A 230,686-nucleotide genomic window follows, 5' to 3' on the forward strand; every position below is an offset into this window, starting at 1 on the left:
TGCCGAGCTCGCTCTCCATCCTCAATCATGCGAGCGGCCATGACCGGGCGCTCAGAGCCCGCATGGTCGGCCTTTGGACGGCGGCAGGTGGCGTGTCCATTGCGGCGGGGCCGATCGTCGGCGGGTTGTTGCTTGGCTGGTTCGGCTGGCGGACCATCTTCCTCGTCAACCTGCCGATCTGCGCCTTTGCGATGATCCTGACGATGAAGGTCACACCGAAGGCGGAAGTGCCGGAGAGGCAGCGAAGCCTCGACCCTGTCGGGCAGATCCTTGCCATTCTCGCGCTTACCGGCCTCGTCGGCGCCGTCATCGAGGCGCGACCGCTTGGGCTCACCCATCCGCTGGTCCTCGGCGGCTTCGCGATGGCCGTTCTGTCAGGTATCGGTTTCATCATGGTCGAGCATCGCTCGAAGGCGCCGATGCTGCCCCTGGAATTCTTCAGCCGGCCGAATTTCACGCCTGCCACTCTCTTCGGCATCGTCGCGAACATGACCTATTACGGCGTCATCTTCGTGCTCAGCCTCTATCTGCAGCAGGTCAAGGGATGGTCGCCGGCGATCAGCGGGCTCGCCTTCCTGCCGCTGACCGGAGGCTTCATCATCAGCAACATGATCAGCGGCGCCGTCGTGGCGCGGTGGGGTTCGCGTCCGCCCATGGTGATCGGTGGCCTGATCGGCGCCATCGGCTTTGCGCTGCTGGCGACGCTCAACGAGCACAGTAACTATCTGGCCATGCTGGCACCGTTCATCCTCATTCCGGGCGGCATGGGGCTGGGCGTACCCGCCATGACGACCGCCATCCTCGGCAGCGTCGAGCGGCAGTCGTCGGGTGTGGCGTCGGCCGTGCTCAACACCGCGCGTCAGGCAGCCGGCGCCATCGGCGTCGCCCTGTTTGGCGCGCTTGCCGGCGGCGACCAGATCGTCTCCGGTCTCAGGCTTTCCGCCATGATCTCGGTCGTGTTGGTTCTCTTCGGCGCGGTGCTTGCGGCCGTGGGCATGCATGCACACAAGGCGGAGGGTGCGCAGAAGGCGTGAGGCCGGTAAGCCGCGGGGCGTATTACGTCCCGCGGCTGGCGCTCCGCCCGAAATCCCCTTTGTAGTATTCCGTTAGTACCCTCCCGTGTCAGGGCTGCGCTACAGTCGCTGCATTGGTTTCAAGGGAGGAACACGATGTCGAAGATTTTGATGATCACCGGTGACTTCACCGAGGACTATGAAACGATGGTGCCGTTTCAAACGCTGCAGGCTTGCGGCCATACGGTTCACGCCGTCTGCCCGGGCAAGAAGTCCGGAGATACGGTCGCAACCGCCATCCACGATTTCGAGGGCGACCAGACCTATTCCGAGAAGCGTGGCCATAATTTCGCGCTGAACGCCACGTTCGAGAGCGTCCGCGCAGAGGACTATGACGCGCTCGTCATTCCGGGCGGTCGTGCGCCGGAATATCTGCGGCTGAATCCTGATGTCATCAAGGCGGTGCGGCACTTCTTCGATGCCCGCAAGCCTGTCGCCGCCATCTGCCATGGTGCACAGTTGCTGGCGGCCGCGAAGGTGCTCGAGGGGCGCACTTGCTCGGCCTATCCGGCCTGCCAGCCGGAAGTGGAACTGGCCGGCGGCAAGTATGCGGAGATCGCCATCAACGATGCGGTCACGGACGGCAATCTGGTGACCGCACCCGCCTGGCCCGCGCATCCGGCATGGCTGAAGCAGTTCATGGCTGTGCTTGCACGCTAGCTCTTGCTATAACAGCGGTGCCGCCGGGGAGGGCGGCACCGGAGGAATAATATGTGCGAATTGTTCATCAAGGCGGATGCACGGCTTTGGGAAAGCGCGACGCGATCACTGCGCATCGACGGGATGGTGACCAGCGTACGCCTTGAAAATTTCTTCTGGGCGAAGCTGGAGGAGATTGCGCAGCGCGATGGCATGAACGTCGTCCAACTCATCACCAAACTGCATCACGAATCGATCGACGCCGGCCACGACCTCGGCAATTTCACCTCGTTCCTGAGGGTTTGCTGCGCCCGCTATCTCGACCTGCAGCTTTCCGGCGACGTTCCATCGGACCTGTCGCGGCCGATCGCCGGGCTCAACGCACGGGACATTCTCGGGCGCGAGCGGGAGAAGTATCACTGAGCGTCCAGACCTATCTTCGTTGCCTCGAGGGAGACGGTGGCAAGCCGATCCAATAATCGAATTAACGCAATATGTTTAGTGCCGGCCGTCGGGTGCGGTCGATAAAAATGATCAACGCACATCGAGATGTGCTTGATCATTTTTGAGTTCTGTCGCCATAACATCGAGCGACAGAATAGTGAGGACATACGGCTTGCAGCGCAAATTCGTCAAACAGGACATCGTTTCGATTCTGCAGCGTCATCATCCCGATTGGCCGATTATTTCGACCGACGACCCGTTGGCGGTCGTTATCGGGAATATGAAAATCTCCTTGAACAACATATTGTTAATTGTTCGTAACGCGCCCGATGACGAGGCAGAAAAAGCCATCGTTGATTTCTTCGAAAATATTATGTCGGGCAAGCAAGGCGGTGGCTCGACCGAGGACCTGTCGTATGCGACGGCAAAAACGCGACTCTTGCCTCAGATTATTCCCGGAGAATTTCGTGAATCCGCACCTAACCTGCTGTTTCGTCCTTTCTTTTCTGGCCTCGGCGTTGCCTGTGCGCTGGATGAAGACGGAGGTTATGAGTTGCTGCAAAACCAGGTCTTAGCCGCTTGGGATGTGAGACAGGAAACTGTAGAGGCCCAGGCAATCGCTAATCTGGAAGCCCATTGCAAGCTAGATGCGTTCGAGCCGAGAAGTGGAGAAGAAGGCGCCTTCGTGGTGGTCGCGGCGGAAGATTCCTATAGCGCTGCCAGGCTTCTTCTTCCTCAATTCATGGAGACATTGCGCGCTTCCCTGGGGGCGGAGCGCATTTTCGTTGGTATTCCGAACCGCGACTTTCTGGTAGCATGGACGCCAGATTTCTCAGGACGCCAAGCTTTCGCTGCGAAAATCAGGCGAGATGCAGAAAATGAGGCTTATCCTCTGACGGACGAACTTTTTGTTTTCTCCGAAAGGGGTGTAAGCCTCATGTCAGCCGATCAGATCAGCGATCACGGCCGCTGAGGGACAACGTGGCTTGTCGTGTAGCTTTTGAGCCCACTCCACTGCGCAAAAAAAGCGCTTATTTCTCCACATAGCTAGCCGCTACAAAGATCTCTGCCAGCGCCTCGATGCCTGCCCGATCTTCCGCGTCGAATCTGGATGGAATTGGTGCGTCCAGGTCGATAACGCCAAGCACGCGGCCGCCGTGATGCAGCGGCACGACCAGTTCGGAGCGCGATGCGGCGTCGCAGGCGATGTGGCCGGGAAAGGCGTGGACGTCTTCGACCAGGATCGAATGGCCGCGCTCGACCGCCGTTCCGCAGACGCCGCGACCGACGGCGATGCGCACGCAGGCGGGCTTGCCCTGGAAGGGGCCGAGGACAAGTTCGTTTTCCGAGCGCAGGAAGTAGAAGCCGGCCCAGTTGAGGTCAGGCATCATCTGAAACATCAGGGCAGAGGTGTTGGCCGCATTGGCGGTCACGTCGGTCTCGCCTTCGAGCAGCGCCTTCAATTGGCCCGCAAGCTCGCGGTAGAATTCTTTCTTGTTGCCCTGGTCTATTTGCTTGGTCTCGAACATCTGTCTGCCGTTCTCATGTCTGGAATATCCGGCGATCTCTAGCACCGGGTTGCGTGTAACGAAACCACCTTCGGCTGCGTATTACTTGCTGACAGGGGTGAAGGTGGTGTGCTGCTTCTGGAAGATCAAGCGAACAATGCCTATATCTCTGCCGATCCGCCAATCCGGCATTCGCCCAGACCTTTCAATCCGACCGATCGTTGCCGTTCACTTCAGCGCGTCGATCATGGTTGCCAAGGTTTCCGATTGCTGGGATGGTCGCCAAAAGGAGAACAGGAATGCCGACTTACAGCAAGACTGCTGATGCCATTGCCAAGCTTACTCCGGAGCAATACCGCGTGACGCAGGAGAGCGGCACGGAGCGCCCGGGCACCGGCCCGTTGCTCAACAACAAGGCTGCGGGCATCTATGTCGACATCGTTTCAGGCGAGCCTCTTTTCGCCTCTGCCGACAAGTATGATTCCCATTGCGGCTGGCCGAGTTTCACCAAGCCGATCGAGCCTGCCAATGTTGCCGAGCTGACCGACCGGACGCATGGCATGGTGCGCGTCGAAGTACGCTCCAAGCATGGTGACAGCCACCTCGGCCACGTCTTCCCCGACGGTCCCGCCGATCGCGGTGGCCTGCGATATTGCATCAATTCGGCCTCGCTTCGCTTCGTCCCTAAGGACAAGATGGAAGCGGAAGGCTATGGAGACTACATCAACCAGGTGGAGGATATCTGATATGACAACGGAACGTGCAGTACTCGCCGGCGGTTGCTTTTGGGGCATGCAGGACCTCATCCGCCGTTTCCCCGGCGTCGTTTTGACCCGCGTCGGCTATTCCGGGGGCGAGGTCGCCAATGCGACCTATCGCAACCACGGTAACCATGCCGAAGCGATCGAGATCATCTTTGATCCGGCCAAGACCAGCTATCGCGATCTCCTGGAATTCTTCTTCCAGATCCATGATCCGTCCACGCTGAACCGCCAGGGCAACGACCGCGGCGCCAGCTATCGCTCTGCCATCTTCTATACCAATGAAGAGCAGAAGCGCGTCGCTGAAGACACGATCGCCGATGTCAACGCCTCCGGTCTCTGGCCGGGCAAGGTGGTGACGGAAGTGACGCCGGTCAGCGATTTCTGGGAAGCCGAGCCGGAGCACCAGGATTACCTGGAGCGCATCCCGAACGGCTATACCTGCCACTTCGCCCGTCCGGGCTGGAAGCTGCCGAAGCGTTCGAGCGCAGCCTGATGCATTCAATGCCGGCTGCGGGGCTTTGACGATGTCCGGCCTCGACAGCTTCAAGGGCATATGGGAGGTGAGGCGGACGGTCTTCGACCGCCTCACGCGCTCCCGAGTGTCCTTTTCCGGCCGCGCCGAGATCGGCGCGGACGGCTTTCGAGAAGAGGGAGATAAGCGCTACGGCGCCATGGTGCTGCAAAGCAGCCGCTCCTATCTCCTGCGCATCGAAGACGGCCGCGTGGTCGTCGATTTCCCCGATCACCGCGAATTCATCCGCATCGGCGAGGCCGCCTCGCAGGCGCTGTTCCACCAGTGCGGGCCTGATGCCTATTCCGGCCGCCTGTTCTTTCGCGGGCCGGATGCCTGGGCCGAGACTTGGGAGGTGCGGGGGCCGAGGAAGAATTATCGCAGCGTTGCGGTTTATCGGCGGGTGTAAGGCGTGGGCATCGTTTGAAGGGTGCAAGCTCTGCTTTTGTAGGGCCGCGGGCGGGATTGAATTGTGTTTACTGTGTCTGCAGCAGGTTTGCGCCGTGAGCAGCCATTCCGGTTGATCCAGGTATGTGCGCAGTGCCGCCGTTTGACTGTCTAGTTTGTCGAAAACTGTTTCAGTACAGCGTTCCAGAGGTTGAACAGTTCGGTTTTCGGGAAGGGCGTGTCCGGCTGGATGGCTGTCTGCACAAGCACCAAGTGGGTCATTGGATCAACAATGACGTATTGGCTGTGCGATCCAGCCATAAAAAACATGCGATCGGGGCCAGGAAACAGCCACGTCAAATACCCGTATCCCCACGGATGAGTAGCATCTTCGAAGGCTCGGAAGGAATGCTGTTCAACAGGTTGTGTAGCATCGAGCAGCCATTGGCGCGGAATGATCTGCCGACCATTCCAAAAGCCGTCATGGGCGAGGAGCAGACCGAAGCGAGCATAATCTCTCAGAGTTGCGCTAAACGAAGCGGCAGCTGATTCTTGACCAGAATTATCAATTAGCCATGTCGCTGAAGACTCTGCCCCCATCGGCTGCCAAATCCGTGTTTGCAAGTACTCGGACATCGTCATATGGGTGGCACGGGTAAGAACCAAACCTAAAACCTCGGGGTCAAGGGCCTTGTAGTACCAAACGGTATCAGGGGCAGCGATTCGCTTATTAAATTGCGACACAGCTTCGACCGTGCTGATTTTCACTTTGCCAAACCGCAATCGACCGAGCTTGGCGTTGTCATCAGTTCCGCTGTAGTCTTCTGTAAAAGCGATGCCCGACGCCATGTGAAGCAAGGCTCGGATCGGAGTGCCGCCAATCTCGGTACCCTTCAATTCAGGGACGTAGGTCTCAGCCGTGTCATCGACCGAGTGGATCGCACCTTCGGAAATCGCAATTCCAATAAGCATGGCGGTAATCGTTTTAACCATCGACTGCGAGAGAAGTCGGTCGTGGTCGGTGCGACCGTACTGGTAATGCTCGTAGAGAATAGTCTGGTCATGCGCTATCAGCAGTCCCGTCGCCGGGTTGCGTGCAAGATAGTCAGGCAAGGTCGCCATGGATGGCACGAAGGTACTGTTGTCAACGGGGTAGGAAACGGTGATTTCATTCGGAGCCCGCAACAGCGGCGAAGGCTTCTCTGCAGCGGCGATTATGCTTGTTTTAACACCAGGCAACTGATCGAAATGACTGTAGTCGCCGACCATGTTTTCTGGTTTCCCTAGAGGCCAGTGCACCGGATAGCCAAGCTGCTTGCCGTAAGTCTCGGCGTTGGGTCCCGTGTCTGAGAAGACAGGATCAGCCTTCGGTGCCTCTTGGGCATCACACACCGAAACCCCGAAAACGAGCGGCAATATAGCCGTCAGTGCAGTACTTCTCCACCCAAACATAGCCTTCCTCCAAGGTTAGTATGGAGGGACATTTACGGCAGTTTGGCTTCCGCTTTTGTGACGACTGCTGTTGGGAGGATTTCGCGAACGAAGTTCGTCTGCTTCGGGCCGAAAGCCGCCACGGTGATGTCTATCCCCAACATGCCCACAACTTCTTTGGCAACAACTTACCCCACCTCCGGCGCCGGATGGCTCAGCGCAAAAGCCTCCGCCTCCTTCTGCAGCCATTCACAGAACAAAACCGATTTCCTGTTTCGCCGCGCCCGCCGCAGGGCCACATATTCGTGGCCGCTTTCGAGGAAGCCCATGGGCGCGATCAGGCGGCCGAAGCGGATGTCGTCTGTCACATAGGGCCAGGGGGCGACGCAGACGCCGAGGCCGGCGCTGGCTGCTTCCAGCATGAAATAGAAATGTTCGTATTCGACGCGACCGCCGCCTTCGACTGATATGCCTGATCGCGCCAGCCAGTCGCCCCAGGCGCGCAGGCGGGTGCGGGTGTGCAGCACGGGCACGCCGGCGAAATGCGTCGCGACTGTCTCGGCAAGCGATGGGGCAAGCACCGGGCCGGTCTGTTCGGGGAAGAGTGCGATTACCTCGGCGCCTTCGGGCCAGGGTGCGGTGCCGACGCGGATGGCGACATCGAAGCCGTCGCGGGCAAAATCCACCGGCTTTGGCGATGCCGTGAGGCGGACCTCGATGTTGGGATATTCCGCCTGAAACCGATAGAGCCTGGGGATCAGCCAGCGCATGGTGAAGGTGCCGGGGCAGGAGACGTCCAGGGGGCCGTCCTCAGTGTCCGCCACCGAGCGCACCGACATATCCATCTGGTCAAAGGCGGCGTTGAGGCCGGACAGAAGGACAGAGCCGGCCTCGGTCAGGCGCTGCCTGTTCTTAGGCCCTTCGAAGAGCGGAACGCCGAGCACATCTTCCAGATGCTGGATCTGGCGGCTGACGGCGCTGTGCGTGACGCTCAGCTCTTCCGCGGCGAGCGTCATGCGTCCATGACGGCCGGCAGCCTCGAAGGCGCGCAGGGCATTGAGCGAGGGTAGGCGGCGAGCCATCTCCATTCTCTCATGTGAGTTTTCCGAACAATATTTGTTCGATCATATCGGTTTTCTTCCTTTATGCCATGGTGTTTCTTGATCTCGAAAATCAGACGATGTCCCTGAGGGAACAATGATCGGCGAGAGCCTCTCGTTTTCGCCCGGCGGAGCTATGGTCTGTATCCAGCCTTTCTGCCGCGAACCGCGGCCTATTCGACAACGGAGATCCAGATGTCCAGCAGACACAATGACGGCAGTGCAGGTGATGCCAATTACGGCGTGATCGGCGTCGACTACACGAAATATCGCCAGCCCGATCCGCATATCGCGGAATTCATCCGCGCAGCACTCGGGGATGCGAAGAGGGTGTTGAATGTCGGCGCCGGAGCTGGTTCCTACGAGCCGGTCGACCGGGATTTGACGGCGGTGGAACCTTCGGCTTCGATGCGGGCGCAGCGTCCGTCGCACCTGCCGCTGGCGATCGACGCGACGGCGGAAAAGCTTCTCTTCGAGGATGATGCCTTCGATGGCAGTATGGCGACCTTCACCGTGCATCAATGGTCCGACCTGAAAGCGGGCATCGGCGAGATGCGCCGCGTCACGCGCGGCCCGGTGCTGATCCTCAGCTGCGACCCGGACGAACTGGAGCGTAGCTGGTTGCACGATTATGCGCCTGAAATGATCAAGGTCGAGGCGCGGCGCTATCCCGCCATGAAGACGATCGCGGAAATGCTGGGCGGCACGGTTGAGATCAAGGCGGTTCCGATCCCGCTCGATTGCATCGATGGATTCGGGGAGGGGTATTACGGCCGGCCGGAGCGGCTGCTCGATCCCGGTGCGCGGCTTGCCAACTCGGCATGGAGTTTCGTCGACAAGTCGGTCGGCGATCGCTTCGTCGAAGAGCTGGGGCGCGACCTGAAGGACGGAACTTGGGATGCGCGCTACGGCCATTTGCGCAGCCAGCCTTTCTTCGAGGGATCGTTGCGCCTCATCATCGGCAGGCCGTAAGGAGCCGGTCATGAAGGACGAGCTTCGCGCCCTCAAATCGCTTGCAGGTTCCTTTCCGTCCTTCAATGCGGACGCGACGCCGGATAATCCGAAAGACCTGTTTTCCGCATGGCTTCGAGAGGCAATCGAAGCCGGCATCCGCGAGCCGCACGCGATGACCCTGTCGACCGTCGACGAGACGGGCTCGCCGGATGCCCGCGTGCTGATCCTGAAGAATCTCGACGAGCGCGGCTTTCACTTCGCCACGTCCAATGCCGCGCCGAAGGGCCAGCAGATCGCGATCAATCCCTATGTGGCGCTCACCTTCTATTGGTCGCTGCTCGGCCGGCAGGTTCGCATCCGCGGCGTGGCGATAGAGACGGAATCGCATGAGCGCGATGTCGATTTTCTGGCGCGACCGGCGGGATCACGCGCCGCAGCGCTTCTGAACCGGCAGAGTGACGTGCTCTCATCGGATGCCGATCTCGATGCCGGGCTTGCGGAGCAGCGCCTTCGTCTGGCGGATCAGCCCGATCTCATCGCGCCGAACTGGGCGGTCTTCGTTGTCATGCCGCATGAGGTGGAGTTCTGGCAGGGCAACGAGGAGGGCCGTCACCAGCGGCTGCGCTATCGGCGCGACCGGGGAGGTTGGATACAGGAGCGGCTCTGGCCGTGAGAGCCGATATCAGCCAAAGCCGATTGCGCCATCTACCTGACGACGAGAACCGGGATCGTCGAATTCGCCAGAACCTCTGATGTCTGGCTGCCCAGCAGCAGCCGGCTGACGCCGCGGCGTCCGTGCGAGGATATGACGATCAGCCCGCAATTCCGTGTCAGCGCCGCCTCGAGAATGGCTGAGGCAGGGGAGACGTCGATTTCGGTGACGAAATCGATCGCAACGTCCGCCTTCGCCGCTTTCTCGCGGACAAGCGCTTCCAGTTCCTTCAATTCCGTCTGAATGCCCTGATTATAACTATCCAGCGCCTGGCCCTGCACGACACCCTGAAGCGCAAAGCCGGTGAGCGGGACAATGACCGTCAGAATCGTTGCCGGAATATTGAGAGCCTTGGCAAGAGCGAGACCGTGATCAACGCCCTTGGCTGCGAGTTCGGACCCGTCCGTCGGGAGCAATATGCGGTTGTACATGGGAATTCCATCTCCACTGATTGAACTATGGACTTCATCTATCATCCGTAGCGCCGCGTCCTGACCTCCGTCAATCGGCCATGCCTCCAGCGCCTAAATCGCCGCAGGCCAAAATGATGCGTTGGAGGCCGGACCCATACTCTACGCGCCTTCGACGGCATCAGTCGATGGTTTTTCAAAGGGTTGAGAGCGTGGCATGAGCAGATTAAACGTAACATCCCGGACGTCATTCCATTGAAGGTCCAACGGTTCAGCGAGGTCGCTGCGCAACAAAGACGCCTTGCTATGGCCCGGGATCGGCGTATGGTCTTCCTATCGGTGCTGCATGCATATCCACCGGCTTGCGATGGCCTGGGATTATTACATGTCTTGCTACAACCGGCCGCCTTCAAATCTTTGGAACAACGCACCGCGGTGTGAATTAGCCTTGGAAACCCAAGGAGCGAGCGATGATATTTGATCCAGATGACGGCATTGTCGTTTCCTCTGAACGACTTGAAGCCTGCGAAGCATCGCTTGAAGGCGAATTCGGCGACATGATTGACCATGCCCTGAGCCGCGGATGGTCCCTCGACGAGGCGCTGGTCGCAATCGCCGAGCTGGTCTCCAAGGAGTTCGCGTCGCCCAAACGGTCCGTCACGACGCACTGACAGCGCTCTGTCAGTGCGGTCGATATCACCAGCCAATCAGACGATCCGGCCTCGCGCGGCGACTGGCCATACGCCGGAAATCTCACCCTTTTCGAGTACGGTCACGGCATCGACCATGTTGGTCACGACGCAGGCGTGGTTCGGCACGATGCGGAGCTTGTCGCCGACCTTCAGATTGATCGGGCCTTCTGTCACGAGGCGGCCGTGTTCCTCCGAAAGCTGGTCGATGGCGATGTCATCGCGGCCAAGCACATGGCCATAGCCGGAAAGTCCGAGAAGGTCGGAGGTCAGCGTTTTCGAGCCGGCATCGATGATGGCGCGGTTGGCCGCCGGCACCGAAACGACGGTCGCCAGCACTGTCAGCGCGCAATCGTCCCAGCTGCAGACTCCGCGGGCAACCAGCGAACGGTCGTTATAGACATAGGTGCCGGGCCGGTATTCCGTCGTGACTGGGGCATCGGCTGCATGCATCATCGACGGCGTTCCGCCCGAGGTAATAACGGGGACGGCGATGCCCGCCGCTTCGATAAGCGCCTTGGCGCGGGACATGAAGGTCTCGACGGCGGCCGCGCCATTGACCGGCGGATAGGTCATCAAGCCGCCGAAGACGAGGCCGGGTGCCTTGGCGATCCGCTGCGCAAGCGCGGTTGCGGCTTCCGGGGTCGCCACGCCGCAGCGGTCGGCGCCGGTGTTGCATTCCACCAGGACTGAAAGCGGCGCGGGCTGCGAAGCAAAGGTGCTGGAAAGGCCGTCGATGACCACTTCGTTGTCGGCAACGACGCTGAGCGTCACCTTCCGGGCGAGTGCTGCCAGATGCTCCAGCTTTTCCGCGCCGAGGATGTTGTAGGTGATCAGCACGTCGCGGATCTGAGGGCTGCCCTCAATCATCGCCTCGGCTTCGGACACCTTCTGGCAGGTGATGCCTACCGCGCCTGCTTTCAGCTGCATTTCCGCGATGGCCGGCAATTTGTGCGTCTTGATGTGCGGGCGGACCTTGAGCCCGTGAGCGTCGGCATAGGCCTGGAAACGATCGATGTTGCGGTGGACGATATCGAGATCGACCAGGACGGCCGGTGTGTTCAGGGTTTCAAGCGTCTTTGCGGCCATGATCGTGAGAACTCCCAAAAATTTTGATGCAATTTCAGGCAGAAGAAAATGCTGCACGCTCCTGTGCAGAATCCTGCCCGGCCATCCCTTGACAATTTATGCATCTTGGCTCTGAATACGTCAATCCAGTAAAACAGACACGTGTCCAAAATACTGGACATCTGAAAATGACCGTTCATTAGGGGAACATCATGATCAATTCGCTCCGCGCCAGCGCGCTTTCGCTGGCAACCGCACTCCTTCTTTCCGCCATGCCCGCATTCGCCCAGCAGGCGACCAGCAAGCTCGACGAGGTTCTGGCCCGCGGCCATCTCGTCCTCGGCACCGGCAGCACCAATGCGCCTTGGCACTTCAAGAGCGCCGACGACAAGCTTCAGGGCTTCGACATCGACATGGGCCGTATCATCGCCAAGGCGCTGTTCGGCGATCCCGACAAGATCGAGTATGTCGTCCAGTCGTCGGATGCGCGTATCCCGAACATCACCACCAACAAGGTCGACATCACCTGCCAGTTCATGACTGTCACCGGCGAGCGCGCCCAGCAAATCGCCTTCACCATTCCCTACTACCGGGAAGGCGTCGGCCTCATGCTGAAGGCTGACAGCAAATATGCCGATTATGCCGCGCTAAAGGCTGCCGGTTCGTCCGTGACCATCGCCGTCTTGCAGAACGTCTATGCCGAAGACATGGTGCATGCGGCCCTGCCGGGCGCGACCGTCGACCAATATGAATCGGTCGACCTGATCTACCAGGCGCTCGAATCCGGCCGTGCCGATGCGGTTGCAACCGACCAGTCGTCGCTGGCCTGGTACATGACGCAGAACCCGGGCCGCTACAAGGATGCCGGCTACGGCTGGAATCCCCAAACCTATGCTTGCGGCGTGAAGCGTGGCGATCAGGATTGGCTGAACTTCGTCAACACCGCCCTGCACGAGGCGATGACGGGCGTCGAGTTCGACTTCTATGCCAAGTCCTACAAGACCTGGTTCGGCAAAGATCTCACTCCGCCGCCGATCGGCTTCCCGGTCGAGTACAAGTAAGCCAAACATAAGCCGTCGGGGACGAGGGGAGTGCCCTTCGTCCCTTTCCTACGCCTCTACGGCAGGATGCCGCCATGGGTTATACGCTCAATTTCGCCGCCGTCTGGCGCAGCTTCGACCAGCTTCTCGAAGGTTTGCTGCTCAGCCTCGGCCTGGCTTTCATTTCCATTCTGATCGGCGCTGCCATCGGCCTGCTCGTCGCCTTCGCGCTGGCCGCCAAAAGCGGCTGGATCAGGCGGCCCGCCGCCGGCTACGTAACGATCATCCGCAACCTGCCGATCCTCGTGCTGGTGCTTTTCGCCTATTTCGCCCTGCCGCAACTGGGCTTTCGCATCACGAAGATCCAAAGCTTCGTGGCCGTCCTTTCGATCTATTCCGGCGCTTATCTGGCCGAGGTCTTTCGTGCCGGGCTCGTCTCGATCCCGAAGGGGTTGACGGAGGCGGGCCTTGCCATCGGGCTGACGCCTTTGCAGATCCGGGTATCGATCATCGTGCCTTTGATGCTGCGCAATGTCCTGCCGTCGCTCTCCTCCACCGTGATCTCGCTGTTCAAGGATACGTCGCTGGCGGCGGCCATCGCCGTGCCCGAACTGACCTTCGAGGCGCGCAAGATCAACGTCGAGACCTTCCGGGTCATCGAGACATGGATCGTTGCCTCAGGTCTCTACATCGCCACCTGTTCCGTGCTGGCCGCGCTGATGCGCGTGGTCGAGCGTCGGCTTGCCGTTCCGAGGTGACGCCATGATGGATTTTTCCGCTTTCCTCGCTCAGCTCTGGATTGCCCGCTTCGTCATCCTCAAGGGGCTTGGCGTCACGGTTTCGATTTCGCTTCTGTCGATCATCGTCGGCTCGCTGCTCGGCGTGCTCGTCGGTCTGGCGCTGGTTTACGGCAACGGGTTCGTGCGCTTCGTGGTGCGGTGCTATACGGACTTCATTCGCGGCACTCCGGTGCTCGTGCTGGTTCTTGCCAGCTATTATGTGCTGTCCGCCGTCGGCATCGACCTCGGTACCTTCCAGGCCGGTGTGCTGGCACTGGCGATCTTCTGCTCTTCCCATGTGGGCGAGATTGTCCGCGGTGGACTGCAGGCTATCCCCAAGGGCCAGACGGAGGCTGCCAAGGCGATCGGCCTGACCTTTCGACAGACCTTTGCCTACGTGCTCTGGCCGCAGGCGCTGCGCCAGTTCCTGCCCACCTGGGTGAATACGGCAGCCGAGATGGTCAAGGCGTCGACGCTTCTGTCCGTCATCGGCGTCGCCGAGCTCCTGCTGCGCACGCAGGAAATCATCTCGCGCAATTTCATGAGCCTGCAGTTCTATTTCTTCGTTGGGCTTCTCTATTTCGTCATCAACTACGGCATCGAGCGGTTCGGCAAATATGTCGAACGCAAGACCGCCGTACCGTCGTAAGGCTGCGGTCATGAGCAAGGTACTTCTCGAAATACAGGGTCTGCGCAAGCAGTATGGCGCCGTCGAGGTGCTGAAGGGCGTCGACTGCACGATGCACCAGGGCGAGGTGATCTCGATCATCGGCTCTTCCGGTTCCGGCAAGACGACGATGCTTCGCTGCATCAATATGCTGGAGGATTTCCAGGGAGGACATATCCGCCTCGACGGCGAGGAAATCGGCTACGACCAGAGCGGCTCGTCGCGCAAGCGCAAGAGCGAGAAGGAGATTGCCCGCCAGCGCGCGCTGACCGGCATGGCCTTCCAGCAATTCAACCTCTTTCCGCATTTGACGGCGGCGAAGAACGTGATGCTCGGTCTCGTCAAGGTGAAGAAGATGCCGCATGACGAGGCGCGGGCGCTCGCCGAAAAATGGCTTGACCGCGTCGGGCTCAAGTCTCGCGCCGATCACTATCCCGGACAGCTTTCGGGCGGCCAGCAGCAGCGTGTTGCCATCGCCCGCGCCATCGCCATGGCGCCGCGCCTGATGCTGTTCGATGAGGTGACGTCGGCGCTCGATCCGGAACTGGTGGGCGAGGTGCTGCAGGTCATCAAGGGGCTCGCTGCCGACGGCATGAGCATGCTGCTCGTCACTCACGAGATGCGCTTTGCCTATGAAGTGTCCTCGCGGGTCATCTTCATGAACCAGGGCGTCATCTGCGAGGAAGGCAATCCGAAGGAGATGTTCGTGAAGCCGAAGACGGAACGGCTCGCCGAATTCTTGAAGACGTCCAGTTTCAACTAAAACAAAAGAGAGAACATCCTATGACCATCAAGCGTTATGGTGCTGGCGAAACGGGTGCTGGCGGACAGCCCCTGCCTTTTGCGCGTGCTGTCGAAGCCAATGGATGGCTGCATGTTTCCGGTCAGGTGCCGATGGAGAAGGGCGAGATCGTCCGCGGCGGCATCGTTGCCGAAAGCCGCAAGGCCATTGAAAACCTGATCGCCATCCTGCATGAGGCCGGCTACAGCATCGAAGATGTGGTCCGTGTCGGCGTCTGGCTGGACGATCCGCGTGATTTCTGGAGTTTCAACGGCGTCTATGCCGAATATTTCGGCGCCAACCCGCCGGCCCGCGCCTGCGTACAGTCGTGCATGATGGTGGACTGCAAGGTAGAGGTCGATTGCATCGCCTATCGGGCGGACAGGGCTTGAATTGACAGGCGCGGCTTGCAAAGGTCGCGCTCTCATTTTTGACGAGGATAGATCGAATGGCTGACGGCGCAGAAGACATCGTATCAAGGCGCACCCGCGGCCTCGATCGAGCCTTCGAGATCCTGGAGTTTCTTCGCACGAAGCGCCAGCCGATGCGCCCGAACGAGATTGCCGTCGAGATCGGTGCGCCGCGCTCTTCGGTCTATGAACTGATCAATCTCCTTCTGCGCCATGGCATGCTGGATTATCAGGGCGGAGATGGCCGCGTGTTCCTCGGCCGCAAGCTCTATTTCTTCGGCACGGCCTATGCCGACCAGTTCGACCTGATGCGTGAGTCCGAAGCCATGCTGGCCCGACTGGCGGAAGAAACCCGCGAGACGGCGCAGATGTGTCTGCTGGAGGGCAACAAATATACCGTTGCCATGATGCGCGAGGGTATTCGCGCATTCCGCATCTCTTCCAACGTTGGAGAGCTGGTTCCGATCCCCTGGACTGCTTCCGGTCGCCTGCTTGTTTCGCATCTCACCGATGAAGAGATTTTAGATCTCATACCGACTGACGATTTCCTGTTGCCGAGCGGTAAAAGGCTCGATCCCGAGAAGTTCATCGCGGAGGTCCGGCAGGCGACATCGGACGGCTATTTTACCTTCAATAGCGAAGTCGAGACCTTTACCCACTGTTTTGCAGTGCCGGTGCATCAGGCCGACGGTCAATGCGTCGCGACGCTCTGTCTCGTAGCACCAAAGGAAGACGGCTTGCGCAATCGACAAGCCTACCTGAAGAGCCTGCTTGCCGCAGCGCATGAGCTATCCGAACAGCTCGGTTACGCCACCGGCCGCAAGCGCGCCGAGAAATAGTTCCTCAGAAATAGATAAACCGGCGTCCGAATGGCAAGATCGGGCGCCGGTTTGCTCTCAGGCAGCCTCAAGGCTGCACTTGTCTTCGATTTCGCTTAGACCGGCGAATGCAGGAATACCGGCATCACGCCGCCGGCTGCCTTCTTGGAAAGATAGAGCCGGCTGGTATCGAGGGCCTCGCGAATGGTGACATCCATATCGAGATAGCGGTAAGTGCCGAGCCGTCCAACGAAGGTAACTGCGGTTTCCCGTTCAGCGCGCGAAACGTATTGCGCAAGCTGTTCCTTCTCTTCGACCAGACGGATCGGGTAATAGGGGATGTCGTCGGGGCCGCAGACGCGGGAGAATTCACGATAGCAAACGGTACCAGCATGCTCCTCCCAGGGAGAGAAATGCTTGTGTTCCGTCACGCGCGTATGGGGGACAGAGACATCCCCATAGTTCATGACCGCGCAGCCCTGGTAGTCACCCTGGTAGGTGAAGCGCTCGAAATCGAGCGTGCGATAGCCGAGCCGGCCCAGTTCATAGTTGAAATAGCCGTCAAGCGGACCGGAATAAAAGACGTGGGCGAAGTTCTCGCTCTGGGAACGATGAAAGTGCGTCTCGAGGTTCACCGTGATGTTGGGATGATCGAAGATGCGCTCGATCATCGCGGTGTAGCCGTTCTCGGGCATTCCCTGGTATTTGTGGAAGAAGTAGTTGTCGTCGTAGTTGAAACGCACCGGAAGCCGCTTCAGGATGGAAGCCGGCAGGTCAGTGGGCGAGCAGCCCCACTGTTTCTGGGTATATCCCTTGAAAAAGGCCTCATAGAGGTCTCCACCGACAAAGCGTAGCGCTTGCTCTTCGAAGGTTTTCGGATCCTCGATGGTCTTATCGGCCTGTTCGTCGATGAAGGCGCGTGCCTCGTCCGGGCGGAAGGTCTTGCCGAAGAACTGGTTGATCGTGTGCAGGTTGACGGGAAGGGAATAAACCTGACCCTTGCTCGTCGTCTTGACGCGGTTCTTATAGGGCATGAATGTCTGGAAGGCGTTCACATATTCCCAGACCTCGGTGTCGTCGGTGTGGAAGATGTGGGGTCCGTAGACATGGACCATGACCCCGGTCTCTTTGTCCCGCTCCGTATGGCAGTTGCCGGCGATATGGTTGCGGGAATCAAAGACCTCGATCTGATAGCCGGCCTGTGCGAGTTCACGCCCGATGACCGCACCCGAAAGTCCAGCCCCCACCACTGCAATTTTCCCGTTCGCGCCCATTCCAAACCAGTCCCGTTTTGCGTTTCGTCGTACAGAGTTGCTTGCAGCGGCGGTCGGCCGCTGCCGGCGAGAAAGACTTACCGGCAGCACGTCGATCGACGTGCTGCCCATTGCCGCGGGCGGCGGCCCGCTCAATGGCCTCTACGACGCAAGCCTGCTGCGCATGAGTTCGCCATAGGCATCGATCAGGCGATCCAGTTCCAGACCTTGTTCCTGCGTCCCGAAACTCAGGTGACTGACGATAAAATCCGAATAGATCGCTGAGGGACGGTCGAGGAAGGTCGGCAGGTCAACCGTCAGGGCATACTCGTCGTCGCACTTCGGCAGGGCCAGATGCATCAGGTCCTTGCCGAGCCAAGATATGAAGTTGATCGAGTGGCGCTCTTTCCATTCGACAACGCTGGTCGCCAAGGGCAGGTGCTTGCTCTCCGTCTGGAGGAAGTAGTCATGCAGCGCGGTGGCCCGTTCCGGACTTTGCCACAGGCTGCCCCCGAAACCGCCGGGGGGCCGCTCGAACTCCCCGAGATAGTAGGGAAGCGACCCCGCCGCCTGCTGAAAATAGGCGCAGACGCCATTGTTCACGACATTGGCCGAGACGACGAAATAATTAGGGTTGGCTCTTCTGAATTCAATGAATTCGCTGAGCTTCTCAAGATTCATGTAAACGATGTCGTCGTCGCACTTCAAAAAGAGCGCGTCGGAGAAATTCTGTAATCTTTTCGAATAATAATCGTAGGCCTGCCAGTAAGGCGTGCTCTCCTGGTTGCCGACGTAACGGCGAATGGGGGAGTGCACGTCGCAAAGTTCGAGATCGGCTCCCCAGCCGCCACTGATCATCACCGATGCGCCGGACTGCAGGTTCAGGTCAGCCCACTTGCCGATCGTCACATCATTCACATGAAGTGCCAAGACGCCGTCTGCCTCGATATTGAGGACAATCTGGTTCGCCATGCCCGGCGAAAGAGCGCCGGGTGTCGACCGAGCCCATAGATTTGGTACATTTGCGCGATCGAAGTTCTTCAATCCCGTGCGGGGGACATGCCGCAGCACGGACTGTTTGTTGCCCCATCCGCCGACGACAAGTTCGAAGAAAGTATCGCTGTTGTCGTTAGGAACGACAGCAATATGAAGGTCGCGGATGATCTTGGCGCTCGTGCGGAATGAGGAACGCGGCGTCACCGTGCCCTTGAACTGGTAAGGTACCGCGGATCCCATATAACGAGCCGGGCCGAATTCGCGCGTTACCCATTCGTGATCTTCGGGCGAGCGCGTGAAATCCCAGATGTGCCATTCATCTATGATCCCATCATCCATCGCCTTGCGGATGTACTGGGTCAGGATTTCCATTCTTTTCTGACGCCCGGCAAACGTCACCAGTATGACTGGGGTCATCGTATCCTCATAGCATTGCAACGAATGATGTTCATGGCGCTTATGCCGTCTGGCCGTTCCACAAGCGGGAATCGCGTGCCAGCGGGGCGAAATCGTTCCATTGAGCCAATTTTTCGCTATAGCGCTTGCGGTAGGCAGCGTTGTCCTCGAACTCCATATTCGCCAAAACAAGCTCTGCCCCAATCTCATAGTAGAGATCGAGATTGGTGAGATCCGGCACCGGCGTTTCGCCGCGCTCGGCCTCGCCCTGCATCTGCCAGAACAATTCCTCCAGCCGGTGCGCCAGAGCGTTCATATCGCGTAGGACGCTGGTCTCACGCTGGCGCAGCAAAGACTCCTTGACGGCAGCAAGGCTCTTACGGTCACGGTGAAGTGCAATGGCGCGCTGCACATATTCTTCCGGTGTTGCGCAAATCATTTCCGGAATGCCGGCTGCCGCAACGATGCTGGCGCAGAAGCGGGCTGCGAAAGTCTTTCCGGGGACGGTCAGGACCGGCAATCCCATCGTGATTGCATCCGCTGCGGTGGAGTGCGCGCCATAGGGGAAAGTGTCCAGGAAGAGATCGGCCAAGCCTATGCGCGCCAGGTGATCCGGATTGAGCGCCTTGGGCGCGAAGATGATCCGTTCGGGCGCAATGCCACTTTGTGCGGCCATGTCGCGCAGACGTTGATTGACGTCGTCGCTCGCAGCAAGCAGCCACAGTACGCTGCCCGGCGTTGCCGCAAGAATGGTCATCCAGCGCGCAAAGCAGCCGGCGGTGATTTTCTGCGTGCCATTGAAGCTCGCATAAACGAAAGCGTTTTCCGGCAGACCAGCCTGCGCCCTGCTCGGGCGCGGGGCGATCTGTCGCTTGCGATCGACGGGCTGGGTGCAGGGAATACGCAGCACCTTTTCGGTGAAATAGATTTCGTTTTCGGGCGGTACAGCGCGCTCGTCAGTAATCATGTACTGATGGAACGGGCTGGCCATCGTGCCGGGGTAACCGCAGAAATTGACGATGACCGGTGCCGGACGATAAGCGAAAATCTTCGCCCGCGCATGCTTGGTATAGCCATTGACATCGATGAGGATGTCGATTTCATCGGCGGAAATCTGCCTTGCCGCCTCTAGGTCGCTGAGCGAAGCGATATCGCGCCAGCAATCGACAGCGTTCTTGAACCGCGTCTGCGTTGGGTCGTTGGTGCGTGGTTCGCCACAATAGTAAGCGAAGATCTCAACACGGCTCTTGTCGTGCAATTCCATAACTTCGCTCAGCGCAAAACCCACCGCGTGCTCACGCAGGTCCGAGGAGACATAGCCTACGCGCAAACGCTTTCCGGTCCCCGATTTCTGCCGCACGGGCTTCCGCTCGACGCCACCGATGTCGTCGGGTCGCCCCACAAGGCTCTTGCCGTAACGATGGGCCTTGGCGAGCTGGAAGAGGGGGTCGTCGGCATAGCAGCTAAGCGACATTGAAGACATGGCGTCGACAATCTGCCGGAGCGAGACATGCGTTGAAGGAGTGAAAATCGGCCACTTGCATTGGTGCTGGCGCGCCGAGAGCCAATGCTGGCCCGCTTCGAGTTTCGCGGGCTGCAGCTCAAAAGCCTGCAAAAGGATTCTTTCGGCAGCTTCCTGCCGACCCGCAGATTCCAGGACGCGGCCCATGTGATGCATGGCCATCACGCGATGGTTCAGCCGATCGGGGGTGATGTCACGGGTTTCTTCGGTATAGGCTTGCCATTGCAATACGGCTTGATCGAGCAGGCCGCAATCTTCCAGAGCGCGACCGAGATTGATGTAAGCAGGGCCGAATGTCGGCGCCACTTTCACTCCAGAGCGCAGCGCATTGATCGCACCGGCGACATCGCCAATTGCGCGCAGGCCGACCGCATAGTTGAAGTAGGCGAGATGCAATAGGGGATTGGTGTCGTTGAAGGCGATCCAAGTCTTGTAGAGATCGACGACTTGAGTCTGCAGTCCAGGCCCGTTCAGACTTTCCGCAACATGAATCAAATCGGCCAGAGATAGCTGCTGGGTTCTCGCACGCTCCAATACATCGGCAAGGACCGAAGCCTGGTTCGAAGCGACTGAGTTGTTTACGTTCATGGATTTCCCCCGACAAAATGGCCGAAATACGCCAAAAGCGTTGGCTTCTTATTGCCGGTTTTGCTTGCGCGGGGCTGGTCGTCCTGAATCCTAGATTGCATAGGCAGAGCTTTGAAAGAAAAGCGGGCGGTGCTTTCGCACCGCCCGCTTCGCATTCAGATGAAGGAGTTTCAGCGCCGCCGAGGCGACGCTGTCGATCATTAGGAGACCGTGGTGTCGTTGTAGGCAGCGATGACAGCGGCGACCTGGTCGTTGGTCATGTTCGGCTGCTGAGTGCCGAAGCCATCGAGCTGAGCATCGGTCAGGGCCATAATGTCCGCCGAGCTCAGACCCTTCATGCCTGTAGCAGAGATCGAGGCGATCTCGGCGCTGGTGAAGGTCGCGATGTCGTCGGTGGAGAGCGCAGCGATCTGGACTGAGGACAGCTGGGCAATCTGCGTCGAAGTCAGAGCAGTAGCCTCGACGGTGGTGAATGCCGCCATCTGAGTGGAGGTCAGAGCCTTCAGGTGGTTCGCATCCAGACCGGCAACCTGCGTGCTGCTCAGTGCAGCGATGGCGTCGGTACCTACGGCAGCCAGAGACTTCACGTTGAGCTGAGCGAGGTCGTTGGTGTCCAGCGTTGTGACCTGATCGGTCGTCAGGCCGGCGGCGCCGGTTGCGCTCAGGCTAGCAAGCTGAGTGGACGACCAAGCAGCGAACTGCGTGCTGCTCATTTCGCCGACCTGGGTGCTGCCGAGTGCAGCGATCTGCGTGCCTTGCAGCTGGCCAACCTGGGTGGAGCTGAGCTGAGAGGCGTCGAGACCAACGATCTGCTTTGCGCTCAGCGACTGTACCTGGGTCGAGACCCAGTTGCTGATCTGGACAGTCGTCAGGGCCGCTACCTGGCTGGTGGTCAGTGCAGCGATCTGCGTCGACAACAGGGAAGAACCACCGACAGAGTTAAGTGCTGCGATGTCGTCGGTCGACAGGGCTGCCAGAGCCTTCGCGTTCAGTGCCTGCATGTTGGCGCTGTTGTTGAGGAGGCTGATCGAGTCGGTCGTAAGGCCGCTGGCGTTGAGCGAGGTCAGGCCAGCAATCTGGGTGGAGGACAGAGCCAGCAATACGGCGCCGGTGCTGAGAGTGTTTACCTGGCTGGAGGTCAGCTTTCCGACCTGAGTCGACGACAGGCGCGAGACAGTCTGAGTGTCGATATTGCCGGCGTTCAGGGCCGAAATCTGCGTCGAGGTGAGAGCCTGGATGTGTGCCGTGTCGAAGTTGTCGAGGTTGCCCTGCGTGAACTGAGAAACGACCGAAGCCGAGAGACCGGTGACCTGCGTGGTGGTGAGCGAAGAAGCGCCGCTTGCGAGAGCGCTGATCTGGTCGAGCGACAGGCCGCCAACGGCGCTTGCCGTCATGACCTGCAGGCTCGTCGATGCCATCGCATGTACATCGTCGGTGCTCATTGCAGCGACCTGGGTCGAAGAAAGCACGGCAGCCTGGGTCGTGGACAGCGCGTTGACCTGAGCGGTGCTCAGGTTCTGAATGGAGGTTGTGGTGAGAGCCTTAACTTGAGTAGCGGAAAGACCTTGAAGGAAAGAAACTGACGACATGGATGTACCCCTAGGTTAATGATAACAAATGTCATTCCCTGCTGCTAACCGCCCGTACGCCCAAAGCCTCTTTTCGACGGCATTGGCGCTTCTAAGACTGTTACAGTGACATCGCCTTCGCATGCCGCAACGGGCATCAAAGGCTGGATTCACTTCCAGCAGAAGATAGTTGGGTGAAACATGGCTCGCGTGAGCCAGCGCATCGGAATGGCATCATGCATCCAGAGCAACAATCGTCTCTGATTCCTACGCTTTGAAAACGAATCTTCCGCGCCACTGTCGCATTCGGCCGGCTTACCTTGGAAATACCGGCACCATGCTTTGCGAAGAACTCCCGCGTTCGTATAAATCATTATGCGGCAGAGTTTAATTTTGGATTAACGCTCTGCGCGATTTGTTGTTGTCTTTGAATCGGCTCCTTTGTGAAACCCAGCAAACGCAGGCTATCTAGCCCACGAGACGCGCTGCCCAAATGATTAATGTGCCGTGACTGAACAAGTCTCCGGACGAGGGGAATTTAATAAAAGGCAAGCGACGGCAAAACGCTACAACCGCTGCCGCCCATCAACTAGGACCCTCAGACTGCCGCATAGGCGGCGAGGACGGCAGCGACCTGCGCCGTATTCATCGCCTGTTCCTGTGACGTGCTGAAGGCATCAAGCTGCGCAGTGCTGAGCCCGGCAAGATCTTCGGCCGACAGTCCGGATATGGATTTCGTGCTGATTGCCGCGATATCCTCGGTGGAGAATGCCTGGATGTCCTCCATCAGCATTGCCGCGATCTGCCTGGCCGAGAGTGCCGTAATCTGTGTCGAACTCAGATTGCCGACCTGATCTGACGACAGCGCCGCGATCTGGTTCGGCGTCAAGGCGCCGATTTGGTTGGTCGTCAGCGCATTGATCTGGTTGGAAGAGAGTGCAGCGATGGCGTCGGTGGATAGACCCGGCAACGATCGTGTGCCGATTGCCGCAATCTCGGCGCTGGTGAAGACCGCCATGTCTTCCGACGGAAGAGAGAAGAGGGCTGCCGAGGTCAGTGCCGCAATCTGGCCGGTCGTCAAGGCGGCCGCCTGGTTGGTTGACAGGGCCGCGACCTGGCTGCCTTTCAATCCGGCGATCACATTGGTCGACAGGGCGGCTGTCTGATCGGTAGAAAGCGACGTCATATCCAGGCCAGCGGCTTGTCGCGGTGTCAGGGCATTGATCTGCGTGGTGCTCATGGCACCGACCTGCGTCGACGAAAGCGCTGCGACCTGAGCGGCCACCATTGAGGCGATCTGGCCTGTTGTCAGCGCCTGGATCTGATTGGAGGAGAGTGCTCCAACGGCATCTGTAGACAAGCCGGGAAGCGCTTTCGTGCTGATCGCGGTAATCTCGTCGGTCGTGAAGGTTGCGATGTCTTCCGCCGGAAGGGCAGTGATCGCCACTGCCGTCAATGCCGCGATCTGGCGGGTCGTCAAGGCGGCGGCCTGGTCGGTTGACCAAGCGGCGACCTGGCTGGCTTTCAATCCGGCAATCACATTGGTCGACAGGGCAGCGGTTTGATCTGTCGAGAGCGTCGACAGATCCAGGCCGGAGGCCTGCTGCAATGTCAAGGCGTCGATTTGCTGGCTGCTCAACGCTCCGGGCGCCATTGCTGCGAGCTGAGTGGCGGTGAGGACACTGACCTGGGCTGTTGTCAGCGCCTGGATCTGAGTGGTGGATAGTGCGGCAACGGCATCAGTGGACAAGCCCGGCAGCGCCCGCGTGCTGATCGCCGTTATCGTATCGGTCGTAAGGGCCGTAACGTCTTCCTGCGGGAAGGCGCGAAGCTCGATTGCCGTCAGAGCAGCGATCTGGCTGGTCGTCAATGCGGCGGCTTGGGCAGTCGACAGCGTGGCGATCTGATCGGTTTTCAGCGCGACGATCAAGCTCGTCGACAGTGCGGCTGTCTGGCCTGTGGACAGTGCCGTCAAGTCCAGGCCAGCGGCCTGCCGCAACGCCAGGGCATTGATTTGCGTAGTGCTCATGGCGCCGAGCTGCGTGGACGACAGCGCAGCAACCTGAGTGGCTGCGAGGGCGCCGATCTGGCCGGTCGTCAGCGCATGGATCTGGTCTGTCGTGAGTGCGGCAACTGCATCAGTGGACAAGCCCGACAGCGACCGCGTGCTGATTGCCGCGATCTCGCCGGTCGCAAAGGTTGCGATGTCCGCCGCAGGCAAGGCGCTGAGGGCTATTGCGGTCAGTACTGCAATTTGGCTGCTCGTCAAGGCGCCCGCCTGAGCGGCCGACAATGCAGCGATCTGGTCGGTTTTGAGGCCCGCGATCACGCTCGTCGACAATGCGGCGGTCTGGTCGGTGGAGAGCGCTGTCACAGCCACGCCCGCGGCCTGTCGCAATGTCAATGCGGCGACCTGCGTAGTGCTCAAGGCGCCGACCTGCGTTTGCGACATCGCCGCGACCTGAGCCGGCGTTAGGACGCTGAGCTGTTTGGTCGTAAGGGCATGGACTTGGTCGGTGGTTAGTGCGGCAAAGGCATCGGTAGATAGGCTCGGCAGCGCTTCTGTATTGATTGCCGCAATCGCACCGGTTGAGAAGGTCGCAAGATCTTCCGCCGACAGGGCGCGAAGCGCGATTTGCGACAGCGCGGCGACCTGGCTGCTGCTCAGCACGGTTGCTTGATTGGCAGAGAGGGCGGCGACCTGGTCAGTCTTCAGTCCTGTAATCAGATTCGTCGAGAGAGCGGCGACCTGATTGGTGGACAGCGCCGTCATATCCAGACCGGAGGCTTGCCGCGATGTCAGCGCGCTAATCTGAGCGGTGCTCAGGGCACCGACTTGCGCTTGCGTCAGCGCGGCGACCTGAGCCGCTGATAGAACTCCAAGCTGGCTGCTCGTCAGCGCCTGGATCTGAGCTGTGGAGAGGACAGCAACAGAATCGGTCGAAAGGCTTGGCAACGATCGTGTGCTGATCGCCGCAATCTCCGCGGTCGTGAAAATCGCAACGTCTTCCGGCGGCAAGGCGCGAAGATCGACCGCCGTCAGCGCGGCGATCTGACTATTCGTTAAGGCAGCCGCCTGGTCGGTTGACAATGTCGAGATCTGACTGCTCGTCAGGGCGACGAGCAGGTTCGTCGAAAGGGCAGCGGTCTGGCTTGTCGACAGCGACGTCACATCCAGGCCGGCGGCCTGTCGCGATGTCAGGACGCCGATCTGCGTGGTGCTCAAGGCACCGACCTGCGTGGGCGACAGTGCAGCAACCTGAGCGGCCGTCAGGACTCCTAGCTCGCCGGTTGTCAGCGCACGAACCTGGTCGGTAGACAGTGCGGCGACCGAGTCGGTGGACAGCGACCCTATGGATTTCGTGCTGATGACTGCGATCTCGTCGGTCGTAAAGGTCGCGATGTTTTCCGGCGACATGAAGCGAAGCTCGGTCGCGGTCAGCGCCGCCACCTGGCTGCTCGTCAAGGCAGCCGCCTGGCCGGTTGACAACGCCGAAATCTGGTTGCTCCTCAGCGAGGCGATCACGCTCGGCGAAAGTGCTGCGACCTGGCTGGTGGACAATGTCGTCATATCCAGGCCGGCGGCCTGTCGCGAGGTCAGGGCGCCAATCTGCGTGGTGGTCAGCGCGGCGACCTGCGTGGCCGACAATGCAGCAACCTGAACGGTCGACAGGACCCCAAGCTGACCGCTCGTCAACGCATGGAGTTGATCCGAAGAGAGTGCGGCAATGGCATCGGTGGTCAGACCGGGCAAGGATTTCGTGCTGATCGCCGCAATCTCGTCGGTCGTGAAGGTTGCGATGTCTGCCGGCGTCAGAGCGCGAATTTCATTCCCACTGAAGGCAGCGATCTGCGTGCTGTTGAAAGCGGCGACTTGGGTGGCATCAAGAGCGCCGATCTGGTCGGCATAGAGTACCGCGGCCTGTCCCGTGGACAAGCTCTGGATTTGCTGTGCGGAGAGAACCGCCATCTGGTCGACCGACAAGCCGACGATGGCGCCTGGCGCAACGGCCGAGATTTGCTGCGCACTCAGCGCCTGGACATTTTGCTGGCTGATGGCGGCGACCTGGCGCGCATTCAGCACCTTGATCTGATCAGCGCTCAGTGCCTGCACGTCTTCGGTGGTCCAGGCCGCAATGGTCGCTGTGGAAAGAGTCCGGATCTGACTGACGGGCATCGAAGAAATGGGTGACGTCATGGTCGTACTTTCCAAATCAGAAGGTCACTTTCCCGACATTAACCGCCAACAGAACCGGCAAGCCTCTTTTGGGCTCAAATACCCGGCTCTTGCTTGGCGGTTTGCCCGTTCCTCGAATGCCGTCTCGGCAACGATCACGCGGACACACGTCAAGAAAGATTGAGAAAACATGGCTCGTACGAGCCAGTGCGTTGGAAGGACATCATGCAACCAGAGCCTTGTGCGACCCTGACCCTCCACGCCGCTAAACGTGAAATATCTTCTTTGGCAACACGATCACGCCGTCTGCGAATCGTGTCTTCAATAGGAATTTAACAACCGGGTAATTTTCTATCCAGCACAATTTAATTTCGAGTTAACATCCCGCTCAGATTGTTTTTGCGCCGCATAGCAATTTCTATGCTTCAACCTCGAAAGGGCCGGGTGGCGGATGCCGGTGGGCCGCGTTTGTTTCGCGGCATCGCCGGAACTCATTCCGCTATTCCGTTCTTCCCGCGGACCCACTTCCAGATTCTCAGTGCGCAGATCAACAGGATGATGAAGGTCGCGAGCATGACCAGCGCTATTCCCGTCTGCACGAGTTCGAACCGAACGCTGTCGCGGCTCACGAAATGGGCGGCGATATCGCCTGCGATCGCCAGTGGAAGCTGCACGAAGATAGGAAAGGACATCAGGCTTCTCCTTCGGTTGCGGTCAAAGCAGTAGCAGCCGCTTCACGATCGTGCTCAGCTGCGCGTATGGAAGAAAGAATGCACCGACGGCCAGCAGCGGCAGCAGCGCTGGTAGTAACAGAGGCACCGCGTTCTTCGGTTTCAAAAGCAGCGCCGATGTTTTCAGGGCCGCCTGGTATAATGGTTTGACGTCATGAAGGTCTTCTGCATCGTCCTCGGCCACGTCGGGAAAGACGTTGACGCCGAGCGCCCGTCGTTCCGCGGATCGCTCGAAATCTGTCGCTCCCGTCAACGACCTCATGATGGTATCCCGCTTCAGCCGGGCGATCTTCATGCCGAGAGGAGCCAGCGGCAGTGCGTAGAACAGGAAGATGACGACCAGCCATCCTGCACAGACGAGCGTGAAGATGGTGGGCGTCACGGCCTCGCGCTGCATCACGTGGCCGAGCCCTCCAGCAATGACGGAACCGGCTCCGAGGCTGAAGAGAGCATAACCTTTGAGGTAGCCGCTGATAAAGCCCAGGCCGCCATGTCCATCCGGATGCGTGACCACGAGTCTCAGATGGCCGGACGCGATGGTAGACAGGAAGCCGGTCCACACGAGGTGCTTCCAGACGATCCGAACCAGCAGGAACCAGTAGAGCGTATTGCTGATGACGAGGCACCAGACGCCTGCAGAGGTCAGGCCGTCCTCCGAGACCGCCCAAACGGGGCCGGAGCCACCGAGGAAACGGTCGGCGTTCACGCAGGAGGCCGCGATGGCGACGATGAGGCAGACGAGTTCCGCTTGCCACATGCGTGAACGGGTTCGTGCCGTGGCGATGGCGGCGCCGGCGGCAGGGATCGATTGCGAGGAGACGAGCGGTATCCCGAACAGGATGCGAAGACAGGCGTCCAACGCAAACTCGATCGGCTTTTCCGATAGAGTCAGCAGGACTGGTGCGATCAGGAATTTCGCCCAGGCTCCTAGATCGCCAAGATAAAGGCCTGCCGCGTAGCCTCCGCCGTTTGCAAGCACCAGGAGCAGCGGCACTGTCCAGCACAGCATGGCGAAGACGAAAGCGCGCCAGCCGCGTTTGCGTAGACCGAGCCGGCGCATCAGGCCGTGAAAGGGCCCTGCAGCCATGACCCGAATCCTCGGATCCGGTATGGCTGACGCCGTTCTCATGTCGGGCAACCATCGAGGATGACTAGAATTGCGGCCGAGCGGATCGTCGCGTCGGTCTCCCGAGCGCAAAGCAGCGGTGCCGATCCCAATGCCTCGAATACCCCCATTCATCGTCTCCTGGTCCCGCTGATGATTCAGACCACGGAATGGCAGGCCGGGGGAGTACTTTACTGTAAATTCCGAGTAACACCGCGGATTTTGTGGAGGCTCATACCCGTCAATTTACCGTAACGTACTTATCCAGATCACCGTCAGGAGTAGTATGGATAGATCGTGTCGGAGTGGGGCTGAGATTGCCTGATGGGCAGGGGAAACACGAGCGACAGGCCGCCGGATGGAGCGGCCCAGCGAGGCCTCTGGAGGCTTATGCTGAAGCTGCCTTCGATCCGCGGCGAGCTCCAGATGTTTGCCGCCCGCAACCGTGCGCTCGACGATCTATGCGAAGCCTACGAGGACGCTAGCGTAACGCTCGAGCGGATACGCAAGAAGCCAGGCGACACAGACTATACCCTGGTTCGGGAATACGAGACCATCTGCACAGAGATCGAGACAGAGGTCATCAAATATTGCGTCCAGCATCGCCAGAAATAGCATCGGATTTGAGGCGTCATGGTCCTTGAGATCGTCCGCCATGGGCGCGCCGCGACTCCTACCGGCATCTTCAACGGGTGCGAAGGTTGCCCCAGAACCGATCACCTATTGGTTTTGTTAGCTGTTTGTGTTGCAACTTGTTGCATTTTGGGCGATAAATTCAGTAGTTCTACTTTAGCCTGAGCGTATGCGTATGGGGGCGGCCATGAGCGCTGAAGTACACGACGAATCTTCTTGCGAAGTATCCCGGGACGAAGCCAAATCTGAACTTGAACGACTGCTGGCCGATAGCAGATTCCATGCGACGGAGCGCCAGCGGGCAATCCTCACCCATCTTGCGGAACGGCATTTTCTCGGATGTGCCGATAGTGTGAAAGCCTATACGATCGCCGTCGACGTGCTGGGCAGGTCTGCCGGCTTCGACGCGTCGCTCGATCCGATCGTGCGTATTGAAGTCAGCCGTCTGCGCACGGCCGTCGGCCAGTATTACGAGGCATTCGGCTCTCCCAATGGCGTATCCATCGAACTTCCCAAAGGGCGCTATGTGACGGATTTTGTCCGGGCCTCCGTTGGAATCAGCAGGGAACCGGCCACCGAGCTGGCAATCCCAAATTCGCCCGAAGAGGACGTGCCGAGCCAACAGGGCGCGTTGCCAGGGGCGTTGCCGTTTTCGGGCATAGACTGGCGCCCGCATGCGGCCATCGCAGCCGTGTTGGTTGCGACCATTGTCGCAGGCGTCTCGATCTATGGGACGCGTCCGGTCTATTCGACGCGACCCGTGGTCTCGATCGATATTTCTGCCGCCGACAGTCGGTTGAAGGATGAAGCCGACCAGACGCGCGATGTTCTGCTGACGGCACTGACGCAGTTCCGCACTTTATCGCTGGCGACGGGGCCTGAGCGGATCACTCATGGCGCGAGAAGAGCCGCCTCGACCGCCAATCGCTACGAGATCAGCATGAAATACTATGGCGATGGCGGGGACCGCAGTATCTGGTGGCAGATCATCGACGTTTCATCCGGCGACATCCTAAAGTCGGGGGTCGAGCGAGCGGATACCGAAGGAAAGACACTGAGCGCAGTTCGCGACGAATTGGTCACCGCTCTGGCCCGGCATTTCGCCGCAAACGGTGGCGTCATCAACAACATCGAAATGCATGACAGCGCTGACGGCGCGCTTGGCAACGCTTGCGTCCTGCGGGCAGAATTCTCCCTCGACGTAGGAGGCACCGGCAGTGTCGCTCGATCCGAGGGCTGCCTGGAGCGGACACTCGCGGATAATCCCAACGATGCAGATGCGGCCGCGACGCTGTCGCGCATGCTGGGCACACCGAAAGTCGGCGATTTGGATCCTGCCGACAGAGTGCGCGCCATGGATCTCGCAAACCGGGCTGTGGCAATCGCGCCGATGTCCGACCGAGCGCAGATCGCGCTGATGATGGCCAGATTCTACAACGGCCGGACGGAAGCGGCCATCCAGGCGGGCAACCGTGCGCTCGCCCTCAACCCCAACAACCCGGACGTACCTGCCAAGCTCGGCATGGTCCTTTACCTCTCGGGTTTTAAGGATGCAGGTGTTGCAATGGCCCAGGATGCGGGCCGTTATGTCGAGTCGGTTCCGCGGGATGCGGCGGTCGTCCTTGCCCTGGAGGCATATCAGAAGAAGAACTGGTCGCAGGCGTCGCTTCTTTCCGAACAGGTCAACTGCAGCAATCTGCTGGTCCAGGCGCTGAGGGCGGCATCCCTCGGCCAGCTCGGATCGGACCAAGCGAAGGAGAGGCTGGCAGATTTCCGCAGCCGGAATCCGCAATTCGAGGTCACGTTCGCAAAGGACATGGCGGCGCAAAGGCTTCCGCAGGAGATATATGCCTCGCTTGAAGATGGCATGAAGAAAGCCGGGGCCTCGTTTGCGCCCAGCGCAGTCGCCAGTGCCTTCTAGAGTTCCGCTGCGCAATAGAAAGCGGGAGAGGCCGCACTTGACGTGGCATCTCCCGCTCTCTTCCGGTTTCGTTACTGGATGATCTGCACCACCTTATGGCTGTGCGGCTCGACGATGACGCGCTGCTGGCCCATGACGACGTAGCCATAGTGCGGGTTCTCCGGAACGGGCGTAACGACGACGTCGGCGGGAAGCTCACGACCGACAGCGACAGGCTGCTGGATGACGACGGGCTGCTCAGGAGCAGGGGCCTGCTGGACATAAGTTACGACTTCACGCGGCGGCGGATCGATGGCTGCGCCAGTGATACCGCCTACGACGCCGCCGACGGCTGCACCGACCGGACCACCTACGATGGCTCCGGTCGCTGCACCACCGACGATACCTGTCACAGTGCCATCGGCGTAAGCGGAGGCACCGAACGAACACGCGAGAGCTGCGGCTGCAATCAGAACTTTCTTCATTTGCTCCACTCCTCTTTTTGTTGAGCGACTGGGGAATGAAGAAGGCGCGGTCGTTGTTCCGCGACCGGGACTTTGGTCTGATTCACGTTCGGGCATGCTTGGTAAGGTTACGTGAGGCGCCGACGCGAAAGTCGGCGCCGTTTTCAGCTTATTTTTTGCTTGTGAACACGCCGAGATTGACGAGCTGGACGCGCCTGTTGTTGGAGGCGTCGGTGCTAACGCCCTCGATCGGGAAGGCCTCGCCGACGCCGACGGCGTAAAGTCGCTGCGGGTCGACCGCGAATGTGGTCGCCAATGCTTCCTTAATCGCGATGGCGCGTTGCTGACTGAGATCGAGGTTGTGCTTTTCGTCCCCAGTCGAACTCGCATGGCCGATCACCAGGAACTTGTAGGCCCAAAGGTTCGGATGGTGCAGCGCATCTGCGATCATACCGAGCGTCCGATAGGATTTCGGCTGGATGGCGACCGAGTCATTCTCGAAATTGATCTCAACGACCATTTGAGGAAGTTTGGCAATCTTGCTCCAGTTGGGCAGAGCCGACATGTCCTTGCCCGCGCCGCTGATGGCCTCCTGGCGCAACAATTCGATGTCGACGGACGGGGCGGCGGCCTTGAGCTTGCCAAGGCCTGAAATGATCCGTTCCTGCGACACCTGTTGAGCGAAGGAGAGGCCCGCCGGCAGGATGCCGAGTGCAACGAGAACTGCGAATGTCTTGAAGAAACGCTGTCGCATCGGCTTATCTCCAGCCCGCATCTATGATCGCCTGGTTGCACTTGTCGCTCACCCGTTTTTGCGCTTTGTTCAGACAGGCAAGCTTGTAGCCGTCGCCCTTCACGCCTTTGCAGCGCATGGCGATATCACCTGCGCAGACGTCGCTATAGGCGCCCTGGGCCCGCTCGCGCTGGGTGATCGATTGAACGACACCAGCGACCGAGGCTTTGCAGGTTGGCGAGACCTTTGCCGCGTTCTGTTCGAGGCAGTCGGCGATCCGTCCTCCACCGAGATTCAATCCCTTGCAGAATTTGCCGATGTCGGCGCCGCAGTCGTCGGCAAGTTTGGTGATCGCATCCGCGTAGCTCATGGTCTCGGCCTGAACGAGCGTAGCCTGCGCCATACAGGCAAGGGCAACAGCCGCGAAAAAGTTGCTTCTCCTTGACATTCCCGGTCCCCCTGATCCCGTCTCATCGGCGCGCCACAGTCGGGCGTGCAGCGACGGCAAACCGTGCTCGAAAGCCAGAACGCAAGGAAGTATGTTACGGTAATATCGCCTTGGACATGCCTACGTTGTGCCGCAACGATCTTGCACGTTGCGAAGCCGTGAGCCTTCCCTGTTGGCGTAGTGTTGGCAGGTTGCAGAGAAGGCCTAAACGATCATCGCTAAGTGTGAAATCTGCCTGTAAACTACCGTAAGATACGCGCTCCTTTTCCCTCTTCGCTTCTAAAGTGGATATTACTAAAGACGCAATTTCGCTTGCTGGGGAGCAATGTCGTTGCTGCGGCAAGTCAGAATGAAAACATTGGTTCAATGAAAAGCTGGAGGAGTTTTCGTTCCATGGCCCAATCGTTGCTTCGGATGATTTGCGCTAGACCGACCAAAATGATGATGGTGATGTTATTTGCTACCTGCGCATCGCAACAATTTTCGACAGCCTCGGGTTCGACTGCTCAGGCGGCTGACGCGTTTAGCAGCTTTCCGTTTGTGGTCGGTTGCGAATACAAGGGCACGTTCCATGCCTACTATTTGTCGAGAGTAACTCCGGAGGGTGTGGCAACGTACGTCGCTTCGGAGAAGATTGCCGGCACGATCACTCTTGACGGGCATGCCAAGGCCGTTGGCGGCTCAACCGGTGGAAGTTGCGTGGGCAAAACACTTGCAGAATTGAGAGCGTCCGGCCAAGCCCACGACTTGAAATAAGGGCGTCGATGCTGGGGGCTGCTGTCGTTACAGCACTGGCCGAACCTGGTCCTCTGTCTATGAGGGCCTGGGATCTTTGCTTCTGCGCTGAAACAGACCGACCAGCGGGACGAGTGCTGCAACCGGCAGAGATACAGCGATCAACGCCGTCAGTTTGGCGGAGATGCCGGGAACGACGAGGCGACGGCCGGACTTGAAACCGCGCCACGCTCTCTCGGCGACATAGTCCGCATCCAGCTTGGGCAGGATTTTGAAAAGAGCAGCCCGGTCTGCGCCGGACTTTTCAAGGAACTCCGTCGACACCGGCCCGGGTGCCACACATGTCACGGTCACTCCGAAGCGACGGACTTCCTCATGAAGTGCAGCGGAAAAGGAGCGAACGAAACTCTTGCTGGCATAGTAGAAGGCCATATAGGGGCCGGGAACGAAGCCCGCGACGGACCCGAGATTGAGTACCCCGCCGCTCCCGCGAGCCACCATGCCTGGCAGGAAGCGAAGAGTCATGTCGGCCAGGGCGCGTATGTTGAGATCGATGATTCCTAGCTGATCTTCGGCGGGGAGGGATGCTGCCGGGCCACGCAGCCCATATCCGGCATTGTTGACAAGGACGCTGCAGATCAGATCGTTGGCGGCCAGAAAAGCCTCCAGGCGCGCTGACGCATCAGGGGCAACGAGATCCAGTTCCATTGTGAAGGCTTTTCCGCCGGCCTTCTCAACGTCGGCGGCTGTTGCCGCCAGACCCTCGGCAGAGCGTGCGACGAGCACAACGACGTTGCCTTCTCGCGCGGCAACCTTGGCAATTGCCCGCCCGATGCCGCGGGAAGCGCCGATGACGACGACAGCTGGGCGAAGCTCGCCGTTCAGGGTCATTTCGAAATTCCTATGCTCACCGTGCTGGCGGCAGCTTCGTTTTGGGCGAGGCTTCTTACTTCGTCAACGACCTGGCTGTTCAGGATTTTCTCAAATCGTTCCAAAGCTCTTGCGACATTTGCTCCATCCATGACCCTGTGGTCGTAATGGATACGAACTGTAACCGATCCATCCTCGCCGATAGGGCCATAGTTGAAGATGGTGGTCAACGGGGTGAGGGGGTTGAGCGATTCCGCGCCCAGGCCGGAATAGACCGATAGCTGGAACGTGCCGAAATAACGCCCGCGCTTTCGCCCGATATTGAGCCCGAGCCACATGAGCAGCCATCTCAACAAGCCTGGAGCGCGAGCAAGCTTCAGCGAGCGTCGAAATTCCTTGATTTCCGATATCGGAAGCGACCTTGCGTCCTGGATCAGTTTTTCCAGTTCGGGAATGGGGCGTTTCTCAGGGCCTTTGATGGTGCTCAAGAGAACGACTCGCTCGCCCTCATGCTCACGCTCGTGGGCAATCGAGGCCACGCTTGCCGGGTATTCATAGAGCTGAGGCCGTGGGAATTTGATGTACGCACGCCGCAGATCGGGGATCTCCTGCGAGAGGAGAGCGTATCCCTTCAGGAAAAGCACTGTCCAGGAAGGGCGGACGCAGGATGCACTCCTGGCGTCAACCAAGGGGCGGATATTCATTTGCCGCTGAACGGTGACGCGCGGTATCCCGATCGAGAATCTCATCAGATCCCCGACAAGCCGCCTTGCTGGCGAAAGCCTGATTGTTCTCCCCCTCATCTTTCTACCCCTCAGTAAAGATAAGGAATGATGCGTTTGGTCTTATCCATATAGGCGCGGTATTGCGGACCGAAGACTTCGAGCATCATACGTTCTTCTTTATCCACTCGCAGGAAGAATAGCACTGCGAAGCCAACAACCCCAGCCAGACCTGCCACCCAGTTCGACAATAGAAAAGCCTGTGCAAGCCCCATCAGAAGGAATGACGTGTACATGGGGTGGCGGACGAAGGCGTAAGGCCCCGCGCATATCAGTTCATGTTTCTGGCGGATTTCCAGCGTGATGGACCAGTTTCGTCCCAGCTGCTTGTGGGTTCTGCGAAAGACCCACATTGCCGCGCAAATGAGTATTGCTCCGATCGCAACGGCCCAAGGATAGGATGAATAGTCGGCTGCTTTAGGGATTCCCGTCGCGACGTAAAACCCCGGCACGACTGCGAGACCGGCGAGAGCTGCCGCAAGCCCGACGGCTTCAGAAACCGTCCGGCGTTTGCTGACTACAGGCACTCGCTTGGCGCGACGCTCAAATGGGTATCGAATAATGTACCACGCAACAATTCCGAGGACCCAGATGGCCTCGCCCACGACAGCCACTGACACGTTCAAGTCCAATACCGAAGCCTCTCCACGATCCGGGTTGCGCGATCTCAAGAAGCCGCGCGAGATTCCCAAATCTACTCAACCTGTATTTATGTATTCATCTCACGAAGGTTTGTAATGAATTGTTGCGGCCTTAGCCAGATGGCAGGTGTCTTATAGCCCATGTGCGCCGCGATTTGGCCGACCCAGTTGTTGCAATTGTCGACTGTAGCCTGCCAGAAATGGGAGGTCGCTTGCTGCTTGCGGATAAAGGCGACAACGTCGTTATATTCTGAGTCCGAGAGCATTACCCGCCAGCTTGCTGACCTGTATTGCTCTTCAAGGTCGCCGTCAGTTGCTCCAGTCGTGGCCGGGACCGGTATGATATGCCCGATGACATAGGGCGCCGCATCCGGCGAGGCTGGGGCAAGGCCGGCAACCTCGGGATTGATCATATTTCCCTTCGCGTCCAAGGTTCCAAAAACGACGTAGGTGTGGCCATAGGTCAACGCATAGCGTGAGCGGAATTCGATGAAATGCCGATTTGCTTTGTTGTCGGCTGTCGCCGCCGGCGCGCCGGGGCCATTGGACGTATAACGCGGCAACGGCGCCTTATCTTCTGTCTGGCATGATGTTGCCGCAACCGCCAAAACGGCGACCAACCACCAACGGCTTCTTCCAAGCGCCATGACCACGCTCCATATGTAAGCTCTGACAAAAGCGAGCTTGATGCCAGCAGATATGCCATTCTGTGCCCTGAATTTAAGGTGGGATCAGTCCTGGCCGTTTGAAGGTATTGGAAAGGGAAGGGCCGACGTGGCCCTTCCGAAAAATCACAGGAATTCTTATTTATAGACCGCTGCTGCCGGCGGCGGGGCCTTCCCCTTGCCCTTGCCAATCGCTCCGCAGGAACTCAGATTGGCTACCGCTACCATTGCAACGATCACGAATAAAATTCTGCTCATCAAGAAGTCCTCTCCTGATCATGGGATAGCTTGTCGAAGGCTACACCCAAAAGTTTAGCGACATTCGGCATGTTGCATAATCTGGAAATGACACAACATGCAGCGAATCTACATTAGCAGATACTTTTTGCTAAGGCCAACCCCTCAATTTCAAATGGTAAACACCGTTATATGACCACCACGCGTGTGCCCACGTGAGCGCGAGAATAAAGGTCGATAATGTTAGCGTTCGTCAGACGAACGCACCCATTGGACACCGCATGGCCGATGGACCATGGAGCGTTCGTCCCGTGCAGCCGGAACAAGGTGTCCTGTCCGCCCTGATAGAGATAAAGAGCCGCCGCACCGAGGGGGTTGAGTGGTCCACCCGGGACGCCATCGGCATATTGGGCCAGGCGGGGTTTGCGCTGGATCATGTCGTCGGTGGGCTTCCATGACGGCCATTCCGCCTTGCGGCCGATGGTGGCTTCGCCCTTGAAGCTCAGTCCTTCCTCTCCGACGGCAACCCCGTAGCGCGTGGCCCGGCCTTCTGCTTCGACAAAATAAAGGTAACGACTCGCCGTATCAACGACGATGGTGCCGGGCGGTTCGCTCCCCGTATATGCAACCTCCTGCCGCCGATAGCGTGGATCGACATCTGGATCCCGTCCAAATGTATAATACCCCAGTGGTGGTCCATCCTCCTGCGTAACACATCCTGCGAGCATCAAAGCGAGGCCACCCAAAAGGAGCGACCGGCGTGTTGCATCGTGTCCGTCCATTTTCACCTGCCCAAGTAGTTCAGTCAGTTCCGATGATTTGCAATCAACAGCATGAAGTTTTTAGACCAAGGCGTTCACCTCCGGAGACAGCAAGCTTGAAAACTGGGGATCATCTCTAGTTGCACTTTCATGATCCATGAAACTCCTTGCATCGATCATCTCACTCTGCTCGAATATTAGCAGATGGGAAAGGGGGGTCGATGAAACTTTGCCTGGAAGGGAAAATCGCAATCATAACGGGCGCAGGTTCCGGCATTGGCGCGGCAATTTCGCGAGAACTGGCCAATGAAGGTGCCGAAGTTGTGGTTGCCGATATCAATGCCGAAGCAGCGCAGCAGACCGCAGTGGCGATTCGGTCCGATGGCGGGCGTGCTCGTGAGTTCATCGTCGATGTAAGCGATGCTGAAAGTGTGAAGAGGCTCGTCGACTTCACCGTCGAGACATGTGGTGGCCTCGATCTAGCCGTCAACAACGCCGGAATTGATGGGGTACGCGCAGCGGTCGCCGACTATCCGCTCGAATGCTGGCACAATTTGATGAACGTCAATCTGAACAGCGTTTTCTATTGCATGAAATACGAGATCGCCGCGATGATGAAACTGAGCGGGGGCGCGGTCGTCAATATATCCTCCACGCTCGGTTCCGTTGCATTGCCGACCGCGGCGGCTTACACGGCAGCCAAGCACGGCGTCGTCGGACTGACGAAAGCAGCGGCGATTGAGTATGCGCGATTCGGCGTTCGCATAAATGCCGTCGGACCAGGCTGGATCGAAACACCGCTTCTCTCCGAGCACCTTGAGGCAGCGAGCACGCGACGAATGGCAGCGCTTCAGCCGATGGGCAGGCGTGGAAAACCGGAAGAGGTCGCAGCGCTCGTTTGCTTCCTGCTGTCTGAACAAGCAAGTTTCATTACTGGAGCTCACTATCTGGTCGATGGGGCCTATACTGCTCACTAGGCAGATTGATCTTGCTCAACAAGACGATCTGCCATCAGGACAAACGATGCGATCACGTATATATTATTGAAATTGCGAGATAATATTTGATTTTATATCTGTGATGGCCACCGGCAACTATGCGGCACCAGCTTAACAACAGCTTAATCGGATAAGAGCGATACCGAGGGTGTTCGCATGCGTATTTTGCACGATCTCGCTAGCCTCTGGGTCGCCAATATTTAAAAAAGGATATGAAAACTAATATGAGGAAGATTCTTTTCTCGCTTCCTGTTCATGAACGGCCGGATATTCTGCGGGGCCAGATAGAGAACATCAATTATTTCTGCCCTGGATCGGTCATTTGCATTCACGTATCCGCCGATGCCGCCGTCAGCAAAGATGAGTTCAGGCGTCATTGCGACTTTGAAAATGTGCATATCAGCCCATATTCCTATCAAACCGTCTGGTCGGGCGGCATCATGCACACGCATATCGCCAACTTTCTCTATGCGCTTGAAGCCGGTCTCGATTTTGACGCGGTTATGCTGATCTCGTCCAACGAGTTGCTGGTGAAGCACGGGCTTGCGGACTATGTCTCGCAATACGAATTGGGATCCCAGACCGAGGTCTACGATCCTTCCAACGACTGGGGCGTGTTCAATTCGAATTTTCTGAACCTGCCGGGAATGCAAGGTTTTCTGGCGGCCCTCGGACTTCCGCTGTTTTTTGGCGGCCAGGCGGAGGGGCAATTTGCGAGCAGGCAGATATTCATGCAGATCGCCAAGTTATTCGTCGAACATTTTCCGATGGGACCGATCGGCTTTCCTATAGAAGAAGTGATCCTTCCGACGATGGCTGCGTGTTTCGGCCTCATGGGCACTGACGTAACTTTGCCGATAACGCTCTGCAACTATTGCAATAATCTGGAAATGAACCCTCATGTTGTCGAACAGGTGAGGCGTGGCACCGGGTTGCTTGTCGCACGCCGGATGCCGCGGGCGCTGCGCTCGCCGCATATCGGCGCCTCGGCGCTCAAGGGCGTCTTCAGCGTCAAGCGCGTTCCCCGCGAGGACTGCGATCTGCGCCGATATATTTTCAGCCTCATGACCTGATGCGATTCGGCAGATCGTCAGCCTTCTCGTCTATCCCAGTCTCATGATTTCCGGACGAAATCGGCTGAATACCTCATTGTCTGCGGGGGAAAGGGCTATCCGCAGACCTTTCCAAGTATCGTTGCATGCCGGTTGAAGCGTCGGAGCCTCTCAGGGGCAAATCCGCAGGCCGGCGGCGGCAATGCGGTCATGTCGATGTTGCGTTGCATCTAACACAGCAGCTTAAACGTGCAAATCGGCATCTGCGACAGCTACGCACAAGCGCCATGACCAATAGTTTGGTCGAATAAATTGGGGTAGTTCGATGGGTATCCAGACAATGTTAGGCCGTGACCTTGGAGATCGCAGCGGCTCCGCGGTCGAGGCGATCCTTTTCGACCTCGACGGTACGCTGGTCGATACCATGCCGTTGCACTATCAGGCTTACAGAGATGTGCTGGCGGAGATAGGCATTTCTCTGGATTTCCAGGCGTTCATGGCTGCGTCGGGTGGTGCGGCCAGGGAAACGATTCCGCGCCTGCTGAATGGCGCCGCCTGCGAGGTTCCGGTCGAGGAGATCCATCGGCGAAAGGTGGCAAGGGCTACGCAACTCTTTCGCGATGTTCCGCCCACGCGGCTGCCTTGCTCGCTGTTGCTGCCGGTGTTGAGCAAGGTATTCCCGGTCGCGCTCGTCTCCTCTGGCTCCAGCAAAAGCGTGCATACGACATTGGATTCCATGGGATGGGCTGACTTGTTTCACGCGATCGTCTGCGGCGACGACGTTGTCCGGGGCAAGCCGGATCCCGAAGGTTATCTGAAGGGGGCGGGCTTGTTGGGGGTGGCTCCGGAGCGCTGCCTTGTCTTCGAAGATATGGATGACGGCGTTGCGGCCGCGACGGCTGCGGGCATGCAGGTCTTTGATGTAAGGCGGACTCTTCCCGCGTGGAGAACTGCCTTGGAGGTTGGGGCGCGATGACAAGTCTGAAGCTCAAGATCTATCAAAGCCTCGAGGCTGCGCCAAACATTCATCCCGAACGATCGGAAATCGAGCTTTCAGGCTTTTCCGGTGCAAGGGTGCTGTTGATACGTGAAGGCGCTTCGCCTGCTTTCATTCGTAAGATTTCTGCGACACCGGCTGGGAATGCGCGACTGCAGGCGCAGGCGATCAAGCAGAAGCTGACGGCTGGCCTGTTGGATGGCTGCGCGACGACGCCCCACATTCTTGACGAAGGCTATGAAGGCGACCTCTATTATTTCGACATGGAATACATCCACGGACTAGACGGCATAAGCTTTCTGCGAACCGCCAGCTTTCCTGCGATCGCGCGGTTTACGGAAAAGCTCTGCAGGAGTCTTGAGCGTTTTGCCAGCCTGCAGGACCCTGCCTTGCAGGTCTCGCCGCGAGAAAGCGCATTGGCGAAATGCAGGGAGATACTCGCTGCCACGCCTGCCGTCGATATCCGGTCACATCGCTCCATCACGCGGCTGATGGAAGTCATCGAGGCTTCCGAGATGCCGGAAGCTCTTGCCGTCACGGCGTGCCACGGAGACATGACGCTCGAGAATATCGTCGTCACGGAAGCGGGCGAGATCGTCTTCATAGACCTCCTGGATACATTCTTCAATCATTGGATGGCCGATATTGCCAAGCTGGATCAGGACCTGAAGGCGGGGTGGTACATGCGCAAGTCGCAGCCATTGCCGCTCGGCGTCGTTTCCTACGTTCGCAAATCGCTGACCGCACTTGCTGAAACGCTCTCGGCGGGTTCGCCGCATTTCATTGCGCTGGTCGTCTGCATCCATCTCGCGCGTATCCTGCCCTATGCAAAGGTCTCCGACGACCGGCAATTCGTTCTCGATCGCCTGGATTTCCTGCTCGAGCAGGTCATGCCCGGCGACCTGTTTGAAAAAGGTTTGCACACATGAAAGTTATCGTTCCCTGCGGTGGACGCTCATCCCGTTTTCCGGGCGTTCCGCCCAAGTGGATGCTTCCATCCGGCAATGGGCGCCCGATGATCGTTGAGGCCGTCCGGAATCTGGAATTCGAGCTTGATGATCTGATCGTCACCATCCTAAAGGAGCATGACGAAAAATATGACGCGCGCGCCGGCATCCGCGCTGCTTTCGGCAAGGCGATCGAGGTTGTCGTCCTCGACGAGCCGACGGCCAGCCAGCCGGAAACGGTGACCCGGACGCTGAAGCTTACGGGGCTTTCCGAGCCCTTTTTCGTCAAGGACAGCGACAATAGTTTTGCTCTGACCGATATCGAGCGTCCGCATAATTATGTCAGCAGCGAATCGCTCAACAGCTTCGACTCCATCAATCCGCGGAACAAAAGCTACATCAAGACGGACGAGACCGGCGTGATCGTCGCGATCCGCGAGAAGGAAGTGATCTCCGATCTCTTCTCCGTCGGCGGCTATTTCTTCCGCAAGCCGGCGCACTACGTCAGCACGTTCGAAACGCTTCTGGAAGAAAAGGCGAGCTGGCAGCGCGAGCTATATACCTCGGACATCATCGCCAGCATGATCCTGGAAGGCGAACCCTTTTCGTCCCGCCGGGTCACCGAGTACGAGGATTGGGGTACGCTGAAGGAATGGCGCCGCAATCTCCAGCAGAAGGGCACCTATTTCGTCCTGCTTGACGGCTTCGTCCTGCAGCGCGGCAATGCCCATTTCTCCCCGAGATTCGGCGACGTCGCCGCCAATGACGAAGCGGTATCGGTCGTCCGCGAGCTGATTTCCGAGGGACACAAGGTTATCTTCATCTCCATCCGCCCGGCGAATACCCGCAAGGAGACTGAGGAACAGCTCCGTGCGCTCGATCTGCCCTTCGACGATATCCTGTTCGATATGCCGATAGGCCGCTACAGCGTCGTAAGCGCACCGCATGCGACAGTGCCCTTTACGACGGCACACGGATTGGAACTGGCACCAAGCGATCCTCACCTGGTCGCGAAGCTGCGATTTGAGAACTAACAAATTGACGCGGACAGGGCACCCGGCCCAGCAGCCGGGTGTTCATGTAAACGCAGCATTCATTTGCCGGCGAACTACGATTTATCGAGACTGTGGTAAAAAGGGAAATGGCGCACCCGACAGGATTCGAACCTGTGACCTTTGGAATCGGAATCCAACACTCTATCCAGCTGAGCTACGGGTGCATGCCTGAAGCGATGTGACTCGCTTGTCCGATGGGTGGTTCTTAACCTAGGAACCGTTTGGCTTCAATGCGGAAAATGCTGCAGAAGCATATAAGGGAGCATCGAAGTCGTTAAAAGCGAAAGGCCGCGAACCGGATGGTTTGCGGCCTCGTTGTCTTTATGACCAAGAGATCAAGCAACCTTCATGGCGCCAGGGCCGGGGATGGCTTTTGGCGGCACCTTGCCGAGGATGATCATGCCGAGGACTTCGTCCTTGGTGACGTCCTCGGTGCGGGCGTGGCCGACGACCTGGCCGTTCTTCATGACGGAGACGCGGTCGGCGAGATCGAAGACGTCGTGGATGTCGTGGCTGATGAGGAAGATGCCGATGCCTTCCTTCTTCAGCTGCTTGATCAGCTCGCCGACCTGCGCCGTTTCCTGGGGGCCGAGGGCCGCGGTCGGCTCGTCCATGATCAGGATGCGGGCGTTGAAGAGGATGGCGCGGGCGATCGCAACCGACTGGCGCTGGCCGCCCGAGAGCGCTTTCACCGGCTCCTTGAAGCGCTTGAAGTTCGGGTTGAGGCGCCCCATCACTTCGCGGGTCGAGGCTTCCATGGCGACGTCGTCGAGCGTGCCCCACTTTGTCTGCAGCTCGCGGCCGAGGTAGAGGTTGGCGGCGGCGTCGACATTGTCGGCGACGGCGAGCGTCTGGTAGATCGTCTCGATGCCGAATTTCTTGGCGTCGCGCGGCGTCTTGATATCGACCGGTTCGCCGTTGATCAGGATGTCGCCCGAGTCGCGCTTGTAGGCGCCGGAGAGAATCTTGATCAGCGTCGACTTGCCGGCGCCGTTATGGCCGAGCAGTGCGACGACTTCGCCTGGATAGAGGTCGATAGAGGCGTTGTCGACTGCGTGGATGCCGCCGAAGGAAATGGAAATGTTCCTCATTTCCACGAGCGGAGTGGTTTGATCCGTCATAGTTCGGAATCCCTTTACTTGGCGCGCGAGCGATAGACGATGTCGAGCCAGACGGCGATGACAAGGACGACACCGACGACGACGTTCTGGATTGGCGTATCGACATTGGCAAGCCCCATGCCCGATTGCAGCGACTGCATCACCAGGGCGCCGATCATGGCGCCGGCGACCGTGCCGCTGCCGCCGGCAAGCGACGTGCCGCCAATGACGGCTGCGGCGATGGTGAAGAGCTCGTAGGTGGTGCCTTGCGAATTGACCGCAGAGTTCAGGCGGGCGGTGGAGATGGCAGCCGCGACCGCAGCCAGGAAGCCCATCAGCGCGAAGATCTTCACGATGACCCACCGCGTCTTGATACCGGCGAGTTCAGCCGCTTCCGGGTTGCCGCCGATCGCGAAGACATAGCGGCCGAAGCGCAGGCGCGTGGCGATGAAAGTCATCACGATGCCGATGAAGAGGGCGATAAGAACCGGAACGGCGATGCCGTAGGGGATGTCCAGCCCGGCCTCGGGCCACTGGATATTGTGATCGGTTGCGTACCGCTTTGCGATGCCGATCGGCCAGTAGTAGCTGTTGAAAAGATAGACAGTACCGAGCACCAGGGCCGAACCGAGGGCGCCCAGGAAATATTCCGCCCAGAGCGGACGCCGCGGAAAGTGGAAACGCTTTCGCTGTTGGCGGGAACCGATGATGCCGGCGATGATCAGCAGGCAGGCAATTATGCCGATCACCCAGCTCCAGGTCGCCCCGATCGAACCGGTTGCGCCGCCGCCGCCCATGACGACGAATGTGGAATCCATCGGCGCAACTGTCTGGCCTGATGTCACATACCAGGCCAAGCCGCGCCAGACGAGAAGCCCGCCGAGCGTGACGATGAAGGAAGGGACATTCATGAAGGCGGTGATGGCACCCTGGAAGGCACCTATGGCCGTACCGATCGCGAGGCCGCAGATCAAGGTAATGATCCAGGTCCAGGAACTGTCGAAGCCGAGATATTGCGGCAGCCATTTGGCCTGGATGACGCCCATGATCATCGCGACGAAGCCGAGCACCGAGCCGACCGAAAGGTCGATATTGCGTGTGACGATGACCAGCACCATGCCTGTCGCCAGCACCGAGATTTCGCAGGTCTGAACCGAGAGGTTCCAAAGGTTTCTGGGCGTCAGGAATTCCCGGCCGTCGAATATTCGCAGGTAAAGATCGAAGCCGATCCAGATGATCAGCAGCGCTCCGATCATGCCGAGCAGGCGGGTATCGATTTCGGTTGCGCGCAGGAAGCGGACGATTGCGCCGCTTTCCGCATTGCGGGGACCGCTCGATGTTGTGGACTGTGTCATGTCGGCCATCGCTTTGCCGTTCTCCACTGTTGGGCGCTGGCCCGCGACATCTTTCACCGTCGCTGGCAATAGTCTCGCGCTGATCTCATTATACGCCATCGCCGACCGGCAGTAATGCTTGGCGGTCGCGCCGACGCGCCCGTTGCGTGCGGCGGGCGGCTGCGGTGGCGCAGGGGTCGTGCAGTGAGGGGGTCCTCGTTCGGAGGCTTTGTCCTACTGCATTCGACGCCGCAACGGAGGGCCGCTACGGCGTCGGCAGTTCTAGCTGGTTAGGCGGCGATTAGTTGCAAGCTGCAACCGAGCCGGCCTTGACGCCCTGGCAAGCTTCAGCCTTGGAGATCCAGCCCGCGTCGATGACGAGGTTCAGGTTGTCCTTGGTGATACCGATCGGGGTCAGGAAGACCGACTTCATCGGAACGTGCTTCGCGCCGCCGGTGAAGGTCTGTACGCCGCTGATCTGGTCCATCGTCTTGCCGCCCGCGAGATCGAGGGCGATTTCAGCAGCGCGCTTGCCGAGTTCGCGGCTGTCCTTCCAGACAGACACGGTCTGTGTGCCGAGCGCGATACGGTTCAGAGCAGCCTTGTCGGCGTCCTGGCCCGAAACCGGCACGGAGCCGGCGAGACCCTGGGCGTCGAGAGCAGCAACAGCACCGCCGGCGGTGCCGTCGTTGGAAGCAACGACTGCGTCAACCTTGTTGTTGTTGGCGGTCAGGAACTGTTCCATGTTGCGCTGTGCGTTCTGCGGCAGCCAGCCGTCGGTATAGGCTTCGCCGACGTTCTTGATCTTGCCGGCGTCGATTGCGGGCTTCAGCACTTCCATCTGGCCTGAGAACAGGAAGTCGGCGTTCGGGTCGGAGGAGGAGCCCTTGATGAAGACGTAGTTGCCTTCCGGCTTTGCCTTCAGGACTTCGCGAGCCTGCATGCGGCCCACTTCCTTGTTGTCGAAGGTGATGTAGAAGGCAGCCGGATTTTCGATCAGGCGGTCGTAGCCGACAACCGGGATGCCTTCGTCGGCGGCCTTTTCGATGGCCGGGCCGATGGCGTCGCTATCCTGAGCAAGGATGATCAGAGCGTTTGCGCCCTGCGAGATCAGGGATTCAACGTCCGTGAGCTGCTTGGAAGCGGAAGACTGGGCGTCTGCGGAAATGTACTTGGCGCCAACGGCAGCGAGTGCCTTCTTGATGGCGGCTTCGTCGGTCTTCCAGCGTTCTTCCTGGAAGTTCGACCAGGACACGCCGACCACCAGATCCTTGGCGAAAGCCGCCGTCTGCATGGTCAAAACGAGGGCCGCGCCAGCGGCCAGCTTGATAAATGATCTCAATTTACCCTCCCGAGTGAATGCGACCGCACGTACCCTAAAGCTCCCGCCGGCCGCCGCGATAACGCTGACGAGAAAGCTATGGATTTTTTTCTCGACAGTCGAGAAATTTAGTGTCAGAGATTTTTGAAGCTGTCAACACTGCATTCTTAGGTTTAAACGGCCCCATCAGAAGGGCATTCGGGAATTGCAGATGAGGGGGAAGGAATGGAGGGGGGACGGCTTGAATCAGAGCAAGTCGAGTACGGAATTGGTGCGCCAGCGAAACAGCGTGCTGGTGCTGCGGGCATTGCGGCGCCACGGTTCGCTCGCCCATACCGAGATCTCTGATTTTACGAAGCTTTCCTCCGCAACCGTGTCGGCGATCACCGCCGATCTCGAACGCGCGCAGATTATCGCGAAAACGGAACAGCAGGCGGCAACCGGCCGCGGGCGTCCTCGCGTTCTGTTTTCGCAGCGCCGCGATTGCGGCTACATCGTCATCGTCATCATCTCCTCGGATGCGGTCCAATATTCGCTGGTGGACTATGCTGGAACGCTGCTCGACCGATTTACCGAGGACCGCGTGCAGGAGGGGCAACCTGTCTCGCAATTCGTCAGGGCCCTGCAGGAGGGGCTGGAGCGAATCGTAGAGCGGTCGAAGATCGCCCGCGATCAGGTCCTGCTCATTTCGATCAGCAGCAAGGGGTTGGTCGACAGCCTCGCGCCGGTGCTGCGCTGGTCGCCGATTTTCGGGCGCAATCAGATCGATTTTGCCGAGGCGCTGAGGGGGCGCTGGCAGGCCAAGGTCATTCTGGGCAATGAAACGCTGCTGGTCGCCGCGGCACTGGGACTGCGCGATGAATATGATAAGGGCGAGCGGTTTCGCGCGCTGGCTGCGCTTTCGCTCGGCCACAGCATCGGGCTTGGGATCGTTTCGCGACTGCCGGGTGGCGAGCACGAGGTTTCGGCGCCGAATTTCGGGCATATGCTGCATATACCCGATGGCGCCCTCTGCCGCTGCGGATCGCATGGCTGCGTGGAGGCCTATGCCGGTTTTTATGCAATCCTCAGAGCCGCCTTCGACGTCCCGCGGGATACCATCCCGGCAAAGTTCGTCCCAATCTCGGAGCTCGACAAGATCGCCGCTAGCGCGCGGCAGGGCAATCGCCGTAACGGATTTGCCTTCCGTCAGGCTGGTCTCGTGCTGGGCAACGGGATTTCGCGCGTCCTTAGCCTCAATGACCTGATGCCGATTGCGATCACCGGGCCGGGCGCGCGCTACTACGACCTGCTGCGCGAGGGCCTCGAGGAGGGACTCGCGCAGTCGCATATCGTGCGGATGGAGGGAATGCCTGAATTGCGGGTGGTCGCGGACGAGCCGGCGCTCGTCTTCGAGGGGCATCTGAACCGCGCGCTGGCGCTCATCGACAGCGATATCGTCATGTCGGGAGCAACGACGAACATGGAATTGAACGAACAGCTTGGCTAGTGCCCTGAAAGGATGCTGCCAAAGGGAGGGCGAGAATGAGGAAGCTGGTACTGATGTGCCTCTGTCTGGCAGCGGCGGGCGGCCCCGCGCTGGCAGGGGAGCCGTGAAAGGAAAATACGCCGGCGCTGGGGTAGGCGGGGCCGACGTCTGGGGTCATCTGACGGCTGACCAGCTGAACCATCTGACCGATATCGGCCAGCAGCTGTTTATGGCACGGTTCACGGTCGAGGACGGGGCAGGGCGGCCCGGCGCGACGCAGGCGATCGTGCCCACCAAGCGCAAGCATCCGGTCCTCAACGAATTCAGCCGAACGGCCGGCATCGATGCCAATGCCTGTTCCTCCTGCCATAACCTGCCATTTCCCGGGGGTGCCGGCGACTTCACCACCAATGTCTTCGTGTCCGAAGGCTTCGAGAGTGCCGATTTCGACACGACCGACCCGCAGTTCTCCGACGAGCGGGGCACCAACAGCCTGTTCGGCGACGGCCTGCTGGAGCTTCTGGCGCGCGAGATGACGACCGATCTGCAGAAGGAGCGCGGCGATGCGATTGCGCTCGCCGCCCAGACGGGCGAGCCGCAGCGTGTCGCGCTTGAGACCAAGGGCGTGAAATACGGCTGGATCACCGCCCAGCCGGACGGGCTCGTCGACATGCGCGAGCTTGACGGCATCGACATGGATCTGGTGATCCGTCCCTTCAGCCAGAAGGGTGTCATGACCTCGCTACGCCAGTTTACCGTCAACGCGCTGAACCAGCATCACGGCATGGAGCCGGTGGAGCGCTTTGGCGGACGCTGGACGGGCACAACCGATTTCGACGAGGACGGCCATCCCGATGAAGTCAGCGACGGCGACGTTTCGGCGCTGGTCGCCTGGCAGGCGACGCTGCCGGCGCCGGTGCAGAAAGTGCCGGACGATCCAAAATGGCGGCAGATGGCGAAAAGCTTTTCACCGGTATTGGCTGCACCTCCTGCCACATGGAAAGCCTGCCGCTCGACAGCCTCTCCTTCTCCGATCCGGGACCGGAGGACATGGCGGGGACGCTGAACGTCACCCAGGTGAAGGAGCCGGCGGTCTACGATCTCTCGCAGCGCGACCGGACGAAGAAGCTGAAGCGCAACGACAAGGGCCAGGTGCTGGTACCGCTGTTCGGCGACCTCAAACGCCATACGATGACGGACAACGACATCGACCAGCTCGGCAACGAGCTGATCGCCCAGCGCTTCGTCGATCGCAACATCTTCATGACGGCTGAACTCTGGGGCGTGGCCTCGACGCCGCCATATGGCCACCGCAACGACATCACCACGATGGACGGCGTTATTCGCGCCCATGGCGGCGACGGCCGCAAGGCGTGCGATGCCTATGTCAACGCTTCGGACGAGGACCGTTCGAAGATCATCGCCTTCCTCAAGACGCTGGAGATCGAACAATGAAGAAGATCGTCTCCCTCATCGCCAGCGTCGGCATGGTCGCTTACGCACTCGCGCCCTTCGCCGCTTTCGCTGAAGACAAGCCGGCGCAGCCGGAAGCGCCTTTCCTGATGGATGTGCCGCACTTCCAGGAGGAGGCCGTCGCCGCCGGCATCGACCATCAATATACCGGCGGCTGGGAATATTTCGTCGGTGGCGGTGTCGCGAGCTTCGATTGCAACGGCGATCGCAAGCCGGACCTCATGCTGGCCGGCGGCACCAGTCCGATCGGACTCTATGTCAACCAGAGCCAGACCGGTGGGGCGCTGAAGTTCCAGCAGATTCCAGTCAATCTCTCGGACAAGGACCAGCGCTCGGTTCTCGGCATCTATCCGATAGATATCGACAATGACGGCTACACCGATCTGGTGCTGCTGCGCCTTGGCGAAAACATCATCCTGAAGGGCGGCCCTAACTGTACCTTCGAGAAGGCGAACAAGACATTCGCCTTCGACGGCGGCAAGGACTGGACAACGGCCTTTGCGGCCACTTGGGAGGCGGGCAACAAATATCCGACGCTCGCCTTCGGCAATTATGTCGATCGCTATGCGCCGGGCACGCCTTTCGGGACCTGCAGCGACGACGTCTTCGACCGGCCCGTCGGCAACGACAAGCCCGACTATTCCAATCCGCTGCCGCTGAAGCCGAGCTATTGTACGCTCTCCATGCTGTTCACCGACTGGAATCACTCCGGCCAGGATTCGCTGCGCGTCGCCAACGACCGGCAATATTATCGCGGCGGCCAGGAGCAGCTCTGGCAGATCGCGCCCGGCCGGCCGCCACGGCAATATACGGCAGCCGAGGGTTGGGCGGCGCTGCATATCTGGGGAATGGGCCTCGCCGAGGCCGATCCGAAGGCCAACGGCATGCCGGAATATTTCATCACCTCGATGGGCGACAACAAACTGCAGGTACTTGACGAGGATGCCGACGAGAACAATCCCACCTATCGCGACACCGCCTATGAGGTGGGGGCCGCGGCCTACCGGCCCTATACGGGCAAGGATCATCGTCCGTCGACGGCCTGGCATGCGCAGTTCGCCGACGTCAACAACGACATGAAGACGGATCTGTTCATCACCAAGGGCAATGTCGAGGCCATGCCGGAATTCGCCGCCAGCGACCCGGACGACCTGCTGATGGGCGGCTTCGACAACAAGTTCCACGAGATGGGCGAGGAGGCCGGCATCGCGCTGCCCGGCAAGGGCCGCGGCGCCGTCGTCGAGGATTTCAACAATGACGGCATGCTCGACATCCTCGTCGCCAACCGCATGCAGAAGGCCTTCCTCTACCGCAATCTCGGCGCCAAGACCGACTGGGGCTATCGCCCGCTCGGCAACTGGACGGAGATCGAGCTCGACAACGGCCCGATCAACCACATGGGCATCGGCGCCACCATCAATCTGCGCGCCGGCACCGTCACCCAGGTGCAGCGCGTCCAGGTCGGCGGCGGCCACGCCTCCGGCCATGTCGGCTTCACCCATTTCGGCCTCGGCACGAACGAACGCGCCGTCATTCGCGTGCAATGGCCCGATGGGGAATGGAGCCAGCCCTACCGCATCTTCGCCAACCAGCATGTGGTGATCAAGCGCGGCACGACGGCGGCGCAGTATTGGTTCCCGCCACCTGCGGCGGAGAAGCAGGCGGTGGCGGTTCCGGCTGCTGTTGAGGGCGCGCCGGCTGTGGGGAAATAGGGGATCGGAGCGGCAGCTTTACGAGTTGGTGCTCCTGCATTTTCGCTTTGCGATGACGCGGGAGTCTTCTCGCCATGTGGACGCATGGCGGCTGGATCCCTGTGACGGGCACGGGGATGAGGGAGGGTGGGGTGGCGGTATCGCGAAGAAACGCGCCGTAGGACCCAAAAAAACGGCCGAAGTTTCCTCCGGCCGTTCCCATAGAATCCTACGATCGGATTTCACCCAATCTTCACCAATTTGCCTTCCTTCACCGACTGCACCGCCGCATCGGCCAGCCGCAGGGCTGCGAGACCGTCGGCGCCCGAGGGCGTGATCTTGCCGCCCTTTTCGATCGCGGCGATGAAGCTGGCGATCTCGTTGGCATAGGCTTCGGTGTAGCGGGTCATGAAGAAATCGTGCAGCGGCGGGCGGGTATAGCCGTCGCCGTTGGCGATCTCGATGGAGACGGGGCGCTGGTTTTCGGCCGCAACCATGCCCTTGGAACCGTGGATCTCGATGCGCTGGTCGTAGCCGTAGGTGGCGCGGCGCGAGTTGGAGATCATTGCTTGCTTGCCTGATGCCGTCTGCAGCAGCACGGAGATGCTGTCATAGTCGCCGGCTTCGCCGATCGCCTTGTCGACGAGGACGGCGGCGGTCGCGGACACGGCAACCGGCTCTTCGCCAAGAAGGAAGCGGGCCATATCGAAATCATGGATGGTCATGTCGCGGAAGATGCCACCGGAGCGCTTGATATAGTCGACTGGGGGAGCACCGGGATCGCGGGAGGTGATCGTCACCATCTCGACCGCGCCGATACGGCCATCGTCAATCGCCTTGCGCACGGCCATGAAATGCGGATCGAAGCGGCGGTTGAAGCCGACCATCAGCTTGGCCTTGGTCTCGTCGACGACCTTGATGCAGGCCTGGACGCGGGCGACGTCGAGATCGATCGGCTTCTCGCAGAAGATCGCCTTGCCTGCGCGGGCGAAGCGCTCGATCAGGTCGGCGTGGGTATCGGTCGGCGTGCAGATGACAACGGCATCGATGTCCTTTGCTGCCTCGATCGCCTCGATGGTGCGCACTTCGCAACCATAGGCGGAGGCGATGGCCTCAGCTGCTGCCGGAAACGCATCGGCGACAGCGACGAGCTTCGCATTTGCGTCGCTGCTCACGGCTTTCGCATGCACCTTGCCGATGCGGCCGGCGCCGAGCAGACCAAATCTTACAGTCATGTCATCCTCCCAATTTCGGAATAAACGAACCGAATAATAAATATTCTGGAATTTTCATTCCATTTTCAGCCGGCGGCGTCAAGCCGCCCGACTTTCACATTCTTGAAATTCAGCTTAAAGACATCGCACCCGGAGATTAAGAGTACCATGCGCACATGCAGTTGATCGACCCGAACCATCCCTTTTACAAGCCCCTCTGGCGCCGCGTCCTGATTGTCGCGATCTGCCTTGGCTGGGCGGTCATCGAGGCATCGACCAGAGAGCCGTTCTGGGCGATCCTCGTCGGTGCCGTCGGTATTTACGCAGCCTGGATGCTGCTGTTGAATTTCGATCCGAAACCACCGGAGTCGGCCAGCGAGCCTGCGGTCGCCGACGATGAGGATGACGACGGCGAAAACGCAGGCAACAGCGAAAAGCGTGACGGCTAGCCGAAATCGATCCGCATCAATATTTCGTCGTAATAGGTATCCGCAACCTTCAGCGCCTCGGTATCGACAGCCCATTGGCTGAAACCCATCGACTGATAGAGGCGGATGGCGGCAAGGTTGGAGGAAACGACGCTCAGCCGCAGCGAGCGGCACATGGTCTTTCCCTCCGCCATCGCGTCGGCAAGCAGGCTTTTCGCAAGGCCGGTTCCTCTTGCCTGCTGGCGCACATACATGCCCCAGATCGATGCGGTATGGCGGATCTTTGCGGGGTTCGAGCGCGCAAGGCCGATCACGCCGGCGAGCCTCTCGTCAGAGTCGAAGCCGCCGAAGATGACGCCTCGCCCGATTCGCCCGGCAATCTCTTCCGGAGACAGGCGCTCCTCCTCTTCCAGCGATGCGCCGAACGCTTCCGGATGCAGCCGCAGTCCTTCCAGTCGGATGTCACGGAAAGCGACGTGATCTTCGGGCTGCAGGCGACGAATATGAAATTGCGGCATGACGAGAGTTCCGGTGACGGCGATAGTCGGTGATAAGGGCAGTCGGCACGATAGTACGAAAATTAGCCTGGGCCAGAGGTTGATGATGCAGAGTCAGCTACCGCCGCAGCCTTGCGGCTTTCGCCAGGCGTCGCATTGCTTCATCGATCAAGAGATTGGCAATCTTCATGCGGATCGTCGCATTGTCCCGAAAGGGCAGGGCAACGCCGTCAGGGTGGTTTGTCTTGGCGAAGGCGCGGCGCTTGTCGCTCAGGCTGTGCATCGTGTCCCCGGAGGAAATCGATAGTTCCGCCGCAATCTGCTCGGGCCGCACTCGCGTCAGATGTTGCGGCATGACCGGTGGTTCCGGCACGACCGGTTCCGGTTTTACGGTCACAGTCTTGGTGTTTGCCGCAGAGTCTCCGCCTGTCGCTGCTTCTTCTTTAAAGCTTGCGAAGGGCCCGTCGGATCCCAGGTTGTCGACATAGGCCTGATCCGGCCGGGCAGACGGCACGGACACGCCTTCAAGAACGGTCGAGGCGAAACCTGTATTGAGGCCGTGAATGCGATGCGCACTTGGCTCGGCGCTTTTGGGAGTCTCTTCCTCTTCCGCGTCGAGGCGATCGAGAACCGATTGGAATACGGATTGTCCGAACAGCATGCTTTTCTCCAGGGTGCACAAGCATGCATCGCGAAGATGGTCCCGGGCTGGTCAGGTCATTATCAAGGTGCGGCTGTCCTCAAGAATCATGTCGTGCAGCAGGCGAGCGCTTGGCGGCATCGCCCGTTCGCGGGCAGTGATCAAGCTGAAGGGCTTCACGTCGATATCGAAGTCGATCGGCAGGATGCAGGCCTCACCCGCCTGAGAACTTTGGCCACAGATGAACTGCGCCATATCAAGCGCGATGGGAGCGATGGCGTCCGTCTTGCAGACGACCGCAAGCGTCAGGAGCAGGGACGAGGTGTTGACCGTATTCTCAGGCAGCGGCACGCCAGCTGTGATGAATATGTCCTCGAGCTTCCGCCGCAGCAGCGTGCCCGGCGGCTGGAAGACCCAGTCATGGCCGGACAGGTCCTGCAGGCTTGCAACACCCTTCTTCAGGAGGGGATGGCCGTTGCGGACGATCAGGCAGGCCTTTTCGATGCCGATTTCATGGGCCGCGAACAGCCGCGGATTGAGCTCATCTGGAATGCGGCCGATGATGAAGTCATGGCGGGCGGCGAGCAATTCGCGGGCAAGCACATTGCTCGTCTCGACCTGTATGTTGATCTCGATGCCCGGATAGGCCTGCGTCACGCGCTGGATCGCGGGGACGACGAGGCTCATCGCCGGGGCGGTGACGGCGCCGATATAGACCGACCCGCCCTTGCCGGTTCTAAGCTCACCGATCTCACGGGAAGCCTCGCGCAGCTCCAGCAGGATCTTGCGTGCCCGTTTGGCAAGAGCAGACCCAAAAGAGGTCAAGACGACGCCTCTTGCGACCCTCTCGTAGAGGGGAATTTTCACAATCGATTCCATTTCCGATAACATCCGCGAAGCGGCGGGCTGGGAGATGTTCAGAGCCTCCGCAGCGGCCGAAATCTGCCCATGATCTTCGATAGTGACGATCATACGCAGGTGATTCAGCTTCAAACCGGCTCGCAAAAGCGAGTCGTCGCGAAAATTATCTGTGTGAATTTCTGTACCATCACGGGAATAATCGTAAAGAATTTTCTCCATAGTTGTAAAAATCAGCCTCCTGATGGCAAAAAGTACTATTTTTTAACGTTATACCAAAGATGATATATGAGACGCCATCTATTCTATTTGACAGTTATACGAATCCATACGAGTTTGCCCCTCGTGCGCTGGGTCAGCCGCTCAACATGCGTGAGATCGTGGAGGAGACGTACTTCGTTTCTCACAATTAGAAGTAACATCCATTCTACGGAACCTGCCACAGTTTCGTGGCGGGCATTGCCCGCCGATTTATTTAACAGAGGGAGAGAGAGATGAAATCCATTATCTCGTTGATGGCGGCCGCCGCTCTTGGCGTCGCTTCTTTCGTGGCTCCGGCCTTGGCCGCAGACAAGGGGACCGTTGGTATCGCCATGCCGACGAAGTCTTCGGCTCGCTGGATCGATGACGGCAACAACATCGTCAAGCAGCTTCAGGCAGCTGGTTACAGCACCGACCTGCAGTATGGCGACGACGACATTCCGAACCAGCTGTCGCAGATCGAAAACATGGTCACCAAGGGTGCCAAGGTTCTCGTTATTGCTGCTATCGACGGCACGACGCTTTCGGACGTTCTCCAGAAGGCTCATGACGCTGGCATCAAGGTTATCGCTTACGACCGCCTGATCCGCGACTCCGGCAACGTCGACTACTACGCCACGTTCGACAACTTCCAGGTTGGCGTTCTCCAGGCTGGTACGATCGTCGACGGCCTCGGCCTCAAGGACGGCAAGGGCCCGTTCAACATCGAACTCTTCGGCGGTTCGCCGGACGACAACAACGCCTTCTTCTTCTATGACGGCGCTATGTCGGTTCTGCAGCCCTACATCGACAGCGGCAAGCTGGTCGTAAAGTCGGGCCAGATGGGCATGGACAAGGTCGGTACGCTGCGTTGGGACCCGGCAACGGCCCAGGCTCGCATGGACAACCTTCTCTCCGCTTACTACACGGACGCTCATGTTGACGCCGTTCTGTCGCCTTACGACGGCCTGTCGATCGGCATCATCTCCTCGCTCAAGGGCGTTGGCTATGGCTCCGGCAACCTGAAGCTCCCGATCGTTTCCGGTCAGGACTCGGAAATCCCGTCGATCAAGTCGATCATTGCCGGCGAACAGTATTCCTCGATCTTCAAGGATACCCGCGATCTCGCGAAGGTAACCGTTGGCATGGTCAACGCGCTGATGACGGGCGGCACGCCTGAAGTCAACGACACCAAGACCTACGACAACGGTGTCAAGGTTGTTCCGTCCTACCTGCTGAAGCCGGTCGTTGTAACCAAGGACAACTATTCCAAGGTTCTTATCGACAGCGGCTACTACAAGGCCGACCAGCTGAAGTAATTTAAATCGCGTCGCCGGGACCCGCCATTGGCGGGTTCCGGTTATTATTTTATGATCGCCGGGTCTCGTTTCGGTCGTCGGCGTTGGGTTTTCGACTATGGAAAATATAATCCTGGAAATGCGGAATATCACCAAGACGTTCCCGGGCGTGAAGGCGCTCTCGAACGTGAACCTCAAGGTTCAGAAGGGTGAAATTCATGCGTTGGTGGGCGAGAACGGCGCCGGTAAATCGACGCTGATGAAAGTCCTCTCCGGCGTTTATCCGGCAGGAAGCTACGAAGGCGACATCGTCTATGAAGGTGACGTCCGCAACTTCAAGGTCCTGAAGGACAGTGAAGAAATCGGCATCGTCATCATTCATCAGGAGCTGGCGCTCGTTCCGCAGCTTTCGATCGCTGAAAATATCTTTCTCGGCAACGAGGTCGCCTCCAACGGGATCATCCGCTGGGACGAGGCTTTTGCCAAGGCGAAGGAGCTCCTGACCAAGGTCGGGCTCAAGGAATCCCCGGAAACGCTCGTGACCGACATTGGCGTCGGCAAGCAGCAGCTGGTGGAAATCGCCAAGGCCTTCTCCAAGAGCGTCAAGCTGCTGATCCTCGATGAGCCGACCGCCTCGCTCAACGAGAAGGATTCCGACGCGTTGCTCAACCTCCTGATGGAGTTCCGCAACCAGGGCCTGACCTCGATCATCATCACCCACAAGCTGAACGAAGTGCGCAAGGTTGCCGACCATATCACGGTGCTGCGCGACGGCATGACGGTCGACACGCTCGACTGTCACACCCAGGAAATCAGCGAAGACATCATCATCAAGAACATGGTGGGCCGCGAACTGGCCGATCGTTATCCGCCGCGCTCCGTGCCGATCGGCGAGACGATCCTCGAGGTCAAGAACTGGAACGCCTTCCACCAGCAGCACCGCGATCGCCAGGTCCTGCACGACATCAACATCAACGTCCGCAAGGGCGAAGTCGTCGGCATTGCCGGCCTGATGGGCGCCGGGCGTACCGAGTTCGCCATGAGCGTCTTCGGTCGGTCCTACGGCCACAAGATCAGCGGCGAAGTCCTGATGGACGGCAAGGCGGTCGATGTCAGTACGGTGCGCAGGGCGATCGACGCCGGTCTCGCCTATGTGACGGAAGACCGCAAGGTGCTCGGCCTCGTGCTCAACGATAACATCGTCCATAACACGACCCTCGCCAATCTGCAGGGCGTCTCGCGGGCGACCGTGATCGACAGTTTCGAGGAAGCGCGCGTCGCGACCGACTATCGCTCCAAGCTGCGCATCCGCAGCTCGGGCATCTTCCAGGAGGCGGTGAACCTCTCGGGTGGCAACCAGCAGAAGGTGGTTCTGTCCAAGTGGCTGTTCTCCAATCCGGATCTGCTGATCCTCGACGAACCCACGCGCGGCATTGATGTCGGCGCGAAATACGAAATCTATTCCATCATCAACCAGCTTGCCGCCGACGGAAAGGGCGTTCTGATGATCTCATCGGAAATGCCCGAACTGCTGGGCACATGCGATCGTATTTACGTCATGAATGAAGGGCGTATCGTTGCAGAGCTGCCGAAAGAGCAGGCGAGCCAGGAAACCATCATGCGCGCTATCATGCGCTCAGGGGAGAAGAAGTAATGACGCCGATCAACCAACCCGTCACCGAGGAAGGCAACGTCGTTTCCGTTTTTGACTTTATTCGCGGCAATATTCGCGAATACGGCATGTTGATCGCTCTCGTTGCGATCATGGTCTTTTTCCAGATCTATACGGGCGGCATTCTCTTCAAGCCGGTCAATCTGACCAACCTCGTGCTGCAGAACTCGTTCATCGTCATCATGGCACTCGGCATGCTGCTCGTCATCGTGGCAGGTCATATCGACCTTTCGGTCGGATCGATCGTCGCCTTCGTCGGCGGGGTGTCGGCCATCATGACGGTCAGCTGGCATATGAACTATGTCGTGGCCGGCATTCTGTGTCTCATCATCGGCGGCATAATCGGCGCGGCCCAGGGCTACTGGATCGCCTATCACCGCATTCCGTCGTTCATCGTGACGCTTGCCGGCATGCTGGTCTTCCGCGGTCTGACGCTCTTCGTCCTCGGTGGCAAGAACATCGGTCCGTTCCCGCCGGACTTCCAGGTACTCAGCACCGGCTTCATCCCCGACTTCCTGTCCTTCCTTGGCCCTTGGTCGTTCAGCGGTCCGTGGCTCCAGATCAACTCATTCCTGTTCGACTTCGATAAGATGACGGCGGCGCCGATCGACGTCCAGCTCGTGACCGCGACGTGGACGATCAACAACATTGCCGCGCTCGTCCTCGGCATCATCGGTGCAGCTGCATTGGTCTACAGCGCTGCTCGCCGCCGTGCGACGAAGATGGCGCATGGCTCGGATGTCGAGCCTGCGAGCTTCTTCGTTGTGCAGAACGCCATCATGGCGTTCGTCATCGTCTTCCTGGCGTTCCAGCTCTCGACCTACAAGGGGCTGCCGAACGTTCTGGTCGTCATGCTCGTTCTCATCGGCTTCTATGCCTTCATCACCCGCCGTACGACGATCGGCCGCCGCATCTATGCGATGGGCGGCAACGCCAAGGCGACGAAGCTGTCGGGTATCAACATCGAGCGCCTCAGCTTCTACACCTTCGTCAACATGGGCGTCCTTGCCGGTCTCGCCGGCATGATCGTCGCGGCCCGCCTCAACTCGGCCACCCCGAAGGCCGGCGTCGGCAACGAGCTTGACGTCATCGCGGCCTGCTTCATCGGCGGCGCCTCGGCTTCGGGCGGCGTCGGCAAGATCACCGGAGCGGTCATCGGCGCGTTCATCATGGGCGTCATGAACAACGGCATGTCGATCGTCGGCCTTGGCATCGACTTCCAGCAGATGGTCAAGGGCCTCGTGCTCTTGGCCGCCGTGTTCTTCGACGTCTACAACAAGAACAAGGGTTGATCGCATCTAGCGATCACCCACCGGATTTTGCATTCAGGCGCATGACCAATCCGGCCCCATCGGGGCCGGAGTTGCGGAGCTTAGCCCCCGTATGGCGCCTTACATAAAGGAAGAAAGCCATGCTCATTTCCCAGATCAAGGGCTCGAACGGCGAGATCATCGTTGCGGTACGCGACGAAGCCGGCAAGGCCGCCAAGGCCGTCAATAAAGCCGCCAGTGTCTACGCGCTCGCAATGGAAGCCGCCGATAGCGGCAAGTCGCTGGTATCGGTCATCGAGGCGCATGGTCTCGGCGAGGCGATCGATCTCGACAAGGCCTATGCCGCCGGACGTTTTCTGCCGCCGATCACGCATCCGGATGCCGCGCACCTGCATTTGACCGGTACGGGCCTGACGCATCTCGGCTCTGCTGCGACCCGCGACTCCATGCACAAGAAGACGACGGAAGCGGCCGAAGAGACGCTGACGGACTCCATGAAGATGTTCAAGATGGGCATCGAGGGCGGCAAGCCGGCCGTTGGCCAAAAGGGCGTTCAGCCCGAGTGGTTCTACAAGGGCAACGGCTATGGCGCAGCCGCACCGGGTGCAGCGCTCGTCTCGCCCTCTTTCGCGCTTGATGGCGGCGAAGAGCCCGAGATGGCCGGCATCTATGTCATCGCCAAGGACGGCACGCCGTTCCGCATCGGCTTTGCGCTGTCGAACGAGTTCTCCGATCACGTGACCGAACGGATCAACTATCTCTATCTCGCCCATTCCAAGCTGCGTCCGGCAAGCTTCGGCCCGGAAATCCGTATCGGCGTGGCGCCGGAAGACATCCGCGGCACGTCGCGGATCAAGCGCGGCGACAAGGTGATCTTCGAAAAGCCCTTCCTGTCGGGCGAGGCGAACATGTCGCACACGTTCGCCAACCTCGAATACCACCACTTCAAATACGGTCTCTTCCGCGTTCCCGGCGACGTCCATGTTCACATGTTTGGCACGGCAACGCTCTCCTTCGCTGAAGGCATCAAGCCGGAAGCGGGCGACGTGTTCGAGATCGAAGTGGCCGAATTCGGCCTGCCGTTGCGCAATCCGCTGGCTGTTGCTGCGGAAGAAGACGTGGCGGTCCGCCAGCTCTGATGCCAGAAGTCCGGCCGCGAGGAGGTGGCCGGATGTTTCTTTGAATGAACAAGAGGAGGCCTTGAAGCCTATGACCATTCATCAGAACCTGATTGCCGGCGAGTGGACCGGTTCGAACGGCGCGGAGAACATCAACCCGTCGAATACGAATGAAGTGGTCGGGCTTTATGCGAGCGCCGATGCCAAGGATGTGGCCAACGCGATCGCGGCTGCCAAGGCTGCTTTCCCGGCCTGGTCGCGCTCGGGCATCTGGGAACGCCATGTCATCCTGAAGAAGGCGGGCGACGAGATCATGGCGCGCAAGGACGAGCTTGGCGCGCTGCTTGCCCGCGAAGAGGGCAAGACCCTGCCGGAAGCGATCGGCGAGACGATCCGCGCCGCGCAGATCTTCGAATTCTTTGCCGGCGAGGCGCTGCGCCTTGCGGGCGAAGTGCTTCCCTCCGTGCGTCCCAATATCGGCGTCGAGATCACCCGCGAGCCGATCGGCGTCATCGGCATCATCACCCCCTGGAACTTCCCGATCGCCATCCCGACCTGGAAGATCGCGCCGGCGCTCTGCTACGGCAACACCGTCGTCTTCAAGCCGGCCGATCTCGTGCCCGGCTGTTCCTGGGCGATCGTCGATATCCTGCATCGCGCCGGCCTGCCGAAGGGCGTGCTGAACCTCGTCATGGGCAAGGGCTCGGTCGTCGGCCAGGCAATGCTCGACAGCCCGGAGCTGGCGGGCATCACCTTTACCGGCTCTGTCGGCACGGGCAAGCGCGTTGCGGTTTCGTCCGTCGAGCATAACCGCAAGTACCAGCTCGAAATGGGCGGCAAGAACCCGATGGTCATTCTCGACGATGCCGACCTTACCGTCGCCGTCGAGGCTGCCGCCAATTCGGCCTTCTTCTCGACCGGCCAGCGCTGCACGGCATCGTCGCGCCTGATCGTGACCGAAGGAATCCACGACCGCTTCGTCGCTGCCATGACCGAGAAGCTGAAGACGCTCAATGTCGACGACGCGATGAAGCCGGGCACGCATATCGGCCCCGTGGTCGACGAGAAGCAGCTGAAGACCGACACCGACTATATCGAGATCGGCAAGCAGGAAGGCGCAAAGCTTGCCTTCGGCGGCGAGTTGATCAAGCGCGACACGCCCGGCTTCTACCTGCAGCCGACGCTCTTTACCGAAGCGACCAACCAGATGCGCATTTCCCGTGAAGAGATTTTCGGGCCGGTCGCATCGGTCATTCGCGTTAGGGATTACGAAGAGGCGCTGGCCGTCGCCAACGACACGCCGTTTGGCCTCTCGTCGGGCATTGCGACGACAAGCCTGAAGCACGCGACGCATTTCAAGCGCAATGCCGAGGCCGGCATGGTGATGGTCAACCTGCCGACAGCGGGCGTCGACTTCCACGTGCCCTTCGGCGGCCGCAAGGGATCGTCCTTCGGCTCGCGCGAGCAGGGCAAGTACGCCGCAGAATTCTTCACAACGGTCAAGACAGCATACACGCTGGCATAAGACATCAGGGCTCGGATCGAAAACGAGGCGATCCGGGCGACTTCCAAGGAAAGAGCCAAATGTTCAAGAAAGCAGAATGGCCGCGCAAGCTGCGGTCGCAGGAATGGTATGGCGGCACGAGCCGCGACGTGATCTATCACCGCGGCTGGCTGAAGAACCAGGGGCATCCGCACGATCTGTTCGACGGACGCCCCGTGATCGGCATCCTGAACACCTGGTCGGACATGACCCCGTGCAACGGCCATCTGCGCGAACTCGCCGAGAAGGTGAAGGCGGGCGTATGGGAGGCCGGCGGCTTCCCGCTCGAGGTGCCCGTGTTCTCGGCGTCGGAAAACACCTTCCGTCCGACGGCCATGATGTACCGCAACCTTGCTGCTCTCGCTGTCGAAGAAGCGATCCGCGGCCAGCCGATGGATGGCTGCGTACTGATGGTCGGCTGCGACAAGACCACGCCGTCGCTGATCATGGGTGCCGCATCCTGCGACCTGCCGTCGATCGTGGTCACGGGTGGTCCGATGCTGAACGGCTATTTCCGCGGCGAGCGCGTCGGCTCCGGCACGCATCTTTGGAAGTTCTCCGAAATGGTGAAGGCTGGCGAGATGACGCAGGCCGAATTCCTCGAGGCCGAAGCCTCGATGAGCCGTTCGTCGGGCACCTGCAACACCATGGGCACCGCCTCGACGATGGCGTCGATGGCTGAAGCGCTCGGCATGGCGCTGTCCGGCAATGCCGCGATCCCCGGCGTCGATTCCCGCCGCAAGGTCATGGCGCAGCTGACTGGTCGCCGTATCGTGCAGATGGTCAAGGACGATCTGAAGCCATCTGACATCATGACGAAGCAGGCTTTCGAGAATGCGATCCGCACCAATGCGGCGATAGGCGGATCGACCAATGCCGTCATCCACCTGCTCGCCATGGCAGGCCGCGTCGGCATTGACCTGACGCTGGACGATTGGGACCGCTGTGGCCGAGACGTTCCGACGATCGTCAACCTGATGCCGTCGGGTAAATATCTGATGGAAGAGTTCTTCTATGCCGGCGGTCTGCCCGTCGTGCTGAAGCGCCTCGGCGAAGCCGGCCTGCTGCACAAGGATGCGCTAACGGTTTCGGGCGAGACGGTCTGGGACGAAGTCAAGGACGTCGTCAACTGGAACGAAGACGTCATTCTGCCGGCTGAGAAGGCGCTGACGCAATCGGGTGGCATCGTCGTGGTTCGCGGCAATCTCGCGCCGAAGGGCGCCGTCCTGAAGCCGTCCGCTGCTTCGCCGCATCTGATGGTGCATAAGGGCAGGGCGGTCGTGTTCGAGGACATCGACGACTACAAGGCCAAGATCAACGACGACAATCTCGATATCGACGAGACCTGTGTCATGGTCATGAAGAACTGTGGTCCGAAGGGCTATCCTGGTATGGCCGAAGTCGGCAATATGGGTCTGCCGCCGAAGGTGCTCAAGAAGGGCATCACCGACATGGTGCGCATCTCCGACGCCCGCATGTCCGGCACCGCTTATGGCACCGTCGTGCTACACACCTCGCCGGAAGCCGCTGTCGGCGGCCCGCTCGCTGTCGTCAGGAACGGCGACATGATCGAGCTCGACGTGCCGAACCGTCGCCTGCATCTCGACATTTCCGACGAAGAATTGGCGAAGCGCCTTGCCGAATGGCAGCCGAACCATGACCTGCCGAAGTCGGGTTACGCCTGGCTGCACCAGCAGCATGTCGAAGGGGCCGATACCGGCGCCGACCTCGACTTCCTCAAGGGATGCCGCGGAAACGCGGTTGGCAAGGACAGCCACTAACCGGCCCGTCCGAGAACATGAATCAGTGAAAAGGCGGAACTCTCGTTCCGCCTTTTTGTTTTAGATCGATGGGCTCGTTCGGGGGGGCTTGCAGGCGTTCGCCCTTAGGCGATGGAAGCGACCTGCTGACTTGATTCTTCGTTGCTGAAGAGTGCCTTGATCGCCGGCCACTTGCGGCGGAAGGCGGCCACGCAGGCGGGGTCGAAATGCGAGCCGCTGCAGGCGATGATTTCGTTATAGGCTTCCTCCAGCGACCAGGCCCGCTTGTAGGGCCGGTCGGAACAGAGGGCGTCGAACACGTCGGCAACGGCAACGATGCGCGCCTCGATGGGGATTTCGTCGCGCGCGAGGCCGAGGGGATAGCCGTTGCCATCCCATTTTTCGTGATGGCCGGCGATGATGGCGGTCGCGACCCGCGCCACTTCCGCCGAGCTGCCGCGCAGGATATCGATGCCGATGGGCACATGCCGGCGCATCTGCTCTATTTCATCAGGATCGAGTTTTCCGGGCTTCTGCAGCAGTGCGTCGGAAATACCGATCTTGCCGATGTCGTGGAGCGGTGCGGAAAGGTAGATGTTGCGACGCTGGATGCGATCGAGCCCCACGCCTTCGGCGATCAAGAGGGCGATGTTGGCAACGCGCTCGACGTGATCGCCGGTATTGCCGTCCCTAAGCGCCATTGCCCGCGCGAGGCACCAGACGATCTCCTGTTCGCGCATGTCAGCCTGTTCGGTCGCATGCCGAAAAGCCTTATCGAGCGATTTCGCCCGATCCGCAAGCTCCAGCTGTGCCTGACGCAGCGCAATCAGGTTGGTGATCCGTGCTTTCAGTTCCAAGCGATCAAACGGCTTGTTGAGAAAATCGGTTGCCCCTGCCTCAAGCGCCTCCAGCTTGATTTCGCGCTCCGTCTGGGAGGTGATCATCACGATCGGCACGCCTTCGTAGCAGTCCTGTTGGCGCAGCTTGCGAATGAAAGCGATGCCGTCCATCTCGGGCATCATGTAATCGACCAGCACGATATCGAAGTTGATTTCCCGGCTACGCGTCAGCGCCTCAAGCGGATTGGTGAATGTCTCGATCGGCCGGTCTGAAAACTCCCTGACCGCAGCCTTGAGCGCAGCGAGACTTGATTTGCTATCATCGACAATAAGAAGAGACATAGGCACCCTGCCAAAATTCATAAAATAATCGTTCGGCTATCGAGAAAGCAGAAGATCAAACGCCCCGGTCGAGATCATCTTTGGTCGGATGCAAGCATATCAAGCGAAAGCTGCGTCATGCTGTTTTCGGCAATGGCGGCTTCGCTTGAGGCAGAAACCGCATTCTAGGGAAGGTGCAGCAGTAAAATTAAGATAACATTAGATTTGATGGCGAAATTTGAGATTTACGCAAGTATTGCGTGTCTTCGCGTGCATTTGCGTCAGCTCTGGCTTTGGCTTTGCGTCTGACTTTGGTTCTCAACCTTGACCGCGACCGACAGGGTTTCTCCCGGCGTCCCGATCCGCATTCCCGATACAGGTGCGGCATCGCGATAGCAGAGCCCGGTGGCAATACGGACATAGCCTGCATCGGGACAGACATTATTGGCGGGATCGAAGCCCACCCAACCGAGGCCCGGAATATGGACTTCGGCCCAGGCGTGGGTTGCAGTCTGCGCAACGGCATTTTCCATCAGGAGATAACCGGAGATGTATCGGGCCGGCAGGCCGATATGACGGGCGGCGGCGATGAAAATATGGGCATGGTCCTGACAGACACCGCTCTTGGCCTCCAGTGCCTCCTCAGCGGTCGTGTCAGTATCGCTGGAACCCGACCTGTATTCGACTTGTCGATGGATCTCGCCCATGAGCGTGTGCATCTTGGCCAGTTCGCTGTCGCCGGAAATGGACCGGGCAAGTTCCTTGACCAGCTTGCCCGCCTTCGTGCGTGGAGTATCCCGCAGGAAGAGCCACAGTGGACAGAAGCCTGTATGTGGCCCGGTTACGCCATTGAGATCTTCCGTCTCGACCTCGCCTGAGGAAACAATGCGAGTCGCGACCTGTTCGCCGTCGAAGGAAACGAGATCGACCTGATTGCCAAACTGATCCTGGTAGTTGACCTCCGTGCGGGCGCCTTCGACCTTAAGCGACCAGTTCAAGACCCTTTGCCCGGGGCCGGTCAGCGGCGTCAGCCGCAGCCGCTGCAACGAGAATTGCGTCGGCTCTTCGTAGCGGTATTCGGTGACGTGACTAATCTTCAGTCTCATATTCTGACCCGCTTAAAGCAATTCCAGCAAAAGTGAGAAGCGGTTTTGCGTCCGGAATTGCGTGACATCAAATGGCTGGAGCGTTCCGCCCGAAGGGCGGATTGCTCTAGCTGTAGAACCGGTAGCCTTCGGAGATTTCGACGCTGAGCTGATTGTTGCGCGAGACGAAATCCTCCAGGAACTCATGCAGGCCGCGATCCATGATATCGCGGATAGCGCCCTTACGCAGCGTCTCGCGAATTGCGTCGGCCGTGTCATGGGCCGCGAACCGTTCACCCTCGTAGTTGCTGGCGAGATAGCCGAGGTTGCTGACGATCTTCTCGTAGCAATAGGCAAGCGAGCGCGGCATCTGGCCGTTGAGGATCAGGAAATCGGCGATATTTGCGGGCTTGTATTCGGCATCATAGGCCCAACTGTAGGAGCGATGGGCGGAGACGGATCGCAGGATCGATTCCCATTGGACATTGTCCAGCGACGATCCGACGGCCGAGACCGAAGGCAGCAGCACGTAGTATTTCACGTCGAGGATGCGGGCCGTGTTGTCGGCGCGCTCGATGAACGTACCGATGCGGGCGAAGTTATAGAGCTCGTTACGCAGCATCGAACCATGGAAGGCGCCGCGGATGAGACCGGCGCGGCGCTTGATCGCGTCGATTATCTCCGGCATCTCAGCAGTCTTCAGCCGTTTTTCAAGCAGCGCCTTCAGGTCGATCCAGCATTCGTTGGTCGCTTCCCAGGTCTCGCGCGTCAGGGCCGTGCGCACCATGCGCGCATTGTTGCGGCCATAGTCGATGCAGGACATCACGCTCGATGGGTTGGAGCGGTCGCGCAGCAGGTAATCGATGGCGTCAGTGCCCGTCAGCTTGCCATGGCCTTCATCGAAGGCCTCGCGCACGCCGGCGCTTTGCAGCACGCCATCCCAGTCATCCTCGGCGGCATCGCTTCGCGTCAGCGCCATGCGCAGGCCGGCATCGACGAGGCGGGCAATGTTTTCGGCACGCTCGATGTAACGGAACATCCAGTAGAGGCCGTTTGCGGTTCTTCCCAGCATCGCGCGTCAGTCCTCCAGTACCCAGGTGTCCTTGGTGCCGCCGCCCTGGCTGGAATTGACAACCAGGGAGCCCTCCTTCAGCGCGACGCGCGTCAGCCCGCCGGGAATGATCTGCACCTTGTCGGAAACGAGCACATAGGGACGAAGATCGACATGCCGCGGGGCAATGCCCTTGTTGACCATGATCGGCACGGTCGAAAGCGACAGCGTCGGCTGGGCGATGTAGTTGTTCGGCTTCTCCTTCAGTTTTTCGGCGAAATCGGCGCGCTCCTTCTTGGAGGCCGTCGGGCCGACCAGCATGCCGTAGCCGCCGGAACCGTGGACTTCCTTGACGACGAGGTCAGCCAGGTTTTCGAGCACGTACGTCAGGCTCTGCGGTTCCGAGCAGCGCCAGGTCGGCACGTTTTCGAGGAGCGGTTTGCGGCCGGTATAGAATTCGACGATCTCGGGCATGTAGGAATAGATCGCCTTGTCGTCGGAAATGCCGGTGCCGGGGGCATTGGCGATGGTGATATTGCCGGCGCGATAGACGTCCATGATGCCCGGGATGCCGAGCGCGGAATCGGGGCGGAAGGTGAGGGGATCGAGGAAATCGTCATCGACGCGGCGATAGAGAACGTCGATCGCCTCGTAGCCGCGGGTCGTGCGCATCTTCACCTTGCCGTCGATGACGCGCAGATCCGAGCCCTCGACCAGCTCCACGCCCATCATGTCGGCGAGGAAGGAATGTTCGTAATAGGCGGAATTGTAGATGCCGGGGGTGAGCACTGCGACACGCGGCTTTCCGGTACAGCCTGGAGGCGCCAGCGATGCGAGGCTCTGGCGCAGCAGATAGGGATAGTCCTCGACGCGCTGCACCTTGTTCTCATGGAACAGTTCCGGGAACATCTGCATCATGGTTTCCCGGTTTTCCAGCATATAGCTGACACCGGATGGCGTGCGGGCGTTGTCCTCCAGCACGTAGAACTGGTCCTCGCCTGTTCGCACGATGTCGGTGCCGACGATATGGGTATAGACGCCGCCCGGCGGGCGGAAGCCGATCATCTCGGGCAGGAAGGTGACATTGTTCTCGATCAGCTCACGCGGCACGCGGCCGGCGCGAATGATTTCCTGCTTGTGATAGATGTCGTCGAGAAAAGCGTTGAGCGCGATCACGCGCTGCTCGATCCCTTGCGCGAGCTTGCGCCATTCGCGGCCGGAAATGATGCGGGGGATAAGATCGAACGGAATGAGTTTTTCGGAGCTGTCGGCGTGTCCGTAGACCGCGAAGGTGATGCCCGTCTTGCGGAAGATGTTTTCCGCATCACGGGACTTGGAAATCAGATGCGCTCGATCCTGCTTGGCATACCACTCGAAGTATTTCCGGTAAGGGTCCCGCGGATTTTCACCCGCCGTGATCATTTCATCGAATGCCAAAGGTGTGTTCCCCGTTTTTAAGCATTTGAATACAACGCCTGTTGCAATGCAAGAAGCATGCACAGTTCGACATAGGATTTTGCGAGCGTTGGAGAGGAGCGAAAAGCGGCGATTTTCTGAGCAGGGCTGCTGAGCGCAAACGTCAACGAGCTGCCGCGCGTAAGGAAGCCGCTCAAACTTTGCGCATATGGCCAATTTTGCTGCAATTAAACCAAATAGCGAGGCAATTTATTGCTTCAATCTAAACTTGCTTTGAGGCGTGAAAACACTCTTGCCGAATGACCATTCGCAATCAGTTGCGAGGCCATTGTTTGATCCGATTTTCCGGAAATACGTTTAAAGTTATAGTATAATTGTAACTATTATTAACCATGGAATTAAGCTTGGCTTACATATTTTAAGGTTCTGGTGTATTTTCTAAACAGTTTATTACTACTCGCCGATCAGCCGGTAAAACCTACAGTTCAATTGAAGAAAAACGTAAAACGATTGCGTTCATTGATGGATTTAGAGATGAAAGCGTTGGATATAAACGGTTCTGCCGATCGAAACTGTCTCGTCATTACCGATCTAAGCCAGATGGCAGAGCTGGAAGGCGAGTGGAACGCGCTTTGGCTGAAAGCCAAAGGCTCATTTTATCAAAGCTATTCAGTCGCGTATCACAGCTGGGTTGAAATTTCCGAGCCGGCCGGTCGTTCGCTCTTTTGCGTCGTCGTTCGCGAAAAAGGCAAGCTCGTTCTTGTCTTTCCCTTGGTGAGATATCGCAATGGTCCGTGCTCGATGGTTCGCCCTCTCGGGCCGGATGCTGCGCAAACCACGGACGTTCTGGTTGATCCTGAATCAGAGTACCAAGAGAATCTCAGGCTGGCATGGCAGGCAATCGAACGACTGTCCAAAGTCGATATCGTCCGCATGCCCTTCGTGAAGGTCGGATCACATCTTGATCAATTGATCAATTCCAAGCGAAACTTCGCCAGCGAGCTCGATATCGCACCCTTTGCGGATCTGCAGGACCTGAAGAGCTGGGACGAATATGCCAAGATAATTGGCGCAAACTCCCGCCAGCAACTCAATCGGAAGCGGAAACGGCTTTCCGAAATGGGTGCCTTTGAGTTTATCGAAGTCGATCCGGTTGCTGATCCGACCTACGCCGTCGAGCTCATGGAGTGGATGTTTGCCCAGAAGAAAATATGGTCTGAGAGGGTCGGTAAACACGGTCCCTGGATAACGTCCCAAGACTATCGAAACTTTATGTACAAGTGGATCACGGATCCCAACAATATTCAGATGATGCGCATCTATGCGATCGTCATCGATAAAGTGCCGATTGCGATGAAGCTGGCATCTTACTGCCTATCGCATATGGATCTGATCATTGCCGCGTTCCATTCCGATCCGAAATACGCGAAATATTCGCCAGGATTCGTGCTCGATGAATTTTGGATGAAGATCGTATTCGAGAAGGGCCTGAACGTCGATTTTGGCGCGGGCAATGAGGCGTACAAGTTGTTCTGGTCGAGAAATGTCAAAAACGACCTGGCGAGCTATCACATTCCGCAAACTTTGATCGGAAACACGGCCACAGGATTGTGGCGCCTGAAGCGCGAGACAATGGCGCATCTGGCCGAGCGCAGGAAGCGGCCGGTTGAGCTGTCGAATGCAGCCTGATCGATAGGCTCGGTTGGAATCCAAGTCTTCACGATGGGCAGGCTCGGCCGTTAAGCAACGGATGCACGTTTTCGAGCGATGTTGGCCTCGCGATGGAGACCAGCATCGCTCGTCCTTGTGTCAGTTGCCAGTGGGCATCGGGATATTGAAGCCCTCTTTGCCGAGTTCATCTCGCAACCATTGGAATTGCTGATATCTCGAAATTTCAATCGGACCGGTGTAAGTCTCGCTTTGAAGTTTGCGTGGAGGATATTTTACATAGGTCTCCATCAATTGCTTGATGGCATCGCTGATCGTCACCATGGTCCACGTGCGCTCGGTGTAATTGTTCATGAAGATGTCGTAGCGCTCCTGAGGGTCCTGCCAGAGGTCGAAAACCTGCGGGACCGTGGCGACATACTTTTCCGCGCCTTTCCATCCGAGATTGCTGTCGACCGCCAGGCCGCCGGTAGACTGCCCATCATCACCACGTAAGTTGAACACGGCCTTGTAATTACCGACGCGGGCGGCGCCGGGAGATAGTTCATTCTCGGTGAAATAGAACCATGACGTCCGCTCCGACTTGCCGGTTCCCAGAAGGATTGGCGACATGTCGAAGCTATCGAAGATGATCGGCTGGCCCTCGCGGTCCTTGTCGGGGAGGGCAATGCCTGCAACCGAAGCAAATGTCGCCATCAGATCGAGACCGCCGACGATGTCATGATTTTTGGAGTTGGGTTTGATCTTGCCAGGCCAAACCGCGATGGCGGGAACGCGATTGCCGCCTTCGCGAACCGTTCCCTTCGTGCCACGGAATGGCGTATAGCCGGCGTCGGGATAGACGTCCTGCCAGGCGCCGTTGTCGGTCGTGTAGAACACCAGCGTGTTTCTATCCAGGCCGGTTTCATGGAGCTTGTCCATGATGCGCCCAATCCTGGTATCCAGTTCAACGATGCTGTCGGCATATTTCGACTTCGACATCGACTTATGCTCGAACTCCGGTGCCGGCATGTTCGGCTGATGCACCTTCATGAAGTTCACGTCGATGAAGAACGGCTTGTCGGATTTGGCTGCTTCATCGAGAAATCCAAGGGCGGCCTTCTCGACGTAGCTGTCGAAGAACGGAATACCGACGACTCCCTCGGCGCCGTTTATCGTGGGGGTATCGACATACTGGCCATTGATCTTGAACTCTTCCACGGCCTTTTCGCCGGCCTTGCCGGACAACGCGCCCTTGGTTACCCGCTGGAACATGGCCCGCAGTTTCGGGTCCATATCAGGGAACCAGGTCGGGTCGGCGTAGGTGTAGGCATTGAGGTGGTAGAGACCGCAATACTTCATTTCGTCGAAGCCCTGGGCATTCGGCAGCGCGTAATCCGCCTCGCCAAGATGCCATTTCCCCGTGAAATAGGTATTATAGCCGCCCAGTTTCAGAACAGAGGCAAGCGTCCATTCCGCAGCCGGAAGGCCGCCACCTTGACCCTGGAATGCCACTGTCGTCATGCCGCTCCGGTTCGGAATGCGTCCGGTTATCATGGCAGCGCGACCGGGCGTGCAACTGGGCTGGGCGTAGAAATCGAAGAAGGTCATTCCCTGGTCGGCCATCTTGTCGATATTCGGTGTCGGCATTCCCCGTCCTTCGCCGCCGCCATAGGGGCCGAGGTCGCCATAGCCGGTGTCATCCGAAACAATCAGAAGGATGTTTGGTTTTGGCTGGGCTTGCTGCGCACTCGCCGGGAGCGCCAGGGGCGCGAGGAAGGTCAGCGCAGCAACGCACGACCCCAGGAGTTTCTTTTGTAAACCCGTAGACGCGTACCCTAACGAATTTGATTGATCGGCTTTCTCCAACATTGTCAGCTTCCTCCCTGCGATGGATCATCGCGCGAAAAATTGATCTCAGAAGACATGCGTCTGCATCGATTGACAGCTAACTCGCAAAGCTACGCCTGATTATTCGAAGCGAATTCCGACCCGCCAATACGGCGAAAGGGGAACAAGGGATCGGCAGCGCAAGGCCAGTTGTGGCCGCACTGAAAAGCTGCGCTTTCTCGTGGGAGTACACAAGTACGTTACGGTAACAACCGTCGTAAACGGATTGCACGGCCAGTGGTACAGGGGCGGTTCGGGCGCGAAGCGGCCAACGGCCGCATTCGCCCCGATACCGTTTAGCCTGGAGCGGCCTGTCGGCCGGCAAAGCCTCCCGAGCGGCCGGTGATCAGGCCGCCGAACTGCCGTGGGTCAATGCGGCGATCTTCTTGACGTGAGATACGGCTGCCGTGCCGCCTGCCGTCTTGGTGAAGAGCGAGAGCTTTTCATCGTCGTCATCGGCAACTGGTGTCAGGGCCTTGTCCATATAGGTCTTGGAGGCCGGGTCCTTGGCGATGAAATAGGCCGATATGGCGAGCTTGCCGATCACGCCGGCGAGCTTCACATGCTTGACGACGGTTTCAGCGACAAAGCTCGGCCAGAAGAGGAGGGGGCTTACTGGCCTGAGGCCGGGGCGGCGCTCCGAGGGGTGCTTGAGGCGCAGCAGGCCGCTCTGCAGCGGGTGGACGTTTTCAAGCGGCACCGTCGTTGCGAAGGAGACAAGCACCTTGACGAGGCTGCTGAGCGAAATCCCGGTGGCTACCGCGCGACGCAGCAGCGTCTTCATGTGTTCCTTCGAATAGTAAAGCTGCCAGGCCTCCTGATAGATGCCTTCCCACTCCTGCTTGGTCATCTTCGGATGAGCGGTGCAGACGTGCTCGACGTCGTAGATGTTGAGATCGGGGTCCATCTCGATGCCCTTCTTCCAGAGCACCTGATGGTCCTCGGAGCCGGGCAGAGGCGTCAGCACGAAGAACTCGATGACGTCGAGCGGCAGTTCTTCCTGGATGATCTTGATATCGCGGCGGATCGATTCCGGCGTGTCCGCCGGGAAGCCGAGGATGTAGCCGGCGAGCGTCATGATGCCTTGCGCCTTCCAGGCGAGCAGCATCTTGCGATATTCGGTGATCTTGTTCTGGTTCTTCTTGGCGGCGGTCAGATTGTCAGGATTGACGTTTTCCAGGCCGATGAAGACGCGGGTGACGCCGGCGCGCTTGGACTTCTCGATGAAGTTCGGGATCTTGTGGCACAGCGTATCGACCTGGATCATGAGGCCGAGCGGAATGCCATCCCTTTCCTTCAGTTCGATGAGGCGATCGAAGATCGCCTCCCAATCCTTGTTGCGGGCGAAATTGTCGTCGGTGATGAAGAACTTATGGATCCCCTGTGCCCAGTTCATCCGGACCAGCCGCTCGACATCGTCCGCCGAGCGGAAGCGCGACTTGCGGCCCTGGACGTTGATGATGGTGCAGAAGGAGCACTGGTAGGGGCAGCCGCGGCCGGCATCGAAGCTGGTGCTGAGGCCGAGCGTGTGCTGGATGTTATCCTTCGGCAGGAAGGGGACGGGCGTGCCGCCGATGCCCGGAAGGTCGTTCATGAAATTGTAGAGCGGCTTCAATTCACCGGCGACGGTGTCGCGCAGCACCATGTCCAACCGGCCCTCGGCTTCGCCGGCGAACATGGAAATGCCCATCTCGCGGCAGGCGTCGAGTTCGATCGCCGTTCCGTCGAGCATCGACAGGCAGCCCGAGATGTGGAAACCGCCCATGGATACGGGAAGGCCCGCCTTGCGGAACGGGCGCGCAATATCGAGCGCGCGCGGATACTGGTTCGACTGCACGCCAATCAGGAAGATCATGCCGAAATTGTCGTGCTTGCGGAACTGCTCAAGGATCGCCTTGGTATTCACGCGAGTATTGGTCTCGTCGACAACCGTGATATCGATCGCGACATCGGGGCCAAGAACCTGCCGCTCCGCGCAATCCTTCGCTATCCCGTAGATCGCAGCCAGGGAATTCGAGGGGATCATCGCCCTCCACCAGCGGATGACATACCCATCGTCGTCATAGTGGGACGGCTTGATCAGAACCAGCTGGAAACGTCTATGAGCAGTCTCTGGAGCATTTGACAAGGTATATCTTTCGCTTGAGGCGAGGGCTTTGGAAGCGCCGACGTGTCGGCCACAAGTAAGCGTCCGTCTTCTTGGGTTCAATACGACCGGCGTGTGTCAGATGGAAGAATGGGGGCCGGGCATATGTTGGAGTGATCGTTCAAACAAACCGCGGTCAGCGGGTAGAGCCAAATCCGGGCCGAAATCGGACGGGCGAGAGCCTTTCAGCTCTACATGAGAAATCCTCGGCTTGCAGGTCAGAGATTATCGGCAAGCGTTAACACTTACAAGGCCGCCGACCTCGGCGCTCCTGCGACCGCCGCGCACCAGCCGTGGTAATCAACAGCTATTCAAAAAGCAAAGGGCCGGATTTTCGTCCGGCCCGTCTTTTCAAGATCAGGCGCGTTCGCGGCGCTGGCCGCCACCGCCGTTGCGGGGGCCGCGGCGCTTCATGCCGCCATTGCCGTCTTGACGTTCGCCGCCGCCATGGTTCTGGCCCTGGCTGCGCTCTTCGCCATGACGACCGGACGGACGGCCATGCGAATGACGCTGGCCGCGATGGGCGCCGTCATGGTTGGCGCCACCGTTTGCGTTGGCCGGACCATTGCGATGCGGCTTGGCGGCCGGGCGGAAATCCGACGTCGAAGCGAGATCGTTGTCTGGACCCTGCGGAGCGGCCTCGCCACGGCGCTGGCCGCGGAAGTCCTCGTTGCGACGGGGTTCGCGCTGCGGACGGGCATCGCGGGCAGGGCGCTCGCGGCGCTCTTCGCCATGAGCCCGGGCTTCGCCATGACCACGACCTTCGCCATGCGGACGGCCTTCGGCACGCTCGCCTTCGCGGCGCGGACGACGCTCCTGGCGCTGACTGGGCCGCTGTTCGCCGCCACGGTTTTCGCTACGGCCTTCGCCGCCGCGGTTGCGGTTGTTGGCGCGGCGCGGGCCGGCGCTCATGTTTGCCGGCGGCTCGCCACTGGCAACGGTGATCTCGATATTCATCAGCCGTTCGATGTCACGCAGCAGGCGTGCTTCGTCGGGCGCGCAGAAGGCGATGGCGATGCCTTCGCGGCCGGCGCGGGCGGTGCGGCCGATGCGATGGACGTAGGCGTCGGGAACTTCCGGCAGGTCGTAGTTGTAGACATGGCTGACAGCCGGGATGTCGATGCCGCGGGCAGCGACGTCGGTGGCGATCAGCGTCTTGATCTCGCCGTCACGGAAAGCCTTGAGGGCGCGTTCGCGCTGGCCCTGGCTCTTGTTGCCGTGGATGGAGGCAACCGAATAGCCGACCGTTTCGAGATGCTTCATCAGCTTCTCGGCGCCATGCTTGGTGCGCAGGAAGACGATGGCGCGGCCGTCAGGATTTGCTGTCAGCGACTTCTTGAGAAGGTCGGTCTTGTCGTTCTTGCCGCCGGTGAAGTGGACATACTGCTCGATCTTGTCGGCAGCCTTGCCGGGTGGCGTAACTTCCACCTTGACCGGATCGGTCAGGAAGTCGGCGGCCAGGTCTGCGATCGACTTCGGCATGGTCGCCGAAAACAGCATCGTCTGGCGGCGGGCCGGAACCAGCTTGGCGATCTTGCGCAGGTCATGGACGAAGCCGAGGTCGAGCATCTGGTCGGCTTCGTCGAGGACGAGATAACGAACGTTGCCGAGCGAGATGGCGCGACGGTTGATGAGGTCGAGCAGACGGCCGGGCGTCGCGACGAGGATGTCGGTGCCCTTTTCAAGCTGCAGCTGCTGCTTGTTGATCGACACGCCGCCGACGACGACGTTGATGCGCAGCGGCGACTTGCGGATGAAGTTCTTCAGGTTGGTGGCGATCTGGTTCACCAGCTCGCGGGTCGGCGCCAGGATCAGCGTCCGGGTCGTGCGGTTGTCAGGACGGCGCTCGTCCTTCATCAGCTTTTCGATCAGCGGCAGGCCGAACGCAGCGGTCTTGCCGGTGCCCGTTTGAGCGAGGCCGATCAGATCGCGGCCTTCGAGGAGGAGAGGGATGGCCTGTTCCTGGATCGGCGTCGGGGTTTCGATGCCGAGCTGGAAGAGGGTCGCCACAACCGGCTTGGAAACGCCAAGCGATTCAAAATTGGTCAATTCAATACCTTTCGGGGCGCCAAGACGAATAGCCGGGTCGCACCACGCGGTCCGGTTTCATTCTGGCGTCAAGAACCCCGCGTGAAGTGGGAACTTGTAAGTTGGAAAAAGCTTCCAGCGCGTCCGACTGCCAAAGGGCGGCAGTCTCATTTCAAAAGCGCTTTTGTCCTTCTCTTGCGATTTTCTTGTCTCGCAGGGCTCGCTCACGCGGCGGCCGGAAGGTGAAAGCTGGTCTGCATTTGGTCTTATTCGCCGGCAAAGTCAAGTGTGCAACTGCGAAAAGGCTGGATATGGGTATTGCAGCGACAGAGAGACTGCCGGATTGAGGATGGTAGTCACCACCCGCTGCCTCAATCGGTAGCGGGCACGGAGTGATGCTCGTGTGCGATGCGCCAGTGACCGCCGACCTTGCGCAGGCCTACAGTTAGCCGAAACAGAAAACCGTCCTTGTCGACGGGATTGCTGGACGAGTCCGGTCCGCACCACATGACGGCAACCGCGAAGGCAACGTCCGAGCCCGCGGTAATGGCGAGTTCCCGGAAGTCAAAAGGTGTATTGGGCTTGTGGTAGCGGAAAAACAGCTCCCAAGTCTGCGCGTAGGCTTCCATGCCTCTGCTTTGAAGCGGCGGTGGCACGTCGAACATCACCATGTCCTGCTCATGCTGCGTCCTGCTCATGCTGCGCCAGAATGGCAGAGATATCGTGTCGGCGAACGGCATCCGCCCAGCCCTCGAGAAGGGCCTCGATTTTGGCTTCTTCGCTCTCGGCCTGTTCGGGCATGGTCTGGACTCCTGCTTGCGATTTCCGGGCGGACTAAGACATCTCGGCTCGGGAAGCGAACACCGGCTATCGCTAAGCGGCCGCGACGACCTTGCCGATCTCGACGGCCAGCTGTTCCTGCGTATAGGGCTTGGCAAGCCTTGAGACGTCGAGGTCCACGCCGGGTGGCAGTTCGGCATAGCCCGATGCGATGAGGACAGGCAGATGGGGCGCAATTTCGCGTGCCGCCTTGGCAAGCTCGCCACCGGTCATGCCGGGCATCGAATAGTCCGTGATCATCAGGTCGAAGTCCATTTCGCTGCCGAGGTACTCGAGCGCTTCCTGTCCGGAATGTGCCTCGACCACCTCATGTCCGAGATCGACCAGCATGTCCGCGGAGCTCATCGCGATCAACAGATCATCGTCGACCAACAGTATCCGCTTTGGTCCTGATGTTTCCCGCCTGCTGCTCGGCGCCGTCTCTCGCTGTTCCGCTTCGGTGACGGCTGTTGTCGAAACGGGGATCCAGAGTTCTGCCGTCGTTCCTTTGCCGACCGTGCTCTCCAACTTCAGGTCACCATTCAGCTGCAGGGCAAGTCCATGGATCATCGAGAGCCCGAGCCCGGTCCCCTTGCCAAGCTCCTTGGTTGAGAAGAATGGCTCGATCGCCTTTTGAAGCGTCTCCTTGCTCATCCCATGCCCCTGGTCGGCAACGGAAAGGACGACATAGTGGCCCGCGGCGAGTTCCTCCGTTGTCGAATGCTGCTCCGCCTCTTTCAGCTCAATCCTGATGGCCCCCCCATCAGGCATCGCGTCACGGGCATTGACGGCCAGATTGAGAAGCGCCAGCTCGACCTGATTGGCGTCTGCCGAAACCGGAGGGAGATGGTCCGGAACCGCCATTTCGATGAGTATGGTGGAGCCGACCGACCGTTTCAGAAAATCTTCCATTCCGCGCACCAGCGCACAAAGATCGACCGGCGCGACATGCAAATCCTGCCGACGGGCAAATGCGAGCAGCCTTTGCGTCAGGGAGGCGCCGCGCCTCGCTCCTTGCAACGCACCTTCAATCAATCGCGTCGCCTTGTTGTCGTCTCCCACATATTTCCGAAGTAGCTCGAGATTGCTCAGAACGGCCATCAAGAGGTTATTGAAGTCATGAGCCACTCCCCCCGTGAGCTGACCAATCGCTTCCATTTTCTGTGCTTGGCGAAGCTGCTCTTCCGCACGTTCGCGCTGGGAGATTTCCGCCATTACGACGGCGTGAGCTTGCTTCAATTCGCGGGTGCGCTCAGCGACTCTTTCCTCCAGTATCTCGTTTAGCTGTCGCTGCTGCTCTTCTGCTTCGACACGCGCAGTAATGTCTGCAGAAACACCTACCAGCTTGATCGCTTTGCCCAAGCGATCCCTATAGAGCTGAGCATGGATTTCGGCCCAATGCACGGATCCATCGCTCCAAATTGTTCTGTATGCGATGGAATAGTCAGTGCCGGTTTCAAGAGTGGCCCTTACCGCTTCTTGCATTCGCTCCAGATCATCTGGATGAATGCTATCCAGAAGGTCGTGGTAGGTGAGATGATCGTCAGGTCCCCGACCGAAGACCTGTTTGCAGACGTTCGAAGTGGTCAGAACGTTGGTTGCAAGATCGAGTTCCCATGCGCCGAGCCGCCCGGCTTCGATCGCTGTCTGAAGGCGCCGTTCTCCCTCATCCAAAGCTTCGATACGGAGCCGTGCCTCGTACTGCCGACGCCGCCCACGCAACGCCGAACGGGCAACGCTGACAAACGTGGTCGCATGAAACGGCCTTTCGATAAAGCTGACATTGCCCAGCACTTCTGAAAGCCGGGCGGCGGCGGGGTTTCGCTCGGGGCCTCCGCCGCGATTTGTCAAAGTAATGAACGGCAGGTCGGACCAGCTTGGCTGTGCTTCGATCCATATCGAGATTGCGCGCAAATCCGCCGAACGCACCGCCTCTTCCGTGATTATGGCAAATGCGATGTCGTCGTTCAGTGCGGCGACAAATCCGGCGAGATCGGGCACTATTTTCGATCCCATGCCTGCCTCCTGAAGCAACGACGATGCAATCTGCGCGTCGCGCCCCAAGGGAGCTAGGATCAAGCCAATCGCGTCTCTGTTAGAAATGATCGCCATCCTCGTCTGACGGGGAAAGCATTGCCTGCGTTTCTCCTATGAATGTCGGTACTCCGCGCAGCACGCCTTGAAAGCCCGAAAGGGGGTCGCCCAAGCTGAGCCCAACATCGGTTATCCGGAATTCGCGTATGGTTTCCTCGTGCCTGCCGGTACGCTTCTTGATTACGGACACGGCCCTGCGGACTTTGCCCAGAGCTTCGAAATAGCGGAGCAATATCACTGTGTCTGCGAGATAAGTCACGTCGACCGGCGATTTCATATCTCCGACAAGGCCGTGCTGGGCCACTGTCAGGAACGTGTTCACCCCCTGCCGATTAAGATATTGCAGCAGTTCATGCATGTGAAGGATTAGAGCATTTTCCTCCGGCATGGACGCCTGGTAGCCGTTGATACTGTCGATCACGACTGTCTTTGCGTCAAAGCTCGCGACCCGATCCCTGACACGCTGAGCGAATTCTCCGGGGGAGAGCTCCGCTGCGTCCAATTGCTCAATGTGGATCAGGCCATCGTCGTGCATCCTTTGCAAGTCGAGACCCATGGATTTGGTCCGCGAAAATAGTAGTCCCAATTCCTCATCGAAGATAAAAACGGCGGCCTTCTCGCCTCGTTTGATCGTGGCATCGACAAACTGCAGTGCAAAGAGGCTTTTGCCCGTCCCCGCCGGACCAATCAAAAGCGTGCTTGAACCGCGTTCGATCCCGCCACCGAGAAGGTCATCGAACTCCTTGATGCCGCTTTGCAGCGTCGTTCGTTCAAAGCCACTTCGATGTTCTATGGCACGCAGACGCGGGAATACGGCTACTCCGCCCGTCTTGATGATGAAATCGTGATAGCCGCCGCGAAAGGGCTGACCGCGGTATTTGATGACGCGCAGTCGCCGCCGCTCCGAACCATAGTCCGGAGCCAGCTGCTCAAGATGAATAACGCCGTGAACGACACTGTGGACCGTCTTATCGAGGGTGTCGGAGGTCATGTCATCGAGAAGCAGGACGGTTGCATCCGACCGCGAAAAGAAGTGCTTGAGCGCCAGAATCTGGCGCCGATATCGCAGCGAGCTTTGAGCAAGCAACCTGATCTCCGAAAGACTGTCGATCACAACCCTATGTGGTTTCAGCCGCTCGAACGCTTCGAAGATAAGCTTTGTCGTCTCGCCCAGCTCAAGGTCCGACGAATAGAGCAGACTTTGCTGTTGATCGGCGTCAAGCAGGCTTTCGGGAGGAACGAGTTCGAAAATCTCGATCGTGTCGCCAAATTCCATTCCGTGTGAGTGCGCGCTATCACGCAACTCATCTTCGCTTTCCGAAAGACTGATATAAAGGCAGCGCTCGCCCAGCGCGGCACCTTCAAGGAGGAATTGCAAGGCGATCGTGGTTTTGCCAGTTCCCGGTGAACCTTCGAGAAGGAATACGTGACGACGTGTCAAGCCGCCAGATAGTACATCGTCGAGACCCCCAACGCCTGTTCGTGCCTTAATATTCAACGCTTCAACCACTTTTTTCTCCTAGGTAATTCTAGGAGATAGGTCGGGGTTCCTGAAAGCAAACACCACCTTCCGGCCAAAATCGAAATATCGCTCCATTGCCAGCGGCATGATGCGAGCCAAGAGGCTGGGCACAAAAAAAGCGCCGCCGAAAACGGCGGCGCTCTCGAATAAGCTCAGAGCCGATCAGCGGCAAACGCGGATGTGGTGGCGGTGGCCCCAACGATCGCGTTCCCAGGTCCACCAGCAGTGGCCGCGGTAATAGACCGGGTAGGCATAGGCGGGCGGATAAGCATAATATGCGGGGTAGGCCGGATAGGCGGGCGCAACGGCTTGCGCGGCGAGCGCGCCACCGATGATGCCGCCTGCAAGGCCGCCGACGACGGCTGCCCCGTAAGGACGGGCATTGGCGGTTTCGGCAGAGGTAAGCGCGACACCGCCAAGTGTCAGCGCTATCAGACCTGCCGCCGTTACAGAACGAAGCACGGACATGAAATTCCCTTTCCTCAAATAGGCTTATGTTAAGCCGCTAACAAATTCCGTGCGAAACGCGGCAATGTCGTGGCGAGGTTGGGGGCAGGCGATTAAATTTTGTTCATGTTTCCGGCGAAAGCTGCTGATTTTACTCTAGAAATCGGTCGGCACACCGCCCTCCGCCTTACGCTTGGCGACGAAGGCGTCGAGCTCTTCCTCAACGGCGGGATCGATAGGCGGACGCTCGTAGGCGGCCAGCGTTTCCTTGAAGACCCGGTTGGCATGGTCGTAAGTCGTCGGCCGTCCCGCTTCGGTCCAGGTCTCGAAGTTGCGCCAGTCCGAGAGGATGGGCGAATAGAAGGCTGTCTCGTAGCGGTCGAGCGTGTGCTGCGTGCCGAAATAATGGCCGCCGGGACCGACGTCGCGCACGGCGTCAAGTGCCAACGCCTCCGGGCTGACGTCGAGCGGCTTCAGGAATTCCGCGACCATCTGCAGAAGATCGACATCAAGGATGAATTTCTCGAAGGACGCAGTCAAGCCGCCTTCGGTCCAGCCTGCCGAATGCAGCACGAAATTGCCGCCGCCCTGCGTCAGCGCCCAGAGCGACAGAGTCGATTCATAGGCCGACTGCGCGTCGATCGTGTTCGAGGCATTGGTGTTCGATGTGCGGTAGGGGAAGCCGTAGCGGCGGGCGAGCTGGCCGCCGGCGACGACGGCCTTCATGTATTCCGGCGTACCGAAGGCGGGCGCGCCCGTCTTCATGTCGACGTTGGAGGTGAAGCCGCCATACATGACCGGCGCGCCCTTGCGCACCATCTGGGTAAAGGCGATGCCGCAGAGCGCTTCGGCATTCTGCTGCACTAGCGCGCCGGCGATGGTTACAGGCGCCATGGCGCCCGCCAGCGTGAACGGCGTCATGATGACCACCTGATTGCGCGAGGACATTTCGATAATGCCCTGCAGCATCGGTCCATCAAGGCGCAGCGGTGAGGAGGAATTGATGACGGTAAAGAGGGAGGGTTCGGCCTCCATCTGCTCCATCGTGATGCCACGGCCGATGCGGGCGATCTCGATAGCGTCGAGATTGCGCTGCTTTCCAAGCGAATAACAATGGAAGGCCTTGTCCGTCAGCTTGACGATATCCGAGAGGCAGTCGAGGTGGCGCACCGAGGCGTGGATGTCGATCGGCTCGACCGGATAGCCGCCCGTCAGGTGGACGACATCATAGGATTGGGCAAGCTTGATCAGCTTGCGGAAATCTTCCTGGTTGCCGGCCCGGCGTCCGCCTTCGCGGTCCGAGACGAAGGGCGCGGATGCGACCTGGGCGAAGACGAGGTTCTTGCCGCCGATCTGGACATTGCGCTGCGGATTGCGCGCATGCAGCGTGAAGGTTGACGGGACCGTCGATATCAGCTCTGTGATCATGGCGCGATCGAAGCGCACGCGCTCGGTGCCCGGCGTCACGTCGGCGCCGGCTGCCTTCATCCGCTCGCGTGCCTCCGGCAGGATGACGTCCATGCCAATTTCTTCGAGAACGGTCAGCGACGCGTTGTGGATATCTTCCAGCGCATCCGCCGAGAGGATTTCCGTGCGGGCCAGATTGTTGACGAGATTGAGGTATTTTGAGCCGCTCGACTTGCGGCTGCGTTCGGCGCCGCGCCCACCGGTGCGCCGCCGCCGCTCTGCCGGGATGGTGGCGGTTTCAGTCTCGTGCAAGCCTGTCTTTGTAATGTCGCTCATTGTTCCCGGTCCGCTTGGGGTTCGAACGTGATTTTTGGCAGAGTTCGGCGATCGATGCTCTTGCCGTTTGCGACGAAGGCGTGACCGTTCTGGGATAGTCTGTTGTCTGGACGCGACGTTGCCTGTTGTCGGAATTATGGTTAACGACTTGTTAGCGTTGGGGGGATTAGTTTGGATAGCCGGCACGGTTTTACGACGCAGAAGAAAGAGCCTTTGTTGACTGAGCGGGGAGAATTGCTGGAGATCGCCTGTCGCCGGATCGCCGATCTGGAACAGCCGGCCTATGTCAAAAACAGCGATCTTCGCTATGTCGCCGTCAACAAGGCCTATGCGCGCTTTTTCCAGAGGGATGTTTCCGACTTCATCGGTCAGCGCAGTCGTGATCTTTTTGATTCGGCCGATGAGCATGATCGGGAAGACAAGGAGCGGCGCGCGCTTGTCTTCGGCAGCGAAGAGGTGGCGATCCGTTTCGACCCCGCTGCTCGAAATGCCTTCCGAATGCAGATCGAAAGTTTCCGTCCGACCGAAGAGCGGGCCTATGTCTTCGGGATGCTTATGGATGCTCCGCCGGAACGGACCGAGACGCCGGCGATGGCCGCGAAAAGATTGGCCGAGGACGCGGTCAGCGATCTTCAGCGCGTCCAGGAGCTCCTTGAAAATGCGCCTCATCCTGTCGGCATTTTTGCAGATGACGGGCGCGCGATCATTGCCAACGCCGCTTTTCGCCAACAGGTCGAAGATGCATCCGCTGGGAAGGAATCATCCCAGGCGTCGACAGCCGATGCCATCAGCCCTTCGAACACCGAGCAGGATTTTCACTCGCTTCTTGCCGGAAACGCATTCGATCTGATGGATGTAGGCTTCTGCATCTATAACGAACAGAACGTGCTGATCCACGCCAACGGTCCGTGGCGCGAGTTTTACGATCCGATCATTGGCACCGAACCCACCGGCCTTACCATACGCCAGATTTGCGAGAAGATTTTCGATTCCTACGTGGAGCATTATCCGGAGCAGATCGCTGCCGCCAGAATGGACCGTGAGAGCTGGGTCGGACGTCGCGTTACCGAATATACTCAGCCATATCAGGATGTCGTAGAGCGGCGGCTTAACGGCCGCTGGATGCGCAGCATCAACCGACGTCTATCGAACGGCCTCCTCATCGGCCTGCGGATCGATGTCACCGAATTCAAGCAGCAGGAAATCCTGCTGCGCAAGCATATCGACGAGACCGAGCTCTATCTGACAATTCTGGAAGACCTGCCGGTGGCGGCTTTCGTGCGCGATTCCGATCACAAGCTGTTCTATGCGAACGAGGCCTATGCCAGCATGACCGGTTTCTCGCGCGACGAAGTGCTCGGGAAAACCGAGCGCCAGATGTTCGATACCGGTGCGGAAGACTTTTTTGCCGAGAACGAACAGGTCCTGGAAGAGGGGCGCATGTTCGAATTCGAGGGCGAGGTCGTCGATTCGCGGCTCGTCACGCATCCGATCATCACCCGCGTCAACCGCGTTACGACCTCGGACAAGCGGAGCTACGCCGTCGGTTCGATGATCGATATCTCCGCGTTGAAGCTCAGGGAGAAGCAGCTCATCCAGGAGCAGGCGCGGACCGAAGCGCTTCACCAGGATCTGGAACACATCCTGATGGCCATGCCTGCCGGCGTGATGATCATGGATGCGGATTTCAAGGTCGAGTATGCGAACGACGCGCTCTACGACATCTGGGATTTTCCGAAAGACGAGCCATTGCTCGGCAAGCCGTTGCGCGACCTCGTTGCCAAGCACAAGGAACTCGGCCGATACGGCAATGACGGTCGCAGCCTCGATGAAATATACCAGGACCGCCTGCAGGCGTTCCGGTCCGCGGGCGCCCACAGCAGATCCGAGCTGACCTTCGAGGACGGCAAGACCGTCATTTTGGATTTTCGGCGCATCTCCGGCGATCGGCTGCTGCTCTCCTATGCGGATATTTCCTTCGTTCGCGAGCAGGAGCGCGAGATAACCAAGGCTCGCAACGCGCTCGAAATGCTCGGGGAGCTGATGAAGGACACGACCCATGCCATGTCGCAGGGGCTTCTCATTGCGCAGGACGGTAATATCCTTCTCAGCAACGATACCTTGCCGGACATGCTGCGCGTCCCACCTGAGCTTTTTTCTGCCGGCCAGAGCTGGCGCGCCGCCTTCGAATATTGTGCGGCACGCGGCGATTTTGGCGACGATCCGGAGCAGCAGCGTTTGCTTTGGGCCGAAGACCTGAAGGCCCACCGCCCGTTTTCAACGGTCTTTCGCGTGGCCGGCGAAAACTGGATACAGCTCGATGCATCCTTCAGCGAAGGCGATCGATGGGTCATCGTCCTCTCCGACGTGACGGACCTAAAAGAGCGCGAGGCGGAATTGCAGCGGCTTCTGGCCCGCAGCGAGACCGCCGATCGCGCCAAGTCGGAATTCCTCGCCAATATGAGCCACGAGATCCGCACGCCGATGAACGGTGTGCTCGGCATGGCCGAGTTACTTGCCAAGACTAATCTGGATGCGCGGCAGAAGACATTCATCGATGTCATCGTGAAGTCGGGCAACGCGCTGCTCACGATCATCAACGACATACTCGATTTCTCCAAGATCGATGCCGGGCAGATGGGCCTTCGCAAGGTTGCCTTCGATCCTATCGAGGCCGTGGAAGATGTTGCGACGCTGCTGTCGTCGCCGGCGGCGGAAAAAAACATCGAGCTTCTGGTGCACGCGTCTCCATCCATGCCGCCCGCGCTGCTTGGAGATGCCGGCCGGTTTCGGCAGATCGTCACCAATCTCGTCGGCAACGCCATCAAGTTTACCGAGCGCGGGCATGTTCTTGTCGATATCGGCTACAACGTGGTCGAGAACGGCGAAGTCATGCTGACTTTGCGTGTCGAGGATACCGGCATCGGCATTCCCGAAGACAAGGTCGATTCCATTTTCGAGAAATTCTCTCAGGTCGATTCATCCTCGACGCGCCGTCATGAAGGTACTGGTCTCGGACTGGCGATTACGGCGGGTCTGGTCGATCTCTTCGGCGGGTATATCGAGGTCGAGAGCGAATGGGGCAGGGGTTCCGCCTTCACCGTGCATCTGCCGCTACCTGTTGCGGGGACCCGAAACGAGGTCAAGCAGGTACCGGTCAATGTCAAGGGTGCGCGTATTCTCGTCATAGACGACAACGAGATCAATCGTCGCATTCTGAGCGAACAGCTCGAGATGTGGGGCTTCGACAGCTTCGCCGCCGAGGACGGCGATACAGGACTGGCAATTCTCAATGCTGCCGCCGAGATGGAGCTTCCGGTCGATGCCGTCATCCTCGATTATCATATGCCTGTTATGAACGGGGCCGAGGTCGCGAAGGTTATCCGCAGCGACCACAGACACGACGGTGTGTCACTGATCTTTTTGACTTCGATGGACGTGGCGGCCAGCGAGAAGGAATTCGCAGCGGCAAGCGGTCAGGCCCACCTCATGAAGCCCGTTCGTGGTAATGTGCTGCGCAATACGATCGTCGAGGTAGTCCGTGCGGGGCGTCAGCCGCGTGTGCGCGAAGCCGTGCAGGATGCAGTCGTGGCGATCGGCGCTGTCGAACAATCGCTGCCGTTGCGGCCGGTCAATGCCATCGATGTGCTGGTCGCCGAGGACAATGAGGTCAACCAGATCGTATTCACCCAGATCCTGCAGGCGACCGACCTGCGCTTTCTGGTCGTCGCGAACGGCGAGGAAGCGGTCGATGCCTGGAAACAGCTGCAGCCGGCACTGATCATGATGGACGTTTCGATGCCTGTCATGAATGGCCATCAGGCCACGCGCGCCATCCGCCGCCTGGAGGCAGAGGCCGGCCGTGACTGGCACACGCCGATCATCGGCGTGACTGCGCATGCGCTCGACGCCGATCGCGACATGTGCCTGGAGGCTGGAATGGACGACTACATGTCGAAGCCGATCAGCCCCGAACTGCTCGAAGGCAAGGTACGGCGCTGGCTTGGCGATCGCCTGGGCAAGGTCAGCGAAACCGGGGTGTGATCCGGCCTTTTACGCCGCAAAGCATTTCCCGCTTGCCGGCGAAGCCCTTGCGTCGTTCCACGGTAAAGCCGGCGGCCTGAAGACTGCGGCGGACGAAGCCGGCTGCTGCGTAGGTCGCAAAGGTGCCGCCAGGCGCCGACCTGTCGTGCACAAGCTGCAGTAATTCGGGCGACCACATGTCGCTGTTGCGCGACGGCGCAAACCCGTCGAGATACCAGGCATCGAAGCCCGGCGCGGCGTTGCGCACACCCTCCAGCGCAGGGCCGCAGACGACGCTCAGACGAGTCTGCTCATCGAGACGCAGCTCAACCGTATCCTTGGGGTCCTTTGGCCACATCGCAACGAGAGCCTTGCGCTCCGAATCGATTTCCGGCCAGCGCGACAGGGCGCGATCGATTTCCTCGGCCTGCATCGGGTAAAGCTCGAAGGACATGAAATGCAGCTCTGCGCCGGCGCTGCGGTTCAGCTTCCATTGCCGCCATGTCTCGCAGAAATTCAGCGCGGTGCCGAAGCCGAGTTCGCCGATAAGGAAGGTGGCCTGTTCTTGCCAGCGGGCGGGCAGGCCGTTGCCGTCGAGGAAGACGTGGCCGCACTCGAGCCGGCCGTCGGTCTGGCAATAAAAGTGATCGCCAAAGGCCGTCGAATAGGGCATATCGCCGTCTCGCCATTCGAGGGCAGCGGAATTGCCCTCCTGCTTCGGCATCTGATCGGAAACTGGATCTGTCATGGGGAAAGCCGATAATCCTGCACGGCCCGCCGGTCAATCGTCTGCCGATCTCCTGATCGTCGGTGGCGGTATCATGGGGCTCTGGGCTGCGGTTCATGCCGAGCAGCTGGGCGTCGGCACGCTTCTGGTCGATGCGGGATATCTCGGGCAGGGCGCGAGCGGTGGCGTGCTTGGCGCACTGATGCCCCATATGCCGGATCGCTGGTCGGACAAGAAACAGTTTCAGCTGGAGGCGCTGGTCGCTCTGGAGACCGAGATCGCTCGGATCGAGGCGGAAACAGGGCTTTCCGCCGGCTATCGCCGTTCCGGTCGGCTCATTCCGCTGCCGAAGCCGCATCTGCGCACGATCGCTTTGCGTCATGAGCAGGATGCCGTGAACAACTGGCGCCATGACGGTCGCGAATTCCGGTGGCACGTGCTTGACGCACCGCCGGTCGATGATTGGATCGATCCCACCGCCGGAGCCAGCGGCTTCGTCCAAGACACGCTGGCTGCCCGCGTCGCGCCGAGATCGCTCGTGGCCGCTCTGGCCGCATTTCTGCGTGGGGCTCGGCATGTTCGCATCATCGAGGGACTGGCGATCGACGGCCTCGATCCCGACCGCGGGATCGCATCGACACGCCAGGGCGAAATCCGGTTTGACCGCTGTATTCTCTCCGCCGGCCATCGGTCCTTTCCGATGTTGGATGGGATGACAACGGCGCTGCAATCACCGCTCGGCCAGCCGGTGAAGGGGCAGGCTGCCTTGCTCAAGGCGGATGTCGACCCCGGCATGCCTGTCATCTTTCGCGACGGGCTCTATGTCGTCGCGCATGAGGGCGGCCACGTCGCGGTCGGCAGCACCAGCGAGGATCGTTTCGACGATCCCTTGTCGACCGACGAACGGTTGGACGACCTTTTGACTTCTGCCCGCAGCCTTGTCCCTTCGCTCGGCGGCGCCGAAGTGGTTGAGCGCTGGGCCGGGCTTCGGCCGAAGGCGATCGATCGCGATCCTATGGTCGGCGCCCACCCGGAGCATCCGTCGTTGATCGCGCTTACCGGCGGCTTCAAGGTCAGCTTCGGACTTGCGCATCAATTAGCGGCAGCGGCTGTTTATGAGGCATTTCGCATTCTACCTCTGATATATCTGCCTGAAACATTTACCTTGAAGAACCACATTGCTGTTGCTTCACGCAAAACGTGAATGTGAGACCGTCTCAGGTCGTTAATCTGTCATGCAAATCACCTATTTCCTTCGCCATCTGCTTCTAGCGGATTCGCCGATTGCAACCTGAACGAAAGAGGAGATCGCATGCGCCACGCCATTTGCTTCACGCCGTCTGTCAGCGATCCGCTAACGCTGGTTGCCGCCAATTGGCTGGGCCGCAACATATATTCCGGCGCCATGATCGATCCTCCGGCTATCCGGGGCCTCGGTATCCAGGAGATCGCCTACCATACCGCCGTGCCGCGCCGTTATGGTTTTCACGGCGAGCTGAAGGCGCCTTTCCGCCTTGCCAACGAGGCCGACGAACCGGCTCTTCTGCGCGATCTCATGCGCTTCTCCGGCACCCTCGCTCCCTTCGAGATCCCACGACTGGAAGTTGCTAGGCTCGGGAACGCTTTCGGGCTCGTGCCGTCCTTTCCCTGTGCGTCGCTCAACTACCTGGCGGCGGCGCTGGTGCAGGAATTTGACCGCTACCGTGCGCCGCTGACCGAGGCCGAGATCGACCGCTGCGATCCGGATGGTCTCTCGGCAACGCAGTTCGCCAACCTGCACCGCTGGGGTTGCGCGCATGTCATGGACGAATTTCGCTTCCATATGATGCTGACGGGACCTGTCTGTCAGGCCGACATGCCTCGCATCGAGCAGGCGCTACGGGCCTTCTTCGAGCCGGTTCTTACCGCGCCGGTCCCCGTTTCCAATATCGCCTTGATGATGGAGGAAGGAGCAGGCGGTCCGTTCCGCGTGCATTCTCTTCACCCGATGGGCAGGGTGAGTGCCCGTAAGAGCGCTTGAGGCAATAATCTAAAAGCTTGCGTTTCAAGGGAAAAACGCGGTTTCTTTCTTTCCGTCTCGACAATCCCGTCATCCATGCTTACCGTCTGTTCCATTCGAAAGGGTGGTTCGATGGTGTCCGATACATATCCTCGCAATCTGGTCGGCTATGGCCGCAACACGCCCGATCCGAAATGGCCGGGCGATGCCCGTGTCGCCGTGCAGTTCGTCATCAATTACGAGGAGGGCGGCGAGAGCTCTATCCTCGACGGCGATCCGGCCTCCGAAAACCTTCTGTCCGAGATCGTCGGTGCTGCCGCCTGGCCGAACCAGCGCAACCTCAACATGGAATCGATCTACGAATATGGTTCCCGCAGCGGGTTCTGGCGCCTCTGGCGGATGTTCACCGAACTCAAGGTGCAGGCGACCGTCTATGGCGTGACGCTTGCCATGGCGCGCAATCCGGAAGCGGTGGCAGCCATGAAGGAAGCTGGCTGGGAAATCGCCAGCCACGGTTATCGCTGGCTGGAATACAAGGATTTTCCCGAGGATCTGGAGCGCAAGCACATTCTCGAGGCGGTGCGGCTGCATACCGAGCTCACCGGCGAGCGGCCCTACGGAATGTACCAGGGCAAGCCTTCCGACAACACGCTGCGGCTGGTGCAGGAAGAGGGCGGCTTCCTCTATTCCTCCGACTCCTACGCCGACGATCTGCCTTACTGGGTCAATGGGGTGGACGGAAATCCGTTCCTGATCATCCCCTATACGCTCGAAACGAACGACATGCGGTTTGCGACGCCGCAGGGGTTCAACTCCGGCGACCAGTTCTTCACCTATCTCAAGGACGCCTTCGATACGCTTTACGAAGAAGGCAAGGCCGGCAGCCCGAAGATGATGTCGGTCGGGCTCCACTGCCGTCTCGTCGGCCGCCCTGGGCGCGCCGCGGCATTGAGGCGTTTCATCGAATATGTGCTCAAGCACGACAAGGTCTGGGTCCCGCGGCGCATCGAGATTGCGCAACATTGGCACCAGCACTATAAGCCCGATTCAACTGCGGCAGGAGCGATCTGATGGTGACCCGCGAGGATTTCGTGGCGCGCTTCGGCGGCGTCTTCGAGCACTCTCCTTTCATCGCGGAGCGGGCGCATGATGCAGGTCGCATCGTCGAGCCGCTGCTGTGCGTCGAGGTGCATGTGGCGATGGTCGCGGCATTCCGCGCTGCGGAGGCGAACGAGCGGCTTGGTGTACTGAAGGCGCATCCGGATCTCGCTGGCAAGCTCGCGATTGCGGGCGAACTGACGGAAGACAGCAGGCGCGAGCAGGCCGGCGCTGGCCTAGACCGCCTGAGCGCCGAAGAGCATGCGCGCTTCACCGCGCTCAACACCGCTTACACCGAGAAATTCGGCTTTCCCTTCATCATTGCCGTGAAGGGGCTGAACAAGGACGATATCCTCGCGGCCTTTGAAACGCGCGTCGGCAACGATCGCGATGAGGAATTTTCGACCGCTGCCGCGCAGGTGGAAAAGATCGCCCTGCTGCGCCTGCAATCCATGCTTCCGGAGACCTGAATGACAGAGACTGCCAAGATCGAACTGCCGTCCTTTGCGGTAGGCGCCGTCAACCTCGCATCCGCCTTCCTGGGCGCCAAGGGGCTCTATGCGACCGACGAATTCTTCGCGCCGCTCGAGCGGATGCTGCAGGATGCACCGGCGGTTTTCGATCCCGATCTCTACGACGACAACGGCAAGTACATGGATGGCTGGGAAAGCCGGCGCAAGCGCGTTGCCGGCCACGACTGGTCGATCATCAAGCTTGCCATGCCGGGCCGCATCTTCGGCTTCGATGTCGATACGCATTTCTTCACCGGCAACTATCCGCCGCATTGCTCGATCGAGGCGGCTTTCGTCGAAAGCGGCGATCCGAGCGATGCGATCGAGTGGACTGAGCTTCTCGCTAAATCGCCGCTCGGGCCGAGCGCACAGCATTTCTTCGAAAATGTCGACAGGCAAAAGGTCTGGACGCATCTGCGCCTGCATATCTATCCCGACGGTGGCGTCGCGCGCCTGCGTGTCTACGGTTCGGCCTATTTCGACTGGTCGAAGGTTGGTGCTGCCGAAGAGGTCGATCTCGCCTATATCTTCAACGGCGCCAAGTCGCTCGCCTGGTCGGACGCGCATTACGGCCACCCCGACAAGATCCTGGGCCCCGGCCGCGGTCGCAACATGGGCGACGGTTGGGAAACCAAGCGCCGCCGCGGCCCCGGCCACGACTGGGCGATCATCCGCCTCGGTCATACAGGTACGATCAAGCGCGTCGTGGTCGATACGCACTTTTACAAGGGCAATTTCCCAGATACATGCGAACTGATGGGTGCCTATCTACCCGATCTCGGCGATACGCTGACCGAGGCTGAGATTACCGCTTCCGAGCAGTGGAAGCCGATCCTGTCGCGCAGCAAGCTCCAGGCGGACCATATCCACGAATACGGCGCCGAAGCCGTCGCTGATATCGGACCGGTCACGCATGTGCGCTACGCCATGCATCCCGATGGCGGCACGATGCGGCTGAGGCTCTACGGCAACAAGGGCTGAGAACCGGGCGTGAGCTTTTTTCTTTCACGGCACTTGGCTATAGTCGCGGCATCGGGAAGGATGCCGCGATGAGACCGTCGGAAGCATTGGAGAAGAATAGGCAGGCGATCCGGGAGATTGTCGCGCGTCGGCAACTTTCCAATCCGCGTGTCTATGGATCGGTATTGAGAGGCGAAGATCGCGTCGACAGCGATCTCGACATCCTTGTCGATCCCTCGGCCACGACGACCCTGTTCACGCTTGGCGGCGTTCAGTGGGAACTGGAAGATGCGCTCGGCATCCGGGTCGATGTGAAAGTTCCGGGCGATTTCCCCGCGAAGGTTAGGGACCGTATCCTGTCGGAAGCTCTGGCCATATGACCGAAGACCGGCTTTTCACCTATCTTGATCGAATGGAAACCGCGGCATCGCGGGCGATTGGCTATGTGGTCGATATGGAGAAGGCCACGTTTTATCGCGATCAGCGGACGCAGGATGCGGTGATTGCAAATGTCGCTGCCATTGGGGAGTGCGTGACCAAGATTATGGATACCTATCCCGAATTCGTGGTCGATCATCCGCAAATACCGTGGCGGGATATCCGCACCATGCGCAATCGCGTTGCGCATCAATATTTCGAAGTCGATGTCGATACCGTCTGGCTGACGGTCAAGATCAAGATGCCGGAGTTGCTGCAGGAACTCGATTCCCTCCGCAACTGGCGCGCCCAAGGCGAATGACATTCATGTCCCAGCATCTCGAAATCCATCCGCTCACCAAAGCCGCCTTCGCCCTCTTCGGCGATGTCATCGAGGCCGATCCGGCGACGATGCGCTATATCAATGGCGGCACGACCGAGCGCTTTCATGCGCTGGCGGCGCCGGAGGCTGCGGGCGAGGGTGCGCGCGTCATCATCAATCTCTTCCGTGGCCAGCCGCGGGCCTTTCCCTATGAGGTTGGAATGATGGAGCGGCATCCTTTCGGCAGCCAGAGCTTTTCACCGATCTCGGGGCGGCCGTTTCTGGTCGTCGTATCCGCAGACGAGGCCGGCCGGCCGGGCAGGCCGCAGGTGTTTCTTGCGCGCGGCGACCAGGGCGTGAACTATCGCCGCAATGTCTGGCATCACCCGTTGATTGCGCTGGGCGAGCCTAGCGATTTTCTTGTTGTCGACCGCGAAGGTCCCGGCAACAATCTGGAAGAATTCTTCTTCGAAACGCCTTTTACCATCGGAGCGCCGACCCCATGACCGGACTGACCACCCATGTGCTCGATACCGCGCTCGGCAAACCTGCGCAGGGGCTGAGGATCGATCTTTTCAAGATCGATGGCGAGGCGCGCAAGCATCTGAAGGCTGTGGAGACCAACGCGGATGGTCGCGTCGATGGCGGGCCTATCCTTATTGGCGAAGACTTTCAGGTCGGCTCCTATGAGCTTCTGTTCCACGCGGGCGATTATCTGCGCGCCACAGGCGCGACGCTGACGGAGCCTGCATTTCTCGATCTCGTTCCCATCCGCTTCGGCATTGCCGACACGACGGGGCACTATCACGTCCCGTTGCTGATCTCGCCCTATGGCTATTCGACCTATCGCGGAAGCTAAGGCAATTCCAGCAAAAGTGTAACACGGTTTTGCGCCGGGAATTGCGTCAAATCAAAGAGATAAAGCTTTTCCGCGCTTCGAGGAAAAGCGGAAATGTTCTAGACGGCCTGCGACCATCAGGCCGCAAGCCGAAATACGCATTTACTGCCGTCCGGCGATGATGGACGAGTTGACGTCCTTGATATCCCGCTTGCCGCAGAGGGCCATGGTGATATCCATTTCCTTGCGGATGATGCCGAGCGCGAGGCTGACGCCTTCCTTGCCCATGGCGCCGAGGCCGTAGAGGAAAGGCCGGCCAATGAAGGTGCCCTTGGCGCCGAGCGCCACGGCCTTCAGGACGTCCTGGCCGGAGCGGATGCCCCCATCCAGATGCACCTCAATCTTGTGCCCGACCGCATCGACGATCGAGGGCAGCATGCTGATCGTCGAGGGTGCGCCGTCCAGCTGACGGCCGCCATGGTTGGAGACGATGATCGCATCGGCGCCGCTGTCGGCTGCGGCCTTCGCGTCCTCGACGTCGAGGATGCCCTTGATGATCAGTGGTCCGCCCCATTGTTCCTTGATCCAGGAAACGTCGGCCCAGGACAATTGCGGGTCGAACTGCTCGTTCGTCCAGACGGAGAGCGAAGAGAGGTCCGACACATTCTTGGCGTGGCCGACGATGTTGCGGAAGGTATGGCGCTTGGTCTGCAGCATGCGCATGCACCAGACCGGCCGGGTCGCCATCTGCCAGATATGGTTAGGAGTGAATTTCGGCGGGGCGGAGAGGCCGTTTCGCACATCCTTGTGGCGCTGCCCGAGAATCTGCAGGTCGGCGGTCAGGACCAGCGCCGAGCATTTGGCCGCCTTGGCGCGGTTGATCAGATTGAGGACAAAGTCCTTGTCCTTCATCACATAAAGCTGGAACCAGAAGGGCTTTGACGTGACCGAGGCAACATCCTCGATCGAGCAGATGCTCATCGTCGAGAGCGTGAAGGGAATGCCGAATTCCTCAGCGGCGCGCGCTGCCAGCATCTCGCCGTCGGCATGCTGCATGCCGGTCAATCCCGTCGGCGCAAGCGCGACCGGCATGGATACCTTTTGCCCGACCATCGTCGTTTCCAGCGTACGGTTCGTCATGTCGACGAGAACGCGCTGGCGCAGCTTGATCTTTGCGAAGTCCGCTTCGTTGGCCCGATAGGTCGATTCCGTCCACGCGCCGGAATCGGCATAGTCAAAGAACATCTTCGGCACACGACGCTGAGCGAGTGTCTTGAGATCGGCGATGGTAAGCGGAGTGGCCATTGCGGATTGCCTTCACATGTGAATAGTTTACTCGCCCATAACACGATTTTCGCAGCAATGTTATGGAAATTTAATGCTCGCCGGGATTGTCCAGTGGCTAGGTATGCGGACCGTCGAGGACTTGTCCAGAGGGGACATCGACCGCCGGTTCCTTGCTTGCGGCCCATTTGAGCAAGGCGTCTAGGGCCGGGCAGAGCGCTTGTCCCCAATCGGTCAGACCATATTCTACCTTCGGCGGTACCTGATGATGGACGATCCTTCTGACGACGCCATCGGCTTCCATCTGCCGAAGCTGCTGGATCAGCATTTTCTGGGATATGGCCGGGATAGCCTTTTCCAGTTCCGAGAAGCGTAAAAGCTTGCCACCGAACAGGTGGAAGAGAATGACCAGCTTCCAGCGACCCTCGAGGATGCGCAAGACATTCTCCACGCCGCTTGCCGCGGCCGATGGTGTCGAGAAGTCGTTGGGCTTACTTTCGGGTAAGTACCCTACTTTTTCGTGCGTTCTTGCCATTTCTCTTGCTTAACACCATTTTCAGGTCAGCGCAACGCCAAGGCGAAGCGTGAACGGCGGCGCCCCGTTTCCTGACATTCAACAGAGGAACCGAGAGATGACACTATCACTGCCTGAAAAGCTGGCAGCCTATTTCGCTGCCGTGAACAGACGGGATATCGACGGTATGCTGTCGTGCTTTGCCGAGGATGCTTTGGTCCGGGACGAGGGTGAGGATATGCGCGGACGTGCCGAGATCCGCGCTTGGATCGAGAGGACCACCGAGAAATATGGCATCACCGCCGAGATCGAGGGCATGGAGGCTCATGGCGATGCCATAAAGATCGCAGCCCGCGTTTCAGGCACGTTTTCCGGCAGTCCCATTACTCTGAACTATAATTTTACCCTCGGCGCCCGTGAGATCGTTGGTCTGGAGATCGGCCTATGAGACATGCATCGGCATTTTCCATCGATCGCCAAGAGTTTTCGGGCAGGCGCGTACTTGTGACTGGCGGCACAAAGGGTGCGGGTGCCGCCATCGTCCGACGGCTTTCTGCTGGCGGTGCGACCGTCGCCGCGACGGCACGCTCGCCATCGGAAGGGCAGAGGGATGGCTTGTTCATCCGGGCTGATCTTTCGACCCCGGAAGGCGTCGCTTACGTCGTCGAGCGCCTTCGTCAGGAATTCGGCGGTCTGGATATTCTGATCCACAATCTCGGCGGCTCCAGCACGCCGGGTGGAGGCTTTGCGGCTATCACCGACGCGCTATGGCAGCAGGAATTGAATCTCAATCTGATGGCTGCGGTGCGGCTCGACCGGGCGCTGCTGCCCGAGATGATCGAGCGCCGGTCGGGCGTGGTCATCCACATTTCCTCAATCCAGCGCAGGCTTCCCCTCCATGAATCGACGATCGCCTACGCTGCGGCAAAGGCGGCGCTTACGACCTATAGCAAGGTCCTCTCCAAGGAACTCGGTCCGAAAGGCGTCCGCGTGACTTCGGTCGCTCCCGGCTGGATCATGACCGAGGCGGCGGAAGCCATGGTCCAGCGAATTGCGGAGCATGGCGGTATCGATGAAGCTGCGGCGCACCAGAGCATCATGGATGCGCTCGGCGGTATCCCGATCGGCCGCCCGGCCTATCCGGAAGAGGTGGCGGAACTCGTCGCTTTCCTAGCCTCGGATCGTGCGGCATCCATCCACGGGGCGGAATACACGATCGATGGCGGGACGGTTCCGGTGGTTTGATCCCGCCTTAAAGGCGATGAAGAGCGTTCTTCATCGCCTTGCCGGCGACGTAGGTCTCGGCGATTGCCCTATCGTCACCCATCGTCTGCAGCAGGAAGAGTTCTTCGTGCAGGGTCGTCACCACTTCCATCTTCAGCGCCATGGCCGGCGTTGCCGATGCGTCGAGGATGGTGAGGTCCGCGTCGGTGCCGGGTTCAAGCGTGCCGATGCGGTCCGAGAGCGACAGCGCTTCGGCGTTGCCGAGGGTCATGTGGTAGTAGCTATCCAGCGGGTTGAGGCGCTCGCCGAGCAATTGCTGGATTTTGTATGCCTCGTCCATCGTCCTCAGCATCGAATAGCTGGAGCCGCCGCCGATATCCGTCGCAACGCCGATGCGAACCGGCTTTTCGCGGCGGGAGAGCGCCTTCAGCGGGAAGAGACCGGAGCCGAGGAAGAGGTTCGAGGTCGGGCAGTGGACGGCGATCGAGCCGGCTTCGCTCATGGCATCCGCCTCGCGCTCCGAGAGATGGATGCAGTGGCCGAAGAGGGTCTTTTTGCCGAGCAGGCCGTAGCGGGCATAGATATCCGTATAGTCGATGGCTTCAGGGTAGAGCTCGCAGGTATATTTGATCTCGTCGTGGTTTTCCGAGAGATGCGTCTGGATGTGCAGGTCGGGGAATTCGCGGGCGAGCGCTGCGGTCGCCTCCATCTGCTCGGGCGTCGAGGTGATGGCGAAGCGGGGGGTGATGGCGACATGGTTGCGGCCCTTGCCGTGCCAGTCCGATATGACCTGTCGGGTCTCGTCATAGCCCATATCAGGCGTGTCGAGCAGGCCCTGCGGGGCGTTGCGATCCATCATCACCTTGCCGCCGACCATGCACATGTTCCGGCGCATCGCTTCGGCGAAGTAAGCGTCGGCCGATGTCTTGTGGACGGAGCAGTAGGCGACGGCTGTTGTTGTGCCGTGACGGATCAGCTCGTCGTAGAAATGCGTGGCAATGCGCTCGGCGTGGGCGCTTTCGACGAAGCGGCATTCCTCGGGGAAGGTGTAGGTGTTCAGCCATTCCAGCAGGTTGGCCGCGTAGGAGGCGATGACTTGCATCTGCGGGAAATGCAGGTGCGTGTCGATGAAGCCCGGCATGATCAGGTGCGGGCGATGGTCGGCTTCGACTGCATCGGCCGGTGCCTTGGCCTTGATCTCGGCATAGGACCCCCGAGCGGCGATGATGCCGTCCTTGATCAGAAGACCGCCGTCTTCTTCATAGATATAGCTGCCGGTATCGGTCAGGCTCTGCGGCGCGCGCAGGAAGGAGAGCAGGCGGCCGCGGAGGAGTGTCGTCGTCATTCTTGTTTGCCCTGATTGATGGCGCTTTCATACCAGGCGACCAGCAGCTTGCGTTCGTCCGGCGTCACATCGGTGACGTTGCCGGGCGGCATGGCTTGGCTGCGGCCTGCCTGGATGTAGATCTCGCGGGCATGCATAGCCATATCCGCGTCGTTTTCCAACATTACACCTTTTGGCGGCCGGGCGATGCCTTCATAAGCCGGCTCTGCCGCATGGCACATGGAACAGCGCGTCGAGATGATCTGCCTGGCGGCAGGAAAATGAGCGTCGGCGGCAAACTGCTGGAAGGCCGGGGCAACGGCGTTCGCATCCTTCTCTCCGGTCAGCACCTTCGGAACCGTCGATAGCCACATGATGAGAATGAACAGGATGACGGTCACCAGCCAGGTCCAGGTGGGCTTGCCCATGCGCGCATGCGTCGTGTTGAACCAGTGGCGGATGGTGACGCCCATCAGGAAGACGAGGGCGGCGATGACCCAGTTGAACTCAGTGCCGAAGGCCAGGGGATAATGGTTCGACAGCATGAAGAAGATGACTGGCAACGTCAGATAGTTGTTGTGCAGTGAACGCTGTTTGGCGATCTGGCCATATTTCGGGTCCGGCGTGCGGCCGGCGATCAGATCAGCGACGACGATCTTCTGATTGGGGATGATGATCATGAAGACGTTGGCCGACATGATCGTCGCCGTGAAGGCGCCAAGATGCAGGAAGGCGGCGCGACCGGTGAAGAGGTGCGTGTAGCCCCAGGCCATGAAGACAAGCACGACATAGAGCACCGCCATCAGGCCCCAGGTATTCTTGCCGATCGGCGACTTGCAGAGCCCGTCATAGACAAGCCAGCCGACCGCCAGCGAGACAAGCGAGATCAGGATGGCGACGGGGGCGCTGACATCGAGCACATGCCGGTCGATGAGGAAGAGATCCGCGCCGCCGTAGTAGACGATGCAGAGCATCAGGAAGCCGGAGAGCCAGGTAAAATAGCTCTCATATTTGAACCAGGTGAGATGCTCGGGCATCTGCGCCGGGGCGACCAGATATTTCTGGATATGGTAGAAGCCGCCGCCATGCACCTGCCATTCCTCGCCATAGGCGCCGGGGGGAAGATGCGGGCGCTTCACCAGCCCGAGATCGAGCGCGATGAAATAAAAGGACGAGCCGATCCAGGCAATGGCGGTGACGACGTGAAACCAGCGGGCAGCAAAGGCCAGCCATTCCCACGCGATGGCATATTCATACATTCAGTTCCCCTTTTTTCCTTCGACTCGACACCTTGCAAAATGTTGGGCGACTAGGGAAGGGGAGAGTTTTATTGCCGGCCTCTTTGGTCGGCTGAGCCTTGCCGCAGGAATTACACGATCCTGTGTATTGTGGAGTGCTCATATATCGGCAATCCTGATGCATTCGGCGGATTTTGTAGGTCTTGCCGCCGGGATTTGGCAGACATAGATGATTCAAGATGGCCGTGTGACGATCGTTGCAAGGTCGGGCCGCCGGGCGAGACGCCTTCGCGGCAGCACATTGCCAGCGGAGAATTGCCCATGCGCTTTACTCTAACGCTTGTTATGTTTTTCTTTGCATTTTGCATCCATGCCTACGGCCACGATGCTCCCAGCGGTTGGGCTTACGATCCCTATTGTTGCAACGGTGACGGCGAGAGCGGCGACTGCCAGATGATACCCTCTCGCACCGTGAAGGTCGTCCAAGGCGGCTTTCAGATCACCCTCGAACCCGGCGATCATCGGCTCGTGACGCGCAATCATACCTTTCTGATCCCGCAGCGGAAAACCATGCACTCGCCGGATGGTGCCTATCACCTGTGCCTCTTCCCGGACGAGAATACGCTACGCTGCTTTTATGCGCCTGATATGGACTATTGATCGGCGTTGGTCGCTCTCAACTTTGCTCGACGTTGAATTTCTCCAGCAGCCAGTTCCGGAAAGACTTGATTTTCGGAACGTTTCTCCTGTTTTCCGGATAAACCAGCCAATAGTCGCGGCCATCATTGCAGGTAAGCGGGAAGGGTTGGTAGAGCCTGCCCGACGCGACATCCTCCTGAAAATGTCCGGGATTGAGTATCGCCACGCCTTGGCCCGCCATGGCGATACTGGCGTCGAGGATTTGTGTGCCAAACTCGTTCTTCGGAAATTTATCGAGCCCCGGATTCTCGACGCCGGCGGCCGCAAACCATTGTGCCCACCAATGATCGCCGGCGCTGATGATCGTCAGCTTCAACAGGTCGGCCGGCTCGTTGATCCCGCCGATCTCGGCGGCGAGTTTCGGGCTGAGCATCGGGGCGAAATCAAGTTCCATGAATCGATGCGCCATCAATCCCGGCCAATTGCCTCGTCCCCAGCGAATGGCGACATCGGCCGTCTCGCGCTGGAAATCGATGACGGTTGAGGAGGTTACCAACCTGACAGCCATGTTCGGGTGCTTCAACTGAAACGAGCCGATATAGCGCGACAGCCATTGCTGGGCAAAGGTCGCGGTCGAGTGGATCGTCAGCGTTTCTTCGGTCGTCTTGCGCAGCGAGGCCATGGCCTCTGCCAGCATGTCGAAGGCTTCGGCCACTTTCGGCGCTAGTCGCTCGCCCGTCTCCGTCAGCGAAATCTGCCGGGGGCGGCGCAGGAAGAGCGGTTCGCCGACATTCTCCTCCAGAAGCTTGATCTGGTAGCTCACCGCCGTCTGCGTCATGCCGAGCTCTTCGCCGGCTTTGGTGAAGCTGCCCAGGCGCGCCACAGCCTCGAAGACGCGCAGCGCATTGAGCGGAAACTGCTTCGATAGCTTCATGGATAAGCTCTCTTTATGCATGCAGACAGTTGTTCGATTGGATTTACAGCACTTTCGGCCGCAGACTGCAATTCCATACATCAAACATCCGAGGTGATGTCATGAGTTGCCAAATTGTCGAACAAACATCCGTCGAGAAAATTCCTGCCTGGATGCGCCTGATCGAATTGTTGAGCCTGCCGCTATCGCGCGGTGATGGGACGCCCGGCAAGGTCGATCTCGATGACATGCCGGATCGCGTGAAGCGCGACATGGGGTTTCTGGATGGACGTGAGCCGCGCTACGAGGATGATCTGAGGCGGTAAAGGGTAAGCGCGGTCATGATTTCAGCCGCGGTCATGGCGGCAATCACTTCCGGCCGCTTGTCCCTGACCGTGGCGCCGCCGATCGGCAGCGTCAGCCTGTCCACCCATGCCTTGTCGCCGCCGGCGTCGCGCACCAGCCAATGGGAGAAAGTCGCGCGCTTGGTAGCCGAGCCGATCATGCCGACATAGGCGAGATCGTCGCGGGCAAGCGCCTCGCGGGCGATCAGGAAATCGAGTGCGTGATCATGCGTCAGGATGACGAGCGCCGAACCGGGACGCATGTCGGCGACCTGTGCTTCGGGCATGGCGACGAGCCGAGTGGCTATGTCTGCGGGAAGCTCGTCGAGCTCTTGGCTGCGGGTCTCGATGACGGTTGTCAGCAGGGGCAGGGGCCTGAGCGCTACCGCAAGCGCCTTACCCACATGGCCGGCCCCGAAAATGTGAACCTCCGGCCAATCATGCGTCTCGTCCTCGATCCGTCGCTTCAGGTCGTCGATGACTTCAGCCGTCGCCGGCCGGCAGCGCAGTTGCGTACGCCCACCGCAGCACTGGCCGATCTCGGGACCGAGCGGAATGGCCATGAATTCCACACCCGCGCCCCGCAGCATGTCGCGGGCATTGGCAATCGCCAGGAACTCGAACTGCCCACCACCGATCGTACCCCAGAGATGCTCGGCCGAGACGAGCATGAAGGTTCCGGTTTCGCGGGGGGTGGAGCCCTGCGTGCCCACGATTTCGATCAGGATGGAGGCGGAGTTGGCGGAGAGGAAGGTCTGGAGCTCGGTCATGGCGTTGCGACCGGAGGGTTCGTGGGTGTGATGCGACCCCCCTGAATCATCACATCGCCTTCAACCGCTCGACCGCCATCAGCACGCGCTCCGGCGTTGCCGGCGCATCAAGCCGCGGGCAAACCTTGTAATCCCTGACGCTGGCGACGGCCATCGAGAGGGCTTCCAGGACCGAAATCGCCAGCATGAAGGGCGGTTCGCCGACGGCCTTGGAGCGGCCGATGGTGGGTTCGGTGTTTTCAGCCCATTCGGCGAGGCGGACGTTGAAGGTCTTTGGTCGGTCCGATGCAAGCGGGATCTTGTAGGTGGAGGGGGCATGCGTCCGCAGGCGGCCCTTGTCGTCCCACCACAGCTCTTCGGTCGTCAGCCAGCCCATGCCCTGGACGAAAGCGCCCTCGACCTGGCCGATATCGATCGCCGGGTTCAGCGAGCGGCCGACATCGTGGAGAATGTCCGTGCGGTCGATCAGGTATTCACCGGTCAGCGTATCGATCGAGACTTCCGTGCAGGATGCGCCGTAGGAGAAATAATAGAAGGGCGTGCCGCGTCCTGCCTTGCGGTCCCAATGGATTTTCGGCGTCTTGTAGAAGCCGGCCGCCGAAAGCTGCACGCGGCCGAAATAGGCCTGTTTGATGAAATCGGGGAAGGGGATCTCGACGTCGCGGACGCGAATCCGGTTCGGCAGGAAGACGACCTCCTCTGCCCCGACGCCCCATTTCTCGACGGCGAAGGCGACCAGCCGTTCCTTGATCTGCCGGGCAGCGTCATAGGCGGCCATGCCGTTGAGATCGGAACCGGAGGAGGCTGCTGTCGCTGATGTGTTCGGCACCTTGGCGGTTGTCGTCGCCGTGATCTTCACGCGTTCGATGTCGACCTGGAAGGCATCGGCCAGCACTTGCGCCACCTTGATGTAGAGGCCCTGGCCCATCTCGGTGCCGCCATGGTTCAGGTGGATCGAGCCGTCCTGATAGATATGGACGAGCGCGCCAGCCTGATTGAAGGCGGTCATGGTGAAGGAAATGCCGAATTTGACCGGCGTCAGCGCAATGCCCTTGCGGATATAGCGGCTGGAGCGGTTGAATTCGATGATGGCGTTGCGGCGGGCCTGGTAGTCGCAGCTTTCCTCGAGCTCGTCGACGATGCGGCGGATGATGTTGTCCTCCACCTCCTGGTGATAGGGCGTCGTCGTGCGACCGGAGCCTGGTTGGCCGTAGAAATTCAGCTTGCGGATTTCGAGCGGGTCCTTGCCGAGGGCATAGGCGATTTCCTCTATCATGCGCTCGCCACCGAGCATGCCTTGCGGTCCGCCGAAGCCGCGGAAGGCGGTATTGGAAACCGTGTGGGTCTTCAGTGGCTTGGATACGATATGCACATGCGGATAGAAATAGCTGGAATCCGCATGGAAGAGCGCGCGGTCAGTGACCGGGCCTGAGAGATCGGAGCAGAAGCCGCAGCGCGCCGCATAGGTGGCGTCGACGGCGTGAATGCGGCCGTCCCCGTCGAAGCCGACCTCGTAGTCGACCATGAAATCATGGCGCTTGCCCGTCGCGACCATGTCCTCGTCGCGGTCGGGGCGGAACTTGATCGCGCGCTTCAGCTTCTTGGCAGCGAGGGCGGCAAGGGCGGCGAACTGGTTGCCCTGCGTTTCCTTTCCGCCGAAGCCGCCGCCCATGCGGCGCACGTTGACGGTCACGGCATGGGAGGGAATGTTCAGGACGTGGCCGACGATATGCTGGATTTCGCTCGGATGCTGGGTGGATGACCAGACGGTGACCTCGTCGTCCTCGCCGGGGATTGCCATGGCGATATGGCCTTCCAGATAGAAGTGCTCCTGGCCGCCGATGCGCATGCGGCCGGTCAGCCGGCGCGGCGCGTTCGCCATCTCCGCCTTTGCCTCGCCGCGCTTCAGCGTCATCGGTTCGTAGACCACGGCGCCGCCATTCTCCAATGCGCCGTCGATGTCGCTCCAATGCGGCAGGTCGGCATATTCGATCTTGGCGAGCGTGGCTGCGCGGCGGGCGGCGTCGCGCGTCTCGGCGATGACAGCAAAGATCGGCTGGCCGTGGAACTCGACCCTGGTTTCCGCAAGCAGCGGCTCGTCATGCATGCCGTTAGAGGAAACGTCGTTGAGGCCGGGCACGTCCTTGCCTGCGAAGACCCAGACGACGCCCGGATAGGCCTTCACTGCCGAAAGGTCGATGGAAAGGATATCGGCATGTGCGCGGTCTGAGAGGCCCAGCGCGCCATGCAGGAGGTTCTTGGGTTCGGGAATATCGTCGATATAATCGGCAGTTCCGGTCACATGCTTATGCGCTGAATCATGTCGCGTCGAGCCGTGCATGGATCCGCTGATGACGGCCTTTGGGTTTTCGAAGGCGGACTTGTCCATCAGATGGCTCCTCCGGTCTTTGTGGTCAAAACCCCTCCCCAACCCTTCTCCATGAGGGGGAGGGGTTTGATTGCCCCGAGGAATTTCTGTCGGTGGGGCGAGGCAGTGCCATGCGTGATCTCCTCCCTTGTGGTGGAGATGGCCGGCAGGCTAGAGGGGGTATGGGCTTGCACAAACATCACGCCACCTCCTCGAACCGCTTCAGCTCCTGCGGTGCGCCCGATGTTTCCAGATAGAAGCGGATGAGCAGGTTCTTTGCCGTCAGCTGCCGGTATTCGGCCGTGGCGCGCCAGTCGGTGAGGGGCTGGAAATCCGTGTCGAAAGCGGCGCGAGCGGCGTTGATGGTTGCTTCGATCCAGGGTTTGCCCAGCAATTCGGCCTCGACCGTGCGGGCTCGCTTCGGTATGCCGGCCATGCCGCCATAGGCGATCGTGATATCGGTGACGTTGCCTGTTTCGTCGAGTGTCAGGCGGAAGGCGCCGAGCACGGCGGTGATGTCCTCGTCGCGGCGCTTGGTGATCTTGTAGACGGCAAACTGGCTTTCAGCGGGCGGATAGGGGACGAAGATGCTTTCGATGAATTCGGTCTTTGCCCGATCCTGCTTGCCATAGGTGATGAAATAGTCTTCCAGCGCGACCATGCGCGTGCCGCTAGCGGAGCGCAGCTTGACGGTTGCGCCGAGCGCGATCAACGGTGGCGGGCTGTCGCCGATCGGGGAACCATTCGCGATATTGCCGCCGATCGTGCCCATGTTGCGTACCTGCTCGCCGCCAATGCGGTTGATGAGATTGCCGAGCGTCGGGATCTTTGCGGCCATGGTCGCGAAGGCCTGGCTGTAGGTGACGCCCGATCCGATGGTGAAGCCCTTGTCGCCTTGTATGATCATCTGCAGGTCGAGGAGATGATTGATGAAGACCACGGGATTAAGCCGGCGCATCTGCTTCGTCACCCAGAGACCGACATCGGTGGAGCCGGCGACAATGGTCGCGTCGGGCTCGTCGGCAAGGATGCGGGAAAGATCGGTCATGGAGCCGGGGATGATAAGTCTGTCCTCGCCCGAGGAGACGGTGATGGTTTCCTTCGGACGCATGGCCCAGAGACGGGCTATGATATCGGAGCGATTTTTTTCCAGGGGATCAAAGAGGGCGCTCGGGCGCGTCCGGCTTATCTGCTCGGCGGCCCTGACGATCGGCTCGTAGCCGGTGCAGCGACAGAGATTGCCCTGCAGCGCCTTTTCGATCTCGGCCCGGTCAGGCTTCTCGGTTGCGAGCCAGAGGCCATAGAGCGACATGACGAAGCCGGGCGTACAGAATCCGCATTGCGAGCCGTGACAGTCGACCATCGCTTGCTGGACAGGATGCAGCGTGCCATCCTTGGCGGCCAGGTGTTCGACCGTGACCACATGGGTGCCATGGAGCGAGCCGACGAAACGGATGCAGGCATTGACCGATTCATAGCGCAGGCCGCCGTCGATCAGCCGCCCGACCAGAACGGTGCAGGCGCCGCAATCGCCCTCCGCGCATCCCTCCTTCGTGCCTGTCAGATGCCGCTTGAGACGCAGGAAATCCAGGAGCGTCTCCGTCGGGCGCAGGCTGGATAGCGAAATCTCCTCGCTGTTGAGGATGAAGCGGATGCTGTCGTTCATATTGTTCCCGGCTTATTGTCTTTATTGTCGAGCCGGCTTTTTTTACGCCGGTCTCAACCTTGTATGGTTATGCCGCAGTCCATCCCCCGTCAATCGAGAGATGTGTGCCGGTGATCTGTCTCGCGTCATCGCTGGCGAGATAGAGCGACATTGCCCCGATCTCCTCGGCCTTGACGAATTCGCGCGTCGGCTGCGCCTTGAGGATCACCTCGGTCTTCACCTGCTCCTCGGTCATGCCGCGGGCCCTCGCGGTATCGGGGATCTGCTTTTCCACCAGCGGCGTCAGCACGTAGCCGGGGCAGATCGCATTCACGGTCACGCCGAATTCCGCAAGCTCGAGGGCGGCAGTCTTCGTCAATCCCAGTATGCCATGTTTTGCCGCGACATAGGCGGATTTGAAGGGCGAGGCGACAAGGCCGTGCGCCGAGGCGATATTGATGATCCGCCCGTACTTCTTCGCCTTCATGAAGGGGATTGCAGCGCGCATCGTATGGAAGGAGCTGGACAGGTTGATGGCGATGATCTGGTCCCACTTGTCGATCGGGAAATCCTCGATCTTTTCGACATGCTGGACGCCGGCATTGTTGACCAGAACGTCGATGCCGCCAAAGGTTTTTGCGGCCGTTGTGATGAGGTCTGCGATTTCGGCGGGCTTGGTCATGTCGGCCGGGTGATAGAGGACCCTGCCGCCACCGGACGACTGCAGCCGATCCTTGATCGCCTCGATCTCTTCCGGCTTGCCGAAGCCGTTGATCACGACGTTCTCGCCCTTTGCCGCAAAGGCCGTCGCAATGGCGAGCCCGATGCCGCTGGTGGATCCTGTCACGACGACTGTTCTGGGCATGAAAATCTCCGCTTACTGTGCTGCACTGCAATCAGTGGCAGCCTAGTCCCGAATCAAGGGACATGTCCATCAGCTCGCGTTGAAGCCATCGTGATAGTGGACCTGCCCTGAGGGAAGGGGTTCGGCGAACGCCAGTCGCATGAAATACTCGGCCGGTGCATCGGCGAAGATCAGGCTGTCGTCGTTGCGGAAACCGAAGCGCTGGTAGTAGCCGGGATCGCCCAGAACCACGCATCCCATGGCACCCATGTTTTGCAGCCGGGAAAGGCCGTCGCGGACGAGCCTTTCACCAATGCCCTGCCTTTGCTGGTCGGGCCGCACCGAAACCGGGCCGAGCCCGTACCAGCCTTTGTCTTCGCCATCGATCGTGACCGGTGAAAAGGCAACATGCCCGAGAACTTCGTCTTCCTCCGTTGCAACGAGCGAGATCGTCAGGGCGCCAGCTTGACGAAGAGCATCAATGATTTGGGGTTCCGTCTGGCTGCTGTGGGCGGCCGAGGCGAAGGCCGATTTGGTGATCCCGCGGATCGCTTCGACGTCGTTCGGCTTCTCTGGGCGGATATCCATGGCTACGTTCCTTGTCTTTCGACGAATATGGGACACGAGTGTCGTGCAGACCATAGGCGGTGTGGCGCTTGCCGCCCATCGCGCTTCACTCGATAATATTTTCGATTTCTTTTCTTTTCACATTCGTTTTGGTGCCTTATTCATTCCATCCGAAGAGCCTATGGGAGGATAACAATGGCGGGATATGTTCTGGCGATCGACCAGGGAACGACCTCGACGCGGGCGATCGTCTTCGACGGCAAGATGAAGATCGCCGGAGCGGGGCAGATGGAGTTCCCGCAGATCTATCCGCAATCGGGCTGGGTGGAGCACGATCCCGAGGATATCTGGCAATCGGTTCTGACGACAGTCAAGAAGGCGATCAAGGCTGCCGGTATCGAGGCAAAGGATATCTCGGCACTTGGCATCACCAATCAGCGCGAGACCGTCGTCGTCTGGGATCGCGCGACGGGCAAGTCGATCGGCAACGCCATCGTCTGGCAGGATCGCCGCACCGCCAGCTATTGCGAGAAGCTGAAGCGGCAGGATCTCGAGAAGCTCTTCACCCGCCGCACCGGCCTGCTGCTCGATCCCTATTTCTCCGGCACCAAGCTTTCCTGGCTGCTCGCCAACGTCAAGGGTTCCCGCGCCCGCGCCGCCAAGGGCGAGCTTTGCTTCGGCACGATCGATACTTTCCTGATCTGGCGGCTGACTGGCGGCAAGAGCTTCGTGACTGACGCAACCAATGCCTCACGGACGCTGATGTACAATATCGGCACCAATGCCTGGGACGAGGATCTGCTCGACATCCTGCGCGTTCCCTCCGCCATGCTGCCTGAGGTGAAGGACTGCGCCGCCGATTTCGGCGTGACCGATCCGGAACTCTTCGGCGCCGCCATTCCTATCCTCGGCGTTGCCGGCGATCAGCAGGCGGCAACCATCGGCCAGGCCTGCTTCGAGCAGGGCATGCTGAAATCGACCTACGGTACCGGCTGCTTTGCGCTGCTCAATACCGGGCCGGACATGGTGCGCTCGAAGAACCGCCTGCTAACGACGATCGCCTACCGGCTGAACGGCGAGACGACTTATGCGCTTGAGGGCTCGATCTTCATCGCTGGTGCTGCCGTACAATGGCTGCGCGACGGGCTGGGAATGATCAAGCAGGCCAGTGATTCCGGGGCCTTGGCGGAAAAGGCTGATCCGACGCAAGATGTTTATCTGGTGCCCGCCTTTACCGGTCTCGGCGCGCCGCACTGGGATGCGAATGCCCGTGGAGCTCTCTATGGCATGACCCGCAACACGGGTCCGGCGGAGTTTGCCCGCGCCGCCCTGGAAGCCGTCTGCTACCAGACCCGCGACCTGCTCGATGCCATGCATAGGGACTGGAAGAATGGCAGCAATACCGTGCTGCGCGTCGATGGCGGCATGGTTGCTTCCGATTGGACGATGCAGCGGCTCGCCGATCTGCTCGACGCGCCGGTCGACCGGCCGACCATCCTGGAGACGACGGCGCTCGGGGCAGCGTGGCTCGCCGGCAGTAGGGCGGGCGTTTGGCCCGACCGCGAAGCCTTTGCCAAAGCCTGGGCGCGGGATCGCCGTTTTAAACCTGAGATGAATGAGAAAACGCGGGTAGCCAAACTGAAAGGCTGGAAGAATGCGGTCAAGCGGACGCTAAGCGACGTCTGAGCGGTGCGGACCACGCCCTGATTGTGGGGAGGGCTAAATATTCATCGAGTGGATACCGTCCGCCAAGGCGGCGGGTGTGACAAAAATGTGAACAACCAATAGTTTCGTCCGGTGAAGGGTGGACTTTTCTCGCCTCTAAATTAGTTTCATTCGTTATTCGGTGAAGCTAGATTTTCAGGGCGGCATGACTCTCAACTTCGCGGACATCAAGAAGCAGGTTTATCGCAACATCAAATATCGGATCATTCGACCCGATCCCCCTGTTGCGCCGCAACCCTTTTCCGGTCCCGTCGTCGTTGTCGGTTCGGCGCCGATATCCCACAAGCCCGATGGATTTGACGAAAGCTTCCGGGTCATCACCATCAATGGCTCGCAGACGGTGGTGAAAAAATGGGGAGTCGAGGTCCCCGATATCACCCTGATGCAGTTCAATCAGATCGAGGGCACGAACACCAATGCGGTCGAGGTCCGGCGCGTTCTGAATGGACAGCGCACGAAGATGCTCTACGTTCTCCTGTGGCGCGAAGGCCTTCCGCGCCTCGAGGCCGGCCTGAAAGCCTTCGACTATTGCTACGATCGCCTCCAGATGGTCGATCGATACCAGCGAATGGCTTTGCTCGATAAAATATGCGGCCTGAAGAATTGCGAGATGGAGGCCGAATCCAAATGCTCCAACGGCGTCAACGCCGTGCTTTTTGCGCTTTGCAACGGTGCCCCATCGGTGATCATCACAGGCATTAACCCGGATTCGGGCGGCCATGCCTACAATCAGGAAAACCTCGCGCGGATGCATGTCCAGATGGACAGGCAGATCCTGACAAGGCTGATGCAGAAGGGCTATCCGGTCTACACGGCCGATCCTGCCGTGTCGAAGGCGATCGGTCTGCCTCTCTGGACGGGCCAGGAATTCGCTGGCGCCAGACTTCCCATTTCCGCGAAGGCATAGATCGCGGCAGTCTCCAAATCGCGCCGTTGACAGCAGGGCTGCCGGGTGGCTATTCAGGCTGAACGGCAATGGATTCTGCCGGGCCATGACGGTCGAACCGCTTCCCGAGAAGCTGATGACTCCTACTCAACCCGCCGGCTAATGGCGAAGGAGTAGAGTCGTGCCTGAATTTACATTCCGTCTTTCCCTCAAATTTCGCGTTTCCGCGCTGCCTGCCTGTGTTCTGGCCGGAGGGGTCAACTGATATGTCCGCATCCGAATTTCTCGCCCCCCGCATCCTGCAATTGCGCAGCATCATAAAATGGATCGTGATCGTCCTGCCCATGGCAGCTGTGGTCGGCTCGCTTTGTGCGCTGTTTCTCTGGAGCCTCGATCGCGCAACGGAAGCCCGTTTCGCCCACCCTTGGCTGATCTACGGACTGCCGGTTGCCGGCTTCCTGATGGTTCTTGCCTATCAGCGGTTCGGACGCTCGGCAGAGGGCGGCAACAACCTCATCGTGGAACAGATCCACGAGCCCGGCGGCGGGGTGCCGCTAAGGATGGCGCCGTTCATTCTTGTCTCGACGGTGCTTACCCATCTGGTCGGCGGTTCCGCGGGACGCGAAGGGACAGCGGTGCAGCTCGGCGGCAGCATAGCCAGCGCCTTTGCCAAGGTGTTTCGGCTGAAATCGACGGACGTGCGCATCCTGCTGATGGCCGGTATCGCTGCCGGCTTCGGTGCCGTATTCGGCACCCCGATTGCCGGAGCGGTCTTTGCGCTCGAAGTGCTCACCATCGGCCGCATGCAATACGAAGCGCTGCTGCCCTGTCTGATGGCAGCGATTGCCGCCGACTGGGCCTGCCATGCCTGGGGCATCGAGCATATCCAGTATCATATCGGCTATCTCTCGGGCGCGGCGGATGCCGGTGGATTCCATCTGGAGGCACTGTTGCTCCTCAAGGTCGGCATTGCCGGCATGCTCTTCGGGCTGATGGCGAGGGCCTTTGCCGAGCTGTCGCACTCCGTGTCCGCCTTTTTCAAAACGATCTGCACCTATGCGCCGCTGCGGCCGGTCGTCGGCGGCCTTGTCCTCATCGCTCTCGTCTATCTGCTGGGAACGCGCGAATATCTCGGGCTCGGCGTATGGTCGCCCAATCCCGCCGATGCGACGATCGCAGGCCTCTTCGATCCTGCCCGCGTCGACTACTGGAGCTGGCTCTGGAAGACGGTCTTTACCGTCATCACCCTGAGCGCCGGTTTCAAGGGCGGGGAGGTGACGCCGCTGTTCTTCATCGGAGCGGCCCTTGGCAATGCGCTTGCCGCGATCTTCGGCGCTCCGCCTGATCTCTTTGCCGGGCTCGGCTTCGTCGCGGTCTTTGCGGGTGCCACGAACACGCCGCTTGCCTGCATGATCATGGGCATCGAACTCTTTGGCGCGACGCATGCGGTCTACCTCGCCGTTGCCTGCTTCCTTGCCTATCTCTTCAGCGGCCACTCCAGTATCTACCTGTCGCAGCGTATTGGCATCCCGAAGACGGCGGCCAACGATATCGCGCCGGGTCTTGCTATCAGGCATGTCCGCGATCTCAACATGCAGGCTCTAGCGGAAGTCATGGGCAGGATACGCGCTGGCGGCGGCCGAAAGGCGAAGTGAGGAGGCGACCGGCGCTTTCGCAAACGTGCTAAATTTCTGATGCGCTCTGTCGGCTGGGGCGTTACTCCTTCGTCTTATCGGAGAAGGAGAACACGATGCTTTATGCCATCCTTTGCTATAACGACGAAAATGCCGTCTTTTCCTGGAGCAAGGAAGAGGAAGACGCCACGATGGCGCGGCTGATCGCGGTTCAGAAGCCGCTGGCGGAAGCCGGCAAGCTTGGCCCCGTCGCGCGGCTGATGCCGACGACATCGGCGACGACGCTGCGCAAGGGCAAGGACGAGCCCCTGGTCCTCGACGGACCTTTTGCAGAGACGAAGGAACAGCTGCTCGGCTTCTATGTCGTCGATTTCGAGACGCTCGATGCGGCGCTCGATTTCTGCAAAGAGCTTGCGGCCGCCAATCCCGGCGTCGGTGCCTACGAGATCAGGCCGCTTTACGTCTTTCGGCCCGGAGAGGTCTCTACATGACCGATATTGGCTGGATCGAGCTTTCCCTTACCTCGGCGCGTCCGCAGGTGCTCGGCGCATTGCTCAGATATTTTCGTGATCTCGATACCGCAGAAGAGGCCTTTCAGGAGGCCTGCCTCAGGGCGTTGAAAACATGGCCCGACAAGGGGCCGCCGCGCGACCCGGTCGCCTGGCTGATCTTTGTTGGCCGGAACAGCGGCATCGATACCGTGCGGCGCCGCTCGAAGACGCAACCGCTGCCGGAAGAGGAGGTTTTCTCCGACACCGGCGATGCGGAAGCCGATATGGCCGATCGGCTGGATGGGGCGAATTATCGCGACGACATTCTTCGGCTGCTGTTCATCTGCTGCCATCCCGACTTGCCGGCAACACAGCAGATTGCGCTCGCGTTGCGCATCGTCTCCGGTCTCACTGTCGCGCAGATCGCCCGCGCATTCCTGGTCGGCGAGAGCGCCATGGAACAGCGCATAACCCGCGCGAAGGCGCGCGTTGCAGCCGCCGGCGTCGAATTTGAAACGCCGGGTGCAGTGGAGCGCGCCGAACGGCTGTCGCGGGTCAGCGCCATGATCTACCTCGTTTTCAACGAGGGCTATTCGTCGGAGGCCTCAGGTCGCGACGGCTCTGCCTTTTCGGACGAGGCAATCCGGCTTGGGCGGCTGCTACTGCGGATCTTTCCCGCAGAGCCCGAGACGATGGGATTGCTCGCCCTGATGCTGCTGCAGCACTCACGCAAGGTCGCCCGCTTCGATGCCGCAGGCCAGATCGTGCTATTGGAAGACCAGGACCGTTCGGTCTGGAACCGCGACATGATCAACGAGGCGCTGGCATTGCTCGACAAGGCGATCCGCCACCGCCAGCCCGGCCCCTATCAGATGCAGGCGGCGATTGCGGCCTTGCACGCCCGCGCCCAGCGCGCCGAGGAAACCGATTGGCAGGAGATAGAGCTTATCTATAGGGCGCTTGAGCAGATACAGCCGTCGCCTGTGGTCACTCTCAACCGCGCGGTTGCCCTATCCAAACTCAAGGGGGCGGACGAGGCCCTGGCGCTGGTCGAGACGCTTGGCAGCAGGCTCGGCAACTATTTCTATTTCCACGGGTTGCGGGGCGGGCTCCTGATGCAGATTGGCCGCAACGGTGAGGCTTGCGAAGCCTTTGGCCGGGCGATCGCGCTCGCCAATTCCCCTGCCGAGGCTGCCCATATCCGGCTTCAGCTCGACCGGCTGCAGGCCGATGCGATTTCGCCCTCCGCCCCGACGCCTTCGTCGCACTAGCGGTCGTTCTTTGATCTGAAGGCTTCGAAGATCAATGCGCGCAGCCATCGATGCGCAGGGTCCGCATCCATGCGGGGATGCCATGTCTGTGCGATGACGAAGCCAGGGGTTGCTACCGGCAGCTCGAAAGTTTCGGTCTCGCCCGCCACGCCGACCTGATATGAGCGCGGTATCAGGCCGACAAGGTCGGTTGCGGCTGCGACGGCGATCACGGCCGGGTAGCTCGCCACCACGAGATTGACCTTTCTCGACAGGCCCAGCGCGGCAAGGGAGTCGTCGACCGGCCCGGAAAAATGCCCGCGTCTGGAAGACACGACGTGTCGGCAGGCCGCATAGCGCTCTGGCGTTATCCGGCCGGTGAGCAGCGGGTGGCCCGTTCTCGCGACCCCGACAAAACCATCCTCGAACAGCGTCTGGCCGCGCAGTTCCGCGCCGTCGCCGGCGACGACGCCGATGTCGAGGTCGATCGAGGCGTCCCGCAGCGGCTGAATTGCCTTGTTCGGCTTGGGTGCGAAGCGGAGCCGGATGCCCGGCGCGGCCTCCGAGACCGCGGTACTTAGGCGGGCGGCGTAGAGCAGGACGAAGGCCTCGTTCGCCCGGATGGTGAAATCACGCTTGATTTCGCTGATATCGATGTCCCTGGGCGGGCTTAGGACCGCCTGAACCGCTGAGGTCAGTGAGCGCACCTCCTCGGCAATAGCCTCAGCATGCGGCGTCGCCACCATGGCGCGTCCCGCGGAAACGAGAATGGGGTCCCCCAGCGCCTTCCTTAGCCGCGACAATGTCCGGCTCATGGCGGATGTGCTGAGACCGAGCTTTCTCGCCGCAGCCGATACGCTCCGCTCGCGAAGCAAGGCGTCCAGGGCTACCAGCAGGTTCAGGTCGAGATCGTGCATGGGCGCAGGTTACCGAGGAGAGGCGCTGAACGCAACGGTCTGTTTCCTGCGTTGCGTCTGGTGCAATTGATAGGTCGCCGATATCGATGGGGCAGACAAACGAATGGAGTGTCCGCCGATGTCCGTAGCTTCATCCCTGAATCCTGCCCATGATGGGCTGCCTTCGCCGCGCCTGTATCTGGCGGTCGGTGTGCTGCTTGTGTCGCTCGTCCTCGTCGTGTTGGACAGCGCCATCGCCAATGTCGCGCTGCCGTCGATCGCCGCCTCGCTCGGTGCCGATGCCAGCGACACCGTATGGGTCGTGTCGAGCTATCAGCTTGCCGTGCTTGTCGCGCTTCTGCCCTGTGGAGCGCTGGGGGAGATTCATGGCCCGCGGCGTGTTTTCCTGATCGGCGTCGCCCTCTTCACGGCGGCTTCGGCGGGCTGCGCCTTTGCTCCAAATCTGCCCGTGCTTGTGGCTGCCCGGTTTGTTCAGGGACTGGGCGGCGGCGCGATGATGGCGCTCGGGGCGATGAACCTGCGCTTTGCTGTGCCGCAACGGCTGCTCGGCACCATCATCGGCGTGAATGCCATGACGATTGCGATCTCGTCGGCTGCAGGCCCGGGCGTGGCCGGAGCGATCCTTTCCGTTGCCAGCTGGCCCTGGTTGTTTGCCGTCAACATACCGATCGGGATCGTCGTCCTTTTGTGCGGCGGGCTTCTGGGTTATCGCGAGGGCGTGAAGCGGCAGCTGAACATCACGGCATTGCTTGCCAATACGCTGATGTTCATCTTGTTCTTCTCCGGAGCAGACCGGATTGCCAGCGCGCCGATCAGCGGCTCCATCCTGGTTGGCGCTGCCATCCTGTGCCTCGTCGCGCTGCTATATGTCGAACGCAAGAGCGCTGCGCCGCTGATCCCGAGGGACCTTTTGGCCGAGCCTGCCTTCCGCGTCGCGGTCATCGCGTCGATCTCGTGCTTTACCGGCCAGATGCTGAGCTATGTCGCGCTGCCGTTCTATCTTCAGCACACCCTGCATATGAGCCCGGTTCTGGCGGGGCTCTACATGATGCCGTGGCCAGCTGCGACGATCATCATTGCCCCGATTTCCGGGCGGCTGGCCGACCGCATCAAGACGGCTTGGCTTTGCGCCTCCGGCGGCGGGTTGCTGGCTATCGGTCTCCTGATCGCGGGCTTGTTCCCGCCCGAACCGAGAGGAATCGCATTTGTGATCGGTACCGTTATCGCCGGTATTGGTTTCGGTCTTTTCCAGACGCCGAATAACCGAATTCTGCTTCTCTCAGCACCGAAGGCGCGCAGCGGTGCCGCGGGAGCCATGCAGGGCACTGCTCGTCTTCTCGGGCAAACTCTCGGCGCGATTTCGATGTCAATCATTTTCGAAACCACGCCGCTGACAAGTGCGCCCGGCATAGCGCTTGTTCTGGCCGGTATCTGTGCGGCGGTTTCCAGCTGTGTCAGTCTCAGCCGTGCGCGCTACGAGAGGGTGGATGCGGTATCGTGACAGGCACAAGCTCGGACGATCCAACCTAATTCAATAAAATAATACCGCGCTCTTGTCGGGGCGGCGAAAGATGTAACGTCCTTGGGCTAGGACACACTCAGGAATTGTTTCAGCAAAGAGGGAAGGAACGGACCATGACTACAGAAGCCAAATATGTACTTGAAGTGATCCGCGAGTTCGACGCGCCGCGCGAGAAGATATTTCGCGCGTGGACCGAACCGGAACTGCTGAAGCAGTGGTTCACGCCTCGGCCCTGGACGGTCAGCCTTGCCGAGCTCGACCTTCGTCCCGGCGGCGCGAGCCTCGTCGTCATGCGCGGACCAAATGGCGAAGAGTTTCCCAACCGCGGCGTCTATCTCGAAATCATTCCGAACGAAAAGATCGTCGTAACCGACGCTTATGTCAGCGCCTGGGTCCCGTCCGAAAAGCCGTTCATGACTGCGATCGTCCTGCTCGAGGATATCGGCGGCGGGCGCACGCGATATACATGGCAGGCGCTTCACTGGACCGCCGAGGACATGGAGACGCACGAGAAGATGGGCTTCCACGAAGGGTGGGGAAAGGCGGCCGACCAGCTTGCCGAGCTTGTTTCCAGGATCTGAAATCCTGAATCGATAATGGGGGTTAGGGCCACGTCCTATGTTGCCGATTCAACATCGATATCGAGACCGCAGCGTATCGCCGGGCTGACGCTTACAGGGCTGGTCGTGGCGTTTCTCACCTTCGACGGCATCATCAAGCTGATCCCGATTTCTGCTGTCACCGAGACCATGACGGCATTGGGCTATTCCGGCGATCCGATGCTTGCCCGTGGTCTCGGGGTGCTGACACTTGTCTGCGCGCTGCTCTACGCAATCCCGCGGACGTCGATCGTCGGGGCTATCCTCTTGACCGGCCTGATGGGCGGGGCGATGGCCACGCATTTGCGGGTCGGCAGCCCGATCTTCTCGCATCTGCTCTTTGGACTCTATCTGGGCCTGATGGTCTGGGGCGGTCTTTACCTGCGCTGTGAAGCGCTTCGCAGGCTGATTCCGTTCAAGACCGCAAGTGATTGATTTTAGGTTAGAATTCGGCAAAGGCTGGCAAGCGAAAAACGGCAAACGCGAGGCTATCATATTCAGATCTGATAGCCCGCGATGCCCTGAGCGGGGAACTGCCGACGCTGCTTGCCAAGTATTGAGCTGCCGCGCCGCCTATCAATATTATCGAATGATCCGTTCCAGAATTTATATTTGCCACAGAGATGGGGCAACCTTATCTCAGCGAAAAGCTCAACGAGATAGGCACCATGGAACTCGGTCTTTATACATTTGCTGATGTTGATCCCAATCCCGCTGGTGGCAAGGGGCCGGAGGCGGCGCGGCGGCTCAAGAACCTGATCGAGGAAATCGAACTTGCGGACCAGGTGGGACTCGATGTCTTCGGGCTCGGCGAGCACCATCGGCCGGACTATGCCGCCTCGGCTCCGGCAGTCGCTCTTGCGGCGGCAGCCGTCAAGACGAAAAACATCCGGCTGACGAGCGCCGTCACCGTGCTGAGTTCGGACGATCCGGTGCGCGTGTTCCAGCAATTCTCCACGCTCGATCTTCTGTCGAACGGTCGCGCAGAGATCATGGCGGGCCGTGGCTCGTTCATCGAATCCTTCCCGCTGTTCGGCTACAATCTCGAAGACTACGACCAACTGTTCGAGGAGAAGCTCGACCTGCTCCTGGCGATCCGCGATGGTGAGATGGTCAATTGGGAAGGGCAGCTTCGCGCGCCGATCCATGATCGCGGCGTCTATCCGCGCCCTCTGCAGGAACCGTTGCCGGTATGGATCGCCGTTGGCGGCACGCCGCAATCGGTGGCGCGGGCTGGCGCACTCGGCCTTCCCGTGGCGCTTGCCATCATCGGAGGTGAACCGCGCCGGTTTGCGCCGCTCTTCGATCTCTACCGCGAGGCCGCCCGCCGCGCCCATCAGGATCCGGCGAAGCTCAAGACATCCATCAACGTCCACGGTTTCATCGCCGATACGACCGATGCGGCCGCCGACCAGTTCTACGGTCCGCAGGCGGAGGTCATGAATCGGATTGGCCGCGAGCGCGGCTGGGGACCGACCAGCCGGGCGCATTTCGACATGGCGCGCAGCCCGACCGGCAATCTCTTCCTTGGCGATCCCGAAACGGTGGCGGAAAAGATCATCACGCATCACAGGCTGTTCAGGAACGATCGCTTCCTGCTGCAGATGGCGATCGGGCAGATGCCGCATGAGCAGGTCATGCGCGGCATCGAGCTCTACGGCACGAAAGTCGCGCCGCTGGTTAGAAAGGCATTGACTGCCGAAGGTGGAGAGGCGAAAGCCTCGGCCTGATTTCTCTCGACCGCAAGGTCGCTGGCAAGCCGGAAGCCTAGATGATCATTTCGAACGAGGACGAACTCACCAAGCTGAAGGAGATTGGCCGCATCTGCGCCAACGCGCTGCAGGCGATGGCGGCAGCGCTGGAGCCCGGCATCACCACGCTGGAACTCGATGCGATCGGCCGCAAGCTGCTGGAGGATTCCGGCGCGCGGTCGGCCCCCGAGACGGTCTACCAGTTTCCGGGCGCGACCTGTATCAGCGTCAACGAAGAAGTGGCGCACGGCATTCCCGGTCCGCGCAAGATCCAAGCGGGCGATCTCGTCAATCTCGACGTGTCGGCGGAAAAGGACGGGTTCTTTTCCGATACTGGCGCGTCCTTCGCGGTACCGCCGGTCAAGCCGAAGATCGAGCGGCTTTGCCGCGACGGCAAGCGGGCGCTTTGGGTCGGCCTCAACCAGGTGCGCAGCAATGCGCCCTTTTCCAAGGTCGGACACGCGATCGGCGCGTTTGCCGCAAAGAACCGCTACACGCTGGTTGCCAATCTCGCCAGCCACGGCATCGGCCGCTCGTTGCACGAGGAGCCGGCGGAAGTTTCCACCTGGGCCGATCCTGATGAAACGCGCATCATGGAAGACGGGCTGGTCTTCACCGTCGAGCCGTTCCTGTCGCTTGGGGCCACCTGGGCCGAAGGCGGGGATGATGCCTGGACGCTCTATGGCGATCCGCGCGCGCCGACCGTGCAGTTCGAACACACGGTCGTCGCCACGCGGAACGGTCCCATCATCCTGACGCTTGCCGACGATCGCGGCTGACTGCCGCTTCGTCGGCTATTCGCCGGTCATTCTTCGTCCGGCTCGGACCTGGCACGCAGGATATCGGCGGCCGCCTGTTCGAGAATGGCAGCGATGCGCTTGCCTTCCTCTTTCGACCACGGATATCTCGACCGCAGCGCCGAGCGCAGAAGCTGGCGCGCAACACGGATGTCGCCCGCATCGCGATCGAAGCGATCGCGGTCTTCGCCAGCATCATCGTCTTCGCGCCCGAAGACGCGACGGACATGCTCCATTTTCTCGCCGATGCGTTCGAGCTTCGAAAGCGTCAGCTCGATGGTCACGCGGTTCTCTTCCACACGCTTCCGGCCAGCCTCGGTGATGCTGTAGAGCTTCTTGGTGCCACTGACCTCGACCTCGGTAAGGCCGGTTTCTTCCAGGTAGGTCAAAGCCGGATAGATCACGCCCGGGCTCGGGACGTAGAAACCGCCGGAGCGCTCTTCCAAGGTCTTGATCAGCTCGTAGCCATGCCGCGGCTGTTCGGACAGAAGTGCGAGAATGATCAGCTGCAAGTCCGCCGCGTCGAATTTACGGCCGGTCCGGAACCCGCCGCCGAACATGCCGCCCTTGAAGCCTCTCATGAACTCTTTCTCCTCAGCAAAGCGTGAATCATGACCACCGCCGTGCCGGAACATATACGCCTCGGCCATGTGAAAGCCACCGCCGAACCTGCCTCCATGAAATCCTCTCATCGTGTTTGTCTCCTTTGAGATGAATGACGAGCACTATCGTTCGTCATGTCGTAAGACATATATCGTAAGATAATTGATTTCAAGTATCGTACGATAATTCATCGTAGCGATGATCGCTGTACGATTGCTCAATGGGAGGAGGGAAGGTGGCGCGGCCGCACTCACACATTGCTGCAGCGCATTAAGCGATTACAAATACGTTAGAAACGGGTGAAGGGCGTTGCCGCTTCATTCGAACTGCCTTAGTTTCGCGCCACAACAGTATCATCTGATACTTCCGATGTTCCATCTCAGGAAAGCGCCTAGTAGTGTTCCATTCGTTTTTCCCGCAGCCCAGGCCGTTCTTTACCTCGCTCGTCGTCTGGACGCTGGTTGCCATCTTAGGCTGGTATTTCTTTGCGGCAGGTTTCGGTGCGGCCCATGGTTTCGCGCCAGTTGCGGAAGAGCAGCAGCCCTATGATCTGTCGTTTTTCCTGCTTCGCGAGAATATCTGGTTCTACGGCTACTTCGTTTTGATGACCGTCATTTTTTGCGGCTTCTGGCATTTCAAGGCGATACACCATCCGTGGAAGCTCTGGTCTATCTGGGGCTCGGCTCTGATCATCTTCGTGACCTATTTCGGCGTGCAGATTTCGGTTGTGATAAACAACTGGCGCCGACCCTTCGGTGATCTTCTGCAGAACGCGTTGTCTAAGAAACCAGGGATCGTAGAGGGAAATTTCTATGATCTGATGATCACCTTTGCGCAGATCGCCTTCCTCAGCATGTTCGTGTCGATCATAACCGACTTCTTCACCAGCCACTATATTTTCCGCTGGCGAACGGCCATGAACAACTTTTACATGGCGAAGTGGGAAAAGCTGCGGCACATCGAAGGTGCCTCACAGCGTGTTCAGGAAGATACGATGCGCTTTTCGAGCACGCTCGAAGGCCTGGGTATCAGCCTCATCAATTCAGTCATGACGCTGGTTGTTTTTCTACCGATCCTTCTGGCTCTGTCGAGCTACGTCACCGACCTACCGTTCATCGGGAAAGTGCCGAATTCATTGTTTTGGCTGGCGCTCTTCTGGTCAATATTCGGCACGTTCTTGCTGGCTTTCGCCGGCATTAAATTGCCCGGCTTGAATTTCCGCAATCAGCGCGTCGAAGCGGCCTACCGCAAGGAGCTGGTCTACGGTGAGGACCACGCTGACCGGGCCCAGCCTATTACCGTTGTTGCCCTTTTCGACAACGTTCGCCGTAACTATTTCCGAATATACTTCCATTATATGTATTTTAACTTGGCCCGATATGCCTATCTTCAAGCCGATAATCTCTTTGTATTTTTCTTCATGGTGCCGACAATCGTGGCCGGCGCCATTACTTACGGCATATTCCAGCAGATTTCGACCGCCTTCGGCCAGGTGAGCAACTCGTTCCAGTATCTCGTCAATTCCTGGACGACCATCATCGAGCTGTTGTCGATCCACAAGCGCCTGAAGGCCTTCGAGGCGGCAATTGATGATGAACCCTTGCCGAACATTGACCAGCACTATCTTGAACGTCAGGCCCAGAACGCCGAGGTCGATGGGTAACGACAAGAAGGCGCCGGAAACGGCGCCTTTTCGTGGTTGGCAAGAATTCATGCGCGTGCCCGGTCGCGGCGACTTGCTTCCAGATAGAGGGAGGCAGATGGCTGGGAGCGCGCTGTTCACCATCCTCAATCTTTATCGACTGCACACAATCTAACTCCCTCTTGATCCTCGCCTCATTTGCCAGGCGCAACCGATACCCTCCCCAAAGCGTTGTCACATCGAACAAAACGAGGATGTCGATGTGAGCAGGCATAAGCGGCCTATGCCGCGGACGGATGCAAAGGGCGAAACCGAGGGACGGGTGGCCGAGGCACCGATCCCGCGGCCGATTGCGGAACATGGCGCTATCGGCAATCTCGCGACCATGGGGCTGGTGGCGCGCGATGGAACGCTCGATTTCCTTTGCTGGCCGCAGTTCGACAGTCCGAGCGTCTTTGCCGCCTTGCTCGATCCCGACAGGGGCGGGGCGTTCGAGATCAGGCCCGTCATCGACGGCGCGCGGGTCATCCAGATGTATATCCCGGAAAGCAATGTGCTTCTGACCCGCTGGCTGGGCGAGGAGGCGAGCGCTGAAATCATCGACCTTATGCCGAGACCCGGCGGCGATGGAAAGTGCGTCGGCAAGGTGATCCGCAGGGTGCAAGCGACGCGGGGAACCGTGCCTGTCAAGCTGCATTGCTGGCCGCGGTTCAATTACGCTCGCTCTACCCCTTCGGTAAAGGTCGGCGAGGGCAAGGCGATCTTCGACAGCGGAGAGGGCCTTAGGCTCCGCTTGGCCGGCACCGTCCCGTTCGAAGCCGGCAAGGGCAGCGTCAAGGCGAGTTTCAAACTCAAGGCAGGAGAGACGGCGGACTTCGTCCTCGAAGAAGAGGGGGATGACATTCCCGACTTGAAGCCCGAAGACGTTACCGAGTTGATAGAGGCGACGACCCTATATTGGCAGAGATGGGCGGCCCGGTCGAATTATCACGGCCGCTGGCGCGACGCGGTCACCCGCTCGGCGCTGACGCTGAAGCTCTTGACCTCAAGTCAGCACGGTTCGATCGCGGCTGCGGCGACCTTCGGCCTGCCGGAATCGGCCGGCGGGTCGCGAAACTGGGACTATCGCGCCACCTGGATCCGCGATGCTTCTTTCACCGTCTATGCTCTGATGCGGCTCGGCTATCAGGATGAGGCCTCTGCCTTCACGCGCTGGGCCAATGCGCGCGCCAAGGATTCGCCCGATGGTCATCTGCAGATCATGTACGAGATCGATGGCAGCCAGGAATATCAGGAGGCGACGCTCGATCATCTCGCCGGCTATGGCGGCGCAAGGCCGATCCGCGTCGGCAACAATGCGGCGGGGCAGCTACAGCTCGATATTTACGGCGAACTGCTCGATTCCATCTACATCAGCAACAAGTATGGCGAGGCGATCTCCCATGCGGGCTGGCTTGCCGTCCGCAAGGTGGTCGATCGGGTCTGCGACACGTGGCAGGAACCCGACGCAGGGATATGGGAAATCCGCAGCGAGCCGCGCGAGCATCTGCATTCCCGGCTGATGTGCTGGGTGGCGGTGGACCGCGCGATCCGGCTCGCCTCGAAACGCTCGCTTGCCGCGCCCTTCGAGAAGTGGATCGAGGTGCGCAATGCGATCAACGAGGATATCTGGCAGAGCTTCTGGAACGAGGAGAAAGGCCATTTCGTGCAGAGCAAGGGCGGCACCGAGGTTGATGGCGCAATCCTGATGATGCCGCTGGTGCGGTTCATCAGTGCTACGGATTCGGCATGGCTGAAAACGCTCGATGCCATCGGGCGGCAGCTCGCCGACGACAGTCTTGTCATGCGCTATCGCTCCGAAGACGGGCTGACGGGGAAGGAAGGCTCATTCGCAGCCTGTTCCTTCTGGTATGTCGAATGCCTTGCCAGGGCAGGTCGGCTGCAGGAGGCGCGGATCAATTTCGAGAAGCTGCTGCTCTACGGCAACCATCTGCAGCTCTATCCGGAGGAGTTCGACGAGCGGGGCCATTTCCTCGGCAATTTCCCGCAGGCGTTTACGCATCTCGCGCTGATCAGCGCCGCCTTCTATCTCGATCGGGCGCTGGATGGGCGATACGCGGAATGGCGGGCCTAGGTCCGTGTAACGGATCAGTTCTGTAACCCGGCCGCCTGCTGCGGCTTGCCCCTTGCCGCGATGACAGGCAGCGCCTCGGAATAGCTGACGCAGGCGACGTCAGGCTTGTGGCAGACGTCGCTGACGAAGCGGTCGAGCGCGTTCCAATAGGCGCCGGCGTTCATCTCTACGAAGTGGAAGCCGAATTGTAGGGGGATGCGCTCGCCCTCATATTGTTGCCTGAAGGCGTCCTCGTAGGCGGTGAAGGCGCGGTCCTCATAGGTCTTGGATTGCGCCTTGTCCTCGACGCCCTTGGAATCGTGGACATAAAAATTGTAGTCCATGCCGATAACGGGATGGTGGTCGGGGCCATAGGGAATGAGCGGCAGGCCGAAGCGGTAGAGATCGCCGACCTTTTGCGGCATCAGCGGTCCCTTGGTGACGAGGCTGGCGTCATATTGGAAGCCCATGGCCTTTTCCGCGGGCACAAGACCATCGCTGGTCGAGAGATAGGGCGCACGGAAACCTTTGACGTCGTGGGTGGCAAAATCTTCCCAGCCCTGCGGCTCCTTGTCTGCTTCGCCGACTTTTTTCCACGCATCCCGCAACGCCACGCGGGCGCTCATGAATTCGTGCTCCCAGTCTGCCTCGGTCCACTTCTTGCCGTCGAAATGGCCACAGGCATGGCTGGAAATATCGCTGCCCTCCAGATGCGCCGCCCAGATATTGGCGATGCGCTCACGTACGTCATCCTCGCTCTTGGCGAAGCCGACATTGGATTTGCCGGGCTTCTGGCCCGGTGCCTGATAGGCCTTGGCCTGATCGTGGTTCATCAGGAAGGTGCAGGAGAGAAAATAGGTGAAATGCGCGCCGTTCCGCGTGGCGATCTCGCGGCTCCTCGTCCAGAGCTTGACGTCATGGGCGCCATCGAAGGAGATCAGCACGATCTGCTTCGGCTTTTCGTCCGCGTGGACTGCGACCGGCAAGAGAACAGAAAGGGCGACTGAAACAGCTGAAATGAATCGAAACATGAGCACCGCGACAATTTGCTTTGTGGTTTCCCTGTCGCAGGAATGCGGCAAAGCTTTGAAGCCGGTGGAATTTTCTCGCGCAAGTCGATAATTGATAGGCATATCGGGGCAAAGGGATTTTAAGCCATGGCAGTGCTCGTCGTCGGCATTATTCTATTTCTTGGCGTACATCTCATCCGGGTCGTCGCGCCCGGCTTTCGGCAGTCTATGGTGGAGCGCATGGGCGTTTCCGCGTGGCGCGGCGTCTATTCGGTTGCCAGCATCCTGACGCTGATCCTGCTGATCTATGGCTTCGGCATCGCGCGCACCCAGACGACGGTGCTCTATACGCCGCCTCAGGGCATGGTGCACCTGACGTTGCTGCTGATGCTGCTGGCGCTGATCTGTCTGACCGCCTCGCTGCTGCCGGCGGGGTATATCGCGACCAAGACAAAGCATCCGATGGTGCTGTCGGTGAAGATCTGGGCGCTCGCGCATCTGCTGGTGAATGGCGACAGCGCCTCCGTCCTGCTCTTTGCCGCCTTCCTCGCTTGGGGCGTCGTGCTGCGCATATCGCTCAAGCGCCGGGAGCGGGCGGGCGAACTGACGCTCCGGCCCTTCGTATCGGCGCGTTACGATCTGCTGGCCGTCATCATTGGCGCCGTTGCCTGGGCACTGATCCTCTTTAAGCTTCACGAGTGGATTATCGGGGTTTCGCCGCTCGCAATGCTATGATTTCTGCCTCTCCCCCTTACATAAACCGCAAAATGGAGTAGAAGGCCCCTTCATGCGTGGCATCCAGGCGGATGCCTTGGTTTTGCAGGCCGGAGACGAGAATGGCATTCAACGACGACAGCTTTATCCGCGAGGTGAACGAAGAACTGCGTTCGGACCGGTTGCGGTTCGTCTGGCGCCGTTTCAGCCGCGTCATTATCGCTGTCGCTGTCCTGATCGTTCTCGGTACTGCAGCCTATAGCGCTTATCGCTACTGGGCGAGCAATCAGGCTAGCGACACGGGCGACAAGTTCATCGCAGCGCTGGCGCTCGCCGACCAGAACAAGCCCGATGAAGCGCTGGCGGCGCTGACGGCCATCGAGAAGAACGGCCACGGCGATTATCCGCTGCTTGCGCAGATGCGCGCGGCAACGCTGCTGGCGCAGAAGGGCGATAAGGCCGGTGCGATTGCCGCTTTTAGCGTGATCGGCAAGGATTCGAGCGCCCCGGCCGTGATCCAGGATGCAGCCCGCATCCGTGCCGGCTTCCTGCTGGTCGAGACCGGCACCTATGAGCAGGTTTCTGCGGAGGTCGAGGAAATGGCTGTGCCCAGCAACAGTTTCCGTGGCTCCGCCCGCGAGGTTCTCGGTCTTGCCGCCTACAAGGCCGGTAATTTCGCCAAGGCTCGGGAATGGTTCCAGGCGATCGCCGACGATGCCCAGAGCCCGCGCAATATTGCCAATCGTGCGCAGATGATGCTTGATATCATCACCGCGTCAGGCAAGGCGCCCGTCGCCAAGGGCTAGAGCATTTAGACGCAATTCCGGACGCAAAACCGCGTTACACTTCTGCTGGAATTGCTAGAGGGGAAACATCATTCCATGAGTTTTACGGTCGCCATCGTCGGTCGCCCGAATGTCGGCAAGTCCACGCTGTTCAACCGTCTGGTTGGCAAGAAGCTGGCGCTTGTCGATGATACGCCGGGCGTAACACGCGACCGCAGGCCGGGCGATGCGCGGCTGATGGGTCTCAACTTCACCATCGTCGACACCGCCGGCCTCGAAGAGGCTGACGAGGAAAGCCTGCAGGGTCGCATGCGCCTGCAGACGGAGGCCGCAATCGAAGAGGCTGACGTCTCGCTTTTCGTTGTCGACGCAAAGACTGGCCTGACGCCGGTTGACCAGGCGCTGGCCGAGATGCTTCGCCGCAGCGGCAAGCCGGTCGTGCTTGTCGCCAACAAGTCCGAGGCGCGCGGGTCCGACAGCGGTTTCTACGACGCCTATTCGCTCGGGCTGGGCGAGCCTGTGCCGATCTCGGCCGAGCATGGCCAGGGCATGATCGACCTTCGCGACGCGATCGTCGACGTGATCGGCAAGGAGCGGGCCTATCCGAAGAAAGAAGATGTCGCCGTCACCGATGTCGACATTCCGCAACTGGCCGAAGGCGAAGAAGAAGACGAAGAACCGGCCTATGACGACACGAGGCCGCTCCGGGTGGCGATCGTCGGCCGTCCGAACGCCGGCAAGTCGACGCTGATCAACCGCTACCTCGGCGAAGAGCGCCTGCTGACCGGCCCCGAGGCGGGCATCACTCGCGATTCCATTTCCGTCGATTGGTCCTGGCGCGGACGCACGGTCAAGATGTTCGACACGGCAGGCATGCGCCGCAAGGCACGCGTGATCGAAAAGCTGGAGAAGCTTTCCGTCGCCGATACGCTGCGCGCCATTCGCTTTGCCGAGATCGTTGTCATCGTCTTCGACGCGACGATCCCGTTCGAGAAGCAGGATCTGCAGATCGTCGATCTCGTCATCCGCGAAGGCCGCGCGGCCGTGCTTGCCTTCAACAAGTGGGACATGATCGACGACCGGCAGGCCGTGCTTGCCGACCTGCGTGAAAAGACCGACCGGCTGCTGCCGCAGGCGCGCGGCATTCGCGCCGTGCCGATATCAGGCCAGACGGGCGACGGGCTCGACCGGCTGATGCAGTCGATCGTCGATACCGACAAGGTCTGGAACAAGCGTGTCTCGACCGCCAAGCTCAATCGCTGGCTCGAAACGCAGCAGGTCCAGCATCCGCCACCGGCGGTTTCCGGCCGCCGCATCAAGCTGAAATACATGACGCAGGTCAAGGCCCGCCCGCCGGCCTTCATGATCAACTGCACGCGTTCCGACGCGTTGCCGGAATCCTACGTGCGCTATCTGATCAACGGTTTGCGCCAGGATTTTGCCATGCCGGGCGTGCCGATCCGCATCCATTTCCGCTCGTCAGAAAATCCCTTCGAAAACAAGAAGAAGCGCTGATTTTTTCTCGTTTGGAAGGTGCTGTGTGACGTCTGAGGTCTAGCCTCTCGACGTCATCCTCGGCCTTGTGCCGAGGATCTAAACACGTCAACACAATCAGGCGATTGCAGATTCTCGGGACAAGCCCGAGAATGACGAAAAGAGCTGTCAGCAGCCGGGCATGGCACCCAAAAAACATCAGGCCTGCTTTGCAGCCCTGCCGATCATGCGGCCGCGATGGTTGGCCACCCGGACGTTTTCGATGAACTGCGCGGTTGCCGCTGTCCAGGAATAGTTGAGCGCCAGCGCGCGGGCCGCTTCACGGGAGCAGGAGAGGGCGGCAAGGCATGCCTGCCGCAGGTCCTCGTGGACAGCGCCTGCCGTCTCGTGGCCGCCCAGGATGTCGCCGGGTCCAGTCACCGGATAGGCGGCGACAGGGACGCCGCTCGCGAGTGCCTCGATGATGGTGTTACCGAACGTATCGGTCTTCGACGGGAAGACGAAGACGTCGGCCTGCGCATAGGCTTCGGCGAGTTCCGTGCCAAACTTGGCGCCGGTGAAGAGCACTTCGGGATATTGCTTCTGCAGTTCAGCCCGGGCCGGTCCATCGCCGACCACGACCTTCGAGCCCGGCAGATCGAGTTCCAGGAAGGCAGGCAGGTTCTTTTCCAGCGCGACGCGGCCCACGGTCATGAAGATCGGGCGGGGCAGGCCGAAGGGATTGTCCTGCTGTTCCTGCGGATGGAAGAGCGTGGAATCGATGCCGCGGCTCCAGGGCATGAGATTGTTGATGCCCTTGGCCTTCAATTCGCTGGCAAGGCTTGGCGTTGCGACCATGCAGCCCGAACCGGCATTGTGAAACCACTTCACGAAGGCATAGAGCCAGCTTTCCGGGATCGGCAGGCGGGCGGCGACATATTCGGGAAAGCGGGTGTGATAGCTTGTCGAAAACGGCATGCCGTTCTTCAGGCACCAGCGGCGGGCGGTCAGGCCCAGGGGTCCTTCGGTGGCAATGTGCACGTAGGATGGCGTAATCCTTGCGATCTCTGCAGCGACGCGGCGGTAGCTCGCTATCGATAGACGAATCTCCGGATAGGTCGGGCAGGGGATGCTGGGGAAACCTTCCGGCGTGATCATGGACACGTCGATGCCGAGCTTGGAAAGTTCACGGTTGGTATTCTCGATCGAACGTACGACACCGTTGACCTGAGGGTGCCAGGCATCCGTGACGATCAGCAGACGTTCGGGTACTGCCATGGCAGCGGCCGCCTCAGCCCAGGTCTTGTGGTCGATATCCGACAAACGTTGCAACATGTCCAAAACAATCCGTTCGCGCCGCACCCTCATGGTGTCGGCACAACTCTTTGCCGTATCAGCGAAGATGATTCCCGCGCCGGCCTTATTTTGCGGGGCATCCATGATGGAAATATTACAGTGTTACGTCATCCCCTTCGAACCCTCATACGGACATTGGAGTCACCGCAACCGCGCAGTCTCTAAGGTTGTATTATTTAAAAATGCTCTTTTTAGTAAATATTTCTGTTGAACTGCGCCGAGACTTTGCTAACAATCCCCTCAGGGTTGAGGGGGATTGAAATGTATCCATTTGCGAGATTTCTCGCTGTGCTCTCCTTGGCGGGCGCGGCAGGGTGTACTGCGACCATAGATGCCCAAAATATCAAGAGCTTCGGCGATGCGGCGAAGGCTGTGGCCACCGCCACACAGGATGCGCGCACCATCGACAACAAGCTTGTCGCCGATATTGCGACGGAAGATCAGGCGACGCAATTCATGCGCGGTGGCGGGCCGTATGAGTTTCCTCTTGAGGTCAAGCCGACGAAGGCGACAGGCAAAGTCTGGGATGTCAGGATCGCCTACGCCAAGGCGCTTGCGGACTACGGCGACGCCCTCGCTGCCGCGGCAAGTGGCGTGCAGGGTGACAGCTTGGACACCGCCGTCGACAATCTGCAGAAGGCCGCAACGACGGCGCTCCCCCATCTGTCCGAGGCAAAGAACTTCCAGACCGTGTCCGATGCCAGCGAGAAGGTCGTCAAGACGGTCGTGACGCAGGCGGCGCTCGACCGCATTCACAAGGCCATCGTCAGGGCGCATCCGTCGGTCGTCAAAGGGCGGGAGATATTGGGCTCCGATCTCGCAAAAGTGGCCGGCCAGGTCCAAAGGCACTACGATGAGTGGTTGACCGAGAAGAAGACGGCGCTTGATACGATTCAGGCCGGGAGCAGTGCGGACGAGAAATACCAGGCCTATCGCAACTCCCTGGAGGAGCAGGCAAGCATGGAGAATTCAATCGGGTTGCTTGTGGCGACCGGCGGCGCGCAGCAAGCGAACTACATCACGGTTCTCGACAAGATGGTTGCTGCCCATGCGGCGCTCGCCAAATCCACCTCCGACTCCCTGTCGCTCCAATCCTTCATCGATGCAACGAAACAGCTCCAGGCATTCTCGGATGCCTTGCCCAAGGGAGGTCAATCATGACGACGAACAAGGCCGCATATGATTGCATTCGCTCGGCCATTGCTGCCGCCCAGCTTGGCTTTCACGATGCCAAGGCGGCAAAGGATGGCGCCGTCTTCCTCGATATCTATCACAAGCTGGACGACGAACTGGATGAGATGGTGGCGCAGAGCCTCAACGCCTCGAGCGCAGCCTATGGGGCGCTGACTTCGGGTATGAAAAGCGCAAAGAAGGAAGTCAGCGATGTTCTCGACGACATTCAGGATATCGTCAAGGCGACCGACACGGCTTTGAAGATCGCGACCCTCTTTGCCAAGCTCCTGGCAATCCTCTGACTAGAGCGCTTCCGCTTTTCTTCGAATCGCGAAAGCGCTCTATCTCTTTGATTTGACGCAATTCCGGACGCAAAATCGTGTGACACTTTTGCTGGAATTGCTCTAATCCTTGTGCGCGACGAGCTTTTCCAGATGCAGCTTCTCCGGAGCGACCAAGGCACCGTGCTCCCCGATGACTTTTCCCGCGATGACGGCAGCGAAGCGGGCGGCCGCGACGGCATCGTGGGCCTTCAGATATTCGGCGAGGAACGCGCCGTTGAAGCTGTCGCCGGCGCTGGTCGTGTCGACAATCTTCGCTACTTTCACGGCCGGAACCAGGGTCTCGCCGTCAGCCGTGCCGATCGTCGCTCCCTCGGCGCCATTCTTGACGACGACCATGCGGGCGCCGAGCGCGCGGTAACGGTGGATGGTGGCCGAGATGGAGTCGTCGCCGAAATGGGACGCCTCGTCATCGAAGCTAGGCATGACGATCGTCGAGGTGCGGGCGCCCTCGCTGATCGTCGTGTGCATGGCATCGAAGCTCGACCAGAGCCGGGGACGCAGATTCGGATCGAAGACAACGAGCTTGCCGATCGCCTTGGCGCGGCGCAATTCCGAAAACAGCGTTTCGGCATCCTCATGAGACAGGATGGCGAGCGTGATGCCGGAGAAATAGATAACGTCCGAGGCTTCGATCGCCTCGCGCAGCCAGTCGCCGTCCGCCGCCAGCTGGCGTGCGGCAGAGCTGTCGCGCCAATAGCTGAACGAGCGCTCGCCGTCCTTCAGGTTGATCATGTAGAGGCCGGGCGTCTTGCCGCGGATACGGCGGATATAGCTCGTGCCGATGCCTGCTTTCGCGATGAATGCTGCCATCTCATCGGACATGGCGTCGTCGCCAAGGGCGGTGAAATAATCGACCGTCCAATCGTCGGTCAGGCATGCGCGGGCATACCAGGCGGTGTTGAAGGTATCTCCGGCAAAACCCTTTCGCAGATGCCCGTCCTTGGCCTGCGACAGCTCCACCATGCACTCACCAATCGACAGAAAACGCCCGCTCAATGCCACGACTCCCAATGCCTTGTCGGTATTGCTGATACGCGTTCGGGGCGGTGGAGGCAAGGATGGGGGAGGGTTTTGAGAAAGACCCTTTCTGGCCAACCGGCCATCTCCCCTACAAGGGGGGAGAAGAATTAGCGGTGCCGTTTTGCCTCAATTGAAGTTTGAGCGGTGCGGCAAGACCCCTCCCCTTGTGGGGGGTGGGGAGGGTTCTTGAGATCGCGTCAGATTGTCCATTGCGGACAAGGGCGGTACTGCTGTTAAGGCCTGTCCATATGATAGCAAGCAGCCGTCTGCCCAGGCCTGACCTGCTCCGTCGGCGGCATTTCCTTGCGACAGACGTCGGTCGCCTTCCAGCAGCGGGGCGAGAAGACGCAGCCCGGCGGCGGGTTGAGCGGCGAGGGTGGGTCGCCCTGCAGCAGGATGCGCTTGCGCTGGCGGGCGAGCTTCGGGTCCGGCACGGGCGCTGCCGAAAACAGCGCCTGCGTATAGGGATGCGCCGGATGTTCGAAGACGGTCGCGCAATCGCCAGCCTCGACCACCTTGCCGAGATAGAGCACCAGCACGTCGTCCGAGATCAGGCGGACGACGGAGAGGTCGTGGCTGATGAAGATCAGCGTCAGGCCGAATTCCTTGCGCAGCTTGCGAAGCAGCGTGATCACCTGGCCCTGGATCGAGACGTCGAGGGCCGAGACCGGCTCGTCGCAGACGATCAGCTTCGGGCGTGTGACGACGGCGCGGGCGATGCCGATGCGCTGGGCCTGGCCGCCGGAGAACTCGTGTGGGTAGCGGTTGATCATTTCGGGCACGAGGCCGACCGCGTTCATGATCTCACGGACGCGGGCCTGTCGTTCGGCCTTCGTCAGCTTCGGCTCGAAGACACTCAAGGGCTCGGCGATGATGTCGCCGACGGTCATGCGCGGATCGAGCGAGGCGATCGGGTCCTGGAAGATGATCTGCATGTCGCGGCGCGCGGCGCGCATCTCTTCGTCGGACAGGTTCAGCAGATTGCTGCCCTGCCACATGATGCGGCCCTTCTGCGCCTTGATCAGCCGCAGGATCGAGCGGCCGAGCGTGGACTTGCCGCAGCCGGACTCGCCGACGATGCCGAGCGTGCGGCCTTCCTTCAGCTCGAAGGAGACGTCGTTGACGGCGGTCAGCAGGAGTGGCGGCTTGAAGAAGGATTTCGATGGCAACTCGAATTGCGTCGTCAGGTGCTCGACCTTCAGCAGCGTGCGTGCGCTCTTGGCTTCAGGCGTTATGTCAGTCATGGGCCAAGATCTCCTCGCGGCGAGGGAAGGGATGGAAGCAGGCTGCGCAATGGCGCTCGCCTACAACATCCAGCGTGGGCGGCCGGTCGATGCAGTCGTCCTGCACCATCGAACAGCGCGGCGAGAAGTTGCAGCCCTTCGGCAGGTGCTGCAGGTTGGGCGGCCGGCCGGGGATGACGGCGAGGTCGTCGACATCCTGGTCTGCGCGCGGGATCGAGGCGTGCAGCGCTGCGGTATAGGGATGGGCCGGGTTCTCGAACAATTCGTCGACCGGCGCTTCCTCGACAATGCGGCCGGCATACATGACTGCAACGCGGTCAGCGAGGCCGGCAACGACGCCGAGATCGTGAGTGATCATGACGAGCGCCGTATTCATCTCCGCCGTCAACTCGTTGAAAAGATCCAGAATCTGGGCCTGGATGGTGACGTCGAGAGCGGTCGTCGGTTCGTCGGCGATCAGCAGCTTCGGCTTGGTGAGGAGCGCCATGGCGATGACGATACGCTGGCGCATGCCGCCCGAAAGCTCGTGCGGATAGAGCGTGTAGCGCCGCGTCGGGTCCGGGATGCCCACCCTCTTCAGCATATCGAGGGCCGCAGCGGAGGCGGCGCGCGCCGTCATGCCGCGGTGAACCTCAAGCTGTTCAGTCAGTTGCCGCGAAATCCTGAGAGACGGATTCAAGGCGGTCATCGGGTCCTGGAAGACCATGGCCATGTCCTTGCCGCGGACCTGGTCGAGCTGCCGGGGCTTCAGCGCCAGCAGGTCCTTGCCTTCAAGCAGCGCCTGACCCGACGTCTTGCCGTTCTTGGCAAGCAGGCCCATCAAGCCAAGGAAGGTCTGGCTCTTGCCGGAACCTGACTCGCCGACGATGGCAATCCGCTCGCCGCGGCCGACCTTCAAGTTCATCTTCGATACTGCGGCAACATCGCCCTCCGGGGTGCGGAAGGTGATCGAATAGTCCTTCAGTTCGAGAAGCGTTTCGTTGTTCTTGTTGGTCGTCATGTCAGCGATCCTTCGGATCGAAAGCGTCCCGCAGGCCGTCGCCGATGAAGAGCAGGCTCATCAACAGGGCTACAAGGAAGCCGGCGGGGAAGAAGAGCATCCAGGGCGTGGTCTCCATGCCAGCGGCGCCGTCGGCGATCAGCGTGCCGAGCGAGGTGAGCGGTTCCTGTACACCGAAGCCGAGATAGGAGAGGAAGCTTTCTGTCGCGATGATTTCGGGCACGGTCAGCGCCGCATAGATCACGACCGGCCCTACAAGATTGGGGACGATGTGCTTGAGGATGATCTTGAACGACCGCTGGCCGGAGGCACGCGCCGCCTCGATGAATTCGCGGTGTTTCAGCGACAGCGTCTGGCCGCGCACGATGCGGGCCATGGTCAGCCACTCGAGCGCGCCGATCGCGGCAAAGAGCAGGTAGACGTTGCGGCCGAAGATCACCATCAGCAGGATGACGAAGAGGATGTAGGGCAGGGCGTACATGATATCGACGAAGCGCATCATGATCGCGTCCAGTCGCCCGCCGAAATAGCCGGACACCGCGCCGTAGAGCACGCCAATGAAGACGGATACGAAGGTGGCGACGATCGCGACCGTCAGCGAGACGCGCGTGCCATAGAGCGTGCGTGCGAGCAGGTCTCGGCCATTGGCGTCGGTTCCGAAATAGTGGCCGGCGGCGAAATCCGGTGGGCTGCGGAACGCATTCCAATCCGGGTCTTCGTAGTTGAAGGGAATGAGGCTCGGTCCGAAGATCGCGAGGATGACGAGGAGCGCCAGCACGACGAGGGCTAGCGCTGCCGCCTTGTTGCGAAGCAGGCGGCGGATGGCATCCTTGGTCAGCGACCGGCCTTCCACGGCGAGGCCTTCGGCGGCAAGCAGTTCTGCCGCCAGCAATTCCCGTTTGGCAGGATTGAGGATCATCGCATTCTCACTTTCGGGTCGAGCCACGCATAGGTGATGTCGACCAACAAGTTCAGGAGCACGATCAGGCCCATGTAGAAAATGACCGTGCCGAGCACCATGCCGTAGTCGCGGTTGAGTGCTGCGGCGATGAAGTACCGGCCGACGCCGGGCAGGCCGAAGATGGTTTCGACGATCAGCGAGCCGGTCAGCAGATAGCTCGCCGCCGGGCCGAGATAGGAGACCACCGGCATCATGGCGGGCTTCAGCGCATGGCGCATGACGGTCAGCCGCGGGCCGATGCCCTTCGCCTTGGCGGTGCGGATGAAGTTCTGGTTCATCACCTCGATCATCGAGCCGCGCATCAGCCGCGAGATGCGGGCCGCATGCGGCAAGGCGAGGACGACGACCGGCAGGATGAGGTATTTGATCGAGCCGTCACCCCAGCCACCGACGGGTAGCCAGGCAAGCTGGATGCCGAAGACAAGCTGCAGGATCGGCGCGATCAGGAAGCTCGGCAACACCAGACCGATCAGGAGCACTCCACCCAGCCAGTAATCCGGACCTCGGTTCTGGTAGAGTGCGCCAAGACAGCCGACGAATACGCCGAGCATGAGCGACAGCACGAAGGCCGAGCCGCCGATCGTCAGCGTATAGGGAAAGCCTCCCATGATCTGCTGCGTGACGGTGAAGTCCTGGTTGGCGAAGGAGGGGCCGAGGTCGCCCTTCAGCACGTCTGTGACGTAGATGACGTACTGCTGCAGCAGTGGCTTATCCAGATTGTAGTGGGCGGCCAGATTTTTCAGCACGGCCGGCGGCAACGGCCTTTCGCCGTCGAAGGGACCGCCTGGCGCGAGGCGCAGGATGAAGAAACACACTGTCACGGCAATCCACAGAACGGGGATTGTCGACAGCAGGCGACGGAGAGCGTAACGGATCATGGGCGGGGACAGACCCCTTCGGCATTGCAGCCGAAAGGGGTCCTTTTTCCTGTTTTACTGCTTGACGGACAGCCAGCGGGTGCGGTGGATGTCCTGTACGTTGTCCTCGTAGCCCTCGATCTTCGGAGAGACGATGCTCTGAGAAACGTAGTAGTAGATCGGGATGGCAGCGCTGTCGTCGAGGGCGAGCTGTTCAGCCTGCTTGTAGATGGCGGCGCGCTTGGTGAGGTCGGTTTCGGCGTTGCCCTGATTGATCAGCTTGTCATAGTCAGCGTTGGACCAGCGGCCGTAGTTCATGTCGACGCCGGTCGAAAGCAGGTTCAGGAAGTTGATCGGGTCGTTATAGTCGGCGAGCCAGCCGGCACGGCCGATTTCCACCTGGCCGCGCTGCATTTCATCGTAATGCACCTTGGTTTCGGTGTTGTAGAGCTCGACGTCGACGCCGAGCGGCTTCCACATGGCAGCGATTGCGACTGCAATCTTCTTGTGGTTGTCGTTGGTGTTGTAGCGCAGCTGCGCATGCAGCGGATGGTCGGGACCGAAGCCTGCGTCGGCGAGCAGCTTCTTGGCGTCAGCGACCTTCTGGCTATAGGGCTCATCCTTCCAGCTGACATAGGCCGGCTCGCCATAATGCGCGGTGCCCGGCGGGACCCAGGAATACATCGGCAGTTCGCCGGTGCCGAGGATCTTCGGGCCGATGACTTCGCGGTTGACGGCCATGGAAAGGGCCTGGCGGACGCGCTTGTCGTTGAAGGGCGGCTTGGTGGCGTTCAGCACGTAGTAATAGGTGCCGAGGAACGGAACCACATGCGCCTGTCCGGGCAGGTTCTTCTTGATCCATTCATACTGGTCGGCGGGGAAGGAGGTCAGAATATCGAACTCGCCAGCGCGGTAGCGCTTCAGCGCGGCAGACTGGTCTTCCAGAGTGTAGAAGGTGGCGCCGTCGATCTTGACGTCCTTGGCATCCCAGTACTGGTCGTTCTTGACCGTCGTTACGTGCGAGCCCGGAACCCATTCGGTCGGCTTGTAGGGACCGTTGGTTACGATGTTGCCGATCTTGACCCAGTCATCGCCCTTGGCTTCGACCACATGCTTCGGCAGCGGATAGGCCGTGTAGTGCATGAGGGCGTTGAGGAAGTAGGGGGTCGGGTTGTCGAGCGTGATTTCAAGCGTCTTGGGGTCAAGCGCCTTGACGCCGAGCTGGCTGAAATCCTTGATTTCGCCCTTGTTGATCTTCTCGGCGTTGTGGATGGTGAACTGCAGATAGGCGTAGTTGGCGGCGGTCTTCGGATCCATCAGGCGCTGGAAGGCGAAGACGAAGTCGTCCGCCGTGACCGGCTGACCGTCAGACCACTTGATGCCGTCACGCAGCTTGAAGGTGTACACCTTGCCGTCGTCGGAAACCTTCCAGCTTTCGGCCTGGCCCGGGATCGGATTGTCCTTCGGATCTTCGGTGACGAGACCTTCGAAGATGTCGCCGTCGATGCGGTTCTCCCAGTCACCGGAAATTTTCTGTGGGTCGAGCGAGGTAGGGTCGCCGCCATTGTGGATATTGATGGTCGCGGCATGCGCGGAGAAGGCGAGCAGCGTGCCGGCAAGCGCCGAAGCAAGGAATTTTTTGTTGATGTATGTCATAGGATCGGACCCTACCTTTCTGGTTTTTGCCTTGTTTCAAGGTCTATCGTTGTTCCCGCAGGTGACCTTAACGTGCAGGTCAACGTCGCAACTTATCCATTAGGGTGTCGCTTTCAACCCCTAAATGCGGGGGTGGCGCAATGATCGCTTTCTACCTATAAGCCGCGCCCCCGTTCTGCTTCACGGTCTTTTGCGGAATAAGGCAAAGCTTGCCTGTCTTTCGAATTGTATTTTACGGCCTGCCCGCTAACTTGTGCGTCGATCAAGCGAGCGAGCGGAGGCGGATTGTCCCATGGAATCAACAGGCAAAGCGGCGGCGAAGGACTGGTGGCGCGGTGCGGTGATCTATCAGGTCTATCCGCGATCCTTCCAGGATACTGACGCCAACGGGCTTGGCGACATCAAGGGGATCACAAGACGGCTGCCGCATATCGCCTCGCTGGGGGTCGATGCGATCTGGCTTGCGCCCTTTTTCACGTCTCCCATGGCCGATATGGGCTACGACGTTTCAGATTATTGTGATGTCGATCCTATCTTCGGGACGCTGGCCGATTTCGACGAGATGCTTGTTGCGGCGCATGAACTCGGTCTCAAAGTCATCATCGACCAGGTGATTTCGCACAGTTCCGATCGTCATCCTTGGTTTGTCGAGAGCCGGTCAAGCCGGACCAATCCGAAGGCGGACTGGTATGTCTGGGCCGATCCGAAGCCGGATGGAACGGCGCCCAACAACTGGCTGTCGATCTTCGGCGGCCCTGGCTGGGAATGGGATGGCGTGCGCCGGCAATATTACCAGCACAACTTCCTGACATCGCAGCCCGATCTCAACTTCCATAGTCGCGATGTGCAGGACGCCGTGCTTTCCGCCGTGCGATTCTGGCTCGACCGCGGCGTCGACGGTTTCCGGCTCGATACGGTGAACTATTACTTCTGCGACAAGCAGCTCCGAAGCAATCCGCCGCACGAAGCCAATGAAAGCGATGCCGGCCTCGACGCGCCCGATACCAATCCCTACGGCATGCAGAACCATCTCTACGACAAGACGCAGCCGGAAAATCTGGGCTTTCTGAAGCGTCTGCGCGCGCTGCTCGACACATATGAGAATCGCACGACGGTGGGGGAGGTCGGCGACGGTGCCCGCTCGCTGCAGACGCTGGCCGCCTATACCAGCGATGGCGACAAGCTGCATATGTGCTACACCTTCGACCTGCTCGGGCCGGAATTCACGCCGGCGCATTTCCGCAGCTGCGTCAGCGCCTTCCAGGAAAACGTGCGCGACGGCTGGGTTTGCTGGGCTTTCTCCAACCATGACGTCAACCGCCATGTCAGCCGCTTTGCCAAGACCGAAGAAGAGCGCCCGCGCATCGCCAAGCTGGCGATCTCGCTGCTGTCGACGCTGCGCGGCTCGATCTGCCTCTATCAGGGCGAAGAGCTGGGCCTGCCGGAAGCCGATCTCGCCTTCGAAGACCTGCGCGATCCCTATGGCATCCGCTTCTGGCCGGCCTTCAAGGGCCGTGACGGATGCCGCACGCCGATGCCATGGGAAGCGGGTAGGGTGCATGCCGGCTTCACCACGGCGGAAAAATCCTGGCTGCCGGTTCCCTATCAGCACGCAGCACTTTCGGTCGACAAGCAGGAGGCGGACAATGATTCCGTGCTCCAGCACTACCGCCACACGCTCGCTTTGAGGAAGGCGCATCCGGCGCTGATCGATGGCGACCTGACCTTCGTCAACACCAAGGAAGACGTCCTCGCCTTCACCCGCGAGAAGCACGGCGAGACCCTGCTCTTCATCTTCAACCTTGCCCGCAAGCCGGTGCAGGTGGCGCTGCCGAAGGGAATGAAGGTGAAGGAGGTCCTGCCGATGCCGGGCTTCGTGCCTGGCGCTGCGGTGGAGACGGTAAAGTTGGATGGGCTGGATGCGTTTTGTGGGCGGCTTTGACGAGGAAAGCCTTTTAACATCCTATGGGATGTATTAAATTGGACATGAAGCGCGTTGTTTTAGACACAAACGTGTTGACGGCCGGCTTCAGGAGCCGGAGGGGTGCGTCCTTTGCACTCTTAAACTTAATAGCCGAGGGACAGCTTACGCCGCTTGTTACGACTGCCCTCTTTCTAGAATATGAGGCGGTTCTCAAGCGACCGGAGCAGATTGCGGCTCATGGGTTTTCACCGGAACGCGTCGATCGATTGCTTTCGGCCTTTGCCACTCTCTGTGAGCCGGTTGACGTCAAGTTCCGATGGCGACCGCAATTGGCGGACCCGCAAGACGAGCTTGTGTTGGAAGCCGCGGTGAATAGCCGTGCAGATGCTTTAGTGACATACAATATCAAGGACTTCGCGCCCGCGGCGAAGATTTTTGATCTTCTTATTCTGAGACCTGCGGCTCTATTGGACAAACCGGAATGAGCAAAGCGACCTACCCCCTGAAGCTGCCTTTGTCGGTCAAGGAGGCAGCCGCGCGTCTTGCGAAGCAGGACGGCGTCTCGCTGAACCAGTGGATTGCATCCGCCGTGGCGCAAAAGATTGGCGCTGTAGAAACGGCGGAGATCTTTCTCAAGCGTCGGGCAGCTACTTCGCAGGAGAGCTTCGCTGATCTGCTTGGTGAGGTTTCTGACAGCGATCCGGTTGAAGGCGATGAGTTGCCCGAACATTTGCAACATGGCCGCTGGCGATAGAACGTACCTATGAGGGCTTGGCCAAACGTTTATTGAGGTAGGGTTTCAGCCAAGGTTGCTTAACCACACTTCCATCCCCTTCGCCGCTGCTCGTCCGGTCGCCATGCAGGCTGTCAGCAGATAGCCGCCCGTCGGTGCTTCCCAGTCCAGCATCTCGCCGGCCACGAAGGCGCCTGGTAGAGCCTTCAGCATGTAGCGCTCGTCGATGCCGTTCCAGCGGATGCCGCCGGCTGATGAGATTGCCTCGTCGATCGGGCGGGGACGGAGGAGGGGGATTGGCAAGGCCTTGATCAGGGTGGCGAGCCGGTCGGGGTTGCTCCTGTCGGCCTCGTCGGTCAATTCGCGCAGCAGAGATGCCTTGACGCCATCGATGCCGGCGCCTTTTCGCAGGCGGTTGGTGAAGCTTGCCTTGCCGTCCTGTTTGGCGAGATCATGGGAAAGGCGTTCTGCCGTGCGGCCGGGCGCAAGATCGACGACGAGTGCCGCCTTGCCGTCCTTTTCGAGCCGATCGCGCAGACTGGCGGCATGGGCGTAGACCAGGCTGCCTTCGATGCCGTGCTCGGTGATGACGAATTCGCCAGGCAGCGTGCCGGCACCCGAAGTGGCGGTCACTGATTTCAGCGGTTCGCCGGCAAAGCGCGTCCGGAAAGCCTCGGTCCATTCGATATCGAATCCGCAATTGGCAGGGCGGAAGTCGCTGATCTCGACGCCTTTCTCCTTGAGCCACGGCACCCAGGTGGCATCGGATCCCAGCCGCGGCCAGCTTGCGCCGCCGAGCGCCAATAGGATTGCATCGGCTTGAACGAGTTTTTCGCCCTTGGGCGTCTCGAAGAGGTAACCGCCTTCGGCAAAGCCGCACCAGCGATGGCGGATCTGAATGTGAACGCCCTGCGTTTCCAGCCGCCGCAGCCAGGCGCGCAGCAGCGGCGAGGCCTTCATCGCCTTCGGGAAGACGCGACCTGACGTGCCGACGAAGGTCGCCGTGCCCAGCCCTTCGGCCCAGCTTGTGAGGTCGTCGGGCGTGAAGGCGTCGAGCGCTTCGCGCAAGCGCGCGGATGCGTTGCCGAAGCGCGTCGCAAAGAGGCTGTAGTCTTCAGCATGGGTGATGTTCAGGCCGGATTTGCCCGCGAGCAGGAATTTGCGGGCGACGGTCGGCATCGCCTCATAGACGGTCACGGCATGCCCGGATTGCGACAGCGTTTCCGCCGCCATGAGGCCGGCGGGACCACCGCCGACAATCGCGATGCGCTTCATGGGATTTCGGGCGCCCGTCACCCGAGCAGCCTGAAAGCATCGACATCCACCATGCCCATATCTGATATTTTCAGATGCGGAATGACCGGCAGCGGCAGGAAGGCGAGCTGCAGGAAAGGTTCTTCCAGCGTTGAGCCCAGTGCGAATGCCGCCTGGCGGAGATGATGCAGCGTGTCGCGCACGCTCTCATAGGGCTCCAGGCTCATCAGACCAGCGACGGGGAGCGCGATCTCGCCGGTCACCTTGCCGTCCTCGACCACGACGAAGCCGCCCTTGATCTCGCTGAGGCGATTGGCGGCCTGAGCCATATCATCCTCGCTGACGCCGACGATGCAGATATTGTGGCTGTCATGGCCGACCGTGGAGGCGATTGCTCCCTTTTTCAAGCCGAAGCCCTGGACAAAGCCATTCGCGTGGTTGCCGTTCTTGCCGTGACGCTCGATGACGGCGACCTTGATGATATCGCGGCCAAGATCGACGGTTGTCTGGTTCCCCTGTGCAGGCAAGCGGAAACGGCGATGTTCGGTGATGATCTTGCCGGGCATGACGCCAATGACCGAGGTCTCGCCTTCGGCGACTGGCACGCCGAAATCGGCCGCGTTGATCGTGCGGGCCTTGACGCTGTCGAGGCCGACAGGTTCGACGGGCTTGCGGGTGGAAAACAGCGCGTCGGTCACGCGGCGACCGCCGGAGAATACGATCTCGGCCTTGCAGTTTTCCAGGTTGTCGAGGACCACGAGATCGGCGCGCCAACCGGGCGCGACGAGGCCGCGGTCGCTGAGGCCGAAGGCGCGGGCGGCGGAAATCGAGGCCGCGCGGTAGATCGCCAGCGGCTCGACGCCCGACGCGATCGCGGTGCGGATCATATGGTCGAGATGGCCGTGTTCGGCGATGTCGAGCGGGTTCCGGTCGTCGGTACAAAGTGCTAGATAGGGAGACAGTCGCTCGGTGATGATGGGCATCAGGGCGGCGAGGTCCTTGGAGACCGAACCTTCGCGCACCAGGATGTGCATGCCCTTGCGGATCTTTTCCAGCGCCTCTTCGGCCGTGGTGCATTCATGTTCCGTGCGGATGCCGGCGGCAAGATAGCCGTTGAGGTCCCTGCCGCGCAGCAGCGGCGCGTGGCCGTCGATATGATCGCCATAGAAGGCGTCGAGCTTGGCGAGGCAGGTCGGATCCTTGTGGATCACGCCGGGAAAGTTCATGAATTCGGCAAGGCCGATGACTTTCTCATGGTCGCGATAGGGCAGCAGCGTCTCGATCGGCAGATCGGCGCCTGACGTCTCCAAGTGAGTTGCCGGCACACAGGAGGACAGCTGGACGCGGATGTCCATGATCGTCTCGCGGGCGCTGTCGAGGAAGAACTCGATGCCTTCGGTGCCAAGCACGTTGGCGATCTCGTGCGGATCGCAGATGGCCGTCGTCACACCATAGGGCAGGACGCAGCGGTCGAATTCATGGGGCGTAACGAGAGAGGATTCGATATGCAGATGCGTGTCGATGAAACCCGGCACCACGATCTTGCCGGAAATGTCGATTTCTTCGCGGCCCTCATAATCGGCACAAGTGCCGACGATCCGGTCGCCGCAAATGGCGATGTCGGAGGCCACCAGCTCGCCGGTGACCAGATCGAAGAAGCGGCCACCCTTGAGCACGATATCCGCCGGCATGCGGCCGGTGCCCTGGTCGATCAGGCGTTCAAGATGGGCGGTCATGTCGCTTCTTCCTGTCCATGCGATTCTTGCATTTTATTCGTTAAGCGGTTCCGGCTGTAGAGGGAACGATTCAGGCAGACGAAATCGAGGAAACGGGAATAATCAATGCCCCCGACGCCGCCATTTCAGCTGCTCAAGGTTTGAAGGCCAGTTCTGCGGCAATAACCACGGGGCAGCGGAGTGGGGTCGCCGCAACGCCCATGGCGGTCCGCGCATGACTTGCTATACCTGGGCCGAAAAGATCCGAAAGCAGGCGCGAGCAGCTATTTATAACGTTGGTCGTGCGATCGAAGCCGGGAGCAGTGAGCACGAAACCATCGATGCGCAACCAGGCTGTGATGCGATCCAGATCCCCGATCGCGCGCTTGACGCTTGCAAGAACGGAAAGGGTGGCCAAGCGTGCAGCGTCGGTAGCCTGCTCTGGCGTTACGTCGGCTCCAACCAACCCAAAAGGACCGACGATACTGCCATCCGGTGCCTGTGGACCGTGCCCCGAAACGTAGACCCTGTTGTCGAAGACACGTGCCCAGGCGAAATCGATCACCACATTTGCGGGGACTTTTGCTGAATCCGGCAGATAGAGGCCCATTGATCGGATACGCTCTTCGATCACAGCCATTGGGCTCTCCATTGATTGTAAAGGGTGTGTAGAAAAGGCGAAACCTTGATCGTCTCGCCTTTGCCTTCGTCAGATATTCTTCTGCAGAATTTCCCTAAGCTTGCCGAAGAGTTCATCGATGTGATGCTTTTCGATGATCAGCGGCGGAGAGAGGGCGATGATGTCGCCGGTCGTGCGGATCAGCAGGCCGCTTTCATAGGCCTTCAGGAAGGCGGTGAAGGCGCGTTTGGTCGGTTCGCCGGCGATCGGGTCGAGCTCGATGGCGCCGATCAGGCCGGTGTTCCTGATGTCGATGACGTTGGGGCAGTCCTTTAGCGAATGCAGGCCGTCAGCCCAGTAATCGGCGAGCTCTGCGGCGCGGGTCAGCAGGCCTTCTTCCTTATAGGTGTCGAGCGTTGCGATCGCTGCGGCCGAGGCGATCGGATTGCCCGAATAGGTATAGCCGTGCATGAACTCGATCATGTGCTCGGGGCCGTTCATGAAGGCATCGTGGATTTCGGAGGTTACGAAAACCGCGCCCATCGGGATGACGCCGTTGGTCAGGCCCTTGGCTGTCGTGATCATGTCGGGAACGACATCGTAATACTGGGCCGCGAAAGGCGCGCCGAGGCGACCGAAGCCGGTGATGACTTCGTCGAAGATCAAAAGAATGCCGTGCTTGGTGCAGATCTCGCGCAACTTCTGCAGATAGCCCTTCGGCGGGATCAGGACGCCCGTGGAGCCTGCAACCGGCTCGACGATGACGGCGGCGATGGTCGAGGCGTCATGCAGGGTGACGATGCGCTCCAGTTCGGTTGCGATATCGCCGCCGTGCTCGGGCTCGCCCTTCGTGAAGCGGTTCTTGTCGGGCTGGTGGGTATGCGGCATGTGGTCGACGCCCGTGAGAAGGGTGCCGAACATCTTGCGGTTCGAGACGATGCCGCCCACGGAAATGCCGCCGAAGTTGACGCCGTGATAGCCGCGCTCGCGGCCGATCAGGCGGAAGCGCGAGCCGTTGCCCTTCACGCGATGATAGGCGAGCGCGACCTTCAGCGCAGTCTCGACCGATTCGGAGCCGGAATTGGTGTAGAGGACGTGGTTCATGCCTTCAGGCGCGATATCGACCAGACGGTTGGCAAGCTCGAAGGCCTTGGGATGGCCAAGCTGGAAGGCGGGAGCATAGTCGAGTTCGCCAGCCTGTTCGCGGATCGCCTCGGTGATCTTTGGGCGGCAGTGGCCGGCATTCACACACCACAGGCCCGCCGTTCCGTCCAGCACCTTGCGCCCGTCATGGGTGGTGTAGTGCATATCCTTCGCGCTGACGAACAGGCGCGGCTCCTTCTTGAACTGACGGTTTGCCGTAAACGGCATCCAAAAAGCCCGCAGATCATTGGGGGTGGTATTCAAACGGTTGGACATGATGTTCTCCCTGGTCATTCGGTGACCATTCCCGGCCGCGGCTCAACGCGTGATTATTTATCGCCCGGTCAAATTATCAGGCGGCCGGGGGCGGTCAAGACGATGCTACGAATTATGAACCGGCCAGAAGGAACCAGCAGTGCTGACGGGCCGGTCGAGATGGGAGATCCGGCACAAGGCAATAAAGGCCGGCAGTTTTCACTGCCGGCCAAGGTCGTTATGCATGTCGTGATAAAATCGGCTCGGCCACGATTGCCGGGAAGCATTCCCAGCGATCGAAAACGTGCCTACGCTAACGTGATGTCAGCGCTATCATCAGGCGGCCGATTTGCTCTTTTCAGGCTCGCAATAAATGTCCTCGAGAGTCGACAGAACCTTCATTACGGATTCCGACGAACTGGAGTAGTAAATCGTTTGAGCATCCCGGCGGGTCTTTACCAGTTTCTGAGCACGAAGCTTCGAAAGGTGCTGGGAAAGGGCCGATTGGCTAAGGCCGACCTGATTGGCAAGAACACCAACCGGGACTTCACCCTTAACCAGACTGCAAAGAATCATGAGGCGCTTCGGATTCGCCATGGCAGATAATAAGGCTGCCGCCACATTGGAGTGGTCGGCCAAATTGCTAGTTTTCATCTTCTCAAACTTCCTAATGCGGGGGCGTACATCAGAAACGGGGAGGTTCGTTCACCGGGGAATTTACCCGATGCTAAAAAATAGCAACACAGCCTGAAGATTGTATATACCTAAATTTAAGGTATCGAGTATTCTATTTTAGATATGTATGAATTTGGCCCATTATAGACCTCCAATTGGCTGTCAAACTCATATCGGAGCATGTTTTCGCCCCAAAAAAGGTCCAAACCGGCTGCATCCAGGCCACATATTCGCCCATTTCGATGCGACTTCTGGTTCAACCTTTCCGTGATTCCTCGGACTATCAGCGGATGCTGTTCTAGTAATTCTCGCACTATGATCTCGCGGTCACCCGCGATTGCCTCGCTTGCCGCAGAGCGAATTAGGAGGTCTTCCCCGGGCAGGAAATAGGCCTTTCCAAAGCCTCCATTGAGGCTCGCTGCGAGAGGCACGAGGCGGAAAAAGCAGAAATCCCGGAAGTCGATATAGAGCGCCGACTTGGGGTGGCGAGCCAAAAATCGTCCACGAAGGCGTGCATGAAGCGCGCTGTCATGGTTAACTTTTTCTGCCTGGCATTGCACACTCAATCGCGGATGCGCCAGCGGGTCTCCCTTGCCGGGTTCACCGGCGAGAAGCGAGGCGTGCGGATCGGCCAGGAGCGCTTTCGTATGCGCCGAAAGCGCCGATACGAGAATCACGGGTACGCCGTCGATATCGGTCCCCACCAGGGTGCGGCTGACGGAAGGAAAGCCGCTGTCGGGCTCGATGACGGCAAGAGGGGCATGCTGCGTCGAACGTAAAAGGATGCGCGCGAGCCTGCGCGCCTCCTCGTCCGTCTCCCGCAATACCGACGGTCTCTCGTTCATTATAGTCTCCAGTGCCTCGCCCGGGCGGCGAGGCGGATGGATCAGGCCTTTTCCCTGCGCCGATGGCTGGTCAGGCCGGCGACGATATCCTGTGCGGAAATCGTCCCGATAATGGCGCCGTTGTCAACCACGCCGATACTGCCCGGCTGGCGGGCGAGGGCGTCGAGAATATCGATCAGCGGCGTAGTGATTTTCGCAGTTGCCGTGACCGTGCTGCCGGCGGCCGCATGACCGAGGCCCGGCTGCATCACGTCCTTTGCGGTCAGCATGCTGATCGGGTTCATGTGCTGGACAAAGTCGGCGACATACTGGTCGGCGGGATTCTTGACGATCTCCTGGGGCGTCCCGCATTGGATGATCCGGCCGCCCTCCATGATGGCGATACGGTTGCCGATGCGAAAGGCTTCATCGAGATCGTGGCTCACGAAGAGGATGGTCCTCTTCAGGCGGCGCTGGAACTCCAGCAGCTCGTCCTGCAGTCGCGTGCGGATCAACGGGTCGAGCGCCGAGAAAGGCTCGTCCATGAGCAGAATCGGCGCTCCGGTCGCAAAGGCGCGGGCAAGACCGACGCGCTGCTGCATGCCGCCCGAGAGCTCGTTGACCTTGCGGTCGGCCCATTGCGTCAGATTGACGAGTTCCAACTGCTCGGAGACGCGCTTCTTGCGCTCCATCTCCCGTACACCGGCGAGCTCGAGCCCGAAGCCGACGTTCTCTGCCACCGTTCGCCACGGCAGCAAGGCAAACTGCTGAAACACCATGGAAACGGTGTGCATGCGCAGGTCCCGTAACGCCTTTGCGTTGCGGCTGTAGGGGTTGACCGGGCCGTTGGCCGATTGAACGGTGACATTGCCGCGGACCACCGGCGCGAGGCCGTTGACAGCGCGCAGTAGCGTGGACTTGCCGGAACCGGAAAGCCCCATCAGGACGAGTATCTCGCCTTCCTCTATTTCCAGCGAGGCATTGGCGACGCCAAGGACAAGCCCCGTCTGTGCGCCGATCTCATCGCGGCTTTTGCCGGCATCCGCAAGGGCCAGAGCGCGGTCTGGCTTGTTGCCGAAGATGATGCAGACATCGTCGAATTTGACCGCCGCCGTCATGCGGTTTCCCCTTCGTCAAAGAACTTGAAGATTCGGTCGAGGATGATGGCAAGAATCACGATGCACATGCCCGAATCGAAACCCATCGGAACGTTCATCTGACCGAGTGCTCGCTGCACCAGCGTCCCAAGGCCCTCGGCGCCGACCATCGAAGCAATGACCACCATCGACAGCGAGAGCATGATCGTCTGGGTGACGCCTGCCATGATCTGGGGAAGGGCGTAGGGCAGCTCCACCTTGGTCAGGACCTGCAGTGGTGCTGCGCCGAAAGCCTGTGCCGCCTCGATCAGCGCCGGCGGCGTCGAAATGATGCCGAGGCGCGTCAGCCGGATCGGTGCGGGGATCGCGAAGATCACGGTTGCGACCAGGCCGGAGACGGCGCCAAGGCCGAAGAGGATCAGTGCCGGGATGAGGTAGACGAAAGTCGGGATCGTCTGCATGAGATCCAGTATCGGACGTATGAAGGCGTAGAACCATGCCCGCCGCGCGGCCAGGATGCCAAGCGGCACGCCGATGACCATCGACACGGCCGTTGCCGCCAGCACCAGCGACAGGGTTTCCATCGCCTCTGTCCAATATTGCTGATTGTAGATCAGAAGCAGCCCGAGTGCCGTGAAGATCACCACGCCGATATGGCGGCGCACCAACCAGGCGATGAGACAGAATACGGCGATCATGAAGAAGGGATAGTAGGGCTCGAGGCCCGTGCCCTCCAGGAAGGAGCCGAGCAGGACGTAGAGCAGGCCGTCGATCGATTCGCCGAGAATGGTGGAGATCGCGTCAAAGAGGCCGGCAAGATTGTTCGTCAGCCAGTCGACGACGACCTGCGCCCCCTTGCCGATCTTGATCTTGTAGTTGTCGTCAAGCAGCCATGTTTGGAGCCAGTCCATAGCGTCCCCTCGCTGGAATTTACAGCATAACATCATGCCCAGCGCCGGCCGCACATTCGCATGTGCTGCGATGGCTTCCGGGCATATGTTCCGCCAAAAGGAAGGGCGGCAGGGCCGCCCCTCGTACCGTCGAGCTTAGAGGCCGAGCGCCTTCTTCACGGCAGCTTCTGCATCGCCGCCATCCTGGGTCGTCACGCCTGCGAGCCAGGGCTTGATGGTTTCTGGATGCGCCTTGAGCCACTTCTTGCCGGCGTCCTTGCCCTGCATGCCATCATCCATGATCGATCCCATGATCTCGTTTTCCATGGGAAGGGTGAAGGCAAGGTTCTGCAGGAACTTGCCGACATTCGAGCATTCGCTGGCATAGCCGGCGCGGGTGTTGGTGTAGACGGTCGCGCCGCCGAAGTTCGGGCCGAAGACATCGTCGCCGCCGGTCAGATAAGTCATCTTGTACTTTGTATTCATCGGATGCGGGGCCCATCCGAGGAAGACGATCGGCTTCTTGGCCTTGTCGAGCTTGGTGACCTGGGACAGCATGCCCTGTTCGGAAGACTCGACGACCTTGAAGTCCTTATCATTGAGGCCGAACTTGTGCGCACTGATCATGTCCAGCACGAGCTTGTTGCCGTCGTTGCCCGGCTCGATACCGTAGATCTTGCCGTCCAGTTCCTTTTCGTGCTTGGCGATGTCGGCAAAGTCCTTGATGCCGAGCTTGGCGCCGAACTCGTTGGTTGCCAGCGTGTACTTGGCGCCCTCGAGATTGGCACGGACGGTGTCGATCGTCTTGGCGTCAGAATACTGCTTGATCATGGGCGCCTGCGACGGCATCCAGTTCCCGAGGAACACGTCAAGCTGCTTGTTTGCAAGCGATTGGAAGACGATCGGAACATCGAGATCCTTGATGTCGGTCTTGTAGCCGAGAGCATCGAGGATAGTGGTGGCGGTTCCCGTCGTGGCCTGGATATCGGTCCAGCTCACTTCGGCGAAATGGATGTTGGCACAGCTTGCCGGTTCGGCAGCCGAGGCAGCGGAAGCTCCCAGCGTCAGCGCAGAAACGGCTGAAGCAAGGGCGAATGTCATTAAAGTCGTTTTTATCATTGTGTGACTCCCAGTCTAACGTTCCCAAGCAATCACCAATAACCGACATTTTCAAGCGGCCTGCGCGCATTTGCGGCGGTTTGGAGGTTCCGATTGCGACGCCTTCATTTTTATTGGCTTTTTCGCGTTGAGCGGCGACACCATAGAGCCTGCAAATGCATTTCCTGTGGTTTTCTCGCAAGACCGCTTTTCTTCTGCGGCCGCTGCTTTCATGAAGCGGAAATCAAGGAGAATCCCATGGCCAAACTGTATTTTCACTACTCGACGATGAACGCCGGGAAATCGACGATGCTGTTGCAGGCCTCCTATAACTATCAGGAGCGCGGCATGCGCACCGTGATCCTGATCGCCGCCTTCGACGAGCGCGCTGGCAGGGGCATCGTGTCGTCGCGCATCGGCCTTGAATCCGAAGCCATTCCTTTCGAGTCGCATGACGATCTCTTCGTGTTGATCGAAAGACTGCATTCGGAGGCACCGCTTGCATGTGTCTTCGTCGACGAAGCGCATTTCATGTCAACCGAGCATGTCTGGCAATTGGCCCACGTCGTCGACCGGCTCGGCCTGCCGGTCATGGTCTATGGCTTGCGCACGGACTTCCGCGGCAAGCTGTTTCCGGCATCGCAGGAACTGCTGGCGATCGCCGACGAGCTGCGCGAGGTGCGGACGATCTGCCATTGCGGCCGCAAGGCTACGATGGTGGTTAGGCTGGACAGCGAAGGAAATGTCCTTCACCAGGGCGCCCAGATCGAGGTCGGCGGTAACGAGAAGTATGTGTCGCTGTGCCGCCGGCACTGGGAAGAAGCTATGGGAGAAGAGTGAGGGCGCGCGACCCGTGTCATCGCGTCACCATCAAACCGTGGATGGCATGATTTACCGTGGGAAGATGATGCCAGCGATTCGGATAGCGATCCGGGGGAGAATGATGAGATTACACTGTCTGTTGATCGCTTCGGTGCTCCTCCTGTCCGCCAACGCTTCCCTTGCCGATGGTGACGCCAAGGCCGGCGCGCAGGTTTTCAAGAAATGCCAGGCCTGCCACACCGCGACCGAACCCGTGAACAAGGTGGGGCCATCGCTGATGGGCGTGGTTGGCCGTCCCGTCGCGTCGGTTGCGACTTACAGCTATTCCCCGGCCATGAAAGCCTTCAGCGAAGGCGGCAACGTGTGGGATGAGGCGCTGCTGCGCCAATATCTTCCCAGCCCGCAATTTCTCGTCAAGGGAACGCGGATGACCTTCCCGGGTCTTAGGAGCAACAAGGACCTCGACGATATAATCGCCTATCTGAAAAATCCTGCTGCTGCCGCGCAATAGGTCCCGATATTGGTTTCGAGAGCCGTTTTCTTTGTGCGTCCGGCAGGTTAGTTTCGAGCGCATCTGCATTCACGGAAAGTCCAAATGGCCAAGGCGTCGTCCTTTGCAAGTGATATCGACAAGGCTCGTATTGTCTTCGAGGATGCCTTCAAGGGCGTTGAGGCTTCGGGCGCGGCCCTGAAGGATCATTCCAGGGGCGATGCGAAGCTCGACGCCATCAATCTGCCGGTCGAAGAGGCGACGGTACGAGAGACAATTGCCCTGCTGGAACGATGGAAAGGGCAGGCGGCAGCGCTCGTCAAAGCCCTGGACATCGCGACCGCGACCGAGCAGCTTCAATTCGAGCGGCTGTTCGATGAGAATGCAGGCCGGGAGAAATCCGGGTTTCTTGCCCGCAGGATACATCGCGGTCGCGCAAATCCTCAATCGATCTCGTCGGATATCCGCCACCTGCTGTCGGTATCGACGTCTCTGGATGCCCTGCTGAATTCCGCCCGTCCTGCCATCCTCGAACACAATCGCAGCTCCGAAGATCATCTGCTGAGGATCATCGACCGACGTCAGCGGATCGATTTCGAAATCGAGGAATCGCAACGGCGGATCGACGTACTGATACCGAAGATCGCAGACCGAAAGAGCCGGATAGGATCCGCGCGCAATGCGACGACCCTCGCGAATTTCGAGGAAGATCTCCGTACACTTGTGGCGGAAGACGAAATGCATCGGGAGAGGGAACGCAGCCGTCTGCCGGAGCGCGAGACGCTTCAGCGCCTGATTGCGATCTACGAGGAATTCGTCGAAGCGTTGAACGCGCAGGTGGCTGCACTCAATGTGATGGTCAGCAAGCTCAGGCTCGATATCGAACAGCGCATCGCCCTGTTGAAGGCAGTGGAAGCCCAGGAGGCCGAAGGTATCCGGCACGAGGCTGTGCCTGATGTAGAGGTGCTGATCGCCGCTTTTGAAGCCAATGTGCTTGCCGGGTACAACCTTGCGGAACGCAAGGCGAAGGTCGATGCGGCTTTCGCGAGACGGTTGGAGCCGGAGCCGAAGCAGGCTGATTTGCCCTCTGAAGAGAGAGAGCCGGAAGAAGCGACACCGCCCGAGGCTTGACGTTGCCCGCCAAAAAATCTGGGGGACGCCGGTTGCCCTGTCGGCGGCAAACACATATCTCACCCATGCCAGCTGTAGCGAGCCTACAGTCCGACCCGCGAGGAGATTTGCATGCTTGATCCGATCGTTGCGTTCCTCGGACGGATTTTCCGCTCCATCGGACGCGGATTTGGAATTCTCACCGCTTGGGCTGTCTGGCCTTTTCTCGCAGCACACGGGTGGTATCGCCAGCGCAACTGGATCATCCAGGTCCCGATAGCCGCATTCGTTGCCCTCATGGTTGTGCTCTACGTCTATTTCATATGGCAGACGCAGGCGTGGACCGGCTTCGACACGCATTACATCGACAGCTACAAGCTCAGCGACCGCAAGTTGGGCGCAGGGCAGGCAGTGCAGGCTGCCGACAACAATGCGAACGGCGCCGCGCCAAAGACCTGCCAGACTTCGGCGGTCGTTGATGTAACGGCCGACCTCATCGACTTCAACGTCAACAAGAATGCCTGGATATCGTCGATGCTGCTCTACAAGCTGGGCTTCTTCGGCATCGATTGGGACGACACCCCGTTTCTCGACAACAAGGCCTCGTTCCAGCGTGGCGTCAACCAGGCTATCCGGCGCACGTCAGTGGAACTGGTCGACTCGCTCGGTCGCGTTCGCGGCACGTCGGGTATCAATGCCGATCTGCAAAGGGCTCGCGGCAATCTGCAGTTCGATGAAGGCAGCTGGTATTTCGGCGTTGCGCCATTCGGTCCGAAGACGCCGACGCCAAGCTATTATCGAGCCGCGATGAACAGTTTGCGCAAGTTCAACACGGACCTCGGCAATTGCAATGCCACTTTCGACAGTCGTGCGGACAATCTGATCGAATTCATCGATCGTATCACCAGCGACCTCGGCAACACTTCCGATATCCTGGCTGAGCGTTCGGAGAACCACAATTACGGCTGGTTCGACATGCGCGCCGACGATCGCTTCTGGTTCGCCTATGGACAGCTCTACGGCTATTACGGGATATTGAGCGCCGCGGGCGCGGATTTCTCGCAGGTCATTGCCGAGCGAAACGTGGGTGCGCTCTGGGGCGATACGATGAAGCAGTTTCAGGCTGCCCTGAAGATCCAGCCGTTCATGATCTCCAATGGGCGGGAGGATGGCTGGATCATGCCGAGCCATCTGGCAACGATGGGCTTCTATATTCTCAGAGTGCGCTCGAACCTCGTGGAGACGAGGGCAGTTCTCGGAACGCGGTGATGTTTCGACGGGGCTGCCTTATCAGGGTAGCCCGTCCTTCTCCGTGAAGCCGATGATGTTAAGCTGCTCGGCGAATTCATAGGTGATGCCGATGAGGTCGCCGCTTGTCCCCGGAATGTTGCGGAATTCAGCGACGGTGCGGACCATCTTATATCCGCCCATGCCGTTCTTGACGCGATAGGCGTGATGAAAACCCGTCTTGTGCAGGCTCGCCAGCTCGTAGGTTTCCATCATGTTCTGCTTGTCCTCTTCGTGGACACGCCCCATCGTCTCGACCAGGTTCATGGGACCAGTCGAAAACGGCAAGTCGAAAATGCGATACACGTCTTCGGAAGCGAAGAAATGTCCCGCATCCAGGTCGAGGCGCCAGAAACCGAAGTTTCTGTACGCGGATACCATCTGAACGATTTCCGCATCGCTGATCCCTACATGGGACCGATCCTGAATGGTGGGCTTCGGCTCGAATCGAACAGGCACAAGACTTCCCACTGCGATTATTTCGCTGAAGCTGCGTTGCGAATTGTCAGCTTATGAGCTTCAGCCTGATGGCTTTAGCTACCAACTGCGTGCGATTCACGCAATCCAGTTTTTTAATGGCATTGGTCATGTACGCGTTAATCGTGTGGTCCGAGAGGGAGAGGATCTGGCCGATTTCGATCGATGTCTTGCCCTGCGCGGTCCAACGAACCACCTCCAACTCGCGGGCCGAAAGCGAATGTGGCGGAGAGACATTGCCGCGCTTGATGGAATTGTAGCTGTCCGATGCTTGCAACATGATCATTGCAAGCTCGTTCATCTCGCTCTGGCTGAGGCTGGTGCGGTTTCCCGAGAACCAGAAGATCAACCGTTGGCCGTCGGTGGAGTTCACTGGAACGGTTATGCCCATCGATTGTTTGTAATTGACCAGCAAAAGCTGGAAATCGCGGGAAAACTCCATCTCCGGAATCGGCGCCTTTTCCCCCATATGCCAGGATTGCGGCAAAACTGAATGGCGTGCACGAGTGATCATCGTGCAGCTTCGAAGCATTTGTCCCTGGTCAAGATCGCGCACGAAGGATCGCGGCATCGAGGCTTCGATGATCAGCGGCCCGAGCATAGCATCTTCGGGCGCCGGCGCGTTCATCAGCAGGAAATAATTGAAGCCGAAAGCAACCGTCGTCCGCTCCAGAGCCTGGAGAAGCGCGCTTTGCGTCCGGGCTGTCGCCAACTCGGCGGAAAGCAATATTTGTCTCTCGGCGGTAATCATATAGGACATTAGTGGGTAAGTGCCTATCGAGTGTTACCGCTATCAAATAGCGGAATTAAAGGGGAATGCTAGCCTTAAAATTAGCGGCTGGAGCACACGTTATGATATCTTCATATGATCAATGGGTTGCCCGTACCTTGCATTTCTAAACAGGAAGAAGCGAGGTCCCTTTTACTTCCTCCATGACGGCATAGGTATGCGTTTCCCGTACTCCCGGCAGGGGCAATATGACCTCGGAGAGGAATTGCCGGTAAGCCTCCATTCCGGCGACACGCGCCTTGACGAGATAGTCGAAGCCGCCGGCGACCATGTGGCACTCGATGACATCATCGCTGCGCTTCACCGCGGCTGAAAAGGAATCGAAGACATCAGGCGTCGTCCGGTCGAGCTTGACCTGTACGAAGACGAGGAGAGATCGACCGAGCTTTTCAGGCGAGAGGATCGCCATGTAGCCGATAATGTAGCCGTCGCGTGTCAGCCGCTTCACTCTTTCGGCTGTTGCCGTCGGCGACAGGTGAACGCGGTCAGCGAGCTCAGTGTTCGAGAGGCGTCCTTCCTTTTGCAACGCGCGCAGGATCTTTCTGTCGAGACGGTCAAGTTCTTTCAATTTTCACTGCCTTGTCGGTAATGTGCAGATAATTCTGCTGCAATGATGCGCTATTTTGGTGAAAAGCACCAGAAGCCTATAGCTATGTTGCTGAAATCACGGAGAATCCTTCATGCCGAGTCAGACTTCGCCAGCAATGCCACTTTTCAATGCCCCTTTCGCCGGAGACGACGACCGGCTTCTCAATCGCTTCGCCGACGAGCTTTCCTTTTCCGAGAGCCAGGATGCCGCCATCGACAAGCGCGCTTCCGGCATGATCGAGGCAATCCGCGCCAATTCCGGTTCGATCGGCGGGGTCGAGGATTTCCTGCGCGAATACGGACTTTCAACGCGCGAAGGGCTCGCCCTCATGGTTCTCGCCGAGGCGCTGCTGCGCGTGCCTGACGCGCTGACGCAGGACAAGCTGATCGAGGACAAGCTGAAGGAAGGCGGATGGAGCGAGCATGAGGGCAAGGCCGAGAGCTGGTTTGTTTCGGCCTCGGCATGGGCTCTTGGCATCTCGGCCCGCATTCTGCGTCCCGGCGACACGCCCGAAGGCGTCGTGCGTGGCCTCGTAAAGCGGCTCGGCCTGCCGACCGTGCGCAATGCGACCAAGCAGGCGATGCGCTTCCTCGGCTATCATTTCGTTCTCGGCGAAACCATCAAGGATGCGCTGTCGCGCGCCGGCAAGAGCGAGGAGAAGGGCTATCGCCATTCCTTCGACATGCTGGGCGAGGGTGCCCGCACGGCTGAAGACGCCAAGCGCTATTTCCAGTCCTATGCCATGGCGATCGAGGCGATCGGCACCTGGCTTGCGAAGAACGGCAAGGGCAAGCAGTTGCCGGATCGCATGGGCATATCAGTCAAGCTTTCGGCGCTGCATCCGCGCTATCTCGCCACCCATCGCGACCGGGTGATGGAGGAACTCGTACCCGATCTCCTGAAGCTCGCGCAGATGGCCAAGGCCCATCAGCTCAACTTCACCGTCGATGCCGAAGAGGCCGATCGCCTGGAACTGTCGCTCGACGTCATCGCCGCGGTCTTTGCCGATCCGTCGCTCGACGGCTGGGATGGTTTCGGCCTTGCGATACAGGCCTATCAGAAGCGCGCTGTCGGCGTTATCGACTATATCGACGAACTCTGCGCTAGATATGATCGCCGGATGATGGTGCGCCTCGTCAAGGGCGCCTATTGGGATACGGAAATCAAGCGAGCGCAGGAACGCGGTCTCGACGATTATCCGGTCTGGACCCGCAAGCAGGCGACGGACCTTTCCTATCTCGCCTGCGCGCAACATCTGCTTGACAAGCGGGCGCGCATCTTCCCGCAATTTGCGACGCACAATGCGCTGACGGTATCCACCATTTTGGAACTGGCCGGCAACGATCGCTCCGGCTTCGAATTCCAGCGCCTGCATGGCATGGGCGAGGCGCTCTATAACCACCTTCTGTCCGGCAATGACCGGATTGCCTGCCGCATCTATGCGCCTGTTGGCGGCTATCGCGACCTGCTTGCCTATCTCGTTCGTCGCCTGCTGGAAAACGGCGCGAACTCCTCATTCGTGGCGATGGCCGGCGACAAGAACGTGCCGATCAAGGCTTTGCTGGAACGGCCGGCCACCAAGCTGCAGCTCGATGTCGGCGCAAGCACCCGCAATGGCAAGATCCCCATGCCATTGGATCTCTACGGCAAGCGCAAGAATAGCGCTGGCCTGGAATTCGGGCATCGTCGGACGCTCGCAAAGCTGCAGGCCAATGTCGGCAAGGGCGCGGGCAACATCAAGGCCGAGCCGCTGATCCCCGGGGTCGTTCTCAAGGGATCGGAAGTCCCGGTCGTTTCGCCGTCGGATCACGCAAAGACCGTCGGCACTGTCCACAATGCGACGGCGGCCGATGTTGACAAGGCCTTCGCTGTTGGCGCCAAGGGCTTCAAGGCCTGGTCGCGCAAGCCTGTCGAAGACCGCGCTGCTGCGCTCGAGCGCATGGCGGATCTTCTGGAAAGCAATCGCGACCGGCTGCTAGCCCTCTTGGCGGCGGAAGGCGGCAAGACGCTGGATGACGGCATTGCCGAAATCCGCGAGGCGGTCGATTTCTGCCGCTACTATGCCGGAGAGGCGCGCCGCCATTTCGGTTCGCCACAGAAGATGCCGGGACCGACCGGCGAGGACAATCGCTACCTTTGGCGCGGTCGCGGGGTCTTTGCCTGCATCTCGCCTTGGAATTTCCCGCTTGCCATCTTCCTGGGACAGGTTTCTGCAGCGCTGGTGTCCGGCAATGCCGTCATCGCCAAGCCCGCGCCCCAGACACCGCTGATCGCTTATGAGGCGGTTAAGCTCTTCCACCAGGCCGGTGTGCCCGAAGACGTGCTGCTGCTCGTGCCCGGAGGCCCCGATGTGGGCGCCGCGATCACCGCGCATCCCGCCCTGGCTGGCGTTGCCTTTACCGGCTCGACGAAGACCGCCTGGGCGATCAACCGGGCGCTGGCTGCCAAGGATGGCCCGATCGTGCCGCTGATTGCCGAGACCGGCGGCCTCAATGCGATGATCGTCGATGCGACGGCGCTGTCGGAGCAGGTGGCAGATGACGTCATTCTCTCCGCCTTCCGTTCCGCCGGCCAGCGCTGCTCGGCGCTGCGGTTGCTGTTCCTGCAGGAAGACGTTGCCGAACAGATGACGACCATGATCGAAGGGGCGGCGCGCGAGTTGAAGCTCGGCGATCCGAGCCTTGCCAACACCGATGTCGGCCCGATCATCGACGACAAGCAGAAGGCGATGCTGGAAACGCATATTGCCGACATGCAGAAGACGCAGAAGGTGCGCTTTGCGGGCAAGGCGCCCTCCGGAGGCAGCTTCTTTGCCCCGCACATCGTCGAGCTGGACAAGGCCGGCGCACTGACGAAGGAAGTCTTCGGGCCGGTGCTGCACATCGTCAAGTGGAAGGCGAGGGACCTGCCGAAGGTGCTCGCCGAGATCGATGCTTCGGGTTACGGCCTGACGCTCGGCGTCCACAGCCGCATCGAGGCAACGGTGCGTACCGTCGCCGATGCCCTCGACACCGGCAACGTCTACGTCAACCGCAATATGATCGGCGCGGTCGTCGGCACGCAGCCATTCGGCGGCTCCGGCTTGTCGGGCACCGGCTTCAAGGCGGGCGGCCCAGCCTATTTGCTGCGGTTTGCGCTGGAGCAGGTCGTCTCGGTCAACACCGCAGCGGCGGGCGGAAATGCCAGCCTTATTGCGATGGGAGAAGGCTGAGCCGCGAAAACGTCCGGGTCGAGCGCTTGTGACTTGCAGAAGCCTAGCGTCATTGCTATCGATCGCTGAAATGCGGCTGCAACCGGTGTTTCAGGTTTGATGATCCCAGTCCTTTTTCGTCGGCTTTTGTCCTGGTGCCGTGATGGGGCGATGTGCGTTGCCGCAGCGTCGTTGCTTGCAGTTGCGCCTCTCGGTTCGGTCAATGCGGAGGACTCTCCGCTCGACCGGCCCATGGAGTTCGTGCTCGTTCATGGCGATGCGGCCTATTGCGATCGTGACGGGACATGTGCGGACTGGATCGCGGCCGAAGGGCAGATCAAGGCCGATACGCCCAAGAAGCTGCAGAAAATCCTGAAGACGGTCGGCAAGAAAAAGCTGCCGATCATCGTCCGCTCTCCCGGTGGCGACGTCGCCGCCGCGATGGAGATGGGCTTGGTGATCCGCAAAAAAGGCCTGTCCGTCGCCGTTGGCGGCAGCAGGTTGTCCGGATGCGGCTTTACCGATCCGTTCTGCACGTCAGGACGGGGCAAGGATGGTTCGGCAACGGGTGAGGTCTATTCTTCGGGTGCTGTATGCTTTTCAGCCTGTCCGTTGCTGCTCGCAGGTGGTGTTCGGCGCATCGCCAGCCCCTTCGCGCTGATCGGCGTGCATCAGATCACCACCACCTACCGCGAGGAGCGCGTCCGCTATCGCACCGAATACCAGATGGTCAATGGCCGGAAGAAGATCCTTTCGCAGAAGGAAATCGGCCGCAAGATCGTCGGCCAGCACGATACGACCAAGCTCGGCAAGAAGCAGAAGGCGGCGCTGATCGCCTATCTCGACAAGATGGGCATCGACGACGCGATCTTCGACATGATGATGAGCGCCACGCCTTCTTCCATCCGGTTGATCAAACAGGATGAGGCCATCCAGATCAAGATGACGACGGAGCAGGAATCGGCTGACGACCTCGTTCTCGTCAATGGTTGCGCCGACGGCAAGACGATTGCGAGCTGCATCGCTGCCCTGCATCCTGCGCCACCGACACCGCCGCCGGCCCCGGTTTCCACGCCGCCCGTGCTGCCGGCAACGGACCCGGCGCCTCAGACGCCGGCGCAGCCTTCTCCATCACAGCCCGTCCAATTGCCGACAACAGGAAGCGACGAAGTCATTCTTTGACTTCGGTTGCGGGCTTGGCTGAGTAATCCTTGCCCTTCGCCTTTGCCATGATCTGCTCTAGGAAGCCCAGCAGCAGCGCAGACACCACGAATGCGAGGTGGATGAAGGTGAGCCACATCAGCTTGCTGTTGTCATATTGCGTGACATTGAGGAAGACCTGCAGCAGGTGGATCGAGGAGATGGCGACGATCGAGGAGGCGACCTTGATCTTCAGACTGCCGCTGTCGAGCTTGCCGATGAAGGAAACCTTTTCATCCGGCTCGTCGAAGCGGCTGACGAAGTTTTCGTAGCCCGAGATCATCACCATCACGATCAGGCTTGCCACCAGCGCCGCGTCGATGAGGCCGAGCATGGCCAGGATCATGTCCGCCTCCTCGTAATCGAAGACATGGATGGCGACCTTGAGGAACTTGTAGCCGAAGGACAGGGCATAGAGCGCAAGAGCGGCTGCGAGGCCGATATAGAAGACGACGAGAATCCAGCGGCTCGACAGGATGATTCGCTCGACCAGCAGTTCCAGGGATTTCATCTCGTTGCGGCTCCGTCGTTTTGGTTTTGGTGCTTTGGCTTTCGAGCAAGAATTAAGGTATCCGCGTGTCGATCTGCAAGCCCAGCTCTATTTTGGCTGCTTTAGATACAGCCTGAAGGCGACGTTTACGCGTCTCATAGCGGCAAATCTGTTCACGGCCGCCTCTTTTTCGGTTATTGCCAAGCCAAGGCGACATGCGCCGATCAGTCTATGGGGAAGTGTCATGGCAGTGGTGAAATCCGATATTGAAATTGCGCGCGCGGCAGTCAAAAAGCCGATCTACGAGATCGGCGACCGGCTCGGCATTCCGGCGGATCAGCTGGCTCCCTATGGCCATGACAAGGCAAAGATCAGCGCCAATTTCATTGCATCCCAGGAAGGCAAGAAAGACGGAAGACTGATCCTTGTTACCGCGATCAACCCGACCCCCGCAGGCGAGGGCAAGACCACCACGACGGTCGGCCTCGGCGACGGGCTGAACCGCATCGGCAAAAACGCTGTCATCTGCGTGCGCGAGCCTTCGCTCGGCCCCTGCTTCGGCACCAAGGGTGGCGCTGCCGGCGGCGGCTATGCACAGGTCGTGCCGATGGAAGACATCAACCTGCATTTCACCGGCGACTTCCACGCCATCACCTCGGCGCACAATCTGCTCGCCGCGATGGTCGACAACCACATCTATTGGGGCAATGCGCTCAACATCGACAGTCGCCGCGTGACCTGGCGGCGAGTGATGGACATGAACGATCGGGCGCTACGCGAAATCGTCTCCTCGCTCGGCGGCGTTGCCAACGGCTTTCCGCGCGAGAGCGGCTTCGACATCACGGTCGCTTCCGAAGTCATGGCGATCCTCTGCCTTGCTTCCGACCTGAAGGATCTGGAGCGGCGGCTGGGCGAGATTATCGTCGGCTATCGCCGTGACCGGTCACCGGTCTATGCCCGCGACCTGAAGGCTGACGGAGCCATGGCTGTGCTTTTGAAGGATGCCATGCAGCCGAACCTCGTGCAGACGCTGGAGAACAACCCGGCGCTCGTCCATGGCGGACCCTTTGCCAATATCGCCCACGGCTGCAATTCCGTCATCGCCACGCGCACGGCGCTGAAACTCGTCGACTATGTCGTGACCGAAGCAGGTTTCGGCGCGGATCTCGGCGCTGAGAAATTCTTCGACATCAAGTGCCGCAAGGCCGGCCTGAAGCCGGATGCAGCCGTCATCGTCGCGACCGTGCGGGCGCTGAAGATGAATGGCGGGGTCGCCAAGGAAGATCTGGGAACGGAGAATGTCGCGGCGCTGGTGAAGGGTTGCTCCAATCTCGGCCGGCATCTTGCGAATGTCCGCAAGTTCGGCGTTCCCGTCGTCGTCGCCATCAACCACTTCACTTCGGATACCGATGCGGAGGTCGCCGCCGTGCAGAATTATGTCTCGCGGCTCGGCGCCGAAGCGATCCTCTGCCGCCACTGGGCAGAAGGCTCTGCCGGTATCGAGGACCTTGCCTATAAGGTAGTGGAGCTTGCCGAATCCGGCCAGGCGAAATTCCAGCCGCTCTATCCCGACGATCTCTCGCTGTTCGAAAAGATCGAAATCGTCGCCTCGAAGATCTATCACGCGGGCGAAGTGACGGCCGACAAGGCGGTGCGCGATCAGCTGATCGCCTGGGAGGAGCGGGGCTACGGCCACTTGCCTGTCTGCATCGCCAAGACCCAATATTCCTTCTCGACGGATCCCAATCTGCGCGGCGCGCCGGAGGGGCATGTCGTTCACGTTCGCGAAGTCAGGCTCTCGGCCGGTGCCGGCTTCGTCGTCGCTATCACCGGCGAAATCCGCACCATGCCGGGCCTACCGAGCGTGCCTTCCGCCGAGCGGATTTTCCTGAATGATCAGGGGTATGTGGAAGGGTTGTTTTAGACGGCCGGACACTTGATGTTCTGATTCGAGCATCTGCCGATCTGATTCAGGTTGGAATCATAAGCCTCGGAAATCACGTTGCTTTCCATCAATGGCAATACCTAAATCCGCCGTGTCTTTCGATGACGTCGAGGTGGAAATGGTGCTCGTGGTTGGCGTCACTTTCGGGGTCGAGGACCGTGGTGAAGTAGAGGCAGCCGGCGGCGCTGACGGCGCGCTGGAAGGCGCCTGTCAGCGTTGAATCTTCCTTGCGCGGTTGGACTGCGACAACCGTGCCGTCCTGGAAGGTGAAGCTTGCGACATCGACCGCGTTGCCGCGGGCGTGTTCGGAGATCTTGCCCGTCGTCGCGTTGTTGCGTAGGCGGCAGATATAGGTCGAGGCCTGGTTGATGGTGACGATCGGACCGGCATCTTTCAACGCCACTTCGCCGGATGGTATGACGCTCTGTTTCATCCAGTGGGCAAGCGCCAGCGCAGTCTGGCAGCGTATCGTGCCTTCCGGTTTCAGCTTGATGCCGGGCAGTGCCTCCGTCAGCGAGATCGGCTTGTCAATGCCGCAACCATTGCCGTCGTCGATCCGCGGGACGTCCTTGAACACAGCGCCCATCGCCTGAAGCTCTTTTTCGCATTCTTGATGCTCGTCCTCGGGCTCCGATGCAATCGTAAGGGGCGGCTTTGGCGGCCCCTGCATTTCGCCCGTCTTCTCTTCTGCCGGCGCGGTTTCATCTGGCGCTTGCTCTGCATCGGCGGGGGCGGCAGGCTTTTCTCCCGCAGGTTTTTCAGCCGGCTTTTCCTGCGGTACCGGCGTTTCTGAAGGCGTGGGCTGAGTGTCTTCCGTATCCGGTTTTGTCTCGGGCAGGGGGCCGGTCTCCGGCAAGGAAGTGCCTGTCAAAATGCCGAGGCAGGCAAAGGCAAGCATCGTCTTCAACCGCATCTCGTTCCTCACCCATTGGTGGTATCGCTCGGGGAAAGAACGCGCTGGCAGCGGTTTTCGTTGCAATTTCGCAACGAGGGCATGTTCGCCTTTAAATATGATGATTTTAATCATGTTTATGAGCGGTCGATATATTGACAATCATACTCATGTTTTTTATGCGGCAGAACGAAGGCGGAAATTGCTCCGTCTCTCTCTAAGAACGAACCCAGCCAGCCCCTTGGAAAGCCCTGCGCAGACCGACCAGCCAGCCCGGTGATATCACTCGAAAGGAATGGTTATGGTGGTCCGGCGATCGCGCTCGGTTCTCTTGGCGTGCACGGCGTTTCTGGCGCTCGGCACGGTATCTTTTGCGCAGCAGGCAGGCAGCACGACGAAGACCGATGCCGGGGACAACAAGGACGCGACGACGCTGCAAAAGATCGTCGTGAAGGGCGCGAGGCCGAAGAAGGATCCTGTCGCGGATACGCCGCTCGCGTCGCAGACGACGGCCGACGAGATCAACAACAAGCAGATCAATCGCATCGAGGATCTCGGCCGTAGCACCGAGCTCGGCGTCGGCTTTGACCGTACGAGCGGCAGCGTCAATATCCGCGGTTTGGAAGACGACCGCGTGCTCACGACGATCGACGGAATTCCGATCCCCTATATGCTCGATGGCGCTCGCGGCGCCGATGGCGGTATCAACAGCTTCAACTTCAACACGCTGTCGACGGTGGATGTCGTGCGCGGCGCCGATTCCAGCCGTGCCGGTGGCGGTGCCCTTGGCGGCGCACTGGTGTTGCGCACGCTGGAGCCGGAAGATTTGATCGATCCGGGCAAGACCTGGGGCGGCGTCTTCAAGCTGGATTACAACGGCGACGACCGCAGCTTCGGCGGCTCGGCCGCTATTGCCAAGCGGATCGACAACACCGCTGTGCTCTTCCAGGGCGGCTATACCAAGGGACATGAGCTGGAAAGCAACGGCGATGTCGGCGGATACGGCGCGACGCGCACCGAGGCGAACCCGGCCGATTACAACAGCCGCAACTATCTCTTCAAGCTGCGCCAATATACCGACGGCGCCGGTACTTTCGGCCTGACGGCCGAGCATTACGACAAGGACCAGACGACGGATCTGAAGAGTGCCCAGAGCCTGACGGGCAACTACCGCCCCGGCCAGGACAGCGGCTCCGAAGACATCAAGCGAGACCGTGTGTCGCTTGACTATAACTTCGAGTCGACCGACGACGACTCCCTGTTCGACACGGCGAATGCGGTCTTCTACTGGCAGCGCTTGCTGCGCGAGGATGGTCAGGATGCTTACCGCTACACCTCGGTCATCGGTGACTACTGGCGCCGCAACACCATGGAAGACCGCACCTTCGGCTTCAACGGCAATGCCTCGAAGTCCTTCGACACAGGAACCCTGCATCACAAGGTGACCTTCGGCCTCGACGCTTCCTTCACCAAGACGACGCAATATTCGGCTGGTGATGACAGCTGCGGGCCGGGACCATTCTCACCCTTCAGTACCTGCAGCTTCCTGCACACCAACCAGTCCGATATGCCTGACGTGGACGGCAAGAAGATCGGCGGCTTCATCGACGACAAGATCGCGCTTGGCGATAGCCGCTTCTCACTGACGCCCGGCTTGCGCTTCGACTGGTATGACTACACGCCGAAGAACACACAGGCCTACCAGGACAGCTCCAACTATAACGGGCTCGAGCCCGGCCAGTCCGACAACCGCTTCTCGCCGAAGCTTCGCGCCTCGTTCGAGCCGCAGAACGACATGGAATTCTATGCGCAGTGGGCCATGGCCTTCCGTGCGCCGAACGTCACCGAACTCTACGAGAACTACGGCGTTCCGGGCGGCTATCTGAGTATCGGCAATCCCGATCTCAAGCCCGAGACGAGCAATGGCATCGAAGTCGGCGCCAATCTCGGCGACCAGGATTTCGGCGGCCATCTCGGCGTCTTCTATAACCGCTACAAGAACTTCATCGACACCTACAGCGTCCCCGATACGACGGGCACCTATCCGCTCGGCATCACCGAATACTTCAACCGCGCCAATGTCCGCATCTATGGTTTCGAGGCGAATGCCCACAAGACCTTCAATAACGGCATCCATATCAACGGCGCTTTTGCCTATGCTAACGGCCGGGACATGGACACGGGCGAATACGTGAACTCGGTCGCGCCGGCCAAGGGCTCGATCGGCGTCGGCTATGCGACCGACACATGGGGTACCGATGTGACCTTCATCGCGGCGGCGAGAGATTTCGACAAGAGCGGCAATACCTATCGCGTTCCCGGATACGGCATCGTCGATCTGACCGGCTGGTGGCAGCCAGAGAAGCTGAAAGGCCTGCGCGTCAATGCCGGCGTCTACAACGTCTTCGATCAGACCTACTACGACGCACTCAACACGCAGGGCACGCTCTCGCAGGCGCGGGAGTTCTATTCCGAGCCCGGCCGGACCTTCAAGATCTCGCTCGTCCAGCGCTTCTGATCACAGGTTTGCAGCCTGACCAACCTGGGCGGTGCTGCGGCATCGCCCTTTTTTGTCTGCGCCATCCGATGCCTGGAGTTGTGCGCTGCGCGCAGTGATGGTATTGAAAGCGCACAGTTTCTTGAAAAGAAAGGAGGGCCGCAAAATGATCACATATTTCTGGCGCAATCGCCAGTTCGGCCCGAGACATGCCCTGCGGATGCGTTTGCAGGGCTGATCAGAGGCTGTAGCTCACTCATATCCTTTCTGGTCTGCCCTTGATGGCAAGGCGGCGCCGAACACTTCGCGTTCGTGTGTCTGCTCCCTGACAATTACCGAGAAAAACGGCCGATGCCACAATGATGCATCGGCCCGGCATCAACCTCAGCGATCCCTGGACGGGCGCGAGCTGACGTCTCCTCGGATAGACCAGAGAACGATCATGGCTTTGATTAGTTTGCGCAATTTCGGCGTCACACTCGGTGCGCCACTCTTTTCCAATCTTAATTTCGCGCTGAATGCGGGAGACCGCGTCGGCATCGTCGCTGCCAATGGCAGGGGCAAATCCACGCTGTTCAATTGCATCGCCGGGCGGCTCGAGCCGACCACCGGCGACATGACGAGGTCGCGCGGCCTGACTATCGGCTATGTCGAGCAAAATATGCCCGAGCGGCTGATGACCACGTCCTTTAATGAGGCGGTCAGACAGGCGCTGCCGGCGGAACAGGCGGATAGCGAGGGCTGGCGGGTGGATGTCGTGCTGGATCAGCTCGACGTGCCCCAGGCTTTTCGCGACAGGACGATCGCCGAGTTGAGCGGCGGCTGGCAGCGGCTGGCGCTGCTTGCCCGCGTTGCGGTCACGGAACCGGACGCGCTCCTGCTGGATGAACCGACCAACCATCTGGATCTTGCCAAGATCGCGCTCCTGGAGGACTGGCTGAATGCCCTGCCGCGCGAGACGGCCGTGCTGCTCTCCAGCCACGATCGGGCATTTCTGGATGCGGTGACCAATCGGACGCTTTTCCTGCGCGCGGAGCAATCGCAGGTTTTCCAGCTGCCCTATAACAGGGCGAGGGAGGCCCTTGATGAGGCGGATGCCTCCGAGGAGCGGCGTTTCCAGAAGGATATGAAGATTGCGCAGCAGCTCCGGCGGCAGGCAGCCAAGCTCAACAATCTCGGCATCAACTCCGGCAGTGACCTGCTAACGGTCAAGACGAAGCAGCTGAAGCAGCGGGCGGAACGACTGGAGGATGCCGCGCGCCCAGGGTACCAGGAGCGTTCCTCGGGCGCGATCCGCCTCGCGAGCCGGGAGACACAGGCAAAGATCCTCGTGACGCTCGATAATGCGGATGTGACGACGCCTGATGGAACACTGCTTTTCAGGACGGGCAAGCAATGGATTCGGCAGGGCGACCGCGTCGTGCTGCTCGGGCAGAACGGAGCGGGCAAGTCGCGGATGGTGGAGATGATCCGCAGGGCGATCGAAGGGCAAGGGTCAGGGCCGGAAGGGATCAAGGCGACGCCGTCGCTTGTGCTCGGCTACAGCGATCAGGCCCTGGCAGGGCTGGGCGATGGCGATACGCCGCTTGGCGTCGTCACGCGGCTCTTCGAGCTTGGCGAGCCGCGGGCGCGCAGCCTTCTGGCCGGTGCGGGCATTGATGTCGAGATGCAGGGCCGGGCAGTCGGTCGCCTTTCCGGTGGCCAGAAATCCAGGCTTGCGATGCTGGTGCTGAGGCTTCGCAACCCGAATTTCTACCTGCTCGACGAGCCGACCAATCACCTCGATATCGAGGGGCAGGAGGCGCTGGAAAGCGAGCTGATGGCGCAGGAGGCCAGTTGCCTGCTGGTTTCGCACGACAGAAGCTTCGTTCGCGCCGTCGGCAACCGCTTCTGGCGGATCGAGCGAAAGCGGCTCGTCGAGGTCGATGATCCTGAGGATTTCTTCGCCGCGGCAAGGCAAGAGGCCTGAGTTTTCAGGGGTTTCGGGCAGCTTGCTGCTGGCCGAAACTTTCCTCGGAATTGCCGCTTGCGCATCGGCGCGTCTCACGCTAACAATTTGGCCCATGAACACGTCCTTGAACATTGCATCGTGGTGGTGGGCTCGCTGAGGCGGCCTCGACCAATCGTGTCCAAAGACGACGACGAGTGAGCCGCCCGAAACTTCGAGGCGGCTTTTTTGTTTTAAACCGCCTGTCGCCTGGGCCCCGAGGAATGGAGTGAGGAAGAATGGTTACGATCCTGCGGGATGATGGTGCGGAGATTTACGAAACCAAGGGTGGCATATCCGTCACCCGGCAGCGCAGGGCCATTCCCTATGCTGACGCCGTTTCGTCCTATATCGACAAGCTCGACGAGCGCCGCGGCGCTGTCTTCTCGTCGAATTACGAATATCCGGGCCGCTATACCCGCTGGGACACTGCTATCGTCGATCCGCCGCTCGGCATTTCCTGCAATGGCCGCAATGTCTGGATCGAAGCCTATAACGAACGCGGCGAAGTGCTGCTCGGCTTTATCACGGAGCGGCTGAAGACCGTCTCCGAGCTGGAACTCGGCATCCTGACCGCTCGCCGACTGGACCTGACGGTCAAGCTGCCGGATCGCGTCTTCACTGAGGAAGAGCGCTCGAAGATGCCGACCGTCTTCACCGTTCTTCGCGCTGTCACCGATCTCTTCTATTCGCAGGCTGATGCCGCCATCGGGCTCTATGGTGCCTTCGGCTACGATCTCGCCTTCCAGTTCGACGCGATCAACCTGAAGCTGGAGCGGCCCTCCGACCAGCGCGACATGGTGCTCTACCTGCCGGACGAGATCCTGGTCGTCGACAACTATTCGGCCAAGGCCTGGATCGACCGCTACGATTTCGAGAAGGGTGGAATCTCGACCGAGGGCAAGGCCGGCGATATCGCGCCGGAGCCCTTCGTGCGCACCGACGCGATTCCACCGAAAAGCGATCACAAGCCCGGCGAATATGCGCGGTTGGTCACCAAGGCCAAGGAGAGCTTCCGCAAGGGCGATCTCTTTGAAGTCGTGCCCGGCCAGAAGTTCATGGAGCGTTGCGAGAGCAAGCCGTCCGATATTTCCAAGCGGCTGAAGGCGATCAATCCGTCGCCCTATTCCTTCTTCATCAATCTCGGAAACCAGGAATATCTCGTCGGCGCCTCGCCTGAGATGTTCGTGCGCGTCTCCGGCCGCCGCATCGAGACCTGCCCGATATCGGGCACGATCAAGCGCGGCGAAGACCCGATCGCCGACTCGGAACAGATCCTGAAGCTCCTGAATTCCAAGAAGGACGAGTCAGAACTGACCATGTGCTCCGACGTCGACCGCAACGACAAGAGCCGCGTCTGCGAGCCGGGCTCCGTCAAGGTCATCGGTCGCCGCCAGATCGAGATGTATTCGCGCCTCATCCACACCGTCGATCACATCGAAGGACGGCTCCGCGACGACATGGACGCCTTCGACGGTTTCCTTTCGCATGCATGGGCTGTGACTGTTACAGGCGCGCCAAAACTCTGGGCGATGCGCTTCATCGAGGCGCATGAAAAGAGCCCGCGCGCATGGTATGGTGGCGCGATCGGCATGGTCGGCTTCAATGGTGACATGAACACCGGGCTTACGCTGCGCACCGTGCGCATCAAGGATGGTATTGCCGAAGTGCGGGCAGGAGCGACGCTGTTGAACGATTCCATTCCCGAGGAAGAAGAAGCCGAAACCGAACTGAAGGCCTCCGCCATGCTTTCCGCCATCCGTGATGCCAAGGCCGGCAATTCGAGCAAGGCGAGCCGCGACGTCGCCGCCGTCGGCAAGGGCGTCAATATCCTGCTGATCGACCACGAGGATAGCTTCGTGCATACGCTGGCGAACTATTTCCGCCAGACGGGCGCGACCGTCTCGACAGTGCGCACGCCCGTTCCCGAGGAAGTGTTCGACCGGCTTAACCCGGATCTCGTCGTTCTGTCGCCTGGCCCTGGCAATCCCAAGGATTTCGACTGCAAGGCGACGATCAAGAAGGCGCGGGCGCGCAACCTGCCGATCTTCGGCGTCTGCCTCGGTCTGCAGGCGCTGGCGGAAGCCTATGGCGGCGAGCTACGCCATCTGGCGCTGCCGATGCACGGCAAGCCGTCGCGCATCCGCGTGCTGGAACCCGGCCTTGTCTTCTCCGGCCTTGGCAAGGAAGTGACCGTCGGCCGCTACCATTCCATCTTCGCCGATCCCTCGACCCTGCCGCGTGATTTCATCATCACCGCGGAAAGCGAGGACGGCACGATCATGGGTATAGAGCACGCCAAGGAGCCGATCGCTGCGGTCCAGTTCCACCCGGAATCGATCATGACGCTCGGCGGCGATGCCGGCATGCGGATGATCGAGAATGTGGTGGCACATCTGGCAAGAAGGGCGAAGACCAAGGCAGCATGAGCGGGTGTAGATGGTCAGATGACTGTTAAAGACGGGGTATCACAGTAAATGGAAGTGGGAACTCTGTCTTACCGCTGCGCGTGTTGCGGCAAGGAATATTCCGGTGCGCCTTCCTTCGGCTATGAGACGCCGCCCTTTATCCGCGAGGTGCCGGAGGAGGAGCGCCAGTCTCGCATCGTGTTCGACAGTGATCTTTGTCACGTGCGGCTTCGGCCGAACGAAAATTCTCCCGATGATATCTTCTCCATCCGCGTCAACCTGGAGATACCGATTTGGGACTCACCCGAGACCTTCCTCTGGGGTGTCTGGGTGACTCAATCGGAGGAGAGCTTCTTGCGATATATCGAGACCTATAAGGAGGATCAGTCCAGCGAAGGTTCGTTCGGCTGGCTTCCGGTCGTTATGTCCCCCTATCGTGACCACGCAACGGAACAGAACAGTGGATACCTCGCCTGCGATGTTTATTGGGGCAAAAGCGGTCAAAGGCCGACGATCACGCTGCATGAGTGTGACCACCCTTTGTATCTTGACCAGCGAGACGGCATAAGTTGGCAAAGAGCAGTCGAGATCGCCCAGTTGCAGTGGCAAGGGCTTCACGGCAAGTAATTGAGGTGGCTCGTTCGCGAGCCGCTCCCCCACTTCGAAAGTCATGAGGCCATGACATCAGATGACGAAGTAAAGCTGGTTCCCATCGACGCCAGCCATGTCGACAGCTTTCACCGGGCGCTCGATATGGTCGCGCGGGAAAAGAAATATCTGACGCTTCTGGAAGCGCCACCGCTGGAAGAGACGCGCGGTTTCGTGCTCGGCATGATCGAGAAGAAAAATCCCCAGATTGTAGCGCTGGTGGGAGACGAGGTGGTCGGCTGGTGCGATATCAGCCGGCACTTTTTCCCTTCGCATGCGCATCGGGGAGGCCTCGGGATGGGGGTCATCCCTGCCTACCGTGGGCGTGGTCTCGGTTCCCGCCTGCTGGAAAGGACGCTTGCGGAAGCGCGCAAGGCGGGCTTCGTGCGCGTCGAGCTTGATGTCCATGCCGATAATGCGCGTGCCATCGCGCTTTACGAGCGCTTCGGCTTTGCCAGAGAGGGCGTTGCCAAGTACGCAGCCTGCATTGACGGGAACTACATCGACACGATCGGCATGGCGATCATCTATCGCTGAGACTAGCGTCCTTCGATGCCTGGGCTGGCCGGAAACGCCCGGTCCAACTTGCAGCTAAGCTCCCCACAGCGAAGCTATACTATCCCTGAACCAGCGTTGGGCCGGATGGGTATCGTTGCGCCGATGCCATGAGATCACGAAGGTTATGGGGTCGAGATCGAGCGGCGGATCATGACGGACGAGATCTTCGCCATGGCCGGACGCCTCCACCACACCTGACATCAGCGTCGCTATCATGTCCGATCGCGCGACAAGGAGCGGTGCGGCGTACATATTCGGCAATGTGAGAGCGAGCCTTCGCTTCAGTCCTTGTCGCGCGAGAGCTACATCGACATGGCCGAAGCGTTCGTTTTCCGGCGAGACCAGCAGATGATCCAGTGCCAGGAACCGCTCGATCGTCAGCGGGGTCAGCGCCGCCGGATGATTCTTGCGCATGACGCAGACGAAGCGCTCCTCGAACAGCGGTCTCGTCAGGATGCGGCCGGTCGGCGATGGCGGGACGCCGATCGCGACATCCACTTCGCCGGCGTCGAGCAGGGTGGTCGCATCGTCTCGGGCATTGAAATGCTTGACCCGCAGGCTGACGCCGAGCGCACTGTCCCGCAGAAATTCCAAGAGGCGCGGCAGAACGACGAAGGTCGGGTGATCGGAGAGGCCGAGTGTGAAACTCGCTTGCGATGTCATGGGATCGAAGCCCTGCGTGAACTCGAGCGTGCGCTGGATCTCGGCGAGCGCCCGGCCAAGCGGTTCCGCCAGATCGAGGGCGCGAGCGGTCGGCTGCAGTCCGGCGGGGCCGCGAATGAAGAGCTCGTCTTTCAGAAGCGTTCTCAGCCTCGTCAGCGCCGCACTCATCGCCGGCTGCGTGCGGCCGATGCGGATGCCTGCCTTGGTGACGCTTCGCTCCGCCATCAGGGCGTCGAAGGCGACGAGGAGGTTGAGATCGATGCCATGCAAATCCATGGCATGGATGAATGCATATATCATCTATCGATTTCAAGCATGTTCATCGAAGCGCTAAGTTTGCCCCCGTTGCTCGAACAAGGAGGCAATCATGCCATTTGCAAACTACAAATTCCCGCAGGGAACGCTGACAGCGGAACAGAAGGAAGAGATCATCCACAAGACCACGGATATGTTCGTGGGCTATTTCGGCGAGGGTGTCAGGCCCTATACCATGGTGTTGGTCGATGAGGTCGTCGATGGCGGCTGGGGGCGAGCCGACGAGGTGCTCACCATTGCGAGAATGAGGGAGCGGTCACAGCCGAAAGGATAATTCTACCGGCCGTGCAGATGCCTTGAGGGCACTGCACGCCGCTCCCGTTGACGGTCAAGCGGCCCGTCGCTTCACCGCACGAAGATTGAATGTCGCGCGCAGCTTGAAACCCAAGGCCTCGTAGAGCGAGATTGCCGTCGTGTTGCCGGAGAAGGCGTGCAGGTAGACGGTATCGCCGCGCGCCGAAATCTCGCCGGCGACGAAACGGAAGAGCAGCTTGCCGAAGCCGCGGCCCTGGGAATCGGGATGGGTGCAGAGGCCGCTGAGTTCGGCAAAGCCCGGCTGGCGCAGGCGCTGGCCGCCCATCGCCACCAGCTTGCCGTCGACCTTGATGCCCCAGAAAGTACCGAGCTTCTGCGCGCCGAGCGTGAAGGGGCCGGGCTTGGTGAGGTTTGCGAGGTCCAGCATTTCCTCGGCGTCGGCAGGCGTCAGCGTCTCGATGCGCGGATCGGAGATGCGCTCGTAGGGCCCTTGCGCGATCATCTGGACAAGCTCCATTTCTCGAACGACTTCCAGCGCCGGCGGAATTTCCAACGGGCCAAGCTCGACGATTGCCGCGACCTCTTCGCCGGAAAGCAGGTTTGCCAGCGCATCCCAGCTCTCGGGCGACTGGTCGCGCATGGCGGCGAAAGGCACGATGGACGGCGGATAGCGCCGGGCGAGATCGCCGCCTTCGGCGATATCCGCATGGGAGGTTTGAAGCGCGTTCCAGGCGGCGCGATCGAGTATGTGATTCACTATATTTTCTCCTGATGCTTTATCCGGCGGGCGAGGGGGGATTCTGCGAGCCCGTCCTCGATCGTCGCCAATTGTTCGAGAAGGGGACCGGAAAGCTCCCCGCAGAGGTCGCGCACGGCGGCTTCGATCACCGGCCAGATCTCACGCCGCGAGCGCTCCACCAGCGCGCGGCCTTTGTCGGTCAGCGAAACCAGCTTGCGTCGCTGGTCTTCCTCGGAGGCGCGGACTTCGACGAGACCGGCATCCGTGAGTTGGCCGAGGGTGCGCGTCGCCCCCGGCTGCGTGATGCCGACGGATTCCGCCAGCTCGCCGATGGTCAGAGGCCCGGCGCGATCGATTGCCCCCAGAAAGGGATACTGGCCCGCCTGGATGGTGACGCCGAATTCCTCGATGATCGCTTGCGTATCCGCCTGCAGCCGCTCGCCGATGCGGCGAAAACGGCTGCCGAGGCATAGGAAACCGAAATTACGGACGACATCTTCAGCCACAGCTTTCTCCCGTGTAAATATCACGGGTTATATAACGTGTAATGTAATTTACGGCAAGTATGCCCCGCTCTGTCTATCAAATTGTCCAGAATGACAGATAGCCTTTGTGAGCGGCGCTATTTCGAGGTTTGACAAAGCTTCGCCAATCGACCATATCACGCGCAACAAGCCGCCTGCGCGAATCCCGCGCGGGCGGTTTTGCGTTCTAGGGCGCAAATTCTGCAATTCATTCGCATCTGCAATGGAGACGGTCGTGAGCGGACAGGGCAACAAGACGATACGAAAACTCGCCTTCTGGGGCATGCCGATCTCGCTCGTCGTATTGGCGTTGAAGCTGGCCGCATGGCGGGTGACCGGCTCGGTGGCGCTTTTGTCGGATGGGCTGGAATCACTGGTCAATGTGGTCGCCGCCTTCATCGCCTTCTTCGTCATCCGTTATGCGCAGAAACCGGCCGATCACGACCATCCCTTTGGACATCACAAGGCGGAATATCTTTCCGCCGTTACCGAGGGTGTGCTCATCGTGGTTGCGGCTCTGATGATCGTGCAGGAGGCGGTGGGGCACCTGGCGCATCCCTTGCCAATGGACGCGCCTGCACTCGGCCTTGCGATCAACTTCGTCGCCGGTATCATCAACGCCGTCTGGGGCTATACCCTCGTCAGGGAAGGGCGCGTGCACCGTTCCCCGGCGCTGACTGCCGACGGGCAGCATATTCTCTCCGATGTCTACACCTCGGCGGGCGTGCTCGTCGGTCTTGTGCTGGCGGTCGTGACCGGCTATCCGATCTTCGACCCTGTGCTTGCCATCCTCGTCGCGATCAACATCCTTTATCAGGGCTATACGGTCATTTCGGCCTCGATCGACGGCTTGATGGACAAGGCCGTGCTGCCGGAAGAAGAGGCTGCCCTTAAGGAGGTCATCGGGACGCATGCTGCCGGCTCGCTCGGTGTGCATGACCTGAAGACCCGCAGGGCCGGAGCGGTAACCTTCGTCGACTTCCACCTCGTCGTGCCGGCAAGCATGGCGGTCGGCGAGGCTCACAATATCTGCGACCGCCTTGAAGATGCCATACGCGCCATACATGCGGGCGCCGAAATAACCATTCACGTGGAGCCCGAGGGCGAAAAGGCCCATGGCATCCGCGTCAAAGTGATCAAGGAGGCTTGAATGCCCAAGACAGATGTCTCCGGCCTGTCGATGCTCGGCAGCCATACCGAAACCGCTTCCAACCCGGAGGACGCCGTCCTCGAAAAGGTGCCTGCCGGGCATCAGGGGACGGATTATGTCGTGCGTTTCACCGCGCCTGAATTCACCTCGCTTTGCCCCATGACCGGGCAGCCGGATTTCGCGCATATCGTCATCGACTATATTCCGAACGAATGGCTGGTGGAATCGAAGTCGTTGAAGCTCTTCCTGCATTCCTTCCGCAACCATGGCGCCTTCCACGAGGATTGCTCGATCTATATCGCCAAGCGCATCGTCGATCTCCTCGATCCGAAGTGGCTGCGCATCGGCGCCTACTGGTATCCGCGCGGCGGCATCCCGATCGACGTGTTCTGGCAGACCGGCAAGGCGCCGGAAGGTGTCTGGCTGCCGGACCAGGGTGTTGCGACCTATCGCGGGCGTGGGTGAATCTTATAACGTCGGGTGAGTGAAGGCCGGTTGCCTTTGTGGTTGCGGCCCCCTCATCCCCTGCCGGGATCTTCTCCCCAGCGGGGAGAGGGTGGCGGCAGCCGGATGGGGGGCCGCACGACAAGACGCGAACGGGATTATGCCCCCGTAAGCCCACAACATCTGACGGCCGGAAACAAAAAGGCCGGCGCAGCGCCGGCCTCCGTCATTCCCAAGAAGCAATCTCAGACGTTGTAGCTGTCGTCGCCGCTGTTGTCGAAATCGTCGTCGTTGTCCAAATCGTCCTGGTCGTCCGAAGCGTTGATGACGTTGTCATTGTTGTCGTCGTTCTGGTTGTTGCCGTCATTGCCGAAGTAATTGTTATTGATGACGGTTTCCTCGACCGGGCGCTCGTTGCCACCGAGACCTGCAAGGCCTGAGCCAAGCCCGCCGAGGCCAGTGCCGCCAAGATGCGGGCTGAACAGGCTGCTTATTCCTTCCGCCAGCATGACGCCGCCGGCAACGCCGGCTGCCGTGCCGAGCGCGCCGCGCAGGAAGCTGCCGCCGGCTGATGGAGCCGATGGTTGCGCGTTCCACGGGCCGGAAGGCTGTTGCTGTCCCCATGGGCCGGCGGACTGCTGCGGCGGGGCGCCACGACCGTAATCGTCATAGCCGCGGCCTTGCTGCTGAGTGTAGCCGCCCTGCGGACCGTAGTCAGGCGCTGCGCCGCGCTGGGGCTGTGGTTGACCGCCGCCGAAGAGCGAGCCGATGCCGCCGAGGAAGCCGCCGGACTGCTGGGCCTGCGGATGGGCAGCCCCTTGCTGCTCAAGCTCGTGCACACGAGCCTCGAGCTGCTGGATGCGGTCCGCGGCTGCCTTCATGCCCTGTTCCTGCACGATGACGGCCTGGGCGAGAAGATAGGGAGCGTAGGGCTGCTCCCGGACGGATTGATTGATGAGCGCCTCGGCGTCTGCATCGCGCGGCGCTGCCGCGGATGTACGGACGCGATCGAAGAGAGAGCTGAGCAATTGACGTTCTTCGGGCGACATGATGGCCTCCTTGGCTATCTGGGACGCGGATTTCTGCCGCGCTGAGCTGACGTAGGATCAAATTTCGGTTTTTCAAAGCCTTGGCAACTTACATTTCTGTAAGTTCAGCCACGAACCCACACCCGCAGGGGTCCGAGGGCGGTGAAACCGAGCGCCAGTGCGCTGGCGAGATCATTGCTGCGTTCGTAACCGACGACCGGTTGGCCCGGAAAGAGCCTGCGTGCCTCGCGGATGAGCCCGCCGCGGACAAGGTCCTCCTTGTTTCCGATGGCAAAGAGGTTCGAATGGCCGACTACACCGCCCTGATGGTTAAGAATGCCGCCGCCCGACAAATCGCCGTTAGCGTAGGCTGCAAGAATGACGATGGCGGGATCACGCAGCAACCGCTCGGCAAAGATCGTCCTCTCGTGCCGTTCGCCGCCGGCCCAAGCCGTTTCCCAAGCGTCGAGTTCGGTCGCCGTCGTGATGCGTCTCCACGTGAGATCGTCATGGCTGCTCTTGAAAGGGGTGTTGGCTTCGAGGCCGATCCATTCGGCCTCGAAGAGAATTTCGAATTCCTGCGGGGAGAGGTCGATGGCGCAATAGCTGTCTTTTACGCCCCAGCCGCCTGGACGCAGGCGGGTCAGGCCGGCGATCGCTGTTTCCTGTTCGTTGGCGGTTGCCTCTCCGGTGAGCGTAATGGCGTTGGGATAGAAGGGCGGCGTGCCCCCTGAAATTTGCCAGAGTGTCGGGGAAAATTCGCCGGCGCTGCCCTGCGCGGCGCAGACGGCGTCGCACCAGAGTACGTTATTGAGAACTGCCCGGTGCAGCAATGGCGATGTCATTTTCTCCACTCCGCTCGAGACAGCGGCATAATACGGCCAGTTCTCGGGTTTGCCATAAGAATATCTTCACCCGTTCCGTGGCTTGTCTTTTTCCCGCATTGTTTTACGCATTGAGTCACACTATGTCCGGGAAACCCGAATGATGGCGAGAGAGGTTCGAATGAACGACGAAGAACAAGAAGACAAGACCAAGGAACTGCCTTTGGGGAAAGACGCGGAGGCAAATCTCTTTAAATCGCGTTCGATCTTCATCTACGGCACCATCACCATGGAGCTCGCCCAGAAGGTCTGCTCGCAGCTCGTGGCGCTCGCCGCCGCCAGCGACGAAGACATCCGTATCTATGTGAGCTCGCCTGGCGGCCACGTCGAATCCGGCGATTCGATCCACGACATGATCAAGTTCATCAAGCCGAAGGTCTGGATGATTGGTACCGGCTGGGTCGCGTCCGCTGGCGCGTTGATCTATGTCGCCGCTCCGAAGGAGCAGCGCCTTTGCCTGCCGAACACGCGCTTCCTGCTGCACCAACCGTCCGGCGGCACGCGCGGCATGGCGTCCGATATCGAGATCCAGGCACGCGAAATCATCAAGATGAACGAGCGCCTGAACAAGATCTTCTCCGTGGCTACCGGTCAGCCGGTCGAAAAGATCGCCAAGGATACCGACCGCGACTACTGGCTCTCCGCCGAAGACGCCAAGGCCTACGGCCTCGTCTCGCGGATCATCACGTCGCAGTCCGACATCTGATCTGAACTAAGCTGAATTCCAGCGCCCCGCTTGCGATTTGCAGGCGGGGCTTTTTGTTATTTTCTTATCTACGGATGCGAGTAGTTTTTCAGCCTTTGATTGGTGGCTACCCTTTAGCCACGGCTGTGTTGCATTGTTTGACGGATTGCTCAGTCATCGCGGCGCCTTTTTTCCCACCGGAACCAATCCTCCAGCGAAATCTTGGGCTTACGAGGAATTTGCATCACAAAAATCCGGGATCGAACGCTCAGCAAATATAGCCGTAATCCTACGTTTGATTGCAAGCGGGGCATGTGCACTATGGCGTTGACATAATTGCAACGCGGAGCAAAACAAATTACACGTGACAATTGGCTTTTATTGTGATGTGAGCAACGATAGCAAGAATTTTCATTTGCAAGTGATAATGTCTGCAGCTTGCGTTAGGTTAAAATGACGATCGAAATCATTGGGCGCGCATGTGTCGCTCCGGGAGCCGCTTCGGTAAAGGAACTTCAAAAGGTTCTGAGAGAAGGGCGCTGCACCGTCAGCCGCATACCGCAGGAACGCTGGGATCTCGCACGCTTCTGGCATCCGGTGGTGGGAACCCCGGGCAAGACCTACTCTTACGCGGCGGGGGTGATCGAAGACATCTACTCCTTTGACCCGGCTGCCTTCGGCTTGTCCAAGCGCGAAGCCATGCAGATGGATCCGCAGCAGCGTATTTTGCTGAATCTTGTATTGAGGGCGATTGAAGACGCCAATTTGCCTGTCAGTTCGCTTGTTAAAGAACAAGTGGGCGTTTATGTCGGCGCCTCGGGTCTGGACAATGGCAACCTCTCTGTTGAGGATCCGGCGTCCGGAAGCCCGTATTTCATGACGGGCAACACCCTCTCCATCATTTCAAACCGCATCTCGCATGTCTTCGGCCTGACCGGACCGAGCATGACGATTGACACCGCCTGCTCGTCATCGTTGGTTGCGCTGGACCAGGCAATGAGGGCGCTTGAGCGGGGCGACATCGATACTGCGATCGTTGGCGGGGTCAACCTACTCGCGCATCCGCTGCCGTTCGTCGGCTTCGCTCAGGCTCGAATGCTGTCTCCGGAAGGTCTCTGCCGTGCCTATGACAACAACGGCAACGGCTATGTTCGGTCGGAAGGCGGTGCAATTCTTGTCTTGCGTCGGACCGACCGCGTAGTGCGGGAGAGAGATCGCAGCTATGCGACAATTCATGCGACAGCGATCAATTCCTCGGGTCGGACGAACGGCATTTCGCTGCCATCCCGCGAGGCCCAGGCTCAGCTGCTGAGGACGATCTACGAAACCAATGAGATCGATCTCAATCGCCTTGCCTTCATCGAAGGGCACGGGACTGGAACGAAGGTCGGGGATCCGGCCGAGGTTTGGGCGATTGGTGAAGCAATCGGTCACAAACGCCGTGCGCCCATACCAATCGGGTCGATCAAATCGAATATTGGCCACACCGAGCCGGTTTCCGGTCTCTTCGGTTTGTTGAAGGCAGTCATCGGGCTTGAGAACAATTTTCTGCCGGCGTCGCTGCACATAGAGCAGCCGAGCCAGACTATCGACTTCGAAGGACTGAACGTTCGCGTGAATACTTCCGCGATCGAACTTCTCCCGGCCAAGGCCCCCCGCTATGCCGGGATCAATTCCTTTGGCTTCGGGGGAACGAACGCCCATGTCATTGTCAGTGATCCGAATCCCGTTGCGCCGCCGGAACCGCAGATAAAAGGCGACAGCTCGATATTCATCGCCAGCGCCCATAGCGCATCGGCGCTTTCAAAGCTCCTGGAGGATTACAAGGCTCGTCTTGAAGGCGCCGATCCCAAGGAGGCCAGGCAGATCGTTCACTCTTCCGGAGCGAACCGGGATCCGATGAAATATCGTTTCGCTGCCAAAGTCGGCGATAGCGACGAAGTTCTCAAGGCGATTACAGCACATCTCGCCAACGCCCCTTCTTCCGGTGAAAGTGGAGAAGTGCCGGGTGCCAATGTCAAGGTTGCGCTTGTCTTTTCGGGCAACGGGTCGCAATGGGCCGGCATGGGCGTGGAGGCCTATCAGCAAAGTCGCGCTTTCAGGCAGTGCTTTCAGTCCTTTAGCGCACTTTTCGAATATTATCTCGGGGAGAAGCTGACGGATGTTCTTGTTTCCGAGAATCTGGGTCTGAAGCTCGCCGATACCAAGATTGCGCAGCCACTTCTGTTTACCATCCAGGCTTCGATAGCCGATTGCCTGCTTGCGTCAGGCCTCAAACCTGACGCTGTACTGGGACACTCCGTGGGTGAAGTCGCAGCTGCCTATGCGGCCAAGGCGCTCACCGCTGCCGAAGCTGTCGCCATCATAGCCAAACGATCCGAGTATCAAGATCTTCTGGCCGGCCAGGGAAAAATGGCTGCCGTCGTCCTCAATGCCGATGCGGCGCTTTCATTCGCTCAATCATGTGGTCTCCACAATGTCGGCATAGCTGCGGTTAACGCTGCCAATTCCGTGACGATTTCGGGTCCGACCGATGAGATCGAGGCTTTTCGGGAGGCTGCCCGAAAAGCACAGATCGTCGCCCATGTCCTCGATATAAATTATCCGTTCCACCACCCGATCATCGATACAGCGAAAGAGGCCTTTCTGGCCGATCTCCCTGAAATCGGTCCTGAATCGGGCGCGGGAACATTCATCTCGACGGTGACGGGTGAATTTTACGACGGGCGCATGCTGGACGCACAGTATTGGTGGCGGAATGTGCGCGAACCGGTGCTCTTTGAGGCCGCATGCCAGACGGCCATGGCGGTCGGATGCAATTTGTTCATCGAGATTTCGCCGCGCCCGATTCTTTTGAACTACATCTCTGATATCGGCAATCAGCGGTCCGCTCGCGTGAGCGCTATCCCGACATTGCTGCGCGAGAAGGCGGATACGGGACGGGATCCCGTTGCTCAATCCTTTGCGCGGGCTGTTGCCCATGGCATATCGCCCTTGCGCGCACGCGGCGGCGCGACCCGCAACGCGTTTGTCCGCCTTCCGTCCCTGCCGTTTGAACCAGTGGAGCTGCGACCGCAAGCAACGACCGACGAGATCGATATCTTCGGTCGAGACCGGAAAAGTCCCTACACATTGCTTGGCTGGCGTACGGACCCGAACGCGTCGAGCTGGAAGAACCATCTGGACGCGCATCTCTTTGCCGATCTGGCTGAGCACGTCGTGGATTCCAAGGCAATCATGCCGGGCAGCGGCTTTATCGAAATTGCCGTAACGGCCGCCCAGCAGTATTACGGCACTGACGAGGTGGAAATCAGCAATCTCGAAATCGTCAGGCCGCTTGAGCTGCGGCAGGACAGAATGCTGGAACTTTCCACCGTTCTCTCGCCGGAGACGGGCAAGATAGAAATTCGATCGCGGGAGAGATTGAGCAGCGACGACTGGACAGTCCACGCGCTCGCGCGTAGCCGCAAGCCCATCGAGGCCAGCTTCAGCGCCGCGTCTGCCCCGCGCCCGACGGGCGAACGGCGATCGGTGGTGACTTCAGGCGAAGCTTACGAGATTGCCCAGCGCTTCGGTCTTCAATATGGACCGCGCTTCCGGCTTCTGTCCCAAGCGGTTTCTTATGGACGGAGCTTCGTCGAAGTCGATCTCACGGCGGCGGCAAAGCCGGTTCATCCGCACGTCAGGTATAACCTTGATCCGATATCGGTCGACGCGGCCTTTCACGGTCTTGTCGCGATTTTCAATCAGCTCTCCGGCGATCACGACGGTGCGCCTTACATCCCGGTTCGCTTCGGTTCGATCCAATTTTCAGGCAAGGGACAGCCTATCGCCAAGGCGACCATTGCGATCGAGCGCTACAGTCGCAATTCGATCAAGGTGAAGTTCCGACTGTTCGATGCAGAAGGCAGCCAGATCGCAGCCTTCGACGATTGCCGGTTCCGGCGCACGTTCTTGCGTCGGCATGACTCGCTTGCCTCCGTCACTTTCCACTATCGGGCCATCCCTTCGTCACTCGGCCGAAAGCGCGCCATTGCGGGTGAGGCAATCCAAAACGTTGTCGACGCAATGTTGGGCGGCGAAAAGCATCGCTTGAACAATGCGACGCTTCTCATCGAGGCGGCAATCTATCGCGCCTGCTACGAGATCGCATCGGCTGCCTCGGGCGGACAGATGACAATCTCCGCTCAGGCTCTTCCCGGCGATGTGGAATTCCAGTCATTCCTGACAAATTGCCTCTATATTCTTGAAGACGCTGGTATCGCGGTTGCTGAAGGTGGCCGCTGGCGGCTGCCGTCGGAAATCGACCTTCCGCCCGTCGGCGAAGTTCTACAGGAGCTCTACAAAGAGGATTCCGGACGCGTAGCGGAAGCGGTCCTTGTCAACAATGCCTACTGCGATGCCGTGGAACGCCTTGTTGAGTTGCGGGGTGAGCGAAGCGACCAGCCGACAAAGATTCGCGGAGCAGCTTCCGGCGACGCCACGGTCGATCACGTGCTCGCCCATAGTTCCCTGAGCAATCGGCGGCTACAGATGGTGACGGAGGCCCTGAAGTCGCTTTGCCAATCGAAGTCCACAAGAATTCGGCATTTGCTCGAAATGGGGACAACATCGCTCGGCTTCAGCAAGCGGCTGGCTGAGTTGGCTGCCGAAAACGGTGCCGTTCTGGTTGTCTCCGAGCCGCGGGAGAGCGTTCGGCAGGCCCTTGAAATCACCTTTGAACAACATGCGCATGTTGTTGTCACCGAGCCGAACAAGCTCGCCGAGCAGCCTTCAGCGGATGTCATTGTTGCGGCTGGAAGCGAGAGCCAGCGGCTTCTCGCCGACCATGAAGGCGCGCGGAACGCCATTCGCGCTGCTGCAGAGCAGGGAGCGGCGCTTATCCTTGCCGACAGAGCGCCGTCTGTCTTCAATGATTTCGCTTTCGGTTTGTCTCCGGGTTGGTTTGCCGGCAGTTCATCGACGGAATTCCCGATTGGGCGGCTTGGAACAGTACAGCAGGTCGAGGATATTATTTCAGCCCTTGGCTTCAGTGATGTTCATGCTGAAGAGTATGTCTTTCCAGAAGGCGGTTTGATCACTGCCGTCGCGAAGTCTTCCGGTCGTCTGGATGCGCCGATTTCGGCGTCGGCGCCCACGGGACAGTTGCTTATCCTGTCGGAGAATGCGGTTTCTGTCGCGCCAGCGGAGTTTTCGCCAATATCGCTGTCCATAGATGCCAACGAGCCGGAGTTCGTTGAAGCGCTGGAACAGTTCTCGGGTCATCCGATCCACGTTCTTTATCTGGCAGGACGCGAGGACGGCCGCGAAGCATCCGCGCTGACGCAGGATCGGCTGTCGCGGTTTGCCGTTCTCCTCAAGACGATGAACGCTCGCCGAGACGGTAGTGATGCGGATGTGGATAGATCCCGGCTGCTAATCGTCGCTCCGGGCGGCTCTCCTATTGCGGGCGAAAGAACAGACAACGCCAATGCCGGTCTTTGGGCATTTGCGCGCGTCGTTCAGAATGAATACGAACTTCTCGATGTCCACTTGCTCGATGCCGAAATTAGCGATGCATCTTGGGCGTCGACAATAAAGCATTTGATGTCGACCCAAGTCCCCAACCGCGAATGGGTACTTGATGGCGCGACCGGCGACGTACTGGAAATCCGCGCGTCCACCGGCCCATTTGAGCCTGGACGGTCGCTGCGGCGCGACTTTGCCGCCGCAACGATCAGACAGCATTCAAACAGGCTGGACAGCATTGCGTGGGAGGAATGCGAAGTCCCGGCTGACTTGCCCGAAGAGATCGTTGTTTCGGTCGAGGCGACTGGCCTGAATTTTCGAGACGTCATGTGGGCAATGGGCCTGTTGCCGGAAGAAGCGCTGGAGGATGGATTTGCTGGCGCGACGATCGGGATGGAATTCGCGGGCCGCGTTTTGAGTGTTGGTACGGCGGTTACCGATTTGTCGCCTGGCGACAAAGTGATGGGTATCGGTCCTGCCGCTTTCTCCACCCATGTCCGGGTACGGCGCGACGGTGTCACCAAGCTTCCCGACGGCATGGATATGACTGCGGCGGCAACCGTGCCGGTGGCATTCCTGACAGCCTATTACGCCATGGTCGAACTCGGGCATATCCGGGCCGGCGAGACTATTCTGATCCACGGTGCTGCGGGCGGTGTCGGCCTTGCTGCGCTTCAGGTTGCCAAGCTTAAAGGCGCCAAGGTCATTGCGACGGCCGGTACGCTTGAGAAACGTCGCTTTCTGCAGATGCTCGGCGCAGACCACGTGTTCGATTCCCGCTCGCTGGATTTCGTCGACGCTGTGAGGTCGGTCACCGACGGCAAGGGCGTTGATCTGGTTCTGAATTCGCTGTTTTCCGAGGCGATGGAGCGAAGCCTGGAACTGGTGAAACCGTTCGGCCGGTTTCTGGAACTCGGAAAGCGCGACTATTATGCAGACCAGAAGATCGGCCTGCGTCCGTTCCGGCGAAATATCAGCTATTTCGGCATAGATGCGGATCAGTTGCTCGTGGAAGCGCCAGCCCTCACCAAGAGGATATTCACGGAGATCGGGACGCTTTTTGTAGAGGGGAAGCTGGTGCCTCTCCCCTATAGGGCTTTCGGCTACGACGAAATTGGCGGCGCGTTCCGACTGATGCAGAATTCCGGTCACCTCGGCAAGATCGTCGTGCGACCGCCAAGCATCGGCGTTGACCGCGTGCTTGCGGCTCCGCATAAGCCACTGCGCCTTGATGCCGATGGCGTATTCCTCGTCGTCGGCGGAATAGGTGGTTTTGGCCTGGCGGCGGCTGAATGGCTTGTTGCCAAGGGTGCTCGTCACGTGGCGCTATGTTCGCGAAGAGGCTTGGCGGACGAGCAAACGCTCGCGGCTATCAACGAATGGAAAATGAAAGGCGTCGTTGCCACGCTGCACGCCTGTGATGTTACCGATGAGGCCGCGGTAGAGGCACTTCTTGCCTCTCTTCGCTCGCAAGGTTCCATAAGAGGCATCATCCACGCCGCGATGGTGTTGGACGACGCTCTTCTTGCCAACCTTACGCGGGAGCGCAACCGGCCCGTCGTGGACGTAAAGGTTCGAGGCGCCGAAATCCTGCATCGGCTCACAGAGAAAGACGATTTGCAGCTGTTCCTGCTGTTTTCCTCGGTTACGACGATGCTGGGCAATCCGGGCCAGTCGAACTATGTGATTGCGAACGGGTATATGGAAGGTCTGGCGCGTACGCGGCGGTCCAAGGGCTTGCCGGCGCTTGCGATCGGATTCGGAGCGATCACGGATCGTGGTTTCCTTGCTCGCAATACCGACGTCAACGAAATGCTTTCGAGCCGCGTAGGCAAGACGGGCATGAAGGCGAGGGAGGCACTCGAGCAGGTCGAACGTTACATGGCGATCGATCCGGGGACGGTGGATAGCGCGGCTGTCGTGGTCGCGGAAATCGACGGAAACGTGGTGCGCCTGCTGCCAATCGCCCGTGGTCTGCTGCTCGACGCGATCATCCGTCGGGCCGGTACCCAGCAGGCCGCCAATGGCAACGATGTCATTGATCTCGTGGATTTGATCAGAGGCAAATCCAAGGAGGAAGCTCAGCAGGCACTTCACGCGCTCGTCGCGACCGAGATTGCTGCGATCCTGCGAGTGGCACAGGACGTGATTACTCCGAACAAGATATTGAAAGATATAGGCCTGGACAGCTTGATGGCGATGGAACTGGGTCTGAGTTTTCAACAGAAGACCGGCTTCGATATTCCATTGAACAGCGTCGGCGACGGAGCCACGGTGGGCGATGTCGTAACTCGTCTTCGCGAGCGAGTTCTGAAGCGGATCACTGGCAACGAAGAGGGAAGCGAAACCGAACAGAGCGAGGTGGTTGACCGGCTAGCCCGTAGTCATTCTCTCGCCCAACCCCAGACGGCTTCACAGCGATGACCCAGGATCTGCCGAAAGACATCGCTGAAGCCGCGCCAGGTGGTTCTGGAAAGATTGGATTTCTGGATCAGATACGTCATGCCAACGAGTCCTCGGGCCGCAACAGGGCGGCCCGCCTCAATCGGCAACCGCAGCGACCGGCCCGCGAAACGGCGCAATTCCACGAATTGCCGGAATATAAGCGCATCCAGGCGCAGCGCATAGCTGGCGAGACTGTGGGCATCGCCAACCCGTTCTACCGCTCCCATGATCAGGCGGCGGGTGCGACGACGGTAATAGACGGACGGGAATTCATAAACTTCGCGTCCTACGACTATCTGGCGACCAATACCCACCCGTCAGTGATGCTACGAGCCAAGGAAGCGATTGATCGTTTCGGTATTTCAGCTTCGGCAAGCCGTCTCGTTGCCGGCGAGCGGCCCTTGCACGTTGAACTCGAAGGCAAACTTGCCAAGCTCTACGGCGTTGAGGCTGCCGTTTGTTTCGTCAGCGGCTACCTGACAAATGTCGCGACGATCAGCTGCCTGCTTGGACCGCAGGATCTGGTCATCCATGACGAACTCATTCACAACAGCGCGCTTGCTGGTATCAAGCAGTCCGGCGCGACCCGCCGTTTCTTCAGACACAATGATATCGAAAATCTCGAAACCGTCCTGAAGACGTTGTCAGCCGATTTTCGCCGCGTTCTCGTTATCGTTGAAGGCGTCTATTCCATGGACGGCGATATCGCGGATCTGCCGGCTCTCCTGCGGCTGAAATCACGCTACGGTTTCTGGTTGATGATGGACGAAGCCCACGCGCTCGGCGTTCTCGGCGAGCGTGGGAGGGGTACGTTCGAGCATTTCGGCGTGGATCCGAGCGAAGTAGATATATGGATGGGGACGTTGTCGAAGACGACGTCGAGCTGCGGCGGGTACATTGCCGGAAGTCAGGCCCTCGTGGATATCCTGAAGGCCGAGGCCGGCGGCTTCGTGTACAGCGTGGGAATGGCTCCTGTGCTTGCAGCGGCGGCAATTGCGGGCATCGAGATACTGGAGACCGAACCCGAAAGAACGACCAAGCTCCGACGCAACGGCACGCTGTTTCTACAATATGCCAAGGAGGCTGGTCTCGATACCGGCCTTAGCATGGGGTTTTCGGTGGTGCCGGTCATCGTGGGCGACTCGCTGAGGGCAGTACAGCTGTCAAACAAGCTCGCCGGCGAGGGCATAAACGTTTTGCCCATCATTCATCCGGCAGTGGCGGAAGGCATGGCGCGGCTTCGCTATTTCATCACCTGCGATCACACGGAAGATCAGATAAGGCGGTCCGTAGCCGCCACGGCCCATTGGCTGAAGGAGCTGGGCAACTTCGGTGTCGGGTCTCTCGATATGCGAGAGGTAATGCCGCTGTTGCTCGCGGAGCAGGGAGCTGCGAAGCTATAGGCCGTTGCAATGCACGTTATCATAACGGGAGGATCGAGCGGTATCGGCTTGGCGATTGCCAAGCTCTACGCTTCGAGGCGCGCGCAGATATCTCTTCTTGCCCGCAATGCCAATCGGCTGGAGATGGCGCGTGCCGAACTGGTAACGGCCTGCGGTCTTGATGCATCCCATATCCATATCGTTTCCGTCGATGTCGCATCCGCGGGCGATATTTCGCAAGCCATAGCCGCATGCGAACGAGCATTCGGCCCCTGCGACGTACTCGTTGCATCGGCTGGCAACGTGGAACCATGTGCGTTCGATGAGATGTCGTCGGATATATTCGATGAGCAAATTACGACAAATCTTCTTGGCACGGTAAACGCCGTTCGCGCGGTCTATGGAAAAATGAAGGCGAACCGTTCTGGGCGCATCATGATGATTTCCTCGGGCGCAGCCTTCATCGGCATTTACGGATATACCGCCTATTGTGCCTCTAAGGCTGCGCTGATTGGCTTTGCGGAAGCGTTGCAGGCGGAGGCAACAGCATCGGGCGTCGAGGTCGGAATTTGTTTTCCACCGGATACGCTGACACCTCAGTATTTTCGAGAGATGTCGTTAAGGCCGATACAGGCCGAGGCTGTGATCGGTAAGGTCAAACCATGGACAGCCGCTGACGTCGCCAAGAAAATCGTTGCCGGTCTCGATCGCGGCGCCCCCCGAATTTACTTTGGTTTTTCGATAAGGGCGCTCGCCTATTTCGGTGCTTGGATAAAACCGTTCATACGGCTCTCGTTGACGCACCGGTTGCGGAAAACGATGGACACACCCGCTTCCAATCCGTCATAAGAAGATTGATTACAAGTTTCACGATATATTTTTGAAAATTGTAATTTAGAATAGTATTTTATACGGGTCACTTTCGGTTTGAGCATTCATAGTTTTCCAATTGTCTTGAGCGGGATTTGCGTTGTCGTCGCATGCCTTGTTATCTTTATTACAGACCCCTTGGCCATGCCGCGGATCATCAACCGGCAAAATCGCGTACCAAGAAGTTTCGGACGTTTGGTTCTCGAATCGATCGCGCGCATTCCGATCATACTGATCGTCTTTGCCGGTTTCTTCGCGATCTCCTGGCGCCCCATTTACGCTGCGCAGGGGACAATCAGTTTCTTCGTCATTTTTACGGGAATTTCGCGAGCGAAGTTCGAGTTCATTCGCGAACCATTGATTTTCTCCGATATTGCGCTGGTGGTGGATGTCTTTAAGTACAAGGAGATATTCTACGCCACCTCACTGAATATCGTCTTCTGGATCGTCGCGTTTCTCTATGTGTTCGGCGCCAGCGCTCTTTACATGTGCTTCGAGCCGTCCGTTCTCCCATCGAGCAATGGGGCTCTTTGGGTCTTGCTCGGGCTCGTTGTCGCATTCGGTCCCTGGCTCGCTCTATTCAGCCACGCGGTGAAAGAGTCGGTCTCTCACCTGACGCAAAAGCTGGTGCAGCAACTCGACATCAAGAAAAATACCGTGCGGTTCGGGACGTTCGAAGCCGTCGTTCTGCACTTCGTCATCTGGCTGGGCGCCCCGCGCGTAGTACCGGTTGCACAGCTATCCGAGCGTCTGATCTCAGCGCTTCACGATCTTTGGGACCACCATGAAGACTCGCCGCTGATCATCGTCTGGCAGTCGGAATCCTTCATTGATCTCAGGCACTTCGACGCAAACAAGATCAAGCTGCCCAATCTCGACCGGCTCCGATCCCAGGCAGCGCAATGGGGCAGGATGACGAATGTCTTCGAGGGCGGCTATACGCTCAGAACCGAGTTTGCGGTTTTGAGCGGCCTGCTTCCCGAAAACGTCCATATCGATGCGAGCTATCCCTATTTGCGCGCCAGCCGCTATACGGACGTGGTCTGGCCGCAGAGGCTGAAGAAAGCCGGGTGGAAGACACAGTTCATCCATCCTTACGAGAAGACCTTTTTCCTGCGTCACAAGGCGATCCCGCAATTGGGTTTCGACCGAATGATGATGCTGGACGAATTCGATCACAATCCCGAGCGTGACGGACCCTATGTCAGCGACCTGTCGCTGACAAAGAGAGTGATCCGCGAGATTGAAAAGGATCAAACGGCCAAGAACTTCATGTTCGTCGCCTCGATGGCAAATCATGGGCCATGGGAACGTGGACGATGCGGCAGTCTGAAAGATCCAGTTGATATTTATAGCGAGTTGCTACGCCGCGCAGACCATGCGCTAGGCAATCTCGCCCATCATCTCGACAAACTCGATCGCCCCGTGTGGCTGTTGTTCTATGGTGATCACGCGCCGCTTCTCAAGACCTTTGCCGATCCCTTCCCGGATCCTCGGACCGACTATGTGATCGTCCCCTTGGGGCGCGCGAGGTCACACTCGCAAAAGCCTGTTCCGGAACAGGAGGAGGCGCCTTGGAACCTGATCGGTGCGGTCTTGCGCTATGCAGGTCTTAGCAATGAGGTGCCTGGTTGACCCAAGCATCGCGCGCCTCAGCTTCGATCCCGCAGGAAGGCTTTCTTTTTCTGCAAGGTCCGTCCTCCTCGCTCTTCGTCCGGATTGCGGACAAGCTCGAGGCGGCAGGTGCGCGATGCTTTCGGATCAATCTCAATACCGGTGACTGGATATTCTGGCGCCGCAACGGCGCGATAAACTATCGCGGGGATTTTGGCGGCTGGCGAAATTTTGTCCGGCGCTGCATCGAAGAGAACGGTATCGGGAACGTCGTTCTTCATGGGGAGGAGCGCCCCTATCACAGGACTGCCATAGAAGAAGCGCGCCAGCTTGGTGCGGCGGTATATGTCGTGGAGATGGGCTACCTGCGGCCGGACTGGGTCACGCTCGAGCGCGAGGGATTGTCGTCGAATTCGCGTTTTCCTGCAGACGCGGCTCACATCGTACGGGTTGCGGAAGATCTGCCGGAGCCCGATTGGAGACGACATTTCAACCATACCTTCTTCACGGAGGCGGTTCTCGATCTGCTCTATTATCTGCCGGTTACCTTCATCTGGTTCCTGTATCCGCACTATCGCCGGCACGGGTTGTTTCATCCTTTGGCGGAATATGCCGGCTGGCTGTTGCGCCTGTCGACGGGATGGTGGCGCACCAAAAGGGCGGTATCCCTGATCGAGGATTTGGCGGCCGGCGATGCGCCGTTTTTCGTCTATCCACTTCAGCTTCAGACGGACTATCAGCTACGCGCCCATTCGCCGTACAAGCGGCAGCAGGACGCCATTCTCCAGATATTGCGTTCCTTCGCGACCCACGCGCCACCCGATGCCCGGCTGGTCATGAAAATCCATCCGCTCGACAACGGTTTGATCGCCTGGAAGCGCTACATCGAGAGCGCCAGTGCGCCTCTTGGACTGCGATCACGTGTATCCGTTATCGACGGAGGAAATCTGAACGAGCTCGTGGCCGCAAGCCGCGGGATGGTTACCGTCAACTCGACCGCCGCACTTTCGGCCTTGCAAGCGGACACGCCCGTCAAGGTTCTGGGAACGGCGATCTACGACATTGCCGGCCTGACAGACAAGCAACCGCTCGACGGGTTCTGGCGCGATCCCAAAGCGCCTTCACCTGACATCAGGACCGCGTTCTTGAGGCTGCTGGCGGCATCGATCCAGGTACGCGGCAATTTCTACGATACTGCTGGCGTAAGTTCGGCTGCGGACCAGATTGCCGAGCGTTTGATATCCGGAACGGTCAACATGCCCGATGCGTTTGTCGAGCCGCCGCCTAGGCCGAGGCCGACTAAGATAGACGTTTAGGAGACGCGGTCCTGCCTTCGGTTATTCGCACATCATTGTCACGCGGCCGTCGGTTTAGATCAGGCCATCTTGCCGTTGCGTCGCCACGATAAGTTCGATCGCTCGAAAGACATCAATCGGCTGCCAGTTCGAGGGATCTCGGTAGGAAGGATACAGGGAAAACGCTGCTGCTGCGATTTGATCCACCGTGCGTTTCTCGGTGCGCCTCTGCGCTATGGCGGCTTGCGCCGCCCGGCTGAGGAAATCTTGCGTCAGGCCCCAGCCGGCATAAAACGGTGCTGCGTAGCAGCGCACCGGTTTTCCTCGAAGCAACGCATCAAAGCCGAATTGACTGGAGACGGTCCAGACCTCGTCTACGACATCAAGGACGGCGGACACTGAAACTGTGTCGCCAGCGAGAACAACGTTGCGCCGTCGGGAAGCTGCGTCAGTCAGGTATCCCTTGCGAAGACCCGCCATGACGTCGGGATGGGTTCTGACGATGCATTGCGCATCCGTTTGCAGAGCGTCGCGCAACATGCGATCGAAGGAAGAGCTTGAGCCGCATGCTCCGCCGACAGACATATCACCGACGACTTGATCGACCAGCAGAATGCGCCTTTTGACACTCCGCTCGATGGAGGGTGGCCTGTGGGGTAGGTGATTGTATTTAGAGAGCCTGTTGTCGACGATCGCCTCTCTGATGCGCGCGCCCAAGCCATCGCATTCCCTATTGCCGGCCGAGACTATCAGCGTTTCCAGACGGGACGGTCGCGATGCGTCCACCGCTTTGCCAATGTCGTCCGCAGTGATGGAGAACGGAACGGAACCCTCTTTGCCAAGTCCGACCGAACGCAGGAATCCGTCTTCAAGCGACCAGTGAGGAAGGCCACGCACACCAGAAATAGCCTTTGCAGTCTTTGCGGGAATCCGGTCACCCCAAGAGACAATACCGTCTATCCCGGGTGAAAGGGTTGAACGAAGCTGCGGAAGGTCGAAATATCGATGGAGCCAGGGGAATGCCTGCCGCACGTAGAAGGTCGCGCCAAGGCGCGTTGCCGCAGATGGATACCACGGCTTGTCCGAACTAAGAGGGAGAGCCGGTATTCCGGCAATCGCATTCAATATCATCGATCCTTGCGTTTTTTAAATGTCCCTACCAGCGAGGTGATTTCAGCGCCAATACGCCTCGTCGGCGAGGTCAGGCAAATTCTGCGGCGAAGGCGATGTATTCGAATTGGGCATGACATTCGTATAGTCCTCACACAGGGTCATGACCCAGACGTGCTGTTCTCCGCTGATGGGGTTGCGGATTGTTCGTGCGTAGATCTTGCCGGCTCCCGTCGCGCTGGAAGAGATCTGCATTTCCGAATTGAAATTCAGATTTCGATCAAAAGGCTGGCTGCAGCGGCCACGCGCGTAGAGGGCCTGGGCGAGTTCCAGCGCGCCCTGGTGTGAGCGCGGGTTAATCCAGTCCTCGCGCGCCCATTTTTCCCAACGGGTCAGTCCGAATTCGCGTGTCCAATAGGTTTGCTCCATCTGCCGGGACTCCCCAGGAGACTTCTCGTCGCCAGCCACCTGAGCAAAATGACTGGACACGATCGAGACGAAGTCTCGTCCGGATTTGTAGGCAAATGGTGCGACCGTCCAGGTGGTGAGGGCGCGGCGATATTTCGGACTGCACGCTCCCATGTGACTTGATGCGGCACCAGTCAGCAACGCGCTTTCGAAAACACCGTATCCGGTTGTTCCGACCGCCGGTACGGGCGTCGGCGCGATGACCCATCCGCGAAAAAAGCGCTCCGAACTGTCACTGTGGCGCAAGCAATTGGATGATTCATACACGGATAGCGCGACCGGACTATAACTGCCCATGATGAAGCCGTAGCCATTATCGCGCCATTGGATGGAGGCCCCGCCACTCGCGTTCGCATCAGGCCCTCTGCAGTCCGCTGACCGGCCTTTCAAGCTCGAACTGACAATGCGGGTGGTGCTGAGCCTCGTTACGGGTAGGTTGAGCTTGGCGATCGTACCCTGCCGGCAGTCTGAGCCGGGCGAGGGGAAATTCCCCAGGATATAGGGCGGCATTTCCCCGGGCTCGGTATTGCGATGTTGGCCACAATCCCGATCGCCCGGTATGGCCGAAGCAAGCGTAGCACCGCCAGGCTTGACGCACACGTCCATGACCATGAAATCATAAATGTCTCCCAATCTACCCTGTGCTTGCGCATGTAGGGAAGGCAGCAAGCCCACGGTCAAGGCGATTGCCGAAATCAACAAACGAATTGCTTTACCGATGCTCATGGGCGGCCCGATGGGGTTGTTGGCGATCGCTGCTTATCAAATCAGGATGAAAATTGATCCAGCCTCACTCCTTCGAAAAGCAGTTTCTGCCTTTGTCCGCGACTGTGGTTGAAAACCCTGAACTCGTAGGTGTGCCCGGCACGGACGTCAAAGATCAAGACAGGGGGATACTGGTTGCCGAGTTGCACTTTCGCGGTAGCGGCGATGCCTGCATCCGGCGCATATACATCAAGCGTTACGGGCGCCGACGTGCCTTTCCCGATCCGGGGCAGCCAACCGGCAGAATATTCAAGACGCAGAAGAAATTCGGCGCGCCAACGACCTTCCGGCAAGGAGATATTCGGGCCAAAAATGATATGTCCTTCCGTTTCCAGTCTGATGTGCTGCTGAAGAGGATTTGTACTGACTTCCTGTGCGCGGTACGAAAAGGCGCTGCACGGAACAATCGACGGTGGGTACGAAATTATCCGGCGCGTCAGGACATCACGCTGCGCCTCCGAAAGCAATTGATCACGCAGAAGAACAACGAAACAGGCATCATTCTCGTCGGCTGTCTTCAGAGACCTTCTGTCCATGCCGAATATGTCGATGTGAACCGGAGGCGAACCTTCTTCAACGAAGGCCTGCAGGTCGCCCAATGTCAGGTCTTGAATATACCAGTCTTTCGGTCGTCCGCGCTGCATGGTGAAGACTACGCTGTGCTGCGCTCGTACCATTCCAGCGAGCGATCCGAACACCATCTGCGGGTCGTAGCAGTTGTGCAGATCGGCCTCGGCTAGAATGACCTCCTCGCCGAGTGTTTCGCGGAATAGTGACGTCAAGTCCGGTTCAACACCCCAGTATCGTGGTCCCCGGGTGTCCGTACGCGGACCGCCGAACGTATGCGCAAGCAGGTCCTCGCCAAAACGTCTCTGTAACGTCAGGCGATCATCGGGAGCCAATTGCTCAAGTGCAATCCCGATCGTCCCCGTTGTCGAAAGCCTTTCCTGGAGGCCGCGGGTTGCATGCGCCAAGGCCTGCGCATCTCTTCCGTAGTATGGCAACCTCGGTTCCGGTGGATCGCAGCACGCCGTGTCGATCACGTGAGCCATGGCTGCTCCATCATTTTCCGGGACCAAACACTCGTTCAAGATGCGATCCACAAGGGAAAGGACTTGCTCACGCGGGTGCGCCTGGAGGCTGTCGGGAAGCAGCGCATCGGCGATCGTGTCCACATCGGCAAGATCGATGGTCAAGCCTTTGCGGGCATAGATCGGATCTCCCCATGCGATAACCGGGAGCCCGGCCATCAATGCCTCCAGGCCGACATTTGAGGAATGCGTGGCGACCGCGCTCGAAACTGCGAAGAGGTCATGGATACTGACGTCGGAGACAACACGGATGCGGTCCGACTGCGCCAAATTCCATTGTGTTTCAGGTCCTTTGGGGTGCGGCTTGAAAACGGCGCGCCAGCCTGCCGGAAGGCGGTGGAACAACCTTTCATAGATCGCGGCAAGGTTTGGATAGTTTCGCAGACTGACTGCGACATTCGCATCGAAGGCAACCTGGCCGGGAACGAAAAGAATAGGCCCTGTGTCCTCTCCGCTCCAATTTCGGAGTGCTGCGAGTTGGTGTTCATCCGAAATCTGCGGGTATTTAGACCGTCGCTCATGCTGCCATTCGTCGACGAAAGCCGTGGTCTGTCTCATCGTTGCTTGATCAGCCTGTAAGCTCGATCCCGGCGGCCATATCCTGTCGAGGCGAGAACTTCCCCTGAAGAAGTGCGGTGCGTAGGGATCAACGAAATGATACCCGGAAAAAAACGGGCTTTCCCAATAAACGCGAGGGACGCGCCGCTGGGAGGCCATGACAGCCAAAATCCGCGAGACCACCTCCGCGCCGTGGGCAATGAAGACGACCTGTGGCCGCTGATGCGCTATCAATTCATCCGCAGCGGCTGCGACGCCGCGCAGGTGCTGGCTCCAGACGGACTCCATAAGCACCGTGTCGGTCCGCACATCGTTGATGGCAAAGCTGTGAGCAGAAAGATCGACGAGATCGAGGGAAAAACCGAACCGATTGCGAAAGGCGAAATCTGACAGCCGCGGCGCGGAATGAAGGCCGCTATCAAGAAGAAAGGCGCAATTTTCCCGTTCGCCCAATGCTTCTCCATCGTTCCAATAGGGAACAATGGAGGGATCAAAACCTGCTGTGCGAACCGTCCCGGCGAGAAGGCGTGCGTTCTCGGCCGATTCCCGACCGGGTAACCGAAATATGAGGGCACGGCGCGTGGAGGTCATCGGCTTTACCTTAAAGGGCCGTCGTCTTCCCCAAGACTAGCCTCCCGTTCATAAACGTATCTTCGCCGTTTAATTCTTTGTCCAAGTATTACTAGGCGTGGTCTCGGACGCTGTAGTAAACGAGTTTCAATACGATCCAAACTCCAAGCGTTGTGATGAATACCAAAAACGAATCGAGCACTTTCCGCGGATAGGTTGCTATCTCAGGGACGCCGGGATGAACGTAGGTTGCGAGATAAATCTGGTTGTTGCTCGCCTGCATGCGGGCTGCTTCGTAGCTCGTCAGCGATGATTGGTAGAGCTTGGTGGCTATATCTACGTCCGATTGGAGCTGGTCGTATTTGGTGACGAGCTGCGCATCATCGAGTGTGTCACCGTTGGTCGTACCCTCCGTTCCGCCAATCTGTGACTGAAGTCTGTCGATCTGCTCTTGGGCGGCGGCGATCTGGTTCTTCAGCAAGCTGAGCCTTGGCGAGGACGGTTTCATATAACTGCTGAGTGACGAGTATTCCGCCTGCAGATCAGCCAGATCCCCCCGCATCTTCGCATTCAAGGCGATTTTGCCCTCGGCTTCTTTACGCGCATCGAGTGTCCTCTGTCCCGTACGCAACGCCGTTTCCTGTGCCCGCACGTCCTTGAGCCGTGCTTCGGCACGGTCGAGTTCGGCCTTGGAAAACGCCATCTGGGTCTGGCGCGCCTTCTCCGAAATGTCGTTGACCAGCTTTTCGCAGAGTATCTGCAGGGCTGAAGCGATCGTGTAGGCATCCTGCGGCGTGAATGCCGTGACTTGCACGGTATTGATGCCTGTTGCGAGATCGTAGTTTGTCGAAACTCGGCCGCTCCAGTATTTGACCAGTTGCTCAGTCGATGCGTCATTGGCCAGGCGCGAAAGGAAATCGACGCCGTCGCGGGTGTAAAACTTCCTGATTCCCACGCTCTTATCGAGTTCCGTGACGGCGTCTCTGCTCATCACGTAGTCCGAGACGATAAAGCTGTTTGACATTGCGAGTGCTGTTTCCGCGGCTACCGAGGTTGTTGCATTGGCTCCGTCGGTCGGTCTTACGGAAAAGCGGAATTCAGACATGTATTGCGGCGAGGCGAGGAAGGCAAAATACAGGGAGCCAATGACTGTGGGCAGAACGACCATCACAAGGAAGAAAAGCGTAGCGCCTGACATGCCGCCCGTGGCCTTCGTCGCAAGCCCCACGATTTTTCCCGGCTTTAGCTGCGCCTTCGATCTCCGAGGTAGCTGAGCTGGTAAGGGCTCCGCCTTCGTCGTCACCACTCGGCGATCAGGGCGAACCTCATCGAGCCTGAGAAGCAGGGCGCCCTGAGCCTTGTCGTTGGTCCCGGCTGCCTTCGGAGCCTTGTTCGCAGTGTCCAACGCGCCCTCCTAGACCCTGTGCTGCAACCGCAGCAAAATACAGAGCCTTCTTAGCATCAAGATACAACCTTCGGAAGCTTTGAAGGCAAGCATGGCGCAAACCACAAGACGATAATTTTTATCGACATCTCAATTCTGCAACGCGTTGGAAGCCGCCGCAGCCTGCACGACCGGAGCGGTCGTTGCCCCGATGATGGTGGCAAACTTGCGAACCTCTGCCATCGACGAATTCGCGATGTAGATGAGATCCCTGTTTCGGACGCTGAAGCTCTTGAGCAGGAAAAAGCCGCTCGGGTCGCTGAGATCAATCCGGTAGATCACATTCGCGGTATCGCCGGCGCCGGAAATAGGCTTGCCGGGCATCAATTGCCGCACGAGGCTAACCGGTTCCGTCCGGTATATGAATATTCCCTTTGCATTGGCGCGATCGTCGTTAAGCCCGCCCACCTTTGCCAGTGCCTGGTTCAGGTAAAGCTGCGCCTCATCGAATTGAACGGAAGCATTTGCGGTCGTGGCGCCGAATACGGTGAAGCTTCGTGGCTGCCTGAGCAACGTGATCACATCGCCCGACTGCACATAGATATTTTCGACCGGATCGGAAATGAGCCGCTCCATCGGGATCGTTTCCGTGTGGAGGCCTCGCGTGATCTGGACTGCAAGCTGATGCGCCTCCATCCGCGGGCCGCCTGCCATAGCAATAACGTCGAGAAGCTTCTCGCCACGGGCAGAAAGCGGAATCAGGCCACTGGTCGCAACTTCGCCAGTCACCGTCACCGTGTTGGAGACGTTCTTGACCACGCTTACAAGTACTTGCGGCTCGACCGCTACGCCCTTGAGCGCCGATTCGATTTCCAGCTTGACTTGATCGGGCGTCTTGTTGGCGGCCTTTATGGTGCCGGCGTAAGGAACGGTAATGGTTCCGCTCTCGGAAACCGGCTGCTGCGGCACCTGCGTGCCGCCCATGGTGCGCGCCGTCGTCGTTCCGGACGCGAACAGTCCGTTATTCGAAGCTTCCCAGATCGAGACGACGACATCGTCACCGACACCGATGAGTGAGGAACTCTTTTTCCGGGTATTGCCAAATGTCACGGCAAGCTGCTGGTCAACGCGGCCTGAGAGGACACGGACAACTGCCGGCGTAACTTCGACAACGGTATAAGGCGCATAAGTCTTCCCGGCTTCCGAGAGAATGTCACCCGCACTGGGTCCCGAACTGGACATCCCGGTACATGAAGCGACAGTCAAGCTGATTACGGCGAGTGATAGTGCAGAGAAAGCTTTCAAAAAATTCATAAAGACATTCCGTGACGTGCGTAATCGCCGAACAGACTCAAACTTACAATTAGCCGCAGGACTGATTATCTGAAGAGCTGAGTTTCTACAATGCTTGATAGAAAAAATAGAATCAACAGAATCGTATCGCACGCACCGATCGTCAATATGGATTGGCCTCCAAGAGACCAGGACGAGCCTTCCATCGCTGGCGTTCAAATTTGACGACCCGATCCAGTGGAAAAGCGTCAAAGAGCCTTTCGCCGGTGTAGGCCAGAGGGCTCCAGTGAGCGTCGAGAAATCTCATGGCTTGATCCCAATCGGTTGTCGATTGCATCGGCTGGACATAGCTCAGCACACAATCCCGATCGACGCCGCTATAGAAATCGATCATTCGATGATCGATCGGGCGATCCCCTTCGATGGAGATAAACCCAGACGAACCTTTTTGGTTGGCAAACCAGGCACAAGGGATTCCATATGTTTCCGCGATCACGAGGCCGTGCAAACTTGTCGAAAGAATCCGACGACAGGAGGCGATCTCTCTGACCTTATCGCGCAAACCTTCCAGAGTGGGAGGGGTATAGGTATTGATGATCCGAATGCTGCTCGTCAGGGAAGGGGGGATATCATAGCGAGCCAGATTTGCGCGCACCGATGCAACTGCTGTCGCAGTGTCGAGTTCGGAAATGTGGACAATGACACCCAGTTCGCAATCTTTTTCGCGATGTTCAAACGGAAAGACACGCGGTAAAAACCAGACGGGGTCTCCAAAGACGTCAGGGACCTGAAGTCCGAGCTTTCGCAGGGCTGTCGCTGTGCGCCTGCCTCGGACGCCGTGAACCACTAGCTCCGTGTTCGCCGGAATCTCGTACGCGCTGAGCGCCCCTTTCCAGTTACGCTTGAGATCGAATCCCGTTCCCCACAGATGGATTTTGCCGCCATGCTGCGCATGGCCGATGGTGCCCACTGCTGCCAGGCGTTCAACCGGTTGTCCAAAAGAAGCTCTTTCTACCTTCAAGCCGGACATTGCCGAGACGATAACTGCGCTGAGTGCATCGCCAAGATTGGCATCCGGGTGAGTTGCGGTCGTCCAGACCCAGGACAGGCGTATGCTGCTGCCGGCCCGCTCATCCGGATTTGTCGATAATGCCCCGGCAGCCGGCGGTGCCGGGCGGCGGCGAAGGAGTTTTCTGGCGGATGCAAACAACTTGAGCACCCTCTATCGCCACAGCGCTCGTCTGAGACTCGAAAGAGACCAATTGCGGGCTGCGGCTTTGATTGTGCTTTCCTTATATTTTACGACCGGCAACGCGGTAATCGTCGGGTGATCGAACGCGCTCCCGGTCGAGCCCTTTTTCAAGGGGTTCAAGGGCAGGGGAAAAGCTTCGATCAGGCGATTTTCCTTCAGATGTTTGGGTGCCCAGACCGTGTCGATCGTCTTTATCAGCGCTTCCCAATCTGTCCGTTCATTTCGTGGCTGATACCAGACATCCAGATGCGTCTCCTCAATACCGCGATAGAGATCGACGAAGCGGAGATCGAGACCTTCCTCATTTTTCAAATCTATGCGGCCCAGACCTGCTGCCTTCGCGCGGGGTGAGAAATAGAGGCATGGGATACCGTAGGATTCGGCGAAGACCATGCCGTGGAGGCTCGTGGATACAATCCTTTTGCAGGACAGTATCTCATCAAGCCGTTCGCGCAGACTGGCAATTGAAACTGGCGTCACCGTGTTGATCAGTTTTACTGTCCGGCTATCGTCCTCGGAAATTTCATGGCGCCTTGAGTCCGGCTTCGGGTGCGGTTCATATTCACGATCCGACAGCTCGGAAAGATGCAGGATAACGCCCAGTTCGTATCGCTTCTTTGAAGGAGCGCTATGAAATCGAGGTAGCAGCCAGAGGGGATCTCCATAGACAGCCGGCCCGGAAAGATCCGGGGCTAATATCCGCCTGGTGAACGGACCCCTGGTAGCATAGACCGATAAAGTCGTATCGCTGGGACGGCTGTAGGGTATCTTGGGTTTGTCCGTTTGAGTTGGATTGAGATTAGGGGATGTCCCGGTACCCCAGAATGAAACGTCGCCGCCGGCGAACATATGGCCGATGGTCCCGACTGCGGCCATCCTGACCTTTTCTGACTTTGCCGCGACGTGTCTAATGGGAAGGCCGGAGAGCATGGAAACAATGACTGGCGATAGTGCGTCACCGAGATTGAGGTAATTCTCGTTTCCCCCGGCAGTAACCCACGAGAGGGGTATGACACCGGTGGAGGAAACAGCATTCGACAGTTCTTTCGACAAAATTCACCGCAATTCTAAGTTGTTCTCGGCCGGCCAATGGGCGGTGAACGCATGCTTGAAGGGTGAAATGGTCATTATCACACGATTACAGCGAGCAAAAGGAGGAGTGTGCTCTCATTCTGTGCATTAAATTCCACCGGAATCGATGGCTGTCTTGTTCGCGATCTGCAGGTCTCGTATGGCATATTCGTCAAAATCGGACGGGGGAGCGAATGTATCGAATTTCAATGCCAGAATTGCCGATACATACTCCTCGCGTGCTTTTCGATATCTCGCGTCTCGTGCGAAGCCGAACCAAATCGTTCGGTACCGGTGTCGATAGGATAGATCTGGCAATCGGTTTGGATCTTCTCAGGCGTTTCGACACAAGATGCCACTTTATATGCGCGGCAGGACGTGGTTTCTCCTTGCTGCCCTGGTCTCTCGGCAAAAACCTACTTCTGGGCCTAGATGGCGCCTGGAACGGTTCCCAACTCAAGCCTTTGACGCGGGAGGCCGACGATCCGTTCAGGTGGTTACTTCAACGGTCTGTGGGGAGGTTGTTTTTTCAACCGCGCAACGAAGTTATTTCGACCGAAACCACGTATGTCGTGGCGTCGCATTCTGGGATTGGAAAAATCAGGGGAGGAATGAACCGGCTGGACCCCCGCCAGAAGATGCGACGTGTCGTCTATATACATGACCTTATTCCGCTTGATTACCCGGAATATCAACGTCCTGAGACCTTTCGCCAGTTCACGGACTATTTGACGGAACTGGCCGATGCGCCAGTTTTCATCATCGCAAACTCTGAAGACACGGAAAAGCGAGTAAAGTCATACGCGAAGCTACACAATTGGTCGCTCATGGGCACAGAGATCGCCATTCCTCGCCTCAGGTTGCATAGCGCAAGTTCCGCGCCCCTCAGTGAAAGCTTGAGCCTTTTTCTGCACGATCCCAGTCCATACTTTGTGATTCTCGGAACCATTGAGCCGCGCAAGAACCACATGTTGCTATTGCAGATTTGGCGAGAATTGTCGCAATTGCAGGCGGCGCCTCGGTTGTGCATAGTCGGCAAACGAGGTTGGGAGAATGAAAACGTATTCGACATGCTTGAGCGCTGCCTGCCGTTGAAAGGTTGCGTATTTGAGTTTTCCGGGCTTACCGATTTTGAGGTCCAAACGTTGTTGCAAGATGCCAAGGCATTGCTTTTTCCCTCTTTTGCCGAGGGGCTCGGCATTCCCGTCCTAGAGGCTGCGGCACTGAATGTTCCCTGTATTCTATCGGATATTCCGGTGTTCCGGGAAATCGCACCGCCGGGCACCGTATTTTTGAGTCCCCTTGATGGGATCGGTTGGAAAAGGGAAATCCTTGCGCTAGCAGATGACATAGGGGAAAGGCGGTATGTTTCATGAACATCAGCTTGGTGAATGTTCATAAAACGCTGCGCCAGAAAACCACGAAGACCAAGATATTTGAGGCGGCGAACGCCGAATTCGCGGCTGATCGGGTTACCGGTATTCTTGCTCCACCCCGAAGCGGAAAAACGACCCTTGTAGGTCTGACAACCGGCAAGCTTCGCCCTGATAGCGGCCGTGTGAAGCGATTGTCGCTTGTCTCCTTTCCTGTCGCTGCTGGAGGGGTCTTTAACGGGGCGCTGACAGGCCGAGAAAATCTTGCATTCCTATGCCGGGTTTTCGGATTTGATCCGGTGCCGATCATTCGCTTCATTCTGGAATTCACCGAGATTGGAAAGGCGATCGACAAGCCGTTCAAGAACCTCAATCGGGACGAACGCACCCGTTTGCTGTTTACGGCATGCTACGCAATTCCGTTCGACACTTATCTCGTTGACGAAAGCATTATCGGCGGTCGCGGTTCGTTCAGGACGCAGTGCGAGGATCTGGTCAGGGAAAGGATGCGGACCTCGGGCTTCATCATCGTGAGCTCTTCGCCGACACTGATAAGAAAGTATTGCGAGGATATATTTGCCATCGACAACTACCAGATCAGACGGATGAACGATGTCGATGAAGCAGAGGCGCTGATCGGATCGGATCGCTTGCGCGATGGAGATGGTGCGTTGGATCTCGTGTCGGACGGGGGATAAGCAACAGTATTATCCCAGGATAATGTGTTGGGTACGACCATGGATATAGGTGCAATGAATAATAGAGGGGCGGCTTTCTTGGGGAATCTCCAGGAAAACACACGCCCACCCAGTGTTCATAATGGTCCGTCGCAAGCGGCGGGGAGACCCACATATGCTTTTGGGATGCAGGCGTGGAAGCGTCCGATCATGGCGCGCTATTTCAAAGACAGGGATTTCACGTTTATCCCGCTCCATCTGAGCGAACGCCAGTTAACTGAGCAGTGGCTTAGCAAGATTGATCTGGCCAATCTTCCCGATTTCTTCCTATGGGGTCTCAATGTTCCCGACGCGCTTTCGAGTTTTATAAGGCAACATCAGGTCAAGACATTTATCGTCGAAGACGGTTTTCTTCGCTCTTCACGGGCTCATGCCAGCAGGACACCTCCGCTTTCTCTCACTGTCGACACGCGTACGGCCTATTTCGACAGCCGAACACCGTCCGACCTGGAACACCTTTTAAACACATATGATTTTCAGGCCGACGAAGCTTTGCTCGACAGAGCGAAAGCCGGAATGTCCGCTCTTCTTGAGACAGGCATCAGTAAATATAACGGAAGCCGGCTGCCGCGGCATCAGGAGCTCTATGCACCCAAGGACAGCAAGCGAGTTCTCGTCATAGGGCAGGTGGAAGGCGATGCATCGATACGGTATGGATGCTCCACTGTCGTAACCGACGACGATCTTATTCGGTTGGCCACTAGTGAGAATCCTGATGCGGAGATTATCTACAAGCCCCACCCTGACGTCCTCAATAAAGTGCGGACTTCGCGTTCCAATCCGGCCAAGTTCGCGGCGTCCTGCCATGTCCTGACACATAACGTCCCGATAGCACAGGCCCTCGAAACGATTGATCAGGTTTATACGATTACATCGCTTGCCGGTTTCGAGGCGTTGATGCGTGGCGTGCCCGTTACAGTATTGGGGCTGCCATTCTACGCCGGCTGGGGATTGACCGATGATCGGCAGCAGAGCGATCGGCGCGGCCGAATACTGACGATCACCGAACTCTTTGCTGCAACCTATTTCTTTTATCCGCTCTATTTTGAACCGGAGACGGGTGCGCAGATCAATTTTGAGGACGTCGTCGAACTTCTGCAATCCGGCTATGAGGCGAGTTTTCGCTTCGACCGTCCCGCCAGCATGGCCTGGGAGCCCTGGGGACCTTTCGGGTTATTGGGTTGGCGGCATTTATTGACCGGGATAGTTGCACCGATTGTTTCGTTGTTGGGAACGAAGGAAGACGCAGAATACTACCGGGCATACCCCATCGACTTCTTTCGAGAGCGGCCAAGCAAGCACTACCGTATGCTGGGACGACTTCTTTATCCATTTTGAGGCCCAGAGGCCTCGCTACGCCGATATGCTCGGCCAGCGCTCAAGCGCAATCCTTGGAATTTTGCGGAAATGCGCGCTCCATTGTTGTGCGATCCACTGTTATCGCTCATAAGTGTTACGTTTCGGCGCATCAAGCCGGGGCGCTGTTATGGCCGAGTTGGGAATTATCGTGAAATGTCAATGCCCCGGGTAATGGTCGATGGCTATAATCTTGCGCTGGAAAAGGGGACGGGTATTGCGACGTATGCGAGAAATCTTAGCGCGCAACTCGTTGATCTCGGCCATAAAGTAGATCTTCTCTATGGGGTTCGCTCCTCTGTCGGCCGGAATGACCTGTTAGCCGAAGTGGGATTCTTCGACCCGTCGATTCGGCCGGTCAAGACAAGTCAAGTGATCCGTCGCCTCGCAACCTCACCTTGGGGTGTTGCTGCCAGGCGCGTACCAATTACCGGGAAGGTTATTTCGACAAATATGCGGGAGCGGCTGCCGGCCCACGATCGAATCTACAACTCTCGCGACTTGTATTGGTTCTCCCGGTGGCATTTCCGGGTTTACGGCCGCTTTTTGGGGACCAATTATGACGATTCCGCGGATATCGCCCATTGGACCTATCCGTTGCCAATCAAGCTGAAGAACGCGGCGAACGTCTATACGATCCATGATCTTGTCCCGCTGCGATTGCCCTACGCGGCGCTAGACAACAAGAAAGAATTCTTTCGGGTCGTAAAACGCATCTGCGATCAAGCCGATCACATCGTCACGGTTTCAGAGGCATCCAAGCGTGACATTGTCGATCTGATGGGTGTCGATGAGAGCAGGGTAACCAACACCTATCAGGCGGTGAGCCTGCCGAAACACATTCTCGACCGGGACGAGAGTGAAGTGCAGGCCGAAGTTCAGTCCATATTCGGCCTAGAGCACAAAAAGTATTTTCTCTTCTTCGGCGCCATCGAGCCGAAGAAGAATGTGGCTCGGATTTTGGAGGCTTATCTGGCGAGCCAGGTCAAATATCCCTTGGTGGTAGTCGGGCAATTGGTTTGGAAGAATGCCAACGAATTGCGCTTGCTTGGAGTGCCTACCGAAGGCTCGTCCAAAGCAAGAGGGAAAGCGCAGACCTTTGATCCCACGTTGACTGTCGTTTCCAGGGCGTCCTCGGTCATCCGCCTTGAATATTTGCCGCTGAGTTTGCTGACATCCGTCATTCGCTGCGCTCGCGCAGTCGTCTTTCCGTCCCTGTACGAGGGGTTCGGCTTGCCTATTCTGGAGGCGATGCAATTGGGCACTGCCGTCATAACCGGAAGTGAAGGCGCCAATCCGGAGGTGGCTGGAGACAGTGCCTATATCGTGGATCCCTACAAGGTCAGTTCAATTGCACAGGCAATCAGAGACCTTGCCAATGACGACGATCTGGTTCGATCATATGAGGCGTTGGGCAGGGAACGAGCCAAGCTCTTTTCGCCGGAGAAATATCGGGAACGACTGGCCGATCTGTACAATAAAATACGGTAGCGTGAGTGTTGAAGCAGGAATTATGCCGTCCCGGAGCATCGCTTGACAAGGCCCGGCAAATGATCGGTTTTTTTCATGACTGATGGGAACTCATCATTGGATGAATTGCTTGCGAAAGCAAAGGACGTTGTTGCGCAGGCACCTGATGCACCAATTGCCCCGCTTCTGCTTGGTCTCTGCGACGCTGTTGCGAGATTGCAGGCCGATCAAAGCGAGATGCGCAAGGAGGCGTTTCGAGAGGGTATTCGCGGTGCGGCCAAGGTCATCCAGAACCGGCAGAAAATGCAGGGATCGATACTCTCCGACATTGTCGCGGAGAATGGAGGCAATGCAGATGTCTTTGCCCAGGAGGCGGCCAAGGTAGCCAACGTGGCGCCTGTCAAGATCGAGGACCTTCGAAAGCTGCGTCAGAAACTCAACACCGCGTTGGAAGGCAATGACGAAATCGATGATGAGTTGAAGCGCATCTACTACTCCGTCGTGATGGATCGAAATCCTTCCGCGGCCGACATTCTCCCGCCGGGTTCGCCATCGCGTTCGCTCGATGTGGCAACGTTCCTGGTCGAGAGGGTACTGTGGGAGGGGTGGTGGACGCTCGGAAATGGTGGAATAAACGTTCCCGAAAAGCCATTGGCAAAAGTGGGTCGGTATTCCGGCCAGGATTCTCGACCTCAATCGGCAGCCAATCCCGTTCTCACGCTGCTTTCGGCCTGGGTGTTGACCCTGATTGAGACGATCAAGGGTAAATAGGGTAGCCGCATTTCACAGTGGGAAGAAGAACGTCTCGAAGAGGAGAGCTTCGTGCCGGATCTGCACTACGAGCATCCGCGGTTGGCGGCGATCTACGATCTCGACTCCGGCTGGTCGAAGGATCGTGATTTCTATCTTGCGTTGGCGGGCGCGGGGCGCAAGCGCATCCTGGATCTTGGTTGCGGTACAGGGCTGCTTTGCGATGCCTACGCAGCTGAGGGACATGATGTGACCGGCGCCGATCCTTCGGCCGCCATGCTCGATGTCGGCCGGCGCAAGCCGAATGGCGACAAGATCGAATGGGTGCAATCCTTCGCCCAGAATTTTCGGTCTGCAAAACGTTTCGATCTCATCATCATGACTGGTCACGCATTCCAGGTTTTGCTCGACGATACCGACGTTCTCGCGACTTTCGCGACAATGCGAGATCATCTGGCGCCCGACGGCCTGATCGTCTTTGAATCCCGCAATCCGGCGATCGACTGGCGCCTGCGCTGGCATGGCAACGAGGACGAATTCGAGGTGGACGGCTTGGCCATACGACAGACCTGTGAGGTTCTGTCGGTAGCCGGCGACCGCATTGTCTTCGAGACGCGCTATGCCTTTCCTGATGAGGTCCTGGTTTCGTTGAGCGAACTTCGGTTTCGCTCTCGGACCGAGATCGAGGCCGGATTGCAGGTATCGGGGCTTCAGGCGAAGAAGATTTGCGGCGATTGGGACGGTGCCCTCTTTGTCAGCGATTCCTCGGACGAGATGATCTTTTTCGTCGGTTGCGGTTAGCCCTCGGTCGTTTCAATTTCGGAGCCCTCGCCTGCAATAGGAGGCGAGGGCGTTTTGTTGACGGTGAGGCCAACGATGCTGCGGTGGCTTGCTCGGCTGCTTAGCCGTTGAGCAAGCCAAGCTGGATCAAGCTTTCGGCGCAGGATATGATCGCCTCTTCCCTCGATCGTGGAGCCCAGCCGAGAAGGCGTTCGGCCTTCTTGCCGGTTGCGTTCATGTCATAGTCGAGCAGCGGCACGACGGCCTTCAGCTGCGGGTTCGTTTCACCGGCGATGCGCACCTGCTCGTCGGGCCATACTTCCGTCGACACTTTTTCGGCTGCCTTGCCCAAGCGCTGCTTCAGCAGTTCGGCAACTTCGATCATCCACATGCTCTCGCCCACCGTGGCAAGGAAGCGCTCGCCCTTGGCGGCGGGGTCGATCATGGCGCGAAGATGCAGATCGGCCACGTCTCGAACATCTACGCAGCAGGAATTGACGTTCAGGCATCCCGGCTGGCCATTCAGCATGTTGGTGATCAGCCGGATCGAATGGGAGTAGTCTGCGCCCAGAGCCGGGCCGTAGACGGCGACCGGATTGACTGATGCAAGCTCTAGTCCATTGCCTTCCCGCGCGATGAAGTCCCAGGAGGCGCGTTCCGAAAGGGTTTTCGATTTCTGATAGGGCGCGACGTTGCCGCTCAGGTCGCTCCAGTCGGTTTCGTCGAATGGTCTGCGGTGATCGGGCCTGTGGCCGACGCCGATCGCGCCGAAGGCCGAGGTCAGCACGACACGTTTCACACCCCCTTCACGCGCCGCGCGGAGAACTCGGAGATTGCCGTTGACGGCGGGCTCGATCCAATCCTCCTCGCGGGTCTGATCGCCTGATGGCGTGGGCGAGGCGCCGTGCATGACATAGTCGCATCCTTCTGCAGCCTCCGACCAGCCGCGGTCCTCGGTGAGATTGGCGACAACGAAGGAGAGCCGATCGCCGGCATCCACGCCGCCCACCTTGAGATGCTGGCGCACCTCCGCTTCCCGTCCGAGCGAACGGACGGTTGTGCGCACACGATAGCCCGCGTTCAGCAGCACCAGCATGCAATGTTGCGCAATGAAGCCGGTGCCACCGGTCACGAGTACAAGCCTGTCGGTCATTGATGTCATACCTCATGATGTTGAATTCGTGCCGCATTTCCGTTGCGGCTTGTCGATGAGGCGAAAGTAGGTGGCGGTGCCTGGACTGTGAATGCTTGAAAGTACGGGTTGCTTTCGCGATAGTACGAGAATGTTGATCGATCCATTCTCCGAAGTTCTGACACTGACCAATGCCGAGGCCGTCGTGACGGGCGGGTTCACCGCTGGCGGTCCCTGGGCGATCCGTTTCCCGGCTCGCGAGAAGATCAAATTCTTCGCGGTCGTGAAAGGCAGTTGCTGGGTAATGCTGGATGGAGAGCCCGATCCGGTTCTTTTCGAAACCGGCGACGTGGGTCTGCTATCGGTTCCGCGAGGCTCCGTTCTCGCCAGCAATCCCGGTGTCGCCCCTGTCGGGGCGATGGAGCTGTTCACGGGAGCCGGACGGAACCTTGCGACGATCGGTGATGGCAACGACTTCGCCTATATCGGCGGCCACGTCCTTCTCGATCCGATCCGCGGAAAGCTGTTCGCGGAGATCCTGCCACCGTGGATTCACACGCGGGCGGCATCGCCGCAGGCCGCTGTCTTCCGCTGGCTCCTTGACCGGCTCATTGAGGAAAGGGATGCAGCCCAGCCGGGCGCGCTTCTCGCCTCCGCGCAGCTGACGCAACTGCTCTTCATCCAGATCCTGCGCTCCCATCTCGAGACGGCAAGCCTCATGCCCGCCGGCTGGCTGCGCGCGCTCGCCGATCGTCGGATCGCACCCGCGCTCCGGCTGATGCATGGCGATCCGGCCCGGTCATGGCATCTGGAGGAACTCGCCAACGCCTGCGCGATGTCGCGAACATCCTTTGCCTTCCACTTCAGGACGGTCGCAGGCGTTGCGCCGCTCACCTATCTGACCGAGTGGCGGATGCACCTTGCCGAACGTGCTTTGCGGGAGGAGAGGACGACTGTCGCGACAGTCGCACGCTCGCTTGGCTATGCCTCCGAAAGCGCCTTCAGCACTGCCTTCAAACGCATCAAGGGCAGCTCGCCGACCGCCTATCGCGCGGCTCTGATTGCTTCGAATTTGAATAGTCCGGGAGAGCCGCGCCCGGACGATGTCGCTGATGCCACTTAGGCGAGCCAGCCGCCTTTAACATCCATTTTGCCGGTCTATCGGGCCGGGCATCCCCTCAAATATAAAGCGGCGCCATCTTCCGCCAGACGCCTGCGCGGTGAGCGCGGCCGTCCCAGCGATGCAGTTGGTGGCCGACCTGCTTTTCTGCCAGCAAGCGGCTGAGATGGAGATTGTTGTCAAGGAAGGGATCGGCGTCCCCGATGGTCAGCACGATGTCGATCTGCCGGAGTTTCTCAAGCCGCCAATCGCAATTCAGGCCGGGCAGGAAATGCGTCGGCGTGTGGAAATAGACGGTGTCGTCGTAATAGCCGTCGAAGAGGTCGCCGAAGGATTCGACCTTCAGCGTCAGGTCGTAGCGGCCGGAGAAAGCGACGAGCTTGCGGAAGAGATGCGGATGGCGGAAGACGAGGCTGGCCGCCTGATAGGCGCCGAGGCTGCAGCCCTGCACGATGGTGCAATCGTTAGGGTTCTTCTCAGCCATCAGCGGCAGGACTTCATTCAGGATATAGTTTTCGAAGGCCTCGTGGCGGCGGATGCGCTCGGCGGGGTGGCGGTGCGATCCGTAGAAGGTCTCGGTCGCGAGGCCCTCGATGCAGTAGAGCTGCAGGTAACCGGCCCGCAGTTTGTCTGCGAGACTGGCGACGATACCGAGCTGTTCATATTCCCAAAAGCGCCCGTCGCGTGTCGGAAACATCAGCACCTTGGCTCCGGTATGGCCGAAAACAAGAAGCTCCATGTCCCGCTGCAGGCGATGGCTATACCAACGCAGATATTCGCGGTTCATAACACCTGGAAGAAGTGACCCACTTTCCGACGGAGATCAGCGTTCTGTTCTCCGCTACCAGGATAATCGAAGTGGCCAGCGTCCAGGATGAAGATTTCGTTAAAGTTTGATTGCGGAATTGCGTCGGCGACCGCGAACTGGCAGGGCGGCGCAACAGCCGGATCGAAGAGGGCGACAGCGACAAGCATCGGTATCTTGATCCTTTCCGCAGCACTCGCCGAATCGAACAGGCGCAGGGTTTCGAACACGCTGCCGTGGGTCTTCTGGTAGGTCTGGACGGAATCGGCGCTGCCGACCGTCGGCAGGCTCAGCCACAGTTTCCTTTGTCCAAAGGTCGGCACGACGAGATGGCCGCGAGTGATGCGGTCGTCGAAGGGGATGGCCAGCGCGCCGATGCCGCCGCCGAAGCTGATGCCGCTATAGCCGATATGGCCTGACAGCCAGGGATAGAGCACGAGTAGTGTCGAGACGGCGATCCAGAGGTCGTCGACGCAGCCGCCGATAATGTAATCGTCCGGCTTGTCGATGCCGTAGAGGACGTGGCCGCTGGCGTCCGCCGGGATCGGTGGACAGGCGCTGAGTGACAGGCCGCGAGCGCAGGGGAAAAGGACTGCCGTCTCCTCGACCGGCAGATCGAAATCCGGCTGGTCGCGCCCGCCATAGCCATGTCCGACGACGAGCCCGCGACGCACCGGCTTGTCGCGTGGCAAAAGCAACCAGCCGCCGATCTTGAAGGAGCCGGTCGACATGTAGGTGATATCGAGAACTACCCAGCCGGGGTGCTCGAGCTTGCTTTTGCGAAGCACCGGCTGCGGGTCGGTTGCGAGAGCCCGGCTATATCGTTTCTGCCAGAAATTGTCGAAACCAGGCGGCTCCTCTGGAGGCTCGACCGCGAGAAGCTGTTCGAGCTTCATGCCGTAGGTGGGGTCGAAGGGGAAGGGGTGTGTTGTCGGAACGCTCATAGGTTCGTTTTTCCGCGAAAGGACCGGCAATGCAAGACAGTCATGTCTGTCCAAGCGGACAAAACTACGTCATCTGCCCCCGGATCAGAGCGAAAAGTGCAATGGGCCTAGGGCAATAAAGGCCGATATAACGCCAATTCGGGCGGGATCAGAGCTTGCGCAGCCTGTCTCCGTCATGCTCCATGACGTTTCCTTTTTTCCCATCCAGTCGTTCGCCCGCCATGCTCAAAGATTTCTCCGTGCAAAGCCTGTTCATGGGCTGCCTCACTGCCTTTGTCGGCTTCGCCAGTTCCTTTGCCGTTGTGCTGCACGGGCTGCAGGCGGTGGGTGCCACGGATGCGCAGGCCGCGTCCGGCCTGACGGCGCTCTCGATAGCGATGGGCATCTGCGCCATCGTGCTCAGCCTTACCACCCGGTTGCCGATCAGCATTGCGTGGTCGACGCCGGGGGCCGCGTTGCTTGCCAGCGCCGGCGTGGTCGAGGGTGGGTTTCCGGCTGCTGTCGGCGCGTTTCTCGTCTGCGCCGTGTTGATCGTCATTGCCGGGCTGTTCCGGCCGCTGGGGCGAGCGGTGGCTTCCATTCCGGCGCCGCTTGCCAATGCCATGCTCGCCGGCGTGCTGATCGGGCTCTGCTTTGCGCCGGTCAAGGCGATCTCTTACAATCCGCTTTTCGGCCTGCCGATCGTCCTTGCCTGGATCGCCGTCGGTGCATTCAGGCGGCTCTGGGCAGTGCCTGCCGCGTTGGCTGCCTTCGCGCTGGTGCTCGCCTTTGGCGTCCATGTTCCGGATGGTGCGCTCGCATCGCTTGAAGGGTCGCTGCTGCCGCGTGTCGAGTTCGCCATGCCGGTCTTCACCCTTGCCGCCCTGGTCTCGATCGCCCTGCCGCTTTTCATCGTCACCATGGCCTCGCAGAATATTCCTGGTATCGCGGTGCTGAAGGTCAATCATTACAATCCGAAGCCTGGGCCGCTCTTTGCCGCCACCGGCCTGTTCTCCATCCTCAGCGCGCCCTTTGGCGGACATGCCGTCAATCTGGCGGCGATCACGGCCGCCATGTGCGCCGGGCAGGATGCGCATGCCGATCCGTCGCGGCGCTATTGGGCCGCTGTCGTTGCCGGTATGGCCTATATCGTGCTCGGGCTGCTCGCCGGCGCGGTTACCGCCTTCGTCGGGCTGGCGCCGCCGATCCTGATCGAGGCCGTCGCCGGTCTTGCGCTCGTTGCTGCATTTTCAGGTTCGGCGATGGCAGCCTTCCAGCATGCGGAAACGCGGGAGGCGGCGGCCATCACCTTCCTTGTCACCGCCTCGGGAGTCTCCTTTGCCGGCATTTCCGGTGCCTTCTGGGGCCTGCTGGCGGGCGGATTGATGATGCTGCTGCAGAAATTTGTGCAGATGACAAAAAGGTAGACCGGGGCTTGCTTGTTTTTGATGCCTTGGCTATAGCTCGGCTCATGAAGTCCACTGGCGCAAAGATTTCCGAGCAGATTGTACGCGGGCGTATCGCCCTGCGAGACAACACGCGCGCCCTTACCTCGCTTCTTCTCCTCGGCCTTACGCGCGGTTGCCGGGTCCGTTGAGGGGCGCCCGGCGGCCGACAAGCCCGCCAGGCCAACGCTCCTCGCACAAACATTCAAGACCTGAGCATACTAGACCCATAAAGGTCCGCATCAGCGACGGCTTTTACCCCTAGGGGACGCCAAGCAATGCGTGAATCGAGGAAAGACGACGATCATGGACTCCAAGGCATCTTCCAACACCAACGGTTCGACCAAGCGCGGCATGCCCGACGCCGCGCAGAAATATCGGGCCTATCCGCAAGTGAATATTCCGGACCGTACCTGGCCGACCAAGGTACTGACCAAGGCGCCGATCTGGTGCTCGGTCGACTTGCGCGACGGTAACCAGGCGCTGGTCGATCCGATGGGCCATGACCGCAAGGCCCGCATGTTCCATCTGCTGCTCGAGATGGGCTTCAAGGAAATCGAGATCGGCTTTCCCTCGGCATCGCAGACGGATTTCGATTTCGCCCGCTGGTGTGTGGAGCAGGGCAACGTGCCCGACGACGTGTCGCTGCAGGTCCTGGTGCAGTGCCGCCCGGAACTGATCACGCGTACCTTCGAGGCTCTGGAAGGCGCCAACCAGCCGATCGTGCATTTCTACAATTCCACCAGTGAGTTGCAGCGCCGCGTCGTCTTCGCCAAGGACGTCCAGGGCATCAAGCAGATCGCGGTGGATGCGGCCAAGATGATCAGCGACATGGCCGCCAAGACTGGCGGCGGCTACCGTTTCGAATATTCTCCGGAAAGCTTCACCGGCACAGAACTCGAAGTGGCGCTGGAAATCTGCAATTCCGTCATCGAGGTGATGAAGCCGACGCCAGACAACAAGCTGATCATCAACCTGCCCTCGACCGTCGAAATGGCGACCCCGAACATCTATGCCGACCAGATCGAATGGATGTGCCGCAACCTCGACAACCGCGAAAATCTGATCATCTCGCTGCATCCGCACAATGACCGCGGCACGGGCATCGCTGCCGCCGAACTGGCGCTGCTCGCCGGCGCCGACCGCGTCGAAGGCACGCTGTTCGGCAACGGCGAGCGCACCGGCAATGTCGACGTGGTGACGATGGCGCTGAACATGTTCACGCAGGGCGTCGATCCCGGGATCGATTGCTCCAATATCGAGCGTATCAAGGAAGTGTTCGAATATTCGAACCAGATGGCGATCGGCGAGCGCCACCCCTATGTCGGCGAACTGGTCTACACCGCTTTCTCGGGCTCGCATCAGGACGCGATCAACAAGGGCATGAAGGCGGCCAAGGTCGCCAACCATCCGGTCTGGGAAGTGCCATACCTGCCGATCGATCCGCAGGATGTCGGCCGCACCTATGAGGCGATCATCCGCATCAACTCGCAGTCCGGCAAGGGCGGCATCGCCTATATCCTGCAGCAGGATTACGGGTTGAACCTGCCGCGCAATCTGCAGGTGGAGTATCGCGAGGAGATCCAGCGCATCACCGACGAAGAGGGCAAGGAATTGCCATCGAAGCGCATCTACGAGCATTTCATCGATCGCTACGTGACGCAGCCGGGCGGGCGGATCAAGTTTGTCGATCATCACACCTATCCCGATACCGAGCGCAAGGGCCAGCGGATCGTTGCTGCCGAGATTACCGACAATGGTGAGCTCAAGCGGATCGAAGGTCGCGGCAACGGCCCGATCGACGGCTTCATCAACGCGCTCTCGATCTATCTCGGCATTCCGATGAGCGTTGAGGACTATTCGGAGCACTCGCTCCAGCACGGTTCGAACGCTGCGGCGATCTCCTACGTCGAGACATCCTATCCCGGCGGCAAGCTCTTCGGCGCCGGCATCAACACCAATATCGTCGCCGCCTCGCTAGAGGCGATCGTATCTGCCGCGAACCGGGTCATGGAAGCGAAGGCAAAGGGCTGAAATTCAGCCGGACGAAATGAAGCCATGGAACGGCAGCGGGATCAAATCCGCTGCCTTTTGCTTGTCAGGCATTTGCATGATCGATCGCTGTGGTCATCCTCGGATGGGCGGAGCCGTCGGCGGCCCGTCAGATCTGGTTGGAAACCCGGTCGGCGATATCGTCCAGCGTCGGATCGGAGGAGGGGCCGGCGACTGCATAGGCAACGCCGCTGCGATGCCAGGACACAACGCCGACATCGTCCTTGATGACCTCGTTGAATTCGTCGCTGGCCGTGGTGTCGTTGTCCTTGAGGAAATAAATCGCAATGATGTCGCCATCCCCGTTCGTATAGCTCAGCTGACCGACGGGTTTGCCGGCGGCGACGAGCAGGCGTGCTCCCTGGAAGGTGAGCCCGTCACTGGCGAGGTCGGGAACGGCGAATTTTACGCCAACGCTTTGGGTCAGCCAGCGGCTGATCTCGTCTGCCTGTATCGCCGGCACTTCGGAAATATGCTGCGGCTGGTGGGAATAGATACGGTGCGACGCGGCGATCTCGTCCAGCCACGTATGGCTTGGAATCTGGGCGATCGGCGTCGGCGCGGGAGGGGCTGCCGGTTGAGAGCCAACGAAGTATCCTATGCCACCACCGATGACGAACAGGATAAGCGAGGCGGCAAGCGCCTGACGTCCATTCGGAGCGAGCTTCAGTGGCGGCCTGGCCAGACGCGGCGTTTCCCGCATCTTCGGCGGCTGCACGCTCTTGATCGCGCGTACGAGAGAGAGCGGAACGGGCTCTTTCAGAACTTCATCAAAGGCCTTGCGTCCAACATCCGAGCCATGCCGCAGCGTCTCATAAATCTGGCGGGCTTCCGGATCCGAGGCGATGAGATGCTCGAGTTCCTCTTTTTCCTCGCGGGTGGTCTCTCCGTCCATATAGGCGGATAGACGTGCCTCGATCGGCATTTTCCTGTTATCCTGCACGCTTAGAACTTTCGAGGAGAACGGCTGCGGCCCATGGTTGCGAGTTTCAGGCGGGCACTTGCAAGACGCGTTGCGACCGTCGACTGGGGTATGCCAAGGATTTCCGCCGCCTGCTTGTACGTATGTCCTTCCGCATCCACCAGAAGAAACACACTAGCAAGACCTTCGGGCAAAGATATGACGATCTGGTGCGATTCGCTGGATTCGACCGGGTTCATCTGCGCCGCGAGTTCGCCATGCTCCAGCGCACCACCCTTGGCGGAGCCGCGGCGCATCTTATGACGGCGGGATTCGTCGATCCATTGATGGCGCGCAATCGTGTAGAGCCAGCTATCCAGTCTGATATCGCTGCTCCACTGGTGGATCTTTGCGATGCCGCGCTGACAGACATTCTGGACAAGCTCATCGGCGTCAGCGGTGTCGCCGGTCATGGTCACTGCAAAACGGCGCAGCTTCGGCAGAAGGCCGACCAGATCGCGCCTGATATCCATAGCTGCTACCGACGGACGCATTGTCTTTCCAGGGAAACGTTAGGGGTCATTCTGCGGTATTATCGGCATTGGATCTCCGCGCCTCGCGTCGATCCTTCCAGTGGAAAACAGGTCTCATGGAAAGGATCGAGCGAATAGCAGAAGATCGTTTCATATTGATATGAACCATTTCGGTGATGCTTCGCAAGTCCGTAAAATGGGTGGTTGTCTTTGTGTTTCGTTTGCTCACGCGAACTTTATAATGGGTAACGCAGCTGATCCCTTTAGTACTGTCGGTAGCCGTTCAGGGATTGCAGAAGCGAGCGATAGGCCCAGGTGTTTTCCCCGCCGCGATCGCGTATTTCGACGAGCTGAACGCGGGCTGCCTGCACGTCACCCTGTTCCAGAAGCGCCTGTCCCATATAGGAACGCGCGAGGATGTAGTTTTCATCCTGCTGAAGTGCCTTGTGGTAATAATTCATGCCGACTTGCATTCGCCCGGCCTTGCGGTTGGAATAGCCGAGATAGTTGAGGATGCGCGGATCGTCCTGATTCTTGGCGAGCTTCAGCACATTGATCGCGTTCTGATATTGCCCCGCATAGGCGAACTCACGCGCTGCCTGGAAAAGCTGATCGTCGTTCAGGCTGCTCTTCTTGGCGTTGACGCATTCCTTCTTGTCCTTGTCCCAGACCTTGCCGTTCTTGCATTTGGTTGTGGTCTCGGTTTTCGGCGGAGGTACTGTGTCATCGTTCTCGGTACCGGCGGCCCATGTTTCGGTTGAAAAAGTGAGCAACAGACCAGCCGTAACTGCGGTGATCGCAAAGCCTTTTGAGAACATGCGCATGAGCTTTTTTCCTCCCAAGCCAAGATGCCAAAGTCTAGTCCCAGGCGATGGAAAACACCATGGAAACCGTGCGCCGACGCTCGCAAAAAGCACCTGCTTTTGAAACTAAGGCAGTCTTTCCCGCAGGAAAGGGGAAGTTCGATTTTTTGGACGCTATCTGCGCAGAATATCTGTGCTTTCGCCTGAAACCGCGTCGCCCATGGGATTGAGGCTGAAGCGTTCCGCCTGCAGATTCCAGGAGCCCGGTGCCCCCGAGATCGTGAAGAGATTATAGGCGGCCGGCGGCTTGTGGCTGCCCGGTCCCTGCGAGGCGGAAGCGATGCCGACCACGGGCACCGGCCCCGTCTGTCCCCGCAGCCAATGCAGCGTGTTGAGATGGGTGTGACCGTGCAGGACGAGTTCGGCGCCGCCGGTCGAGACCACGGCAGCAAAGCGGCGGATGCCGATCATGCGCTTGTAGAAGGAGGTCGCGCCACGGATCGGAGGATGATGGATCATGACGACGCGAAACAGGCCGGCCTCGCCGGCGGCGCGCAGCATATTGACGGTCTCGCGGGCCTGCCTCGGACTGAAGTAGCCACTGGCTGCAAAGGGTGGTGTTGCGACAGCCGTCGAGCAGCCGATCAGGGCGACGCGATCGCGGATGCGCAAGTACGGGAAGATGTGACCTTCCTCGCTCCATTCCGCAGGCGCGTGATCGCCGCGAACATAGGGATACCAGGCGCGCATCGATTTTTCGTAGGCGCCGGGCACATAAGCGTCATGATTGCCCGGCACAACGGAAGCGAAGGCCGGATCGCCCACCGTTGTCAGCCATTCGGCTGCCGTGCGGATTTCGATACCGCTGGCGAGGTTGACCAGATCGCCTGTCACGGCAAGGTGGTCGACGTTCTTCGAGGCAATGTCTTGCAGAAGGACGTCGAGCGTGCTGCCAAAAAGGTGCTTGCGCCGGTTTCGGTGCCAGTTCACAAATCCGGTTATGCGCTTGGAAGCGAGTTCCCGAATCGAAAGCCGGGGGAGGGGTCCGAGGTGGATATCGGAGATATGCGCGAGCTTGAACATGAAATGAGACATAGACCAGGCTACTGTCAAATCAAACACTTCAGCTGCAGCGCAGCAAAAGGTTTCGCCGGATTTCCTCCGGCATGCGGCGGAACGTCACGCAGGGGAGTGACATTTTGAACGAGCGGTCTTCACCGTCCATGCGCAGTTGGCGAGGCCGGATACTCGGCTACATGATCCATAGTTATTTTGCCGTTTCCCGCGGCATGACGATGGGCGTGCGCGCCGCCTGTTTCGATAGCGAAGGGCGGCTTTTCCTGGTGCGGCATTCCTATCTTCCCGGCTGGCATATGCCGGGCGGCGGCGTCGAGCGGCGCGAGACCGTCGAGCAGGCTCTGATCAAGGAATTGCGCGAGGAGGGAAACCTCGTGATGACGGCGCGACCGCAGTTCTTCCATGTCTATTACAACAAGGCGGCGAGCAAACGCGACCATGTCCTGTTCTATCGTGTGACGGTCGAGCAGACCGCTCCACGGAAGCCCAATCTCGAGATCGTGGAATCCGGCTTCTTTCCTCTCGACGACCTGCCTCCCGAGACGACGGCCGCCACGCACCGCCGTCTGAGGGAGCTGGAGGGCAGCACGCCGCTCTCCGATTATTGGTGACCTCAGGCGGCAGCCGCAAACGTGTTGCGACCGTGTGGCCGGTCGAAGTCCAGATCAGGGCCGACGGGGACGATGCCGGTCGGATTGATGGTCCTGTGGCTGCGGTAATAGTGTTCCTTGATATGAGCGAGGTTCACCGTTTCGGCCACTCCCGGCACCTGGTAGAGGTCCCTGAGATAGCCGGGTAGGTTCTTGTAATCGTCGATGCGGCGGATGTTGCACTTGAAATGGCCGACATAGACGGCGTCAAAGCGCACCAGCGTGGTGAACAGCCGCCAGTCGGCTTCGGTTATCGAGTCGCCGAAGAGGTAGCGGCTCTTGCCCAGGCGCTTGTCCAGCATATCCAGCGTTTCGAACAGCTTGGCCACGTTTTCACCATAGGCTTCCTGCGTGGTCGCAAAGCCCGCCTTGTAGACGCCGTTGTTGACGGTGTCGTAGACGACCGCATTCAGCGCATCGATCTCGGCCTGCAGGGGTTCGGGGTAGAAATCCTCCCTTGAGCCGGTGATGCCATTGAAGGCGCTGTTGAACATGCGGATGATTTCGGACGATTCGTTGTTGACGATCGTTTCGTTCTTCTTGTCCCAGAGCACGGGCACGGTGACGCGGCCGGAATAATGCGGATCGGCCTTCACGTAGATTTCCCAGAGGGCCTTTGATCCGAAGAGATGGTCCACGGTCCCGCCGTCGCGGTTTTTGAACTCCCATCCGTTTTCCAGCATCAGGGGATCGACGATGGAGACGGAAATGATGTTCTCCAGCTTCTTCAGCTTGCGGAAGATGAGGGTGCGGTGCGCCCAGGGGCAGGCCAACGCCACATAGAGGTGATATCGTCCGGCCTCGGCCTTGAAGCCGCCCGTGCCGCTTGGGCCCGGAGCGCCGTCGGCCGTCACCCAGTTTCGGAACTGCGATGCAGCGCGCTTGAAATGGCCCTTTGATTCCTTTGTGTCGTACCAGACGTCATGCCAGACGCCGTCAACCAGCATGCCCATAATCTCGTCCTTTCGGTGAACCTGTGTGAAAAATACGATGGAACGGCGAAAATTCGAGATGGCAAAGATTGAACAGTGCGTCTGCACTCCAATCCGGATATTTTGCATTGGACGGGCAGCTTATTTCCTGCTATCGCGCTTTTCACAATTTGTTTGAGGTCCCGATTGATGAACGCAGCGAGAAGCCTGCGACGACGCTGATGCTCCCGAACGCCTGACGGCGTGTTCGAGATTCATCCCTTTTGTCTATCCGGTTTCTTACGTTCATGCACAAGCACGATCTGGTCTACCTCACTGAGGACGCGTCGCACGACGACGTCATCGAACTCATCAACGAAGAAGCATTTGGTCCCGGACGGTTTGTCCGTGCCGCTGCGCGGATCCGCGAGCAGGGGCCGCACGATCGCTCGCTCTCCTTCATCTGCGCCGATGATGGCGAGACGATCGCATCCGTCAGGATGACGCCGGTGCTGGCCGGCACGGTCAAAGGTCATCTGCTCGGGCCGCTCGCGGTTCGGCCTTCACACAAAAACAAGGGCATCGGCCGTGAGCTGGTCCGCATCGCCGTGGAGGCTGCGAGGCGCAAGGGGTCGGAGGCGGTGATCCTCGTCGGCGATCCGCCCTATTACGGGCCGCTCGGCTTCGAGAAGGTCGCCTATAACGCCTTGGCTTTCCCAGGCCCGGTCGATCCCGGCCGCGTGCTGGTCGTGCCGATTGCGGCAGATGTGCATGAGCGGCTGCACGGGACGATCGCCTGGCGCGAGCAAGCCGAGGAGGCTGTCCTCGAAGACGAGGAAATTCCAGCACTGGCCTATAGGGCTCGCGCCTGATCCTGAATGCTCAGCTTTCCGAAATCAGCCGCTTCTGCAGAAAGAAGCGGCTGCGGCCGATCGGGAATTCCGGAAGCTCTCCGAAGATCACATAGCCCTGCCGCTGATAGGCTCGCAACGCCTGCGGGCTGAACGTGTCGATCCACGCGCCGTGGCAGCCGCGTGTGATTGCTTCGGCTTCCGCCGTTTCCAGTAACCTCCCGGCCATGCCCTGGCCGCGAAATTCCGGCGGGACAAAGAGCCATTGGGTGAACAGCCAACCCCAGGCGGTATAGCCGGATAGTCCTCCAACCACTTTGCCTTCGGCATCGCGGATGAATACGGCAACCGATCGTCGGCCCGACGGGCCGACATCGTCGGCGTTGAAGCCGGTAAGGCGTTCGCTGATGACGGCCAGATCCTCCTGGGAGGGCTCGTCCGTCAGATCGAGGTGCGGTCCGCTGACGCTCATCGGCCCTCACGCCACCAGGTTGCGGCAAAGACGAAGAGGAGGGCGGCAAGGCCCGCGAAGCCGGCAAAGAGCGGCAACGTATTGATCCCCTTCAGCACCGTCTCGTCGGTCATGCGGATCGTGAGCCGCTGATCGTCGGCCGAGCGAACGGCGCCGCGCACCGGCAGGATCGGCGGTACGGTGACGCCGCCGCCGTTGCTCGCGACGCGGGTCACTAGCCCCTTGGTCTTGTCAGCCAAGGGCTTCAGTGTGTCCGTGGTCGAGATCATCGCCTTGAATTCCGGCGCATCGACGGCCCCGACATGGACCAGCGTCGTCAGATTGCCGTTGGCGATCTGGAAGAGGCCGATTTCATCCATGTGTTTCTCTGCACGATAGAGGCCGGGCTCCGACTGGGTGAGCGGCACGGTTTCCGTCCTACCGGAAGGGTACTTGATCGTGGCGTTGCCGGGATTGTCGCCCAGCGTCTGGCGGGTGATCTGCAGGTTGCGGCCGGATGCGGTCGCGGTCAGAGCTTCCTCCTCGAGCGCCGGCTCCTTCAGCAGCCAGTGTGCGATGCGGCGATAGAGCGAGACGTGCGGACCGCCGCCTTCGAAGCCGCGCGCCCAGAGCCAGCCCTGATCCGATAGAAGCATGGCAACGCGGCCCTGGCCGACGCGGTTCAACACCAGCAGCGGATGATTGTCCGCCCCGACCATTACGGTCTGGCCCTGCGGCGGCTCGACGTCGACGCTTCGGAACCAGCGGCCCCAATGCGGCGGCTCCTGATCGGCGCCATCAAGGCCTCGGGTGACCGGATGCTTCTTGCCTTCGTCGGAAAGGCGCGGATAGAAGGGCTTCTCGATCATCTGGCCGGTCGGCGCCGCAGGCAGCACCGAGGAGAGCGGCGTCAGCGCGATCGAGGATTCGCTCGCATGTTCGGGACCGGCCGCGACCAGCAGCGCACCGCCATTCTGCACGTACTGGGCGATGTAGTCGTAGTAGAGCATCGGCAGCACGTTGGCGCGATCCTGATAGCGGTCGAAGACGATCAGGTCGAAATCATTGATCTTGTCGACGAAGAGCTCGCGGGTCGGGAAGGCGATCAGCGACAGCTCATTGACGGGCGTGCCGTCCTGCTTGTCCGGCGGACGCAGGATGGTGAAATGGACGAGATCGATCGACGCGTCCGATTTCAGCAGGTTGCGCCAGGCGCGCTCGCCGGAATGCGGCTCGCCCGAGATCAGCAGGACACGCATGTTCTGGCGGATGCCTTCGATCAGCTGGACGGTCCGATTGTTGGTCGACGTGACCTCGCCGGGCAGTTCAGGCACGCTGAATTCGAGGACATTATTGCCGGCGCGCGGCACCTTGAAGCTCAGAGGGATTTCCTGGCCGGGCGTGGCCTGCAGCGTCGCGATCTCGTCACCGTTCATCCGAACGGTCACCGGCGCAGAGCCACCGGGGCTCTTGCCGTCGTCGACGACGCGGAAGGTGAGCTGCTGGTCCTCGTTGACGATGCCGAAGCGAGGCGCGCGCACCACTTCGATGCGTCGGTCGAATTCGTCGGCATGGCCGGTAATCAGCCCATGGATCGGGGCATCGAAGCCGAGCGCCTGGTTGACGCCCGGAATATCGTGGATCTGGCCGTCCGTCAGGAAGATGGCGCCGCCGATGCGCGCGGGCGGAACGTCGGCGATGGCCGTATGAAGGGCAGCAAAGAGGCGCGTCGAGGGCGACTCGGCTTCTGCCGGATCCTTGGCGTCGACGAAACGCGGCTCGATGCGCGGGAATTGCGCGAGACGATCCTTTAGCGCCGCCAGCGCATTATTCGTCATCTTGATGCGCTCGGGCGTCTGTTGGCTCTGGCTGCGGTCGACGATGACGGGCACGATGGTCGAGAGCTGGTCGCGGTCCTCCTGCATGAAAACAGGATTGGCCAGCGCCGCCAGAAGGCAAAGCGCTGCCAAGGCGCGAATCCAGGCGCCGCGGATGCGCCGCCAGAAGGCGAAGGCTGCGATCAGCACCATCACGGCCGCAAGGACTGCCAGAAAGGACCAGGGGAGGAAGGGCGAAAAACCTAGCGTCATTACTGGCCCAATCGTTCCAGGATATCGTGGACGTGGACCTGATCCGATTTGTAGTTGCCGGTCAGCATATACATCATGATGTTGACCCCTGTTCGGAAGGCATATTCGCGCTGCGTCTCATCCTGGGGAACGGTTGGAAGCAGCGGGGAGCCATTCTCATCGACGGCCCATGCGCCGGCTAGGTCATTGCCCGTTATCATGATGGGTGTCACGCCATCTGACGATGCGACCGGCCGGTCCGGCTTGTTCTTGCTGTTGTCCTGGCTTTGCTCGATCCATAGTGGACTGCCGGTATAGCGGCCGGGAAAATTGGACAGGAGATAGAAGGACTTGGTCAGCACGTGGTTCGACGGCACCGGCTCGAGCGGCGGTATGTCGAGATTGGCAAGGATCGCCTGCAGGCGCTGGCCGTTGGGGCTCGGCGCGCTGTTGTCCCCGAGCGAATTCAGGGCATCGCGCGTGTCGAAGAGGACGGTGCCGCCGCTGCGCATATAGGCGTCGATGCGGTTGATCGCCTCGTTCGAGGGCATCGGCGCGGTGGCCGAGATCGGCCAATAGATGATCGGATAGAAGGAAAGCTCGTCCTTGTTGATATCTATCCCGATCGGTGGGCCGGGCTCCAGCGTGGTGCGGTAGGTCAGGAATTCGGTTAGGCCTTCGAGCCCTCGGTCGGAAATATGGTCGACATCGCTCTCGCCTGTGATGACGTAGGCGAGATGCGTCTTGTCGAGGCGGGAATATATGGCCTCATCGCCGGGCTTGGAATCGTCCGCTCGCATGTCCACGGGATGCAGGAACGCGGCTGTGGAAAATGCCAGTCCGACGATTGCGGCCGCCTTCGCGACGCCGCCGGCTGTCCTGCGCATACGCGGCAATGCGCCGTTCATCAAAAGCACGATCAGGCTATCGGCCAGGAGCAGCAGGAAGGCGATGAAGAAGAGCAGCGGCTTGGCGGACCATGCCTCGCCGCCGATCAGTCCTTCCCGTATCACATTCACACCGGCAGCCGAGGCATCAAGCGGCTTGAGTTCGGCGCCCGGCGGCAGGATGTTGAGAGCCGTAAAGCCTTCCTCCGATCCGTAAAGGCCGGGGGGATTGTCGAAGCTCGACAATAGCGGTCCCTTCTTCGCGGTTTCCAACGGGCGGGCAGAGCCGGTTTCGCTGACCAATACGCCCTTGGCATTGAGGAGCCGGAACGGCGGCAGCACTTCTGCGGCCTTTGCTGGGCTTGCCTGCGAGGTCACGCCGCCGGAGCGGGAGAGTTGTACGAGACGCCGCAGCATCTCGACGAAATCGCCTGAGATCGGCAAATCCGACCAGGTCGCTTCGGCGCTGACGTGGAAGAGGACGATGCGCCCCGTTCCCATTTCCTTTTCCGTCACCAGCGGCGTGCCGTCGGCAAGGCTTGCCCAGGTGCGTTCGGCAAGATCCGGGGTCGGCTCCGCCAGGACCTGACGTTTGACAAGCACATTGGTCGGCTTTGCCATTCCGGCGAAGGGGCCGAAAGAGGGGAAATCGGCGAGCGGTTGCGGCTGGGCCCAGGAGAGCGCGCCGCCAAAGGCGCGTTCGCCCTGGCGCAGCGTAACCGGCACGAGCGGATCATCGGCAGGCGCTGCGGCAAGGCGAGGCCCGGCGAAACGGATCAGCGTACCGCCATTCTCGAGCCAATGCTGGAGCGGCGCATAGCTCTCCTGCGGCAGACGGCCGATATCGGCCATGATGATCACCGAGGGATTGCCGGTCAGCAATTCGTTTATGGACTTCGCCAGATCGGCAGCGTCCGGCTCGACAAGATCGGCATAGGGCTGCAGGGCGCGGTGGATGTAATAGAGCGGCGACAGCAGCGGCTGGTATTCGTCGGTTGCCTGCCCCGAAAGCAGAGCCACGCGGCGGCGCTTGAAGCCGTCGTCGAGCAGATGGACAGCGCCCACCGTTGCGTGATTGTCGATGCTGATGCGGGCGAAATCGTTGCGCATTTCGAAGGGAGCGGCGATCGAACCCGTCGAGACCGTCTGCCCGGCAGAGAAATTCAGGCTGCCGGCGGCAATGGCGCGTCCCTGGTTGTCCTGGGCGCTAAGCGCCAGCCGCGTCGGGCTGCGGCCGTTCAACCGGGTGGCGGTGACGGTCATGTTGTCAGAAGCGTTTGCGGCGCCGGTTATGGCGACCGTGTCGCTGCCGTCGCCTTCGATCAGGCGCATCTCAGCCGGCTGTAGGGCGGCGAGCTGCGCTACGGCGTCATCCTTTTCCTTGGAGGCTATACCGTCCGTGAGGAAGGCGAGGGTGCCGGGGTTCGTACCGTTGAGTGCCGCCTTGACCGATTGTATCGCGCGATCGCGATCCGGAACCAGCGGCTTGGGGGCGGCGGCATGGAGCTTTTCACGCGCCGCAGTCGCAGTACCTGCGACCGCATCGTTAGTGGATTCCGCGGTGAACGCGATGACAACCGGCGTACTGTTTGCATCGGCATCGCCGATCAGCGCGTCGGCGGTTTGAACACGGCGCTCCCAATCCGGCGCGCTTGCCCAGCTGTTGTCGACCACGAGAACCAGCGGTCCGTTCGACGCCAGCGAATTGACGCGCGGATTGAAGACCGGATCGGCAATGGCGAGAATGACGACTGCCGCCAGCAGCATGCGCAGCAGCGTCAGCCACCAGGGGCTCTTCGACGGTGTCTCTTCCCGCTTGAGGACCGACGCGAGGATCTTCAGCGGCGGAAACACTTCCGGCTTCGGCATGGGTGGCGTCAGGCGCAGCAGCCACCAGATAACAGGCAGTACGACCAGCGCGCCGAGAATGGCCGGATAGGCAAAGGCGAAAGCGCTCATGATCGCCCTCCGTGCATCGCTCTGGCGGGCATGCCAGACAGATACATATGGACGGCGACAAGCGCTGACGATGCTAGATGATCGGTGCGATGGCTGACGAAGGTCCAGCCGAGGTGGCGAAGGGATTCGCCAAGGGCCTCGCGGCGGCCGAGATAGGCGCGCTGATATTCCTCACGCACGTTTTCGGCGCGTCCGGCGACCAGCTTGGTGCCCGTTTCCGGATCGGTGAATTCGGTTCTGCCGCTATAGGGGAAGACCTCTTCGGCGGGATCTGCGACTTCGACCACATGGCCCTGCAGGCCCCGGCGGGCAAGCGGGCCGAGCCGCGCCATGATGCTTTCGGCATCGTCGAGGAAATCGCCGATCAGGACGAGGTCGCTCCAGCCGCGGATCATGTTCGTCTCGGGCAATCCGCCCGTCAGGGGGGCATGCATAAGAGCTGCCGCCAGCCGCTCGGCGGCGTTGCGGGCAGAAATCGGCTCCATGACACCGGGGCAGCCGATGCGCTCGCCGGAGCGGGCGAGGATTTCGGCAAGCGCCAGCATCAGAACCAGCGCACGGCTTTCCTTGGAGACGCTGCCATAGGTCGATTTGTACATCATCGACGGCGACATGTCGGCCCACAGCCAGATCGTGTGGGCAGCTTCCCATTCGTGGTCGCGAATGTAGGTATGGTCGTCGCGGGCCGAGCGGCGCCAGTCGATGCGCGCCAGGCCTTCGCCTTCGGTATAGGGACGGAACTGCCAGAAATTCTCGCCGATACCGCGCTTGCGCCGGCCATGCCAGCCGGCAATGACGGTATTGGCGATACGCTTGGCCTCAACGAGGCAATCGGGCACGAGGGCGGCGCGGCTGCGAGCGCGAGCAAGGGCATCATTGCCAGGGGTCGGGCTGACGATCTGTCCGATGGATGCCACGCGCCGGTTTCTCCTTACGCCTTGGTCTGCTTGACAAGCCCCGCAATCACATCGCGTACCGACATGCCTTCCGCACGCGCGGCGAAGGTCAGCGCCATGCGGTGCTCGAGGATCGGCTCGGCGAGCGCATGGACATCGTCGATCGACGGTGCGAGCCGGCCCTCATAGAGCGCGCGAGCGCGCGTGCAAAGCATCATGGCCTGGCCGGCGCGCGGGCCTGGTCCCCAGGCTACATGCTTGTCGGTCGATGCGTTGCCCTGTCCTGGGCGCGCGGAGCGCACAAGCGACAAAATGGCTTCGACAACGCCGTCGCTGACCGGCATCTGCCGGATCAGCTTCTGGATTTGCAGCAGCCGGTCGGCATCGATGACAGCGCGCGGCGTCGTTTCGTGCAAGCCTGTCGTCTCGAGCAGGATCTTGCGCTCGTCGGCGAGTTCCGGATAGCCGACATCCACCTGCAGCAGGAAACGGTCGAGCTGCGCTTCGGGCAGCGGATAGGTGCCTTCCTGCTCCAGCGGGTTTTGCGTCGCGAGCACGTGGAAGGGAGCGGGCAGATCGAAACGCTGGCCGGCGATGGTGACGTGGTATTCCTGCATGGACTGTAGCAGCGCCGACTGCGTGCGCGGCGACGCGCGGTTGATCTCGTCAGCCATCAATAGCTGCGTGAAGACCGGGCCCTTGACGAAACGGAAGGAGCGTCGGCCATTCTCATCCTGGTCCATGACCTCGGAGCCGAGGATATCCGACGGCATCAGGTCCGGGGTGAACTGGATACGGTTGGAGGAAATGCCGAGAACGTCGCCAAGCGTCGTCACGAGCTTGGTCTTGGCGAGGCCGGGTACCCCGACGAGGAGCGCATGGCCGCCAGCCAGCACCGCGAGCAACGTCTTTTCGACCACGCCTTCCTGACCGAAGATGACCTTCGACACTTCCTGGCGGATGGAGGCGATATCGCCTAAAGCCTGTTCAGCCGAAGCGATCATTGCCTGTTCGTCGAGGCCAGTCTCAGTCGAATTCATCATGCCCATGTGCATCTCCAGCATCTGGAAGGTGGTAACGGAGATTCGCAGTTCTTACACATTCGCCTCGCAACAGATAGAACTTATCCCCACGAAGATGGCTGACAAGCGGCGAGCGAATGACTATCTCGTGAGTTTAAATGGTTAAGGTCAAACCGGGACGGAAGAATGGCAGCCGAAGAAATCAGAGGGACGAGCGATGCCGCAGGCCTTGCCGCGCTGATTTCGCGTGCGGCCGGCGAGAGCGGTGATGGCAAGCGCGGTCTGCCCCCGGTGGAGCGTTGGAACCCGCCGTTCTGCGGCGATATCGACATGGAAATCCGCGCCGACGGCACCTGGTTCTACATGGGAACGCCGATCGGCCGCGCCCCGCTCGTCCGGCTTTTCTCGACCGTCCTGCGGAAGGACGAGGACGGCAAGACCTATCTCGTCACCCCTGTGGAAAAGGTCGGGATCAGGATTGTCGATGCGCCGTTCCTGGCGGTCGAGATGAGCAGAACCATGCGCGGCCAAGAGCAGATCCTGACGTTCCGCACCAATGTCGGCGACGTCGTCGAGGCGGGCGAGGAATATCCGATCCGCTTTGTCATTCATGGCGAAAACAAGGAGTTGAAGCCCTATCTGCACGTCCGTGGCCGCCTTGAGGCGCTGGTATCGCGGGCGGTGATGTATGACCTTATCGAGCTTGGCGAAACGCTTGAAATATCAGGGGTGGATATGTTCTGCGTCCGATCCGGCGGCGCCGTCTTTCCGGTCATGCCCGCGGCGGAACTGGATGCTCTGGCGTCATGAACGAATTACCCCTCTATTCTGCCGATGAATTTCGTCGTCGCGCGCTCAACCAGAATGGCAATCCGGTCGAGCTCTCATGGCGAGAGCATGGCGACCACCTGCTCAATCCGCTGACCATCGAGCATGTCGAGGGAATGAAGCTGCGTGATGCGGCGGTGCTCGTTCCCGTGGTCGATGACGGCGAGGAGGCCAAGGTCATCTTCACGCTGCGCACGTCGACGCTGCGCAAGCATTCCGGGCAGATCGCCTTTCCCGGCGGCGCTGTCGACCCGAGCGACGACTCGCCCGAAATGGCGGCGATGCGCGAGGCGCAGGAGGAGATCGGTCTTGCCGATATCTTCGTCGAGCCGGTGGCGCGCCTCCCGCATTATCTGGCGGCAACGGGGTTCCGCATCACGCCGGTGCTGTCGGTGGTCAAGCGCGGCTTCGGTCTCGACCTCAATCCGACTGAGGTCGACGATGTCTTCGAGGTTCCGCTCTCTTTCCTGATGAATCCCGAGCACCACGTCCGCGACAGCATGAACTGGCAGGGCATGGAGCGGCATTTCTACCGGATGCCCTATGGTTCAAGGATGATCTGGGGCATTACTGCCGGTATCGTCCGCACTCTTTATGAAAGGCTTTATGCATGACCACGGTCGCGGCCGAGACTTGGTTCAACGATCCGGCATTGAAGCGCGTGCTGGCCCTTCTCAACGCCGATGGCGGCGAGGGGCGGGTGGTCGGCGGCGCCGTGCGCAACAGCCTGCTGGGACTGCCTGTCGCCGACGTCGATATTGCGACGACGCTGCTGCCGGAGGCGGTGACCGAGCGCGCCGTTGCCGCCGGCATCAAGGCCGTGCCAACAGGTATCGCCCACGGCACCGTAACTCTCGTCGTGGATGGCAGGCCGTTCGAAGTGACGACCCTCAGGCGTGACGTGGAAACCGACGGCCGCCATGCGCAAGTTTCCTTCAGCACGGATTGGCAGTTGGACGCCGAACGGCGGGACCTGACGATGAACGCGCTCTATGCTACCGCGGATGGGGAGGTGATCGACCTCGTCGGCGGATTGCCCGATATCGAGAAGCGCAATGTCCGCTTTATCGGCGAGGCGGCTCAGCGGATTGCGGAAGACCGCCTTCGTATCCTCCGCTTCTTCCGCTTCTTTGCCTATTATGGCAGCGGTCGCCCGGATGCCGACGGCTTGCGCGCCTGTGCTGCCGCCCGCTCGACGCTGAAGTCGCTTTCGGCGGAACGTGTATGGTCGGAAACGAAGAAGCTGCTCACAGCACCTGATCCCGGTCGCGCGCTGCTCTGGATGCGCCAGGTCGGCGCCCTGACCGAAATCCTGCCGGAAACGGAGAAATGGGGCATTGATGCCGTTCCGGGCCTCATCGCCACCGAACAGGCGCTCGGCTGGGTTCCCGATCCGCTGCTGAGGCTTGCGGCTATCGTTCCTCCTGATGCGGAACGGCTGGCGAAGCTAAGCGAAAGGCTGAGGCTTTCCAAGGCCGAAGCGGCCCAGTTGCAGGCTTGGGCCATGTCATCAGAGGTCAAGGATGATCTGTCGGAGGCTGCTTTCGACCGGCTGCTCTACCGGCAATCCGTCGAAGGCGTCATCATGCGCCTGAGGCTGGCGCTGGCGATTGCCAGAAGCAAGGCCGAGGGGGATTTCAACGAGATGGCCCGGTCGGCGAGGCTGAGCAATCTGCTGCAGCGCGCCATCAAATGGAAGAAGCCGTCATTTCCGGTCAACGGCGCCGACGCTCTCGCAGTGGGGATCGCGTCGGGGCCGCAGGTCGGCGCGGTGCTCGGCAAGCTTGAGCAGCAGTGGATCGACGCAAACTTCTCCATTGACCGGGCGACGCTGCTCGCCCGGCTGAAAGAGATGGCAAATTCCTGATGTCAGGCCGCGTTCGCCTCGTTGCGGATGCGGGCCTTGATGTTGTCGACCATGTTTTCGCGAATAATGGTTTCGCCATGGGCGGTTCTCATGTGTTCCACGGCACGTCTGACGACTTCAGCATCGTTGTCGGCGCGGGTGTGCCAGTCGCATCCGGGAACGAGAGTGCCACATTCGAACAGTCGCATAGCTGTCTCCTTACGTTTGATTTAGGCATGCAAAGGCCTCGTGCATATCGATCTCATATGCACGAGGTCTGACGGTGAAACGCAGGGCGTCGAGAAAAGTTCAGCGCCTGATCTGCCTCCTCCGGCAACCAGGCGTCTAACATCTCATATCGTTATTCGGGCATCGCCCAGGCTCGGAAGCAATCCGACGTTTCGTAGGTCGGCATTGGCATCGGCTTCTTGCTTTGATTGGCGGCTATCCGCAGCACTTCAGCTCGGGATTTTCCGGCGAGCTGCATTTTCACCTGCTCGATGAAGCAGGAGAGCGGCAGATCGGAACCGCTCTTTTCCTTCAGATCTTCGGCAAGACGTTTTAGGAATTCCGGCGTCTCAATTGTTCGCGAAACGTCATCAGTATCCGCGCTGTCGGCTGCACTACTTTCCTTAGACATAACAATCTCCTCCAGACTGTAACGTGCTAATGATAACGTAGTATGTTTACGGAATTATTGTAGCCCGTTCGCCATGATTTAATATTAGGGCCACCGGACGACCGGGGGCAGCGAAGACAGGATCGACTCGACGTTTCCGCCCGTCTTTAATCCGAAAATGGTACCGCGGTCGTAGAGCAGGTTGAACTCCACATACCGGCCGCGACGGATCAATTGCTCGTCGCGATCCTCCTCGGTCCATGGTTGATTGAAGTTGGAGCGCACGATCTTCGGATAGACCATCGAAAATGCGCGGCCGACGTCGCGGGTGAAGGCGAAATCGGCATCCCAGCCGCCGGCCTCTTCCGCCGAATGCAGCCAGTCGTAGAAGATGCCGCCGACACCGCGGGCCTCGTTGCGATGCTTGAGGTAGAAATACTCGTCGCACCAAGTCTTGTAGCGCTCGTAATCGGCGACCGGATGCCGGTTGCAGGCGATCTGCATCGAACGATGGAAGAGCTGGGTGTCAACATCCTCCTGGGTGCGGCGACGGACGAGGACCGGCGTCAGGTCGGCGCCGCCGCCGAACCAGCGGCTTGTCGTGACGACCATGCGCGTATTCATGTGCACGGTCGGGACATTGGGATTGACCGGATGGGCAATCAGCGAGATGCCCGATGCCCAGAAGCGAGGATCCTCGCTTGCGCCGGGGATTTGGCTGCGGAAATCGGCGGAAAATTCGCCGAAGACTGTCGAGGTGTGGACGCCGACCTTTTCAAAGACGCGTCCTTCCATGATCGACATGCGACCGCCGCCGCCTTCACCATTATCCCGTTGCCAGTCCTTGGCGACGAAACGGCCAGGCTCCTGGTCGGCGAGCGGGCCGGTAAGCTCGTTTTCCAGCGCCTCGAATTGGGCGCAGATCGTATCGCGCAGCTCTTCGAACCAGGCACGCGCAGCTACC

210 protein-coding genes, 1 tRNA gene and 1 riboswitch (2 of these 212 only partly in view) are annotated in these 230,686 nt (G+C 59.6%); of the genes, 106 read left to right on the forward strand and 105 right to left on the reverse strand.

What is annotated here, in order from left to right; all coding sequences use genetic code 11:
• The 4 genes from EV561_RS06445 to EV561_RS06460 all read left to right on the forward strand — a co-directional run.
• Positions 1–1,034, forward strand: partial view of an MFS transporter gene (locus EV561_RS06445; protein ID WP_132518803.1) — the 3' portion only. Its footprint begins 355 nt before the window's first position; 1,034 of the gene's 1,389 nt are visible here — the last part of the coding sequence; the start codon falls outside the window, past its left edge; it ends in the stop codon at positions 1,032–1,034.
• Positions 1,035–1,169: 135 nt separating this feature from the next.
• A complete protein-coding gene (locus EV561_RS06450) occupies positions 1,170–1,733 on the forward strand; it encodes a DJ-1/PfpI family protein (protein WP_165927759.1) in 564 nt (187 codons plus the stop codon).
• Positions 1,734–1,784: 51 nt separating this feature from the next.
• On the forward strand, positions 1,785–2,135 hold the full coding sequence (locus EV561_RS06455) for a ribbon-helix-helix domain-containing protein (RefSeq protein ID WP_132518805.1): 351 nt from the start codon (positions 1,785–1,787) through the stop codon (positions 2,133–2,135).
• Positions 2,136–2,328: 193 nt separating this feature from the next.
• On the forward strand, positions 2,329–3,129 hold the full coding sequence (locus EV561_RS06460; RefSeq protein ID WP_132518807.1) for a DUF1444 family protein: 801 nt from the start codon (positions 2,329–2,331) through the stop codon (positions 3,127–3,129).
• 58 nt (positions 3,130–3,187) lie between these two features.
• Here the strand turns inward: EV561_RS06460 and EV561_RS06465 are convergent, their stop codons facing one another.
• A complete protein-coding gene (locus EV561_RS06465) occupies positions 3,188–3,685 on the reverse strand; it encodes a GAF domain-containing protein (protein ID WP_132518809.1) in 498 nt (165 codons plus the stop codon).
• A 278-nt stretch (positions 3,686–3,963) separates the two neighbouring features.
• On the opposite strand from EV561_RS06465, the gene msrB reads away from it, so the two are divergent.
• From msrB to EV561_RS06480, 3 genes are read left to right on the forward strand one after another with little or no spacing between them, the layout of a single operon-like run.
• Positions 3,964–4,410, forward strand: coding sequence for a peptide-methionine (R)-S-oxide reductase MsrB (msrB, locus tag EV561_RS06470; RefSeq protein WP_132518811.1), 447 nt, complete (start codon positions 3,964–3,966; stop codon positions 4,408–4,410).
• A 1-nt stretch (position 4,411) separates the two neighbouring features.
• Positions 4,412–4,921 carry a peptide-methionine (S)-S-oxide reductase MsrA gene (gene msrA / locus EV561_RS06475; RefSeq protein WP_132518813.1) on the forward strand — a complete coding sequence of 170 codons (510 nt, stop codon included), beginning with the start codon at positions 4,412–4,414 and terminating at the stop codon, positions 4,919–4,921.
• 31 nt (positions 4,922–4,952) lie between these two features.
• Positions 4,953–5,348 (forward strand): DUF6314 family protein, encoded by a 396-nt coding sequence (locus EV561_RS06480; RefSeq protein ID WP_132518815.1) that lies wholly within the window; start codon positions 4,953–4,955, stop codon positions 5,346–5,348.
• A 149-nt stretch (positions 5,349–5,497) separates the two neighbouring features.
• On the opposite strand, the gene EV561_RS06485 is transcribed toward EV561_RS06480, so the two are convergent.
• Entirely contained in the window at positions 5,498–6,778 is a 1,281-nt protein-coding gene (locus EV561_RS06485) for a serine hydrolase (RefSeq protein WP_132518817.1), read from the reverse strand.
• Between the two features lie 167 nt (positions 6,779–6,945).
• Positions 6,946–7,839: a LysR substrate-binding domain-containing protein gene (locus EV561_RS06490; protein ID WP_132518819.1), complete on the reverse strand. Its 894-nt coding sequence runs from the start codon at positions 7,837–7,839 to the stop codon at positions 6,946–6,948.
• Positions 7,840–8,052: 213 nt separating this feature from the next.
• Between EV561_RS06490 and EV561_RS06495 the strand changes: the two genes are divergently transcribed.
• Positions 8,053–8,829: a methyltransferase domain-containing protein gene (locus tag EV561_RS06495; RefSeq protein WP_132518821.1), complete on the forward strand. Its 777-nt coding sequence runs from the start codon at positions 8,053–8,055 to the stop codon at positions 8,827–8,829.
• Positions 8,830–8,839: 10 nt separating this feature from the next.
• Positions 8,840–9,484: a pyridoxal 5'-phosphate synthase gene (locus EV561_RS06500; RefSeq protein WP_132518823.1), complete on the forward strand. Its 645-nt coding sequence runs from the start codon at positions 8,840–8,842 to the stop codon at positions 9,482–9,484.
• Between the two features lie 32 nt (positions 9,485–9,516).
• On the opposite strand, the gene EV561_RS06505 is transcribed toward EV561_RS06500, so the two are convergent.
• Positions 9,517–9,954 (reverse strand): universal stress protein, encoded by a 438-nt coding sequence (locus tag EV561_RS06505; RefSeq protein ID WP_132518825.1) that lies wholly within the window; start codon positions 9,952–9,954, stop codon positions 9,517–9,519.
• A gap of 449 nt (positions 9,955–10,403) precedes the next feature.
• Here EV561_RS06505 and EV561_RS06510 point away from each other — a divergent pair, with 449 nt between their 5' ends.
• Positions 10,404–10,604 (forward strand): hypothetical protein, encoded by a 201-nt coding sequence (locus EV561_RS06510; protein ID WP_132518827.1) that lies wholly within the window; start codon positions 10,404–10,406, stop codon positions 10,602–10,604.
• Positions 10,605–10,640: 36 nt separating this feature from the next.
• On the opposite strand, the gene EV561_RS06515 is transcribed toward EV561_RS06510, so the two are convergent.
• Positions 10,641–11,711: a D-TA family PLP-dependent enzyme gene (locus EV561_RS06515; protein ID WP_132518829.1), complete on the reverse strand. Its 1,071-nt coding sequence runs from the start codon at positions 11,709–11,711 to the stop codon at positions 10,641–10,643.
• Positions 11,712–11,902: 191 nt separating this feature from the next.
• On the opposite strand from EV561_RS06515, the gene EV561_RS06520 reads away from it, so the two are divergent.
• The 6 genes from EV561_RS06520 to EV561_RS06545 all read left to right on the forward strand — a co-directional run bounded on the left by EV561_RS06520 (position 11,903) and on the right by EV561_RS06545 (position 16,206).
• The gene (locus EV561_RS06520) at positions 11,903–12,751 is read left to right on the forward strand and encodes a transporter substrate-binding domain-containing protein (protein ID WP_132518831.1); all 849 of its coding nucleotides are present in this window, start codon (positions 11,903–11,905) and stop codon (positions 12,749–12,751) included.
• A 74-nt stretch (positions 12,752–12,825) separates the two neighbouring features.
• Positions 12,826–13,488: an amino acid ABC transporter permease gene (locus EV561_RS06525; RefSeq protein ID WP_132518833.1), complete on the forward strand. Its 663-nt coding sequence runs from the start codon at positions 12,826–12,828 to the stop codon at positions 13,486–13,488.
• Between the two features lie 4 nt (positions 13,489–13,492).
• Complete coding sequence (locus EV561_RS06530) at positions 13,493–14,158, forward strand: amino acid ABC transporter permease (protein ID WP_165927760.1); 666 nt, start codon at positions 13,493–13,495, stop codon at positions 14,156–14,158.
• A gap of 10 nt (positions 14,159–14,168) precedes the next feature.
• Positions 14,169–14,939: an amino acid ABC transporter ATP-binding protein gene (locus tag EV561_RS06535; protein ID WP_132518835.1), complete on the forward strand. Its 771-nt coding sequence runs from the start codon at positions 14,169–14,171 to the stop codon at positions 14,937–14,939.
• 20 nt (positions 14,940–14,959) lie between these two features.
• A complete protein-coding gene (locus EV561_RS06540) occupies positions 14,960–15,349 on the forward strand; it encodes a RidA family protein (RefSeq protein WP_132518837.1) in 390 nt (129 codons plus the stop codon).
• Positions 15,350–15,405: 56 nt separating this feature from the next.
• On the forward strand, positions 15,406–16,206 hold the full coding sequence (locus tag EV561_RS06545; protein ID WP_132518839.1) for an IclR family transcriptional regulator: 801 nt from the start codon (positions 15,406–15,408) through the stop codon (positions 16,204–16,206).
• A 95-nt stretch (positions 16,207–16,301) separates the two neighbouring features.
• On the opposite strand, the gene glf is transcribed toward EV561_RS06545, so the two are convergent.
• The 7 genes from glf to EV561_RS06580 all read right to left on the reverse strand — a co-directional run bounded on the left by glf (position 16,302) and on the right by EV561_RS06580 (position 28,503).
• Positions 16,302–17,459, reverse strand: coding sequence for a UDP-galactopyranose mutase (gene glf / locus EV561_RS06550; RefSeq protein ID WP_132518841.1), 1,158 nt, complete (start codon positions 17,457–17,459; stop codon positions 16,302–16,304).
• Positions 17,460–17,600: 141 nt separating this feature from the next.
• Positions 17,601–18,851, reverse strand: coding sequence for a hypothetical protein (locus tag EV561_RS06555; protein ID WP_132518843.1), 1,251 nt, complete (start codon positions 18,849–18,851; stop codon positions 17,601–17,603).
• A 40-nt stretch (positions 18,852–18,891) separates the two neighbouring features.
• Positions 18,892–20,940 carry a glycosyl transferase gene (locus EV561_RS06560; protein ID WP_132518845.1) on the reverse strand — a complete coding sequence of 683 codons (2,049 nt, stop codon included), beginning with the start codon at positions 20,938–20,940 and terminating at the stop codon, positions 18,892–18,894.
• Between the two features lie 200 nt (positions 20,941–21,140).
• On the reverse strand, positions 21,141–22,529 hold the full coding sequence (locus EV561_RS06565; RefSeq protein ID WP_132518847.1) for a hypothetical protein: 1,389 nt from the start codon (positions 22,527–22,529) through the stop codon (positions 21,141–21,143).
• A 577-nt stretch (positions 22,530–23,106) separates the two neighbouring features.
• Positions 23,107–26,706, reverse strand: a complete 3,600-nt coding sequence (locus EV561_RS06570; RefSeq protein ID WP_132518878.1) for a hypothetical protein — start codon at positions 26,704–26,706, stop codon at positions 23,107–23,109.
• Between the two features lie 470 nt (positions 26,707–27,176).
• Positions 27,177–27,377: a hypothetical protein gene (locus EV561_RS06575; RefSeq protein WP_132518880.1), complete on the reverse strand. Its 201-nt coding sequence runs from the start codon at positions 27,375–27,377 to the stop codon at positions 27,177–27,179.
• A gap of 22 nt (positions 27,378–27,399) precedes the next feature.
• Positions 27,400–28,503, reverse strand: coding sequence for a hypothetical protein (locus tag EV561_RS06580; RefSeq protein WP_245512595.1), 1,104 nt, complete (start codon positions 28,501–28,503; stop codon positions 27,400–27,402).
• A 342-nt stretch (positions 28,504–28,845) separates the two neighbouring features.
• Here EV561_RS06580 and EV561_RS06585 point away from each other — a divergent pair, with 342 nt between their 5' ends.
• Positions 28,846–29,136 (forward strand): hypothetical protein, encoded by a 291-nt coding sequence (locus EV561_RS06585; RefSeq protein WP_132518882.1) that lies wholly within the window; start codon positions 28,846–28,848, stop codon positions 29,134–29,136.
• A 205-nt stretch (positions 29,137–29,341) separates the two neighbouring features.
• Positions 29,342–31,075: a tetratricopeptide repeat protein gene (locus tag EV561_RS06590; RefSeq protein ID WP_132518884.1), complete on the forward strand. Its 1,734-nt coding sequence runs from the start codon at positions 29,342–29,344 to the stop codon at positions 31,073–31,075.
• Between the two features lie 71 nt (positions 31,076–31,146).
• Here EV561_RS06590 and EV561_RS06595 read toward each other — a convergent pair whose 3' ends face one another.
• The 3 genes from EV561_RS06595 to EV561_RS06605 form a co-directional block, all read right to left on the reverse strand.
• On the reverse strand, positions 31,147–31,539 hold the full coding sequence (locus EV561_RS06595) for a DUF1236 domain-containing protein (RefSeq protein ID WP_132518886.1): 393 nt from the start codon (positions 31,537–31,539) through the stop codon (positions 31,147–31,149).
• 148 nt (positions 31,540–31,687) lie between these two features.
• Positions 31,688–32,272 (reverse strand): OmpA family protein, encoded by a 585-nt coding sequence (locus EV561_RS06600; RefSeq protein ID WP_132518888.1) that lies wholly within the window; start codon positions 32,270–32,272, stop codon positions 31,688–31,690.
• 4 nt (positions 32,273–32,276) lie between these two features.
• Positions 32,277–32,699 carry a cysteine rich repeat-containing protein gene (locus EV561_RS06605; protein ID WP_132518890.1) on the reverse strand — a complete coding sequence of 141 codons (423 nt, stop codon included), beginning with the start codon at positions 32,697–32,699 and terminating at the stop codon, positions 32,277–32,279.
• A 393-nt stretch (positions 32,700–33,092) separates the two neighbouring features.
• On the opposite strand from EV561_RS06605, the gene EV561_RS37830 reads away from it, so the two are divergent.
• Positions 33,093–33,455 (forward strand): hypothetical protein, encoded by a 363-nt coding sequence (locus EV561_RS37830; protein WP_245512596.1) that lies wholly within the window; start codon positions 33,093–33,095, stop codon positions 33,453–33,455.
• A 57-nt stretch (positions 33,456–33,512) separates the two neighbouring features.
• Here the strand turns inward: EV561_RS37830 and EV561_RS06615 are convergent, their stop codons facing one another.
• The 6 genes from EV561_RS06615 to EV561_RS06640 form a co-directional block, all read right to left on the reverse strand.
• Positions 33,513–34,325: an SDR family oxidoreductase gene (locus tag EV561_RS06615; RefSeq protein ID WP_132518892.1), complete on the reverse strand. Its 813-nt coding sequence runs from the start codon at positions 34,323–34,325 to the stop codon at positions 33,513–33,515.
• The gene (locus EV561_RS06620) at positions 34,322–35,107 is read right to left on the reverse strand and encodes a hypothetical protein (protein ID WP_132518894.1); all 786 of its coding nucleotides are present in this window, start codon (positions 35,105–35,107) and stop codon (positions 34,322–34,324) included. The genes EV561_RS06615 and EV561_RS06620 overlap by 4 nt, the downstream gene beginning before the upstream one ends.
• 11 nt (positions 35,108–35,118) lie before the next feature.
• Entirely contained in the window at positions 35,119–35,706 is a 588-nt protein-coding gene (locus EV561_RS06625; protein WP_132519885.1) for a protein-S-isoprenylcysteine O-methyltransferase, read from the reverse strand.
• Positions 35,707–35,795: 89 nt separating this feature from the next.
• The gene (locus EV561_RS06630; protein ID WP_132519888.1) at positions 35,796–36,374 is read right to left on the reverse strand and encodes a hypothetical protein; all 579 of its coding nucleotides are present in this window, start codon (positions 36,372–36,374) and stop codon (positions 35,796–35,798) included.
• Positions 36,375–36,530: 156 nt separating this feature from the next.
• Complete coding sequence (locus EV561_RS06635) at positions 36,531–36,650, reverse strand: ABC transporter (protein WP_132518896.1); 120 nt, start codon at positions 36,648–36,650, stop codon at positions 36,531–36,533.
• A 167-nt stretch (positions 36,651–36,817) separates the two neighbouring features.
• Complete coding sequence (locus EV561_RS06640) at positions 36,818–37,411, reverse strand: L,D-transpeptidase (protein ID WP_132518898.1); 594 nt, start codon at positions 37,409–37,411, stop codon at positions 36,818–36,820.
• 200 nt (positions 37,412–37,611) lie between these two features.
• Between EV561_RS06640 and EV561_RS06645 the strand changes: the two genes are divergently transcribed.
• The 5 genes from EV561_RS06645 to EV561_RS06665 all read left to right on the forward strand — a co-directional run bounded on the left by EV561_RS06645 (position 37,612) and on the right by EV561_RS06665 (position 42,418).
• Positions 37,612–38,367: a glucose 1-dehydrogenase gene (locus EV561_RS06645; protein WP_132518900.1), complete on the forward strand. Its 756-nt coding sequence runs from the start codon at positions 37,612–37,614 to the stop codon at positions 38,365–38,367.
• A 245-nt stretch (positions 38,368–38,612) separates the two neighbouring features.
• Positions 38,613–39,461 (forward strand): hypothetical protein, encoded by an 849-nt coding sequence (locus EV561_RS06650; RefSeq protein ID WP_132518902.1) that lies wholly within the window; start codon positions 38,613–38,615, stop codon positions 39,459–39,461.
• A gap of 304 nt (positions 39,462–39,765) precedes the next feature.
• Complete coding sequence (locus tag EV561_RS06655; protein WP_132518904.1) at positions 39,766–40,416, forward strand: HAD-IA family hydrolase; 651 nt, start codon at positions 39,766–39,768, stop codon at positions 40,414–40,416.
• Positions 40,413–41,366, forward strand: a complete 954-nt coding sequence (locus EV561_RS06660) for a phosphotransferase (protein WP_132518906.1) — start codon at positions 40,413–40,415, stop codon at positions 41,364–41,366. Before EV561_RS06655 ends, EV561_RS06660 begins: the two co-directional genes overlap by 4 nt.
• The gene (locus EV561_RS06665) at positions 41,363–42,418 is read left to right on the forward strand and encodes a hypothetical protein (RefSeq protein WP_132518908.1); all 1,056 of its coding nucleotides are present in this window, start codon (positions 41,363–41,365) and stop codon (positions 42,416–42,418) included. The genes EV561_RS06660 and EV561_RS06665 overlap by 4 nt, the downstream gene beginning before the upstream one ends.
• A gap of 108 nt (positions 42,419–42,526) precedes the next feature.
• Here the strand turns inward: EV561_RS06665 and EV561_RS06670 are convergent.
• The 4 genes from EV561_RS06670 to xylF form a co-directional block, all read right to left on the reverse strand.
• Positions 42,527–42,603: transfer RNA gene (locus EV561_RS06670), tRNA-Arg, on the reverse strand.
• 171 nt (positions 42,604–42,774) lie between these two features.
• The gene (locus tag EV561_RS06675; RefSeq protein WP_132518910.1) at positions 42,775–43,560 is read right to left on the reverse strand and encodes an ATP-binding cassette domain-containing protein; all 786 of its coding nucleotides are present in this window, start codon (positions 43,558–43,560) and stop codon (positions 42,775–42,777) included.
• 14 nt (positions 43,561–43,574) lie between these two features.
• Positions 43,575–44,903, reverse strand: a complete 1,329-nt coding sequence (locus EV561_RS06680) for a sugar ABC transporter permease (RefSeq protein ID WP_132518912.1) — start codon at positions 44,901–44,903, stop codon at positions 43,575–43,577.
• Positions 44,904–45,174: 271 nt separating this feature from the next.
• The gene (gene xylF / locus EV561_RS06685) at positions 45,175–46,215 is read right to left on the reverse strand and encodes a D-xylose ABC transporter substrate-binding protein (protein WP_132518914.1); all 1,041 of its coding nucleotides are present in this window, start codon (positions 46,213–46,215) and stop codon (positions 45,175–45,177) included.
• Positions 46,216–46,435: 220 nt separating this feature from the next.
• On the opposite strand from xylF, the gene EV561_RS06690 reads away from it, so the two are divergent.
• The 4 genes from EV561_RS06690 to EV561_RS06705 all read left to right on the forward strand — a co-directional run bounded on the left by EV561_RS06690 (position 46,436) and on the right by EV561_RS06705 (position 50,847).
• Positions 46,436–47,683 carry an ROK family transcriptional regulator gene (locus EV561_RS06690; protein WP_245512597.1) on the forward strand — a complete coding sequence of 416 codons (1,248 nt, stop codon included), beginning with the start codon at positions 46,436–46,438 and terminating at the stop codon, positions 47,681–47,683.
• Positions 47,684–47,786: 103 nt separating this feature from the next.
• A complete protein-coding gene (locus tag EV561_RS06695) occupies positions 47,787–48,728 on the forward strand; it encodes a hypothetical protein (protein ID WP_132518918.1) in 942 nt (313 codons plus the stop codon).
• A complete protein-coding gene (locus EV561_RS06700; RefSeq protein WP_245512598.1) occupies positions 48,659–49,117 on the forward strand; it encodes a hypothetical protein in 459 nt (152 codons plus the stop codon). The genes EV561_RS06695 and EV561_RS06700 overlap by 70 nt, the downstream gene beginning before the upstream one ends.
• Complete coding sequence (locus tag EV561_RS06705; RefSeq protein ID WP_245512599.1) at positions 49,114–50,847, forward strand: CRTAC1 family protein; 1,734 nt, start codon at positions 49,114–49,116, stop codon at positions 50,845–50,847. Before EV561_RS06700 ends, EV561_RS06705 begins: the two co-directional genes overlap by 4 nt.
• A 221-nt stretch (positions 50,848–51,068) precedes the next feature.
• Here the strand turns inward: EV561_RS06705 and iolG are convergent, their stop codons facing one another.
• Positions 51,069–52,061, reverse strand: a complete 993-nt coding sequence (gene iolG, locus EV561_RS06710; RefSeq protein WP_132518922.1) for an inositol 2-dehydrogenase — start codon at positions 52,059–52,061, stop codon at positions 51,069–51,071.
• Between the two features lie 155 nt (positions 52,062–52,216).
• Here iolG and EV561_RS06715 point away from each other — a divergent pair, with 155 nt between their 5' ends.
• Positions 52,217–52,489 carry a hypothetical protein gene (locus EV561_RS06715; RefSeq protein WP_132518924.1) on the forward strand — a complete coding sequence of 91 codons (273 nt, stop codon included), beginning with the start codon at positions 52,217–52,219 and terminating at the stop codon, positions 52,487–52,489.
• Here the strand turns inward: EV561_RS06715 and EV561_RS06720 are convergent.
• From EV561_RS06720 to EV561_RS06730, 3 genes are all read right to left on the reverse strand, one after another.
• A complete protein-coding gene (locus EV561_RS06720; RefSeq protein WP_132518926.1) occupies positions 52,486–52,986 on the reverse strand; it encodes a GNAT family N-acetyltransferase in 501 nt (166 codons plus the stop codon). The two genes, EV561_RS06715 and EV561_RS06720, sit on opposite strands and share 4 nt — an antisense overlap.
• Before the next feature lie 97 nt (positions 52,987–53,083).
• Positions 53,084–53,626, reverse strand: a complete 543-nt coding sequence (locus EV561_RS06725) for a hypothetical protein (RefSeq protein ID WP_132518928.1) — start codon at positions 53,624–53,626, stop codon at positions 53,084–53,086.
• Between the two features lie 51 nt (positions 53,627–53,677).
• On the reverse strand, positions 53,678–54,685 hold the full coding sequence (locus EV561_RS06730; RefSeq protein ID WP_132518930.1) for a LysR family transcriptional regulator: 1,008 nt from the start codon (positions 54,683–54,685) through the stop codon (positions 53,678–53,680).
• Between the two features lie 272 nt (positions 54,686–54,957).
• Between EV561_RS06730 and chvE the strand changes: the two genes are divergently transcribed.
• From chvE to araD, 6 genes are all read left to right on the forward strand, one after another.
• Positions 54,958–56,022 carry a multiple monosaccharide ABC transporter substrate-binding protein gene (gene chvE, locus EV561_RS06735; RefSeq protein WP_132518932.1) on the forward strand — a complete coding sequence of 355 codons (1,065 nt, stop codon included), beginning with the start codon at positions 54,958–54,960 and terminating at the stop codon, positions 56,020–56,022.
• Between the two features lie 97 nt (positions 56,023–56,119).
• Complete coding sequence (mmsA, locus tag EV561_RS06740) at positions 56,120–57,655, forward strand: multiple monosaccharide ABC transporter ATP-binding protein (RefSeq protein ID WP_132518934.1); 1,536 nt, start codon at positions 56,120–56,122, stop codon at positions 57,653–57,655.
• The gene (mmsB, locus tag EV561_RS06745; protein ID WP_132518936.1) at positions 57,655–58,965 is read left to right on the forward strand and encodes a multiple monosaccharide ABC transporter permease; all 1,311 of its coding nucleotides are present in this window, start codon (positions 57,655–57,657) and stop codon (positions 58,963–58,965) included. Before mmsA ends, mmsB begins: the two co-directional genes overlap by 1 nt.
• Positions 58,966–59,084: 119 nt before the next feature.
• The gene (araD1, locus tag EV561_RS06750; RefSeq protein WP_132518938.1) at positions 59,085–60,083 is read left to right on the forward strand and encodes an AraD1 family protein; all 999 of its coding nucleotides are present in this window, start codon (positions 59,085–59,087) and stop codon (positions 60,081–60,083) included.
• A 70-nt stretch (positions 60,084–60,153) separates the two neighbouring features.
• Positions 60,154–61,587 (forward strand): aldehyde dehydrogenase family protein, encoded by a 1,434-nt coding sequence (locus EV561_RS06755; protein WP_132518940.1) that lies wholly within the window; start codon positions 60,154–60,156, stop codon positions 61,585–61,587.
• Positions 61,588–61,646: 59 nt separating this feature from the next.
• On the forward strand, positions 61,647–63,386 hold the full coding sequence (gene araD, locus EV561_RS06760) for an L-arabinonate dehydratase (RefSeq protein WP_132518942.1): 1,740 nt from the start codon (positions 61,647–61,649) through the stop codon (positions 63,384–63,386).
• Between the two features lie 104 nt (positions 63,387–63,490).
• Here araD and EV561_RS06765 read toward each other — a convergent pair whose 3' ends face one another.
• From EV561_RS06765 to EV561_RS06780, 4 genes are all read right to left on the reverse strand, one after another.
• On the reverse strand, positions 63,491–64,546 hold the full coding sequence (locus EV561_RS06765; protein ID WP_132518944.1) for an HD domain-containing phosphohydrolase: 1,056 nt from the start codon (positions 64,544–64,546) through the stop codon (positions 63,491–63,493).
• Positions 64,547–64,806: 260 nt separating this feature from the next.
• On the reverse strand, positions 64,807–65,631 hold the full coding sequence (locus EV561_RS06770) for a transglutaminase family protein (RefSeq protein ID WP_132518946.1): 825 nt from the start codon (positions 65,629–65,631) through the stop codon (positions 64,807–64,809).
• Between the two features lie 106 nt (positions 65,632–65,737).
• The gene (locus tag EV561_RS06775; protein ID WP_132518948.1) at positions 65,738–66,682 is read right to left on the reverse strand and encodes an alpha-E domain-containing protein; all 945 of its coding nucleotides are present in this window, start codon (positions 66,680–66,682) and stop codon (positions 65,738–65,740) included.
• A gap of 6 nt (positions 66,683–66,688) precedes the next feature.
• Positions 66,689–68,098, reverse strand: a complete 1,410-nt coding sequence (locus EV561_RS06780) for a circularly permuted type 2 ATP-grasp protein (RefSeq protein ID WP_132518951.1) — start codon at positions 68,096–68,098, stop codon at positions 66,689–66,691.
• 408 nt (positions 68,099–68,506) lie between these two features.
• Here EV561_RS06780 and EV561_RS06785 point away from each other — a divergent pair, with 408 nt between their 5' ends.
• Positions 68,507–69,766: a GNAT family N-acetyltransferase gene (locus EV561_RS06785; protein ID WP_132518954.1), complete on the forward strand. Its 1,260-nt coding sequence runs from the start codon at positions 68,507–68,509 to the stop codon at positions 69,764–69,766.
• Positions 69,767–69,886: 120 nt separating this feature from the next.
• Here EV561_RS06785 and EV561_RS06790 read toward each other — a convergent pair whose 3' ends face one another.
• From EV561_RS06790 to EV561_RS06825, 9 genes are all read right to left on the reverse strand, one after another.
• Positions 69,887–71,596, reverse strand: coding sequence for an arylsulfatase (locus EV561_RS06790; RefSeq protein WP_132518957.1), 1,710 nt, complete (start codon positions 71,594–71,596; stop codon positions 69,887–69,889).
• Positions 71,597–71,960: 364 nt separating this feature from the next.
• Positions 71,961–73,742: a radical SAM protein gene (locus tag EV561_RS06795; protein ID WP_132518960.1), complete on the reverse strand. Its 1,782-nt coding sequence runs from the start codon at positions 73,740–73,742 to the stop codon at positions 71,961–71,963.
• Between the two features lie 375 nt (positions 73,743–74,117).
• Positions 74,118–75,809, reverse strand: coding sequence for a DEAD/DEAH box helicase (locus EV561_RS06800; RefSeq protein WP_207910497.1), 1,692 nt, complete (start codon positions 75,807–75,809; stop codon positions 74,118–74,120).
• Positions 75,810–76,159: 350 nt separating this feature from the next.
• Positions 76,160–76,486 (reverse strand): nuclear transport factor 2 family protein, encoded by a 327-nt coding sequence (locus tag EV561_RS06805; RefSeq protein WP_207910498.1) that lies wholly within the window; start codon positions 76,484–76,486, stop codon positions 76,160–76,162.
• The gene (locus EV561_RS38390; RefSeq protein ID WP_281024708.1) at positions 76,467–76,589 is read right to left on the reverse strand and encodes a hypothetical protein; all 123 of its coding nucleotides are present in this window, start codon (positions 76,587–76,589) and stop codon (positions 76,467–76,469) included. The genes EV561_RS06805 and EV561_RS38390 overlap by 20 nt, the downstream gene beginning before the upstream one ends.
• A gap of 72 nt (positions 76,590–76,661) precedes the next feature.
• Positions 76,662–78,719 (reverse strand): hybrid sensor histidine kinase/response regulator, encoded by a 2,058-nt coding sequence (locus EV561_RS06810; RefSeq protein ID WP_132518966.1) that lies wholly within the window; start codon positions 78,717–78,719, stop codon positions 76,662–76,664.
• The gene (locus EV561_RS06815; protein WP_132518969.1) at positions 78,703–80,211 is read right to left on the reverse strand and encodes an ATPase domain-containing protein; all 1,509 of its coding nucleotides are present in this window, start codon (positions 80,209–80,211) and stop codon (positions 78,703–78,705) included. Before EV561_RS06815 ends, EV561_RS06810 begins: the two co-directional genes overlap by 17 nt.
• Before the next feature lie 174 nt (positions 80,212–80,385).
• The gene (locus tag EV561_RS06820) at positions 80,386–80,691 is read right to left on the reverse strand and encodes a hypothetical protein (protein WP_132518972.1); all 306 of its coding nucleotides are present in this window, start codon (positions 80,689–80,691) and stop codon (positions 80,386–80,388) included.
• Between the two features lie 135 nt (positions 80,692–80,826).
• Positions 80,827–82,413, reverse strand: coding sequence for a trimethylamine methyltransferase family protein (locus EV561_RS06825; RefSeq protein WP_132518975.1), 1,587 nt, complete (start codon positions 82,411–82,413; stop codon positions 80,827–80,829).
• Positions 82,414–82,629: 216 nt separating this feature from the next.
• Here EV561_RS06825 and EV561_RS06835 point away from each other — a divergent pair, with 216 nt between their 5' ends.
• On the forward strand, positions 82,630–86,457 hold the full coding sequence (locus tag EV561_RS06835; protein ID WP_245512600.1) for a response regulator: 3,828 nt from the start codon (positions 82,630–82,632) through the stop codon (positions 86,455–86,457).
• Here the strand turns inward: EV561_RS06835 and mnmD are convergent.
• Positions 86,438–87,184 carry a tRNA (5-methylaminomethyl-2-thiouridine)(34)-methyltransferase MnmD gene (mnmD, locus tag EV561_RS06840; RefSeq protein ID WP_132518978.1) on the reverse strand — a complete coding sequence of 249 codons (747 nt, stop codon included), beginning with the start codon at positions 87,182–87,184 and terminating at the stop codon, positions 86,438–86,440. The genes EV561_RS06835 and mnmD overlap by 20 nt on opposite strands.
• On the opposite strand from mnmD, the gene EV561_RS06845 reads away from it, so the two are divergent.
• The 9 genes from EV561_RS06845 (at position 87,183) to uraH (ending at position 93,330) form a co-directional block, all read left to right on the forward strand.
• Positions 87,183–88,367, forward strand: coding sequence for an FAD-binding oxidoreductase (locus EV561_RS06845; protein WP_132518981.1), 1,185 nt, complete (start codon positions 87,183–87,185; stop codon positions 88,365–88,367). The two genes, mnmD and EV561_RS06845, sit on opposite strands and share 2 nt — an antisense overlap.
• 108 nt (positions 88,368–88,475) lie before the next feature.
• Entirely contained in the window at positions 88,476–89,183 is a 708-nt protein-coding gene (locus EV561_RS06850; RefSeq protein WP_132518984.1) for a DUF1045 domain-containing protein, read from the forward strand.
• Between the two features lie 111 nt (positions 89,184–89,294).
• Entirely contained in the window at positions 89,295–90,233 is a 939-nt protein-coding gene (puuE, locus tag EV561_RS06855) for an allantoinase PuuE (RefSeq protein ID WP_132518987.1), read from the forward strand.
• Positions 90,233–90,730, forward strand: coding sequence for a 2-oxo-4-hydroxy-4-carboxy-5-ureidoimidazoline decarboxylase (uraD, locus tag EV561_RS06860; RefSeq protein WP_132518989.1), 498 nt, complete (start codon positions 90,233–90,235; stop codon positions 90,728–90,730). The genes puuE and uraD overlap by 1 nt, the downstream gene beginning before the upstream one ends.
• The gene (gene alc / locus EV561_RS06865; RefSeq protein WP_132518992.1) at positions 90,731–91,753 is read left to right on the forward strand and encodes an allantoicase; all 1,023 of its coding nucleotides are present in this window, start codon (positions 90,731–90,733) and stop codon (positions 91,751–91,753) included.
• Positions 91,754–91,821: 68 nt separating this feature from the next.
• Positions 91,822–92,112, forward strand: coding sequence for a nucleotidyltransferase family protein (locus EV561_RS06870; RefSeq protein WP_132518995.1), 291 nt, complete (start codon positions 91,822–91,824; stop codon positions 92,110–92,112).
• Positions 92,109–92,471 (forward strand): DUF86 domain-containing protein, encoded by a 363-nt coding sequence (locus EV561_RS06875; RefSeq protein WP_132518998.1) that lies wholly within the window; start codon positions 92,109–92,111, stop codon positions 92,469–92,471. Before EV561_RS06870 ends, EV561_RS06875 begins: the two co-directional genes overlap by 4 nt.
• A 5-nt stretch (positions 92,472–92,476) precedes the next feature.
• Positions 92,477–92,977, forward strand: coding sequence for an ureidoglycolate lyase (locus EV561_RS06880; protein WP_132519001.1), 501 nt, complete (start codon positions 92,477–92,479; stop codon positions 92,975–92,977).
• Entirely contained in the window at positions 92,974–93,330 is a 357-nt protein-coding gene (uraH, locus tag EV561_RS06885; RefSeq protein WP_132519004.1) for a hydroxyisourate hydrolase, read from the forward strand. The genes EV561_RS06880 and uraH overlap by 4 nt, the downstream gene beginning before the upstream one ends.
• Before the next feature lie 141 nt (positions 93,331–93,471).
• Here uraH and EV561_RS06890 read toward each other — a convergent pair whose 3' ends face one another.
• Positions 93,472–94,614 (reverse strand): alpha-hydroxy acid oxidase, encoded by a 1,143-nt coding sequence (locus EV561_RS06890; protein WP_132519007.1) that lies wholly within the window; start codon positions 94,612–94,614, stop codon positions 93,472–93,474.
• A gap of 97 nt (positions 94,615–94,711) precedes the next feature.
• Positions 94,712–95,128: a helix-turn-helix domain-containing protein gene (locus EV561_RS06895; protein WP_132519010.1), complete on the reverse strand. Its 417-nt coding sequence runs from the start codon at positions 95,126–95,128 to the stop codon at positions 94,712–94,714.
• A gap of 97 nt (positions 95,129–95,225) precedes the next feature.
• On the opposite strand from EV561_RS06895, the gene EV561_RS06900 reads away from it, so the two are divergent.
• Both EV561_RS06900 and EV561_RS06905 read left to right on the forward strand, forming a co-directional pair.
• A complete protein-coding gene (locus tag EV561_RS06900; RefSeq protein ID WP_132519013.1) occupies positions 95,226–95,555 on the forward strand; it encodes a nuclear transport factor 2 family protein in 330 nt (109 codons plus the stop codon).
• On the forward strand, positions 95,552–96,352 hold the full coding sequence (locus EV561_RS06905) for an SDR family oxidoreductase (protein ID WP_132519016.1): 801 nt from the start codon (positions 95,552–95,554) through the stop codon (positions 96,350–96,352). Before EV561_RS06900 ends, EV561_RS06905 begins: the two co-directional genes overlap by 4 nt.
• A gap of 7 nt (positions 96,353–96,359) precedes the next feature.
• Here the strand turns inward: EV561_RS06905 and guaD are convergent, their stop codons facing one another.
• Positions 96,360–97,676, reverse strand: a complete 1,317-nt coding sequence (guaD, locus tag EV561_RS06910) for a guanine deaminase (protein ID WP_132519019.1) — start codon at positions 97,674–97,676, stop codon at positions 96,360–96,362.
• Positions 97,673–98,914: a urate hydroxylase PuuD gene (locus tag EV561_RS06915; protein WP_132519022.1), complete on the reverse strand. Its 1,242-nt coding sequence runs from the start codon at positions 98,912–98,914 to the stop codon at positions 97,673–97,675. Before EV561_RS06915 ends, guaD begins: the two co-directional genes overlap by 4 nt.
• A 300-nt stretch (positions 98,915–99,214) precedes the next feature.
• Here EV561_RS06915 and EV561_RS06920 point away from each other — a divergent pair, with 300 nt between their 5' ends.
• The gene (locus EV561_RS06920) at positions 99,215–99,553 is read left to right on the forward strand and encodes a hypothetical protein (RefSeq protein ID WP_132519025.1); all 339 of its coding nucleotides are present in this window, start codon (positions 99,215–99,217) and stop codon (positions 99,551–99,553) included.
• A gap of 16 nt (positions 99,554–99,569) precedes the next feature.
• Here the strand turns inward: EV561_RS06920 and EV561_RS06925 are convergent, their stop codons facing one another.
• Positions 99,570–100,466, reverse strand: coding sequence for a LysR substrate-binding domain-containing protein (locus tag EV561_RS06925; protein WP_132519028.1), 897 nt, complete (start codon positions 100,464–100,466; stop codon positions 99,570–99,572).
• A gap of 101 nt (positions 100,467–100,567) precedes the next feature.
• Here EV561_RS06925 and EV561_RS06930 point away from each other — a divergent pair, with 101 nt between their 5' ends.
• Entirely contained in the window at positions 100,568–100,771 is a 204-nt protein-coding gene (locus EV561_RS06930) for a hypothetical protein (protein WP_132519031.1), read from the forward strand.
• Here the strand turns inward: EV561_RS06930 and xdhC are convergent.
• From xdhC to EV561_RS06955, 5 genes are all read right to left on the reverse strand, one after another.
• Complete coding sequence (xdhC, locus tag EV561_RS06935) at positions 100,747–101,559, reverse strand: xanthine dehydrogenase accessory protein XdhC (RefSeq protein WP_132519034.1); 813 nt, start codon at positions 101,557–101,559, stop codon at positions 100,747–100,749. The genes EV561_RS06930 and xdhC overlap by 25 nt on opposite strands.
• A gap of 49 nt (positions 101,560–101,608) precedes the next feature.
• On the reverse strand, positions 101,609–103,948 hold the full coding sequence (gene xdhB, locus EV561_RS06940; RefSeq protein WP_132519037.1) for a xanthine dehydrogenase molybdopterin binding subunit: 2,340 nt from the start codon (positions 103,946–103,948) through the stop codon (positions 101,609–101,611).
• 178 nt (positions 103,949–104,126) lie between these two features.
• Positions 104,127–105,593, reverse strand: coding sequence for a xanthine dehydrogenase small subunit (gene xdhA, locus EV561_RS06945; protein WP_132519040.1), 1,467 nt, complete (start codon positions 105,591–105,593; stop codon positions 104,127–104,129).
• 67 nt (positions 105,594–105,660) lie between these two features.
• A complete protein-coding gene (locus EV561_RS06950; RefSeq protein ID WP_132519043.1) occupies positions 105,661–106,437 on the reverse strand; it encodes a 3-hydroxybutyrate dehydrogenase in 777 nt (258 codons plus the stop codon).
• Between the two features lie 69 nt (positions 106,438–106,506).
• Entirely contained in the window at positions 106,507–107,004 is a 498-nt protein-coding gene (locus tag EV561_RS06955; RefSeq protein ID WP_132519046.1) for an N-acetyltransferase, read from the reverse strand.
• A 174-nt stretch (positions 107,005–107,178) separates the two neighbouring features.
• Here EV561_RS06955 and glpK point away from each other — a divergent pair, with 174 nt between their 5' ends.
• From glpK to EV561_RS06980, 5 genes are all read left to right on the forward strand, one after another.
• Positions 107,179–108,669 (forward strand): glycerol kinase GlpK, encoded by a 1,491-nt coding sequence (glpK, locus tag EV561_RS06960; RefSeq protein WP_132519049.1) that lies wholly within the window; start codon positions 107,179–107,181, stop codon positions 108,667–108,669.
• A 184-nt stretch (positions 108,670–108,853) separates the two neighbouring features.
• Positions 108,854–109,615 carry a membrane-anchored protein gene (locus tag EV561_RS06965; RefSeq protein WP_132519052.1) on the forward strand — a complete coding sequence of 254 codons (762 nt, stop codon included), beginning with the start codon at positions 108,854–108,856 and terminating at the stop codon, positions 109,613–109,615.
• A 55-nt stretch (positions 109,616–109,670) separates the two neighbouring features.
• A riboswitch (Fluoride riboswitch) is annotated at positions 109,671–109,747 on the forward strand.
• A 113-nt stretch (positions 109,748–109,860) separates the two neighbouring features.
• Positions 109,861–111,249 (forward strand): voltage-gated chloride channel family protein, encoded by a 1,389-nt coding sequence (locus EV561_RS06970; protein WP_132519055.1) that lies wholly within the window; start codon positions 109,861–109,863, stop codon positions 111,247–111,249.
• 95 nt (positions 111,250–111,344) lie between these two features.
• Positions 111,345–111,719: a YciI family protein gene (locus EV561_RS06975; protein ID WP_132519058.1), complete on the forward strand. Its 375-nt coding sequence runs from the start codon at positions 111,345–111,347 to the stop codon at positions 111,717–111,719.
• Positions 111,716–112,990, forward strand: coding sequence for an RNA polymerase sigma factor (locus EV561_RS06980; protein WP_132519061.1), 1,275 nt, complete (start codon positions 111,716–111,718; stop codon positions 112,988–112,990). Before EV561_RS06975 ends, EV561_RS06980 begins: the two co-directional genes overlap by 4 nt.
• On the opposite strand, the gene EV561_RS06985 is transcribed toward EV561_RS06980, so the two are convergent.
• Positions 112,987–113,886: a LysR family transcriptional regulator gene (locus EV561_RS06985; protein ID WP_132519064.1), complete on the reverse strand. Its 900-nt coding sequence runs from the start codon at positions 113,884–113,886 to the stop codon at positions 112,987–112,989. The two genes, EV561_RS06980 and EV561_RS06985, sit on opposite strands and share 4 nt — an antisense overlap.
• Positions 113,887–114,076: 190 nt before the next feature.
• Between EV561_RS06985 and EV561_RS06990 the strand changes: the two genes are divergently transcribed.
• The 5 genes from EV561_RS06990 to map all read left to right on the forward strand — a co-directional run bounded on the left by EV561_RS06990 (position 114,077) and on the right by map (position 118,537).
• On the forward strand, positions 114,077–115,387 hold the full coding sequence (locus EV561_RS06990; protein WP_132519897.1) for an MFS transporter: 1,311 nt from the start codon (positions 114,077–114,079) through the stop codon (positions 115,385–115,387).
• Between the two features lie 134 nt (positions 115,388–115,521).
• Positions 115,522–115,989: an SRPBCC family protein gene (locus EV561_RS06995; protein WP_132519067.1), complete on the forward strand. Its 468-nt coding sequence runs from the start codon at positions 115,522–115,524 to the stop codon at positions 115,987–115,989.
• A 15-nt stretch (positions 115,990–116,004) separates the two neighbouring features.
• Positions 116,005–116,442, forward strand: a complete 438-nt coding sequence (locus EV561_RS07000) for a DoxX family protein (protein ID WP_132519070.1) — start codon at positions 116,005–116,007, stop codon at positions 116,440–116,442.
• A gap of 233 nt (positions 116,443–116,675) precedes the next feature.
• Positions 116,676–117,737 carry an LLM class flavin-dependent oxidoreductase gene (locus EV561_RS07005; RefSeq protein ID WP_132519073.1) on the forward strand — a complete coding sequence of 354 codons (1,062 nt, stop codon included), beginning with the start codon at positions 116,676–116,678 and terminating at the stop codon, positions 117,735–117,737.
• Between the two features lie 41 nt (positions 117,738–117,778).
• The gene (map, locus tag EV561_RS07010; RefSeq protein WP_132519076.1) at positions 117,779–118,537 is read left to right on the forward strand and encodes a type I methionyl aminopeptidase; all 759 of its coding nucleotides are present in this window, start codon (positions 117,779–117,781) and stop codon (positions 118,535–118,537) included.
• A 26-nt stretch (positions 118,538–118,563) separates the two neighbouring features.
• Here the strand turns inward: map and EV561_RS07015 are convergent, their stop codons facing one another.
• Positions 118,564–119,136, reverse strand: a complete 573-nt coding sequence (locus EV561_RS07015; protein ID WP_132519900.1) for a PadR family transcriptional regulator — start codon at positions 119,134–119,136, stop codon at positions 118,564–118,566.
• A 419-nt stretch (positions 119,137–119,555) separates the two neighbouring features.
• On the opposite strand from EV561_RS07015, the gene sbmA reads away from it, so the two are divergent.
• A complete protein-coding gene (sbmA, locus tag EV561_RS07020) occupies positions 119,556–120,821 on the forward strand; it encodes a peptide antibiotic transporter SbmA (RefSeq protein ID WP_132519079.1) in 1,266 nt (421 codons plus the stop codon).
• A 241-nt stretch (positions 120,822–121,062) separates the two neighbouring features.
• Positions 121,063–122,934 (forward strand): glycoside hydrolase family 15 protein, encoded by a 1,872-nt coding sequence (locus EV561_RS07025; RefSeq protein ID WP_245512601.1) that lies wholly within the window; start codon positions 121,063–121,065, stop codon positions 122,932–122,934.
• A 14-nt stretch (positions 122,935–122,948) separates the two neighbouring features.
• Here EV561_RS07025 and EV561_RS07030 read toward each other — a convergent pair whose 3' ends face one another.
• Positions 122,949–123,944 carry a polysaccharide deacetylase gene (locus EV561_RS07030; RefSeq protein WP_132519082.1) on the reverse strand — a complete coding sequence of 332 codons (996 nt, stop codon included), beginning with the start codon at positions 123,942–123,944 and terminating at the stop codon, positions 122,949–122,951.
• Between the two features lie 126 nt (positions 123,945–124,070).
• Between EV561_RS07030 and EV561_RS07035 the strand changes: the two genes are divergently transcribed.
• The 3 genes from EV561_RS07035 (at position 124,071) to der (ending at position 126,937) form a co-directional block, all read left to right on the forward strand.
• Positions 124,071–124,658 carry an NnrU family protein gene (locus tag EV561_RS07035; RefSeq protein ID WP_132519085.1) on the forward strand — a complete coding sequence of 196 codons (588 nt, stop codon included), beginning with the start codon at positions 124,071–124,073 and terminating at the stop codon, positions 124,656–124,658.
• Positions 124,659–124,759: 101 nt separating this feature from the next.
• Positions 124,760–125,443 carry a tetratricopeptide repeat protein gene (locus tag EV561_RS07040; RefSeq protein ID WP_132519088.1) on the forward strand — a complete coding sequence of 228 codons (684 nt, stop codon included), beginning with the start codon at positions 124,760–124,762 and terminating at the stop codon, positions 125,441–125,443.
• Positions 125,444–125,518: 75 nt separating this feature from the next.
• A complete protein-coding gene (der, locus tag EV561_RS07045; protein WP_132519091.1) occupies positions 125,519–126,937 on the forward strand; it encodes a ribosome biogenesis GTPase Der in 1,419 nt (472 codons plus the stop codon).
• A 177-nt stretch (positions 126,938–127,114) separates the two neighbouring features.
• On the opposite strand, the gene EV561_RS07055 is transcribed toward der, so the two are convergent.
• Positions 127,115–128,173 (reverse strand): glycosyltransferase family 1 protein, encoded by a 1,059-nt coding sequence (locus tag EV561_RS07055; RefSeq protein WP_245512625.1) that lies wholly within the window; start codon positions 128,171–128,173, stop codon positions 127,115–127,117.
• Between the two features lie 339 nt (positions 128,174–128,512).
• On the opposite strand from EV561_RS07055, the gene EV561_RS07060 reads away from it, so the two are divergent.
• On the forward strand, positions 128,513–129,412 hold the full coding sequence (locus EV561_RS07060) for a hypothetical protein (RefSeq protein ID WP_132519100.1): 900 nt from the start codon (positions 128,513–128,515) through the stop codon (positions 129,410–129,412).
• Positions 129,409–129,726, forward strand: a complete 318-nt coding sequence (locus EV561_RS07065) for a hypothetical protein (RefSeq protein ID WP_132519103.1) — start codon at positions 129,409–129,411, stop codon at positions 129,724–129,726. Before EV561_RS07060 ends, EV561_RS07065 begins: the two co-directional genes overlap by 4 nt.
• 102 nt (positions 129,727–129,828) lie before the next feature.
• Here the strand turns inward: EV561_RS07065 and EV561_RS07070 are convergent, their stop codons facing one another.
• The 6 genes from EV561_RS07070 to EV561_RS07095 form a co-directional block, all read right to left on the reverse strand.
• Positions 129,829–130,764 (reverse strand): sugar kinase, encoded by a 936-nt coding sequence (locus tag EV561_RS07070; protein WP_132519106.1) that lies wholly within the window; start codon positions 130,762–130,764, stop codon positions 129,829–129,831.
• Between the two features lie 257 nt (positions 130,765–131,021).
• Positions 131,022–132,032: an oligopeptide/dipeptide ABC transporter ATP-binding protein gene (locus EV561_RS07075; RefSeq protein WP_132519109.1), complete on the reverse strand. Its 1,011-nt coding sequence runs from the start codon at positions 132,030–132,032 to the stop codon at positions 131,022–131,024.
• Positions 132,025–133,032 (reverse strand): ABC transporter ATP-binding protein, encoded by a 1,008-nt coding sequence (locus tag EV561_RS07080; protein ID WP_132519112.1) that lies wholly within the window; start codon positions 133,030–133,032, stop codon positions 132,025–132,027. Before EV561_RS07080 ends, EV561_RS07075 begins: the two co-directional genes overlap by 8 nt.
• Before the next feature lies 1 nt (position 133,033).
• On the reverse strand, positions 133,034–133,951 hold the full coding sequence (locus EV561_RS07085; protein ID WP_132519115.1) for an ABC transporter permease subunit: 918 nt from the start codon (positions 133,949–133,951) through the stop codon (positions 133,034–133,036).
• A complete protein-coding gene (locus tag EV561_RS07090; RefSeq protein ID WP_132519118.1) occupies positions 133,948–134,871 on the reverse strand; it encodes an ABC transporter permease subunit in 924 nt (307 codons plus the stop codon). Before EV561_RS07090 ends, EV561_RS07085 begins: the two co-directional genes overlap by 4 nt.
• Positions 134,872–134,925: 54 nt before the next feature.
• Positions 134,926–136,506 (reverse strand): peptide ABC transporter substrate-binding protein, encoded by a 1,581-nt coding sequence (locus tag EV561_RS07095; RefSeq protein WP_132519121.1) that lies wholly within the window; start codon positions 136,504–136,506, stop codon positions 134,926–134,928.
• Between the two features lie 292 nt (positions 136,507–136,798).
• Between EV561_RS07095 and EV561_RS07100 the strand changes: the two genes are divergently transcribed.
• The 3 genes from EV561_RS07100 to EV561_RS07110 are packed head-to-tail and all read left to right on the forward strand — an operon-like array spanning position 136,799 to position 139,184.
• A complete protein-coding gene (locus EV561_RS07100) occupies positions 136,799–138,448 on the forward strand; it encodes an alpha-glucosidase family protein (protein WP_132519124.1) in 1,650 nt (549 codons plus the stop codon).
• A 44-nt stretch (positions 138,449–138,492) separates the two neighbouring features.
• Entirely contained in the window at positions 138,493–138,915 is a 423-nt protein-coding gene (locus tag EV561_RS07105) for a putative toxin-antitoxin system toxin component, PIN family (RefSeq protein ID WP_132519906.1), read from the forward strand.
• Entirely contained in the window at positions 138,912–139,184 is a 273-nt protein-coding gene (locus tag EV561_RS07110) for a pilus assembly protein HicB (protein ID WP_132519127.1), read from the forward strand. Before EV561_RS07105 ends, EV561_RS07110 begins: the two co-directional genes overlap by 4 nt.
• Positions 139,185–139,229: 45 nt before the next feature.
• Here EV561_RS07110 and EV561_RS07115 read toward each other — a convergent pair whose 3' ends face one another.
• The 9 genes from EV561_RS07115 to choX all read right to left on the reverse strand — a co-directional run bounded on the left by EV561_RS07115 (position 139,230) and on the right by choX (position 148,754).
• A complete protein-coding gene (locus tag EV561_RS07115) occupies positions 139,230–140,438 on the reverse strand; it encodes a TIGR03862 family flavoprotein (RefSeq protein ID WP_132519130.1) in 1,209 nt (402 codons plus the stop codon).
• 17 nt (positions 140,439–140,455) lie between these two features.
• Positions 140,456–142,153: an adenine deaminase gene (gene ade, locus EV561_RS07120; protein ID WP_132519133.1), complete on the reverse strand. Its 1,698-nt coding sequence runs from the start codon at positions 142,151–142,153 to the stop codon at positions 140,456–140,458.
• Positions 142,154–142,286: 133 nt separating this feature from the next.
• Positions 142,287–142,772 carry a RidA family protein gene (locus EV561_RS07125; protein WP_132519136.1) on the reverse strand — a complete coding sequence of 162 codons (486 nt, stop codon included), beginning with the start codon at positions 142,770–142,772 and terminating at the stop codon, positions 142,287–142,289.
• A 69-nt stretch (positions 142,773–142,841) separates the two neighbouring features.
• The gene (locus EV561_RS07130) at positions 142,842–144,170 is read right to left on the reverse strand and encodes an aspartate aminotransferase family protein (protein WP_132519139.1); all 1,329 of its coding nucleotides are present in this window, start codon (positions 144,168–144,170) and stop codon (positions 142,842–142,844) included.
• A 315-nt stretch (positions 144,171–144,485) separates the two neighbouring features.
• A complete protein-coding gene (locus tag EV561_RS07135) occupies positions 144,486–144,803 on the reverse strand; it encodes a metalloregulator ArsR/SmtB family transcription factor (RefSeq protein ID WP_132519142.1) in 318 nt (105 codons plus the stop codon).
• Between the two features lie 116 nt (positions 144,804–144,919).
• A complete protein-coding gene (locus EV561_RS07140; protein ID WP_132519145.1) occupies positions 144,920–145,669 on the reverse strand; it encodes a pyridoxamine 5'-phosphate oxidase family protein in 750 nt (249 codons plus the stop codon).
• Positions 145,670–145,710: 41 nt separating this feature from the next.
• Positions 145,711–146,766, reverse strand: a complete 1,056-nt coding sequence (choV, locus tag EV561_RS07145; RefSeq protein WP_132519148.1) for a choline ABC transporter ATP-binding protein — start codon at positions 146,764–146,766, stop codon at positions 145,711–145,713.
• Positions 146,763–147,656 (reverse strand): choline ABC transporter permease subunit, encoded by an 894-nt coding sequence (gene choW / locus EV561_RS07150; RefSeq protein ID WP_132519151.1) that lies wholly within the window; start codon positions 147,654–147,656, stop codon positions 146,763–146,765. Before choW ends, choV begins: the two co-directional genes overlap by 4 nt.
• Before the next feature lie 135 nt (positions 147,657–147,791).
• Positions 147,792–148,754: a choline ABC transporter substrate-binding protein gene (gene choX, locus EV561_RS07155; RefSeq protein ID WP_132519154.1), complete on the reverse strand. Its 963-nt coding sequence runs from the start codon at positions 148,752–148,754 to the stop codon at positions 147,792–147,794.
• Between the two features lie 237 nt (positions 148,755–148,991).
• Here choX and EV561_RS07160 point away from each other — a divergent pair, with 237 nt between their 5' ends.
• The 4 genes from EV561_RS07160 (at position 148,992) to EV561_RS07175 (ending at position 152,424) form a co-directional block, all read left to right on the forward strand.
• Entirely contained in the window at positions 148,992–149,573 is a 582-nt protein-coding gene (locus tag EV561_RS07160) for a thymidine kinase (RefSeq protein ID WP_132519157.1), read from the forward strand.
• Between the two features lie 103 nt (positions 149,574–149,676).
• Entirely contained in the window at positions 149,677–150,066 is a 390-nt protein-coding gene (locus EV561_RS07165) for a cytochrome c family protein (protein ID WP_132519160.1), read from the forward strand.
• An 84-nt stretch (positions 150,067–150,150) separates the two neighbouring features.
• Positions 150,151–151,176 (forward strand): hypothetical protein, encoded by a 1,026-nt coding sequence (locus tag EV561_RS07170; protein WP_132519163.1) that lies wholly within the window; start codon positions 150,151–150,153, stop codon positions 151,174–151,176.
• 111 nt (positions 151,177–151,287) lie between these two features.
• Entirely contained in the window at positions 151,288–152,424 is a 1,137-nt protein-coding gene (locus tag EV561_RS07175) for a DUF2333 family protein (protein ID WP_132519166.1), read from the forward strand.
• 21 nt (positions 152,425–152,445) lie between these two features.
• On the opposite strand, the gene EV561_RS07180 is transcribed toward EV561_RS07175, so the two are convergent.
• The 3 genes from EV561_RS07180 to EV561_RS07190 form a co-directional block, all read right to left on the reverse strand.
• Complete coding sequence (locus tag EV561_RS07180) at positions 152,446–152,901, reverse strand: diguanylate cyclase (RefSeq protein WP_132519169.1); 456 nt, start codon at positions 152,899–152,901, stop codon at positions 152,446–152,448.
• Between the two features lie 46 nt (positions 152,902–152,947).
• Positions 152,948–153,679, reverse strand: coding sequence for a LuxR family transcriptional regulator (locus tag EV561_RS07185; RefSeq protein WP_132519172.1), 732 nt, complete (start codon positions 153,677–153,679; stop codon positions 152,948–152,950).
• Between the two features lie 136 nt (positions 153,680–153,815).
• Positions 153,816–154,277: an Lrp/AsnC ligand binding domain-containing protein gene (locus EV561_RS07190; protein WP_132519175.1), complete on the reverse strand. Its 462-nt coding sequence runs from the start codon at positions 154,275–154,277 to the stop codon at positions 153,816–153,818.
• Between the two features lie 112 nt (positions 154,278–154,389).
• Between EV561_RS07190 and putA the strand changes: the two genes are divergently transcribed.
• Positions 154,390–157,509 carry a bifunctional proline dehydrogenase/L-glutamate gamma-semialdehyde dehydrogenase PutA gene (gene putA / locus EV561_RS07195; protein WP_132519178.1) on the forward strand — a complete coding sequence of 1,040 codons (3,120 nt, stop codon included), beginning with the start codon at positions 154,390–154,392 and terminating at the stop codon, positions 157,507–157,509.
• A 150-nt stretch (positions 157,510–157,659) separates the two neighbouring features.
• Entirely contained in the window at positions 157,660–158,670 is a 1,011-nt protein-coding gene (locus tag EV561_RS07200; RefSeq protein ID WP_207910500.1) for a hypothetical protein, read from the forward strand.
• Here the strand turns inward: EV561_RS07200 and EV561_RS07205 are convergent.
• Positions 158,660–159,199, reverse strand: a complete 540-nt coding sequence (locus EV561_RS07205) for a TIGR00645 family protein (protein ID WP_132519181.1) — start codon at positions 159,197–159,199, stop codon at positions 158,660–158,662. The genes EV561_RS07200 and EV561_RS07205 overlap by 11 nt on opposite strands.
• A gap of 223 nt (positions 159,200–159,422) precedes the next feature.
• Here EV561_RS07205 and EV561_RS07210 point away from each other — a divergent pair, with 223 nt between their 5' ends.
• Complete coding sequence (locus EV561_RS07210; protein WP_132519184.1) at positions 159,423–161,102, forward strand: formate--tetrahydrofolate ligase; 1,680 nt, start codon at positions 159,423–159,425, stop codon at positions 161,100–161,102.
• Positions 161,103–161,190: 88 nt separating this feature from the next.
• Here EV561_RS07210 and EV561_RS07215 read toward each other — a convergent pair whose 3' ends face one another.
• Complete coding sequence (locus tag EV561_RS07215) at positions 161,191–162,036, reverse strand: extensin family protein (protein ID WP_245512602.1); 846 nt, start codon at positions 162,034–162,036, stop codon at positions 161,191–161,193.
• A gap of 280 nt (positions 162,037–162,316) precedes the next feature.
• Here EV561_RS07215 and EV561_RS07220 point away from each other — a divergent pair, with 280 nt between their 5' ends.
• The 5 genes from EV561_RS07220 to EV561_RS07240 all read left to right on the forward strand — a co-directional run bounded on the left by EV561_RS07220 (position 162,317) and on the right by EV561_RS07240 (position 170,092).
• Positions 162,317–164,533, forward strand: a complete 2,217-nt coding sequence (locus EV561_RS07220) for a TonB-dependent hemoglobin/transferrin/lactoferrin family receptor (RefSeq protein WP_132519190.1) — start codon at positions 162,317–162,319, stop codon at positions 164,531–164,533.
• A 421-nt stretch (positions 164,534–164,954) separates the two neighbouring features.
• Complete coding sequence (locus EV561_RS07225; protein WP_132519193.1) at positions 164,955–166,481, forward strand: ABC-F family ATP-binding cassette domain-containing protein; 1,527 nt, start codon at positions 164,955–164,957, stop codon at positions 166,479–166,481.
• Between the two features lie 257 nt (positions 166,482–166,738).
• On the forward strand, positions 166,739–168,928 hold the full coding sequence (locus tag EV561_RS07230) for an anthranilate synthase (protein ID WP_132519196.1): 2,190 nt from the start codon (positions 166,739–166,741) through the stop codon (positions 168,926–168,928).
• 48 nt (positions 168,929–168,976) lie between these two features.
• Positions 168,977–169,534 (forward strand): DUF2199 domain-containing protein, encoded by a 558-nt coding sequence (locus tag EV561_RS07235; protein ID WP_132519199.1) that lies wholly within the window; start codon positions 168,977–168,979, stop codon positions 169,532–169,534.
• Positions 169,535–169,585: 51 nt separating this feature from the next.
• The gene (locus EV561_RS07240; protein WP_132519202.1) at positions 169,586–170,092 is read left to right on the forward strand and encodes a GNAT family N-acetyltransferase; all 507 of its coding nucleotides are present in this window, start codon (positions 169,586–169,588) and stop codon (positions 170,090–170,092) included.
• A 54-nt stretch (positions 170,093–170,146) separates the two neighbouring features.
• On the opposite strand, the gene EV561_RS07245 is transcribed toward EV561_RS07240, so the two are convergent.
• Positions 170,147–171,076: a LysR family transcriptional regulator gene (locus EV561_RS07245; protein ID WP_245512603.1), complete on the reverse strand. Its 930-nt coding sequence runs from the start codon at positions 171,074–171,076 to the stop codon at positions 170,147–170,149.
• 67 nt (positions 171,077–171,143) lie between these two features.
• On the opposite strand from EV561_RS07245, the gene EV561_RS07250 reads away from it, so the two are divergent.
• Complete coding sequence (locus EV561_RS07250) at positions 171,144–171,365, forward strand: 4-oxalocrotonate tautomerase family protein (protein ID WP_132519205.1); 222 nt, start codon at positions 171,144–171,146, stop codon at positions 171,363–171,365.
• 54 nt (positions 171,366–171,419) lie between these two features.
• Here EV561_RS07250 and EV561_RS07255 read toward each other — a convergent pair whose 3' ends face one another.
• Positions 171,420–172,103, reverse strand: a complete 684-nt coding sequence (locus EV561_RS07255; protein WP_132519207.1) for a GNAT family N-acetyltransferase — start codon at positions 172,101–172,103, stop codon at positions 171,420–171,422.
• Positions 172,103–172,591: a MarR family transcriptional regulator gene (locus tag EV561_RS07260; protein ID WP_132519210.1), complete on the reverse strand. Its 489-nt coding sequence runs from the start codon at positions 172,589–172,591 to the stop codon at positions 172,103–172,105. The genes EV561_RS07255 and EV561_RS07260 overlap by 1 nt, the downstream gene beginning before the upstream one ends.
• Before the next feature lie 253 nt (positions 172,592–172,844).
• On the opposite strand from EV561_RS07260, the gene EV561_RS07265 reads away from it, so the two are divergent.
• Together EV561_RS07265 and queF are read left to right on the forward strand one after the other, a co-directional pair.
• On the forward strand, positions 172,845–173,759 hold the full coding sequence (locus tag EV561_RS07265; RefSeq protein WP_132519213.1) for a cation diffusion facilitator family transporter: 915 nt from the start codon (positions 172,845–172,847) through the stop codon (positions 173,757–173,759).
• Positions 173,760–174,224 carry a preQ(1) synthase gene (gene queF, locus EV561_RS07270; RefSeq protein WP_132519216.1) on the forward strand — a complete coding sequence of 155 codons (465 nt, stop codon included), beginning with the start codon at positions 173,760–173,762 and terminating at the stop codon, positions 174,222–174,224. It abuts the gene before it with no gap.
• Positions 174,225–174,448: 224 nt separating this feature from the next.
• Here the strand turns inward: queF and EV561_RS07275 are convergent, their stop codons facing one another.
• Positions 174,449–175,252, reverse strand: a complete 804-nt coding sequence (locus tag EV561_RS07275) for a DUF2076 domain-containing protein (protein ID WP_132519219.1) — start codon at positions 175,250–175,252, stop codon at positions 174,449–174,451.
• Positions 175,253–175,356: 104 nt separating this feature from the next.
• Positions 175,357–176,076 (reverse strand): hypothetical protein, encoded by a 720-nt coding sequence (locus EV561_RS07280; RefSeq protein WP_132519222.1) that lies wholly within the window; start codon positions 176,074–176,076, stop codon positions 175,357–175,359.
• Positions 176,077–176,218: 142 nt separating this feature from the next.
• Here EV561_RS07280 and EV561_RS07285 point away from each other — a divergent pair, with 142 nt between their 5' ends.
• The 6 genes from EV561_RS07285 (at position 176,219) to EV561_RS07310 (ending at position 189,935) form a co-directional block, all read left to right on the forward strand.
• Positions 176,219–176,821: an ATP-dependent Clp protease proteolytic subunit gene (locus EV561_RS07285; RefSeq protein WP_132519912.1), complete on the forward strand. Its 603-nt coding sequence runs from the start codon at positions 176,219–176,221 to the stop codon at positions 176,819–176,821.
• 432 nt (positions 176,822–177,253) lie between these two features.
• Positions 177,254–184,732, forward strand: a complete 7,479-nt coding sequence (locus tag EV561_RS07290) for a type I polyketide synthase (RefSeq protein ID WP_132519225.1) — start codon at positions 177,254–177,256, stop codon at positions 184,730–184,732.
• Complete coding sequence (locus EV561_RS07295) at positions 184,729–186,156, forward strand: aminotransferase class I/II-fold pyridoxal phosphate-dependent enzyme (protein WP_132519228.1); 1,428 nt, start codon at positions 184,729–184,731, stop codon at positions 186,154–186,156. Before EV561_RS07290 ends, EV561_RS07295 begins: the two co-directional genes overlap by 4 nt.
• A gap of 9 nt (positions 186,157–186,165) precedes the next feature.
• Positions 186,166–186,984, forward strand: coding sequence for an SDR family oxidoreductase (locus EV561_RS07300; RefSeq protein ID WP_132519231.1), 819 nt, complete (start codon positions 186,166–186,168; stop codon positions 186,982–186,984).
• Between the two features lie 216 nt (positions 186,985–187,200).
• Positions 187,201–188,640 (forward strand): sulfatase-like hydrolase/transferase, encoded by a 1,440-nt coding sequence (locus EV561_RS07305; protein ID WP_245512605.1) that lies wholly within the window; start codon positions 187,201–187,203, stop codon positions 188,638–188,640.
• Positions 188,637–189,935: a capsular biosynthesis protein gene (locus EV561_RS07310; RefSeq protein WP_132519237.1), complete on the forward strand. Its 1,299-nt coding sequence runs from the start codon at positions 188,637–188,639 to the stop codon at positions 189,933–189,935. Before EV561_RS07305 ends, EV561_RS07310 begins: the two co-directional genes overlap by 4 nt.
• A gap of 54 nt (positions 189,936–189,989) precedes the next feature.
• On the opposite strand, the gene EV561_RS07315 is transcribed toward EV561_RS07310, so the two are convergent.
• From EV561_RS07315 to EV561_RS07325, 3 genes are read right to left on the reverse strand one after another with little or no spacing between them, the layout of a single operon-like run.
• Positions 189,990–191,030, reverse strand: coding sequence for a capsular biosynthesis protein (locus EV561_RS07315; protein WP_245512626.1), 1,041 nt, complete (start codon positions 191,028–191,030; stop codon positions 189,990–189,992).
• Between the two features lie 57 nt (positions 191,031–191,087).
• Positions 191,088–192,218 carry a hypothetical protein gene (locus EV561_RS07320; protein WP_132519243.1) on the reverse strand — a complete coding sequence of 377 codons (1,131 nt, stop codon included), beginning with the start codon at positions 192,216–192,218 and terminating at the stop codon, positions 191,088–191,090.
• A gap of 41 nt (positions 192,219–192,259) precedes the next feature.
• On the reverse strand, positions 192,260–194,065 hold the full coding sequence (locus EV561_RS07325) for a hypothetical protein (protein WP_348633728.1): 1,806 nt from the start codon (positions 194,063–194,065) through the stop codon (positions 192,260–192,262).
• Here EV561_RS07325 and EV561_RS37090 point away from each other — a divergent pair.
• Entirely contained in the window at positions 194,003–194,296 is a 294-nt protein-coding gene (locus tag EV561_RS37090) for a hypothetical protein (protein WP_165927762.1), read from the forward strand. The two genes, EV561_RS07325 and EV561_RS37090, sit on opposite strands and share 63 nt — an antisense overlap.
• A 292-nt stretch (positions 194,297–194,588) precedes the next feature.
• Here EV561_RS37090 and EV561_RS07330 read toward each other — a convergent pair whose 3' ends face one another.
• The 4 genes from EV561_RS07330 to EV561_RS07345 all read right to left on the reverse strand — a co-directional run bounded on the left by EV561_RS07330 (position 194,589) and on the right by EV561_RS07345 (position 199,458).
• On the reverse strand, positions 194,589–195,782 hold the full coding sequence (locus EV561_RS07330; RefSeq protein WP_132519249.1) for a hypothetical protein: 1,194 nt from the start codon (positions 195,780–195,782) through the stop codon (positions 194,589–194,591).
• Positions 195,783–196,010: 228 nt separating this feature from the next.
• A complete protein-coding gene (locus EV561_RS07335; RefSeq protein WP_165927763.1) occupies positions 196,011–197,102 on the reverse strand; it encodes a polysaccharide biosynthesis/export family protein in 1,092 nt (363 codons plus the stop codon).
• Positions 197,103–197,316: 214 nt separating this feature from the next.
• A complete protein-coding gene (locus EV561_RS07340; protein WP_165927764.1) occupies positions 197,317–198,372 on the reverse strand; it encodes a polysaccharide pyruvyl transferase family protein in 1,056 nt (351 codons plus the stop codon).
• Between the two features lie 3 nt (positions 198,373–198,375).
• Positions 198,376–199,458 carry a polysaccharide pyruvyl transferase family protein gene (locus EV561_RS07345; RefSeq protein WP_132519258.1) on the reverse strand — a complete coding sequence of 361 codons (1,083 nt, stop codon included), beginning with the start codon at positions 199,456–199,458 and terminating at the stop codon, positions 198,376–198,378.
• A gap of 212 nt (positions 199,459–199,670) precedes the next feature.
• Between EV561_RS07345 and EV561_RS07350 the strand changes: the two genes are divergently transcribed.
• The 6 genes from EV561_RS07350 (at position 199,671) to EV561_RS07375 (ending at position 205,963) form a co-directional block, all read left to right on the forward strand.
• Positions 199,671–200,852, forward strand: coding sequence for a glycosyltransferase family 1 protein (locus tag EV561_RS07350; RefSeq protein WP_132519261.1), 1,182 nt, complete (start codon positions 199,671–199,673; stop codon positions 200,850–200,852).
• Positions 200,849–201,547, forward strand: coding sequence for a hypothetical protein (locus tag EV561_RS07355; RefSeq protein WP_132519264.1), 699 nt, complete (start codon positions 200,849–200,851; stop codon positions 201,545–201,547). The genes EV561_RS07350 and EV561_RS07355 overlap by 4 nt, the downstream gene beginning before the upstream one ends.
• Before the next feature lie 189 nt (positions 201,548–201,736).
• Complete coding sequence (locus EV561_RS07360; RefSeq protein WP_245512607.1) at positions 201,737–202,924, forward strand: capsular polysaccharide biosynthesis protein; 1,188 nt, start codon at positions 201,737–201,739, stop codon at positions 202,922–202,924.
• Between the two features lie 180 nt (positions 202,925–203,104).
• Positions 203,105–204,433 (forward strand): glycosyltransferase family 1 protein, encoded by a 1,329-nt coding sequence (locus EV561_RS07365; RefSeq protein ID WP_245512608.1) that lies wholly within the window; start codon positions 203,105–203,107, stop codon positions 204,431–204,433.
• A 96-nt stretch (positions 204,434–204,529) separates the two neighbouring features.
• Positions 204,530–205,183 (forward strand): hypothetical protein, encoded by a 654-nt coding sequence (locus tag EV561_RS07370; RefSeq protein WP_132519267.1) that lies wholly within the window; start codon positions 204,530–204,532, stop codon positions 205,181–205,183.
• 51 nt (positions 205,184–205,234) lie between these two features.
• Positions 205,235–205,963: a class I SAM-dependent methyltransferase gene (locus tag EV561_RS07375; RefSeq protein ID WP_132519270.1), complete on the forward strand. Its 729-nt coding sequence runs from the start codon at positions 205,235–205,237 to the stop codon at positions 205,961–205,963.
• 100 nt (positions 205,964–206,063) lie between these two features.
• Here EV561_RS07375 and EV561_RS07380 read toward each other — a convergent pair whose 3' ends face one another.
• Positions 206,064–207,095 carry an aldehyde reductase gene (locus EV561_RS07380; RefSeq protein ID WP_132519273.1) on the reverse strand — a complete coding sequence of 344 codons (1,032 nt, stop codon included), beginning with the start codon at positions 207,093–207,095 and terminating at the stop codon, positions 206,064–206,066.
• Positions 207,096–207,225: 130 nt separating this feature from the next.
• Between EV561_RS07380 and EV561_RS07385 the strand changes: the two genes are divergently transcribed.
• The gene (locus EV561_RS07385) at positions 207,226–208,197 is read left to right on the forward strand and encodes an AraC family transcriptional regulator (protein ID WP_132519275.1); all 972 of its coding nucleotides are present in this window, start codon (positions 207,226–207,228) and stop codon (positions 208,195–208,197) included.
• A 55-nt stretch (positions 208,198–208,252) separates the two neighbouring features.
• Here EV561_RS07385 and EV561_RS07390 read toward each other — a convergent pair whose 3' ends face one another.
• Together EV561_RS07390 and EV561_RS07395 are read right to left on the reverse strand one after the other, a co-directional pair.
• Positions 208,253–208,981 (reverse strand): alpha/beta hydrolase-fold protein, encoded by a 729-nt coding sequence (locus tag EV561_RS07390; RefSeq protein ID WP_132519278.1) that lies wholly within the window; start codon positions 208,979–208,981, stop codon positions 208,253–208,255.
• Positions 208,978–209,943 carry an acetylxylan esterase gene (locus tag EV561_RS07395; protein WP_132519281.1) on the reverse strand — a complete coding sequence of 322 codons (966 nt, stop codon included), beginning with the start codon at positions 209,941–209,943 and terminating at the stop codon, positions 208,978–208,980. Before EV561_RS07395 ends, EV561_RS07390 begins: the two co-directional genes overlap by 4 nt.
• A 221-nt stretch (positions 209,944–210,164) precedes the next feature.
• Between EV561_RS07395 and EV561_RS07400 the strand changes: the two genes are divergently transcribed.
• Together EV561_RS07400 and leuA are read left to right on the forward strand one after the other, a co-directional pair.
• Entirely contained in the window at positions 210,165–211,349 is a 1,185-nt protein-coding gene (locus EV561_RS07400; protein ID WP_132519284.1) for a benzoate/H(+) symporter BenE family transporter, read from the forward strand.
• A gap of 324 nt (positions 211,350–211,673) precedes the next feature.
• Positions 211,674–213,401: a 2-isopropylmalate synthase gene (leuA, locus tag EV561_RS07405; protein WP_132519287.1), complete on the forward strand. Its 1,728-nt coding sequence runs from the start codon at positions 211,674–211,676 to the stop codon at positions 213,399–213,401.
• A gap of 127 nt (positions 213,402–213,528) precedes the next feature.
• On the opposite strand, the gene EV561_RS07410 is transcribed toward leuA, so the two are convergent.
• The 4 genes from EV561_RS07410 to EV561_RS07425 all read right to left on the reverse strand — a co-directional run bounded on the left by EV561_RS07410 (position 213,529) and on the right by EV561_RS07425 (position 216,769).
• Positions 213,529–214,344, reverse strand: coding sequence for an anti-sigma factor (locus EV561_RS07410; protein WP_132519290.1), 816 nt, complete (start codon positions 214,342–214,344; stop codon positions 213,529–213,531).
• 20 nt (positions 214,345–214,364) lie between these two features.
• A complete protein-coding gene (locus EV561_RS07415; protein ID WP_132519293.1) occupies positions 214,365–214,874 on the reverse strand; it encodes an RNA polymerase sigma factor in 510 nt (169 codons plus the stop codon).
• A 242-nt stretch (positions 214,875–215,116) separates the two neighbouring features.
• Positions 215,117–215,671, reverse strand: a complete 555-nt coding sequence (locus EV561_RS07420) for a tetratricopeptide repeat protein (RefSeq protein ID WP_245512627.1) — start codon at positions 215,669–215,671, stop codon at positions 215,117–215,119.
• A gap of 159 nt (positions 215,672–215,830) precedes the next feature.
• Positions 215,831–216,769: a metallophosphoesterase gene (locus EV561_RS07425; protein WP_132519299.1), complete on the reverse strand. Its 939-nt coding sequence runs from the start codon at positions 216,767–216,769 to the stop codon at positions 215,831–215,833.
• Between the two features lie 143 nt (positions 216,770–216,912).
• Here EV561_RS07425 and EV561_RS07430 point away from each other — a divergent pair, with 143 nt between their 5' ends.
• A complete protein-coding gene (locus tag EV561_RS07430) occupies positions 216,913–217,344 on the forward strand; it encodes an NUDIX domain-containing protein (protein WP_245512609.1) in 432 nt (143 codons plus the stop codon).
• A gap of 2 nt (positions 217,345–217,346) precedes the next feature.
• Here EV561_RS07430 and EV561_RS07435 read toward each other — a convergent pair whose 3' ends face one another.
• On the reverse strand, positions 217,347–218,336 hold the full coding sequence (locus EV561_RS07435) for a glutathione S-transferase family protein (protein ID WP_132519302.1): 990 nt from the start codon (positions 218,334–218,336) through the stop codon (positions 217,347–217,349).
• Between the two features lie 266 nt (positions 218,337–218,602).
• Between EV561_RS07435 and EV561_RS07440 the strand changes: the two genes are divergently transcribed.
• Entirely contained in the window at positions 218,603–219,166 is a 564-nt protein-coding gene (locus EV561_RS07440) for an N-acetyltransferase (protein ID WP_132519305.1), read from the forward strand.
• 10 nt (positions 219,167–219,176) lie between these two features.
• On the opposite strand, the gene EV561_RS07445 is transcribed toward EV561_RS07440, so the two are convergent.
• The 5 genes from EV561_RS07445 to EV561_RS07465 are packed head-to-tail and all read right to left on the reverse strand — an operon-like array spanning position 219,177 to position 226,456.
• Positions 219,177–219,617 carry a GNAT family N-acetyltransferase gene (locus EV561_RS07445; protein WP_132519308.1) on the reverse strand — a complete coding sequence of 147 codons (441 nt, stop codon included), beginning with the start codon at positions 219,615–219,617 and terminating at the stop codon, positions 219,177–219,179.
• Positions 219,614–221,686, reverse strand: coding sequence for a hypothetical protein (locus tag EV561_RS07450; RefSeq protein ID WP_132519311.1), 2,073 nt, complete (start codon positions 221,684–221,686; stop codon positions 219,614–219,616). Before EV561_RS07450 ends, EV561_RS07445 begins: the two co-directional genes overlap by 4 nt.
• Entirely contained in the window at positions 221,686–224,511 is a 2,826-nt protein-coding gene (locus EV561_RS07455) for a DUF4159 domain-containing protein (protein ID WP_132519314.1), read from the reverse strand. The genes EV561_RS07450 and EV561_RS07455 overlap by 1 nt, the downstream gene beginning before the upstream one ends.
• Positions 224,508–225,428: a DUF58 domain-containing protein gene (locus EV561_RS07460; protein ID WP_132519317.1), complete on the reverse strand. Its 921-nt coding sequence runs from the start codon at positions 225,426–225,428 to the stop codon at positions 224,508–224,510. The genes EV561_RS07455 and EV561_RS07460 overlap by 4 nt, the downstream gene beginning before the upstream one ends.
• A 14-nt stretch (positions 225,429–225,442) precedes the next feature.
• Positions 225,443–226,456 (reverse strand): MoxR family ATPase, encoded by a 1,014-nt coding sequence (locus EV561_RS07465; RefSeq protein ID WP_132519320.1) that lies wholly within the window; start codon positions 226,454–226,456, stop codon positions 225,443–225,445.
• A gap of 159 nt (positions 226,457–226,615) precedes the next feature.
• Here EV561_RS07465 and EV561_RS07470 point away from each other — a divergent pair, with 159 nt between their 5' ends.
• From EV561_RS07470 to EV561_RS07480, 3 genes are read left to right on the forward strand one after another with little or no spacing between them, the layout of a single operon-like run.
• Complete coding sequence (locus tag EV561_RS07470; protein ID WP_132519323.1) at positions 226,616–227,239, forward strand: DUF1285 domain-containing protein; 624 nt, start codon at positions 226,616–226,618, stop codon at positions 227,237–227,239.
• Positions 227,236–227,871, forward strand: coding sequence for a CoA pyrophosphatase (locus EV561_RS07475; RefSeq protein WP_132519326.1), 636 nt, complete (start codon positions 227,236–227,238; stop codon positions 227,869–227,871). The genes EV561_RS07470 and EV561_RS07475 overlap by 4 nt, the downstream gene beginning before the upstream one ends.
• Positions 227,868–229,124 carry a CCA tRNA nucleotidyltransferase gene (locus tag EV561_RS07480; protein ID WP_132519329.1) on the forward strand — a complete coding sequence of 419 codons (1,257 nt, stop codon included), beginning with the start codon at positions 227,868–227,870 and terminating at the stop codon, positions 229,122–229,124. The genes EV561_RS07475 and EV561_RS07480 overlap by 4 nt, the downstream gene beginning before the upstream one ends.
• A 2-nt stretch (positions 229,125–229,126) precedes the next feature.
• Here EV561_RS07480 and EV561_RS07485 read toward each other — a convergent pair whose 3' ends face one another.
• The 3 genes from EV561_RS07485 to hemF all read right to left on the reverse strand — a co-directional run.
• The gene (locus EV561_RS07485) at positions 229,127–229,312 is read right to left on the reverse strand and encodes a DUF1059 domain-containing protein (RefSeq protein ID WP_132519332.1); all 186 of its coding nucleotides are present in this window, start codon (positions 229,310–229,312) and stop codon (positions 229,127–229,129) included.
• Positions 229,313–229,464: 152 nt separating this feature from the next.
• The gene (locus EV561_RS07490) at positions 229,465–229,743 is read right to left on the reverse strand and encodes a hypothetical protein (protein WP_132519335.1); all 279 of its coding nucleotides are present in this window, start codon (positions 229,741–229,743) and stop codon (positions 229,465–229,467) included.
• Positions 229,744–229,827: 84 nt separating this feature from the next.
• Positions 229,828–230,686: the 3' portion of an oxygen-dependent coproporphyrinogen oxidase gene (gene hemF, locus EV561_RS07495; RefSeq protein WP_132519338.1), read on the reverse strand. Its footprint extends 53 nt past the window's final position; only the last 859 of its 912 coding nucleotides appear in the window; the start codon falls outside the window, past its right edge; its stop codon occupies positions 229,828–229,830.

The sequence above is a fragment of the Rhizobium sp. BK376 genome (assembly GCF_004341625.1).
Taxonomy (GTDB): Bacteria; Pseudomonadota; Alphaproteobacteria; order Rhizobiales; family Rhizobiaceae; genus Rhizobium.

Bases quoted from the DNA above. Each gene is read 5' to 3' on its own strand.
- EV561_RS06450 (WP_165927759.1), top strand. From the start codon at position 1,170: ATGTCGAAGATTTTGATGATCACCGGTGACTTCACCGAGGACTATGAA.
- EV561_RS06455 (WP_132518805.1), top strand. From the start codon at position 1,785: ATGTGCGAATTGTTCATCAAGGCGGATGCACGGCTTTGGGAAAGCGCG.
- EV561_RS06465 (WP_132518809.1), bottom strand. From the start codon at position 3,685: ATGTTCGAGACCAAGCAAATAGACCAGGGCAACAAGAAAGAATTCTAC.
- msrB (WP_132518811.1), top strand. From the start codon at position 3,964: ATGCCGACTTACAGCAAGACTGCTGATGCCATTGCCAAGCTTACTCCG.
- msrA (WP_132518813.1), top strand. From the start codon at position 4,412: ATGACAACGGAACGTGCAGTACTCGCCGGCGGTTGCTTTTGGGGCATG.
- EV561_RS06480 (WP_132518815.1), top strand. From the start codon at position 4,953: ATGTCCGGCCTCGACAGCTTCAAGGGCATATGGGAGGTGAGGCGGACG.
- EV561_RS06485 (WP_132518817.1), bottom strand. From the start codon at position 6,778: ATGTTTGGGTGGAGAAGTACTGCACTGACGGCTATATTGCCGCTCGTT.
- EV561_RS06490 (WP_132518819.1), bottom strand. From the start codon at position 7,839: ATGGCTCGCCGCCTACCCTCGCTCAATGCCCTGCGCGCCTTCGAGGCT.
- EV561_RS06495 (WP_132518821.1), top strand. From the start codon at position 8,053: ATGTCCAGCAGACACAATGACGGCAGTGCAGGTGATGCCAATTACGGC.
- EV561_RS06500 (WP_132518823.1), top strand. From the start codon at position 8,840: ATGAAGGACGAGCTTCGCGCCCTCAAATCGCTTGCAGGTTCCTTTCCG.
- EV561_RS06505 (WP_132518825.1), bottom strand. From the start codon at position 9,954: ATGTACAACCGCATATTGCTCCCGACGGACGGGTCCGAACTCGCAGCC.
- EV561_RS06510 (WP_132518827.1), top strand. From the start codon at position 10,404: ATGATATTTGATCCAGATGACGGCATTGTCGTTTCCTCTGAACGACTT.
- EV561_RS06515 (WP_132518829.1), bottom strand. From the start codon at position 11,711: ATGGCCGCAAAGACGCTTGAAACCCTGAACACACCGGCCGTCCTGGTC.
- EV561_RS06520 (WP_132518831.1), top strand. From the start codon at position 11,903: ATGATCAATTCGCTCCGCGCCAGCGCGCTTTCGCTGGCAACCGCACTC.
- EV561_RS06525 (WP_132518833.1), top strand. From the start codon at position 12,826: ATGGGTTATACGCTCAATTTCGCCGCCGTCTGGCGCAGCTTCGACCAG.
- EV561_RS06530 (WP_165927760.1), top strand. From the start codon at position 13,493: ATGATGGATTTTTCCGCTTTCCTCGCTCAGCTCTGGATTGCCCGCTTC.
- EV561_RS06535 (WP_132518835.1), top strand. From the start codon at position 14,169: ATGAGCAAGGTACTTCTCGAAATACAGGGTCTGCGCAAGCAGTATGGC.
- EV561_RS06540 (WP_132518837.1), top strand. From the start codon at position 14,960: ATGACCATCAAGCGTTATGGTGCTGGCGAAACGGGTGCTGGCGGACAG.
- EV561_RS06545 (WP_132518839.1), top strand. From the start codon at position 15,406: ATGGCTGACGGCGCAGAAGACATCGTATCAAGGCGCACCCGCGGCCTC.
- glf (WP_132518841.1), bottom strand. From the start codon at position 17,459: ATGGGCGCGAACGGGAAAATTGCAGTGGTGGGGGCTGGACTTTCGGGT.
- EV561_RS06555 (WP_132518843.1), bottom strand. From the start codon at position 18,851: ATGACCCCAGTCATACTGGTGACGTTTGCCGGGCGTCAGAAAAGAATG.
- EV561_RS06560 (WP_132518845.1), bottom strand. From the start codon at position 20,940: ATGAACGTAAACAACTCAGTCGCTTCGAACCAGGCTTCGGTCCTTGCC.
- EV561_RS06565 (WP_132518847.1), bottom strand. From the start codon at position 22,529: ATGTCGTCAGTTTCTTTCCTTCAAGGTCTTTCCGCTACTCAAGTTAAG.
- EV561_RS06570 (WP_132518878.1), bottom strand. From the start codon at position 26,706: ATGACGTCACCCATTTCTTCGATGCCCGTCAGTCAGATCCGGACTCTT.
- EV561_RS06575 (WP_132518880.1), bottom strand. From the start codon at position 27,377: ATGTCCTTTCCTATCTTCGTGCAGCTTCCACTGGCGATCGCAGGCGAT.
- EV561_RS06580 (WP_245512595.1), bottom strand. From the start codon at position 28,503: ATGGCTGCAGGGCCCTTTCACGGCCTGATGCGCCGGCTCGGTCTACGC.
- EV561_RS06585 (WP_132518882.1), top strand. From the start codon at position 28,846: ATGGGCAGGGGAAACACGAGCGACAGGCCGCCGGATGGAGCGGCCCAG.
- EV561_RS06590 (WP_132518884.1), top strand. From the start codon at position 29,342: ATGAGCGCTGAAGTACACGACGAATCTTCTTGCGAAGTATCCCGGGAC.
- EV561_RS06595 (WP_132518886.1), bottom strand. From the start codon at position 31,539: ATGAAGAAAGTTCTGATTGCAGCCGCAGCTCTCGCGTGTTCGTTCGGT.
- EV561_RS06600 (WP_132518888.1), bottom strand. From the start codon at position 32,272: ATGCGACAGCGTTTCTTCAAGACATTCGCAGTTCTCGTTGCACTCGGC.
- EV561_RS06605 (WP_132518890.1), bottom strand. From the start codon at position 32,699: ATGTCAAGGAGAAGCAACTTTTTCGCGGCTGTTGCCCTTGCCTGTATG.
- EV561_RS37830 (WP_245512596.1), top strand. From the start codon at position 33,093: ATGGCCCAATCGTTGCTTCGGATGATTTGCGCTAGACCGACCAAAATG.
- EV561_RS06615 (WP_132518892.1), bottom strand. From the start codon at position 34,325: ATGACCCTGAACGGCGAGCTTCGCCCAGCTGTCGTCGTCATCGGCGCT.
- EV561_RS06620 (WP_132518894.1), bottom strand. From the start codon at position 35,107: ATGAGGGGGAGAACAATCAGGCTTTCGCCAGCAAGGCGGCTTGTCGGG.
- EV561_RS06630 (WP_132519888.1), bottom strand. From the start codon at position 36,374: ATGGCGCTTGGAAGAAGCCGTTGGTGGTTGGTCGCCGTTTTGGCGGTT.
- EV561_RS06635 (WP_132518896.1), bottom strand. From the start codon at position 36,650: ATGAGCAGAATTTTATTCGTGATCGTTGCAATGGTAGCGGTAGCCAAT.
- EV561_RS06640 (WP_132518898.1), bottom strand. From the start codon at position 37,411: ATGGACGGACACGATGCAACACGCCGGTCGCTCCTTTTGGGTGGCCTC.
- EV561_RS06645 (WP_132518900.1), top strand. From the start codon at position 37,612: ATGAAACTTTGCCTGGAAGGGAAAATCGCAATCATAACGGGCGCAGGT.
- EV561_RS06650 (WP_132518902.1), top strand. From the start codon at position 38,613: ATGAGGAAGATTCTTTTCTCGCTTCCTGTTCATGAACGGCCGGATATT.
- EV561_RS06655 (WP_132518904.1), top strand. From the start codon at position 39,766: ATGGGTATCCAGACAATGTTAGGCCGTGACCTTGGAGATCGCAGCGGC.
- EV561_RS06660 (WP_132518906.1), top strand. From the start codon at position 40,413: ATGACAAGTCTGAAGCTCAAGATCTATCAAAGCCTCGAGGCTGCGCCA.
- EV561_RS06665 (WP_132518908.1), top strand. From the start codon at position 41,363: ATGAAAGTTATCGTTCCCTGCGGTGGACGCTCATCCCGTTTTCCGGGC.
- EV561_RS06675 (WP_132518910.1), bottom strand. From the start codon at position 43,560: ATGACGGATCAAACCACTCCGCTCGTGGAAATGAGGAACATTTCCATT.
- EV561_RS06680 (WP_132518912.1), bottom strand. From the start codon at position 44,903: ATGGCCGACATGACACAGTCCACAACATCGAGCGGTCCCCGCAATGCG.
- EV561_RS06700 (WP_245512598.1), top strand. From the start codon at position 48,659: ATGGAAAGCCTGCCGCTCGACAGCCTCTCCTTCTCCGATCCGGGACCG.
- EV561_RS06705 (WP_245512599.1), top strand. From the start codon at position 49,114: ATGAAGAAGATCGTCTCCCTCATCGCCAGCGTCGGCATGGTCGCTTAC.
- iolG (WP_132518922.1), bottom strand. From the start codon at position 52,061: ATGACTGTAAGATTTGGTCTGCTCGGCGCCGGCCGCATCGGCAAGGTG.
- EV561_RS06715 (WP_132518924.1), top strand. From the start codon at position 52,217: ATGCAGTTGATCGACCCGAACCATCCCTTTTACAAGCCCCTCTGGCGC.
- EV561_RS06720 (WP_132518926.1), bottom strand. From the start codon at position 52,986: ATGCCGCAATTTCATATTCGTCGCCTGCAGCCCGAAGATCACGTCGCT.
- EV561_RS06725 (WP_132518928.1), bottom strand. From the start codon at position 53,626: ATGCTGTTCGGACAATCCGTATTCCAATCGGTTCTCGATCGCCTCGAC.
- EV561_RS06730 (WP_132518930.1), bottom strand. From the start codon at position 54,685: ATGGAGAAAATTCTTTACGATTATTCCCGTGATGGTACAGAAATTCAC.
- chvE (WP_132518932.1), top strand. From the start codon at position 54,958: ATGAAATCCATTATCTCGTTGATGGCGGCCGCCGCTCTTGGCGTCGCT.
- mmsA (WP_132518934.1), top strand. From the start codon at position 56,120: ATGGAAAATATAATCCTGGAAATGCGGAATATCACCAAGACGTTCCCG.
- mmsB (WP_132518936.1), top strand. From the start codon at position 57,655: ATGACGCCGATCAACCAACCCGTCACCGAGGAAGGCAACGTCGTTTCC.
- araD1 (WP_132518938.1), top strand. From the start codon at position 59,085: ATGCTCATTTCCCAGATCAAGGGCTCGAACGGCGAGATCATCGTTGCG.
- EV561_RS06755 (WP_132518940.1), top strand. From the start codon at position 60,154: ATGACCATTCATCAGAACCTGATTGCCGGCGAGTGGACCGGTTCGAAC.
- araD (WP_132518942.1), top strand. From the start codon at position 61,647: ATGTTCAAGAAAGCAGAATGGCCGCGCAAGCTGCGGTCGCAGGAATGG.
- EV561_RS06765 (WP_132518944.1), bottom strand. From the start codon at position 64,546: ATGTCTCTTCTTATTGTCGATGATAGCAAATCAAGTCTCGCTGCGCTC.
- EV561_RS06770 (WP_132518946.1), bottom strand. From the start codon at position 65,631: ATGAGACTGAAGATTAGTCACGTCACCGAATACCGCTACGAAGAGCCG.
- EV561_RS06775 (WP_132518948.1), bottom strand. From the start codon at position 66,682: ATGCTGGGAAGAACCGCAAACGGCCTCTACTGGATGTTCCGTTACATC.
- EV561_RS06790 (WP_132518957.1), bottom strand. From the start codon at position 71,596: ATGTTGGAGAAAGCCGATCAATCAAATTCGTTAGGGTACGCGTCTACG.
- EV561_RS06805 (WP_207910498.1), bottom strand. From the start codon at position 76,486: ATGAGCAGGACGCAGCATGAGCAGGACATGGTGATGTTCGACGTGCCA.
- EV561_RS38390 (WP_281024708.1), bottom strand. From the start codon at position 76,589: ATGCCCGAACAGGCCGAGAGCGAAGAAGCCAAAATCGAGGCCCTTCTC.
- EV561_RS06810 (WP_132518966.1), bottom strand. From the start codon at position 78,719: ATGGCGATCATTTCTAACAGAGACGCGATTGGCTTGATCCTAGCTCCC.
- EV561_RS06820 (WP_132518972.1), bottom strand. From the start codon at position 80,691: ATGTCCGTGCTTCGTTCTGTAACGGCGGCAGGTCTGATAGCGCTGACA.
- EV561_RS06825 (WP_132518975.1), bottom strand. From the start codon at position 82,413: ATGAGCGACATTACAAAGACAGGCTTGCACGAGACTGAAACCGCCACC.
- EV561_RS06845 (WP_132518981.1), top strand. From the start codon at position 87,183: ATGGGGAAAGCCGATAATCCTGCACGGCCCGCCGGTCAATCGTCTGCC.
- mnmD (WP_132518978.1), bottom strand. From the start codon at position 87,184: ATGACAGATCCAGTTTCCGATCAGATGCCGAAGCAGGAGGGCAATTCC.
- EV561_RS06850 (WP_132518984.1), top strand. From the start codon at position 88,476: ATGCGCCACGCCATTTGCTTCACGCCGTCTGTCAGCGATCCGCTAACG.
- puuE (WP_132518987.1), top strand. From the start codon at position 89,295: ATGGTGTCCGATACATATCCTCGCAATCTGGTCGGCTATGGCCGCAAC.
- uraD (WP_132518989.1), top strand. From the start codon at position 90,233: ATGGTGACCCGCGAGGATTTCGTGGCGCGCTTCGGCGGCGTCTTCGAG.
- alc (WP_132518992.1), top strand. From the start codon at position 90,731: ATGACAGAGACTGCCAAGATCGAACTGCCGTCCTTTGCGGTAGGCGCC.
- EV561_RS06870 (WP_132518995.1), top strand. From the start codon at position 91,822: ATGAGACCGTCGGAAGCATTGGAGAAGAATAGGCAGGCGATCCGGGAG.
- EV561_RS06875 (WP_132518998.1), top strand. From the start codon at position 92,109: ATGACCGAAGACCGGCTTTTCACCTATCTTGATCGAATGGAAACCGCG.
- EV561_RS06880 (WP_132519001.1), top strand. From the start codon at position 92,477: ATGTCCCAGCATCTCGAAATCCATCCGCTCACCAAAGCCGCCTTCGCC.
- uraH (WP_132519004.1), top strand. From the start codon at position 92,974: ATGACCGGACTGACCACCCATGTGCTCGATACCGCGCTCGGCAAACCT.
- EV561_RS06890 (WP_132519007.1), bottom strand. From the start codon at position 94,614: ATGGCCACTCCGCTTACCATCGCCGATCTCAAGACACTCGCTCAGCGT.
- EV561_RS06895 (WP_132519010.1), bottom strand. From the start codon at position 95,128: ATGGCAAGAACGCACGAAAAAGTAGGGTACTTACCCGAAAGTAAGCCC.
- EV561_RS06900 (WP_132519013.1), top strand. From the start codon at position 95,226: ATGACACTATCACTGCCTGAAAAGCTGGCAGCCTATTTCGCTGCCGTG.
- EV561_RS06905 (WP_132519016.1), top strand. From the start codon at position 95,552: ATGAGACATGCATCGGCATTTTCCATCGATCGCCAAGAGTTTTCGGGC.
- guaD (WP_132519019.1), bottom strand. From the start codon at position 97,676: ATGACGACGACACTCCTCCGCGGCCGCCTGCTCTCCTTCCTGCGCGCG.
- EV561_RS06915 (WP_132519022.1), bottom strand. From the start codon at position 98,914: ATGTATGAATATGCCATCGCGTGGGAATGGCTGGCCTTTGCTGCCCGC.
- EV561_RS06920 (WP_132519025.1), top strand. From the start codon at position 99,215: ATGCGCTTTACTCTAACGCTTGTTATGTTTTTCTTTGCATTTTGCATC.
- EV561_RS06925 (WP_132519028.1), bottom strand. From the start codon at position 100,466: ATGAAGCTATCGAAGCAGTTTCCGCTCAATGCGCTGCGCGTCTTCGAG.
- EV561_RS06930 (WP_132519031.1), top strand. From the start codon at position 100,568: ATGAGTTGCCAAATTGTCGAACAAACATCCGTCGAGAAAATTCCTGCC.
- xdhC (WP_132519034.1), bottom strand. From the start codon at position 101,559: ATGACCGAGCTCCAGACCTTCCTCTCCGCCAACTCCGCCTCCATCCTG.
- xdhB (WP_132519037.1), bottom strand. From the start codon at position 103,948: ATGGACAAGTCCGCCTTCGAAAACCCAAAGGCCGTCATCAGCGGATCC.
- xdhA (WP_132519040.1), bottom strand. From the start codon at position 105,593: ATGAACGACAGCATCCGCTTCATCCTCAACAGCGAGGAGATTTCGCTA.
- EV561_RS06950 (WP_132519043.1), bottom strand. From the start codon at position 106,437: ATGCCCAGAACAGTCGTCGTGACAGGATCCACCAGCGGCATCGGGCTC.
- EV561_RS06955 (WP_132519046.1), bottom strand. From the start codon at position 107,004: ATGGATATCCGCCCAGAGAAGCCGAACGACGTCGAAGCGATCCGCGGG.
- glpK (WP_132519049.1), top strand. From the start codon at position 107,179: ATGGCGGGATATGTTCTGGCGATCGACCAGGGAACGACCTCGACGCGG.
- EV561_RS06965 (WP_132519052.1), top strand. From the start codon at position 108,854: ATGACTCTCAACTTCGCGGACATCAAGAAGCAGGTTTATCGCAACATC.
- EV561_RS06970 (WP_132519055.1), top strand. From the start codon at position 109,861: ATGTCCGCATCCGAATTTCTCGCCCCCCGCATCCTGCAATTGCGCAGC.
- EV561_RS06975 (WP_132519058.1), top strand. From the start codon at position 111,345: ATGCTTTATGCCATCCTTTGCTATAACGACGAAAATGCCGTCTTTTCC.
- EV561_RS06980 (WP_132519061.1), top strand. From the start codon at position 111,716: ATGACCGATATTGGCTGGATCGAGCTTTCCCTTACCTCGGCGCGTCCG.
- EV561_RS06985 (WP_132519064.1), bottom strand. From the start codon at position 113,886: ATGCACGATCTCGACCTGAACCTGCTGGTAGCCCTGGACGCCTTGCTT.
- EV561_RS06995 (WP_132519067.1), top strand. From the start codon at position 115,522: ATGACTACAGAAGCCAAATATGTACTTGAAGTGATCCGCGAGTTCGAC.
- EV561_RS07000 (WP_132519070.1), top strand. From the start codon at position 116,005: ATGGGGGTTAGGGCCACGTCCTATGTTGCCGATTCAACATCGATATCG.
- EV561_RS07005 (WP_132519073.1), top strand. From the start codon at position 116,676: ATGGAACTCGGTCTTTATACATTTGCTGATGTTGATCCCAATCCCGCT.
- map (WP_132519076.1), top strand. From the start codon at position 117,779: ATGATCATTTCGAACGAGGACGAACTCACCAAGCTGAAGGAGATTGGC.
- EV561_RS07015 (WP_132519900.1), bottom strand. From the start codon at position 119,136: ATGAGAGGCTTCAAGGGCGGCATGTTCGGCGGCGGGTTCCGGACCGGC.
- EV561_RS07030 (WP_132519082.1), bottom strand. From the start codon at position 123,944: ATGTTTCGATTCATTTCAGCTGTTTCAGTCGCCCTTTCTGTTCTCTTG.
- EV561_RS07035 (WP_132519085.1), top strand. From the start codon at position 124,071: ATGGCAGTGCTCGTCGTCGGCATTATTCTATTTCTTGGCGTACATCTC.
- EV561_RS07040 (WP_132519088.1), top strand. From the start codon at position 124,760: ATGGCATTCAACGACGACAGCTTTATCCGCGAGGTGAACGAAGAACTG.
- der (WP_132519091.1), top strand. From the start codon at position 125,519: ATGAGTTTTACGGTCGCCATCGTCGGTCGCCCGAATGTCGGCAAGTCC.
- EV561_RS07055 (WP_245512625.1), bottom strand. From the start codon at position 128,173: ATGGCAGTACCCGAACGTCTGCTGATCGTCACGGATGCCTGGCACCCT.
- EV561_RS07060 (WP_132519100.1), top strand. From the start codon at position 128,513: ATGTATCCATTTGCGAGATTTCTCGCTGTGCTCTCCTTGGCGGGCGCG.
- EV561_RS07065 (WP_132519103.1), top strand. From the start codon at position 129,409: ATGACGACGAACAAGGCCGCATATGATTGCATTCGCTCGGCCATTGCT.
- EV561_RS07075 (WP_132519109.1), bottom strand. From the start codon at position 132,032: ATGACTGACATAACGCCTGAAGCCAAGAGCGCACGCACGCTGCTGAAG.
- EV561_RS07080 (WP_132519112.1), bottom strand. From the start codon at position 133,032: ATGACGACCAACAAGAACAACGAAACGCTTCTCGAACTGAAGGACTAT.
- EV561_RS07085 (WP_132519115.1), bottom strand. From the start codon at position 133,951: ATGATCCTCAATCCTGCCAAACGGGAATTGCTGGCGGCAGAACTGCTT.
- EV561_RS07090 (WP_132519118.1), bottom strand. From the start codon at position 134,871: ATGATCCGTTACGCTCTCCGTCGCCTGCTGTCGACAATCCCCGTTCTG.
- EV561_RS07095 (WP_132519121.1), bottom strand. From the start codon at position 136,506: ATGACATACATCAACAAAAAATTCCTTGCTTCGGCGCTTGCCGGCACG.
- EV561_RS07100 (WP_132519124.1), top strand. From the start codon at position 136,799: ATGGAATCAACAGGCAAAGCGGCGGCGAAGGACTGGTGGCGCGGTGCG.
- EV561_RS07105 (WP_132519906.1), top strand. From the start codon at position 138,493: ATGAAGCGCGTTGTTTTAGACACAAACGTGTTGACGGCCGGCTTCAGG.
- EV561_RS07110 (WP_132519127.1), top strand. From the start codon at position 138,912: ATGAGCAAAGCGACCTACCCCCTGAAGCTGCCTTTGTCGGTCAAGGAG.
- EV561_RS07115 (WP_132519130.1), bottom strand. From the start codon at position 140,438: ATGAAGCGCATCGCGATTGTCGGCGGTGGTCCCGCCGGCCTCATGGCG.
- ade (WP_132519133.1), bottom strand. From the start codon at position 142,153: ATGACCGCCCATCTTGAACGCCTGATCGACCAGGGCACCGGCCGCATG.
- EV561_RS07125 (WP_132519136.1), bottom strand. From the start codon at position 142,772: ATGGCTGTGATCGAAGAGCGTATCCGATCAATGGGCCTCTATCTGCCG.
- EV561_RS07130 (WP_132519139.1), bottom strand. From the start codon at position 144,170: ATGTCCAACCGTTTGAATACCACCCCCAATGATCTGCGGGCTTTTTGG.
- EV561_RS07135 (WP_132519142.1), bottom strand. From the start codon at position 144,803: ATGAAAACTAGCAATTTGGCCGACCACTCCAATGTGGCGGCAGCCTTA.
- EV561_RS07140 (WP_132519145.1), bottom strand. From the start codon at position 145,669: ATGAACGAGAGACCGTCGGTATTGCGGGAGACGGACGAGGAGGCGCGC.
- choV (WP_132519148.1), bottom strand. From the start codon at position 146,766: ATGACGGCGGCGGTCAAATTCGACGATGTCTGCATCATCTTCGGCAAC.
- choW (WP_132519151.1), bottom strand. From the start codon at position 147,656: ATGGACTGGCTCCAAACATGGCTGCTTGACGACAACTACAAGATCAAG.
- choX (WP_132519154.1), bottom strand. From the start codon at position 148,754: ATGATAAAAACGACTTTAATGACATTCGCCCTTGCTTCAGCCGTTTCT.
- EV561_RS07160 (WP_132519157.1), top strand. From the start codon at position 148,992: ATGGCCAAACTGTATTTTCACTACTCGACGATGAACGCCGGGAAATCG.
- EV561_RS07165 (WP_132519160.1), top strand. From the start codon at position 149,677: ATGAGATTACACTGTCTGTTGATCGCTTCGGTGCTCCTCCTGTCCGCC.
- EV561_RS07170 (WP_132519163.1), top strand. From the start codon at position 150,151: ATGGCCAAGGCGTCGTCCTTTGCAAGTGATATCGACAAGGCTCGTATT.
- EV561_RS07175 (WP_132519166.1), top strand. From the start codon at position 151,288: ATGCTTGATCCGATCGTTGCGTTCCTCGGACGGATTTTCCGCTCCATC.
- EV561_RS07185 (WP_132519172.1), bottom strand. From the start codon at position 153,679: ATGTCCTATATGATTACCGCCGAGAGACAAATATTGCTTTCCGCCGAG.
- putA (WP_132519178.1), top strand. From the start codon at position 154,390: ATGCCGAGTCAGACTTCGCCAGCAATGCCACTTTTCAATGCCCCTTTC.
- EV561_RS07200 (WP_207910500.1), top strand. From the start codon at position 157,660: ATGTGCGTTGCCGCAGCGTCGTTGCTTGCAGTTGCGCCTCTCGGTTCG.
- EV561_RS07205 (WP_132519181.1), bottom strand. From the start codon at position 159,199: ATGAAATCCCTGGAACTGCTGGTCGAGCGAATCATCCTGTCGAGCCGC.
- EV561_RS07210 (WP_132519184.1), top strand. From the start codon at position 159,423: ATGGCAGTGGTGAAATCCGATATTGAAATTGCGCGCGCGGCAGTCAAA.
- EV561_RS07215 (WP_245512602.1), bottom strand. From the start codon at position 162,036: ATGCGGTTGAAGACGATGCTTGCCTTTGCCTGCCTCGGCATTTTGACA.
- EV561_RS07220 (WP_132519190.1), top strand. From the start codon at position 162,317: ATGGTGGTCCGGCGATCGCGCTCGGTTCTCTTGGCGTGCACGGCGTTT.
- EV561_RS07225 (WP_132519193.1), top strand. From the start codon at position 164,955: ATGGCTTTGATTAGTTTGCGCAATTTCGGCGTCACACTCGGTGCGCCA.
- EV561_RS07230 (WP_132519196.1), top strand. From the start codon at position 166,739: ATGGTTACGATCCTGCGGGATGATGGTGCGGAGATTTACGAAACCAAG.
- EV561_RS07235 (WP_132519199.1), top strand. From the start codon at position 168,977: ATGGAAGTGGGAACTCTGTCTTACCGCTGCGCGTGTTGCGGCAAGGAA.
- EV561_RS07240 (WP_132519202.1), top strand. From the start codon at position 169,586: ATGACATCAGATGACGAAGTAAAGCTGGTTCCCATCGACGCCAGCCAT.
- EV561_RS07245 (WP_245512603.1), bottom strand. From the start codon at position 171,076: ATGATATATGCATTCATCCATGCCATGGATTTGCATGGCATCGATCTC.
- EV561_RS07250 (WP_132519205.1), top strand. From the start codon at position 171,144: ATGCCATTTGCAAACTACAAATTCCCGCAGGGAACGCTGACAGCGGAA.
- queF (WP_132519216.1), top strand. From the start codon at position 173,760: ATGCCCAAGACAGATGTCTCCGGCCTGTCGATGCTCGGCAGCCATACC.
- EV561_RS07275 (WP_132519219.1), bottom strand. From the start codon at position 175,252: ATGTCGCCCGAAGAACGTCAATTGCTCAGCTCTCTCTTCGATCGCGTC.
- EV561_RS07280 (WP_132519222.1), bottom strand. From the start codon at position 176,076: ATGACATCGCCATTGCTGCACCGGGCAGTTCTCAATAACGTACTCTGG.
- EV561_RS07285 (WP_132519912.1), top strand. From the start codon at position 176,219: ATGGCGAGAGAGGTTCGAATGAACGACGAAGAACAAGAAGACAAGACC.
- EV561_RS07290 (WP_132519225.1), top strand. From the start codon at position 177,254: ATGACGATCGAAATCATTGGGCGCGCATGTGTCGCTCCGGGAGCCGCT.
- EV561_RS07295 (WP_132519228.1), top strand. From the start codon at position 184,729: ATGACCCAGGATCTGCCGAAAGACATCGCTGAAGCCGCGCCAGGTGGT.
- EV561_RS07300 (WP_132519231.1), top strand. From the start codon at position 186,166: ATGCACGTTATCATAACGGGAGGATCGAGCGGTATCGGCTTGGCGATT.
- EV561_RS07320 (WP_132519243.1), bottom strand. From the start codon at position 192,218: ATGAGCATCGGTAAAGCAATTCGTTTGTTGATTTCGGCAATCGCCTTG.
- EV561_RS37090 (WP_165927762.1), top strand. From the start codon at position 194,003: ATGATACCCGGAAAAAAACGGGCTTTCCCAATAAACGCGAGGGACGCG.
- EV561_RS07325 (WP_348633728.1), bottom strand. From the start codon at position 194,065: ATGGCCTCCCAGCGGCGCGTCCCTCGCGTTTATTGGGAAAGCCCGTTT.
- EV561_RS07335 (WP_165927763.1), bottom strand. From the start codon at position 197,102: ATGTCCAGTTCGGGACCCAGTGCGGGTGACATTCTCTCGGAAGCCGGG.
- EV561_RS07350 (WP_132519261.1), top strand. From the start codon at position 199,671: ATGTATCGAATTTCAATGCCAGAATTGCCGATACATACTCCTCGCGTG.
- EV561_RS07355 (WP_132519264.1), top strand. From the start codon at position 200,849: ATGAACATCAGCTTGGTGAATGTTCATAAAACGCTGCGCCAGAAAACC.
- EV561_RS07360 (WP_245512607.1), top strand. From the start codon at position 201,737: ATGGCGCGCTATTTCAAAGACAGGGATTTCACGTTTATCCCGCTCCAT.
- EV561_RS07365 (WP_245512608.1), top strand. From the start codon at position 203,105: ATGCCCCGGGTAATGGTCGATGGCTATAATCTTGCGCTGGAAAAGGGG.
- EV561_RS07380 (WP_132519273.1), bottom strand. From the start codon at position 207,095: ATGACCGACAGGCTTGTACTCGTGACCGGTGGCACCGGCTTCATTGCG.
- EV561_RS07385 (WP_132519275.1), top strand. From the start codon at position 207,226: ATGTTGATCGATCCATTCTCCGAAGTTCTGACACTGACCAATGCCGAG.
- EV561_RS07390 (WP_132519278.1), bottom strand. From the start codon at position 208,981: ATGAACCGCGAATATCTGCGTTGGTATAGCCATCGCCTGCAGCGGGAC.
- EV561_RS07395 (WP_132519281.1), bottom strand. From the start codon at position 209,943: ATGAGCGTTCCGACAACACACCCCTTCCCCTTCGACCCCACCTACGGC.
- EV561_RS07400 (WP_132519284.1), top strand. From the start codon at position 210,165: ATGCTCAAAGATTTCTCCGTGCAAAGCCTGTTCATGGGCTGCCTCACT.
- leuA (WP_132519287.1), top strand. From the start codon at position 211,674: ATGGACTCCAAGGCATCTTCCAACACCAACGGTTCGACCAAGCGCGGC.
- EV561_RS07410 (WP_132519290.1), bottom strand. From the start codon at position 214,344: ATGCCGATCGAGGCACGTCTATCCGCCTATATGGACGGAGAGACCACC.
- EV561_RS07415 (WP_132519293.1), bottom strand. From the start codon at position 214,874: ATGCGTCCGTCGGTAGCAGCTATGGATATCAGGCGCGATCTGGTCGGC.
- EV561_RS07420 (WP_245512627.1), bottom strand. From the start codon at position 215,671: ATGTTCTCAAAAGGCTTTGCGATCACCGCAGTTACGGCTGGTCTGTTG.
- EV561_RS07430 (WP_245512609.1), top strand. From the start codon at position 216,913: ATGATCCATAGTTATTTTGCCGTTTCCCGCGGCATGACGATGGGCGTG.
- EV561_RS07435 (WP_132519302.1), bottom strand. From the start codon at position 218,336: ATGGGCATGCTGGTTGACGGCGTCTGGCATGACGTCTGGTACGACACA.
- EV561_RS07440 (WP_132519305.1), top strand. From the start codon at position 218,603: ATGCACAAGCACGATCTGGTCTACCTCACTGAGGACGCGTCGCACGAC.
- EV561_RS07445 (WP_132519308.1), bottom strand. From the start codon at position 219,617: ATGAGCGTCAGCGGACCGCACCTCGATCTGACGGACGAGCCCTCCCAG.
- EV561_RS07450 (WP_132519311.1), bottom strand. From the start codon at position 221,686: ATGACGCTAGGTTTTTCGCCCTTCCTCCCCTGGTCCTTTCTGGCAGTC.
- EV561_RS07455 (WP_132519314.1), bottom strand. From the start codon at position 224,511: ATGAGCGCTTTCGCCTTTGCCTATCCGGCCATTCTCGGCGCGCTGGTC.
- EV561_RS07465 (WP_132519320.1), bottom strand. From the start codon at position 226,456: ATGGGCATGATGAATTCGACTGAGACTGGCCTCGACGAACAGGCAATG.
- EV561_RS07470 (WP_132519323.1), top strand. From the start codon at position 226,616: ATGGCAGCCGAAGAAATCAGAGGGACGAGCGATGCCGCAGGCCTTGCC.
- EV561_RS07475 (WP_132519326.1), top strand. From the start codon at position 227,236: ATGAACGAATTACCCCTCTATTCTGCCGATGAATTTCGTCGTCGCGCG.
- EV561_RS07480 (WP_132519329.1), top strand. From the start codon at position 227,868: ATGACCACGGTCGCGGCCGAGACTTGGTTCAACGATCCGGCATTGAAG.
- EV561_RS07485 (WP_132519332.1), bottom strand. From the start codon at position 229,312: ATGCGACTGTTCGAATGTGGCACTCTCGTTCCCGGATGCGACTGGCAC.
- EV561_RS07490 (WP_132519335.1), bottom strand. From the start codon at position 229,743: ATGTCTAAGGAAAGTAGTGCAGCCGACAGCGCGGATACTGATGACGTT.